We start from the raw sequence: 229,452 nt of genomic DNA, 5'->3' as shown, positions 1-229,452 counted from the left end.
GTCCGGCCTGGGCCGCGAAGGCGGCGACGAAGGCATCGAGGAGTACCTCTACACGCAGTACATCGGCATCGCCGACCCGTACGCGTCCTAGCCGTCTCAGGACCGGAAGGAGCGGGAGCCGCGGTGCGGCCCCGCTCCTTCCGTCGTTGGGAGCTCGGTCCCGGCCCTACGGGCGGGTCCGGCCCAGGGACGCGGGGAGCACCCGTGCCTTGATCCGGGCCACCGGACCGGACGCGGCATCGAGGGCGGCCTGGAGCCGGCGGACGTCGCTCCAGTCCGCTTCCGGCGGCCTGCCGGCCCGGAGACCGCTCCGGGCATAGCTCTCCTGCTCGAACGCTGCCCGCAGCCGGTCCACCGCCTCCGCGCCTTCCGGGTTCAGGCCGGCCGCCAGCCGCGCCGCATAGCCGGCTGCCGTATCGGCAGTGTGCATGCCGGTCCCGTAGTCGTGGCCCAGGTCGACCGCCTCCTGCCATGCGGCTGCCGCGGGCGGGTCCCCGCGGCCGGGGTGCTCCGCCGCAGCCCGCCGCCTGGACCTGCGATGACGCCGCAGCTGCCAGGGGGCCAGCAGGGCGCCCACAGCGGCGAGCAGGCCGACCAGGACGCCCGCCCAGGGTGCCATTCCGGTCTCCGCCGGTGCCTCCGAAGCAGCCTCCGGGCTGTCGGCGGGCGCCGGAGTCCTCGGCGGAGCAGCAGGCGGGGGAACCTGCCCGCCGCGCGGATCGATGTCATCCTCCCGTACCGCGTCGGGCCCGGCCTGCGGTTCCCGCGCATACGCGGGAACCGAACCGCGCGAGGGCGTCGGTTCAAAACGCACCCAGCCCGCCCCCTCGAAGTACAGCTCCGGCCAGGCGTGGGCGTCGCGGGCATCGACGGCGTACTCGCGCAGCTGGATTCCGCCGCTGCCCTCCGTCACCTCGCCGGTGGAGCGCCCGGGGGCGTAGCCCAGTGCCATCCGGCTGGGAATGCCCAGCTCCCGGGCCATGACCGCCATCGCGGCCGCGAAGTGGATGCAGTAGCCGGAACGCTCCCGCATGAAGCCCTCCAGCACGCTCATCCCGTTGCCGTCGTAGCCGCCGTCGACCGGCGCCTCCAGGGAATAGCTGAACTCCGGCCCGCGCAGGTAGGCCTGCAGGGCCATGGCCTGCTCATACGGCCTCCCGGCATCGGCCGCCGCCTCCCGGGCAGCGTCGGCCAGCGATTGCGGAACGTCGTCCGGCAGGTCCGTGAAGACGGGGTCGAGGCCATCGCCCGGGGCGGCCGGCAACGCGGCAAGCTGCTCCCGGGTGATCCTGAGGTCCAGGCTTTGGACCTCATAGTCGGCTCCGGAGGAGGAGCCGCCGTCGACGGTGCGGATGCTCATGGTCCGCGGATCCCACGTCCAGGCGCCCTCCACCCCGTTGACCGATGTTGCGGCGTAGGGGGCCAGCAGCCACGGACTTGAGTAGGTGCGGGAGCTGACGCGCGTGGTCGTCCGGGCCGCCGGAACCGCCAGGGCGGCCTCCGCCGGCACCATCGTGGAGACGCCGCGGCGTCGGCTTTCATCACGGGCGGTGGGCCCCCACCTGGCGCCGGAGAAGTCCTCCACCGTAGTGGAGCGCAGATAGACGGGGTCGGCGGCGTCGGTGGCGTAGGTGATGCGCCCGGTGGCGGTCGGCCGGCGCAGGTCGCTGCCCAGGGTGACCACCGGGTTCAGTCCGCTGCCGCCGGAGCCGAGCTGGAACCTGGCGCCCTGGGGAAAGGAACCGGAGGTGAACCCGGGAACCGCCAGCGGTACCACCAGAGCCAGGACGAGCGCGGCGCCGCCGACGCCGACGGCGGCCAGGGGGGACCGACGGCTGTCCTCGGCACCGCCGTCCTCCCGGCGCGCGCAGATGACCAGCACCGCCACGTATCCGCCGGCGGCAAGGATGAACGGCAGGGCACCGACGCTGTTCGGTTTGATGACAGCGGGAACGACCAGGATGGCGAGCAGCCCGGCTCCGGCGCTCCCCGGCATGCGCAGCGTGACGGCGAGCGTGTCGGTGAGCACGGCCATCAGGCCGACGCCCAGGCAGGCCAGGAACACCACCCCGGGTTCGGCGAGGACCGGAATGACCTGCGTGGACACCGCTGCCTGGGCCTGGTCCAGGAGCACGCCGAGATGCCGCACCGACTCTGCGGTGGGCACCACCCCGAGCAGGTTGTGCTCCGCCGTGAAGGCCACGCAGAGGGCCAACCCGAGGGCGGCCAGCTCCGCGGCGGGCACCAGCGGCAGCGGGGCGCGGAGCCTCCGGGCCGCCGCTCCCGCACCCAGGGCGGCCAGGATGCAGAAAGCCAGCGGCAGCAGCCAGGATGCACCGTCCAGGACACCGCTGAGACTCAGCGAAGCGGCGAGCACGGCCGCCGTCACTGACGCCGTGGCGCGGAGTCCGGCGTCGGGCGGGGTCGGGCGCGCGGGGGAAGAAACGGACCGTGGCGGGGCGGTGAGGGTCATCGCCTGCCCCCGACTCCGGCGCCTGCCCGGCCGCCCGCCGGAGCCGGGCGTCCCGGTACCTGCGCGGCGGGCGCTCCGCGGGCGGGCAGTGCGTCCAGCATGCTCCACGCCACGGGAACGGGCGTGTCCGGGGTGACCGCTGCCACCTGCCACCCTGCGCTTCGAAGCACGCGGATTCCCTCCCGGGCGGTGCCGGGCGAGTCGAGGGCCAGCACAGCGAATGCCTGCCCGCCGGGACCGGACAGGGCGGCCAGGGCACGGGCCTCTGCGGCGGTCAGGGCGCCGAGAACGGCGATCAGCGGCCCCCGGTAGCGGGCCTCAGCCAGCTTCCCGGCCAGCGGCTGCCCAAACGCGGTCCCCTGGCCGGCGTCGCTGCCGTTCGGCTGCAGGCCAAGGGCCGCCAGGCCTTCAGCGAAATCCTGCAGTCCGGCCCCGCCCACGAACTCGTCCCTGTCCGGATCAGCGCAGGATGACGAGCCGGCGAGCATGGGCCGGCCCGCCTGATCCACGGCGCTGAGGGCCCACCCGGCGCCGGCCAGGTGCGCCGCCGCGGACACGGTCATCGTCACGCACCACTCGAAGGAGTCGCTGGTGTGCAGATCAGGGGCCTCCTCCCACAGCGACGCGGCGGCGCTCCGACCGTGCACAGCCTCGCGCCGGTCCAGCAGCAGCGTCGCCCACGGAGTCGAAATGGGTTGTTCCTGCCGCACCATCAGCTGCGCATGCCGCGCCGTGGCGGCCCAGTGGACCCGGCGCATCGGATCCCCTGGCCGGTAACCGCGCGTGGTCGCCTCATCGTCGCTGGGACCGCCCGGCCGGGGATGGAGCACGGTACCGTCCGGACCGCCGGCCGCGTCGGGGAACGGGGCCGGAAGCGGCAGCGGTGCGGGCGCGACGACCAGCCGGTCGCTGCCGCCCAGCTCCTGGTCCGAACGGGCCAGTCCGAGCGGGTCGATGAACACGGCGCCCGCCGGGCCGATCCGGAAGACCCCGCGCCGGCCCGAACGAAGCCGGTACTCATAGTCCGCCCTCAGCGCACCCCGCGCGGACAGGGGAGGGAAATGGAAGGCGGGGCTTTGTCCGAACCGGGCCGGCAGGCCCTCATGCATGGTCACCGACGACACCGGAAGACGCGGCGCGGACACCGCCAGCCGGACCGTAGCCGGGGTGCCTGCCTCCACCACCGGAGGCGTGAAGGAGCGCCGGATGTCCAGCCGCGGCCGGGCCAGCCGGAGCAGGACGGCGGAGGCGGCCGGCAGGGCGGCCAGGAAGACCGCCAGCGTGAGCAGGTCCCGCCGCCCCAGGACCCACGCGGCCAGGAGGGCAGCAGCGGCGGAGACCAGGAAACCGGCTCCGCGGCGGGTCAGCGAGGTGGACGGCAGCAGGCGGGCGAGCATCGCGGCGGCCCGGGTCAGTGCCGGGAGCGCTCGGACGGGGCCGGGCGGGGAACCGCGACCCGGGAGCGGACCTCCGCCAGGATCCCGGCCGCCGTGTCGCCGGCCGCTGCGGAACGGCGGTCCAGGATCAGCCGGTGGGCCAGCACCGGCTCCATGAGGCCGGCCAGGTCATCGGGGAGGACGAAGTCCCGTCCGGCCAGCGCGGCACGCGCCTTGGCCGCGCGCACCAGCTGCAGCAGCGCCCGCGGGCTGGCGCCCAGGCGCACGGCGGGATGCTCACGGGTGGCCCGGCCCAGTGCCACGGCGTATTCCTTGACCGGGTCGGAGACGTAGACCTCGCGAACGCGTGCGGCCATGGCCGCAACCTGTGCGAGGCCGACGACGGGAACCACGTCGTCGAGCGGGTCCGCCGCCTGGTGGTGCTCCAGCATGTCCACCTCGGCGCGGGCGTCCGGATAGCCGAGCGAAAGCCGCACCATGAAGCGGTCCCGCTGCGCCTCGGGCAGGGCGTAGGTGCCTTCCATCTCCACCGGGTTCTGGGTGGCGACCACCATGAACGGATCGGCCAGCGGCCACGTGGCACCGTCCACGCTCACCTGGCGCTCCTCCATGCATTCGAGCAGCGCGGACTGGGTCTTGGCCGATGCACGGTTGATTTCGTCGCCGATCACGATGTTCGCGAAGACGGGGCCGCGGCGGAACTCGAAGCGGTGCGTGTCCTGGTTGTAGATGGACACTCCGGTGACATCGGACGGCAGCAGGTCGGGGGTGAACTGCAGCCGGGTGACCGAGCAGTCGACCGTACGGGCCAGCGACTTGGCCAGCATCGTCTTGCCCACTCCGGGCACGTCTTCCAGCAGCACATGCCCCTGGGCGAGCAGCGCAGTAAGCATCAGGGCCGCGGCTTCCGCCTTCCCGTCGATGACGGTGCCCATGGAGGCCAGGATCCGGCCTGCGGCATCGGCGAACTCCTGCGCGTCCATGGGCGCCGGCCCTCGGCGGACCGGCGCGGCGGACGGGCCGGCGTCGGGATGGAGAATGGGCGGGGCGGTGGCCGTTGAGGTTTCTCGGGCGTCCATGGATACCTTCCGGACAACGGCGCTCAGGCGCCGGCGGCAGCGGTGTGGAGCACGTGCGGGCAACCGGCTGCCGGCCCTGAGGGGACGGCCCGGCCACGGTGTCTGTTCAGGGTACTAGCTCCCTTAGGGTTAAGAACATGTGCAATTCCAGCGGTGGCCCTTCCGGTTCCGTCCCCGGCGCGTACGCCGCGCTCGACCGCCCCGACGCCGGGGGCCGCAGCTGGCCTCCCGCCCCGGAACCGCTGCCGGTGCCGGTGATGGACAACCACACCCACCTCGACTTTCCCGCCGACGCGGGTGTCGTTCCCGCCGCCCGGGCCCTCGATGCAGCAGCCGCGGTGGGGGTGCGCGGAGCCGTCCAGGTCGGCACCGACCTCGAGTCGAGCCGGCGCACGGTGGAGCTGGTGGAGCAGGAGCCCCGGCTGCTGGGCGCCGTGGCCATCCATCCCAACGACGCCCCCGACCTGGCGGCGGCCGGCACCCTGGAGGCGGCCCTCACCGAGATCGAGCAGCTGGCCCGCCATCCGAGGGTACGCGCCGTGGGGGAGACCGGACTGGACTACTTCCGCACCGGCCCGGAAGGCCTGGAACGCCAGCAGTATTCGTTCCGGCGGCACATCGACATCGCCAAGCGGACCGGTACCGCCCTGCAGATCCACGACCGGGAGGCGCACGCGGACGTGGTCCGCATCCTGAGGGAAGAGGGCGCACCGGAGAAGGTGGTCTTCCACTGCTTCTCCGGCGATGCGGAGCTGGCCCGCACCTGCAACGAGTTCGGCTGGTACATGTCGTTTGCCGGCACGGTCACCTTCCGCAACGCCGCCTATCTGCGTGAAGCGCTCGCAGTCGCCGATCCTTCGCTGATGCTCGTCGAAACCGACGCCCCGTTCCTCACCCCGCATCCCTGGCGCGGCCGGCCCAACGCCAGCTACCTCGTACCGGCCACCGTCCGTGCCATGGCAGCCGAACTGGACCGCGACCTGGCCGCCCTGTGCACGGATCTGGCCGCCAACACCGAGCGGGTCTACGGCAGCTGGTGAGCCGCGGGACCGGTGTGACCGGCGGGGAGCGCGGGGCCACCGTGAAATCTGTGGTTGCCGAGCAGATCACGTTTCGGTTACGGTAGGGACCAGTTAGCCGGGGTCGGGGAAGGCTGCCGGAAAACGAAGCTGATGCACGCATCGGCCCGGACCGCTGTGCCCTGCCCTGCGCAAACGCGCCTCACGGGGTGCCGCCAGGCCGGACCGGGCGCGCCCATACGCCTGTGCAGGGCTGTTCCGCCGTGGGATTCGGCGGAAGCCGCCCCTGCACTTCATCCCCGTGCCCGGACACCGCAAGCGTTTGGAATTAAGTGGCACAGGCAGTCGTAAGGCGTGGAACCAGGCTCATCGGACAGGGCACCGTGATGGCGGCCCTCGTGCTGGGGCTCGTGGCCTTCGTGGGCAACAACAAGACCGTTGAAATCAGTGTGGACGGGCAGGCCAGCGACGTCCAGACGTTCGGCGGAACCGTGGAGGACGTGCTGGAGCGCGCCGGGGTGAGCGTCGACGCCGCAGACCAGGTCACGCCGGCCCTCGGGTCCCGGGTCGGGGACGGGGCCCGCATCGAGGTGCTGACCGCGAAGACCGTGGATATCACCCTCGACGGCGCCGGGCACACCGTCCAGACCACCGGCAGCACGGTCGAGGATCTTGTCTCGGAACTGCGGGTCTCCGCCGCGTCAGCCGTCTCGGCCTCGTTCGACACCTCGCTCGCCGGACTCGACCGCGACCTGTCCATCACCACGCCCAAGACCGTCACCCTCCTGGTTGACGGCGGTTCCCGGGAACACAGCACCACAGCCGGCAACGTGGGCGAGCTGCTGGATGAGGCAGGCGTCCGCCTGGGTGCGAGGGACCGGGTCTCCGCCCCGGCACAGGCCGCAGTGGTGGACGGCATGATCCTGAAGGTCACCAGGCTCAGCGCCGACGGGGAGGAGACCGTCACCGAGACGGTTCCGTTCGACACCGTCGAGACTCCCAACGCCGAGCTGCCCGAAGGGGAGCGGAAGGTCACCCGCGAAGGCGTGGCCGGAGAGAAGGTCAGCGTCTTCCGCGTCGTCACCGTGGACGGCCGTGAGGCCAGCCGCACCCTGGTCACTTCGTCGGTCACCCGCGAACCGGTGGCCGAGGAAGTAGCGGTCGGCACCAAGAAGCGCCCGGCCGCAGCGTCGGGCACCGCGCCCGCGGGCGGCGCCTGGGCAGCTCTGGCCCAGTGCGAATCAGGCGGCAACTGGCACATCAACACGGGCAACGGGTACTACGGCGGGCTGCAGTTCAGCGCCTCCAGCTGGCTTGGAGCCGGGGGCGGGAAGTATGCACCCGTGGCCAGCGACGCCACCCCCGCCCAGCAGATCGAGATCGCCGAGAACCTGCGCGCCAGCGGCGGCTGGGGCCACTGGCCGTCCTGCGCCGCCAAGCTGGGTCTGCTCTAGCCTCCGGCGGGGCTTCACCCGTCCAGCCCGCTCACCAGCCGTGCCGCATGGGCGGAGCGGTCATCGGCACCGGCACGGCGAAACCAGCGGCTGCTCTCCGTCAGGCGGTCCCGTGCGGCCCGCGTCCGTCCCAGATCCGCCAGGCTCAGCCCCAGCTGCAGGGCCAGCTCCGCCGCCGCCTGGGGGGAAAGCGCGCCGCGGTCCTCATAGGCTCGGGAGAGCAGTTCCGCTCCCGCCTGGGGATTCCCGGCCAGATGCAGGTACCGGCCGCGGCAGCGCAGCAGGTCCAGCCGTTCCGCCGCCGGTGCGTCCAGGACCGCCATCGCCGTTTCAGCGCGGTCGATGCACTGCAGGGTCGCGGCGTCATGCAGCCCTGCGGCGACGCGCTTGGAGGCGGAACCGCGGTTGAAGGCCGCCCACAGCTGCAGGTCGTCGTCGGGCGAGAGCAGCCGCGCGGCCCGCTCGTGGAAGTGCGCACCGGCGCCGGGGTCTCCGCACAGGAACGCGGCGTTGCCGGTCGCCCACCAGCCCCGGCCGGCGTCGGCCGGATCCTGAAGCGTCTGCAGCAGCGGCATCAGCAGGGCGGTGCAGTGGGTCCAGGCCTGCTGGGGCCGGCCGCTTTCACCGAGGGCCGCGACCAGGGCAAGGAGGACCTCGAGGAGCACCGCTGCCCCGACGGTGCCCGAAAGTGCGGTCCGCAGCGCTCGGGCGGCGTCGTGCACCGCAGCATCCAGCTGTCCCGCTCCCTGCCGGGCGGTGGCCAGCAGGGCCAGGCCCTGGGCCCGGCGTGCGGGGTCGGTCCGCGCCAGCGGATCGTCCGCGAGGTCGGCGGAGAACCGCACGGCCTCGTCGAAGTGGTGCAGGTTCCCAAACGCCCGCACGGCCAGCACCGTGTCCTCCCAGGCCGTCGTCGGCTCGTCCCTGTCCCGCCGCAGCTGCGCGGACTGCAGGGCCAGGGACACGGCTGCGGGGTAACGTCGCTCGTCCCACGCCTGACGGGCGGCCAAACCCGTCATCACCGCCGGACCGGCGCTCCGTTCCGGGCCGCCCTCCCGCCCGGCCAGCCTGGCCGCCAGGGCCTGCAGCTCCGCACCGGACGGTTCGACTGCTCCGGCCTCAAGGGAACCGACCCGGCCGGCTGTGAGGCCCTCGCCGAGGGCCGCCCTGCTGAGTCCGCGCATCTTCCGCTCTGCCTGGAGCCTGTACCCAAACGTTCTGCCCATGGATGTTCCCGCCTGTCACCGCGTGCTGAACACTGGAAAGGTGCCGCGTTCGGAAGGAATGCTAGCCACCGGTACCCGGGCGCGGCAGAGCAGGCGGCAGGACCGGGAGGATAAGACATGAAACCGCTGGCATCCGTTTCCCGCCGGGACGAATCCGCACGCCGGAGGTTCGTGGGGATTGGCCGGACCGACCGGCCGCGCGTCCGTCCGGCCGCCGGGGGTTGGCTAGAATTGGCCGGTGACTGATTCCGCTCCCGATGCCCGCCCGCCCGCACCGCTGCTTGGCGCGGCCGACATCCGCGCCCTGGCCGCCGAGCTGGACGTCCGCCCCACCAAGACCCTCGGCCAGAACTTTGTGATCGACGGCAACACGATCCGCCGGATCGTCGACGCCGCCAAGGTGGACCCGGCGGAGACGGTGCTGGAGGTCGGCCCCGGCCTCGGCTCGCTGACCCTCGGCCTGCTCGACGCCGCCGCCCGGGTGGTCGCGGTGGAGATCGACCCGGTGCTGGCCGGCCGGCTTCCGGAAACGGTGCGCACCTGGCGCCCGGACCGGGCCGCGGACCTGCACGTGGTGCAGGCCGACGCGATGCGCGTCACCGACCTGCCGGCGGAACCGACCGCGCTGGTGGCGAACCTGCCCTACAACGTTGCCGTGCCCGTGGTGCTGCATCTGCTCGCGCACTTCCCGTCCCTGCGGCACGGCCTGGTGATGGTGCAGGACGAGGTGGCGGACCGGATGGCCGCCCGCCCTGGGTCGCGCACCTACGGTGTGCCCTCGGTGAAGGCAGCCTGGTACGGCACCATGCGCAAGGCCGGAGTCATCGGCATGAACGTGTTCTGGCCCGCCCCGCGCATCTCTTCCGGCCTGGTGGCCTTTGAACGCACCGCGCCGCCGCAGACCGGCGCCACCCGTGAAGAGGTCTTCGCGGTCATCGATGCCGCCTTCGCCCAGCGGAGGAAGACCCTGCGGGCCGCCCTCGCCGGGTGGGCGGGCAGCCCCGCCGCGGCAGAGGCCGCGCTGCGCGCCGCCGGCGTCGATCCCTCCGCCCGGGGCGAGGTGCTCGACATCCACGCCTTCGCCCGGATCGCCGAGGCCGGGACCCCGTCCTGAGTACCGGCGTGCAGGGAGCGGCGGCTGATTTCGGCGGCCCCGGACCGGTCGCCTAAGTTGGATGACATGACCGCTGTTTCTCCGTCCTGGACCGTCCGCGTCCTGGCACCGGGCAAGATCAACGCCTCGCTGCTGGTCGGCCCGCCCCGGACGGACGGCTACCACACCGTCGCCAGCGTGTATCTGGCCGTGTCCCTCTATGAGGAGGTTCTCGCCGGGCCGTCCGAGGCACCGGGGATCACGCTGACCATGTCCTCCGGCGGCGACGGCCTGGGGGTCTCCGTGGACGGGCTTCCGCTGGGCCCTGACAACCTGGCGGTCCGTGCCGCCAAGCTGGTCGCCGCGCAGCTGGACCGCCCGGTGCCCGGCGTCCGCCTGCACATCGTGAAGCGCGTACCCGTCGCCGGCGGGATGGGCGGCGGCTCGGCCGACGCCGCCGCCGCGCTGCTGGCCTGCAACCTGTTCTGGAACGCCGGCCTCGACGACGCGGACCTCGCCGCCCTCGCCGCCCGGCTGGGTGCCGACGTGCCGTTCGCCCTGGCCGGCGCGGCCGCCGTCGGCCTCGGCGTGGGGGACCGGCTCACCGAGGTGCCGGTGGCAGGCACCTTCCACTGGGTCCTCGCCGCGGCTGACGACGGCCTGTCCACTCCGGAGGTGTACCGGACCCTGGACCGCCTGCGGGAAGCGGACGCCGCGTCCGTCCCCGAGCCGACGGCGGCGGATCCGGCCGTCCTCGCAGCGCTGGCAGGCGGGGATGCCCGCGCGCTGGCCGCGGCACTGCGCAACGACATGCAGCCCGCCGCGCTCGCCCTGGCCCCCGGGCTGGCCGCCACGCTCGACGCCGGGGTCCAGGCCGGCGCCCTGGCCGCCATGGTCTCCGGCTCCGGGCCCACCGTGGCCTTCCTTGCGGCCGACGCCGCGGCCGCGTCCGCACTGGAACGCGGCCTGCGGGACCAGGGGCACCAGGCGCTCGCGGTGACCGGCCCAGCCCGGGGCGCACACGCCGTCGGGCACCAGGGCGTCCCGGCCGGGACCATCCCGCAACAGACCGTTCCGCACCAGGGCGCTGATGCGCCCGCCGACCCCTCTTCCGGAAAGTAGCGTCCATTGGCACACCTGCTTGGAGCCGAAAACCTCAGCATCTCCTTCGGCACCCGCACCATCCTCGACGAGGTTTCCCTCGGCATCGACGAGGGCGACCGGATCGGCATGGTCGGCCGCAACGGCGACGGCAAGTCCACGCTCATGCGGCTGCTCGCCGAACGGCAGAGCCCCGACGCCGGCCGGGTCACCCGACGCCGTGACGTCACCGTCGGCTACCTGGACCAGTCCGACGTCCTGGACGGCTCGCTCACCGTGGGCGAGGCCGTCGTCGGCGACCGCCCCGAACACGAGTGGGCCTCCGACCCGCGGATCCGCGACGTCATGGGCGGACTGATCAGTGAGGTGGACTGGCACGCCACCGTTTCCTCGCTCTCCGGCGGCCAGAAGCGCCGGGTGGCGCTGGCGAAGCTGCTGGTCCGCGAGGACGACGTGGTGATGCTCGACGAGCCGACCAACCACCTCGACGTGGAAGGGGTGGCCTGGCTGGCCGGGCACCTGAAGCAGCGCTGGCGCGCCACCGAAGGCGGGCTGCTGGTGGTCACCCACGACCGCTGGTTCCTCGACGAGGTCTGCACCCGGACCTGGGAAGTGCACGACGCCGTCGTCGACGGGTTCGACGGCGGCTACGCGGCCTACGTCCTGGCCCGCGCCGAACGGGACCGGATGGCCGCCGTGGTCGAGAACAAGCGCCAGCAGCTGGTGAAGAAGGAGCTGGCCTGGCTGCGCCGCGGCGCCCCGGCGCGCACCTCCAAGCCCAAGTTCCGCATCGAGGCCGCCAACGCCCTGATCGCCGACGTGCCGGATCCCCGCGACACGCTGTCCCTGAACAAGATGGCCACCGCCCGGCTGGGCAAGGACGTGCTGGACCTGGAGGACGTGTCGCTGGAACTTGGCGGCAACGTGCTGTTCAAGGACATCACCCTGCGCCTGGCGCCGGGGGAGCGGCTGGGCCTGGTGGGCGTCAACGGCGCCGGCAAGACCACGCTGCTGCGGCTGCTGAACGGCGACATCGCCCCCACCTCCGGCAGGTTCAAACGCGGCAAGACGGTGCAGACCGCCGTCCTCACCCAGGACGTCCGCGAGCTCGCGGACGTGGAGGACCTGCGGGTCATCGAGGTCATTGAGAAGGAGAAGCGGGTCTTCAGCGTCGGCGGCCGGGAGCTGTCGGCGGGGCAGCTGGTCGAGCAGCTGGGCTTCAGCAACCAGCGCCAGTGGACGCCCGTGAAGGAACTCTCCGGCGGAGAGCGGCGGCGCCTGCAGCTGCTGCGGCTGCTGGTCGGGGAGCCGAACGTGCTGATGCTCGATGAGCCCACCAACGACCTGGACACCGACACCCTGGCCGCCGTCGAGGACGTCCTGGACGGCTGGCCGGGCACCCTGGTGGTCGTCTCGCACGACCGCTACCTGCTTGAACGGGTGACCGACCACCAGATGGCGCTGCTCGGCGACGGGCACCTGCGCGGGCTGCCCGGCGGCGTGGACCAATACCTGCAGCTGCGGAAGGCGGCGGAAGGAAGCGGGCAGGCGGCCGCCTCGGTGCTGGGAGCGGCCGGCCCGGCGTCGGGCACTTCCGCAGCCGACGACGGCGGCTCAGGCGCAAGCGAGGCGGAGAAGCGTGCCGCCCGCAAGGAGCTCACCCGGATCGAGCGCCAGCTGACCCGGCTGGCGCAGCAGTCCGACAAGCTGAAGGCGCAGATGGCCGAGGTCACCGAGGCCTCCGGCGGTGCGGACTTTGAGAAGCTCGGTGAGCTGAACACCAAGCTGCAGGCCGTCGCAGCCGAGCAGGAGGAGCTGGAAATGCAGTGGCTTGAGGCGTCCGAGGTGCTGGAGTAACGGGGGGTCAGAATCTCCGGGAACCGGCCAGCCAGGAGTTCCGCAGGTCCGTGGCGTAGGTGATGATCCCGGAGAACCCCTTGTCGCCGGCACTGATGTACTGGAGGTTCCCGTTTCGTTTGACGGAAAGCAGGCCCCGGCGGTCCCTGTAATGCCCTGACACCGAGGCCAACGCAGTCGTGTCACTCCAACCCCCGGCGGCGACCAGCTCAAGTAGCCCTTGGAAAGCGCCTTTGCCGTTGGAAGACTGAAAATAGAGCTTGGCTCCTGAGCGGACGACCAGTCCCTGCCTGCCGGTGCCCCTCATGTCGAGCATGGCGATCTCCCGGCCTTTCCACCCGCTGGCCAGGACATGCCCCGCTCCGATGGTTCCGTTGGCGCCCACCGGATGACGCCGCACCTGTCCCTCGGCGTTGATCCCGATGACCGTCGGGTAGATGCCCTCGGTCCACTTCCCGACTGCAATCTTCCTGCCCGCCCACCCCGAAGCCACCTTGACCGGCGCATCGAATCCACCGTTGGCCCTGCCCCGGCTGAGCTCGAGGGTTCCGTTGCTCCGCTGGATGAGGATGTCGGTCAGGCCGTCGCCGTTCCAATCGGTCAGGTGGAAACTCTGGATGGTCTTCGGATTCCACCCGGCTCCGCGCGGGACGGCGTTCCCGTATCCGCCCGCTCCGTTGGACGGCGCCACCATCAGTTCCCCGGCGGCGTTTATGGTGACGAGGTCGGACATCGAGGTTATGGTCTGGTTTGCCCCGGCATGCAGTTCCGCAATGTGGTTGCCCTCGTAGGAAGCAAAGATCCTGCCGTCAGGCATGACGGCGATCTGCGTGCCGAACCCGGCGCTCCCAAGGACGGAGTGCGTGCGTTGCCTGACGTCGATGAGCGTGACAATGCTCCCGGAACTATGGACGATTTTGGAGCTTCCCGGCAGCGGAAGGGCGCGGGCGCTCTGATAGGCAGGCCTGGCGGTCCGGCTCCGCATGAACAGCGTCCGGCGGAGCCGGCCATTGCCGGGGTCCAGGGCCAGCAGCCCGTTGATCGTGGCGACATACAGGACTCCGTCCATCAGGATCGGCGAGTACAGATCCCGGTGTCCGGACTGATAGGAGACCCAGAGCACCTTGTCCGTCCGGGCGTTGTAGGCGAAAACGCAGGCATCGCCCGGATGGTCTTCCGCACCGTAGCCGGCTCGGCAGGATGTGGTGCCATAGGCGATGTCGCCGTAACCGGCCAGCCCTACGATTGACTGTTGGGGAATGAAACCGTTCATCACTTTCCCCAGCTGGTTCGTGACCGGGTCGATGAGGGCCAGCGCACCGCCCCGCAAACCGTATTCGGGGACGGTGCCGGTCAGGACCTTTCCGCCGGCGGCTGCCCAAGCGAAGGGCCTGGACTGCATGTGCTGCCTGCGCAGAGTGGCGATAAGGGTGAAGGCGGCGTTTCCCGCGCCGGTTCTGCTCCGGTCGAATGAAAACAGCTTTGCCGACCCGTATGAGCCGATGTAGAGGCGGTTCCTGTCGTACTGCATCAGGTGTTCGATCTGGGAAACACCGGCGGTCGGCGAGGATTGCCAGCGGGCATCCGTCCCGGGATCGAGGGATGCCAGTCCGTCACCCTGATAGCCGCCGAAGTAGAGCAGCCCGTGATCCGAGCCGATCAGGGACTGGACCGCCAGCGAACCCTTGAGCACGTCGGGCCGGACCCGGCGGGTTTCCTTGCGGGCCTTGACCGAGTATTCGGCGGCTACAGGCTCTCCCGCCTGGGTTCCGGCGAGGAAAATGCTGTCGCCGGCTACCAGGAGAGTCCGGACGTCGGCCAGGTTCGTCGGGCACAGGACGGTTTCGGCCATTGTGGCAGTGTCGGTCCTGATCAGCTGGGAGCGTGCCACGTTCCAGACGGAGGTGCCCCCGGCCGACGCAAACGCCCGCGCTGCAGACTTCAGCTCACCCGCCCACTTCGAGCTGACCGGGTTGTAGATGTAGCAGCGCACCACATTCGTGCTGTCCTCGGCGAAGACGAAAAGCTTGTCCCCGCCCACAATGATGCGGTGGACAAAGCCGGTCGGTACCGGATCCGGGAGTTTGATGACGGTTCGCTGTTCAGGTCTCCCGACGGGAAACGAGACCATGTCGGGATCCTGTGAACCGGTTCCCGCGAAAACCCTGTCCTTCCAGACTGCAAGTGCCCTCACGTAGTCGCTTCGGGAATTCAGGGCCGAATAGGAAGTGAACTTCCCGGTCCGGGGATCGTAGTTCCACGTGATTCCGTCAGGATAGGAGCCTCCCCATACCCGTCCCGCAGAGTCGAGGTGAAGCCCGTAGAGCGCTGTGGCCGATGGAGCGGCCTGCCCCAGGGATGCCAGCCTTCGGGCGGCGAATGACCAGGCCAGAAGCTTTCCGCCGCTCCCGGCATAAACGGTCCGGGTCGAGGGATCCCAGGCCAGCGTGGGCCCCAGCTTCTCCCCGGTGGGGGTCGTCGATCCAAACTCCCGCTTGCCGGTCCTGGCGTCCAGGACTTGGAACTGGTTGGTGCTTCCGGTGGTGGCGGTCACGAGTTTCGGCCCGTTGTCCGGTCCGGGTACAAGCAGCATGTCCAGGAATGACGAGGACCTGAAGACATCTCGGTAGATGCGCTTGATGCCGGCCCCGGGCGCCACTTTCCGAAGCCCGTCGGTGCCTGCCTGGGCCTCGACTGCTGTCGGCGGCGAGGCCGCCGCCGATGCCGAAAGCGGCGGCGCCCCGGCGGCGAGGACACCGCCGGTGGCTCCGATTGAAAGCGCTGTACGTCGGGAGAGGCTGTTTGGGTGATCCATGTTTCCCCCTGCATGCGGAGTGCCCGGGACGCGCGAAGATCTAGCACGGGGGGTTCCGGGGAAGAACAGGAAAGTGGAGCCGCATGCTCTCTGGAGAATTCCCGATCCCGGTGGATGCCGGTGGGTACCTGCGCCGTCAGGCTCAGCGGGAGGGCGGCTGCCGGGGTGCAGGGGACGCCGGCACAGGTGTACTACCAAACAGCCAGGTGTACGGTGCGGGTTGCCCGCCCGTAGTGAAGCAGTGGCCTGGCAGGGTCGACGCAGCCGGCCTGCGGCGACGATGCCTGCCCGCCGCCGGATCAGGGCAGGCGGACCTTGGCAACGGGGCGGGTTGCCCGGTCAGGAAGCGAGCAGCTGCGGCAGGATGTGGTCACGCAGCAGGGGAGACAGGTCCCCGCGCTTCGCCGCGGCTGCAGGCTGTACCCAGAGCAGCTCCTCGATCTCCGCGGCGGGCTCCGGCAGCGGTGACCCCGCCGGCAGCTCCATGGAGAACAGGCCTGCGTCAATGAAGGTGTCGGCCTCGTTGGCCGCCGGGCCGTACCACCGGCCCAGGTTCCCAAGGTCCGAAGGTGTGACCTCAAGTCCCAGTTCCTCGCCGACCTCGCGGGCGGCGGCCTCGGCAAACGACTCTCCCGGTTCCAGCTTGCCGCCGGGCTGCATGAAGCGGGAGGTGCCGCGCTTGCGGACCAGCAGGATCCGCCCGTCCTCGTCGCGGAGCAGGACAGCGGACAGGGTGAGGACAGCGGGCGACGACGCCGCGCCGGCCTGCCCGCCCGCATCGGCGGAGTCGGGGACTGAGGCGGAAACATCGGCGGCGGACTCTCCGGCGGCGGGCACGGACAGGGCCAGGCCCGGCTCCTTCTGCAGCCCGGTCATCCCGTACCACGCCAGGTTCACCACATGCGCCGCCACCGTCGCCTTGTCGGGCGATTTGGCGTCGAGCCACCACTGGCCGGTCATGGCGACCATGCCCACCAGCATCTGCGCGTACATGCCGCCCATGGACGGGCTGTAGCCGCGCCGGTCAAACTCATGGGCAAGAATGTGCTCCACCTGCACGGCAATCCGGGAGAGAAGACTGGAAAAGATGCCTTCCGGCTGCGACGGCGGGGCGTCCCGCATCAGAATCCGGAAACCGTCCGAATCCGTGTCGATGTAGTCCAGCAGCGCATAGGCCGCCCGTTCGAGCAGGATCCGCGGTCCTGCGGAGGCCGAAAGCGCCTCGGTGATGAGCTCCAGCACGCGCTGGAACTCGGTCTCCACCACCTCCGTGTACAGGCCTTCCTTGGAGCCGAAGTGTTCGTAGACCACCGGCTTCGAGACCCCTGCGGCGGCGGCGATTTCCTCGATCGTCGCGCCGTCCGGTCCGCGCAGGGCGAACTGGGCGCGAGCCACCCGCATCAGCTGCACGCGACGCTGCGCTCCGGTCATGCGCAGGCGGGCGCTGCCTGCGGAAGTTCTTGCCACCCCCACAGTCTAAGGGCACCTGCCGGGCAGGGCCCCAAGTCGCGGGCGGTCGCGCGGACGTGGCAGACTTAGGAGCGGTGCGGGCCGCGCGCGGGCCGCATGATCCGCCCTGGTGTAACGGCAGCACCCCGGCCTTTGGAGCCGTGGAGTATAGGTTCGAATCCTATGGGCGGAACGGCAGGTTCTGTCCCCGAACGACATAACAGCGCGGGGCATAGGCGGCAGAAAACCCCGGCAGCAGCAGACAAAGGAGCGACCCCTTCGTGACGAGCCCGGAAGTGCATACCCCCGGAGTCCACCCCGCACCACCATCCGCAGCCCCCGCAGCTGTCATCGTGCTGGCCGCGGGCGCCGGGACGCGGATGAAGTCCCGCACCCCCAAGATCCTGCACCCGGTCGGCGGTACGCCCATGATCGGGCACGCCGTCGCGGCCGCCGAGGCGCTTTCACCCCGGGAACTCGCCGTGGTCGTCCGCCACGAGCGGGACCTCGTCGCCCCCGCGGTCAGCGCCCTGTCGCCCGCCGTGCGGATCGTCGACCAGGACGAGGTGCCCGGCACCGGGCGGGCCGTCCAGGTGGCCCTGGAGGCGCTCGACGCCGCGGCTCCGCTGGAAGGCACCGTGGTCGTCACCTACGGCGACGTGCCGCTGCTCGAGGCCGGAACCCTGCGCCGCCTCGTCGAGGAGCACCAGGCCGGCGGCAACGCCGTTACCGTCCTGACAGCCGTCGTTCCTGACCCGGCCGGATACGGCCGCATCATCCGCGGTGCCGACGGATCCGTGGAGCGCATTGTCGAGCACAAGGACGCCGACGACGCCCAGCGCGCCGTCACCGAGGTCAACTCCGGCATCTACGCCTTCGACGCGGACGTGCTGCGCCGTGCGCTGGCCCGCGTCACCACCGACAACGCCCAGGGCGAGATGTACCTGACCGACGTCCTGGGCCTGGCCCGGGCCGACGGCGGCCGCGTCGCCGCCTGCACCGTGACCGACTACTGGCAGGTCGAGGGCGCCAACGACCGCGCCCAGCTCGCGGCCCTCGGCGCCGAGCACAACCGCCGCAACCTGCGCCGCTGGATGCTGGCCGGCGTCACGATCGTTGACCCGGCCACCACCTGGATCGACGCCGCCGTCGAGCTGGCGGAGGATGTCACCGTCCTGCCGGGCACCCAGCTGCATGGACGCACCGTCATTGCCCGCGACGCCGTCATCGGCCCGGATACCACGCTCACCGACGTGGTCGTCGGCGAAGGCGCCAAAGTGGTGCGCACCCACGGCTCCTCGGCGCACATCGGCGCACGGGCCGACGTCGGCCCCTTCGCCTTCCTCCGCCCCGGCACCGTACTGGGGGAGAAGGGCAAAATCGGTACGTTCGTCGAAACCAAGAACGCCAACATCGGGGCCGGCTCGAAGGTCCCGCATCTGTCCTACGTCGGCGACGCCACCATCGGTGAGCGCTCCAACATCGGTGCCGCGTCTGTTTTCGTCAACTACGACGGTGTGAACAAGCACCACACGGTGATCGGCTCCGATGTCCGGATGGGCTCCGACAATATGTACGTGGCCCCGGTGACCGTGGGCGACGGCGCCTACTCCGGAGCGGGCACCGTGATCCGCAAGGATGTCCCCGCCGGCGCACTGGCCATCAACGTGGCCCCGCAGCGCAACCTGGACGGCTGGGTTGGGGCCAACCGTCCCGGAACCGCCGCCGCCGAGGCCGCGGCCCGGGCGCAAGCTTCCTCTCCCGCAACCGAACCCTCCACGCAAGAAAGCGAATCCAAATGAGCAGCGAAATCACCTCCCAGGGTGAAAAGAAGCTTGTCCTGGCCACCGGCCGGGCCCACCCGGAGCTGGCGGAGGAAATCGCCCGCTGCCTGGATACGGACCTGCTGCCGCTCGCGGCCTACGACTTCGCCAACGGTGAGATCTACGTCCGCCCGGGAGAGAGCGTCCGCGGGACCGACGCGTTCGTGATCCAGTCCCACCCGGCGCCGCTGAACAACTGGCTGATGGAGCAGCTCATCACCATTGATGCGCTGAAGCGGGCCTCCGCCCAGCGCATCACGGTGGTCTCCCCGTTCTACCCGTATGCCCGGCAGGACAAGAAGGGCCGCGGCCGTGAGCCCATCAGCGCCCGCCTGGTCGCCGACCTGTACAAGACCGCCGGCGCCGACCGGCTGATGAGCGTGGACCTGCACACCGCGCAGATCCAGGGCTTCTTCGACGGCCCCGTCGACCATCTGATGGCCATCCCGCTGCTGGCCGACTACATCCGCACCCGGGTGGATGTCGCCAACGTCACCGTGGTTTCCCCGGATACCGGACGCGTCCGGGTCGCCGAGCAGTGGGCCGAGCGCCTGGGCGGAGCACCCCTGGCGTTCGTGCACAAGAGCCGGGACCTCACCGTGCCGAACCAGGCTGTCTCCAAGCAGGTCGTGGGCCAGGTCGAGGGCCGGACCTGTGTGCTGATCGACGACATGATCGACACCGGCGGCACCATCGCGGGTGCCGTGCGGGTGCTGAAGGAAGCCGGCGCGAAGGACGTCATCATCGCGGCCACGCACGCCGTGTTCTCCGACCCCGCCGCCCGCACGCTGGCCGAGTCCGGCGCCCGGGAAGTGGTGGTCACCAACACGCTGCCCATCCCGGCGGCCAAGCGCTTCGATCAGCTCACCGTGCTGTCCATCGCGCCGCTGATCGCCCGGGCCATCCGCGAGGTCTTTGAAGACGGGTCCGTGACCAGCCTCTTCGACGGCAAGGCGTAGCCCGTCCGCTCCGGAGGGCGCCGTGAGGTCCTCCGGAGCCGGCGGCGAAGGGCGGTGTCCTGATGATCATCGGGACACCGCCCTCTGCTGTAGTATGGATGGCGATGCCTAGGCGAGGGAGCCGTCCGCACTGCGGACGGACTCCGTTATCGACGGTGGCCGGATCTCCACAGCTGTACCTGCGCTGCAGGTCGTGGCGCTCCGCGGTCCCCGCCCGGGCGACCCGGAACACCCACCATCAGGAGAACCCCATGTCCGAGCAGAAGCTCGCCGCCACCGCCCGCACCGAATTCGGCAAGGGCGCAGCCCGCAAGGCCCGCGTCGCCGGCAAGATCCCCGCCGTCATCTACGGTCACGGCGCCGACGTCATGCACATCCTGCTGCCGGCCCGCGAGACCACCCTCGCCGTCCGCACCCCCAACGCCCTGCTGTCCATCGACGTCGACGGCGAGGCCCACCTGGCCCTGGCCAAGGACATCCAGCGCGACCCGATCAAGCAGATCATCGAGCACATCGACCTGCTGACCGTCCGCAAGGGCGAAAAGGTCGAGGTCGAGGTCGCCGTGCACCTCGACGGTGAGCCCGCCCCCGGCGTGGTCGTGACCCAGGAGGCCGTCACCATGCTGCTCTCCGCCGACGCCACCAACCTCCCCGAGGTCGTCACCGTATCCATCGAAGGCCGCGGCGCGGGCGAGCACGTCTACGCCTCCGACGTCCAGCTGCCGGCCGGCGTCGAGCTGATCCTCGACCCCGAGACCATGGTCGCCAACCTCTCCCTCCCGGCCGCAGCCGCCGCCAACGAGACCCCCGAGGGTGACGTTGTCGCCGAGAACGCCGAGTAACCTCACCGCGTGAACAGCAATACCTGGCTCGTAGCCGGGCTCGGAAACCCCGGGCCCGGCTACGCGCGCAACCGCCACAATGTCGGCCAGATGGTCCTGGACGAGCTGGCCGGGCGAATGGGCGGCAGCTTCAAGACCCACAAGGCCCGCGCCTCGGTGCTCGAAGGACGGCTCTTCCCGGGCGGGCCCAGGCTGGTCCTGGCCAAACCGTCCACCTACATGAACCTCTCCGGCGGCCCGGTCTCGGCACTCGCCCGGTTCTACGACATTCCGGTGGAACAGGTCATCGCCGTCCACGACGAAATCGACATCCCGTTTGCCGCCCTGCGGCTCAAGCGCGGCGGCGGCGAAGGCGGTCACAACGGCCTGCGCGACATCAGCAAGGCCCTGGGCACCAAGGACTATCTGCGCGTCCGCGTGGGCGTGGGACGCCCGCCGGGGCGAATGGACACCGCGGACTACGTGCTCAAGGATTTCGGCACCGTCGAGTCCCGCGAACTGCCCTTCCTGATCTCGGATGCGGCCGACGCCGTTGACCTGCTGATCCGCGAAGGCCTCACCGCCGCCCAGCAGAAGGTCCACGCCCAGTCGCCCGGAGGCTGATCCCCGGGGCCGGTCCCGTCCCGTCCCTTCCCGGCGGCCGGCGGACCTCGCACCGCGCGCCGGGCGGCTGCCGACAGGGACCCGCGTGAACGGGTATGCCGCCAACAATTTCGGGTAGTTCTCCCGTGCACCTGTTCCCCCCGGGACCCGTTGTTGTGCCCCGGGCACCGTCCTACCATTTAAGAAGCCCCACAAGGTTCAGCACCACGGGCTCCGAAGACGGGGCCGGCGCCGGGAGGCCTCCGAGACTGGGCCACCCCCATCCCGGCGTCGGTCCCTTTTCGTTGCCCTGGCCCGGTCCGGTTTTTCCGGCACCGGCGCGGAGCAGCCGCGGTGCCCTGCAGGGCCCGAACGGCGGATTCCGGCTCGTCCCCCCGGCCACATTTTTTGGTGGACGGCTTGCGGGCCAGCGCGTACTCTCAACCCAGCGGCGCTTCCGCAGCCAGCTGGAAGCCCCGCTGCGGCGAGCCGCACAGGGGGATAGATATGGAAATCGGATCCGAGCCGGGCGCTGCCCAGCTCATCGGGCGGGCTGAGGAGTATCGGGAGCTCATTGACGCCGTGGCCGGCGGCAGGCTGGGCGCCGTCGTGGTCGGTGCTTCCGGGGTGGGCAAGACAGTCCTGGTCCGGGCGGCGTGCAATGAGCTGGCCGACCGCTACTGCTATTTCCACCTCCGTGGCAGCATCGTTTCGGCCAAGACACCCTTCGGCGCCCTGGGCTGGCTGCTCAGCGAGCTGCCCGAAGGGCAGGGCCTGAGTCCCGTGCTCCTGTTGCCGCGGCTGCATGCCCATCTGACGCGCCGTGCCGGAGGACGGACTCCGCTGCTCGTGGTCGACAATGCCGATCTGCTTGACCGATCCTCGGTGTCGGTCATCAGCCAGCTGGTGCGTGCCTTCGGCATTCCGATGCTGGCCACCGCGGAGGGCATGACGGGGCAACTGGCCGAGTTCACTTCCTTATGGTCTGACGGGCTGCTGGCCCGGATCGACCTGGAACCGCTGACCCGGGGGCAGACCGCGCAGCTGATGGAGCAGCTGCTGGAGGGGCGGGTATCGGCCCGGGCATCGGCCAGCATGTGGAGCGAGTCAGGCGGGAACCCGCACTACGTCACCCTGCTGACCCGTGAGCAGCGGGACGCCGGCACTTTGGTGCGCCGTGACGGAACATGGGTGCTCGCCGCCCCGTACGTACACACAGGCGAGATCGCGGAGCTTATGGCCGCACGCCTGCGCCGCATGACCCCGGGGGAACGCAAGCTGGTGGAAGTCCTCGCGCTTATGGTCGTCCTGCCCCTGGACACCGTGCTGCGGTTGGTGCCGGGCGAGGCCGTTGAGGCAATGGAGGAACGGCGGACCATAGAGATCACCGCGACCCAGGCACCTGTGGTGCGCATCAGCATTGCCGCCTCCGGCGCCCTGGTGGCTGCCGCGGTTCCCGCAGGGCGCAGCCGCGAACTATGGGAGGAAGTGTCCGCACTTGTCAGCCCGGAAGAGCTTGAACCCGCTGCCGTAGCCGCCTACGCCGCCTGGACCCTGCGCTGCGGCAGCCCCCTGGAGCCGGCCCTGGCCCTGGCGGCGGCGCGGCTGGAGAACGCTTCGGGCAATCCCGCGGCCGCGCTGCGGTATGTCCGCTGCGTCCAGCCTGCCGCGCGGACCAGGGACACGGTGGTGGAGGAGGTCGAGGCGCTCACCCAGATGGGCAGGATCGTCGAAGCCTCCAACGCCCTGGCCGGGTATCTTTCCCGTCCCGAACCACAGGACCCGGCGGACCGGGACTGCCCCAGCAGCCGGCTTGACCTGGTGCTTCTGCAGGTCCGCCTGGAGCTGGCCACCGGCGACCCCGCACGTGCAGCCGCCATCCTGGAATCAGCTGCCACGGATCTGGACAGCGATGACGCCGTCAGGCCCGCCGGAGACCCTTCCTGGCACTCTGCCGCGGCGGACCGGACCCGGATCGAACTGGCCCGTGCGTCCCTTGCGTTGGATACCGGGGCCGGCCGCGACGCCGACCCGGCGCAGCTGGAGGTCCTCGCGAAGGACAACAGCAACGCCCTGCCGGCCCGTGCAACGGCATTCGCCCTCCGCGGAGCAATCCTCGCCTCCCAGGGTGACGCCACCGGGGCCATGGCGGCCGTGGCCGCCGGCCAGGCGCTGCTGAGCGACCGGATGCCGGCCGCCGGTCAGGACGAGGTTTACCGGCGTCTGTTCGAGGCGTGCGTGCTCAGCGGAGATCTCCGTGCCGCCGCCGAGCTGTCGTGGGACCGGCTCGCGCTGCCCCCGCAACCGGCCACGTTCCGCGGCAGTGCCGGGGAGATGGCCCGCGGCCTGGCGGCGGTGCTCGGCGGGCGGGCCGACGACGCCGTGGATCTGCTGGCCGCCGCCGTCAGCCAGCTGCGCCACCGGGATCCGGACAACCAGCTGCCGCTGGCACAGGCGGGCCTGGCCTGTGCCCACGCCCAACAGGGCAACGTTCCGCGTGCCCGGGCCCTCGCCGGCGAGGTCGCGGCCTCCAAATACCACCGGGGCTGGCTGATGGAGCAGCTGCATCTTCTGCTTCTGCTGCAGGTGGAGCTCGCCGGCACGGAAGAACCGGTAACCGACCAGCTGCTGGCTGCTGCCCGTCACGCCCGTGAGCGCGGGCAGCCCGCCATGGCCCTCCTGCAGCTGGCCGCGGCCGCCGGGTCCGGGCGCGGCGACGTGCTGCAGGAAATCGTCGTCGTCGCCGCGGAGGCGACCGGCCCGTGGGCAGCGGCGCTGGCGGGCTACGCCTCAGGCCGGCTCAGCGGCAACGCGGCGGACCTCATGGCCTCCGCCCGGTCCGCGCTGGAGCTGCATCAGTACCTGCTGGCCCTTCACGCCGCCCGGGCGGCCGGGCACGCGGCGGCCGGCCCCCGCAGCCTCACCGCGCAGGAGGCGCGGAGCCTCGAAAGCGCGGCTCACCGGGCCCTGCGGCACAGCAACCGGATGGAGCACCGTCTGGCCCGTCTTACCGACTTTGAACGGAACCTGGCCCGCCGGGCGGCAGGCGCCCTGAGCCGGCAGGAGATCAGCGCTGACCTGAACCTGTCACCCCGCACCGTGGACTGGCACCTCGGCAAGCTCTTCGCGAAGCTGGGTGTTTCAGGCCGGGCTGAGCTGCGCGAACAAATGGATCCGGGGGCTGGAGGACAGGATGGTTGAGGGTGCGGCCGCGGGACGGCTGGTTGGGCGGGAGCGGGAACTCGCCGCGTTGGCCGGGGAACTGACGCGGCCGGGCAGCAGGGGAGCCCTCATCGTGGGTGAAGGGGGCGTGGGCAAGACTGCGCTCTCCAATGCCCTGCTGGCACAGCTGGAGGGCAGACTCTCGATCTTCCGTGTCCACGCCTCATCGGCGCTGACCAACATCCCCTACGGGGCCCTGGCACCGCTGCTCCCGACGCTGGCGGATTCCGATGCGGACTCGCCGCTTGGCGTGATGCGCGCCCTGCTGGAGCAGCTGGACCTCGACCGCGAGGCACTGGACGCCCTGCCCCGCACCCTGGTGGTGGTGGACGACGCCCACCTCCTTGACGAGCCCGGCGCAGACCTCCTGTCCCAGCTCGCCTCCTCCGGACGGATCCGCCTGCTCCTGCTGGCACGGTCCATCCAGCAGCTGCCGGCCGGACTGCCTGCCCAGGTCTGGGACGGACTGCTGGCGCGTTTCAGGCTGCAGCCGCTGACACCACACCAGGTCCACGAGGTCTGCGAACGCGTTCTGGGCGGCCCCCTCCTGTACACGAGCGGGATCGAGCTCGCCGCCCTCAGCGGCGGCAACCCGATGTTTGTACTGGCCCTGGTCGAGGAAGGGCAACGGGCAGGGGGACTGCGGAACCACAACGGGGTGTGGCTGATGGAGCAGCGGACGCTGCCGTCCGAGGGGCGGCTCGGAGACCTGCTGCGGGCCCAGCTGGCAGGATTGACGCCGCTGGAACGGGAAGCCTTCGAGCTGGTCGTCCTGGCGGAGCCGCTTCCGCTGACCGCAGCGTTCCGGATGGGCCTGCACCGGGCGGTCGACGTGCTGGTGGAAGCCGAGCTGGTCACCTTGACGGAGGACAATCCCCGGCTCCTGTGCCCGCGCTATCCGCTGCACGCCGAGGTGGTCAGGCGAATGGTGCCGGCGGCACGCAGCACGCGGCTGCGCAGGGGGCTGCTGGCGGCGGCTCCTGAAACGGCCACAGGGAGGCAGCAGACACTGCGGCAGGTCTCGTGGGCTCTTGACTGCGGCGAAGAGGTCGCGCCGGCCCAGCTGCTGCGGGCTGCGCGTCTCGCCAACAACGGATTCCAACCCGATCTGGCTGCGCGGGCGGCTGCCGGGATCGACGACCCGGCCCTGCTGATTCCGGCGCGCGTTGAGAAGGCTCGGGCGAGCCTGCAGGAGGGAGAGACAACCCGGGCGTTGGAGCTGCTCCGGGACGCCGTCGAACAGGCGCCTGACCACCTGACCCTGCGCAACGCGGTCATCGCCGAGGGGACCATACGGCTGCCCGGACAGGAATCCTCCAGCCAACTGGCGGAGCTGTCCGGCCGCTGGGCGGCGGCGATCGACCGGCTGGAACCGGACAGCAGGCGGTCCGATACAGCCTCCGCCCGGCGCGGCGCCAAGCTGCTCGACTGCCTGGCCCGGCTGGACGCCCCCGCTGCGTCGGCCCTCGAGCCCGAGCTCGAGGTGCTGCTGGCAGAGGCGCGGACAGCCGGCGATTCCGAATCGGTGCTGGTCGCCCAGGCCATCCTGGCCGACCTGCATGTCCTGTCCGGGCGGTCGGAAACGGCGCTGCAGCCCGCCCGGGAGGCATTTCTCGCAGTGCAGGGAAACGACGGGCGCTTCCAGAGCTATTACCTGTTCATCCTTCACCGGTACCTTGCCGTACTGCTGTGGCTGGATCGATGGGAGGAACTGGAGGAGGTGCTGGAGCAGGACGGGACTCTCGCCCTGCGGGGCCAGCTGCAGCTTGGTGGGACCGCGGACTTTTGCCTGGCGGTGAGGTGCGCCCGGCAGGGAGACTCCGCCGGTGCCCTGAAACGGCTGCGCGTCGCTTTAGCCGGACTTCGGCGACGTGATCCGGAAGGGCTGCTGACGCTGGCGCTGGGATTCACGGCCATCCAGGCTGCCCAGCAGGAGGAGGCGGAGTGCGCGGCGGAGGTCGCCGCGCTGCTGGCTGCGGGGCCGCCGCGGGGGCCGCTGCAGTACAGGCTGATCTGCCGGGGGTATGTTGCGGCCGCACGGGCCTTATCAGCCGGCGACAGGGATCTTGCGGGCCTCCATGCCGCGGCGGATGAGGCCTCCGCGGCCGAACAGACCGCGGCCGAATTCGATTTGCGCAGCATGGCCGTCCGGTTGGGGGACCTGTCGAACATCGGGACCCTGCTGAAACTCGCGGAGGAATGCGAGGGCCCCCAGTCGGTGCAGATGCGCCGCTTCGCGCGTGCCGTGGTGGACCAGGACATCGACGAACTCCTCCGAATGGTCCCCGAGGATCACCCTCCGAGGCCGTTCACGGGAGTGGAACGGCAGTGTCTTGAGGAGGCGCTGCGGCTGGCCAGGCGCAGTGGAGACCGGACGCTCAGCCATCGGATCCAGCGAAGGATCGCCCGCGGAACACCGTCCCCACGGACAGGTGTTTCCTCCACCCTGACCCGGCGGGAACGTGACGTCGCTTCCCTGGCGGCCCAGGGATTCCGGAATGCGGAGATCGCAGCCCGCCTTCTCCTGTCCGTTCGGACGGTGGAGGGGCATATCTACCGCACCTTCGAGAAGCTGGGGATCAGCCGGCGGGAGGACCTGCGGGAGGCCCTCGACCGGCTGGAGAGCGGAACCGGGGCGCGGCGGAGCTGACCGCAGGTCGGCACGCCATACATCCATTCATTGGCCGGGCCGTTTGCGGTGGAGGCAGGCGGGTATTCGCTCCTATCGATCACAGTAATTCCGGCACCTGACTAGGGGTGCTACTTGCCGCGCCCCCGCCCAAGAGCAGTAGGGCTACTGGAGCCGCCGCACCGGTCGCCGCTGTACATTTCCATCGGTGCCTGGGGGCGCCTGAGCGGTGATGGTCTCTTGAATCAAGGAACGCAATGTCCTATACGCGCCGGGTCACCGGGCAGCCCGCCAAGACCAGCTGATGAATACGCAATCCCTCCTGTCGCGCGCGCCGGGCCCGGCAGGCGGCTGGCAGCAGCGCCCCGGGGCGACGGGGCTGATCGACCGTGTGGAAGCCACCGCGCACACTGCACGTGCCCTCGACGTCGGTGGAGCGGTCCTGCTGGGACCGCCCGGCATCGGAAAGACCGCCGTGATGCGTGCGGTGGCGGAACAGGCGGCCGGCTCCTGCTTCGTCTGGGTGCGGGGCAGCGAAACCTCGGCCCGCACTCCATACGGCGCCCTGGCCTGGCTGCTGTCGGATCTGCCACGCGATACCGTCGACAGCCCCGTCCTCGTACTGCGTGGTCTGAAAGAGCTCCTGACGGCACGGGCGGCCGGCCGCCGGCCGGTCCTCGTGCTTGATAACGCCGACCGGCTTGACGACCTGGCGGTCATGGTTGCCACCCAGCTGTGCCGGCAGGGAGTGGTCGCACTCCTGGTGGCCGCGCCGGATCTTTCCGCCTGCGCACCCGAACTCGCCCGGCTTTGGTCCGACGGGCTGCTGCAGCGCATTGACCTCGGCCCGCTGAGCCGCACCGCGCTGGGAACCCTCATGCACCGGGTTGCCGGTGCGCCGCCCACCGCCGAGGCGCTGGAGAACGTCTGGCGGCACACGGGCGGGAATCCGCTGGCCGCGGAACTCACCACGCGCGACCAGCTGGAGGCCGGCAGGTTCCGGCTCCGGGCCGGCTACTGCGCCGTGGCCGGTCGGCTCTCCCTCGCCGGCGAGCTGGCTGAACGCGTGGAAGTCGGGCTGCGTCGGCTCACTGCCGCCCAGCGCGATGCACTGGATCTGCTGGCATTGTGCTCAGAGCTTCCGGTCCCGCTGTTTGCGGCACTCGCCGGGCCTGACACCGTCGACGGCTTGGAGGAGCTTGGACTGCTGGCCGTCAGGACCGGCGGAACGGTGACCGCCAGGCTGCGGTCGGCGACGGCCGCAAAGGTCCTGCCGGCCGTGGTACCGCTGGGCCGCCGGCTGGACCTGCTTCAGACCTACGGGCGCCGCCTCAATCTGTCCCAGGCATCTGACGCTGCTTGTTTGGCGGCGGGCCAGTGGCTGGCCTCCTGCGGGCAGACCCTGACGGGAAAGGAGCTCGTGCGTGCCCTGCGCGGCGGCCGCCGTCAAGGCGATTACGCGGCGGTGGAACTGATGGCCGACGCGGCCGGCACAATGCTCCATCCGCGGGCCGCGATCGAGCTGGCTGCGGCGCGGCTGCAGTACCGCCCGGAGCGCGCGCTGGAAGTGCTCGTCCCCGACAACAGCTCACCTGAGCGGACCTGCCTCGAGCTCATCCATGTCCTGGCGGCCGCGGTGCAGGCGAACTCGGATACCGGTCCCCTTTCAGCCCGGGAGACTGAGGACGCCCGCGACTGCTCTGAGCAAGCCAGGAGGCAGGTGGAGACGGAGCTCGTTGCACGCCTTGAGGCCCTGGACAGCCGTGACGGCTCAGCGCGCCGTTCAGCCCTGGACGGCGTCCTGCAGCCGGCCAGGCTTGAGGTACTGCACCGCCTGGGACGCTGGGAACCCGCCCCCTCCGGGCTGGCGGGATCGACCGCGGACACCGCCGCGTTCCGGGACCGGCTTGCCGCGGGTGCAGCGGCGGCCCGCAGCCTGGCGGTTCAGGGCGCGGCCGACGAGGCGGCAGCCCTGGCCGAGCATCTTCTGGGTGAAATCGGCAGCGCGGTGGCGGAGGATGCAGACCTGATGGACTTGGAAGCGGCCTTCCTTGAGCTTCAGCTCGTCCTGCTGCTGGCAGGCCGGCCCGCCGTCGTCCTGCGGATCTGCCGGCAGGCAGCCTGCCGCGGCCCGGGCGAGCCCTTTCACCCCGGCAGCGCCCTCTGGGAGGTCCCGGCCGGGCTGGCGCATCTGCTCGCCGGCCGGGCGGACGCCGCGGGAAGGGTGCTGGAGCCCGCGCTTGCCCAGCTCGCGACCATGGACCGTCATGGACTGTACCCATTGGCCGCGGCGGGTGCAGGAGCGGCGCGCGTCGAAGACGCGTCCGGCAACGGACTGCCGGCATGGCCCCGTCCGGGGGCTGAACGCCGCCGTGCCCGCTCACCCGTCCTGGCCGCAGTCCTGACCGAGCACTTCGGTACGGCGGCCGGTCGGGGGCCGGCCGCCGCGCCCCGCCTGCACCGGCTGGGGCTGCGCAACCTTGCGGCCGGCAACGTAGGAGCGGCCCTGTTGAACCTCTCCGCCGCCGTCGTTGATGGCCGAACAGCAGCCGTGGATGACCTGGCGAGGGCTGCGCGATCGGCAAAGGGCCAGGCCGGGAACCTCTACGATGCACTCAGCGACGGGCTCTCGCGCAACGACGCGCAGGCCCTGGCCCAGGTCGCCCGCACGGCGCTGGCCGCCGGGCAGGCACGACTGGCCTACTTTGCCGCCTCCGCAGCGCAGCAGGCGGCGTCGGCCAGCGGCGAGAAGCGGCTCTCCCGGACCCTCCGGCAGCTGGAGAACCAGGCTTACCGCCTGCTCGCGGACGCCAACCGGGTTGAAGAGGGAATTAAACGGCTGCCCGACTTTGACCGGACGCTGTTGCTCCGGGCGGCGGAAGGCGAATCAAGTTCGGTTCTGGGCCGCGATTTGCACCTGTCGCCCCGGACCGTGGACTGGCATCTGGGCCGGATGTTCCGGACCCTTCGCGTCTCGGGCCGGGGGGAGCTGCGGGAGATTCTCTCGCAGGCGGGTTCCAGCGAGTGGGTGGTGCCTTCCACCGTCCCCTGACCCAGGTAGCCAACCACGCGTTCGTACCGGCGGAACCGGGGCTGCGAGTAGCGATCCGAGTAGCACATTGCGTCCTTCGGAGGACGGGGCTAAGTAATCGAAGGCCCAGGGCTGGTGTCTCCTACTCACGACGACACTTCTTGTTCTTTTTTACTCTCCAGTCACTTGCTGCTCCGGCTCAGTGGGGACGGCAGGCAGCTCAGCCGACATCGAAGAGAATAGACGGGTCTCGACGTGCAGCTTTCCCACCACAACTCTCCGTATCCTCCGGGACCGGCGGCAGGAGCAGCCGGCTCCTCCCGCGGCACCGGCTACCTCCCTTCGGGCGGCACCTCGGCTGCCGCCCCGCCGCCCCGGAGAGACGAACCTCCGGCGGAGGCCCTCGTCCTCGACGGTCGTTCCTGGATTCTTGACCGCATCGATCTCGCACTGCAGTCAGGGCCGGGCCGCGGCTGCCTGTTGGTGGGGGGCCCCGGCATCGGGAAAACCTCGCTGATGCAGCAGGTGCTCCGACGCCGCGAAGACCACTATGTCGTCCAGGTGCGGGGTTCGGAGTTCGCCGGCCGCTCGGCGTTCGGCGCCCTGACCTTCCTGCTCTCGGACCTTGACCCCCAGGCCTCCGCGCACCCCGTGCTGATCCTGCGGGGACTGAGCAACCTTATCCGTGAGCGGGCCGACGGCCGCCCAGTCCTGCTGGCAGTGGACAACGCCGAAGACCTGGACGAATTCTCCGCCATGGTCCTTAACCAGCTGGTGCTGGGCAAAGCGGCAGCCATGGTGGCGGCCTTCCGCGACCTGAACCGCGCCCCTGGGGAATTCATGGGGCTGTGGCGCGAAGGACTGATGGACCGGATCGACGTGCCGGCCCTCGACGCAGCTGACGCCGCTGCCCTGGTCCGGGCGCACCTGGGCGGGCCGGTCACGCAGACCGCCGTGCAGCGCCTGCGCACCGTCAGCGGAAGCAACCCGCTGCTGCTTGGTCTTGCCTGCGCCGATTACCGCGAAGGCGGTTGGCTCCGCCGGGATCAGGGCACCTGGGTCTTCCATCCCACCGGGCCGGAACCGCTGTCCCGTATGGCGGAAGCGGTCTTTGACACCGTCGGAGAGATGGCGGACGACGAGCGCGACCTGCTGCACGCCGTCGCGCTCGCCGGGCTCCTGCGGCTTGGCGACGCTGAACGTTTCACCCGATCCGAGGCAGTCGACCGGCTGCAGGAACGCGGCCTGCTTGTCCTGGACCCGGCACCCGTCGCGGGGCTGCGGATCGCTGCCCCGGTACTCGCCGGCGCAGCGCTGGCCACCGTCAACAAGACGGAGCGACGCCGCCTGCGCCGCGAGCTGGGAGACGCCCGGGGAGAGCCGCTCTCCGAGGCGCGCTGGCGCCTGAGCATCGACGAGCCGCTGGATGCCGCAGACGCGGCACCTGCGGCGGCCGCTGCCCTGGAGTCCGGCGACCCCGCCGCGGCGGCGGCCCTGATTCCTGTTGCGGTTGAGTGGAAAGACCATCCTGAATCGCTGCTCATGGTTGCCGGCGCGAGGATCGACCTCGGCGACTTTGCGGGCGCGGCACAGGTCCTGCAGCTTGCCGACGGCGTCAACGCCTCGGACGGCACGGCCGTCAGGCTGATCCTGGCGCGCTGTCGGCTGCTGTGCATGGCCTCCACCGGCGCGGCCGACAGCGGACGCCTGGCCGGATGGGGTGAGGACCATGTCCGGGGGCACAAGCTTCTCCTGGACCAGGCGGCAGGCATGGCCGGAGCAGCAGGCGTATCGGAAACGGCTCCGGGCCTGGCCCGGGAGGTGCTGCTGGCCCGTGCAACCTGCAACTCGGCCCACGGGCGCTTCGCTGAGAACATCAACCTGCTGTCGGACCTCACTGAAGCCTACGACCCGGGGTTCCGCCTTGCCTCGGGATCACTGCTGGTGGAGGCGCTGGGGCTGACCGACCGCCAGGCCGATGCGTTTGAGCGTGCCCGCGAGGTGGAACAGATGCTTCCGCACCGCAGCTGCGCAGTCGGTGCCCGCATCGCCGCTGCGGAGCGGCTGCTCACCACCTATGTGGCCGCCGGTGCCCTGGACGCGGCACAGCGGCTGTTGGAGCTGGCAGCAGCTCACGGATTGTCCTCGCCGCTGCTCACCGACCTGGGGGAGGGCCTGCGGCTGGCGTGCGCCGGCTCGCCGGAAGATGCCCTGGCCGCGCTGGAACCGGGGCTGGCCCAGGTCCTGTCCACCGGCCCGGTCTGGCTGATACCGCCGGCGGCGGCTGCAGCGGCTTACAGCTTCGCTCTCCTCGGCGACGCCGACCAGGCCAGGCGGTGCCTGCAGCTTCGGGACCGCGGGCGCGACGGCGGGCCCTGGGTGATCCGCCGGACGGCCCGGCACTTCGCTGCTCTTGCCGATGCGGCACTGGGAGCTGAACGGGCGGTGGACCGGCTGCGGAACCTCGCCGATCAGGACGGGCGGCGCGGGGCAGCGGCGTTCGAGATGCTCTCGCGTTTCACCGGGCTGCGGCTGGGGGACCACGAAGCTGTGGAGCAGGTCCTGGGAACCTCCGCCCGGCTGCAGGGAGACTTCGCCCGGTCCTGTGAAACCTATGCCAAGGCGCTGGCGGCGTTCGATGTGCAGCTGCTGCTGGAAGCGGGCCAGATGGGAGCAGCCTGCGGCCACGCCCTGTTGGCCCGCGAAGCCTCCGAACGTGCCCTGGCCATGGCGACGGGGTCCGGAGACCGGGCCACCGTGAGGCTGATCCATCAGGCCAGGCGCACCGGGAACGGCCAGGCGGATCCCGCGGAATTCGCGAGCGAGCTGCTGGACGCGCTGACCCAGCGGGAACGGACGATTGCCGTGCGGGCCGCGGGCGGTGCAAGCAACAAGGCAATCGCTGAGGAACTGGGCATTTCGGTACGGACCGTGGAGGGGCACCTTTACCAGGTGTACTCGAAACTGCACGTCGCCAGCAGGCGGGAACTCGCCCGGCTGCTCTCGGAACGCAGCGGAGCGGTGAAGTGACTGCGGCGGTGCAGGGCTCGTCCCGGGCGGCGGAAGCACGGTCACGCGAGGTCGAGGAAGCCTGTTCCGGCATCCTGAATCCCTCCCAGCGTGGTGCGGTCGTGCTGGGAAAGGAGGGGATGGGCAAATCCTGCCTGGCCGAACTGACCGTGGTACGGCTGGGCGGGGTTGTGGACCCCGTTTGGGTGTACGGCAGCCCGCTGCTCGCCAAGGTTCCCTACGGCGTCCTTGCCCCTTTCCTTGAAGCAGCAGACGCCGGGGACATGGATTCGCCGCTCGCGGTGCTGCGGGCGGTGCGGCGCTGGTTCAGCCGCCGGACGGAAACGGGAAAGCCGCCGGCACTGCTGATCGTCGACGACGCGCACCACCTCGACGAAGGCAGCACCCACGTGCTGAGCCAGCTGGCGCTCTCCGGGGAAATCCGCCTGCTGGTGCTCGCCAGGACAGCGGCCCCGGAGGTGCAGGAGCTCATCGCCCTTTCCCGCGACGGAATCCTGGCACGGGTGGACCTGACACCGCTGGACGGGGCCGCCGTACACGCGCTCTGCGAGGAGCTGCTGGGGGGCCCGGTGCTGCGGGCATCCGGCACGGTGATCGCAACACTGACGGCCGGAAATCCGCTCTACGCAAAGGTGCTGGTGGAGCACCTGCGCACCTCCGGCCACCTGGCCGAGGGCAATGGGGCCTGGTTTTTGCAGGGGCTGCCGGACACCTACGGGAGCCCCCTTGAAGACCTGGTCAAGGGGATGCTGGCCGACCGCCCGCAGGCGCAGCGCGCCGTCCTCGAAGCTGCAGCGCTGGCCGGGCCGCTTCCCAGGACGCTGTTGGCTTCGGCAACGGACGCGGCGGCTCTGCAGTCGCTGCTTCAGGAGGGGCTTCTCGTCTGCGCCCAGGACGGGTCCGAAACCACTGCGCTGGGCGTTCCCCTGCAGGGCGAAGTGCTCCGGCAGCTGGTGCCTCCGGCGAGGAGCGCCCGGACCCATGCGCTGTTCGCCGGGCGACCGGGATATCCCCGTGGCGCCGAGCAGCAGGTCAGGTCCGCGCTTTGGTCGCTGGAGTGCGGCAGCTGTCCCGACGACGCGACCCTGCTGGCGGCCGCAGCGACCGCGAACCGCCTGGGCCGGCCGCAGGCAGCGATCCGCCTCGCGGCGTCCGTGTCGGCGTCCGAACACCAGCCGGCGGCCCGGGTGGAGATCGCGGCCGCTTATGTGGAGACCGGGGTCTTCGCCCAGGCGCGGGTCCTCCTTGACGGAGTGCTCGAATCAGGGCCCGCCGCGGTACGGCCGGCCTCCGGACCCGGGCATCTTGAACGCGCCGTCGTGGTGATGGCCCGCCTGCTGCACCGTACCGGAGCATCGGGTGAGGACGTCCGTCGCCTGGCGGGCATCCTGCGGCGGGAAGAAAACCGCATCGGACACCGGTCGGCGGTCGAGGACACGGGGGAGGGGCATGAGGCAGCGCCGCCGGGCCGCGTCCCGGCGGCCGGGGCTGCCCTGATCGAGGCCAGGGCGCTGCTGGCTGAGGGCCGGTACGACGAAGCAGCGGCACGGCTGCGCGAACAGGTGAATGGCCCCGGGCAGCGTCCTGTCGACGTCCTGATCGGGAATGGCCTGCTGGGGGAAGCACTGACAGCCCTCGGCCGGCCCGAGGAAGCCGTCCGCCATTCGTCCGCCGCGCTGCGGGCGCTGGAAGGCGCGTCGTCGGAGCTGGGTGAGTTCTGTACGTTCGCAGTGGTCCGGCATGCCTTCGCCCTGCTCCACCTGGGACGCTATGAGGACCTCGACGAGCTGCTGGCCGAGTGCCGCCTCAGGGGAGGAGCGCACCTGCTGGGCTCGGGAGGCACGCTCGGCGTATTCCAAGGCCTGGCCGAGCTGCACCAGGGACGGCTGCGGGAGGGGCTCGCGCGGCTCCACCCGGCCGTTGAGGCCCTCCGCCGCAACGACCCTGAGCTGCTTCTGCCCTTTGCGCTGGGCGCAGCCGGATACGCCTCCGCCGTCGTCGGAGAATCGATGGCGACCGCCCGGTACGCCAAGGAGGTGGCCGGAACGCTCAAGACGGCGCCGATTCACCTGCAGCTCGTCGCCCGGGCCTACGCCGCCGCCGCCGTCGCAGCCAGCGAGGGAGCCGACGCCGAGATTCCCAGTGACCTTCGCGAGGCGGCGGAGCAGGCGAGGACGGCGGGGCTCCGCACAGCCGAAAAGGACATCCTGGAACTCTGCCTGGCCGTGGGAGATCTCAGCCAGGCGCGGCGGCTGGCTGATCTCACCTCCGACTACCCGGGGGGAGAGGCACGCGCCCTGCTCGCCTACGCGGAGGCGGTGGCGTCCGGAAACCCGGAACGCATGGTGGCCGCCGCAGATGAAGCTGTCCGGCACCGCAAGTACCTGGTGGCCGTGGAGAGCATCGGCCATGCCATCCGGTTCTACGGCAACCATGGCAACCTCAGGCGACAGCGGGCCCTGATCCAGCAGCTCCGACGCCGCCGTGAGGAGCTGGCGGGAGTGACCGTCTCATACCTCAGCCCTTCACTGCATCTGGTCCGGCTCACCCGCAGGGAACACGAGATCGTGCACCTGCTGCTCGAGGGCGCGGGATCACGGGACATCGCCGGCCATTTCACTCTCTCGCAGCGCACCGTGGAGGGCCATATCTACCGGATCTACGTGAAGCTCGGAATCAGCCGCAGGGCGGACCTCGAGTCTGCGTACCGCGCGTTGGAGCCCGGTCCCCGTGCTCCGGCCACCCCCGGCGGAACGCCACCCTCGGGTAGCTGAGCGCCCGGCACAGAGTGGGAGCCCCCGGCCTGGGCAGGTAAGGCGGCTACGGGCCGCGAAGCCGAAGCCGGAACATGCGTATCGGTTACTGGTGCTGTATCTGTCCGGCCCCGCCTAGCCTTCTGATCGTTGATTGGAAGCTAGCCAAAGGTCTCAAGATGCGTGCTGATCATTCTGCGGAAACGCTGTTGGGCACCACCCGATCAATACCACCAGCGCTCGCGCTGGTCCCCCGAGCGGGGTCGACGGCGTCGAAGCCTCCTGAGACCAAGGCTTCCCCCCAGCCGCCGTCGACCCCTTCGGTGACTTCCCGGCCTGCAGCCGGAGTGCTTGTTCCTTCGGCCGGGTCCGGCCCGGACAGCCGAACCCGGTCCCCCCTGCTGCAGGAGACGGCCTCGGATCTCAGGTTTCCCGGCCTGCACCGCAGCGGCGAGCCCGTCGGGCTCCACTGGGGCCGGCGGTACCGCAGGATCCTGCTCGCCTTTGACGCGCTGGTGATCCTTGCCGTGGTCGCTGCCGCGCACCTGGCCCGCTTCGGGACGGAAGCAGCCAGCGTCACGGCCGCCAGCATCGAGCTGCCCTACGTGCTGGTGGCCGCGTGCATAGCAGCAGGCTGGCTTGCGGCCCTCACGATCTACCGCACCCGCAACGACCGAGTGGTGGGCATCGGTGCCGACGAATACAAGCAGGTCATCTCGGCAACGGTCACGCTGCTGGGCGTGGTTGCCCTGGCCTGCGTAGTACTGGGCGTGGACATCGCCCGCGGGTTCTTCGCCATCGCCCTCGCCGGCGGTATCACGGGACTGACTGCCACGCGGTGGCTGCTCCGACGCTGGCTGACACACCAGCGCAGCCAAGGGCGCTACCAGTCCCGCGTCCTGGTGCTCGGCCGTTCCCGGGACGCCCGCTATGTCGTCAAGCAGATCGAAAACAAGGCCGGCGGTGCCTACCAGGTCCTCGGCGTCGCACTGGTCTCATCCACACCGCGCACGGCCCTCCGGGTCGACGGCCGGGACTACCCTGTCCTCGCCGACGGTGAGAGCGTCGTGGCCGCCGCCCGGCTGCTCCGCGCGGACGCCGTCGTGGTTGCCGGTCCGGTGCGGGGCGGGAGCGCGTACGTGCAGGAACTCGGATGGCGGCTGGAGGAGACCTCCACCGAACTGATCCTCACCACCGGCCTGACAAACGTAGCGGGGCCGCGGATCCAGGCCCGCCCGGTGGAGGGCCTGCCGCTGATGCACGTCGAGCTGCCCCAGTACACCGGGGCGCGCCACGTGCTCAAGCGGGGCCTGGACATCGTGGGCTCCGCCCTGGCGCTGATCCTGCTGCTGCCCGTCTTCGCCGTGCTTGCCATCCTGATCAAGCGGGACAGCCCGGGGCCCGTGTTCTTCCGGCAGGAACGCGTGGGCCGTGCCGGGCGCACCTTCCGGATGGTCAAGTTCCGCTCCATGGCGGCGAGCGCCGAAGACGACCTGGAGGGGCTGCTGGACCGCAACGAGGCCTCCGGGCTCCTGTTCAAGATGCAGCACGATCCGCGGGTCACGCGCGTGGGCCGCTGGATGCGCCGCTACTCGCTGGATGAACTGCCCCAGTTCTGGAACGTCCTTGTCGGCCAGATGTCCCTGGTGGGTCCGCGGCCTCCGCTACAGCGTGAGGTCGACCGGTATGAGGATCGGGTGTACCGGCGGCTGTACATCAAACCTGGCATCACCGGGATGTGGCAGACCAACGGGCGCAGCGAACTGAACTGGAAGGACGGGGTGCGGCTGGACCTGTATTACGTGGAGAACTGGTCCCTGGCCGGCGACCTGCAGATCCTGTGGCGCACGGTCAGGGTCATGTTCCGCCCCGTGGGGGCGTGGTGATGCGAGTCGGATATGCCGCAGGCGCATTCGACCTGTTCCATATCGGCCACCTGAACCTGCTGCGCCGGGCACGCGCCGGATGTGACTTTCTGGTCGCCGGCGTGGTCACCGACGAGCTCCTGGTCGAACGCAAGGGCCGGGAACCGTTCATTCCCCTGGCCGAGCGGCTGGAAATCGTCGGAGCGCTCGACTGCGTGGACAAGGCCGTTGCGGAAACCACCGACAAGGTCACGATGTGCCGGGAGCTGGGGGTCTCCGTGCTGTTCAAGGGCGACGACTGGCGCGGCACCCTCCGGGGCCGTCAGCTCGAGCAGGACCTGTACCCCCTGGGCGTGGAGGTGGAGTACTTCCCCTATACCGCCCATACCTCAAGCTCCCGCCTGCGCCGCACTCTCGAACTCTTCAACTTGGGTCCGGCAGCTGCGCGACGCACGGCGGAAGGATAGGAGAACGACGTATGGCCGCGACGCCGCGCCCCCTGCACATTGCCCTGATGGGAACCCGAGGCGTGCCCGCACGCTACGGGGGGTTCGAAACCTGCGTCGAAGAAGTAGGCCGCCGGCTCGCGGCCCGGGGACACCGGGTGACGGTGTACTGTCGCTCCGCTGCCGGCACGCCTGTCCTGTCCACCCACCTCGGCATGCAGCTCGTGCACCTGCCGGCGGCCCGGCGACGCTCCCTGGAGACGTTGACCCACACCGGGCTCTCCGTCGGCCACCTGCTGAGCAGGGCGCTGCGGGAGCGCTCCCGGCCCGACGCTGCCATCGTTTTCAACTCCGCCAACGCCCCCTGGCTTCCGGTCCTCCGCGCCGCAAAGGTTCCTGTGGCCACGCACGTAGACGGCCTGGAGTGGAAACGCGCCAAGTGGGGACCCAACGGCCGGCGCTACTACCGGATGGCGGAGGCCCTGGCGGTGCGGTGGTCCGACGCCCTCATCGCCGACGCCCGTGGCATCCAGGACTACTACCGGCGCGAGTTTGACGCCGACACCACCTATCTCGCGTACGGCGCCCCGGTGCAGCGCGCTCCGGGGCACGACCGGCTGGCCGGATTGAACCTGCAGCCCGGCCGCTTCCATCTGGCGGTGGCGCGGTTCGAACCGGAGAACCACCTGCACCTGATCATCGAGGGGTACGCCCACAGCAGGGCATGCCTGCCGTTGGTGGTGGTGGGCAGCGCTCCCTATTCGCGCGAGTACACGCGCCGTCTCCACGACCTGGCGGATTCCCGTGTGCGGTTTACCGGCGGACTCTGGGACCAGGACCTGCTCGACCAGCTCTACGCCAACGCCCTGGTCTACTGGCACGGACATTCCGTGGGCGGCACCAACCCCTCCCTGCTGCGCGCCATGGGGGCCGGCGCCCCCACGAACGCGTTCGACGTCGATTTCAACCGCGAGGTGCTGGGTGGTGAGGGCCGGTATTTCCGGAACCCGGACGACGTCGGGCGGCTGGCGGAGGACGCCGAAGCGGCGCCCTCCGAGACCGCCCTGCGGGGCAAGCTCGCCCAGCGGAATGCCGAAGCCTACGACTGGGACGAGGTGTCCCTCGGCTACGAGGATCTCTGCCTGCGCCTGGCCGGGCGCAGCACGCCGGCCCGGCGGCCGCGCGGACGCCGCCGATCAACGAATGAGGAAGCACGATGAGCAGGCTATGGCGATCAGCAAGGGCACGATGGCTTGCGGCCGCCGCTTTGGCGGCTGTCCTGGCCGCCGTTGCCGCCGTGCTGGTGCTGGACCGCGGCGACGGCAAACAGGAAGCGACGGCCGTGCAGCAGGACGAAGGGACAGCGAGCGCCGCCCCTCGGCAGACAGCGACGACGGCCCCACCCTCCGTGCCCCCTGCCGAGGCGGAACCCCAACCGGCACCGGAGGAGGAGACAAGCCAGGCGCCGGAGGAGGATACAGGCCCGGTGACCGAGCCGGCACCCCAGCCCCCGCCCCCCGCCCCTCCGATGGACCCCAACGCGCCCGTGCCGGCGCCGGATGCGGACCTGGCCGCGATAGCGCAGCCCGTTGCCCCGCCCGCACCGATCGACCAGCCGAGCCGGCACGGCGGCGTCGAAGCAGCGGTCACCGGGCTCGAAGCGGTGGTGGGGGAGGCCGAGGGCATCGGACAGATCGGCGGCCCCGCCCTCCGCTTCCGCCTCAGCGTCGTAAACAACACCACCTCGCCGCTCGATCTGTCCGACGCCCTTTTGACCGTTGAAGCGGGTCCGGATCGGGAGCCCTGCATGGAGCTCATGGGGCCCGGGGTCACCGTCCTGCCGTCCAGCGTGCAGCCGGGACAACGGGTCGAAGCGACCTATGTGTTCCTGGTACCACCGGAGCAACGGTCAAAGGTGCTGATCCGGTTCAACTATTCCGCAGCGGCTCCGATCCTCGCCTTCGAGGGGCCGACGCCCGGGTAGGGGGGTGGCGGGAGCGGCCACACACAGCGTAGGGGGACCAGGACGGGGGACAGGGAAAGGAGCAGCCGTTTGTCACCGGAATGTCCCGCGGACACTGACCGCGGGACGGCAAACACCCACAGTTAGGCAGACGTATGAAGAAGTACGAGCCCGGTTCCTCCGGGCACATCGTTGGCCGCGCCGCCCGGCGCATCGCGGTACTGGCCATGACACTCGCACTGACCGCAGGCGGACTTGGAGCGATGGCGGGCGCCGCGTCGGCCGACACCGCACCCGCCAATCCGAACGATCCGCGGACGCCCGTCACGGTGTCCGCGGACGCGTTGCCCACCGCGCAGCACAACGGGGTCGCCTGGCAGAGCACCATCATCGGCAACACCGTGTATGTGGTCGGGAAGTTCAGCCAGGCCCGCCCGGCAGGAGCGGCTCCCGGCACACAGAACGTACCGCGCAGCAACATCCTCGCCTTCAACCTGACCACCGGCGCACTGGTTTCATCCTTTGCGCCAAAGCTGAACGGGCAGGCGCTGGCCGTGACGGCGTCCCCTGACGGGCGGCGGCTCTATATCGGCGGCGACTTCACAACGGTCAACGGGCAGCCCCGCTCCCGGCTCGCGGCCCTGGATCCCGCAACCGGCGCGCTCATTGATTCGTTCGCGCCCAAGGTCGGCGGGTCCGTGCGCAGCATCGTCGCCACCGGCAGCTTCGTCTACCTGGGCGGGAACTTCACCACCGTCGGATCGACGGCACGGTCCAGGCTGGCTGCGGTCGCGGCCAACGGCGGCGCCCTGCTCTCCTGGGCACCGAGGGCAAATGGGGTTGTCAACGCGATGGCCCTGTCCCCTGATGGAAAGCAGATGGTCATCGGCGGCGCGTTCACCACAATGAACGGCTCCGGCAACCCGGGGTTTGGGCTTGCCCGCGTCAACGCGCTCTCGGGCATCAACATGTCACTGGGTGTAAACAGCGTCATCCGCAACGGCGGAAACACGGCGGCCATCCTGTCGCTGCATTCCGACGGGACGAATTTTTACGGCACCGGCTACCACTACAAGGGAGGCGGAAACCTCGAGGGCGCCTTTGCCGGCAACTGGTCAGACGGGAACCTGAAATGGGTCCAGGATTGTCGGGGTGACAGCTACGGAGTGTGGGCTTCGGCCAGTGCGGTCTACGTTGCCAGTCACTCCCACGGATGCGGCAACCTGCCCGGCGGCGGGTTCACAGCCGCTGATCCCACCGAGCCGACTGCGTGGTACCGGGCCACGGCCTTTACTAAAGCGACCACCGGCGTGCTCGGCAACGGTGCCTTCACTTCTCTGCGGGGCAAGCCGGCTCCAAGCCTGCTTGCCTGGTATCCGGCATTGAACACGGGCACCGCGACCGGCCAGTACCAGGGGCCGTGGGCCGTCACCGGCAACAGCAACTACGTGGTCATGGTGGGCGAGTTCACCACGGCAAACGGCACCCCGCAGCAGGGGATGGTCCGCTACGCCGGAAAGGGACTGGCGCCCAACAAGCAGGGACCCCAGGTCAGCGGTGCCGCCGCGAACCCGACGGCGAAGTATGTTTCGGCCGGAAAGGTCACCGTCGGTTGGCAGGCCAACCACGACCGGGACAACGAGGTGCTGACCTATCAGGTCATCAGGGACGGCAGAGTCGTTCACACCGTCCAGGCGGTTTCGCGGTTCTATTCACGGCCCGCATTGAGCTTCACTGACAGCGGGCTCACCAAAGGGCAGCACACATATCAGATCGTCGCCAAGGATCCCTTCGGTAACACGGTCAGGAGTGGAACGGTGGCGGTCAATGTGACAGCCGGCGGCTGATTGACAGTTAGGGCATGGCCGGGTCTTGCATGCTTGGTCTTCCCCCAACGGCCACGGTGGGGCCCTTGCCGGCGCTGCCGTGGCCGTTGGCCGCGGACGGGTGCCGCACGCCCGGGTAGGTATCGACGTAGGTACGCGGCAGGTAGCCGCCTGATGCGGGCATCGCGGAACGAGTACCTGCTACCCGTGCCCCGGGTACGGGTAGGTTCCTAGTCTGGGCGCGAAAGCCGGCCTGGCGGCACTTGAGGGACTGCACGCATGGCTGGGGATACCTGCACGGAAATCGGTCTCAGAATGGTACTCACGCAGCATGGCGCTGGAGCAGCAAAATGACCCCGGCGATGGGGGGCGGCCAGCGAAGGATCCGTGCGGGGCATGGCAGGAGGGCCGCCCGCACCCGGGGTGGCCGCGCGCCCGCCGTCTGGGCCGTGGCTGCCCAGGCCAGCCAGGGCCTTACGGCCTTCCTGATCCTGGCTGTCGCAGCACGCACCCTGTCGCTGCCGGAGCTCGGCAGCCTGAGTATCCTGTACGGGCTGCTGGTGGTGTGCGGCGCGTTAACCACCGGGTTTGTTGGGGATTCGCTGACTGTCCTGGACCGGTTCGACCCCGGCACCCGCGGCGGCCTGCTGGGCTGGCTCGTCGTTCTTGGGGTGGGCTGCTCCTTGATCGTGCCGCCGGCGGCCTGGGCCGCGGGCCTGATCGGCCCGCCGGAGCTTGGGGCGCTGGCGGCCGCGGTGGCCACCTACCTGGTCAAGGATGTGCTGCGCCGGACGCTGATGGCGCGCCTGCGCTTCACCGGGATCGTGTTCGCTGACCTCATGGTGCTGCCTGTGGCCGGGGGTGTGCTGGCGGGCGGCCACGCGGTGGACGGCGACGGCGGCCTCGGCCTGTTCCTCGCGGCGCTCGCCGTTGGCCAGCTGGCAGGGATTGTTGTCGCCTGGCTGATGCTGCCGGTCCAGGAACGCTCCCGGGTCACTCTGCGCGGGGCCCGGTGGCGCCGGATTGCCGGTTTCGGTGCTTGGCGGGCGGCGCAGCAGGCACTGCGACCGATGCTCCTGACCGGACTTCGCACGGCGGTGGTGCTCGTGCTGTCACTGGAAGCGGCCGGACTGCTGGAGGTAGCCCGGGTTTACGCGGCTCCGGCAATGCAGATCGTTGCGGGCATTTCGTCCTATCTGTTCGCCTCCTTCGCGGGGAACCGCGACGCACCCATGGCAACCCTGCTCCGGCAGGCAGACCGAGGGGTAGCCGCGCTGACGCTGATAACCCTCACGGGCAGCGTGGCTGCACTGCTCCTGCTTCCCGTGGCCGGACCGATCGTCACCGGCCGAAGTCCGGATGCGTGGGCCGTCGCCGCCTGGCTGGCCTACGCTGGAGCAACCGCCGCGGCCACCCCTTACGGCACCCTGGCTGCCGTCCGTGCCGGATCGCTGCGGGTCTTCCTCATCCGCCTGGCCGACACCGTGGCTGCTTTGCTTGCCGGTGCCGCCGTTCTCGCCGTCGCTGGTTCCGCTTCCCCGCTACCGTTCGCCGCCGCCGCCGCAGCGCTGGCCGGCGGGCTGGCACTGCGGCGCTTCCTGCTCGTTCCGCTGCTGGCAACCGATGGTGAAGCCGACAGGGCCGGGGCGGCGGCTGCCGCGAAGTGGGTGCATCAATGACGGGGCAGGAATCGCTGCGAACCCAGCGGACGGCCGATCGGCTCTCCACTCGTCAGGCGCTGGCCGCCCTGGCCAACGCCCAGAAGACCAGCAAGGGCGCCCCCGCCTACTCGCGTTTCATCAACCGGCGCTTGGGACGCCTCCTTGCAGCATGGGCGTACACCGCCGGGTTCAGTCCAAACCATGTCACGGCTGCCAGCGCCGCCTGCACCTTTGCAGGAATCGGGCTGCTCGCCGCTGGACCGTTGGCCACCCTGACTGCCATCCTCGTTGCCTCGCTCCTGGTCGTGGGATACGCACTGGACTCAGCGGACGGACAGCTTGCCCGGCTCCAAGGGACCGGCAGCGCCGCCGGTGAGTGGTTGGACCACACGGTCGATGCCTTCAAAGTCGGGACCATCCATCTGGCGGTGCTTGTTTGCTGGTGGCGCTCCTATGACCTCGAACCGCTCTGGTACCTGGTGCCGCTGGCATTCCAGGCCGGCGCGACCGTGCACTTCTTCGCGACCCTGCTGATGGACCAGCTGCGGCGTGCACGCAGGGGCGACGGCGGGACCCGCCTGGCCGGTGACGGCCGCTCCTCAGTGGTGTACTCGCTGGCGGTGCTGCCCACGGACTTCGGGCTTCTGTGTGTCCTGTTCCTGCTGCTGGCTGCTCCGCCGGCCTTCACCGCCGCGTACACCCTCCTTGCGGTGCTGACGTGGGCGTTCCTCATTCTGGCGCTGGGGAAGTGGTACCGGGAGGTCAAATCGTGGAACTGAGCCAGTACATGGAGGTTTTCCGCCGCCGCGCAGCGCTGATCCTGCTGGTGACCTTCCTGGCCGTCGACGCGGCGGCCCTCGCCACTTGGTTCGGCCCCCGCACCTATGAGGCGTACGCGCTCCTTCAGGTGCGCGCCTCTTCCATCGACGGAACCTCTTATCAGGATGCCGAGTACGCGGAGGACCGGATGCCCAACTACCCTCCGCTGGTCGGCTCGCCTGCCGTCGTGGAATCCGCCGCGCAGGCGTCAGGTGTCCTGCCGGAGGAGGTGACCGGCGCGGTGAGCGCCGCCAACCTGCCCGGAACCACGCAACTGCAGATCACAGGCCGGTCCGCCGATGCCGATGCAGCTGCCAGGCTCGCAGATGCAACAGCTGAGGCGGTAGCGGATGCCATAGCTGACCAGGAGCCGGGCCCGGTAAGGGTACGGGCCGAGCTGCTTGTTCCGGCTGCGGTTCCGGTGCGCCCCGCTTCGCCCAACCTGACGCTGAACCTGGCCGGAGGAGCGCTGGCCGGGGTGGCGCTGGGCATGCTTGCCGCCCTGGCCGGCGGCGGCGGCCCGCGTGTCCTGCGTGGAGCCCGTGACGTTGAGCGGGTGGCGGGACTGGAGCTGCTCGCTCAGGTTCCTCCGGCCGGTGGCCGTCATCGGGGCGGCACGGCGGCGGAGGACTGCTTCCGCGAGCTGACGGCGTCAGTGCTGCAGGCCGCCGGTGGGGGGCTGCCCGGGATTCTGCTGCTGTCCTCGTGCTGCCCGGGGTCCTCGAATGCCCAGCGCGATCTGGTGGAGGGGTGGGCCGGGCATCTGGCCGCCGGCGGCCGGAGGGTGGGTGTCCTCGAGACCGCCCCCGGGCCGGTCGCCGGAGGTGCGAAGGGGGGCCTTGGCTGGACTGACCTGCTGGCAGCAGGAACGTCCCCGGAGCGGATCATGGTACCGGTGCACGGGGGGCAGTTCATCCTCGTGCCGGTCGGCGGATCAGCGGACCTGCTGCCTGCCGCGGACCTCGCCGCCCGCTCCGGTCCGATGCTGAACGATCTCGCGGCGCGCTTCGACCTGTTGCTGGTCCCGACCCGGCCGGGAACGGGCCCGCTGAACAACACCCTGCTCGCTCCCGCAGTCTCCGCCGCCGTCGTGCTGGCCTGCTATTGCGAGACCACCGACGAGCAGCTGGATCTCGGAGTCCTGGAGCTGCAGACCCTCCGGGTCCGGGTGCTGGGTGCAGTGTTGCAGGAGGTCCCTCCGCGGCGGCGCAGCCGCGTGCTGCACCTGTCCCGCGGCCGGACCGGAAGCCATGGCCCGCGGACGGTAGACGGCCGGTCCCGCGGACCCGCCGCAGCTGCGCGTCCTGCAGGGCAGACCGGACCTTCGAATACCGGGCAGGCGGGCAGCCGTCACGTCACAGACACGGGGCCGGTGCCCGCCCGGGCACCGGCCCGTCCGCCGGTAAGCGGTGCCGCGGCGAGTGTTGTTCCCACCGCCCCCACCGTGACGGAGGGCTGATGGTGACGGCGTGGATCCACCGCGGGGCAGGCTTTGCTGTCTGGTGCCTGCTGCTGGTGAGCGTGGTGCCCTGGCGGCAGGGCGTGTACTACGACGGGGGGCTGGACACCGTGGTACTGGCCAAGGCCGCTTTGCAGGGCATCGCCCTGTCCGCCGCGGCAGCCTGGAATCTCGCCGGGGAGCGACGGCCCGTGGCGGCGGGGCCCGTGCTTCTCCTGCTGTTATTCGCAGCGGTGTCGCTGCTCGGCGCCGCCCAGGGCGGAGAACTGCTTCCCTCCGCGGTGCTGGCCGTCCGCCTGATCCTGGCGGGTCTGACTGCCGTCCTGGTGCTGCGGGTGCTCCCGGGTTCCGACGCCCTTGGGCTGCTGCTGGCCGCGATGGGCGCGGTCGGGGCCGTCGCGGCCGCCGGCGGAGTGGGTGAACTGCTGGACGGCGGGCGGCTGGAGGGCGGCATCCTGCCCCTGAGCCCAAACCTCATTGCTCTGCTGGCAGCGGCGCCGGGACTGGGCTGCGTGCACCTGGTGCTGCGGGGACGCCGGCTTGCCTGGGCGGTGCCGGGTGCGGTCGTCCTGGGGGCGGCGGTCCTGGCCACCGGCTCCCGGACCGGCATCGCGGTGATGGCAGCCGCCGTTCTGGTCAACGTGCTCTACCTCGGCCGGATCCGCCGGGTCCTGGTGGTGCTGTTCCTTGCCGCGGTGCCGCTCGCCGTCGGCGTCGCCTTCTTCACGCCGCTGGTGTCTTCACTGCTGATGCGCCCCGACAGCGCCTCCCTGCTGACCCTGAATTCCCGCACCATCGCCTGGGAAGCGGTGCTCTCGACTCCGCCCGGCACCTGGACCTGGTGGGTGGGGGAGGGGCTTTCCATCAAGACCGTCCCGGTACAGGGGCAGTACTGGGACGAACAGGTGCTGGACTCCAGCTGGGTATCCGCGCTCGCCCAGGCCGGCGTGGTGGGGGTGTTGGTGCTGGCCGTCTGGGTCCTGACGGCCGTGTTCCAAGCGTTTGCCAACAGGGGCATCCCGGGTGGCCTGCCGCCCACCCTGTTGACCTTCGTTGTCGGCCGAAGCACGTTGGAGAACGGGCTGACGGAGGCCAGCGCCGCCTTTGTCCTGTTCTTCGTCATCGCGCTGATCGTCGCCGGCAGGACTCGGGACGCCCGCGTCGAAAGCGCCGTCTATCCGCCCGAGCCCGCGTCCGCACCGGCTTCCGCCCAGCCCGCGTCGGAGACGCTGACGAAGGCGCCCAAATGACGGGTGTCCGGGGGACGGCCGGCCAGCGCCGCAAGATCGGCCGGCAGCGGCAAAGCGGTGGCAGCGGCCTTCCCGGCAACGTGGGGCAGCGCAGTCAAGGAACCTTCCTCGACGGGCGGACCGTGCAGCTCGACGAGTGCCTGCTCCTGGCCGGTGCCTGCGGCGAATTCCACTGCGGTGGCGAAGGCCCGGTTGCTTCCTCCCGGGCCTGCCCACAGGACCACCGGAGCCACCCCACCCGCCTCCGGCCGCTGATAGGCATTGCCGTCCGCCATGATGCCGAGGTCCTCGGCGGAGGACTGGCGCGAGTAGTCCTCCACGCACAGCAGGCAGTCGTTGCCCGCCCCGTAGAAGATATTGTTGTGAACTGCCGTCGGGCCGCTGGTCCAGGGCACCTGCGGGTCGAACCCGTACCGTGGATCCCGCCCGGGGGTGCCCGGCTGGTCTGCCCTTCGGGGGTCCTGGACGATGTTCAGCTCCCGTCCGTTGCCCACGAACGTGTTGTTCCAGATCCGCACCCGGGTGCAGTTGTTGACCTTGGCGCCGGCCCCGCTGTTGCCGCTGATCACATTGTCGACCACATCTACGTCGGCGGAGATTTCGGCGGAAAAGCCATGCGCCGCGTTCCCGCTGAGGACGTTCCCGCTAACCGCGGCACCGCGTACCGATTCGTCCAGCCACAGTCCGGTGCCCTGGTTGTTCTCCAGCAGACTTTCACGGATCTCCACCCCGCGGCTGCGGGCGATCTTGATGCCTCCCGCCACGGGGGAGTGGCGGAAATGCTCCCGGTTGTTGCCGATGACCGCTGCGTTCTGCAGCTTCAGCCCATCCGCATGGGTTGCGGTCACGCCCAGCATGCCGTTGCCCGCCACGGTCAGGTGGGAGACGCGGATGTCCGGCGCGCCCAGGAACAAGCCCGTGGTGGCGTTGTCACTGATGGTCAGCGCCTCGAGAACCGTGTCCGGGCGTTCAACGGTCACTGCTCCCATGTGCGGGACGGACGGGGCGTACCGGCGGATGCCCAGACCCCTGACCACAGTGCCTTCGGACCGTATGCTCAGGGCTTTGGCCAGTGCGCTGGCGCGGACACTTCGCCCGGCAGGGTCAGCGCCGAGGGTGAGGCGACCGGCTGCATAGTCGACGTGGAAGCTCTCGACGTCGAGCTCCCCTACGCTCCCGACCTGCCGCAGCGGCTGCCCGTCGAGCCAGACCTGGTCCGGGTGCGCTGCCAGCGGATACTGCGCATCCAGGAAATGCCAGCCGTGCTCGTGTCCGTCCCGCGCGCCCCAGGTGTAGGTCGGGCTGTGGTCGAAGCGCACGTCCCAATCAGCGGAGAAAGCGGCGCCGACCGGGACGAACCCGGCCACCGGCCGGCTGCCGTCCAACCAGACAGCTTCATCGGGGTAGGGCTGGAGGGTGATTCGGGTGCCCTCGGGAATGGTGATGCTCTCGTGGTAGCTGCCCGCCCGCAGTACCACCGTCTGCCCGTCGCGGGCGGCTTTCACCGCTGCGGTGACCGTCCGGAGCGGCCGCCGTTGAGTGCCGGGGCCTCGGTCGGAGCCGTCCGGGGCTACGAACAGCGCGTTCACAGGCACGGCATAGGCGCTGCCGCCGGGGACCGGGGCCCCCATGGCAGCCTGCGGCGCCGCGGGGCTGCCGGCCTGGTCGCCGTCGGGATCGGGACTGACGCCCTCCGCCGCCTTCGGGGACTCGAAGGCCGACGGCGCGGGCGCCGGTGCGGACGATCCGGAGGTCTCCGGACTGGGGCCCGCGCTGCAGCCGCTGCCCAGCACCGCGAGCAGCAGCAGGATCATCGGGTGCAGCCCGCGGCGCTGAGAGGGACGGGAGCGGCACCGTGAAACAGACATCGATTCTCCTGACCGCGGCCCGTGCAGGTTCCGGTCGAAGCCAATCACACCGGCCGGCGCCGTGCCACGGTGGCGCCGAATCCATTCCAGCGACCTCAGCCGTCCCGTTATCAAGGAGCCTGCCATGAGCGCCATGCACGCACGCGTCCACCCGCCGGGGCTGCCGTCGCTCCACGCTGTCGGCCCGGGCTTCCCGGGTCCGTCCGCCTGCCGGCAGGCCCTGCCCCTGGTGCTGGTGGCCCATCCGGTGGCGGATCTTTACGGGTCGGACCGGATGCTGCTGGAGAGCATCCGGGGCCTGTCCGAGGCCGGCGCCCGGGTGGTGCTGACCGTGCCGGCACCCGGGCCGCTGGTGACCGAGGCCCGGAGGTACGGTGCACAGGTGCGGTATTGCCCGACGCCGGTGCTGCGCAAAGCGCTGCTGTCTCCCCGCGCCGCCATGTCTGCCGCCCTGCGGCTGCCCGGCGAGGCAGCGGCCATGCTGCGCCTGCTGCGGGAGCTGCGCCCGCAGACGGTCTATGTCAGCACCCTCACAGTGCCGCTGTGGACGGTGCTGGCCCGGCTCGCCGGGTGCCGGGTGGTGGCCCATGTGCATGAAGCCGAGGAATCGGCACCCCTGCCGCTGCGTGTGGCTTTGGCCGTGCCGCTGACTGCCGCCCACGAAGTGCTGGTGAACAGCCGGTACAGCCGTGATGTGCTGCGCCGTTCGCTTCCGCTGAGCCCGGGCGGAACAACCCGGGCACAGGTGCTGCCGAATGCCGTGTCCGGCCCGCCGGATCTGCCGGCCCCGCGTGCGGTGCTCGACGGCGTCCTGCGGCTCGTGTACGTGGGCCGGCTGTCGCACCGCAAGGGCGTGGACGTGGCCGTCTGTGCGCTGGCCCTGCTGCAGGAACGGGGAGTGCCGGCGGAACTGGACATTGTCGGAGCGGTCTTCAGCGGCAACGAGGCCTTTGAGCGGGGGCTGCGCGGGCTGATCACGGAACTCGGTGTGAGCGGCTCGGTCCGCCTGCACGGCTTTCAGCCCGAGCCCTGGCCCTACCTCGCCGGTGCCGATGTCTGCCTGGTCCCGTCCAGGCAGGACGAGCCGTTCGGCAACACGGCCGTGGAGAGCGTGCTCGCCGCCCGCCCGGCGGTGGTCAGTGACACCTCCGGGTTGCGGGAAGCCGGCGGGGTCTACAACAGCGTTCACTTGGTGCCACCCGCTGATGCTGCCGCGCTCGCGGACGCCCTGGCATGCATCGCCGGTGACTGGGCACGGTGGCGGGAGAGGGCGGTGGCCAATGCGGCAGACGCCGCCCGCCGACACTCGCCCGTCCGCTATCGCAGACGTATCGCGTCGACGGTGCTGGGGGTGCAGCCCGGCGCACCGGCGCCCGCTTCCCCGCCCTCCATGGCCCTTGCATCTGCTCCGTTTGCTGCGGCACCACCGCCGGCCGACACCGGGTCGGCCGTCCCCGGTCCGGCGGCTTCCGACGCCATCCTGTCCAAGTTCTCCATGTCTGACCCGAGGAGCCGCCATGATGTCCAGGCCTGAAACCACGCCCCGGGCCTCGCCGCGACCTGCCGGCCGAACCCTGCGCCGGGACATCCAGGGCCTGCGCGCGCTGGCCGTGACGGTGGTGGTGCTCAACCACCTGGTCCAGACCCCCTCCGGAGGGTTCTTCGGGGTGGACGTGTTCCTGGTGATCTCAGGGTTCCTGATCACCGGGCTCCTGATCCGTGAACTCGGCACCACCGGGCGGATCAGCATCGCGGAGTTCTACCGCCGCCGGGCCCGACGGATTCTGCCCGCAGCGCTGCTGGTGGTCCTGGTCACCGTGGCGGCCACCTACCTGCTGGTGAATGCTTCCCGGGGTGATGCGGTCCGCACGGACGGAATCTGGGCGCTGCTGTTCACGGCGAACTGGCACTTCGCCGCCGTGGGCACCGACTACTGGCAGATGGACGGCACTGTCTCGCCGCTGCAGCATTACTGGTCGCTGGCGGTGGAGGAACAGTTCTACCTGCTGTGGCCCTGGCTGGTGGTCCTCGCAGGCGCCCTGGCGCTCGGCGGCTCCGGAGGGCGGGCCAGGAAGCCGGCGCCCCTCCTGGCTCTGTTTGCCGGCGCGGTAGCCGCAGGCTCCCTCGCTTTTGCGTTGTGGCAGTCCGCGGCCCAACCGACCTGGGCCTACTTCTCGTCCCTGACCCGCGGATGGGAGCTTGCCGCCGGCGCCCTGCTCGCCGTCGCCGCGCCCGCCCTTGCCCGTCTGAATCGGCGGGCCAGGGGCGTCCTTGGCCTGGCCGGGCTGATCCTCCTCGGCTTTGCGGTGCTGGCCCTGGACAAGACCAGCGGCGTCCCCGCGCCTGCGGCGCTGCTGCCGGTGACCGGCACGGTCCTGCTCATCGCCGCCGGCACAGGCGGGGATGCTCCGGGGACCGGGTGGCTGACCAACCGTGTCAGTCAGTATCTGGGGCGGATCTCCTATTCGGTCTACCTCTGGCACTTCCCGGTGATCATCCTGCTGCCGGCCCTGCTGCCTGCCGACGGGCTGCTCTTCACCCCGGCCGCACTGTTGCTGATCCTGGCGCTCTCCGCGGCATCCTTCCACCTGGTGGAGTATCCGCTGCAGCACAGCTCGCTGTTCGGCCGCCGGCCCGGGGCTCCGCCCGTTCCGCGTCGGATCCGCCGGGCCCGGGCGCTGACCGCGATGGCCACGCTCACCGCCGTCGTGGTTGGCGCGGCGGTGCTGAGCCTGCGGCTGCCGGGCCCCGCAGACTCCGGCGGGGCTGTTGCCGCCGAAGAGCCTGCCCCGGCTGCAGCGGGGGAGACGTTTCGGAAGGAACTTGAACAGCGCATTGACGACGCCGTGCAGGCAGAGCAGTTCCCCGAGTTCAGCCCGGACCTGGCTTCCCTGGGCACCACAACGTGGGTGAAGTCGGTGAACCAGGACGGATGCGCGGAAATCAGCGCCGGAAACACCGAGCGGTGCCGCGGAGGGGCCGAAACCGGCAGCAGGACCGTGGCCGTGCTCGGCGACTCCTACGCCATCGCATGGATGCCGGGCGTCGACGCCGCGGCTGCGGAACTGGGGTGGGAAACCGTGCCGCTGACCCGCGGCCAGTGCCCCGCCGCCGGGGTCCAGGTGACCCGTAACGGCGGCGAGCCCTATCCGGAGTGCGCGGCGCACCGGGATTGGGCGATGGCGCAGATCCTGCGGCTCCGCCCCGATGTTCTGATCATCGCCGATTCGGACGACACCCTGTCCAGGCTGGACTCGGGCAGCACCGGCGCCGAGGCGGTGCAGGAAGCCTCCACCGGACTGGCGGCCACCCTTGCCCGCCTCGCCCCGGCCGTGGAGGAAGAGATCCTGGTCCTTTCGCCCCCGCCCGGCGGGCGCAGCCTCCAGGACTGCGTCACCGCGCTTGGCTCCCCGGGGGACTGCCTGACACGGGTCAACTCCACCTGGGAGGGGATGCAGCGGGCTCAGCTGAACGCCGTGGCCGAGGCCTCGGGGGAGGACGCCGGCGGCGCCGTGCACGCCTCCATCCGCTACGTGGACACCCAGCGGTGGTTCTGTGACCGCGAAGGACGCTGCCCCGGTTTTGTGGGTACCACTCCGGTGCGGGTGGACAACAGCCACCTCACCCCGGAGTACTCCCGTTCCCTGGCGCCGCTGCTGGCCGACGTCCTCGGCGGGGCCGGAACTTAGGCAGCACTTAAGTGCGCGCCGGGGCGGTGCGTGGCATGATCATCCGTGGGATCATTTAGGGCAGACTTGTGTTGCGTAATAGGTCCGCCAGCGTATCCCGGCCGATCGTCCAGCGGAGGAGTTCCCTTGCCCGTTGTTTCCACGCCCTCCAGCCTCCGCCCCGCGGACGGCGCCCTCGACAATGAGGAGGCGCTGCGGATCCGCAACGACTTCCCGATCCTGCAGCAGGAGGTGAACGGCCGCCCTCTGGTCTATCTGGACTCCGGGGCGACGTCGCAGAACCCCACCTGCGTCATGGAAGCGGAGCAGGAGTTCTACGAACAGCGCAACTCCGCGGTGCACCGCGGAGCGCACTCCCTGGCGGTCGCGGCGACCGATGTCTTCGAGGATGCACGGGAGACGGTCGCCGGGTTCATCAATGCCGGCACCGACGAACTGGTCTGGACCTCCAACGCGACGGAGGGCATCAACCTTGTCGCGTACGCCTTCTCCAACGCCAGCCTCGGCCGCGGCGGTGAGGCGGCTGAGCGGTTCCGGCTCGGCACTGCCGACGAAATCGTGGTCACCGAGATGGAGCACCACGCCAATCTGATTCCCTGGCAGGAGCTGGCCTTCCGCACCGGTGCGACGCTGCGGTTCATTCCGGTGGACGACGACGGCGGCCTGCGGCTGGAGGAGGCCGAGCGGATCATCGGCCCGCACACCAGGATTCTTGCTTTTACCCACGCCTCGAACGTCCTCGGCACCATCAACCCGGTGGACCAGCTGACCGCCCTGGCACACCGCCACGGTGCTTTCGTGCTGCTGGACGCCTGCCAGTCGGTGCCGCACATGCCGGTGGACGTCAAGGCGCTGGACGTGGACTTCGCTGTCTTCTCCGGACACAAGATGCTGGGTCCCACCGGCATCGGCGCCCTCTACGGCCGGCGGGAGCTGCTCAATGCCCTGCCCCCGTTCCTCACCGGCGGGTCCATGATCACCACGGTGACGATGGAGAAGGCCGAGTACCTGCCGGCGCCGCAGCGCTTCGAGGCCGGCACCCAGCGGATTTCCCAGGCGATGGCGCTGGCCACGGCCGCGAACTACCTGCGCGAGACCGGAATGGAACGCATCCACGCCTGGGAAGCGCAGCTGGGGGAGCGGCTGGTCGCCGGCCTGGAACGGATCCCGGGCGTGCGGGTGCTCGGCCCCAAGGCGGGCGTGGAGCGCATCGGCCTGGCCGCGTTCGACGTCGAGGGCGTGCACTCGCACGACGTCGGCCAGTTCCTGGACGATCAGGGCATCGCCGTGCGGGTGGGCCACCACTGTGCGCAGCCGCTGCACCGGCGGCTGGGGCTGGTCTCCACGACCCGTGCCAGCACCTATCTGTACAACACCACCGACGACGTCGATGCCTTCCTCGAAGCGGTAGCCGGCGTCCGCCCCTTCTTTGGAGTCTCCTCATGAGTTCGGACCTGCAGCAGCTGTACCAGCAGATCATCCTCGACCACGCGCGGCAGCGCCACGGCGCCGGCCTGCAGGAGACCGCCGACGGCCTGCACACGGGCGAATCCCACCAGCTCAACCCCACGTGCGGAGACGAGATTACCCTCCGTGCCGCGGTCGACGGCGGCGCGGGCCGGGTGGCCGGGATCAGCTGGGAAGGGCAGGGCTGCTCCATCTCCATGGCGTCTGCGTCGGTGCTGACCGACCTGATGCAGGGCGTCGACCGGGATGAGGCCGGACGCCTGGTGGAGAGCTTCCGCGAGGTGATGCGGTCCCGCGGATCCGTGGCGGCCGATGAGGAGGTGCTCGGTGATGCCGCGGCCTTCTCCGGCGTGGCCCGCTACCCGGCCCGGGTCAAGTGCGCGATGCTGGCGTGGGTTGCCCTGGAGGAAGCGCTGGCCGCCGCCGGATCTTCGACATCCTGACGCATGGCCCCGGGCTCAGGCCCGGGCCGTGCCGCCTGGCTCAGGCGGGCAGCGGCTGCCGGTCGCCGGTCTCGAGCAGTCCGAGCAGGTAGGCGCCGTAGCCGCTCTTGCGCAGCGGCTCAGCCAGCGCGCGCAGCTCCTCGTCGGAGATGAAGCCCTGGCGCCAGGCGACTTCCTCGGGGGCGCCGATTTTCAGGCCCTGCCGGTTCTCGATGGTGCGGATGAAATTGGAGGCGTCGTTGAGGGAGGAAAACGTGCCGGTGTCCAGCCAGGCGCTGCCCCGCGGCAGGATTTCGACCTGCAGCCGTCCCTGCTCCAGGTACATCCGGTTCAGGTCGGTGATTTCCAGCTCGCCGCGGGCCGACGGGTGCAGCCCCGCCGCCAGCTCCACGACGTCGTTGTCGTAGAAGTACAGCCCAGGCACCGCGTAGGAGCTGCGGGGTGCCGCCGGCTTTTCCTCCAGGGACAGGACACGATGGGCGGCATCGAACTCCACGACGCCGTAAGCACTCGGGTCTGAGACCTGGTAGCCGAAGATCACGGCGCCCTCCGGCGCCGTATGCCGGCGCAGCCGGCCGCCCATGCCGTGCCCGTAGAAGATGTTGTCGCCGAGCACCAGGGCTACGGGGTCGGCGCCGACGTGGTCGGCTCCCAGCACGAAGGCCTGCGCCAGACCCTCCGGCGCGGGCTGCACCCGGTAGGAGAGCGAGACCCCGAAGCGGGAGCCGTCTCCGAGCAGCCGCCGGAACTGTTCCTCGTCCTGTGGGGTGGTGATCACGAGGATGTCCCGGATCCCTGCCAGGATCAGGGTGGACAGCGGGTAATAGATCATGGGCTTGTCGTAGACAGGCATCAGCTGCTTGCTGATGCCCAAAGTGATCGGATGAAGCCTGGAGCCGGTGCCGCCGGCAAGGATGATCCCCCGCATGCCGCACATGATTACGGTTAAGTACCGCACCGGCAATGCGTAATGTGCCTGCATGCAGAACTACTTGGTCACCGGGGGCGCCGGGTTCATCGGATCCAACTTCGTCCGGCACGTACTCGCGCGCAGGGATTACGCGGTCACCGTCCTGGACAAACTGACCTACGCGGGCAACCGGGACTCGCTGGCGGGGCTGCCGCAGGACCGGCTGACCTTCGTTCAGGGGGACATCTGCGACGCCGGGGTGGTGGAACCGCTGGTGGCCGCAGCCGACGTCGTGGTGCACTTCGCCGCGGAGTCCCACAACGACAATTCGCTGCACGATCCCCGGCCGTTCCTGGACACGAACATCATCGGCACCTACACGCTGATCGAGGCCGCCCGGCGGCATGAGGTCCGGTTCCACCACATCTCCACCGACGAGGTGTACGGGGACCTGGAACTGGACGACCCGGAACGGTTCACCGAGTCCACCCCGTACAACCCGTCCAGCCCGTATTCCTCGACCAAGGCCGGCTCGGACCTTTTGGTGCGGGCGTGGGTGCGCTCCTTCGGGCTGCGGGCCACGAGCAGCAACTGCTCCAACAACTACGGGCCCTACCAGCACGTGGAGAAGTTCATCCCGCGCCAGATCACCAATGTGCTCGACGGCGTCCGGCCCAAGCTCTACGGCGCCGGAGCGAACGTGCGCGACTGGATCCATGCCGATGACCATTCCTCCGCGGTGCTGCGGATCATCGAGGCCGGGCGGATCGGGCAGACGTACCTCATCGGCGCCGATGGGGAGCGGAACAACAAGGACGTCGTCGAACTCATCCTGAAGCTGACGGGCCAGCCCGCCGACGCCTACGACCAGGTCATCGACCGGCCCGGCCACGACCTGCGCTACGCCATCGACTCCACCCGGCTGCGCACCGAACTGGGTTGGGGGCCGCGCTTTTCGGATTTCGAGCAGGGCCTGGAGGCGACCATCGCCTGGTACCGGGAGAACGAATCCTGGTGGCGGCCGCGCAAGGCCGCCACCGAAGCCAAGTACCGCGAGCAGGGGCAGTAACCATGGAGTTCGCCAAGCCGCTGTCCGTGCGTACAACCCCGATCCCCGGCCTGCTGCTGTTCGACCTTCCCGTGCATGGCGACAACCGGGGCTGGTTCAAGGAGAACTGGCAGCGCGAAAAGATGACCGCCGCAGGGCTGCCGGATTTCGGGCCGGTGCAGAACAACATCTCCTTCAACGAGACCGCCGGCACCACCCGCGGCATCCACGCCGAGCCGTGGGACAAGTACGTGTCGGTGGCCGCCGGCCGGATCTTCGGCGCCTGGGTGGACCTGCGCGACGGCCCGTCCTTCGGAACCGTCTTCACTGCGGAACTGGATCCGGCCACCGCGGTGTTCGTGCCGCGCGGAGTGGGCAACGCCTTCCAGACCCTCGAGGACGGCACCGCTTACGTCTACCTGGTCAATGACCACTGGTCAGCGGCAGCGCAGGAGCAGTACACGTTCCTCAACCTCGCCGATCCCCGGGCCGGCATCGAGTGGCCCATTCCGCTCGAGCAGGCCGAACTCTCGGCCAAGGACCGCGCGCATCCGATGCTCGCCGACGTCGCACCGATGCCGCCGCGGCGGATCCTGGTCACCGGCGCCGACGGGCAGCTCGGCCGCGCCCTGCGGGCGGAGTACGCCGACGCCGGGCACGTGGACTACGTGACCCGCGCCGATCTGAACCTCACCGACCCGGCGGCGCTGGAGCGCTTCCACTGGCAGGACTACTCGACGATCATCAACGCCGCCGCTTACACCAATGTGGACGGCGCCGAAACCGTGGAGGGCCGCCGCAGCGCCTGGGCAGTCAACGCCATGGCCGTGGCCCGGCTCGCCGAGGCTGCAGCCCGACACAGGCTCACCCTGGTCCAGATCTCTAGCGACTACGTCTTCGACGGCACAGTGCCCGACGGCGGCACTGATCCCTTCGCCGGCCACCGCGAGGACCAGCCGTTCTCCCCGCTGGGCGTCTACGGCCAGACGAAGGCCGCCGGCGACCTGGCCGCCGCAGCCGCCCCGCGGCATTTCATTGTGCGCACCAGCTGGGTCGTCGGCGACGGTCCGAACTTCGTCCGCACCATGCTGTCCCTGGCACGGCGCGGTGCCCGGCCCGCCGTCGTCGCCGACCAGACCGGCAGGCTGACGTTTGCCGAGGACCTTGCCGCCGGCATCCGTCACCTGCTGGACTCCGGCGCTCCGTACGGCACGTACAACCTGACCAACACCGGCGGCCCCGGTTCCTGGGCCGACGTCGCGGCGGAGGTGTACCGGCTGGCGGGCGCCGACCCGGCCGCCGTTACCCCGGTAAGCACCGCGGACTACTACGCGGGAAAGACCGGCATCGCGCCGCGCCCGGGGCTCAGCACCCTGAACCTGGACAAAATCCAGGCTTCCGGGTTCGCGCCGCCTGACGCCGGGTCCCGCCTGCAGGGTTACGTTTCCGCCGCCCTCGCCATGGTTTAGGAAGCCGGGGTGTCGGCACCGGCAGGCATCTCAGCGGGCGCCTCCTCCGGGACGGCGGGCAGCCAGACCCGGAAGGTCGTGCCCACGTCAGCCTCGGAGCTGAAGGAGATCCGCCCGCCGTGGGCTTCCACAATCGACTTGGAGATCACCAGGCCCAGCCCGACACCGGGGATGGCCTTCCGGCGCACTCCGGCGGTGCGGAAAAACCGGGTGAACACCTCCGATTGTTCCGTGGCGCTCATGCCCATGCCGGTGTCCTCGACTTCCACCAGAACGCCGTCACGGCTGCTCCGGGCCCGCACCCACACGGTGCCGCCCCGCGGCGTGTACTTGATGGCGTTGGACAGCAGGTTGTCCAGCACCTGCCCCAAGCGGCCGGGATCGGCGCGCAGGGGAAGGTGATCGGCGGATTCATCGACGAGCCGGACCTGCGCTGCCTCCGCCCGGGGACGGGCCGCCTCCAGACTGTCGGAGACCACCTGCGCCAGGTCCATCGGGGCAGGGTCGATCGCCACCGCCCCGGAGGCGGTGGACAGCAGGTCCGAAACCAGTGCCAGCAGCCGCTCTGCATTGCGCAGCGACACCTGCAGCGCTGCGGGGATCGGCCCCTGCAGGCTCATGTCTTCAGCTTCCTCCAGTGCAAGGTCCATGTACCCGATGATCGAGGTCAGCGGAGTCCGCAGCTCGTGCGAGACACTGGCCACGAACTCGTCCTTCACCCGCAGCGCGGACACCAGTTCAGTCACGTCTGAGAAGGCCAGCACCGAGCCGGTCAACACGCCGTCGTCATCGCGCATCGGACGGGCGGAGACGGACAGGGTGCGCTGTCGTTCGCCGACGCCGGCCCAGATCAGGCAGCCGGAGAAGGCCTCACCCCGCAGGGCGCGGAGGCCGGGGCGTTCCTCCGCAATCAGCGGGGTCCTTCCGTCCGGCGCGAACAGCAGATAATCGCCTTCGCCGCGGCACGGATCTCCGGCCGGAGGCAGGACCAGCTGACGGTAGCCCTCCTGCCGGGCGTTGCGGACCAGCTCCCGGCCGTCCGCTCCCAAGGCCAGGACGCCGACGTCGACCGCGTCCAGCACGGCGTCCAGCAGGACGGTTCGGAGCCGGGACTCCGCCAGGGAAGCTGAGACCCGTGACTCCGCGCTGCGCAGCTGCTGCTGCTGCCGGCTGGAGCCCAGGCTGACCACGGAGGTGGTGGCGGAAACGGCCACCATGATGAAGGGAATGAGCATTGTCGCGGCGAGCGAGGCCGCCGTGAGGTTGGGGGAGCCAAGGATCGGAGCCCACAGAATCAGCGCGGTTCCGACAAAACTCAGCAGCGCGGCGGTTTTCGGGGCAATTTCCGACCAGGCGAGCCAAAAGACGGGAAAAACGGCGAGGAGGCTCAGCCCGAGGACCGCGGAGCGGCCGCTGTCGTAGAGATAGCCGATGGCCACAAAATCCAACAGCGGAATGGTCCAATAAAGCAGAGGCGGCAGGCGGTGCCACGGAACGGCGGCGGCAGCGGCGGTCAGGGCCGCGAGCAGTATCAGGCCGGTGCGGAAATGCGGATCGGCAAGGAGCCACGGGCTGACGAACCAGACCATGGGCAGGGCCAGCAGGACGGTAAGGGCCAGCGGGAGCTGACTGACAAAAACGCGCCAGCGCAGGTTCATTTCATGGAACTGCCGACGTATGCCCAGGAAATTCCGGGTGCCGTGTGGAGAACTGGACATACGGGTGAAAACCCCTCCGAACTACGTGCTGATCCGCCCACATTACCCGGATTACCTGTAGAATGACGCGCAGCGGGGGCGGGGAACCCCGCAGGGCCACGCAGGACAGGAAAAACCTACATTCATGGAATCACAGCGCGTCGCGGTCATCATTGAGGACGACACCGACATTCGCGACCTGCTGCATGCCGTCCTGCAGCAGTCCGGATTCGAAGTCCACGCCAGCCCCAACGGCAGCGAGGGAGTGGAGGCGGTACGCCGCCACAACCCCGCCGTCGTGACCCTGGACCTGGGCCTGCCGGACATCGACGGGTTTGAGGTGATCCGGCAGCTGCGGCAGTTCAGCGACGCCTACATCGTCATGCTCACCGCCCGGGCGGAGGAGCTGGACACCCTGATGGGCCTCGAAGCCGGCGCCGACGACTACGTGACCAAGCCCTTCCGGCCGCGCGAGCTGCGGGCCAGGATCTCCGCCATGCTCCGCCGTCCCCGCACCGCAGCCGAGCCGGGGGGCGGGCAGGGGATTCCCGGCGCCGCTGCTCCCGCGCAGGTCCCGGTCATGGTTCCTGCCGCCAACGAGGGCGTGTACCGCCACAACGGCCTGGTGCTCGACTCGGGTACGCGCAGCACCGAGATCGGCGGGCGGCAGATCTCCCTGACCCGCACCGAATTCGACCTGCTGGAAGCGCTGCTCTCCGGCGGCCGGCGTGTCCGTACGAAGCCGGACCTCGTGCGCCGGCTCCGGGGCGAGGAATACGACACCGGCTCCTACATCAGCGACGCAGATGAACGCACCATCGAGGTCCACGTGGGCAACCTGCGGCGCAAACTCGGTGATGATTCCCGGGCGCCCCGCTGGCTGGAGACTGTCCGGGGCGTGGGATACCGCCTGGCTCCGGAACAGGGCTGACCCCTCCGCAGCGGCGCCGGTGCGGTGGAAAGCCCCGCTGCGCACCGCCGGGTCAGGCGCAGCCGGTGCGTGCAGCCAGCGAGAGCATCGTTTCGGCACCGCAGGAGCGGAAGCAGCCCAGCATCGCGGCCACAGCAGCCACGTCGTAGCTTCCCAGATGGTATTGGGCCGTGGAAGCCAATGCGGAGAGGCGTGCCGCTCCGGCCATATGGCTGGCGGTCTTGATGGACAGCACCACATCCATGGCGGCCGCGGTGTCACCTTCACGGCAGGCGGTTTCCAGCCGTGCGTAGCGGCTGTCCCACATGCTGATGTAGTTCCGTACGAAAGCAGCCGTGGCCTCGGTGCCCATCTGCTCGTGCAGTTCCTGCAGCAGAGCCCGGGCAAGCAGGGGAGGCTGCTCCTCGCGGGTCATCACAGCCGGCCCTGGGGCGGGTCGGCCGGCCCGGAACAGCAGCAGGCGGAGCTGGATGGGTGGTGGATGGTGGGGGCCCCTTCACCTTGGTCGATGGGAATTGCCCTGTCAGCCTGCCATTGCACCCTCAACGCTGATCCACGTAACGCTCAAGATCGCTGCAACTTTGGCTCTCCCGCGCAGCGCCCCTTGGCGGGCGACGGCGGCGCCGGCTCCCGCAGGGGGAGCGACGGCGCCGCCGTCGGTGCGTGCCTTAGTCGGCGACGTAGAGCAGCCGCTTGTTGACGAACTCGTCCATGCCGAGCGGGCCCAGTTCCCGGCCGTAGCCGGAGCGCTTGACGCCGCCGAACGGCATGTCGGCGCCTTCGCCCTCGGCCGCGTTGACGGCTGCCATGCCGGACTGGAGGCGGTTGGCTACGGCCCGGGCCCGGTCCTCGTCGGAGCTGAACACGGCGGCGCCGAGCCCGTAGTCGCTGTCGTTGGCCAGCTGCACGGCTTCGTCGTCGTCGGCCACCTGGTAGACCACGACGGCCGGCCCGAACAGCTCTTCGCGGTAGGCGCGCATTTCGGGGGTGATGCCCGTCAGCACGGCCGGTTCGACGTAGGCCCCGGGCCCGTCGATCCGGCGGCCGCCCGCGTGCAGGACGGCGCCCTTCTCGACGGCGTCGTTGATCTGGGCGACCAGGGCGTCCGCAGCGGCGGCGGAGGACAGCGGGGCGAAGGTGCCGGGTTCCTCGGCCATGGGATCGCCCGGGACCAGGCCCTTGGCGAGGGAAGCCAGCTCAGCGACAAACCCCTCGAAGAGGTCCTCGGTCACGATGATGCGCTTGTTCGAGTTGCACGCCTGGCCGGTGTTGCCCATACGGGTGGCGAAGGCGGCCTCAGCGGCGGCCTTGACGTCCGGCGTGTCCAGGATGATGTAGGGGTCCGAGCCGCCAAGCTCCAGCACCACCTTTTTCAGGTTGCGGCCGGCGATCTCCGCCACTGCCGCACCCGCCCGCTCCGAACCGGTCAGCGACACGCCCTGGACGCGGGGATCGGCGATGATGTCGGCGATCTGTCCGTGAGTGGCAAAGACGTTCGTGTAGCCGCCGCTCGGGACGCCGGCGTCGTCCATCAGCTGCTGCAGCGCCAGCGCGGAGCGCGGGCAGTTCTCGGCGTGCTTGAGGATGATCGTGTTGCCCAGCATGAGGTTGGGAGCCGCGAAGCGGGCCACCTGGTAGTACGGGTAGTTCCACGGCATGATGCCCAGCAGCACCCCCACGGGCAGCTTCTGGATCACCGCGCGGCCGCCGTTGATCGGCTTGATCGGCTGGTCGGCGGCCAGCTCGGGGCCGTTCTCGGCGAAGTAGGTGAAGATATCCGCGCAGAACTCGACTTCGCCCTTGGACTCGGACAACGGCTTGCCCATTTCCTCGGTGATGATGGCGGCCAGCTCGTCGGCGCGTTCGGTGAAGAGCTCGGCGATGCGCGTGACGACCTTGGCACGCTCCTCGATCGGCACGTCTTTCCAGGTCTCGAACGCGGCCTGCGCGCCGGTGAGGGCCTGCGACACCTGCTCATCGGTGGCTGTGGGGAATTCCTCCAGCACCTCACCGGTGGCGGGGTTGACCACCCGGTAGGCGGTGCTGCGGTTGGAGGGGGTGGTGGAAGTGGCGGTCACGTCCTGCTCCTATCGTTCCTGTGAGTTCCCTCATCTTCGCGTGTTTCGCCTCCGTTGGGAAACACGCGTACACCAACGGAGCGAATACGTCGCCCGCAGCCGGTTCGGCGTCGAAAACACCGGCAGGGCGAAGGAACCGTATCTGGTGTTGAGGCGTCCTTGCGGGGCGCTTGAGCGTTGCCGGAATGTTTCATGAACCCTGCGGACAGCAGCGCCCGATTCTTGAGCCGGTTGCCGGAATCTGGTTTCAGCAGCGGGGAGGGACCCCGCCGCCTGACAGGGAACGGGGAACGACATGAACAAGATGACCAAGGGTGCACTGGCCACCGGCCTCGGCGTGGCGCTGCTGATCGGCGGCGGCGGAACCCTCGCCGTCTGGAACGACACCGCCCAGGCGAACGCCGGCACCATCGCCGCCGGTAACCTCAACCTGACGGCCAATGACGGCGTGTGGTCGGTCAAGGGCCAGCCGGGCACCATCGACATCAGCACCTACCGGATCGTTCCCGGCCAGACCCTGATCTTCACCCAGGACGTCACCGTCGACCTCGTGGGTGACGCCATGGAGGCCAAGTTCGAGTACACCGGCATCCCCTCCAGCGCCGGCGGCTTCGGCAGCACGCTCAAGCCCGGCGCCGTCACCGTCACGCAGAACGGGAAGGCCCTCCCGGAGAAGCTGACCGCGGCCAACAACGGCACGGTCACCGTGACCGGCTCGGTCACCTTCGACGCCAACGAGCAGGATGCCACCAACGCGTCGCTGAACCTCGCCAGCCTCGGCTACAAGCTGACCCAGCTGCCCGTCACCAAGTAGTTCCTTCCCACCAGGCGTTCCCCGGCTGCGCGCGGCACAGGACCCGCCGCGCGCAGCCCGCTTCCAGGAGAGATCAGATGCGCATCATCAGGACGTTGAAGGCCGCGGCACTTGTCGCCGCCGCCGTCGTGCTGGGGCTCCTGACCGCTTCGGGAAGCTACGCCATGTGGAACGTCTTCGAGCCGGCAGGCCACGGCACGGTCCAGGCCGCCGACTTCAAGGTGACCGTCAACGGACAGCCGGCGAATACCGCCGCCGTGCCGCTGGCCCTGGACCTGGGACAGCTGACCCCGGGCACCGCCTCGTACCTGGAGGTGCCGCTGGGCAACTACAACAATGCGGGGTCGCCGATGGCCGTGACCGCGACGCTCTCCTCCGGAGCCGGCCCGCGCCTCGCAGCGGCCACTCCCGGCTACCAGCAGTGGGTCGAGGTACGCGCCGCGTCCGTCCTGCGGCCCGGTGCCTGCGCCGCACAGGCCTACGGCGCCGTCGGCGCGGTACCGCCTCCCCTCCGGATCGAGCAGGGAACCACGGGCCGCGTCTGCGTCCAGGTGCTCCTGAAGAAGGATGCTCCGGCCAGCCTGCTGGCCTCCGCTCCCCGGCTCTCGATTCCGGTCATCGTCACTTTCGACCAGGTCCCCGCGGCCTAGAACACCCTTGGAAGAGGATCCCATGTCGAACGGTAAAGCAGCCAAGCGCTCGGCCCTGGCACTGGTCGGCTCACTGCTGAGCTACGTCGCCCTCTGCATCACCGTCCTCGCGGCGCTGGTGCTGATCGTGGTGCCGCTCCTCACCGGATCCCAGACCTACAGCGTGCTGACCAGCTCGATGGCGCCGCACTACGCGCCCGGCACCTTCCTGGTCGTCAAGCCCACCCCGTACAACGAGCTGCAGGTCGGGGACGTGGTCACCTACCAGATGGAGTCCGGCAAGCCGGCCGTCATCACCCACCGCATCATCTCCTTCGGCACCGACCAGGCCGGCAACCGTACCCTGATCACCAAGGGTGACAACAACGACATCGAAGACGAGCAGCCGGTGACCGAACTCCAGGTCCGCGGCAAGCTCTTCTACGCCGTCCCGTTCGTCGGTTTCGCCGCGAACGCCCTGGGCAATACGGACCGCGGGGCGGCCGTGCAGTGGGCCGCCGTCGGCCTGCTGGGCTACGGGGTCGTAACCCTGGTCCGCGGAGCGCTCAGCCGCAGGCGGAAGGGCAGCAGCCCGGAGGCGGAAGGCGAAGCGGCCGAGGAGACCCGCACCTCGGAGATCCATCACCTGCACGCCGGCCGGCAGCACGGTGCCCACGTGGACACGGAGCACGCGGACCCGGTCCTGGGCGACTGCGACTGCGGTGCTGACCACCACGACGACTCACGTTCCCTGCACCGGCGGAGGGTAGCCGTCTGATGCAGCCGAGCACACCCCGCCGCCGCGGTACCAGGAGGCTGCTCGCCGCCGGGGCGGCGGCGGCACTCGCCGGAACGTTGTCCCTGGTCTCCGGAGCAGCTGCGCAGGCCGAAGGGCAGTACCTTGAAGTCAGCGGGAACGGGACCGACTATCGTTCGGTCCTGACCGATCCCGTCTTTGCCGCCGAGTTGAGGCTCGTGCCGGGCGCAGCCGCCGGCTCCGCCCTTTGGTTGCGCAGCAGCGCCGATGAACCGGCTGTGCTCTCGATGGCCGCAGTGACCACCCGCTCCGACGGCGGGCTGGCGGGGATCCTGGAGATCGGCGCCCGCGCCTCCGGTGAGGACTACGATCGGGTGCCCATGGGTGAGGCGGGACAATGCGCAGAGCTGGCCCGGAACTGGGAGCTCGCGCCCGGAGAAGTCCTCCGACTCGACGTGGAAGCGCTGCTGCCGCTGTCGGCCCCCAACTCGACGAAGAGTTCGACCGCCGACTTCGACCTGCTGTTCCTCCTTGAACCCTCCGCGGCCGCCGGCGAAGGCGGTGCGTGCAGGAGCTACACCGCACCGGAGCCCGAGCCCGAGCCCGGGGGCGGGGGCGGCGGTGACCGGGATACGGGGGGCACAGGGACCGGGGACGCCACCGTCACCGGCACCGGTGCGGACGGCGGCGCAGGCCCGGACGGGGTGAATCCAGCCGGGGGACCGGGCCAGGCAGCTCCGGGCGAAGCCGTGGCGGCCGTCGCCGCCGGAACCGCACCCCTGCAGCCGGGCGGTGCCGTGTTGGATAAGTACGGCCGTTCGCTGCCGTCCCTGGCGCCGGCGTCGTTCGAAAGCACCGTGGAGCCGATTGCCCGCACCCTGCAGGGTGCGCTCATGCTGGTCCTGGGCGCCGCGTTCTGCGCGGCCGCGGTGCTGCGGATCAGGAATAATGCGGGATGATGGCATGCACAACCGGAAGGGGGCCGGGCAGATGAAGGCGCAGTGGCTGACACGGCTTCGCGCACAGCCGGGTTTCAAGGCGGCAGCCGTCGCGTTCTGCCTGACCCTGGTGCTGGGACTGGGCGGCGGTGCGGCCTACGCCTACTGGCAGGCCTCGGCGCGGGCAGACATCACAGCATCGACCCAGCCGGTGCTGGTCCCGGTGCAGCAGCCGCTGCAGTGCAGTTCTCCCTGGCACAAGCGGACGGAGCTGTCCTGGCCGGCTGCGGCGGGGAATCCGCAGGGGACCAACTACCTGCTGACGTTCTCCGCAGGAAACCGTTCCGTGAGCTATATCCTGCCGCAGGAAACGCTGCGCATCGAGCTGTCCGACTATCGGCACGGCCTTCGGGACGTCTTCGGTGAAGGTTGGTGGCGCCAGCTGAACGTCACCGTATCGACGGCGGTCTTCCCCACCTACGTCGCCGCGCCTGAGCGGGCGGGCAGGCAGTCGGCACTGCTGACCTCGCAGACCAACGCGTCCAGGGCATTCTGGTACATGCAGGGCGCGGCCCTGGCCGACTTCAGCTGCGACAAGCCCTGGAACGCCTAGCTCAGCCCTGCCCCTCGTCGTCGTCGTCGAAGGCGTCCGGTATTCCGTCCCGGTCGGTGTCACGGCGTTCGCGCTCCTCAAGCACCCGGTAATGGCGGTTCCTGGCGAGCAGGATGGCCGACGCGGCCGCAGCCGCCAGCAGCGATGCCGTGAGGATGCCCAGCTTCGCGTCGGTATTGGCGTCCGTGCCGGAGGCGAAGCTGAGGTCGTTGACCAGCAGCGAGACGGTAAACCCGATGCCGGACAGCACGCCCAGGCCGGCGAGGTCCACCCAGCGCAGATCCGTGTCCAGGCGGGCCCGGGTGACAGTGGTGAGCAGCCAGGTGGTCAGCAGGATCCCCAGCGGCTTGCCCAGCACCAGCCCGAGCACGACCCCCAGGGCCACGGGATCGCTGATGGCCCGGACCACGCCTCCGCTGAGCACGACGCCGGCGGAGAACAACGCGAACACCGGCACCGCGAAACCGCTGGAGAAGGGCCGGATGCGGTGCTCGAAAATCTCCGCGAGCCCGGGTCGGCCGGCAGCGGGCGGCTCCGGCCCGTCGCGCCCCCGGCGCAGCACCGGCACCGTGAAGCCGAGCAGCACGCCCGCGACCGTCGCATGCACTCCCGAAGCATGCACCAGCGCCCAGGTGGCCAGGGCCAGCGGCAGCAGCACGATCAGCGCGACCCACGGATGCCGCGCCAGGAACGGGCGGACGGTCTGCACGAGTACCGCGAAGGCAGCGAGCGGCAGCAGCGCCCAGCCCAGCAGCCCCAGGGACACGTCGGCGGAGTAGAAGAACGCGATGATGACGATCGCGATCAGGTCATCCACGACGGCCAGGGTGAGCAGGAAGATCCGCAGCGCGCCGGGCAGGTGGGAGCCGATCACCGCCAGCACCGCCAGTGCGAAGGCGATGTCGGTGGCGGTGGGAATCGCCCAGCCGCGCAGCCCGTCCGAACCGGCCGCAAGGTTCACCCCGACGTAGATCAGCGCCGGCACCGCCACGCCCCCCGCCGCCGCGGCGATCGGCACCACCGCCTTGGCCGGCTGCCGCAGGTCCCCGGCCACGAACTCCCGTTTGAGCTCCAGCCCGACCATGAAGAAAAACACCGCCAGCAGTCCGTCGGCCGCCCACTCGCCCACAGTGAGGCGCAGGTGCCACGGCGCGTAGCCCAGCTCGGTGTCCCGCAGCCCGAAGTACCAGCCGGCGGCGCCGGTGTTGGCCAGCACCAGGGCCACGACGGTGGCCGCCAGCAGCAGGAACCCGCCCACGGTCTCCTGGCGCAGGATCTCCCCGATGCGCAGATGCTCACGGTAGCTGCCCGGCCCCAGCACCACCCGGTGCGCTCCGCGGGCAGGCTCCGGTGGGCCCATGAGGGCTCCTCTCGGTGGGATGCGGCCAACCCCCAACACGTGCGGACAGTCTAGGCTCGGGGCGGCGGGGCAGGCACCCCGGGCTGTCGAAAACGACGACGGCGGGGAGCGCGGAAAGCAAACCGCGGTCCCCGCCGTCGTACTCCGGCCGGAGGGAGAAGCTAGCCCATCAGGGCCCGGACGCCGATGATCACCGTCGCCAGGCCGAAGACCATCGAGGTGCTGATCAGCATCAGGGTCACCATCAGGGACCGGGTCATGGCGCCGTTTTCCTCACGGGAGGCCGGGTCCGTGATCGCCTTGCGCAGGAACGGAGGCCAGACAACGATGTTCCAGAGGCCGGCGACCACCAGCACGCCGGCCAGTACGGGGGGCAGTTCCACCTAGTTGGCCCCGATCCACTTGCCGGCCTGCGTGGCCTGGATGGTCAGCGCCTTGCCGATCATCGGCTCCGCCGCCTTGGCGATCTTGTCGCCCAGGAAGGGAATGGAGGAGCTGACGGTGCCCTCCACCTCAACCGTGGTGCCGGCGTCGCCGGCCACCAGCCGCTGCTCGGCGTTGACCTTCAGGGGCACGCCGGCCACGGACAGCTCGATGACCGCGGCCCGGGAACCGTCGGCCGCCGGCGCCGACCACTGCTCGCGCTGGGTCACCTTGAGCGTGTCGCCGACGAATTTGCGGGCGATGTCCGGCATCCGGGTGGTGGGCAGGGTGCGCACGGCCGTCAGGACAAACGCGCCGGCCACCGCGCCGTCGATCTCCAGGGACTGCAGGGCGCCGCCCACATGTTCGCTGACGCTGCGCAGGAAACCTTCATCGGTGAAGGTTGCGGTGACGGTTTCGACGTCGTGGGGCAGGCTGGTCGATGCGCTCAGGGCCATGGGTCCTCCATAGGTTGTCTCGGGTGCGGCGGGCAGAGCCCGTCGGGCCAGAGACCATCCTATGGGGCCGCGGCCCCATAGCCGATCCGGCTACTCCTCCAGGGTGATGCAGCCGACGACGGTGCCGGCCGCAGCCGTGGGCGTCCCGCCCTGCTCCGAGGACTGGTAGCTGACGAGCAGCGACTTGCCCTCTCCGTCGTCGGGGACCAACCAGGGGACGGTGGTGCCCGCATCGGCGTTGCCCGAAGTGTCGGTGGTGAAGTCCACGGACAACCGGCCCTGCTGCCCCGAGGTATTGCGGTCCTGATACACCTCTCCCGCATCCGAGGGGTCGTCACCGCAGCCATCGGCATGCATCAGCGCCGTGTACGTCGTATTGGGTACGAAACCCTGCGGCACCAGCTCGACGGTGGTGTCCGCCTCGGTCTCCCGCACCGTCACACTGACCGACGCGCCGTCGGGAATCAGCGCCGTGTCGTAACTGGTGGCGACGGCGTTCTCGCACCAGGGCCCGAAGGTTCCCTGCACCAGGCCGGACGCGATCGCGCTGGGCTCAGTCGTGCTGCAGCGGCCCGGGTCCACGGTCTCCCCGTCGCCGGGGGCGGCCTGGCAGTCGTCGTCATCGCCTGAACACGATGCGGAACCGGAGGGCTGTGACGTGCCGGCCGCCGGGGAGGAAGCCGGGGTGTTGTCCGTAGCCCCGCCGTCGCCGTCGTCCGCGCAGCCTGCGAGCAGAAGGGCTGCTGCTGCCGCGAGGGTGGCCAGGGACTGAGCTGCGCGTGCCATGGAACCGTCCTTGGGTCGCTGCGGTGGGGACTGTCGTGCTGCGTCCTTGGTTTTCCAGCGTGGCAGCCTGTCCGGCCGATGCCAAGGTCTGCCGTGCGGCAGGGGTGGGTCAACAGCGACGGCGTTGGGGCCCGCCGGCGAGCACGAACCCTAGGGGCAGAAGACGGGGGTGGGAAGGCACCGTCCCGGGATTCGCACGTGTCGGGCCGAAACTGCCTCCACGATCGGAAAAACGCTTCCATGCAGGACGGCGGCACTTTAGTCTCAGGCCCACGGCCCGGCCTGGGGGGGAGCGGGGCTGTCCGCCACCCGCAGTTCATCACTCGCACTCTGAGGGGAACCATGAAGAGCAGATCAACCCTGCGCGGCGCCGCCCTGGCCGCCGCGCTCATCCTGACCGCGGCCTCCGCCGCTCCCGCTGTTGCCGCCGATGTCAACGGGCAGGGAGGCGGACAGCACGGCCCCGGCAAGCCGGGCCCCGGGCACGGGGACCACAAGCCGGGGAAACCGGGGAAACCGGGAAAGCCGGAGGACCCGGGAAAGCCCGGCAAGCCGGGCAAGCCGGACAAGCCGGGACGGGACCAGAGCGCACAGCTGCGCAAGGCGGTGACGGAGCAGAACGTCTTCGGGCACCTGGCAGCCCTGCAGCGCACGGCTGAAGCCAACGGCGGCAACCGCGCCGCCGGGACGCCCGGCTATGAGGCCGGCGCCGCCTACATCGAGGGCCAGCTGCGCCGGGCCGGCTACAACCCCGTTCGCCAGTACTTCTCCTACGACCAGTACGTACTCGCCGGCCAGGAGCTGGCACAGGTCGAGCCGAACCAGGAAACCTACACCGCAGGCACCGACTACACCGCCATGTCCTACTCGGCCGCAGGGGAGGTGACCGCCGCCGTCGTTCCGGTGGATCTCAACCTGGCCGGGAACCGCGCCAGCACCAGCGGCTGTGAGGCGACAGACTTCGCCGGCTTCGAGGCCGGCAGCATCGCCCTGCTGCAACGCGGCACCTGCGACTTCACCACCAAGGTGGCCAACGCCGCAGCTGCCGGAGCCGCAGCCGCGGTGGTCTTCAACCAGGGCAACGACGCGCCCGGCGATGACCGGTCCGGCCTGGTCAACGGCACCCTGGGCAGCGAACTGTCCGCGATTCCCGCCGTCGGCGCCACCTTCGCCCTGGGCGAGGAACTGGCCGGCACCCCGGGAGCCGTCCTGCGCCTGAGCGTTGACGCCTCGATCCGCACCGTGGACACCTTCAACATCCTGTCCGACACCCGGCAGGGAGACCCCGGGCGGCAGGTCGTCGTCGGCGCCCACCTCGACTCGGTGCTCGAGGGGCCCGGCATCAACGACAACGGCAGCGGCAGCGCGGCGATCCTGGAGACCGCCATCCAGCTGCAGCGCTCCGGCAACAAGTTCAAACTGGAGAACCAGGTCCGCTTCGCGTTCTGGGGCGGTGAGGAAGACGGGCTGGTCGGCTCCGACTACTACGTCTCCCAGCTGGACCAGGCCGGGCTGGACAACACGCTCCTGAACCTGAACTTCGATATGGTCGGTTCCCCGAACTTCGTCCGGTTTGTGTACGACGGCGACGGCGACGCCTTCGGGACCGCCGGGCCCACCGGCTCGGACGTGATCGAGGGCGTGTTCACCGAGTACTTCGCCGAACAGGGGCTGGCCACGGCCCCCACGGAGTTCGACGGCCGGTCCGATTACTTCGGGTTCATCAGCAACGGCATTCCGGCCGGCGGGCTGTTCACCGGTGCGGAGGGCGTGAAGACGGCGGAGGAAGCCGCGCTGTTCGGGGGCACAGCAGGGGAGTCCTATGACCCCTGCTACCACTCGGCCTGTGATGACCTGAGCAACATCAACCGGCAGGTGCTCGACGAAATGTCCGACGCCGTTGCCCACGCCACGCTGACTTTCGCCCAGACTGACGCAGATCTGCGCGCCGGGGAGCCGGCGGGGCCCTCGGCCCGGTCGCTCACGGCCGAGCAGCCGGCCCGCCAGGGTCACCTGTGGCGGCGCTGAGTCAGGCGGACGGCGGCCCGGAGCGGCCGGGCCGCTGCTGAAGACCGTTCGTTGCGCCGGGCTCGGCCGGAGGCAATGAACCGGGGCGGGGAGGCTGCTGATGCGGCCTCCCCGCTGTTTTGTCCGTGCGGCGGGGCTGTGGGGCGCGCTCGTACCGAGCGCTGAGGCGCCTTGTGCGGGCGTGGGTCCACTCTCGACGGGTTGAGGCTGGTTGGGGGCGCTGCGAAGGGCACCAACCCGCCGGTAGATGAGCGGGGCGGGGAATCCGGGCGGGCCACGGCGGTCCGGCCCGCAGTGCGACGGCGAAAAATCAGCTCTCAGCGGTACCGCCCGCACCCGCTCCGGACGCGGGGGTAGGGTGGAAAACAAAAAGCCCCGGGGCCCGCCTGTGCGGACTTCGGGTATTTGCCGTGCAGCTGAAGGAGACCCCTGCCCCATGAGCCTGAACGGACTTCGCGCCGCGCTCGCCGAGGACCCCTCGTACGCCCGCGTCCGCGCCGGCGCGGCCCGTGCGCCGGAACAGCGCAGTGAGGACCTGCAGATCAGCGCGCCGCAGGGGATGCGGGCGGCCCTGGTCGCGGAAATGGTCGACGGGCTGGCCGACGCCGAGACCCCCGATGCTGCCCGCCCCCCGGTCGTGCTCGCGGTCACCGCCACCGGCCGCGAAGCTGAGGACCTGGCCGCTGCGCTGCGCAGCTACCTGCCGCTCGAGTCCATCGAGGAGTTCCCCAGCTGGGAAACCCTGCCGCACGAGCGGCTCTCCCCGCGCTCGGACACCGTCGGCCGGCGGCTGTCGGTGCTGCGGCGTCTCGCCCATCCCGGCCCGACGCCGGTGAAGGTCGTGGTCGCGCCGGTGCGCGCCGTCGTCCAGCCGCTCGTCGCCGGCCTGGGCGACCTGGAGCCGGTGTCCCTCAAGACACGGGAGGAGCGGAGCTTCGACGACGTGGTCAAGGCCCTCTCCGCCGCTGCCTACGCCCGGGTGGACATGGTCACGCACCGCGGGGAGTTCGCCGTGCGCGGCGGCATCCTGGATGTCTTCCCGCCGATCGACGACCATCCCATCCGCATCGATTTCTTCGGTGACGAGGTGGAGTCCATGCGCTGGTTCGCCGTCGCCGACCAGCGCACCCTGACCGGCGAGAACGTCACCCACCCCACCGAGCTGTACGCCCCGCCCTGCCGTGAACTGCTGATCACGCCCGCGGTGATGAGCCGCGCCGCCAGGCTCAAGCCGCAGATGCCGGCCGCAGCCGACATGCTGGAAAAGATCGCCGGCGGCATCGCCGTCGAGGGCATGGAATCCCTGGCTCCGGTGCTGGTGGACGGCATGGTCCCGCTGATGGGCGAGCTGCCCCCGGGATCGATTGCCGTCGTCGTCGAGCCGGAGAAGGTGCGCTCACGCGCCCACGACCTCGAGGAGACCAACGCCGAATTCCTCGCGGCCGCGTGGGCCACCGCGTCCGACGGCGGGGCGGCGCCGGTGGATCTCTCCGGCGAGGTGAGCGCGGAGCTGGAATCGGCCGGCTTCCGGTCCCTGACCGACACCCGCTCCGCGGCGCTGGCGAACGACGTCGCGTGGTGGTCGGTCACCTCGCTGAACCAGGACGAGGAGACCGTCCTGGACATCGACACCCTGACCATCAACGCCCGGGAGCCGCGCGGCTACCAGGGCGACGTGCAGGAAATGATGGACTTCATCGGCACCCGGGTCCGGGACGGCTGGAAGGTCGTGGTGGTGACCGAGGGCCCCGGCCCGGCCGCCCGACTGGCCGAACTGTTCCACGAGCACGAGCTGCCCGCCGCCCGGGTGGACTCCCTGGAGACCGCCCCGCAGGCAGGGATCATTGAGATCACCACGGCCAGCGCCGGCCGGGGGTTCGTCTTCGACTCGCTGAAGACAGGGCTGCTCACCGAGGCGGACCTGCTCGGCCGGGCCACCGCCTACTCCACCCGGGACATGCGCAAGATGCCCTCCCGGCGGCGCAACGCCGTCGACCCGCTGCAGCTGCGCGAAGGTGACTTCGTGGTGCACGAGCAGCACGGCATCGGCAGGTTCAAGGAGCTGATCCAGCGGGCCACCGGCGCCGGCGCGAACAAGACGGTGCGCGAATACCTGGTGCTGGAGTACGCCCCGGCCAAGCGCGGCGCGCCGGGGGACCGGCTGTTCGTGCCCACGGACCAGCTGGACCAGATCACCCGCTACGTGGGCGGGGATGTGCCGGTGCTGTCCAAGATGGGCGGCTCGGACTGGGCCAAGACCAAGTCCCGGGCGCGCAAGGCGGTCAAGGAGATCGCGGGGGAGCTGATCCGGCTGTACTCGGCCCGGATGGCCTCGCGCGGGCACGCCTTCGGTCCGGACACCCCCTGGCAGCGGGAACTGGAGGAGGCCTTCCCCTATGTGGAGACCCCGGACCAGCTGACCACGATCAACGAGGTCAAGGCCGACATGGAGCGCGAGGTGCCGATGGACCGGCTGGTCTCCGGCGACGTCGGTTACGGCAAGACGGAGATCGCCGTGCGCGCCGCGTTCAAGGCGGTGCAGGACGGCAAGCAGGTGGCGGTGCTGGTGCCGACCACGCTGCTCGCCCAGCAGCACATGGAGACCTTCACCGAGCGCTTCTCCGGCTTCCCGGTACGGGTGCAGTCCCTCTCCCGGTTCCAGACCGCCAAGGAGGCCAAGGAAGTCACCGAGGGGATCCGCAACGGTTCCGTGGACGTGGTGATCGGCACCCACCGGCTCCTCAGCCAGGAGATCCAGTTCAAGGACCTCGGCCTGGTGATCGTGGACGAGGAGCAGCGCTTCGGCGTCGAACACAAGGAGGCGCTGAAGAAGATGCGCACCAACGTGGACGTGCTGGCCATGAGCGCCACCCCGATTCCGCGGACCCTGGAGATGTCGCTGACCGGCATCCGGGAGACCTCCACGCTCGCCACTCCGCCGGAGGAGCGGCACCCGGTGCTCACCTATGTGGGCCCGTACACGGACAAGCAGGCTTCGGCGGCCATCCGCCGTGAACTGATGCGTGAAGGCCAGGTGTTCTTCGTTCACAACCGGGTGTCGTCGATCGAACGGATCGCCTCCCACCTGCAGCAGCTGGTGCCGGAGGCACGGGTCGCCGTCGCGCACGGCCAGATGAGCGAGGCGCGCCTGGAGCAGATCATCGTGGACTTCTGGGAGAAGAAGTTTGACGTCCTGGTCTGCACCACGATCATTGAGACCGGTTTGGATATCTCCAACGCCAACACCCTGATCGTGGACCGGGCGGACAACTTCGGCCTCTCCCAGCTGCACCAGCTGCGCGGGCGGGTGGGCCGCGGCCGGGAGCGGGCGTACGCGTACTTCCTGTACCCGGCGGAGAAACCGCTGGGCGAGGTGGCGCTGGAGCGGCTGAAGGCCGTGGCCGCGCACAACGAGCTCGGCGCGGGCATGCAGCTGGCGATGAAGGACCTGGAGATCCGCGGCGCCGGCAACCTGCTCGGCGGGGAACAGTCCGGCCACATTGCCGGCGTGGGCTTCGACCTGTACATCCGGCTGGTCGGGGAGGCCGTGGCGGACTTCCGCGGCGAGGCCGAGCAGAAGGCGGCGGAGATGAAGATCGAGCTGCCGGTCAACGCGCACCTGCCCCATGAGTATGTTCCCGGGGAACGGCTGCGGCTGGAGGCCTACCGCAAGCTGGCCGCCGCGCTGACCAACGAGGCCATCGACGAGGTGCTCGCGGAGCTCACCGACCGCTACGGCACCCCGCCGCAGGCCGTGCTGAACCTGATCGAGGTCGCCCGGTTCCGCGTTCTGGCCCGCAGCGCCGGGCTGACCGATGTGGCCACCCAGGGCAACTTCATCAAGTTCGCCCCGGCCTCCAGCCTGCCCGAGTCGCGGGTGATGCGCCTGCAGCGCATGTACCCGGGCGCACAGGTGAAGCCCGCGCTCGACGCCGTGCTGGTGCCCAAGCCAAAGACCGCCCGGATCGGCGGACGGGACCTGGTGGACGCAGAAATCCTGGCGTGGGCGCGCCAGGTGGTGGAGGCAATCTTCCAGGAACAGCCGGTCAAGGCCGGCGCATAGGCGTCAGCCCGCGGCCAGGGTGACGGCGAAGGCCACCGCGACGGCGGCGAGGACGGCCACCACCACGCCGTACCCGATCTGGTTCACACGGCGGCGGCGGCGGCGCTCGAGGCGCAGGTCCCTGCGGGTCATGGTTGTGCTCATGTGCGTGACTGTAGGAACCGGTCCACGGGAGGTTTAAGAGTAGTTGTCACCTGCCCGCTGCGGGACCACTACTCGTTTGACTTGCCTCGGGGCTACCTGCCCGCGCCGACGTCGCCCTGAAGACACACAGGAGGGGCACCCGATGCGGGTGCCCCTCCTGGTTTGAAGCTGCGTAAGGGTATTACCGGCCTTCGTCGCCCGGACGTCCCTCGGCCAGTTCACGGGCGCTGTCGGAGCGGCCCATGAGCATCGGCACGAAGTAGGCCAGGGTGAAGGCGGCCAGGCAGGTGCCCAGAGGCCAGATGTTGTCAAAGTCCAGCCAGGTCAGGGTGTAGATGCCGACCAGGAAGAGGGCGAACATCAGGATGAAGGTGATCAGGTTGCTGGCCAGGTGGCCTTCGCCCGAGTGGGTGGGTTCCTTGGCGCGGGTGCCTGCCATGGTGTTCTCCGTTTCGAAAGTTCTTCAGCAGCCGTATGGCTCAGTAGCCAGAGGCGGCATTACCACCGTTAACAATAGCGATTCCCGAGCTGGCGCCAATTCGGGTGGCGCCCGCGTCGATCATCGCACGGGCATCTTCGGCGTTGCGGACGCCGCCGGAGGCCTTCACGCCCATAGCCGGACCGACGGCGGCGCGCATCAGGGCCACGTCCTCCGCGGTGGCTCCGCCGCCGTTGAAGCCGGTGGAGGTCTTGACGAAGTCGGCCCCGGCTTCCACCGCGGCCTCGCAGGCCAGCACCTTCTGCTCGTCGCTGAGCAGGGAGGTTTCGATGATCACCTTGAGGATCGCTCCGCCGTCGTGCACGACGGCGGCTACGCCGGCGATGTCGCGGACCAGCGCCTCACGGTCACCGCGGCGGGCGGCGGCGATGTCGATGACCATGTCGATTTCGTCCGCGCCGTCGGCCACTGCGCCCTGGGCTTCGAAGGCCTTGACCTCGGTGGTGGTGGCGCCGAGCGGAAAGCCGATGACCGAGCAGGTGAGCACGCTGCTGCCCTTGAGCTCGTTGTGGACCGTGCTGACCCAGATCGGGTTCACGCAGACGGACTTGAAGTTGTACTCCATGGCTTCGGAGCAGACCTTGAGGATGTCTTCCCGGCTGGCCTCGGGCTTGAGGAGGGTGTGGTCAATGTAGGAGGCGAGCTCAGTCATGGCTCCCATTTTGCCACAGGGGCGTTGGAGGAACGCGGTGGGGCGGCAGGCCATGGTGTGCCGCCGGACACCTGGCGGACACCAAAAAACCGGCTACACAGCAAACGGCCGCAGCCAGAGGTCTGCGGCCGTTTGCTGTGTAATAACTAGCTGGGCCAGTTGCCAATGAGCGGCTTGACGATGCTGACGCCGGAAATGTCGTTCGCTGCTGCGCTGGCGGGAGCCGCGCCGAACGTGGCGATTGCGGCAGCCAGCAGGAGGGATGCGCCCAGTTTTTTCTTCATGTGTCTCCCCATTTGCCTAAGGTCAGGCGATCTCCTGACCGCATGAACTATACGGCAAGATCGCACGGGAATGATGGGGAAGAGTGTGCGTGGGAACCGTCGTCCCTCCGTAATGTCGACCTGCTGCTGTCTGCGAGTGGCAGAATGACAGGAAAGTACGACCGATCACGAAAGCGCCGGTGGCCAATGGGGGACGAGGATGAGTTTATTGGCTATGAATTCGAGGCCACGGAAGCTTGGAAGCGCAGGGATTACGACCTAACCGTCGCTGTCGCTGCGAAGGGCGCAGAGGCGGCCCGGAACGCCGGATTCATCGAGGGCGCTGGGCGTCTGCTCCTCCTGCAGGTGAGAGGTCTTTTCGATGCTGGTCGTTACGGCGAGATCCTCGGGATAGTCGAGACACTGCTGGGCATGCCCCTGGCGGGCACGGCTACGGCCTTCCAGGCCAAGAAATTCAAGGCTCTCGTACTGCAGACCTCCGGGCGAATGGAGGAAGCTGTGGCGGTGGCGAGACAAACGATCGCGGAGATTCCGAACAGACCCGAAAACGGGCAGCAGTCGATGGATCTGCACTGGGTTCTGATTGCTGTTCTGGCGGAAAGCGGCCGACTGGCCGAAGCATGGGACGCATCCTTGGACCTTGCCGGAATTGCGTCAGGATCCGGAGACAGCGAAGCCGCTGGGAAGTCATTCTGGACAATCGGCAATGTGGCCTTCATGACCGGCCGATTGCAGGAGGCCGAACGTTTTCACGGGCTCGCCGCCGAAAAGCTCTCAAGGCACCGTGACGTCAACGGGTGGGCGCTGTTTAATAAGGCCAGCGCCAACATGCGCCTCCATGCCGGTCTGGTGAATGACGAGACCCTGGACTGTATCGAACGGGCCGAGCTGGCGATTTCCGTGACCGGTGGCAGCCCTCGAGACGCTTTGGAAGTTTCGCTCCTGCGGGCGCACTGGGAGCTGCTGACCGGTGAAGTCGAGGTGGGGTTGGAGCGGCTCGGCACGCTGCCCCTTGACGGGAACAGCAGCAGGTTGATCCTGGCCGAGGTTAACTATCTGCGGGCCTTAGGTTTCGGAAAGCTTGGAGACGGGACCAAGATGGCCGAACTGGCCGCTTTGGCAGCGGATCTGTTTCGTCAGGCCGGTGCGGAAACGCAGCTTGCCAAGGCGCAGGAATTGCTTGACAGGGCTACGGAAGTAAATTCATAATCATCTTTCTGAAGCAGCGGCAGTGCCCCAGCTCGGGGCCTGCGCTCCATCCCGGAACCGCCGTCGAGCCCGGCGGGGCTCTCACCGGAGCTGCTGAAGAACACGTTGCTGGGGGGTCAGCGGAAATGAAAGTGACGCATTACCCGGACGGTGGGGCCCATCGACAGTGCGTTTGGGTGGCGCTGGGATGAGCGCCCCGCAAGACAGCGGAGCAGGAGCAGTCCCACAGAGCCTGCACAGGGCAAGGGCGGACGTCCATGTCTCCTTGCAGGAAAACGGCTTGATTCGCCTCGAGCTTCCTCCAGGGCGGCCGATCACAGGCGGGTTGGCGACCATGGCTGCTGCAGAAGTTCTCCGGCTCGCCGACGGTCGGAGAGTGCGAGTGTTGTTGGGGCTGGCCGGTGTCGATTCCATCACCCGCGAGGCACGCAATGTCTTCGGTTCTGTGCCAAATCTTGCAGCCGTGGCCGTTCTGGGTGCCGGCCCGGTCGATAAGGTCATTGCGACTTTCCTGCTGGGTGGCAGCGCGCGCCCCCAGTTTCCCACCAGGTATTTTTCGTCAGAAGACAAGGCCCGTAACTGGCTGGAGGAACATTCGGCGTGATAGATGGCCAGCCCACAGCCGACCCAGGCTTCTCCGGCGACGGTCCTGGCTGCCGGAAGCAGGAGGAGGACGCACGCTTGACCCAAGTGGTCGAGGGAATTGTCCGCATCGCTTCCGGCGACCTTGCCAACCCTATCCCGCGCTCTTATGCCCGTGACCAGGTAGACGCGGTGATCACAGGCATAAACCTCCTCGCAGAGGAGCTGCATTCTGTCTACAGGGATTTTGAGGAGAGGGTCGAATCCCGGACAGCTGAGTTGCGGAATGCGCACCTGGAAATGGAGCGTATGGCGCTCACCGATGCCTTGACCGGCGCAGCGAATCGGACAGCGCTGACCAGGCTGCTGTCCAGGGAGTTGGAGCATGCCCACGCCCGCCCCGGGATCCTCATGCTCGACATGGATGCGTTCAAGGACATCAACGACAGTTTTGGGCACCTGATGGGAGACAAGGTCCTCATCCAGGTCGCCGCAAGAATCCAGTCGGCTGTGCCTCCCAGTGCCGTCGTTGCCCGACTCGGCGGAGATGAGTTCGCCGTCTTGCTGCCTGGGACGGACGCCCGCTCAGCTCTGTCCGTGGCTGAGGGCATTCAGCGCTCGTTCGATTCGGTCATTCGCCTCGACGAGCTGGACGTCTGGCCCCGGGCCAGCATCGGCGTCCATGTGGCGCGGGAAGGCCAGCAGGCCGAGGACATCATGCTCCGCGCCGACGTGGCCATGTACTCCGCCAAGGAACAGGGCAGGGGCCGAATCGCCGTGTTCGAACCCGTGATGCTCTACGCGCGGCAGCTGCGCCGCCAGACCTCCGCCGAACTGCGCCACGCCGTGACGCGCGGCGAGCTTTTCCTTGAGTATCAGCCGGTGGTGTCCCTGACCTCCGGGCAGGTGCAGGGCGTCGAGGCGCTGGTGCGCTGGAACCATCCGACCCGCGGGCTGCTTCCGCCGGGGGAGTTCATTCCGGTGGCCGAGGAGAGCGGCGTGATCGCCGACGTCGGTGCCTGGGTGCTCCAAGCGGCGCTGGAGCAGCTGGGCCATTGGCTGGCGGACGGTGCGGTGGGCTCCGAGTTCAGCCTGCGGGTAAACCTGTCGGCCATGGAACTGCAGCGCATCGACCTGGTGGACACGGTCCGCCTGGCGCTGCGCCGCTGCGGGGCAACGCCGGAAAACCTGATCCTGGAAATCACCGAGAGTGCATTCGTGTCCGGCGGCGACGTCGAGACCTACAGCCTGAAGGCCCTGAACGCCCTGGGCGTACGGATCGAAATCGACGACTTCGGCACCGGCTACTCCTCGATCAGTTACCTGCGCCGGCTCCCGGCCTCGACCGTCAAGGTGGACCGTGCACTGATCAAGGACATCGCGGAGGATGAGCAGCAGCTGGAGTTCGTATCCGCCGTGCACGGGCTCATCCGGGCCGCCGGCATGGATGCGGTATTCGAAGGCGTGGAGACCACGGAACAGGCCCGGCAGCTTCAGCGCATGGAGTGCTGCAGCGGGCAGGGGTATTACTTCAGCCGGCCCCTCAGCGCCGAAGCGGCCACAGAGCTGCTGCGCAGCGGCGCCCGGCTGCCCATGGAGCCGGCAGTCCGCCCCTGAACGTTTGCCGCAACAGGCCGGCCCCGCGGGCCAGGGAGCTCAGCCCCTCAACCGCCGGTCCGACGGCGGTGCCTCCAAGCGGGACTGCCACGCCCAGACAAGCACGGCACCCAGGCAGGCGCCCAGCGAGTTGGCCAACACATCCTGGACGGTGCCGTGCCGGGCGGGGAGCAGCATTTCCTGCGCCAGCTCGATGCCGGCTGAGCCGCAGGCGCCCCAGAGCGCAGCGCTCCACGCCCATCGCCTGCCGAGCCAAACGGCGCCCAGCAGGCCCAGGGGGACGAACAGGGCGATGTTCGCCGCCGCCTCCACCAAGCCGTAGTCAATCCACGCCGGCGCTCCGCGCTCCTGCAGGGCGGCCAGGAGCCGGGCCAGCGGGCCGGCAAACGCGCCGTCCACGGGACCCGGCCACAGGGCGACCACGGTGAGGGCCAGGATGTACGGAACCAACAGCACTGAAGCCCAGCCGCGGCCGCGGCGGGCGGCGCCGCGCAGCTGCGTTTCGCCGTCGCCTGTCATATCCACCGGGTCCTGTTCCTTGGGCCTGCCGGCACGTCCTTGGATCTGCTGCGGACGTGCCGGCAGCTGCAGGTGGCAGAGCCCGGCCGTGCGCCGTCATTATGCTGAGCGGAGCGTACCCTGCGGAGGGGCCGGGGGAGGAGCGTGGACGGTCAGAGGCCGAGTGCCGCCCGCACATCGGCCAGCACGGCGTCCAGCTGCTCGCGGGCGGCGGCGCGGGCAGCCGGCAGCGCCTCGGGGCCGTTGACCGGCCTGATGACCTCGAGATAGCACTTGAGCTTCGGCTCGGTGCCGCTGGGCCGGATGATCACCCGCGTGTCGTCGTCGGTCAGGTACAGCAGACCGTCCGTCGGCGGCAGCGCGGCGCTGCCCTCGGCCAGGTCGACGGCGGAGCGCACCGGGGAGCCGGCGAACGCCGCCGGCGGTTCCTGCCGCAGCGTGGCCATCATCTCGCCCAGCAGCGCGAGGTTGTCCACCCGCACCGACAGCTGGTCGCTGGCATGCAAGCCGTGGGCCAGGGCCAGCGCGTCCAGTTCGTCAAACAGCGTGCGGCCCTCCGCCTTCAGCGTGGCGGCGAGCTCGGCGATCAGCAGCCCGGCGGAGATGCCGTCCTTGTCGCGGACCAGCTGCGGGGCGACGCAGTAGCCCAGCGCCTCCTCGTAGCCGAAGGTCAGCCCGGGTACCCGGGAGATCCACTTGAAGCCGGTGAGGGTCTCTTCATGGCGGAATCCGGCGTCGTCGGCGATCCGGGCGAGCAGCCGGGAGGAGACGATGGAGTTGGCGAACACCACCGGCTCGCCGGCCTGCCTGCCCCGGAACTTCGCGTGCCCGGCCTTGATGCGCCGGGCGAGGTGGGCTCCCAGCAGGGCACCGACCTCGTCGCCGCGGAGCATCCGCCATTCCCCGGTGGCCGGGTCCTTGGCGGCGACGGCGGCCCGGTCGGCGTCGGGATCGTTGGCGAGCACGATGTCCGCGCCGCGTTCCCGCGCCAGGGCGAGGGCGAGGTCCAGCGCGCCGGCCTCCTCCGGATTGGGGAAGGCGACGGTGGGGAAGTCCGGATCCGGGCGGGCCTGCTCGGCCACCGGGACCACCGGGCCGAACCCGGCGTCGCGCAGCACCGAGACCATGGTCTCGCCGCCGACGCCGTGCATTGCCGTGTGCACGATCGCCAGCTCCCGGCTCGGGTGGCCCTTGAGGCTGGCAAGGCGGGTGACGGCGTTGATGTAGTCGGCCACCAGGGACTCCGAGACCTCCGCCCACCCCTCGGGGGCGACGTCGATGCTGGACAGGGGCTTCCCGTAGTCAATCCGTGCGGCGATCTCCGCGTCGTAGGGAGCTACGATCTGCGCGCCCTGGCCGGGGCCCTTGACGGTGTGTCCGCCCAGATACACCTTGTAGCCGTTGTCCGCGGCCGGGTTGTGGCTGGCGGTGACCATGACGCCGGCGTCGGCGCCGAGGGCGCGGACCGCGTAGGCGAGCACGGGGGTGGGCAGCATGCACGGCAGCACCAGGGTCTCGACCCCGGCGGCCGTGAACACCGCAGCGGTCTCCTCGGCGAAGTCGAGGGACTTGCGGCGCCCGTCGTAGCCGATCACCGCGCTGGGCTGCCAGCGGCCTGCGGAGGCATCGAGCAGGAAGCGGGCGAGCCCGTCCGCGGTGCGGCGGACGACGGCGCGGTTCATCCGCATCGGTCCTGCGCCCAGGGCGGCCCGCAGCCCGGCGGTGCCGAACTCCAGGGTGCCGGAGAAGCGGTCAGCCAGCTCACGGGCCGCGTCGGCGGCTTCCGCCTCACCGCCGTCGAGCCCGGCGAGGAGGTCGCGCAGCTCGCGGGCCGTCTCCGGGTCCGGGTCCTCCCGGGCCCAGGTCCGGGCGGCGGAGGCCAGGTCGTGCAGTGCGGTGGGGGTGAGGCTCATGTTCCTTGGCTTCTGGGTGGGTTGCGGCGGCAAAAGGGAAGGCGCGGAGCCGAAGCTCCGCGCCGACGCAGTCTAGATGCGTCCGATGATCTCGGCCAGCAGCTTGGAGATCCGGGGGCCGGCGGCCTGGCCGGCCTCGATGACCTCCTGGTGGCTCAGCGGCACCGGACTGATGCCGGCCGCCAGGTTGGTCACCAGGGAGATGCCGAACACTTCCATTCCGGCGTGCCGGGCAGCGATGGCCTCCAGCGCGGTGGACATGCCCACCAGGTCGGCGCCGATGGTCTTGGCGTAGCGGACCTCCGCGGGAGTCTCATAGTGGGGGCCGGTGAACTGGGCGTAGACGCCCTCGTCCAGGCTCGGATCCACCTCGCGGGCGATGCCGCGCAGCCGGGAGGAGTACAGATCGGTGAGGTCCACGAACGTGGCGCCCTCGAGCGGGGAGGCTGCGGTCAGGTTGATGTGGTCGCTGATCAGCACCGGAGTGCCCGGCGCCCAGGCCGGGTTCAGCCCGCCGCAGCCGTTGGTCAGGACCATGGTCCTGGCGCCCGCGGCCGCCGCGGTGCGGACACCGTGCACGACCGCGCGCACACCGCGGCCCTCGTAGTAGTGGGTGCGTGCACCCAGCACCAGGGCGTTCTTGCCGTCCGGGGTGCGGATGGAGCGGATGGTGCCCACATGGCCGACCACCGCGGGGGCGGTAAAGCCGGGAATGGTGTCGGCCGGGAGGGTGGCGGTCGTCTCGCCGATCAGCTCCGCCGCCTCACCCCATCCGCTGCCGAGCACCAGGGCAAGATCATGCTGTTCCACGCCGGTCTCTGCCGCAATGTGTGCTGCGGCCTGCCGGGCCAGTTCAAAGGGATCGTTGGTCACGGCACCAACTTACCGCCACCCGGCGCTGCTGGCTAAAGCCGGGCGCGGGGCCGGCGGGCAAGGTTCCATCGGGCACTGTTTGAGCGCTGTCGACGGATGGGACAGAATGGGATGCTGTGACCAGCCATCTTGACTTTACTGCCCGCAAACTCGCGATCCTCGGCGGAGGGCCCGGCGGCTACGAAGCCGCCATGGTCGCCGCCTCACTCGGTGCCGAGGTGACGGTCGTCGAGCGCAACGGGCTCGGTGGCTCCGCGGTGCTGACCGACGTCGTGCCTTCGAAGACCCTCATCGCCAGCGCCGACATCATGACCCGCCTGGTCGCCGCCCACAACCTCGGCGTGGAGCTGGCCGACGGTTCGCCCGTCGTCGCCGACCTGAAGGTGGTCAACGCCCGCCTGCTGGCCCTGGCCAAGGAGCAGTCCAACGACATCCGCCGCACCCTGGAGCGGATGGGCGTGAAGGTGATCATCGGTGAGGGCCGGCTGCTGGACCACCGCACCATCGAGGCGGTCACCGAAAACGGCACCGAAACCGTCGAAGCCGATGCGCTGCTGATCTCCACCGGCGCCAACCCGCGCGAGCTGGACAGCTCCAAGCCGGACGGTGAACGCATTTTCAACTGGAAGCAGATCTACAACCTCACCGAGGTGCCCGAGCACCTGATCGTCATCGGCTCCGGCGTGACCGGCGCCGAGTTCGCCTCCGCCTACAACGGCCTCGGCACCAAGGTCACCCTGATCTCCAGCCGCGACCGCGTGCTGCCCGGCGAGGACGCCGACGCCGCCGTCGTGCTGGAGGACGTCTTCCAGGCCCGCGGCATGACCGTCCTGAACCGTTCCCGCGCCGACTCCGTGGTGAACACCGGCGACGGCGTGCTGGTCACCCTCTCCGACGGGCGCACCGTGGAGGGCAGCCACTGCCTCGTCGCCGTCGGCGCCATCCCGAACACGGCCGGCATCGGCCTCGAGGAGGCCGGCGTTCAGCTGGACGAGCGCGGACAGATCAAGGTCGACGGCGTCTCGCGCACCACCGCGCCGAACGTCTACGCCGCCGGCGACTGCACCGGCGTGTTCAACCTGGCCTCGGTGGCCGCCATGCAGGGAAGGATCGCCGTCGCGCACCTGATGGGCGACGGCGTGAAGCCGCTGCGCCTGAAGCAGGTGGCCTCCAACATCTTCACCTCTCCGGAAATCGCCTCCGTGGGCGTCTCCGAGCAGGACATCGCCGCCGGCCGCTACCAGGGCGACGTCATCAAGCTCTCCCTGCACACCAACCCGCGCGCCAAGATGATGGACGTGACCGAGGGCTTCGTGAAGATCATCTCCCGCAAGGGCTCCGGCACCGTGATCGGCGGCGTCGTTGTCGGCCCGCGCGCGTCCGAACTGATCTTCCCGATCGCCATGGCCGTCACGCACAAGCTGCACGTGGACGACGTAGCGAACACGTTCACCGTCTACCCGTCCCTCACCGGATCGATTTCCGAGGCGGCACGGCGACTTCACGTGCACATGTAGCCCTTTTCTCTTGTGATGCCCGACGGCGTCCGTTTCCCTGTGAGGGGGAGCGGGCGCCGTCGGCGGTTAAGGGCTTGGCGGGCCGCACGTTTTCCCGGCGCGGGCCCACGAGCGGGTGGCCGGGCCGTCCCCGTTGGGGCGGGAAAACTCAAATGTTTCAGCGTCTTATCTCATTATTTGGACACATGTCCGTATGTTGGACTGCCGGTTTTACGATGATGTCCTGTTCGAACCCGCACTCTCACTGGGAAGACCGCCATGACAACAACATCGTCCGGCTCCACAGCCGCACCAGCACCAGCCAACCCGCGCGGCAGGGTCCTCATCGCCAGCCTCGTCGGCACCTCGATTGAGTTCTACGACTTCTACATCTACGCCACCGCGGCCGTGCTCGTCTTCCCCGCGCTGTTCTTCCCGAGCCAGGAGGGCATCGTCGCCCAGCTGGCCTCGTTCGCCGTCTTCGGCGTCGCGTTCATCGCCCGTCCGCTCGGCTCGATCGTCTTCGGCCACTTCGGCGACAAGAACGGCCGCAAGGGCACCCTGGTTGCCTCGCTGCTGACCATGGGCATCGCCACCTTCCTCATCGGTTGCCTGCCCACCGCCCTGGTGCCGGGCTGGGCCATCTGGGCGCCCGCGCTGCTGGTGGTCATGCGCTTCGCCCAGGGTCTGGCCCTCGGCGGCGAATGGTCCGGCGCGGCCCTGCTGGCCACCGAGAACGCCCCGGCCAACAAGCGCGCCATCTACGGCACCTTCCCGCAGCTGGGCGCTCCGATCGGCTTCATCCTGGCCAACGGCCTGTTCCTGATCCTCAGCTTCAACCTGACCAATGAGCAGTTCATGTCCTGGGGCTGGCGCATTCCGTTCCTGGCAAGCGCCGTGATGGTCATCATCGGCCTGTACGTGCGCATGAAGCTGGTGGAGACCCCCGCCTTCCAGAAGGCCGTGGACACCGGCAAGGTCGCCAAGCTGCCGCTGGGCACCGTGTTCCGCACCAGCTGGCGCGCCATGATCGCCGGCACGTTCATCATGCTGGCCACCTATGTGCTGTTCTACCTGATGACCACCTTCTCCCTGACCTACGGCACGGCCGCGAAGTCCGAGGCGGACGCCCGGGCCGCAGCCGAAGCCGCCGGGAAGACCTTCGATCCGTCCACCTTCGCTGAAGGGCTCGGCTACACGCGGAACGACTTCCTGATCATGCTGATCGTCGGCGTCGTGTTCTTCGGTATCTTCACCATGGTCGCCGGCCCGCTGGCGGAGAAGTTCGGCCGCCGCAAGACCCTGCTGGTGGTCACCGCGGGCATCTTCGTGTTCGGCTTCCTGATGGATCCGCTGTTCGGCGGCGGCTTCGTGGGCACCATGGCCGTACTGATCCTCGGCTTCACCCTGATGGGCCTGACCTTCGGCCCCATGGGCGCCATCCTCCCTGAGCTGTTCCCGACCAACGTGCGTTACACCGGCTCGGCCATCGCCTACAACGTCTCCTCGATCCTCGGTGCCGCCGTGGCGCCGTTCATCGCGGTCGCGCTGTGGCAGGCCGCCAACGGCAGCACCTGGCTGGTCGGCGTGTACCTGAGCTCGATGGCGGTGCTCACCCTGATCGCCCTGTTCCTCACCAAGGAAACCAAGGACGTCGACTACGAAAACCACTCAGGCTAAAGCTCAGCCTCCAGCCGCCTGACAAAGCAGAAGGACCAGGATCCCGCACGGGGCCTGGTCCTTCTGCTTTGTCAGGTGAGGGCCCGACGCCGGCTCGCACCGCCGTCGGGCCCTCACCGGCCGGGCTACGGCTGGTCGAGGATGCTCGCGATGACTGCGCCCGCCGGGACGGTGGCGCCGGCAACGGCGGAGAGGCCGGTGATGGTGCCGGCCTTGTGGGCGGTGAGCGGCTGCTCCATCTTCATGGCCTCCAGCACGACCACCAGGTCACCCTCGGCCACCACGGCGCCCTCCTGGACGGCGACCTTCACAATGGTGCCCTGCATCGGGGAGGTGAGCTCATCACCCGAGGCGGCAGCCGCAGCCGTGCGGGACCGTCCGGCCTTCCGGGACCGGCCGTTGCCGTTCCCGTTGGCCGGCCTGACGCCGCCCAGCGCCTCGGGCAGCACGACTTCAAGGCGCTTGCCGCCCACCTCCACCGTGACGCGTCGGCGGGCCTCGTCGTCGGCGTCGGCCGCCGCGCGGTCCCCGATCCAGGCCGGCAGGTCGTTGCGGAACTCGGTCTCGATCCAGCGGGTGTGCACCCGGAAGGGGCCCTCGGCCGGCACAAAATCCGGTTCCTGCAGTACCGCGGCGTGGAAGGGCAGCACGGTGGGCATGCCGCTGATTTCCATCTCCGCCACGGCCCGGCGGGCCCGCTCGATGGCCTGGGTGCGGGTGGCGCCGGTGACGATCAGCTTGGCGAGCATCGAGTCGAACGCGCCGCTGACCGTTTCGCCGGCCTCGATGCCGGTGTCCACGCGCACACCGGGGCCGGCGGGCAGGCGCAGGGTGCGCACGGTGCCGGGAGCGGGCAGGAAGTTCCGGCCCGGATCCTCGCCGTTGATCCGGAACTCGATGCTGTGCCCGCGGATCTCCGGGTCCCCGTAGCCGAGCTTCTCGCCTCGGGCCAGCCGGAACTGCTCGCGGACCAGGTCCAGTCCGGTGACCTCCTCGGAGACCGGGTGCTCGACCTGCAGGCGGGTGTTCACCTCCAGGAACGAGATGGTGCCGTCGCGGCCGACCAGGAACTCGCAGGTGCCCGCGCCCTGGTAGCCGGCCTCGCGCAGGATGGCCTTGGATGCTTCGTAGAGCCGGGCGTTCTGCTCGTCGGTGAGGAACGGGGCCGGGGCCTCCTCCACGAGCTTCTGGTTGCGCCGCTGCAGGGAGCAGTCGCGGGTGGAGACCACGACGACGCTGCCGTGCGCGTCGGCCAGGCACTGGGTCTCCACGTGCCGCGGGGCGTCGAGGAAACGTTCGATGAAGCACTCGCCGCGGCCGAACGCGGCGGTGGCCTCGCGGACCGCGGAGTCATAGAGGTCCGGGATCTCCTCGAGCGTGCGGGCGACCTTGATGCCGCGGCCGCCGCCGCCGAACGCGGCCTTGATGGCCACCGGCAGGCCATGCTCGGAGGCGAAGTCGATGACCTCCTGGGCGGAGGAGACCGGATCGGCGGTGCCGGGCACCAGAGGGGCACCCACCTTGGCTGCGATGTGCCGGGCCTGCACCTTGTCGCCCAGGGCCGCGATGGCCTCGGGGGAGGGGCCGATCCAGGTCAGGCCGGCGTCGAGCACCCGGCGGGCGAAGTCCGCGTTTTCGGACAGGAAGCCGTAGCCGGGATGGATCGCGTCCGCGCCGGAGCGGGCTGCGGCGTCCAGCAGCTTGTCCATGTCCAGGTATGAGTCCGCGGCGGTCTCCCCGCCCAGAGCATACGCCTCGTCGGCGAGGCGGACGTGCAGGGCGTCGCGGTCCGGTTCGGCGTAGACGGCGACCGCGGCAATGCCTTCGTCACGGGCGGCCCGGATGACCCGGACGGCGATCTCGCCGCGGTTGGCGACCAGGACCTTCGTCAGCGGCTTGAGGCTGTCCGGGGTTTCGACGCCGTCGGCGGCGGCATGGGGATTGTTCATTGATGCACTGGCTCCTTCGAATCTGTTCGGAGCCTAACGCGGTTTTGTGGCAACCGGCCATAATGCGTCACATCCCGGCGTAGTGCGCCCGGATTGTTTGTGGGGACCCTACAAGGCGGGGCTCCGGCGGAGGGGCGAGGTGGCCGGCGGCGCCAGGGCGGCGGCAGGTGATGCCCTGCCGGTTGTGGCTGTGGACAACGGCCCTTCGGCCCTGGCGGCCCGATAGAAAGAGGCATGCGCGTGCCCGAGCCGCTTCCGCCCCCGCTGTCGGAGCCTTTCACCGTCGACGAGGCTCGACAGCTGGGAGTGACTCCTGGACGGCTTCGGGCCGGTGACCTTCGCCTTCCGAGTCGGGGCATTCGGGTGCCGGTTCAGCGTGGCGGCAGCGCTGGCTCAGCGGGGTCGGCGGCAGCCCGTGCGGAACGGCGGGCCCTGGCCGCCAGTTGTAGGCCCTATCTGCAGCTGCTGCCCGACGCGGTGCTTAGCCACACCACAGCCGCGCGTCTGCACGGGATGCCGCTGCCGACGTCGTACCGCCACGAGCCCGTGCTGCACCTGACGCGGCAGCCGGGCCGCGGCGCGCCGCGACGTCGGCATGTTCAGGGCCACCGGCAGGCCCTGAATGACGATGAAGTCGTGGTCCTGGGGGATGGGCTACGTGTCACCAGTCCGGCGCGGACCTGGGTGGACCTGGCGACACTGCTGTGCGCCGATGACCTGGTTGCCGCGGGCGACTATCTGGTCTCCGAACATCGGCGCAGCTTCGGCGCGGCCCGGCGCCCCGTCGTCCCGCTGGCAGAGCTGCGCGCCTACGTCATCGGACTCGCACCTGTGCCGGGCATCCGGGCTGCGCGGCGGGCTGCGGAGCTGCTGCGGGTTGGCGTGGACTCCGCACCGGAGAGCCGTCTCCGGCTGATGCTGCACCGTGCCGGACTGCCTGAATTCACCCCCAATGAACCGCTGCTGGATGAGACGGGCCACCCGGCTGTGTGGGCGGATCTGGGCTGCCGCGAGTTCCGGACCTGTGTGGAGTACGACGGCGCACATCACCTGACGCGCGACCAGCAGGCACGCGACAACCACCGTGACCTTCTGGTCGCCGAACTCGGATGGCATCAGGTGAAGATCAGCGCTGCCGATATGCGCCTGGGTGACGCGTGGGTTGCGGCCAAGGTCGTCCGTGGGCTGGTCATGGGCGGATGGACCCGGCCAGAGCAATAAGGGGCCCGAGACGGCTGGAACGGCCCGCCCCGGCCCGGGCGAGGACTATCCGTTGTACAGCTGATGTCGCTTTAGGGTGTGCGTGGGGCGCCGCCGGCAATCTGTTGTACAGCTGATGTCGCTAAGACAGCGCCTGAGCAGCGTTATCTGTACAAACGATGCGCATGCAGGTGGCGGGACCAGCCTTATCCAGCGTTATCTGTACAAAGGATGGCCGGGAGCCGTCGCGGAGACCCACACCCGGCCTTCGACCGGGCCGACCCGGCCTTCGCCCGGGCCGGACAGGCGCTACCGGTGAACCGGCCCTACCGGTCCCACAGATCGGTGATGGAGACGCCGGCGCCGGACAGCAGCTTCCGCAGCGTCACCACGGAGAGGCCGACGACGGCGTGCGGGTCGCCGACGACCTTCTCAATGAACGCCCCGCCGAGCGAGTCGATGGTGAACGAGCCGGCCACCTGCAGCGGCTCGCCGGTGGCCACATAGGCCTCAATTTCGGCGTCGGCCAGCTCGGCGAAGTGCACCTCTGCGGAACTGAGCAGGCCCGCGGAAGTGCCGGAGCCGCCGTCGGACTCCGCCCGGCGGTCCACCAGCCAGTGCCCGGTGTGCAGCACCCCGTAGGTGCCGCTCATCCGCCGGATCCGGGCACGGGCGACGTCGGGCTCCCACGGTTTGCCGTGCGCCTCGCCCTGGAACTCGAACACCGAGTCGCAGCCGACCACCAGCGATCCCTCGGCAGCAGGCAGGGCGGCCACGGACTCGGCCTTCGCCCGGGCCAGGAGCAGCGCCGTCTCCGCAGGCGAAGGGGTGCCGGCTGCAGCCGTGACCGCGTCCTCGTCCACATCCGAGACCAGGACGCGGTGGGCGATGCCCGCGTCGGTCAGCAGCTTGGTGCGGGCGGGGGAGGCGGAGGCGAGGATCAGGCTCAGGTCAGTCACGCCCTCCAGCCTATCCAACCTCGGTCCCGGGCGGTGCGGGTCGTCGTGGTGGCCGGGCCCCAGGACCGGGAGGGTCCGGGAGGAGGCACGACGACGGCGGGTCCGGTGCGGGGCGGGCAGCCGGCTTGGGAAGCGCACTAGCAGCCCGGGGGACAGGCCCGCGCGCCGAGCACCCGCGCGGGGCGGGCCGCCCGCCGCAGTGCGGCCGCACCGAAAAGCCGCCGGGATACAGCGAAGGCCGCCCCGACAGCGGGACGGCCTTCGCCAAAAGGAAGTGCGAGATGAGGAAATCCTAGCGTGTCCTGTCAACGGTGCCGAATTCGGCAGCACCGCTGCGGGTCACATATCTGCGCCTTCCCGGCCCTGCAACGGCTCAGCCGCGGCGGACGCCGGCACCGGCGTCGGGCCCGGAACCGGTCCCGGGCGCTCCGGCGGGTACGGACACGCCGCGCCCGTCGTTCTCCTCCACCGGCACCGGAGCGGTGCGCTCGGCGTCGGTCGCCGCCTCGCCGCGGGCCTGCTCGGCCAGCAGCTCATCGGAGTCGTCGGCGAAGGGCTCGCCGCGCCTGCGGGTGTTGTACAGGTCCATGTCGATGATGCCCTGGCGCTTGGCCACGATGGCCGGCACCAGCGTCTGCCCGGCGACGTTGACCGCCGTGCGGCCCATGTCCAGGATCGGATCGATGGCCAGCAGCAGGCCGACACCGGCCAGCGGAAGCCCCAGCGTGGACAGGGTCAGGGTGAGCATCACGACGGCGCCGGTGGTTCCCGCGGTGGCCGCGGAGCCGAGCACGGAGACCAGCACGATCAGCAGGTACTGGCCCAGGTCCAGATTGATGCCGAAGAACTGGGCCACGAAGATCGCGGCGACGGCGGGGTAGATGGCGGCGCAGCCGTCCATCTTGGTGGTCGCACCCAGCGGCACGGCGAAGGAGGCGTAGCCGCGGGGCACCCCGAGGTTCCGCTCGGTGACCCGCTGGGTCAGCGGCAGGGTGCCCACGGAGGAGCGCGAGACGAAGGCCAGCTGGATGGCCGGCCACGCGCCGGAGAACCACTGCCGCACGGACAGGCCGTTGGCCTTGATCAGCACCGGGTAGACCACGAACAGCACCAGGGCCAGGCCCACGTAGACGGCGATGGCGAACATGCCGAGCGAGCCGATGGTGGTCCAGCCGTAGGTGGCCACGGCGCGCCCGATCAGGCCGATGGTGCCCAGCGGGGCGAGGCGGATGATCCACCACAGCACCTTCTGGATCACGGCCAGGGCGGAGGCGTTGAATGCCAGGAACGGTTCGGCCGCCTTGCCGACCTTCAGCGCGGCGATGCCGACGGCGATGGCGATGACCAGCACCTGCAGGACGTTGAAGTTCAGGGCGGTGGTGACGGTCTCCGGGTCGACGGCGGTCGAGGAGGCGGTCAGGCCCATGAAGTTCGAGGGGATCAGGCCGGTGAGGAAGCCCAGCCAGCTGCCGGTGCCGCCCTCGTAGCCGGCCTCGGGCAGGCCGGACGTGTTGGCGCCGGGCTGCAGGATCACGCCGAGGGCAATGCCGATCAGCACGGCAATCAGTGCGGTGATGGCGAACCACAGCAGGGTCTGCCAGGCCAGCCGGGCGGCGTTGGACACGGCGCGCAGATTCGCGATCGAGCTGACGACGGCGGTGAAGATCAGCGGCACGACGGCGGCCTTCAGCAGCGAGACGTAGCTGGTGCCGATGGTGTTCAGCGTGGTGGTGAGCCAGTTCGGCTCGCCTTCCGCGCTCTCGCCCATCTCGCGGGCCAGCAGGCCCAGGGCCAGGCCGATGATCAGGGCGGCGATGATCTGGGGCCCGAACGCGGTTACCCAGGCGGGCAGCCGCCGTCGGGCGCTGACGGGGGAGGAGGTTTCTGAGGTCACCAGAAGATGCTAGGGAAGTTTCAATAGCAGAGCATCCTCAAAGTTGCGAAATGTTACGCGCACCTTCCGCTGCCCTGCGGCCGCCGGTGAGGGCGGATCCGCTCCGGGCAAGGGATCCGACGCCGACGGGCGGCGCATTCCCGCGCCGCCCGTGACAAATATCGCATTTCCAGGGGATCAATATGACGCCCCGGGGGAGCCGTGCTAGCCGTCCAGCAGTGCCCGGCGCAGCGTGTCCAGGCCCACCGAACCCAGCCGAAGCGCCCGGGTGTGGAAGGCCTTGGCGTCGAATGCGTCGCCTTCACGGGCACGGACCTCGTCGCGGATCTGCTCCCAGAGCCGCTGGCCCAGCTTGTAGGACGGGGCCTGGCCCGGCCAGCCCAGGTAGCGGGTGAACTCAAAGTTCAGCTGCCCCTCGGAGATGGCGATGTTCTGCTTGAGGAACTCATACCCCTTCTCGGCGGTCCAGGTGCCGGAGCCCCACCGCTCGGGGATCTCCAGCTCCAGGTGCACGCCGATGTCGAAGACCACGCGGGCGGCGCGCATCCGCTGGGCGTCGAGCATGCCCATCCGGTCGCCCGGGTCGCTGAGGTAGCCCAGCTCGTCCATCAGCCGCTCCGCGTAGAGCGCCCAGCCTTCGCCGTGCCCGGAGACCCAGCAGACGTTGCGGCGCCAGGAGTTCAGCAGCCCCCGTGCGGCGGTCGCGGTGCCGATCTGCAGGTGATGTCCCGGCACCCCCTCGTGGTAGACGGTGGTGGTTTCGTTCCAGGTGCTGAAGGTGTCCTCGCCGGCGGGCACGGACCACCACATGCGGCCCGGGCGGGAGAAGTCCTCGCTGGGCCCGGTGTAATAGATGCCGCCCTCATCGGTCGGCGCGATCATGCACTCGATCGTGCGCATCTGCTCGGGAATCTCGAAGTGGGTGTCGGCGAGGTCCGCCACGGCGCGGTCGGAGAGGTCCTGCATCCACGCGCGCAGCGCGTCGGTGCCGTGCAGCTGGCGCGCGGGATCCTCGTTGAGGATCCGCATGGCCTCTTCCACCGAGGCACCCTCGCGGATCTGGTTGGCCACCTGCTCCTGCTCGGCGATGATCCGGTCCAGCTCCTCGACGCCCCACCGGTAGGTCTCTTCGAGATCGATCTCCGCGCCCAGGAAGCGGCGGGACATCAGCGCGTAGCGTTCCCGGCCGACAGCGTCCTTCTCGGGCGCCAGCGGCAGCAGCTCATCTGCCAGGAAGGTCACGAAGCCGCGGTAGCCGGCGCGGGCTTCGTCGGCGTGCACGCGCAGCTCGGCGGCGAGGTCCTGCGGCAGTTCGGTGCCGTCCCCGGCCGCCGCCTCGCTGACGAAACGGTCGAAGAATCCGCCGTCTTCGGCGTAGCGGGTGCACTGCTCGATGACGGTCCGGACCTGGCGGGCTGCGGGCAGCAGGCCCTGCTCGGCACCGCTGCGCAGCGACGTCACGTAGGAGGAAAGGGCATCGGTGACGTTGCCGAGCCGGCCGCAGATGTTGCGCCAGTCCTCGACCGTGGCGGTGGGCATCAGGTCGAAGACGGACCGGATGCCCTGGGCGGGGCTGGCGATGTTGTTCAGGTCTGCAAGATCCCAGCCGGTGGCGTGGATTTCCAGCTCCAGTTCAAGCCGCTCGTGCAGGGCGTCGAGGGTTACGCGGTCGACGTCGTCGGCCGGCTCCAGGCCCTCGAGCCGCGCCAGCGTCTCCCGGGCGGCTTCGGCGAAGTTCTCCAGCCCGGCGGGGGAGCAGTCGGGATACTCCGTCTCGTGTCCCGGGACGCCGAGGGACGTGGCGAAAGTCGGATCCAGCTCCAGCAGGCGCTCGGTCAGCGCATCGGCAACGGCGTCGATGGCGGTCGGACGGCGCGCGGCGTCGTCGGCGGGCAGGGCGGAAGGCGTTGTCTGTTCGGTCACAAGGGGAAGCCTAACCGCAAGGTAAGCGGAATCAGCAACACGGCCGAAATCAGCCGGCAGCGGCCTTGACACCCGGCTGTAACGGCGCTAGTCAGAAGCTTCCGCAGCGGGTTGAGGCGCCGGGCTGCCCGGTGAAATGTCCGGGCAGGATGAAGTCAGCGGTAGCTGCGCCGCCAGGCACCGGGTCCGGGAGCCGGCAGCAGCCGCAGCTGGCGACGGCGGGTCCAGGCCCGGGCAGCGCCCCGGCGGTCCGGTGCGGGCTCGGGTGCCGGGCCGGTGAGGCCGACGACGACGGCGGTCAGGGCCGCGAGCTCCTCAGCGGTGGGGTTTCCGCCCACCACGCGGAACAGGGGTTCGGGGGTCTGTTCGGGCTCGGGCAGCCCGATCGGCTGGGCGCTCACAGCGGAATGTTCCCGTGCTTCTTGTGCGGAAGGGCGGCGCGCTTGTCGCGCAGCGCCCGCAGCCCGCGGATGATCTGCAGCCGGGTCTCGGACGGGGCGATGACCGCGTCCACGTAGCCCAGCTCGGCGGCCTGGTAGGGATTCAGCAGTTCCTCCTCGTAGGCGTTGATGTAGCCCTCGCGGGCGGCATCGACGTCCTCCCCGGCGGCCGCGGCGGCCTTCAGCTGCGCGCGGTACAGGATGTTCACCGCGCCCTGGGCGCCCATCACGCCGATCTGCGCGGTGGGCCAGGCCAGGTTCAGGTCCGCGCCGAGCTTCTTGGAGCCCATCACGATGTACGCCCCGCCGTAGGCCTTGCGGGTGATCACTGTCAGCTTCGGCACCGTGGCTTCGGCGTACGCGTAGAGCAGCTTGGCGCCGCGGCGGATGATGCCGTTGAACTCCTGGTCGGTGCCCGGCAGGAAACCGGGCACGTCCACGAAAGTCAGGATGGGAATGTTGAACGCGTCGCAGTGGCGCACGAAGCGTGCCGCCTTCTCCGACGCCGCAATGTCCAGGGTGCCGGCGAACTGCATCGGCTGGTTCGCGACGACGCCCACGGTGTGCCCTTCCACCCGGCCGTAGCCGATGATCACGTTGGGGGCGTACAGCGCGGAGACTTCAAGGAAGTGGCCGTCGTCGATCACCTGCTCGATGACGGTGCGCATGTCGTAGGGCTGGTTGGCCGAGTCTGGAATGAGCGTATCCAGGGCGAGGTCGCCGTCGTTGGCTTCCTCGTCCTGGGCGAAAGCGGCCACCGGCGCCTCGGCGAGGTTGTTGGAGGGCAGAAAGTCGAGGAGCTCTCGCACGAACTCGACGGCGTCCTCCTCGTCCGCGGCGAGATAGGCGGACGTGCCGGTGGTGGTGTTGTGCTGGCGGGCGCCGCCGAGGGTCTCCATGTCCACGTCTTCGCCGGTGACGGTCTTGATGACGTCGGGCCCGGTGATGAACATGTGGCTGGTCTTGTCCACCATGACCACGTAATCGGTGAGGGCGGGGGAGTAGGCCGCGCCGCCGGCGGAGGGGCCCATGATCAGCGAGATCTGCGGGATGACGCCGGAGGCGTGCACGTTGTTGCGGAAGATGTCCGCGAACATGGCCAGCGAGGCGACGCCTTCCTGGATGCGGGCGCCGCCGCCGTCGAGGACGCCGATCACCGGGCAGCCCGTGCGGAGGGCAAATTCCTGGACCTTGGCGATCTTGCCGCCGTTGACCTGGCTGAGCGAGCCGCCGTAGACGGAGAAGTCCTGGCTGTACAGGGCCACCTGGCGGCCGTCAACGGTGGCGTAGCCGGAGACCAGGCCGTCGCCGAGGGGCTTCTTCTTTTCCATTCCGAAGGCAGTGGAGCGGTGCACGGCCAGGGCGTCGAACTCCACAAAGGAGCCGGCATCGACCAGCATCTCGATGCGCTCACGGGCGGTGTGCTTGCCGCGCGCGTGCTGCTTCTCGACTGCCTCGGGGCCGGCGGGAGCCAGCGCTTCGGCCTGCCGCCGCCGCAGTTCGGCGAGTTTGCCGGCGGTCGTGTGCAGGTCGGTTTGCTGGTCCAGGCTCATGGGCGTCCTTGGGTAAGTCGGGCTGCAGCCATCCGCTGCCTTAGTAGGGTCCGCATAAGCGAATCCGCGATTCCACCAGTCTAGTGAGCGTCACCACGCGCATTGGGTGTAGGAACCCTACAATTTCGCCGAACGCCCCTTGGGGCGCCGGCGCGCTGTTCTCCCGGCCGCACGAAGCGTACGTGCAGGTTACTCACAGAATTCTGGGCCGCTACGCGGTTTATTTGAGGCTCCACCCTGCTTTTGCTGTTCGGAGCACAAGTACTCTCGGCTGGTCAGGTTCTCCGCTCCTGGAATTTCAGGGCCGTCAACAGCGAGGAGCGCCACGTCATGAGCCAGCCTCAGCGTCTCAGAATCCGGGCCCTCGGCCTGGGCGTGGTCCTCATCCTGTTCTTTCTGACTATGGCGGGCCAAGCCCGGGCGGCTGCTCCGTCCGCACAGGTGAGGGCCCCGCTGGACGTGACCATCGCGCCCTGCGACGCGTCGTCGTCGGCCGGCAGTTCCTATGTGTCTGTCACTCCGACCCCGGCGCCGACCCCCACTCCGTCCCCGTCTCCGACCGAGTCCACCACCACCCCGACCCCGGGTCCGACGACGGAGACCCCGACGCCGGGTCCGACGACGGAAACCCCGACGCCGGGCAGCACGGCGACGCCCGCGTACTGCATCTGCCCGCCGTCGGCCGTAACGCCCGGGGCAGCGGCCGTGACGCCCGGGGTGGCGTCGGCTGCCCCGGGGCAGGCCGAAGCCAGCCCCGCCCCTCTGAGCTGCGTGCCCCAGACAGCCCTGGCGGACACCGGCATTGACGCCGGATCCGGCTCCCTGAACCTGGGCGTGCTGGGCCTGGGCCTGCTGGTCGCGGCGGCGGGAACGCTGCTGCTGGGCCGGTCCCGCGGGCAGCACAGCTAGGGCCCCCGGCGGACTGCCGCACGGCTCGGGCGGCGGGGAAGGTGGTGCACCCGCGGATGTTACTGACCAGTAACATAATGGCCGCGGGTGCATTACCCTGTCCGTATGACCGAGAACACAGACTCTCCCCGTTCACTGGCCGGCCGCACCATCCTGATGTCCGGCGGCAGCCGCGGCATCGGCCTCGCCATTGCCCTCCGCGCCGCAGCTGACGGCGCGAACATCGTCATGCTGGCCAAGACGGCCGAGCCGCATCCGAAGCTGCCGGGCACTGTGTATACCGCCGCGGAGGACATCGAAGCGGCCGGCGGCAAGGCCCTGCCGATCATCGGGGACGTGCGGCGCGACGAAGACGTCGCCGGCGCCGTCGAGCAGGCCGTCGAGCGCTTCGGCGGCATCGACGTCGTGCTGAACAACGCGTCGGCGATCGACCTGCGTGGAACCGACGACGTCACCATGAAGAGCTATGACCTGATGCAGGACATCAACGCCCGCGGCGCCTTCATGCTCTCCAAGTTCTCCCTGCCGGCCCTCCGCAAGTCCTCCAACGGACACATCCTGACCCTCTCCCCGCCGCTGAACCTGGATCCGAAGTGGGCCGGCGGGCAGCTGGCCTACACCATGGCCAAGTACGGCATGAGCCTGACGACCCTGGGGCTCGCGGAGGAGCTGAAGGAGGACGGCGTGGCCGTCAACTCGCTCTGGCCGTGCACCGCGATCGACACGGCCGCCATCCGCAACCTTCCGGTGCTGGGCGAGCAGGTGGCCAAGGCCTCCCGCAGCCCGCAGATCATGGCCGACGCCGCCCACGCCATCCTCACCCGCCCGTCCCGGCAGTCCACCGGACAGTTCTTCACCGACGAGCAGGTACTGCGCGAGGAAGGCATCACCGACTTCACCAAATACAGCATGGGAGCCCCCGAGGACCGGCTGGCACCGGACTTCTTCCTCTAGGGAGTCGCCGACGGCCGGTCCCGGCCCGGGCGTTGTCGGCCCGGTTGCGTAAGATCGGACCCATGCAACAGCACTACTCGGCCATGGAACGCCCGGGCCTGGACGAAGCCGGCCTGAGGACACAGCTGGTGGCTCCGGCCGGTCCGGTCTCCCGCCTCGATGTGGTGCAGCGGACCGGCTCCACCAACGCGGATCTGGCCGACGCCGCCCGCCTTGACGTTTCCGGACCGGGGCAGGCCTGGCCGGACTTCAGCGTGCTCACGGCCGAGCTGCAGACCGAAGGCCGGGGTCGGATGGGCCGCAGCTGGGAGGCTCCGGAACGCAGTTCGCTGTTCGTCAGCGTGCTGCTGCGTCCCCACGGCCCCCAGCGCCGCCCGCTGCCGACCCAGTCCTACGGCTGGCTTTCCCTGCTTGCAGCGCTTTCGCTGGCCGAAGCGGTGTCCCGGTGCACCGGCGTCGCGGCCCGGCTGAAGTGGCCCAACGATGTCATGGTGGACGGCCGCAAGCTGGCCGGGGTGCTGGCCCAGCTGGTGCCCGGCACCGGAGGCAATCCTCCGGCCGTGGTGGTTGGTGCCGGGATGAACGTTTCCCTCACCGACGAGGACCTGCCGGTGCCCACCGCCACCAGCCTGTTGATGGAGTACGCCTCCACCACCGACCGGAACGTGCTGCTGGCCGCCTACCTAAACGACTTTGCCGCCGCCTACGCCGGGTTCTGCGCCGTCGACGGCGACCCGCAGGCGCCCTGGGCCGACGGGCCGGGCCTGCTGGAGCGCCTGCGTGCGCGGATGGATACCCTGGGCAGGCAGGTGCGTGCCGAGCTGCCCGACGGCGGTTTCCTCACCGGCCGGGCGGTCGGGCTGGACGTGCACGGCGCGCTGCTGGTGGTGGACGGCCAGGGGGAGCGGCACACGGTCAACGCCGCCGACGTCGTGCATCTGCGCCCGGTGGAGCCGTGACGGAGGCGCCCGTGACGGATACGGCCCCGCTCGCGGTCCCATGCGCCTGAACCTGGCGCCGGGGGAGCGCGTCATCGTCTCCAGCCGGCCGTCGGCCCGCCGGCTGTGGCGGCCGGTTGCGGTCACTGTGCTCGCCGGCGCAGCCGCGGGATTCCTGGTGGGCTTCCTCAACCGCGATTCGGTTGCCCCGGCCCTGTCCGGGTGGGGCCCGTATCTGCAGCTCGCCGTGGTGGCCGCCGCCCTGCTGGTGGTGCTGCGCTGGTGCCTGCCCGTGGCGCTGCAGTGGTCCGCGGCCCGGTTCATCCTCACCAGCCGGAGACTGCTCCACCGCAGCGGCGTGCTGCGCCGCAGCGAGCACGAAATCTCGCTCGCGTCGGTGTACCAGCTGGAGATCCGGCAGGGAGTCAGCGACCGCATGCAGCGCTCCGGAACTCTGGTGGTGGATCTGGGGCACGGCCGGGTGGTGCCCTACCGCGGCGTGCCGGAGGTGCACCGCTTCCGGTCCCTTGTGGTCGCCGCCATAGGCCAGCTGCCAATGACCGCCATGTTCGATGGTGTAGATATGGAAGGGCATGGGGACTACGAGGACGGAGGCGGATTCGATGAGTGAGGACGGCCGGGTGCCGGGCCCGGACAGGGCCGACGAGGCCGTCCCCGCCGAAGCTGCGGAGCCCGTTCCCGAGGACGCGCGGCGGGATGCGGATGCCGTTGCCGGGGCCGAAGCGGACCCCGATGAGCGGGGCGCCGGCCCCGATGCCTCCGGAGACTTTTACACCTACGCGGAGCGGTCGCAGGGAGGCGAAGGCCCCGGCTCCGCCGAGCGGACGAACCCCGGCTCCGACCCGGAGCCGCTGACCCTGTCCATGCCGGCGTTGTCCGCGCGGCCGCGGCCCGAGCAGGCGCGGCGGAGTACCGAAATCGACCGTGAGGATGTCCGCCGGCTCGAGGCACGGCTCATCGGCGGGCCACGCACGCTCAAGCGCCGTGAGGCGGCGGCCGAGGCCGGCGTGTCCCTGCTCTCCGCCCGCAAGCTCTGGCGGGCCATGGGCTTCCCCAACCTTGACGACGATGACGTCTTCTTCACGCAGCAGGACCGCGAGGCGCTGTCCACGGTGATTGACCTGGTCCGCCAGGAACAGCTCACCGAGGAGGCCGCCATCTCGATCATGCGCTCGATCGGGCAGATGACGGACCGCATGGTCGTGTGGCAGATCGAGGCGCTGGTCGAGGAAATGGTTGTCCAGCGCGGCATCAGCGACGCCGAGGCCCGCAAGGCCCTGGTCGCCGAGATTCCGGACCTTATCGAGCCGCTGGAAAAGACCCTGGTCTACGCCTGGCGGCGGCAGCTCAACGCCGCGGTGCAGCGCCTGGCCCTGCGGGCGGAGGCCGGCCTGGCGAGCCACGGCGGCGGATCGGACGACGCGCCGCTGCCGCTGGCCCGCGCCGTCGGCTTCGCCGACCTCGTCTCCTACACCAGCCTCTCCCGCCAGATGAACGAAAAGACCCTGGCCCAGATGGTCCAGCGGTTCGAGCACAAGTGCGCCGAGATCATCTCGGTCGGCGGCGGCCGGCTGGTGAAGACCATCGGTGACGAAGTCCTGTTCAACGCCGAGACCCCCGAGGCCGGGGCCGAAATCTCGCTTGCCCTGGCGAAGGCCTTCACCGAGGACGAGCTGCTGCCCTCCGCCCGGGTCTCGCTGGTCTGGGGCAGGGTGCTCTCCCGGCTCGGCGACATTTACGGGCCCACCGTGAACCTGGCCTCCCGGCTCACATCCCTCGCGGAGCCGGGCACCGTCCTGACCGACGCGTCCACCGCAGCGGCGCTGCGCAGCAACGATCGGTTCGTGCTCATCCCGCACCCGCCGCGGACGGTGCGCGGCTTCGGCGAGATCCACCCGGTGACCCTGGCCCGCGGCACCGGGCAGGGCCTGGTCCTGGACTGAAACCGGCGGACCGTCCCGCCGCTTCAAGCGGTCGCGGGGGTGACCCGGCCTGAGCCAAAGCTGACCCGCCGCCGGATTCACGGTCCTCGCGGGGCCGGGTCGGTTAGGGTATGGAAGAGGTCTCGTAACGTGGGTCTCAATGGACTGCTGCCGGATAGGGCGTGAATGAACTCGGACGAAACGACATCCCCGGACACGGATCTGCATGCCGTTTACGGTTACGCCTCCGACCGGGGGCTGCGCCGCGAACTCAACGAGGACTCGTTGATCGCCGCTGATCCGATCTTCGCGGTCGCAGACGGCATGGGCGGCCATGAGGCGGGGGAGGTTGCCAGCAGCCTCTGCGTGCAGACCCTTGCCGAATCCGCCATCGTGGGAGAGCACCTGCCCGAACTCTCGGCAGCTGAGCTCGAAGCGCTGCTGGCGGAGGCGGACCGGCGTATCCGCGCCGCTTCCGGAGGACGTGCCGGCACCACCCTGACCGGCGCCGTCATGGTGCGGGAGGCCGGGGTGCCGCACTGGCTGGTCTTCAATGTGGGGGACTCGCGCACCTACCGGCTCAGCCGCGGCGTCTTCGAACAGATCACCGTTGACCACAGCGAGGTGCAGGAACTGGTCGCCATGGGCCAGATCACGCCGGAGGAGGCGCTCGTGCATCCCCGTCGGCACGTCGTGACGCGTGCCCTGGGCACCGGCAGCGACACCGAGGCGGATTTCTGGCTGATTCCGCTTGAACCCGGTGACCGGCTCATGGTCTGCTCCGACGGACTGACCGGTGAGGTCTCCGACTCGCAGATCGCCCAGATCCTCACCTCCGTCGCGGAGCCCCAGGAGGCCTGCGCCGACCTGGTCCAGGCGGCGCTGCGGTCCGGGGGGCGTGACAACGTGACCGTGCTGGTCATCGACGTCGAAGGCGGGCCGGCGGCCCTCAATGACGAGGCCGACGGTTCCCCGGGCACCGCCCATCGGGAGCAGTTCGACGGGGCAGGGCGCCCCGCCGCGGAATAACGGCACCCGCCGGCGGTCGTTGTTCCGCTGCCGCCGGGAGTGCTAAAGCTAGCAACCAGCAGGACCGTCACCGCACCGCAAAGGAGCCACTATGAGCACGGAACCGGATATGGAAGACATCAACCTGTCGGACTGGAGCCGCCGGCTGACACAGGCGCTGCAGATCCTGGACCTGGAAGTGGATCTCCAACTGCTGCGGACGTTGAATGAGAAGGCCGGGGACTCGGTGGGCCCCGACGCCGGACTCGTCAGCAGCTTCCTGGTCGGCTATGCCGCCGCTCTGACGGTCAGCAGCGGACACAAGGCGCCGGGCGAGGCCGTGGACAAGGCCGCGGACACTGTGCTGCAGCTGTCCGAGACCGGTCTGGACGGCCCTGACGTTCCCGGCTGGAAGGGCTCTGCCCAGTAGGAACGCACCAGCCTTAACGCCTGCAGGCCGGGACCCGTACGTACGGGTCCCGGCCTGCAGGCCTTTACGCCGGTGCCGGCCTCGTCCGGTCAGACCGGTGCAGGTGCGCGGCGCATCTTGTCCTCGGGTGCCGGGCTCTCACCGGCAGCGGCCGGAACCACCCGGACGATCACCGTCTTGGACACCGGGGTGTTGCTGCCTTCGGCCACGTGCTCCAGGGGCACCAGCACGTTCGCCTCGGGGTAGTACGCGGCCACGCAGCCCCGGGAGGTGGGGTAGGAGACCAGTCGGAAGCTGTGCAGGACACGGTCCACGCCGTCCTTGTAGACGCCGTGGATGTCCACGAACTGGCCGTCGTGCAGGCCCAGTTCCTGGAGGTCCTCGGGGTTGATGAACAGCACGTGCCGGCCGCCCTTGATACCGCGGTAGCGGTCATTGTGGCCGTAAATGGTGGTGTTCCACTGATCGTGCGAGCGCATGCTTTGCAGGATCAGCGTGCCTTCGGGCCGCTCCACCGGCTCCAGGTCATTGACCGTGATGATGGCCTTGCCGGTGGGCGTGTTGAAGGTGCGGGAATCCCGGGGACCGTTGGGCAGCACGAACCCGCCTTCGCGGCGGATCCGCTCGTTGTAGTTCTCGCAGCCCTGCACCACCCGGGAGATGTGGTCCCGGATGAGGTCATAGTCCCGCTCGTAGCCGGCCCAGTCCGCCTTGATCCGGTCCCCGATCACCAGGGCTCCCAGCCGGGCGATCAGCGCCGGCTCCGAAAGCAGATTGGCGGACACCGGCTCGACGCCGCCGTGCGAGGCATGCACGGCACAGACCGTGTCCTCCACGGAGACGAACTGGCGGCCGCTTTCCTGGATATCGATCTCGGTGCGGCCCAGCACCGGCAGGATCAGCGCCTCCTTGCCGGTGATGAGGTGGGACCGGTTGAGCTTGATCGAAATCTGCACCGACATTTCCGCCTTCTGCATGGCGGGCTCAACGAACTGGGTATCGGAGATCGCCGAGATCAGGTTGCCGCCCAGCGCCATGAAGAACTTGATCCGCCCGTCCTGCAGCCGCCGGAAGGTTTCCACGGCGTCGGCGCCGTGCTCGCGGGGCGGCTCGAAGCCGAACTCCTTGCCCAGCGCGTCCATGAAGTGCCGCGGCATCTGCTCCCAGATGCCCATGGTCCGGTCGCCCTGGACGTTGCTGTGCCCGCGGATGGGGGCGGCGCCGGCTCCGGGCTTGCCGATGTTGCCGCGCAGCAGCAGCAGGTTGATCATTTCCTTGATCGTGGCGACACCCTTTTTCTGCTGGGTGATGCCCATGGCCCAGGTGATGATGACCCGTTCGGCCTTGAGGTAGCGCTCGGCCAGTTCGTCGATTTCCTCGATGCGCAGGCCGGTGGCCTCCAGCACGGTCTCGTCATCGAGCGTGGCCAGATGCTCGCGCAGGTCCGCCAGGCCCTCGGTGTGCTGTTCCAGGAACTCGTGGTCCAGGACGGTGCCGGGGTTGCGGTCCTCGGCCTCGAGGACCCGCTTGGAGATGGCCTGCAGCAGCGCCATGTCGCCTCCGAGACGGATCTGCAGGAACTGGTCCGCCAGTTCGGTGCCCTTGCCGGCGACGCCGCGCGGCTTCTGCGGATTCTTGTAGCGGCGCAGGCCCGCCTCCGGCAGCGGATTCACGGCGACGAGGTTTCCGCCGTTGCGCTTGCACTCCTCGAGGGCGGTGAGCATGCGGGGATGGTTTGTGCCCGGGTTCTGGCCCATCAGGATGATCAGGTCGGCCTTGCCGAAGTCGTCGTACGTGACGGTGGCCTTGCCGATGCCGATGGTCTGGCCCATGGCCCACCCGGAGGACTCATGGCACATGTTGGAGCAGTCGGGCAGGTTGTTGGTGCCGTAGGCGCGCACAAAGAGCTGGTAGAGGAAAGCCGCCTCATTGGAGGTGCGGCCGCTGGTGTAGAAGGCCGCTTCTTCGGGGGAGTCCAGCGACTTCAGCTTGTCGGCCACGATGCCGAGCGCGCGGTCCCAGCTCACCGGCCGGTAGTGGTCCTCGTCGGCCGCCTTGTACAGCGGCTCGGTGAGTCGGCCCTGCATGCCCAGCCAGTATTCGGTGCGCTCGCGCAGATCGGTGAGGCTGTGCTCCGCCCAGAACTCCGAGGGAATGATCACGGGCGCGGCCTCCCAGGTGACCGCCTTGACTCCGTTTTCACAGTATTCAAACGGGCTGCGGTGCTTCGGATCCGGCCATGCGCAGCTGGGGCAGTCGAAGCCCTTCTTCTGGTTCATGCGGAAGGTTGTGCCAAGAGCCCGGGAGAGCCCCATCTTCTCAATGGCGGGCTTCATGGAGTGGTACACGGCAGGAACCCCTGCAGCCCATTCCTTGGGTTTGCCCGTGACCTTTATGTCCTTCTCGTCAACGTCCTCCACCTTGGGTTTCTGCTTCGCCACTGCGATCTTCCCTTCATCGGTCAACTGGTCGGCCCCGCCGCAGCAGGTCCTGTCGGCCGTCGTATATGTACCCATAGGCCTAGCAGGGACCACGCCGTACTGCAAGCATCGCCCCCGTCGGACCGGGGGTTCGGTAGTTCTACATGCCCTGCCGGCGACTGCCTCCACGGGCGCGGATACGGCAAGATGGTTTAGGTGAGCACAGCCAAGACCTCCGCGGAGCAGGCGGGCACCCAGGCCGCCGTCGAATCCGTCAGCACCGACGCCCCGCCCGCCGCCGATCTGCGCCGGGAATACGAGGAACTGGCGGACCTGGTCCGCAAGTACCGGTTCGCCTACTACAACGAAGACGCACCGCTGGTGTCGGATGCCGAATTTGATTCGCTCTACCGCAGGCTCGAGGAGATCGAGGCCCTGCACCCCGAGCTGGTCACCAACGATTCGCCCACCCAGGAAGTCGGCGGCGAAGTCTCCGCCGCGTTCTCACCGGTGCAGCACCTGCAGCGCATGTACAGCCTCGAGGATGTCTTCTCCCTCGAGGAGCTCGACGCCTGGGTGCACCGGGCCGAGGCGAACGTCGAGCAGATCTCTCCCGGATCCCGCATTCAATGGCTCACCGAGCTGAAGATCGACGGGCTGGCCATCAACCTGCTCTACCGCAACGGTGAACTGGTCCGCGCCGCCACCCGCGGCGACGGCACCACCGGCGAGGACATCACCCACAACGCCCTGACCATCGCGGCCATCCCGCGCCGCCTCCAGGGGGACAACATTCCGGCCGAGGTGGAAATCCGCGGCGAGGTCTTCATCCCCTCCAAGGACTTCGCCGCCCTCAACGAGGCCATGGTCGAGGCCGGCAAGGCGCCGTTCGCCAATCCGCGCAACGCGGCTGCCGGCTCGCTGCGGCAAAAGGACCCGCATGTCACCGCGCAGCGGCCGCTGACCATGTACGTGCACGGCATCGGCGCCCGCGAGGGCCTGACCGCCGGCAGCCAGTCCGAAACCTATGACCTGCTCAAGGCCTGGGGCCTGCCCACCTCGCCCTATTACAAGGTGTTCGACAGCTACCAGGACGTGCTGGCCTTCATTGCCCACCACGGCGAGCACCGGCACGACCTCAGCCACGAGATCGACGGCATCGTTATCAAGGTGGACGACTTCGGCCTGCAGCGGGCCCTGGGCCACACCTCCCGTGTCCCGCGCTGGTCCGTGGCCTACAAGTACCCGCCGGAGGAAGTGAACACCAAGCTCCTCGACATCCGGGTCAACGTCGGGCGCACCGGCCGGGTCACCCCTTACGGCGTCATGGAGCCGGTCAAGGTGGCCGGCTCCACCGTGGAGATGGCCACCCTGCACAACCAGGACGTCGTCAAGGCCAAGGGCGTGCTGATCGGCGACACCGTGGTGCTGCGCAAGGCCGGAGACGTCATTCCGGAAATCGTGGGCCCCGTCGTCGCGCTCCGCGATGGCACCGAACGCGAGTTCGTGATGCCTACCCGCTGCCCCTCCTGCGGCACCGAGCTCGCCCCCGCCAAGGAGGGCGACGTCGACATCCGCTGCCCCAACGCGCGCTCCTGCCCGGCGCAGCTGCGCGAGCGGGTCTTCCACCTGGCCGGCCGCGGCGCGTTCGATATCGAAGCCCTCGGCTGGGAGGCCGCCATTGCGTTGACCTCCCCGGCCGAGCCGGAGCAGCCGCCGCTGACCAGTGAGGCGTATCTGTTCGACCTGAGCATCGACGACCTGGCGGACGTGCGAATCGAGCGGCCGAAGCGGGTCAAGGGCGTGGTGCAGGGCACCGAGCTGGTGCCGTATTTCTACACCAAGGGCACCGCCAAGAAGCCCTCCGAGCCCAGCGCCAACACCCGCAAGCTGTTCGACGAACTGGAAAAAGCCAAGAGCCAGCCGCTGTGGCGGGTGCTCGTCGCGCTGTCCATCCGGCACGTCGGCCCCACCGCCGCCCGCGCCCTGGCCACCGGCTTCGGCTCCATGGACGCCATCCGCGCCGCCACGGAGGAGCAGCTCGCCCACGTCGACGGCGTCGGCCCCACCATCGCGGCGGCGCTGAAGGAATGGTTCGCCGAGGACTGGCACGTGGAGATCGTGGACCGCTGGGCCGCCGCCGGCGTCCGGATGGCGGATGAGCGCGACGAATCGATGCCCCGCACGCTCGAAGGCAAGACCATCGTCGTCACCGGGACCCTGCCGAACTTCAGCCGCGACGAGGCCAAGGAAGCCATCATCAGCCGCGGCGGCAAGGCCTCCGGCTCAGTGTCGAAGAAGACCGACTACCTGGTCGCCGGGGAGAACGCCGGCAGCAAGCTGGACAAGGCCGAGCAGCTGGGAGTCCCCGTGCTGGACGAGGACGGGTTCCGGGTCCTGCTCGAGACCGGTTCCGCTGCACCGGCCGACGCCGATGCGGTCGAGGACAAGGCCGCGGACACGGATCGTGCGGAGGGCGCCGAAGCGGGGGAGGCATGAACACCGGCTCGGACCGCGATCCGCTGGTGCTGCTCGCGGTGGCCCGCGAGGCGGCCGCAGCCGGCGCCGCAGTGCTGGCCGGTCGCGACGCCGGGCAGCTGAACGCCGTCAACAAGAGCGCGGCGGGGGACTGGGTGACCGACTTCGACACCGCGGCCGAGACGGCGGTCCGCGAGGTGCTGCTGCGCCTGCGTCCCCGCGATGTCATCGGGGGAGAGGAACTGTCCGTCCACATCCCGGAGGAGCCCTCGGGCATCCGCTGGTCCATCGACCCGCTGGACGGCACCACCAACTTCATCCGCAACATTCCCTTCTATGCCACCTCGGTGGCGGCGGTGGACGACGACGGCGTCTGGCTCGCCGGCGTCGTGCACGCCCCGGCGCTGGGTCGGATCTACTACGCCGCCGCCGGACAGGGAGCCTGGGTTGAGTCCGGGGGAGCCCGGACCCGGCTCAGCGGCCCGGATCCGGAGCGGAAAGGCCGGCTGCTGGGCACCGGATTCTCGTACGACGCCACACGACGCCGGGAACAGTACGCCGCCCTCCCTGCCCTGGCCGAAGGATTCGCCGACATCCGCCGGCTGGGCTCCGCCGCCCTGGACCTGTGCCTGGTCGCAGACGGAACGCTGGACGCCTACCTCGAGCAGGGCCTGAACGAATACGACTACGCAGCCGGGGCATTGATCGCGGAGGAGGCCGGCGTCGCGGTTGAACGTCCGCCCGCGCCCGGCGGCGTCATGAGCGCCGGCTAGTCCTCCTCCTTCAAGCCCTACTACGGCTGCGGCGGCGGCTCCCTCCGGAGTGCGGCGGATCCCTCCGGTCCGCGATGGTTCCCTCCGGTTCGCGCGCGTCCTCCGGTTCCAGGCGGAGGAAATGCGCAAAGTGGAGGGCCTGGACTCAAAGTGGAGGGCACCTCTTGGAAAACGGGGACGGGGTGCCGTAACAATCGTCGGCCGTCCGGCAATCCGCAGTTGTAACAAACCGCCGTCGCCGGTCATTGTGCACCCGATATCTCCCGCCGCCGATACGTTTTGACATCCGCCCGGCCGATATGTCTCCGACACGTATTATTGCCGGTCACATGCAGGTGCATTTACCTTCTTCGGGTGTACAACTTAGGTACCTGCAGCTGACGAATCGTCTGCCGAAAGGGACCTGGAAGGGCCCCGATCGGCGATGGATCTGGCCGTCCGTTCAAAAATGGGCGATCCGTCTCTGTTTGTACCAGCGCCTGCCCCGTTGATCCGATACCCGTGGTATCGGGAACTTCGACGGCAGGAAACACAATTACCGCCGGCTCACCGCCGCGGACTATCGAAATGGGGGTAGGAGATGGGGGATCTCCGATTGGTGCCGGGAATGGTCGTCCAGCAGGAGGGCGTCGGCGGCACGGTAAAGCTGAAGGTCCTCGGGGCGAGCAACTGCGACGGCTGCGGCAAGCTGGGCGTCATTGCCCAGGTGCTGGACAACGCCGTGGTGGACAGCTTCCACTACTGGAAGGGGCACGTCATTGTGGTGGACCGGACCAAGCTCACCCGCGACCCTGCGGCGCCCATGTGGTCTGCGGTTGCCGGGCACTGATCCCGCAGCCGGAAGCCGGACCCGCCTGAGAGCGGGTCCGGCTTTTTCGTAGGCCCGGCAGCCCGCTTAGCTACTGGCGCGGATCAGGGTTGCGGGGCTCCGTGGTGCCCATATCGGCAGCTCCCAGGAGCTTGTCCGCCGGGCCGGACGCCGCGCCCTGCGGCCGTGGGCGCAGCTCGGGATGGTGCAGGTCCAGCGCCGGGCGCTCCGACCGGATCTGCGGTATGGAGACGAAGTTGTGCCGCGGCGGAGGGCACGACGTCGCCCACTCAAGCGAGCAGCCGAACCCCCAGGGATCGTCCACCTCCACCTTCCGGCCATGGCGCCACGTGACGTAGACGTTCCAGAAGAAGGGGATCAGGGAGATTCCCAGCAGGTAGGAGCCCACCGTGGAGACCTGGTTCATGGCGGTGAAGTTGTCCTCCACCAGGTAGTCGGCATACCGGCGGGGCATGCCCATGACGCCCAGCCAGTGCTGGACCAGGAAGGTGAGGTGGAAGCCGATGAGCAGCAGCCAGAAGTGGATTTTCCCGAGCCGCTCGTTCAGCATCTTGCCCGTCCACTTCGGCCACCAGAAGTAGAAGCCGGCGAACATGGCGAACACCACGGTGCCGAACACCACGTAGTGGAAGTGGCCCACCACGAAGTAGGTGTCAGACACGTGGAAGTCCATGGGCGGAGAGGCCAGGATGACACCGGTCAGGCCGCCGAACAGGAAGGTGATCAGGAACCCGATCGCCCACAGCATGGGGGTGTCAAAGGTGATCGAGCCCCGCCACATGGTGCCGATCCAGTTGAAGAACTTCACGCCGGTGGGCACTGCGATCAGCATGGTCATGAACGCGAAGAAGGACAGCATCACCGAACCGGTCACGTACATGTGGTGCGCCCACACCGTCATGGACAGCGCCGCGATCGCGATGGTGGCGAAGACCAGCCCCTTGTAGCCGAAGATCGGCTTGCGGCTGAACACCGGAATCACCTCGGAGATGATGCCGAAGAACGGCAGCGCGATGATGTACACCTCGGGATGGCCGAAGAACCAGAACAGGTGCTGCCAGAGAATCGCTCCGCCCTGTTCCGGATCGAAGATGTGCGAGCCGAAACGGCGGTCCATGCCGAGGGCAAACAGCGCCGCAGCGAGCGGCGGGAACGCCATCAGCACCAGCATGGAGGTCACCAGGGTGTTCCAGGTGAAGATCGGCATCCGCCACATGGTCATCCCCGGAGCGCGCATGCACACGATCGTGGTCACGAAGTTCACCGCGCCGAGGATCGTGCCGAAGCCGGACAGGGCCAGGCCGAAGACCCACAGATCACCGCCCAGCCCGGGGGAGAACGTCGTATTGGACAACGGGGTGTAGGCCGTCCAGCCGAAGGACGCGGCGCCCTGGGGCGTGATGAATCCGGACAGGGCAATCAGGCTGCCGAACAGGAAGAACCAGAAGGCCAGGGCGTTCAGGCGCGGGAACGCGACGTCGGGGGCGCCGATCTGCAGCGGCATCATCACGTTCGCAAATCCCGCGAACAGGGGAGTGGCGAACATCAGCAGCATCATGGTGCCGTGCATGGTGAACAGCTGGTTGTACTGCTCCTTGGACTGCAGGATCTGCATGCCCGGTTCGAACAGCTCGGCCCGGATGATCAGCGCCATCACTCCGCCGATGCAGAAGAAAACGAAGGAGGCGATCAGATACATGTTGCCGATGATCTTGTGGTCGGTGGACGTCAGCCAGCCGACGACGATGCGTCCCCGGGAGACGGGAACCACCCGCGGCGGGACGGTGGTGCCGGACTCACCGGTGTACTCGACAGTTGACACGGCAGCCATCCTTAGCAGCAGGAAGGGCACGGCCGCACCGGAACCATAAGCTGCCGGAGGCTCCGGGCCGGGCCCGTTTGGCAAGCAGTCTAGGAGTCGGGCCCTGCCGGGTCCAGAGCGGGCGGCAACCGGGGTCCGGAGCGGGGCAAAGGCACATTAAGCCCTGAGGGAAGACCCTGCCGGCAGACCGGTTTTTTGCGGGTCGGAAGCGGATAATGGATCGAACGCCCGCTTCGGCTTAGGGAGGTTGCACCATGCCCAGGAAGACAGCCACCACCACCCGGCGGACCGCGCGCGGCACCGCCCGCCCGGCCGCCCGTCCGGTTCCCACCCCGGAGGGCCTCGACACCGCACGGTTCGCGGCCCTGATCGATGAACGGACAGCGCACGCCCGGGAGCAGATCGACGCCGCGCTGGCCGAGATCCGCGAGGTCACCATCGCCGCCCAGGACACCCCGGCCGACGACGAACATGACCCCGAAGGCTCCACGGTCACCATTGAGCGGGCCAACGAGATGTCGATGCTGGCGGCGGCGGAAGCCTCGCTCACGGAGCTGACGGAGGCACGGCGTCGGCTGGACCACGGTTCCTACGGAATCTGTGAACGCTGCGGCTCCGAGATACCGACGGCGCGGCTCGAAATCCGGCCCGAGGCGCGGACCTGCGTGGCCTGCGCAGGCGCCCGCAGGCGCTGATTCCGCCGGCGGCAGGCCCCTGAGACGGGGCCCACGTCCGGTCAGGGGCGGACCCCGGTCAGGCGTAGGATTGCAGGGCCGACTTTTACCTGCGTGTTAGGACACCGCACCCGCCATGAGCATTACCGTCCGCCAAGCCGTGCCCGCCGACTTCGACGAAATCCGCCGCATCACCCGTGACGCCTACATCAAAGACGGCCACATCGACGCCGACCACGGCTACCTGCCCAAGCTCGAGGACGTAGAGGACCGGGCGGCCAACGCCGCCGGCCTCTGGGTGGCCGAGCTCGACGGGCGGGTGGTGGGCTCCACCGCCCTGACCTTCACCGGCCAGCCGTACACGGACATCGCCGTCGAAGGCGAACTGGAGTTCCGGATGCTTGCCGTGGATCCGGCGGTCCGGCGTCGGGGCGTGGGCCGCGCCATCGTGGAGGCGGTCATCGCCTATGCCCGCACCCTGGACGGGATCGAAGCGGTGAGCCTGACCAGCATGCCCTCGATGACCGGCGCCCACGCCCTTTACCTGGCCATGGGCTTCGAACGCCAACCCGAGCGGGACTGGACCGTGCCGGGCATGGACCTGCCGCTGATGGTCTTCCGCTTCAGGCTCTGAGGCTGCCGCTCCGACCCCTTGCCGCCGGCCGGTTCCGACGGCGTCGGAAGGCGCAGGCCGGCGGGGGACCGCCCGGCCCGTTGCGCCGCCGTCGGGCGCGTCCGACGCCGTAGACTGGAACGGAACCGGCGCGAGCCGAAGACCAAACTGCAATTGACGCATGGGAGACGCATGTCTGAGATCAATCGTGAGGCCGTGGCGCATCTTGCGCGGCTGGCCCACATTGAGATGACCGACGACGAGCTGGACAAAATGGCCGGCGAACTCGACGTCATCGTGGATTCGATCAAATCCGTAAGCGAAGTGGCCGGCGCGGACATCCCCGCCACCTCGCACCCCATCCCGCTGGCCAATGTGTTCCGCGAGGACGTCGTCGGGCAGACCCTGAGCAACGAGGAGGCGCTCTCCGGCGCCCCCGACGCCGCCGACGGCCGCTTCAAGGTCCCGGCCATCCTGGACGAGGAGTAGGACGGAACCATGAGTGAACTGATCACCGCCAGCGCCGCGCAGCTGGCCGACAAGCTTGCCGCCCGTGAGGTCTCCGCCGTCGAGGTCGTCCAGGCGCACCTGGACCGCATCGCCGAGGTGGACCGCGACGTCAACGCGTTCCTGCACGTCAACACCGACGAGGCGCTCGCCGTGGCCGCTGAGGTCGACGCCGCCCGCGCCGCCGGCGAGCAGCTGCACGAGCTGGCCGGCGTGCCGATTGCCATCAAGGACCTGATCGTCACCAAGGGCCAGCCCACCACGGCCGGCTCGAAGATGCTCGAGGGCTGGATGAGCCCCTACGACGCCACGGTCATCTCCCGCATCCGCGCCGCCCGCCTGCCGATGCTCGGCAAGACCAACCTGGACGAGTTCGCCATGGGCTCCTCCACCGAGCACTCCGCGTTCGGCCCCACACGCAACCCGTGGGACCTGGACCGGATTCCCGGCGGATCCGGCGGCGGTTCCGCCGCAGCCGTGGCCGCGTTCGAGGCCCCGCTGGCGCTGGGCACCGACACCGGCGGCTCCATCCGCCAGCCGGCCGCCGTCACCGGTTCGGTGGGTGTGAAGCCCACCTACGGCGGCGTCTCCCGCTACGGCGCCATCGCCATGGCCTCCTCGCTGGACCAGATCGGCCCGGTCTCCCGCACCGTGCTCGACGCCGCGCTGCTGCAGGAGCTGATCGGCGGCCATGATCCGCGCGACTCCACCTCGCTGACCGACCCGGTCGGCAACCTGGCCGAGGCGGCCCGCAACGGCAACGTTGCCGGGATGCGCATCGGAGTCGTCCGCGAACTGCAGGGCGAAGGCTACGAAGCCGGCGTGCAGGCCCGCTTCGACGAGTCGCTGGAGCTGCTGAAGGACGCCGGCGCCGAGATCGTCGAGGTCTCCTGCCCCAACTTCAAGTACGCCCTGGGCGCCTACTACCTGATCATGCCGTCGGAGGCCTCCTCCAACCTGGCCAAGTACGACGGCGTCCGGTACGGCCTGCGCCGCCTGCCCGCCGACCCGCCGCTGACCATTGAGCGGGTCATGGGCGCCACCCGCGCCGCCGGCTTCGGCGACGAGGTCAAGCGCCGCATCATCCTGGGCACCTACGCCCTCTCCGCCGGCTACTACGACGCCTACTACGGCTCGGCCCAGAAGGTGCGCACCCTGATCCAGCGCGACTTCGACGCCGCGTTCGCGCAGGCCGACGTGCTGATCTCCCCGACCTCCCCGAACACCGCGTTCAAGCTGGGGGAGAAGCTGGACGATCCACTGGCCATGTACCTGAACGACATCGCCACCATTCCGGCGAACATGGCCGGCGTGCCCGGCATCTCGGTGCCCGGCGGCCTGGCCGACGGGCTGCCGGTGGGCATCCAGTTCCTGGCCCCCGCCCGCGAGGACGCCCGCCTGTACCGGGCCGGCGCCGCGCTCGAAGGGCTGCTTGAGCAGAAGTGGGGCGGCCCGCTGCTGGCCAAGGCCCCGGTACTCGGAGGAGTGAAGTAATGTCCGTGCACACCCAGGACGAGGTCCTGTCCTTCGAAGCGGCCATGGAGAAGTACGACCCGGTGCTCGGGTTCGAGGTCCACGTGGAGCTGAACACGAAGACCAAGATGTTCTCCGACGCCCCGAACGTGTTCGGCGACGAGCCCAACACCAATGTCACCCCGGTGGACCTGGGCATGCCCGGCGTGCTGCCGGTGGTGAACAAGACCGCGGTGGAGTACTCGATCCTCATCGGGCTGGCGCTGAACTGCAAGATCGCCGAATCCTGCACCTTCGCCCGGAAGCAGTACTTCTACCCGGACACCCCGAAGAACTTCCAGACCTCGCAGTACGAGGACCCGATCGCCTATGACGGGTACCTGGACATCGAGCTGGAGGACGGCGAGGTCTTCCGCGTGGAGATCGAGCGCGCGCACATGGAGGAGGACGCCGGCAAGCTGACCCACATGGGCGGCGCCGCCGGACGCATCCAGGGCGCCGACTTCTCCCTGGTGGACTACAACCGCGCCGGCGTGCCGCTGGTGGAGATCGTCACCAAGCCGATCGAGGGCGCCGGTTCCCGGGCGCCCGAACTGGCGAAGGCGTACGTCGCCGCGATCCGGGAAATCGTGAAGAACCTGGGGGTCTCAGATGCCCGCATGGAGCGCGGCAACGTGCGCTGCGACGCCAACGTCTCCCTGCGCCCGCACGGCCAGGAGAAGTTCGGCACCCGCTCCGAGACGAAGAACGTGAACTCGCTGCGCGCCGTCGAACGCGCCGTGCGCTACGAGATCCAGCGGCACGCCGCGGTGCTCGAATCCGGCAACGCGATCGTCCAGGAGACCAGGCATTGGCACGAGGACACCCGTTCCACCACCTCGGGCCGGCCGAAGTCCGACGCCGACGACTACCGGTACTTCCCGGAGCCGGACCTGCTGCCGGTGGTGACCACCCCGGAGTGGATCGAGGAGCTGCGCTCCCGCCTGCCCGAGCCGCCGGCCGAGCGCCGCAAGCGGCTGAAGGCGGACTGGGGCTACTCCGACGCTGAGTTCCGTGACGTCGTCAACGCCGGCGTGATGGATGCGATCGAGGAGACCGTCGCCGCCGGCGCCTCCGCCGCCGTCGCCCGCAAGTGGTGGATGGGCGAAGTGGCCCGGCGCGCCAAGGAAGCCGAAGTCGATCCGGTGGACGTGGGCGTCACGCCCGAGCTCATCGTGGAACTGGACCGCCTGGTCCGGGCCGGGAAGATCAACGACAAGCTGGCCCGCCAGGTGCTCGACGGCGTGCTCGCCGGCGAGGGCACCCCGGAGGAAGTCATCGAGAAGCGCGGCCTGGCCGTGGTCTCCGACGACGGCGCGCTGCTCGAGGCGATCGACGCCGCCCTCGCGGCCCAGCCCGACGTCGCGGACAAGATCCGCGGCGGCAAGGTCCAGGCCGTCGGCGCCATCGTGGGCGGGGTCATGAAGGCCACCCGCGGGCAGGCCGACGCCGGCCGCGTGCGCGAGCTGATCCTCGAACGCCTCGGCGTGCAGGGCTGATCCAGGCGCTGCCGCCATAGGTGCATGCGGGAGCAGGCTCCGGGAAATCCCGGGGCCCGCTCCTGTCTGTGTGCGAGAACTACGGGTTCTCGAAATACATGACGACTCCGGCGCATATTATGAACAACATGCCCATGGCAGCAATGCCAAGTTCCTTGATCCTTGGGGTGGGCTTGTTTTCTGCGGGCTTTACAGCCCTGATGAAGGCCAGGAGGCCGAAGGACAAGCCTGCCAGGCTCAGAATGATCGCGCCGATAGGCATGGTTACTCGCTACCGGCCGCCGGTGGGGAACAATGAGAAGAACGTGATCCCCAGGCTCAAAGCCATTCCTCCCAGGAGCGGGATCACCATGGCAGTCTTCTGAAACTCATCCCCTCCGGGGAGCCTGTCCATGGTTTTCTTCCCGACCACCATCTCGGTGGCCCGCCCGGCGAACTTCCCGACGGAACCGATCTTTCGAAATCCGATCAGGCACGCGATAAACAGGATGGGTCCAATTACCAGGCCGGGCCACGATAACTCCATTGTTCCTCCTCCGGTTTGGCGTCCGTTTGGTAAGGATGTGTGGCAGGGTACCTTCGGCAACACCCAGGGAACCACCTGGTCTCTACGCATGTTGGGAAGCACGCAGTTAACCCGGCCGAGCAGACCCATTGCCCGTTTCCAACCTCGAAGGCGCCCACAGGTCCTCCGCCCCGGGGCCGGGCCGCGTAGCCTGTCGCCATGGCACACTCCCCGCCCGAACACGCGGTGGACGCAGGGCTGGTCCGGCGTCTGGTCGACGAGCAGCATCCGCCGCTGTCCGGGCAGCCGGTGGTGTACGCCGCCGTCGGCTCCGACAACCATGTCTTCCGGCTGGGGGACCGCCACGCGGTCCGGCTGCCCCGCCATGCAGGGTCCGCGGCGCGGATGCGTCATGAGCAGCGGTGGCTCGCGGCCCTGGCCCCGGATCTTCCCGTGGCGGTGCCGGTCCCGGTGCACAGCGGCGCCCCCACCCCGGACTTCCCCTGGCCGTGGTGCATCACCGCCTGGTTCGCAGGAACGCAGGCGGCCGGCCGGGCCCGCGGGCACAACGCCGTCGTCGCCGCTCCGCTGGCCGGTTTCCTCAATGCCCTGCACCGGCCGGCGCCGGACGGTCACCCGCCGAACGCGGTACGTGGGCGGACCCTGGCCGCGGGCGACGCGGTGGTGCAGGCCCGGCTGCACAGCGGCATGGTGCCGCATGCCGTCCGGGTGGAGGAACTCTGGGCCGCGGCACTGGACGCGTCCGCCTGGCCCGGGCCGGCCTTGTGGCTGCACGGGGACCTGCATCCGGGGAACCTGCTGGTGCGCGGCGCGGCGCTGGAGGCCGTGGTGGACTTCGGCGAACTGACCGCCGGGGACCCGGCCACCGATCTGGCCGCGGCATGGCTGGTGTTCGACGCCGCCGGGCGCCGCGCCTTCCATGCCGGTCTGGGCGGCCAGTACGACGCCGATCCCGATGTCTGGCTCCGCGCCCGCGGCTGGGCGCTGCTGCTGGCCACCGACCTGCTGGCCGGCGGGGCTGAGCTTCCGGGGCTGCACCTGATCGGCTCCGAGGCGCTGATGGAGCTGCTTACCGAAGACGTGTGGGCGGAATGAGGGGTTCCGGCTGTTCCGGCGGGCTCACTCCGCGAGGCGGTCGGCGGCTGCCGCGAGCCGGCGCAGCTCGGCTACGTGGGCTTTGAAGGCGGATTGTCCCGCCTTGCTCATGGTCGCCCAAGTGCGCGTCCTGCCGGCCACTGCACCCTTGCGAAGCGTGACGAATCCTGCCTGCTCAAGGACCTTGAGGTGCTTGCTGAGCACCGAGTCGCTGAGCGAGAGGGCCTCGCGAAGCACGGAGAACTCCGCCTCGCCGACTTCCGCCAAAATGGAGCAGATCCGCAGGCGGGTCGGCACATGGATGACCTCGCTGAAGCCCTCATCCATGGCGGAGGGCGTTCTCCAGACGCGAATCCATCAGCGGACCCATGACCAGGGTCAGGAGCAGCGCCAGCATTCCGCCCGTGACGGGCAGCCACAGCGAGGGGTGGAGGGCATACGCGATCAGACAGGCGGCGGTCAGGAGCCCGAACAGCGACGCATATCCCCAGGCGAGTCCTCGACTGCCCGGATGCGTGTAAACGTCCAGCACCACCCGTCCGCGGGACTGGAGCAGCGGCAGGGCGCAGAAGATGACCGCTGAAACGGCCAGCAGCGCCGTCGCCCAGCTGTGGTGCTTGGAAAGCGTCAGGCCAATGATGAAAAGGGCCATGCCCACGCCCTGGGCGGGGTACAGCCAGGCAGGGGAGCGCACATGGGAAGCCAGGGCCCGGCGTGACTGCGCGACGGAGTCCAGGGCCAGCCTGGCATCTTCGGGAGAAGGGCGGGAGGCCCGGTTGTCATCCATCGCCCGAGCGTAGGCTTTCCATTACGGAAAGTGAAGACTTTCTATTGAGGAAAAACAGCGGTTTCCGCGCCCGCAGGGGCCGGCCCGTGGCCACCGCATGCCAGAATGAGCGATCAGGGCGCACCCGCAGCCGCACCGCCGTCGCTGAAGGGAAGCACATCGGATGGACACCAGCTGCGACATCCTGGTCATCGGCGGCGGCATCGCGGGTCTGTCCCTGGCGTCCGAACTGGCCGAGCGGGCCGACGTCGTGGTCATTGAAGCGGAACCGAGCCTGGCCTACCACACCTCCTCCCGGTCCGCCCGGCAGCTGATCCCCAGCTACGGGCCCGCCATCGTGCAGGCGCTGACCATCCGTACGCTTGCCCTGATCCGCGCCCTCGAGGCGGACCTGCCGCAGCCCCTGCTGACGCCGCGCAGCTTCATGCTCATCGGCGACGAGGAAGACGTCCGGGACCGGGCCAGCGGGCACATGCACCCCATCACTGCCGCCGAGGCCTACGCCCTGGCACCGGAGCTGCGTGAGGGGGCGGTCAGCGCGGCCGGCCTGGACACCACCTCGGTGGCCTGCGATACCCGGGGCCTGCTGGATATGCATATCGCCAGGATCCGGGACCACGGCGGACGCATCCGCACCGGAGCCAGGGCGGGCTTTGCCTCCCGGAACGCTGCGGCGGGCCCGGGATCGGGAGCCAGCGTCGACGGCACGAGGTGGGTGGTGCAGACGCCCTCGGGCACCGTCACCGCGGGGAAAGTGGTCAACGCGGCGGGTGCCTGGGCGGACGACGTCGGCCGGCTCTTCGGTGCCCGACGGCTGGGACTCCAGGCGTACCGCCGCACCGCCGCGCTTGTCGACGTCCGTAATCCGCCGGCACCGGACGGGCCCATGGTGGCCGACGCCGGCGACAAGTTCTACTACCGGCCCCTCGACGGGCGGGTCCTGATCTCACCGGCCGAGAGTGTACCGAGCATCCCGATGGATGCCCTGCCGAGGGCCGGGGACGTGGACGCCCTGGTCACGCTGATCGACTCGGTGACCACTTTGGACATTGCGGGGGTGGAGCACGCCTGGACGGGGCTGCGGACCGAAGCGCCCGACGGCGTGCCGGTGGCGGGCTACGACGCCGACGTGCCGGGCTTCTTCTGGCTGGCCGGGCAGGGCGGCTACGGATTCCAGACCTCGTCCGCGCTGGCGGAATTCTCCGCCCACCTGCTGATGGGCGATGAGATTGACCCCGTGACCGCCGCGGCCCTCACACCCACCCGGGCCGGCCTGGGCGGCTGAACCCAGCCGTCTGCACCTTGGCCGCCGGTCAGGTGTGGAGCGCGGACAGCCGCGAGCGGAAGCCCTCCAGCATGGCCGAGAGCGCCAGATCGAAGGCCCGGACGGCGGCCTCGCCCGGATCCCGGGGCCGGTCGCGGGCAGCGGCGGTGAACCTGGGCGCAAGGTCGGCGAGCTCGCCCGGATCGAAGATGTCGGCCGGAGCCGTGGCATCGTATGCCGCGCCGAAGACCAGCGACTCCACCGCCACGATGACATCGACGGCCTCTGCCCCCGGCCACCCGGCATCCATCAGCCCGCGGGCCACAGCCTCATACATCTCAAGGGTGTGCGGGGAATCGCCCACCGGCAGCACGGCCATCACCGGAATCATCGCGGTGTGCTGCGCATAGCAGTCCCGGTAGGACCGGGCCCACCGCTCCAGGGCGGCATCCCAGGCCAGCACGCCGAAGCCGGAGCGGTCGATGCCCCGGTTGATCCTGTCCTGGACCCGGACCAGCACATCCCTTTTGGAGGGGGTGTGGTTGTACAGCGCCGACGTGGAGACCTTCAGTTCCCGGGCGAGCTCCGTCATGGTCAGGTTCCGGTAGCCCCGGTCGCTCACGATTCGGATCGCCGCGTCGGTGATCCCTTCGGTGGAGAGCAGGGGCTCGGTGGGACGGCCGCGTCGTCGGGCGGTGCGGGCGATGGCCATGGAGCTCCTCGGAACGGACGGGCGGCGCAGGACGGCAGGGAGGCTGGAACCAGTGTAGGCCGGTGCGTTACGGAGCCGATGTTAATTCCATGTTTCGGCCCTTGACGCGGGTCCTTCCCAACCCACTTAATGAATCTAATTCATTTCTTGTCGTGAGGGAGAACACACCGTGTCGGATCAGAGGACACTGGGCAGCATCAAGGCCATTGAGCGGGACGTCGTCGTCGTCGGGGCGGGCCCGGCGGGCCTGATGGCCGCGCGCACGCTCGCCGCGGCCGGCAAATCCGTGGCGGTGCTGGAGGCCCGCGACCGGGTCGGCGGGCGCACCTGGTCCCGCACCATTGACGGCGCGTTCCTGGAGATCGGCGGGCAGTGGGTTTCCCCGGACCAGACCGAGCTGCTGGGCCTGCTGGAGGAACTCGGCAAGCAGACCTTCCCGCGTTACCGCGACGGCGCCGCCGTCTACCTGGGCGTGGACGGCACCCGCCACACCTACACCGGCACCACCTTCCCCGCCGGCGAGCAGACCATCGCCGAAATGGACCGGCTCACCGCCGAGCTGGACGCCCTGGCCGCCGAGATCGGGCCGCACGAGCCCTGGGCCCATCCGCGGGCCCGGGAACTGGACACCATCTCCTTCCACCACTGGCTGCGCACGCAGTCCTCGGACGAAGCGGCGTGCAACAACATCGGCCTGTTCGTGGCCGGCGGCATGCTGACCAAGCCCGCGCACTCCTTCTCCGCGCTGCAGGCCGTGCTCATGGCTGCCTCCGCCGGATCCTTCTCCAACCTGGTGGACGACGGGTTCATCCTGGACCGCCGCGTCGTGGGCGGCATGCAGTCCGTGTCCGAGGCCATGGCCGCCGAACTGGGCGAGGACGTGGTGTTCCTTCAGACTCCGGTGCGCGCCATCCGGTGGGGCGGCCCGGAGGACACCTACGCCGAGCATGTGCCCGGCACGCCGGTCACCGTGTGGAGCGACCGGCTCACCGTCACGGCGCGCGACGTCGTCGTCGCCGTCCCGCCGAACCTGTACTCCCGGATCTCCTTTGAGCCGCCGCTGCCGCGCCTGCAGCACCAGATGCACCAGCACCTGTCGCTGGGCCTCGTGATCAAGGTCCACGCGGTCTACGAGACCCCGTTCTGGCGGGACGCCGGCCTCTCCGGCACCGGCTTCGGAGCGGGCGAACTGGTCCAGGAGGTCTACGACAACACCAACCACGGGGATCCCCGCGGCACCCTGGTCGGATTCGTCTCCGATGAAAAGGCCGACGCCGTGTTCGCCCTCCCGGCGCAGGAGCGCCGCCGGGCGATCCTTGAGTCCCTGGCCCGGTACCTCGGTGACGAGGCGCTGGAACCGGTGGTCTACTTCGAATCCGACTTCGGCTCCGAGGAATGGACCCGCGGCGCCTACGCCGCCAGCTACGACCTGGGCGCACTGCACCGGTACGGCGCCCACCAGCGCACCCCCGTCGGACCGATCCGCTGGGCCTGCTCCGATCTGGCCGCCGAAGGCTACCAGCACGTCGACGGCGCGCTGCGCCAGGGCCGGCTGGCCGCCCTGGAAATCCTCGGCACCGACGCCCCGGAAGCCGTTCCCGTCACGAGCAAGGAGACCGTCGCATGAAAACCCGCCTTCCCGCCGCCCGCAACGGCGACCCTGCCCTGGGCGGACATGCCAAGGGCCTCAGCGCCGGTTCGGTGGGCCTGCTCGGCTCCCTGGTCATCGGCGTCTCCACCATCGCCCCCGCCTACACGCTCTCCGGGGCGCTGGGCCCGACGGCGGCGGAAGTCGGTGTGTACCTGCCGGCCATCCTGCTGGTCGGCTTCGTTCCCATGCTGCTGGTCGCCATCGGCTACCGGCAGCTGAACCGGGCCATGCCCGACTCCGGCACCACGTTCACCTGGGTGTCCAAGGCCTTCGGCCCCTGGCTGGGCTGGATGGGCAGCTGGGGCCTGCTGGCCGCGACCATCCTGGTGCTCTCCAACCTGGCCGGCATCGCCGTGGACTTCTTCTACCTGGCCCTGGCCCAGATCACCGGCAATGACGGCATCGCCGAACTGACCCGCAACGTACCGATCAACATCGCCACCTGCCTGGCCTTCGTGGCCGCCGCCACCTGGGTTTCCTACCGGGGCATGGAAGCGACCAAGGCAGTGCAGTACGTGCTGGTGGCGTTCCAGCTGATCGTGCTGATCTGGTTCTCCGTTGCCGCCTTCGGACACGTCGCCGGAGGCACCGCGTTCGACGGGCTGAGCATCCGGCCCGAGTGGTTCAACCCGTTCGGCGTCGAATCCTTCTCCGCCTTCGCCGCGGGAATCTCGCTGTCCGTCTTCATCTACTGGGGCTGGGACGTCGTGCTGACCATGAACGAGGAAAGCCGCGGCGCGGCGACCACTCCCGGCAAGTCGGCGATTGTCACCATCCTGGTGATCGTCGCCCTCTACATGACCGTGTCCCTGGGCGTCCTGTCCTTCTCCGGCGTCTCCGACGAAGGACTCGGCATGGGCAACCCGGACATCCAAGAGAACATCTTCGCCGCACTGGCCGGCCCCATCATGGGCCCGTTCGCCATCCTGATGTCCCTGGCCGTGCTCTCATCCTCCGCCGCCTCGCTGCAGTCCACGATGATCTCGCCGGCCCGCACCATGCTGGCCATGGGGCACTACGGCGCACTGCCGGGCAAGTACGCCAAGGTCACCGAGCGCTTCCGCTCGCCGGGCTACGCCACCGTGGCCTCCGCCGTCATCGCCTCGGTCTTCTACGCCGTGATGCGCGTGGTCTCGGAGAACGTCCTCTGGGACACGATCACCACGCTGGGCATGATGGTCTGCTTCTACTACGGAGTCACCGCCCTGGCCTGCGTCTGGTACTTCCGCGCCGATGCCTTCCGCAGCGTGAAGGGCTTCCTGGCCAAGATCCTCGCCCCGCTGATCGGCGGAATCCTGCTGCTGGTGTTCTTCGTGCAGACCTCCTACGACTCGATGGATCCCGAGTACGGGTCCGGGTCCGAGATCGGCGGCGTCGGGCTGGTCTTTATCCTTGGCATCGGGATCCTGGTGCTGGGCGTCGCGGCGATGCTGATCCAGTACCGGCGCAGCCCCGGCTTCTTCCGGAACCGCTTCGAGACCACCGAACTGCCGGTCGACTAAGCCTGCAGGCCGTGTCACTGCGCTCCACCACGCGTCAACACCACACTGAAGGAACCACTCCCGATGCACTCCACTGGTCCCCGCACTCCCGGCCTGCCGGCAGCTCCGGAAGCCGCCAACACGGCCGGAACCGCCGCTGATCCGGGCCTTACGACGCTGCGCATGCCGGGGGAGTGGCACCGCCACGAACGCACCTGGATGGCTTTCCCGCCGCCGAACGACACCTTCGGGCCAAACGGCTCGGACACGCTGGCCCGGGCCCGGCGGGCCTGGTCGGCCGTGGCCCGGACCATCGCCCGGTACGAGCCCGTGACCGTCGTCGCCGCTCCCGACGACGCCGCGGCCGCCCGTGCCGCGCTTGGCGTCGGAGGCGACGGCGGGAGCGGAGACAAGGGCGGGAGCGGCGGCCCCAAGGGCGCGGACCGTGGCCGTGACGTCCATGACGCGGGGCAGCCCGACATCACCGTGGTCACCGCACCGCTCGACGACGCCTGGCTGCGCGACTCCGGGCCCAGCTTCGTGCATGCCGCGGACGGATCCCTGGCGGCCGTGGACTGGGTGTTCAACGGGTGGGGCGCCCAGGCGTGGGCGGCGTGGGACAACGACCGGCACCTGGGGCGCATTGTCGCCGGACAGGCGGGTGCGCCGGTACACGCCAGCGGCCTGGTCAATGAGGGCGGCGGCTTCCACGTGGACGGGGCAGGCACCGTGCTGCTCACCGAAACCGTCCAGCTGGATCCCGGCCGGAACCCCGGCGCCACGCGGGAGCAGGTGGAAGCGGAGATCCATGCCCGGCTGGGTACCGACACGGCGATCTGGCTGCCCCGCGGCCTGACCCGGGACTACGACGAGTTCGGCACCCGGGGGCACGTGGACATCGTGGCCGCGTTCGCCGGGCCGGGCACGGTGCTGGTGCACCGCCAGGACAATCCGGCCCACCCGGACTTCGAGGTGACCCGGCAGATCCGCGCCGCCCTGGCCGAGGCCGTCGACGCCCGCGGCCGGAAGCTGGACATCATCGACGTTCCGGCGCCCACCGTGCTCGAGGCCGGCGACGGGTTCGTCGACTACTCATACATCAACCACTACGTCGCCAACGGGGCGGTGATCCTGTGCGCCTTCGACGACCCGAACGACGCCGTCGCCGCCGACATCCTGGCCCGTGCCTACCCGGGCCGCACCGTCGAGCTGGTCGACGCCAGGGACATCTTCGCCTTCGGCGGCGGGATCCACTGCATCACCCAGCAGCAGCCGGCGGCGCAGCCTTTCCCCGGCCCCGCGGCAGGCGCGACGGGAACCGCGTCTGCGTCCACCGGGCGGACCACCGGGGTGGCTCCGTGAACGGCACGGGATTCGACGTCGTCGAGGCGTCCATTGCCGAGCTGCGTGCCGCGATGGAACAGGGGAGGACCACCAGCGAGGAACTGACGGCCGCCTACCTGGCCCGCATCGCGGCATATGACACCGCGGGTCCGGTGCTGAACGCGATGGTGGTGATGAACCCCCACGCGCTCGCCGAGGCCCGCGCCGCCGACGAGCGGCGGCGGCAGGGCACCGTGTTGGGCCCCCTGGACGGCATCCCCTACACCGCGAAGGACAGCTTCCGGGTACGCGGACTCACCGTGGCGGCGGGCTCGCCCGCCTTCGAGCACCTGGTTGCGCAGGATGACGCGTTCACCATCGAGCGGCTGCGGGCCGCCGGCGCGGTGCTGATCGGGCTGACCAACATGCCGCCGATGGCCAACGGCGGCATGCAGCGCGGGCTGTACGGCCGCGCCGAGAGTCCCTACAACCCCGCGTACCTCACCTCGGCGTTTGCGTCCGGGTCCTCCAACGGCTCCGGCACCGCGACCGCCGCGAGCTTCGCGGCATTCGGCCTGGGCGAGGAGACCTGGTCCTCCGGGCGGGCACCGGCGTCGAACAATGCCCTCTGCGCCTACACGCCCTCCCGCGGGGTGATCTCGGTGCGCGGCAACTGGCCCCTGGTCCCCACCATGGATGTGGTGGTTCCGCACGCCCGCACCATGGCGGACCTGCTGGAGGTGCTGGAGGTGGTGGTCGCCGACGACCACGAGTCCCGCGGAGACTTCTGGCGCGTCCAGCCGTGGATTCCCATCCCCGCTGCCTCGGCCGTCCGTCCCGCCTCCTACCGCGCACTGGCGCCGGCCTCACCCGCGGACACCCGGCAGGTCCTCGCCGGTGTCCGCCTCGGCGTGCCGCGCATGTACATCAACGCCGACCCCGACGCCGGCACCGCCGCCCACCCCGGGATCGGCGGGCCGACCGGGCAGCGCATTCACACCCGGGACAGCGTCATGGATCTCTGGCACGCGGCCCGGGCGGACCTGGAAGCGGCCGGCGCCCAGGTCATCGAGGTCGACTTCCCGGCGGTCAGCAACTATGAGGGCGACCGCCCCGGAGCCCCCACCATCGCCACCCGGGGCCTGGTCAGCCCCGAGTACCTGCACCGCGAGCTGCTGGACCTGGCGGCCTGGTCCTGGGACGACTTCCTCCAGGCCAACGGGGACCCGGCCCTGAACCGGCTGGCCGACGTCGACGGCGGAAGGATCTTTCCGCATCCGGAGGGAGCGCTGCCGGACCGCTATGACGGATTCGAGGACGACATCGCCGCCTATCCGCAGCACGTGCGGAAGCACGGCGTCGACTCGGTGGAGCAGATCCCGCACCTGGCCGAGGGCCTGCGCGGGCTGGAGGAAACGCGGCGGCTGGACCTGGAGCAGTGGATGCACGGGCTGGGGCTGGACGCCGTCATCTTCCCCGCAGCGGCCGACGTCGGGCCGGCCGATGCTGACGTCGACCCCGCCGCCGCGGAGCTGGCCTGGCGCAACGGCGTGTGGGTGGCCAACGGCAACCTGGTTCCCCGCCACCTGGGCATCCCCACGGTGACCGTGCCGATGGGAACCATGGCGGACACCGGCATGCCGGTGGGCCTCACCTTCGCAGGCAAAGCCTGGGATGACACAGCCCTGCTGCGGCTGGCGGCGGCTTTCGAGGCGACCGGACGACGCCGAACGGCGCCGCCGCGAACGCCCCCGCTGGAGGGGTGAACGGCCGCGGAAGAGGTGGGGCGAGGCCCCGGAAGAGCGGCGTCGCGAAAGTGTGAGCAAAGTCTCATCTGTTGGGCGTAACGAATCGGGCAACACCTGCGGGTTTGGTCAACTCGCGGGGCGGCTGTGCATAGAGTTGTCGTGTCAGGCCGGTTCCGGCAAACCCCTCGATTCCTCTCTTCCGCCTTTGCGTTTCCGAAAGGTCCCCGCAGTGCCAGATCTTTTGCCGCCACAGTTCGTAGGCGTGCAGCAGCGTCCGTTCTACCACCGGGCGCGCACCGTCCTGACATGGATTTCCGTGATCTGGCTGGCCGCGGCCGTGCTGGGCATCGGGTTCTTCTCCGGCGGCACCACCAACCTGGCTCTCTCCCTGGCCCTGCTCTACGGCACCGGCATGGCGCTGGTGGTGGTTCTCTTCGCGCTGTACCGCTGGCTGAGCGGCTCCGCCCGCCGCCGCAACGCAGCGGCTCCCGACGACGCCGCTGCCGCGGTCTTCGTCGATGCAACCCGTTCGGCGCAGGAGGAACTGTGGGCGGCCCTGCTGCCGCCCAGGCCCGTCGGACTGCCCGGCGTCCGCACGGCGGTCACCACCGAGGAGGCCCGCCGTGCCCTGGCCACGGCACGGAAGTCGGCAGCGGCAGCACCGCGCAGCACGGTGGAGCCCGAGGCCCCCGTCGCTCCGGCTGCCGAGTCCGCCGCCGTCCCGGCCCAGGCCGCCCCGGCGGGCCGGCCTGCCGCGGCGACCTCGAATGGCGAGGTCGAGGGGACGCGTCCGATGAAATCGGCCGTCAGCAAGAAGGCCGTCAAGAAGTCGGGAAAGAAAACAGCCCGCAAGCGCCCGGCGCCGGCCACTGGAGCCGGGGATGGCAGGCGCCCGGCGTCGGCCGCCGGAAGCGGTGCCAAGCGCCCCGCAGCAGCCAAGCAGGCGTCGGGGAAGGCGTCCGACCGACCCGTGCAGGCGAAGCCCGGGTCCGGGAACAGGGCCGGTGCGAAGCCCGGTTCCGCCGCGTCAGGCCCGGGCAAGGCCTCCGCCTCCAGGGACGCCGGCCACGGACGTCCGGATGCCACCCTTCGGACCCGCGAACTGCTCACCGGCAACGGCCGTGGACACCTGTCGTTGACTCCGCCGGTGGGCGGCGGACCGACGTCACCGAGCCCGCGCGCACCCCGTCGGGACGACACTGCCCGGCGTGACTCGGAGCGCAAGGCCTCCTAGCGTCCACGGCAGGACGGGGCAGGTCACCGCCTTGCTCCTGCCGCTGCTCCGGGATGGAGGAAAAGCTCTCAGGAAATCTCCAGCCTGCTGACAGTACCCCTTCAGCAACGGCCATTAACGTAGTTAGTACCTCATAAGGGTGCGAGTGATGAATGGATGGAGTAGTGACCCATCCAGGCGCCGGCAGATTAGGGTTGATCCCCCCAACCAACCCCGAATCTGCCGGCGCTTTCTCTTTTAACCCGCAGCTTTGGCGCCTGAGCGGGGGAGGGCTCGGCCGAACCGGGCATGCCGGCGACACATAATCGCCTGCCTCGCGGGGAGTCCCTAGCCTGCCCGGAATTCCCGGAAGGTGCCGTCCGCCGGCCCGAACTCGTACGCCACGTCCCGGACCAGGCCGGGGGTGCCCGGGGCCTGCAGCAGCTCCAGCAGTCCGTCGAGGGCCGGCCGGGGGCCCTCCGCCACCACCGTCACCGAACCGTCCGGCTGGTTGCGGACTTCCCCCACCAGCCCCAGCGTCTGTGCCCTGCGCAGCGTCCAGTAACGGAAGCCCACCCCCTGGACCTCGCCGCGCACGCGGGCGGAGAGTCGGGCGAAGGACGAAGGCTCGGTTTCCATGCCGGACACCCTAGCCCCGGCCCAGGCGCTGGGCCAGCCCCGGCTCACGCGCTGCGGCCTGTCCCGGCCCGGGCGCCGCGGCGGTTGCCGGCACTCGGCCGCAGCCCCGGCCGCTGTGTGAGCCGGCTCCGCTCCTCCGGCAGAATGGGGGCATGTCTTCCACGCCCTCCCCGCCGGTCAGCGGGCTTCCCCCGTCCATGGCCGTCCGGCGTCGGCTGCGGATCGAAGTGCTGATCGTCCTCGGCCTCTCGCTGGGCCAGTCCGGGGTTTACGCTCTCGTGAACCTGCTGGAGAAGCTGTCCCGGGGGCCGCTGGACGGGCAGGTGACCACTCTCAACCCGCCGCTGGACGAGAGCCCCTACTTCGACCTGACCTATCAGCTGCTGAACATCTTCTTCGCGCTGATGCCGGTTGCTTTGGTGCTCTACCTTCTCGCCGAACCCGGCCGCAGCCCCTTCCGCCGGATCGGATTCACGTTCGCCCGCCCGGGACGTGACCTGCTGCTCGGGCTCGGCCTTGCCGCGGTCATCGGCGTCGGCACCCTAGGCGTGTACGCCGCCGGCCGTGCCCTGGGGGTGACCACCGCCGTCGTTCCCGCCGCCCTGTCCAGCTACTGGTGGACGATTCCGGTGCTCATCCTTTCGGCCATCCGCCACGGCGTCGTGGAGGAAGTGATCATCGTGGGTTACCTCTTCACCCGGCTGCGGCAGCTGGGCTGGGGCGCCCCGGCGATCATCGTCACCAGTGCGCTCATCCGGGGCAGCTACCACCTGTACCAAGGCATCGGCCCGGGGATCGGCAACTTCCTGATGGGTCTGCTCTTCGGTGCGGTGTACTGGAAAACCCGGCGGGTCATGCCGCTGGTTGCCGCCCACGCCATCCTGGACACGGCCGGCTTTGTCGGCTTCGCCCTGTTCGGCCCCGCAATCGGAATCGGAGACTGATGGACCACGCACAGCCGAAACCGGCCCACCCGCAGCTGTCCACGCCGTGGGGTGAAGCCCTGGACCCGGATGCGGTGCTGCCGGAACATCCCCGCCCGCAGCTGGTGCGGGAGGGCTGGCTGAACCTCAACGGGCCGTGGCAGTACGCGGTGACCGCGGCCGACGACGAACAGCCGCACGGCTGGGACGGACAGATCCTGGTGCCCTTTTCGCCGGAGGCTCCGCTGTCCGGCGTCGGCCGCCAGCTGCAGCCGGACGAGGCTCTCTGGTACCGGCGGTTTGTGTCCCTGCCGGAGGGTTTCCGGCGGGAGAGGGTCCTGCTGCACTTCGGCGCCGTGGACCAAAGCTGCACGGTCTGGGTGAACGGGGTGGTGGTCGGCGGGCACGACGGCGGCTACCTGCCGTTCACGCTGGACATCACCGCTGCGCTGGACGCCGGGGTGGACGCCGTGCCGGGCGGCGGCGCCGACGGGGAGCCGGCGGGCGGACCCGGTCATGAGCTGGTGGTCCGGGTCCGCGACATCAGCGATACGGGCAGCGCCTCCCGGGGCAAGCAGAAGCTGGAGCGCGGCGGAATCTGGTACACCGCCCAGTCCGGCATCTGGCAGACCGTATGGCTGGAGACGGTTCCGGAGACATGGATCCATGAACTGGTGCTCACTCCCGAGCAGTCCCTGGACGCGGTCACCGTGACGGTGCACGCGGACGGCGGCACGGCACCGGGAGAGGAGGCCGCCGTCGTCGTACGCGCTGACGGCGCCGAGGTGGCGTGCGGCACCGTCCGGCCGGAGGAACCGCTGCGGCTTCAGCTGCCCGATGCCCGGCTCTGGAGCCCGGAGGACCCGTTCCTTTACGACGTCGAGGTCAGCCTGGGCGGGGACACGGTGCACAGCTACTTCGGTCTGCGCACGTTCGGCACGGGCAAGGACGGCGCGGGGCGGCGGCGGCTGCTGCTGAACGGGCAGCCCTACCTGCACATCGGACTGCTGGACCAGGGCTACTGGCCGGACGGGCTGTACACGGCGCCGTCGGACGAGGCACTGGCGTCCGATATCCGCACCGCCCGGGAACTGGGCTTCACCATGCTGCGCAAGCACATCAAGATCGAGCCGCTGCGCTGGTACCACCATTGCGACCGGCTGGGCATGCTGGTCTGGCAGGACATGGTCAACGGCGGCGTCGGGGACGGCCGTGCACCGGAACGGCTTCCCCTGCCGGGCAGGGGAAGCCGCTCCGACCGCCGCTACCGGAAGTTCGGGCGCGAGGATGCCGCCGGGCGTGAGGCGTACTGCGCGGAGCTGCAGGCCGCGGTCCGGCTGCTGCGAAGCGTGCCGAGCGTGGCGGTATGGGTCCCGTTCAATGAGGGATGGGGGCAGTTCGACGCCGCCGACGCGGCCGCACAGCTGCGACGCCTGGACCCCACCCGCAGCGTCGACCATGCCAGCGGCTGGCACGACCAGGGCGCCGGGGACATGAAGAGCCTGCACGTCTACGACCGCCCGTTCCGGGTGCGGCGGCGCTGGCGGTGGGGCCGGCGCGCCGTCGTGCTCAGCGAGTACGGCGGCATCAGCCTCCCGCTGCCCGGACATGTCTTCAACGCTGAAACCTTCGGCTACGGCAGGATCCTGCGCACGCCCGATGAGCTCAAGGAGGCCTTCGTCCGGCTGCATGAGGAGCAGATCGTGCCCGCGGTGCGGCAGGGGCTGGCGGCCACGGTGTACACCCAGCTGACCGACGTCGAGGACGAGGTGAACGGCCTGCTCACCTACGACCGGAAGGTGCTGAAGATCGACGCGGAGGCGGTTCGGGGCGTCACGGCGGCGCTTCGCCGGGCTGCGGAGGAGCCCTGAACCCGGACGGCCCGGCGGCCCTGCTGTTGCTGCCGGTTCGGGAACCCGCTGCCGTTGCGTAGCGGAGGGATTTCCCGCAGTGGCAGCATCAGCGCGGGCGGATGGGCCTGCCCGTCCGAGGCAGCCCGGCTCGGATGAGTCGCTGGACCAGGCTGCGGGGATCGGTGGGGGAACGGTCGACGTCGCTCCAGGACCAGCGCACGAACCGCACCCCCGAGGCGCGGATTGCCTCTTCCCGACGCTTCTCCTCAAGCACGACGCGCCAGGCATCATCAGCCGACTCCGGACCGGAGCCGGCCCGGTTTGCCGCTGATACCCCCGAAGGGGTCGCCGAACCGGCCGCACGGCCGGAGTACTTCAGCGCGCCGTCGAACTCGCCCACCACGTTTTCCTCATCCCAGAAGAAGTCGGTGCGGAACTGCCCCTCAGATGTGTTGAAGACCCGCTGCAGTTCGGGCGGAGGAAACCCCATTCGGTGCATGACCGCGCGGGAGAGGGATTCGCCCGGGGACTCGGCACGGGGATCGGCAAAGTCGAGCACCGCCAGCGCCCGGGTCCGACGCACGCGCGCCGGCAGGCCCTGTGCGAGGCGTTCCAGATCAGCTTTGTGCAGCGCCGGAAGCCGGCGGTCGTGGTCCGGGCGAAGGACATGGTCCATCGCGGGAACCGCACTCTCGAAGGGGAGATAGGCGGCCATATCCAGGACTGTTTGGGCACGGCTGGTCACACGAAGGGCATCGAGCATGGCAGGCGGTTCGAGCAGGGCCCGCTGGACCCAGTGCAGATCACCGCGCCGTCGACCGTGGGACGGCGGGGCCACCAGCAGCATCACCTCCGGCGGGCAGCGGAGGACGGGGATGCCCCAGAGCACGGCGGCTGATTGCTGAACCACGACCCGGTCGGTGGACAACTGCGACGCAGCGGCGCGGACCCGGGCAGCCTGCCTTTCCCACGGCGGAAGTCCCTGCCATGCGCGTGAATCCATATAAACGCCGGGCCGCAGGCGCACCAGTTCGCCGGCCCGGCACCGAAGGGCGAGCGAACGGCGGTTGGAGCCCAGCAGCTCCGCCTCCGCCGAGTAGATGAATCCGTAGTCCATCGGCCAAGGCTGCCGGACGGGAACCGATCCGTCAGGCGGGCCAAGGGGCAGTGTGGACAACTGATGCCCTGCCAGGCAGCTCCGAGCCGCTGCCGGTTTGGGTGCCGGCTGCCGCAGCGCAGTGGCAGCGGAAACCCAAACCGGCAGCGATCCGGCACCGGGCAGTGCGGAGCGGAGGCGCTAGATGGTGACGGAACCGTTGGCGGTTTCGAAGGTCACGGACATGATGCCCGGGGTGCCGGCAGGCGCGATCCAGGTGACATCGACGTTCTCCAGTGGTTCGCCCACCGGGCTGCCCAGCCACTCGGTGACCCGGGCAGCGGAACCGGCGATGGTCAGGGAGCTCAGCTGCACCTTGCCCGGCATGCCTGGAATGGCGTTGGAGGGGTGCAGCTCCTCGGTGCCGTCATCCCAGCGCAGCATGTACGGAACCTGCGGATCCGCGATCAGGCCGTTGATGCCGATCTGCCGCCAGGTCAGCTCCCGCCCGTCGGGGAACTTGCGGTTGCCGGGAACGGACGCCCGGCCCAGCCGCTCCTCGAAGGGGGCGAGATCTTCGACCGCCACGCACCAGCCCATCCACCCGCCGCCGTTCTCGGAGCGGGCCCGCACGGCCTGGCCGAAGGGCGCCTTGTCCGAAGCGGGGTGGTTGAGGACCTCAACAACCTCCACGTACTGGTGGTTGGCGAGGGGGAGGATCATGTTCCGGGTGCCGAAGCGGGGATGGATTCCGCCCTTCACAAAGTCGGCGCCCAGCGCCTGGGCGATCCTCTCCGTGGTGGCCAGCAGGCCGTCGGATTCACAGGCATAAGAGACATGATCCAAACGCATGGCGTCATTGTGGCACGTTGTGTTCCATACCACGAATAAGGCTCGCCTTACCCAAATTCTGGGCCAGGATGACGCGAAAATAGTACGCAGGCTTCCTAATTTCGACCGGCTGTGCAAGCGGCGTCCGCCGTGGGCGGGAGCGGCCGGATGACGACGGCGGAGCCTGCTTCCGGAGCCGGGGGCCGGCGTGCCCTGCCGGTCACTGAAGGACACATGGTTGCACCGGCCCGGCAGCCCTGTTTTCATAGTGGGCAGGTCATGAGTGCCAGCACGAAGCCCCGGCTTGCTGGCCGGCAACCCTCCAACCGCGGTGGGGTGCCCCGGGTGAAGACCAGGCCCGGCGCCACAAGGCGTCCGGCAAGCGCGGGTTCCGTTCCCGTCGCCTCCTTCGGCGTACGCCGGCACGGGGCGTCAGCGGGCGGGCCCCTGGAACCTAGGGAGCGACAGTGTCCAGCGACTGGTCCTTCGAAACACGTCAGATCCATGCCGGGCAGACGGCCGACGCCGTCACGGGGGCGCGTGCCCTGCCCATCTACCAGACCACCTCCTTCGTCTTCCCCAGTGCGGAGTCGGCGGCGAACCGCTTCGCGCTCGCGGAACTGGAACCGATCTACACGCGGATCGGCAATCCCACCCAGGAAGCGGTGGAGAACCGGATCGCGTCGCTGGAGGGCGGCGTCGGCGCGCTGCTGCTGGCCTCCGGCCAGGCGGCCGAAACCTTCGCGATCCTCAACCTGGCGCAGGCCGGCGACCACATCGTGGCCAGCCCCAGCCTGTACGGGGGCACCTACAACCTCTTCAAGCACACGCTGAAGAAGTTCGGCATCGACACCACGTTCGTCGCCGACCCCGACGACCTCGAGCAGTGGCGGGCGGCCGTCCGCCCGAACACCAAGGCGTTCTTCGGCGAGGTGGTCTCCAACCCGCGCCAGGACGTGCTGGACCTGGAGGGCATCAGCGCCGTGGCGCACGAGGCCGGGGTCCCCCTGATCGTGGACAACACGCTCTCCACCCCGTACCTGATCCGCCCGATCGAGTGGGGCGCCGACATCGTGGTGCACTCGGCCACCAAGTACCTCGGCGGCCACGGCACCGCGATCGCCGGCGCCATCGTGGACTCGGGCAACTTCGACTTCGCCGCCGATCCGGAGAAGTTCCCCGGCTTCAACACCCCGGACGAGAGCTACAACGGGCTGGTCTACGCCCGCGACCTGGGCGTGGGCAGCCCGCTCGGGGCGAACCTCGCCTTCATCCTCAAGGCCCGCGTCCAGCTGCTGCGCGACCTCGGCTCCGCCGTCTCGCCGTTCAACGCCTTCCTCATCTCCCAGGGCCTGGAGACCCTCAGCCTGCGGATGGAGCGGCACGTGCAGAACGCCGTCGCCGTCTCCCGCTGGCTGGAAGGGCACGACGACGTCGAGTCGGTGGCCTATGCGGGACTGGAATCGAGCCCCTGGTATGAGCGCGGACTGAAGTACGGCCCCCGGGGCACCGGCGCCATCGTCTCCTTCGAGATCGCCGGGGGAGTGGAGGCCGGAAAGCGGTTCGTTGACGCCCTGGAGCTGCACTCGCATGTGGCCAACGTCGGGGACGTGCGCTCGCTGGTGATCCATCCCGCGTCGACCACGCACAGCCAGCTCGGTGCGGAGGCACAGATCGCAGCCGGAGTGAGCCCCGGACTGGTGCGGCTCGCCGTCGGGCTGGAACACATCGATGACATCCTCGCCGACCTCGACGCCGGCTTCCGCGCCGCGAAGGCGGCCCGGTGACCGCCACGACCTCCTGGCCGCAGGCACCGTCGCGGGACCTGCCCCCGGGCGACGGCGTGCTGCGGCAGGTTTCGATCGGCTCCCTGGAACTGGAAACCGGCGGATACCTGCCCGACGTCGTGCTCGGCTACGAAACCTGGGGCACCCTCAACGCGGACGCCTCCAACGCCGTCCTGGTGCCGCACGCGCTCACCGGCAGCACGCACGTCGCCCAGGGCGACAGCGACGAACCGGGCTGGTGGGACCCGCTGGTGGGTCCCGGCCGCACCGTGGACACCGACCGGTTCTTCGTGGTCTCGGTGAACATGGTGGGCGGCTGCTACGGCTCCACCGGCCCGGCCAGCCCGGCGCCGGACGGCCGTCCCTGGGGCTCACGGTTCCCGTTCGTCACGATCCGCGACGCCGTCCGGGCCGAGGCGCGGCTGGCGGACCTGCTCGGCATCGGACGCTGGCACGCGGTGCTCGGCGGGTCCCTGGGCGGTGCCCGCGCCCTGGAGTGGGCGGTGACCGAACCTGAGCGGGTGGCCCGCTGCGCCGTCATCGCCGCCACCGCCGCCAGCACCGCGGAGCAGATCGCCTTCGCGCAGGCGCAGGTGCAGGCCATCCGCCTGGACCCGCTGTTCAACGACGGCGACTATTACGACGGCGCGCCGCCGACGGCGGGCCTGGGCCTGGCCCGGCGGATCGCGCACATCACCTACCGGTCCGAGGCCGAGCTGGAGTACCGGTTCGGGAGGACACCGCAGCCGGGGGAGGAGCCGCTGGGCGGGCCCCGGCCCGCCGACCGCGGGCGCTACCAGGTCGAGAGCTACCTCGACCACCAGGCCCGCAAGCTGGTGGACCGCTTCGACGCCAACAGCTACCTGGTGCTGACCGAGGCGCTGATGAGCCACGACGTCACCCGCGGGCGGGGCAGCCTGGCCGAGGCGGTAGCCGGCTGCACAGCGGAGTTCTTCATTGCCGCCGTCGACTCGGACCGGCTGTACTTCCCCGAGCAGTCGCAGCGGCTGGCCGGGGCCCTGCCGGGATCGCCTCCGGTGCACCTGATCAGCGCGCCGATCGGCCACGACGGGTTCCTCACCGATGTGCACCAGGTCGCCGGGACCCTCGGCGGGACCTTCTTCGCCTGAGCGATCCGCGCCCGGATGCTGACGGAACGGCGGCCCCGGCGCTAGCCTGCCCTCATGGGCAGGCCCGGAGCGGCGCAGCCCGGCCGTGTCTTCCTGTGGGCCGCGACCGGGCTGGGCCTGGTGCACGCTGCGTTCAGCCTCTACTGGGCGCTGGGCGGAACCTGGCTGCTGGACACGGTGGGGCAGTGGGCCGTGCAGCAGATGGACCAATCGCCGGCGACCGCTCGTCCGGCGCTCGCCGGCATCGCGGCGGCCAAGGGTGCGGCCGCAGTCATTCCCACGCTCGCCGCCTACCGACGGTTTCCGTACCCCCGGATCGTTCGGGCGGTCAGCTGGGCCGGCGCCGTCGGCCTGGTCCTGTACGGCGGGGCGAACACCTTGGCCGCCAACGCCGTCCTGGCCGGGGTGATCCCAGCTGGCGCGGGAGCCGACCTGCCCGCCCTGAAGGGCCACGCCTGGCTTTGGGATCCGCTGTTCCTGCTCTGGGGCGCCGCGCTGCTGGCATACCTGGTCCGCTCCGCCCGCACCGGGCCGTCGGGAGCCCGCCGCCCCTGGCGCCGCCGCAGCCGTTGAAACGCCGCGTGAGGTGCACCGGCCGGTGGGCGCGCCCGCTAGGTTTGGGGGCATGAATGAGCACAACGACGACGGCCCGCCCGGCGCCGACGGCCCCGTGCCAAACCGGGGCAGGGGCAAAGCGGTCAGGCTGTTCGCCGCGGCCGCAATGCCGGTGGCGGCCGCAGCCCTGATGATCGGAGGGCTCCTGCTGGCGTACCGGGTGGGAGAGCCGGAGCAGACGTTCGGGTTCGTGACCTACGCTCCGCTGGCCGCCGGCGACTCGTTGCTGATCCTCACTGCCGGAATGCAGCTGGGCTGGCTGTTGACGGCCCTGGGCCTCGTCCTGGGTGCGGCGTGGGGTGGATACCGCTTCGGGCTGCGCCGTCGGGCGATGCGGGGCCGCTGACAGACTCGCCCGCCGACAGACCCGCCGTGCCCGGGCCGCGCCCCGACAGAGGCCGGACGGCCGGCTCAGCCGCCCAGGGGCCCCGCCGCCTCGCCGGATCCGGGCGGCGTTCCTCCGCCGAAGATAGGTCCGGCGTCGGGTCGTTTCGCGGCAATGCCGTCGCCGGAGGAGCGTCCCCGAACCCTCCGGACCACCCACGGCATCAGATGCTCGCGCGCCCAGACCAGGTCTTCGGTGCGCGCCGTGCGCCAGTTCTTCGGCGGCAGCGGCTTGGTCTCCAGAGGCTCCAGATGGTGCGGAACGCCCAGGGACTCCAGTGCCATGGCGGCAATGGTGTGGTGGCCCAGCGGTGAGAAGTGCAGCCGGTCCGGGGCCCACATGCGAGGATCGGCGAGGGCCTGCAGCGCCCACATGTCAGCGATCACCGCGTCGTGGCGGGCTGCGACCGTGCGCAGGTTCTCGTTGTAGATGGCCACCCGGCCGCGAACGCTGCCCAGTACCGGAGTGTTGCCGATGTCCGGCCCGGTGAAGAGCAGCACCGTCGCGCCGGTTCCGCGCAGCGTGGCCACGGTCTCGTCCATGCGCTCGGCGAGCCGATCAGGATCGCCGCCGGGGCGGATGACGTCGTTGCCTCCGGCGCAGATGCTCACCAGGTCCGGTTTCAGGTCGAGCGCAGGCTGCAGCTGCTCGGCGACGATCTGGGCCAGCAGCCGGCCGCGGATGGCCAGGTTGGCATAGGCGAAGTCCGGATGGTCAGCCGCCAGTTCCTCCGCGACGCGGTCCGCCCAGCCCCGGTGGCCGCCGGGGCTCTCCGGACTGGGGTCGCCGATGCCTTCGGTGAAGGAGTCACCCAGGGCGACATACCGGTGCCACGGATGGGCGACGGCGCCGCCGGCGGACGGCTCGGAGGCGGCGGGGGTCTCTTCTGCGGGCAGATCGGGATGTTCACTCACGGGGCCCATCCTGCCAAGCCGGCACCGGTTCCGCTAATGCCGGTTTATTCTCCGCGCCCGTCTCCTGCCAGAATGCGATCATGACTGAACGTGCTCCCTGGAATCCCGTCGTGCTCTGGTCGAAGCTTGAAAGCGAGCGTCCCGGCACCCCGCTGCTGGTGCTGTTCCACGGCTACCTCGCCAACGAGGAGGACCTGATGGGCCTGGCGGACTACCTGCCCGGCGACTTCACGATCGCCTCCGTCCGCGCTCCGCAGGCACTGGGACCGGGCTACACCTGGTTCCCGCTGATGCATGAGCCGGACTTTTCCCTGCAGCGGGTGGTCGACGCCGTGGCCGACGTTGACGGCTGGCTCCAGCAGGTGCGCGGACAGCACTCGAGCGTGAGCCTGCTCGGCTTTTCCATGGGCATGGCGGTGGCCAGCACGCTGCTGCGCCAGCGGCCCGCGGACTACGCCGCCGTCGTCGGGCTCTCCGGCTTCGTGCTGCCGGCCGGGGAAGATCCGTTCTTCCGCGACGCCGAGCTCGCCTCCCGCCGGGTGCCGTTCTTCTGGGGGCGGGACCAGGCGGACCCGGTGATCGACCAGCCGCGCATCGAATTCACGAACGAGTGGCTGAACGGCCACACCGCGCTGACCAAGGTCCTCTACGCGAACATGGGCCACTCGATCAACATGCAGGAACTCGGGCACGTTCGGGAGTTCCTCACCCACACGGTGCTGCGCGGCGCCGGTACCCGGGAAGGGGCGGACTCCTAGGACACGCCGTCGGCGACGATCCGCACCGACTCGCCGTTGGCGCTGACGACGTCGCCCGGGTGCAGCTGCCGCCCGCGGCGCTCCTCGATGACGCCGTTGACCTGAACCAGCCCGTTGTCGATGAACTCCTTCGCCTGGGTGCCGTCCTCGGCGAGGTTGGCGAGCTTGAGCAGCTGGCCCAGGCGGATCATGTCATCACGGATGGGCAGGTCGATCGGTTCAGGGGTAGGCATGGAACCATTCTGCCGCACCTGCCCGCCTGCCGGCGCGGACCGACGCCGCCCTGCCTGCACGGACCGGTGCCGGTCACCTAGGCTGGGGCGGTGAAGACGAGGGTACCCACGGGAATCTGGCTGGCGCTGGCGGTGCTCGCCGGCATGGCCATGCCGGCCCAGGCGCGCGCCAACGGAGCGCTCGCCGGCCGGATGGGGGACAGCGTGGGTGCGGCCCTGGCCAGCATCCTGGTGGGCCTGGCCTGCATTGTGTTGGTGTGCCTGGTGCTGCCGGCGGGCCGGGCCGGCGCGGCACGGATCCTGCCCGCCCTGCGCGAGGGCCGGTTTCCGCGCTGGTACGTGCTCGCCGGCGCCGTCGGCGGCCTGTTCGTGCTCTCCCAGTCCCTGACCGTCGCCACCCTCGGCGTGGCGGTGTTCACCGTCGCCGCCGTGGCCGGGCAGACCCTCACCGGCCTGCTGGTGGACCGGCTCGGCATGGGGCCGGGCGGGCGGCGCCGGATCACCGTCCTGCGCACCGCCGCTGCGCTGCTCACCCTCGCCGCCGTCGCCTGGGCGGTCAGCCCCGGTTTCGACGCCGACGCCGGCTGGTCCCTGCTGCTTCCGGTGCTGCTGCCGCTCACTGCGGGGATGCTCATCAGCTTCCAGCAGGCCATGAACGGCACCTCCACCCTGCACTACGGCACCCCGCTCGCGGCCACCCTGGTCAACCTGGTGGCCGGCACCACCGTCCTGCTGCTGGCCTGGCTGGTCAAGGCGGCTGTGGTCGGCACGGGCGGGCCGCTGCCGGGGGAGTGGTACCTGTACATCGGCGGCCCGCTGGGCGTCATCTACGTGGGCATGGCCGCCGTGCTGGTGCGCCCGCTCGGTGTCCTGCTGACCGGCCTGGCGATGATCGCCGGGCAGCTGATCGGCTCCCTGCTGCTGGACCTCCTCCTGCCCGCACCCGGGTCCACCGTCGTTGCGGCGACCGTGCTCGGGACCGCTTTGACCCTCGTGGCGATCGTCGTGGCCACGCTGCCCTGGAACACGCCCGGCCTGAAGCGGGCGGGCGCCGGCGCCGACACCGGCACCGGACAGCGCCGGTAACCGGCTTTCGCGGCGCGGACCGTAAGCTGGTACCAATAGAGCTTTGCCCGCTGAACGCCAAGCGCTGCACCCGATCCGGTGCGGGGCGACGGCACGGCGGGCCCACGCGCGGACCGCACCCAGCGGCCTGCACAGACACGAAAGAACGGGTACCACTTCATGGCTTCGACCAAGTCCAAACTCGATTCCATCATTTCCCTGGCCAAGCGCCGCGGGTTTGTTTTCCAGTCGGGTGAGATTTACGGCGGGTCGCGGTCCGCGTGGGACTACGGGCCCCTCGGCGTGGAGCTGAAGGAAAACATCAAGAAGCAGTGGTGGCAGCACATGGTCCGCGGCCGTGAGGACGTCGTCGGCCTGGACTCCTCGGTGATCCTGCCCCGCCAGGTCTGGGAAGCCTCCGGGCACGTCGAGGTCTTCTCCGACCCGCTGGTGGAGTGCCTGAGCTGCCACAAGCGCTACCGCGCCGACCACCTCGAAGAGGCCTACGAGGAAAAGAAGGGCCACGCGCCCGAGAACGGCCTGGCCGACATCGCCTGCGCCAACTGCGGCACCAAGGGCCAGTGGACCGAGCCGCAGGAGTTCTCCGGCCTGCTCAAGACCTTCCTCGGCCCGGTGGCCAACGAGGAGGGCCTGCACTACCTGCGCCCGGAAACCGCGCAGGGCATCTTCGTGAACTTCAACAACGTGCTCACCACGTCGCGCAAGAAGCCGCCGTTCGGCATCGGCCAGATCGGCAAGAGCTTCCGCAACGAGATCACGCCGGGCAATTTCATCTTCCGCACCCGCGAGTTCGAGCAGATGGAAATGGAGTTCTTCGTCGAGCCGGGCACCGACGAGGAATGGCACAAGTACTGGATCGAAAACCGCTTCAACTGGTACGTGGACCTGGGCATCAACCCGGATAACCTGCGCCTGTTCGAGCACCCGCTGGAAAAGCTGAGCCACTACTCCAAGGGCACCACCGACGTCGAGTACCGCTTCGGCTTCCAGGGCTCCGAGTGGGGCGAGCTGGAAGGCATCGCCAACCGCACCGACTTCGACCTGGGCACGCACTCCAAGCACTCCGGCACCGACCTGAGCTACTTCAACCAGGCCACCAACGAGCGGTTCACCCCGTACGTCATCGAGCCCGCCGCCGGCCTGACCCGCTCCTTCATGGCGTTCCTGGTGGACGCGTACACCGAGGACGAGGCCCCCAACGCCAAGGGCGGCGTCGACAAGCGCACCGTGCTGCGCCTGGACCCCCGCCTGGCGCCGGTGAAGGCCGCCGTGCTGCCGCTGTCCCGCAACGAGGACCTCTCGCCCAAGGCCAAGGAGCTGGCCGCCCGCCTGCGCCGCACCTGGAACATCGACTTCGACGACGCCGGGGCCATCGGCCGCCGCTACCGCCGCCAGGACGAGATCGGCACCCCGTTCTGCATCACCGTGGACTTCGACACGCTCGAGGACCAGGCCGTCACCGTCCGCGAACGCGACACCATGTCGCAGGAGCGGGTCAGCCTGGACAAGGTCGAGGGCTACCTGGCCGCACGGCTGATCGGCGCCTGATGTCCCTGCAGTACCGCGAATGGCGCGAAGACGACGACCTGGCGCTGCTGCAGCTCTGGGGCGACCCGGAGACACCGCAGGCCGCCCAGTTCCGGGCCATGCTGCGGCCGTCCTCGAACGAGCCCTGGAGCCGCTGCATCGTGGCGGAGGACGACGGCGTGCCGGTGGCCGCCGGCGTCGTCTACGAAACCAGCCTGCATCCGGACCGGCTCTGGGCCTATGTCGAGGTCGCCCGCGACAACCGGCGCGCCGGCCTCGGCTCCACCCTGCTGGCGATGCTGCGCCGTGAAGCCGAGGGCGCGCCGTCCGGCGCCCGGAAGCTGCGGGCCAAGGTGGAGCCCGGTTCCGCCGCCGAAGCCTTCGCCCGCACCGCCGGCCTGGCCGAGATCCAGCGTTCCCGCGTGGTGGTGCTGGACGCGGGGCGGATCAAGCTCCCGGTGTTCCAGGACGACGCCGGCCCGCAGCTGGAGGAGGCTGCCACCGGATCGGTGGAGCTGACCCGCGCCGTGGCCGACTTCTACAACGCCGTCCACGGCTGGGACCGGGCGGAGATGAGCGTGGGCCGGGCGCAGCAGATGCTGCTCGGCGACGCCGCGGGCGCCTCCGGCGCGGTGGTCCTGCGGGATCGGCCGGGCCGGGAGGGCGGGAAGATCGCCGCGTTCGCCATCAGCTACACGCACGAGCGCACCGACGATCCGGCGGACGTGCTGGTCGGCTACGACACCACGCTGCCGCCGTCCGAGGCCGAGGCCGCACTGGAATCGCTGCTGGCCATGCTGGCGCACCAGTATCCGGTGCAGCTCGAGGTCGACGGGTCGATGACCGCCCTGGCCGGGCTGGTGGAGCGCCTTGAACAGTTCGGGGCCGCCCGCCAGGCCGGAGAAGCGACGCTGATTCTCAGCGATTAGGCAGTGACCCGGCCGACCGGCCGGCAGCAACGGAAACGGGTCCGTGCGCAGACATGCGCACGGACCCCCTCCCTGAAGGGACCTGATGGGACACTCGCACGGCAACCACGCCCCGCCCACCGCCCAGGCCGCCGCGGCCCGACGCCGCGCCAACCTGCTGCTGGCCTGGATCCTGGTGCCGCTGGGCGTGCTGGCCGCCGTCGGGATGCTGCTGCTCTGGCCCTCCGGGGACCGCAGCAACGTGAACATCAGCGATCCCTACGCCACCGCGGCCGGAGTCACGTTCGACACCGGCACCGTCCAGCGGGCCGTGCGAGAAGCCTGCCCGTCCTCCCAGGCGCTGGTCGACGCCGGCGGCACGGCGCAGGAGTGCCAGGTCGCCTACGTGCAGCCGGACCTGGGCGGGGAGCAGGTGGCCGTGGAGATGCCGCCGGAGGTCGCCAAGACCGGCGCCCTGGATGCGGGCGACAAGATCCGCTACCTGAACCTCGCCGGCCTGACCGAAACCGGCGGCGCGCCGCCCTACATCTTCGTGGACTTCGTCCGCACCATGCCGATCGCCCTGCTGGCCGCCGTCTACGCGCTGGTGGTGATCGCCGTCGCACGCTGGCGCGGGTTCCGCGCCCTGCTGGGCCTGGGCGGCGCCTACGCGGTCATGGCCTGGTTCATCCTGCCCGGGCTGGTGGAGGGCAAGCCGCCGCTGCTGCTGGGCCTGGTGGGCTCCTCGGTGATCATGATCGGCGTGCTGTACTTCGCCCACGGGTTCTCCGCGCGGACCTCCACGGCCCTGCTCGGCACGCTGTTCGGGCTGGGCACCACCGCGCTGCTCGCCGCCTGGGCCACCGACGCGTCCAACCTCGTGGGCGTGGACAACGAGAACGCGTACACGCTGATCAACGCCTCGGAGAGCCTGTCCATCTCCGGCATCATCCTCTGCGGGCTGATCATCTCCGGCTTGGGCGTGCTCAACGACGTCACCATCACCCAATCCTCCGCCGTGTGGGAGATGTACGAACTGGCGCCGCGGGCCAGCGCGCGCCGGCTCTTCAGCGGCGCCATGCGGCTGGGCCGGGACCACATCGCCTCCACCGTCTACACCATCGCCTTTGCCTACGCCGGAGCCGCGCTGCCGGTGCTGATCCTCGTCTCGCTGTACGACCGGCCGTTCCTGCAGACCCTCACCGGCGGAGAGCTGGCCGAAGAGGTCATCCGTACCCTGGTCGGCTCCATCGGGCTGGTCCTGGCCATACCCGTCACCACGGCCATTGCCGTCCTGGTGGTCAAGGCCGTCGGCCTGCGCGGCGGCCCCGTGGTCGCCACGTCCGCGGGCGAGCCGGGGGAGCATGGGCCGCAGCCGGGCCACGACGGCGACGACGGCGGCGCTGGCGTTGACGCCGCTCAGGCCGATGCCGCGCACGCCGATAGAGACCGGAGCGGCACTCCCGCTGTCTCCGGCACCGCCGAGGTACCCGTGCCGGAGACGTCGCGGGTGCAAACTTCCGACGCCGCGCCGGCCCCTGACACAGCCCCGGGCCGCGGGCGCCGCGCATTCGGCCGCCGGGCCGCGGGACGACCGCCCGTCCCGCCCGAATAGCCCTCCTTTGCGGGTGCCGTCATGCCGGAGGGACGGGCCGGCGTCGTGTCCCCGCCCTCCGAGGTCGCTGCCACCCTGCGCGCCGGCTGCCATTTTGTGCACCGGCTGCCACTGCGTTCCGGCAGCACGCGCCCAAACCGGCAGCGGGATCCGGGGCCCGACCGCATCGGCCGACCAAGCCGCCGCGTCCACAGGCGTGGCGCGGATTTGCACCGGCTTGCGAGAATGGACTGGTGAGCGTTTCAACCCCTGATCTCAAGCTTGAGCTGCCCCCGCTGACGCTGGGCCCGCTCATCGTGGACACGCCGGTGATCCTGGCGCCCATGGCCGGCATCACCAACAAGGCCTTCCGGCGGCTGTGCCGCGAATACGGCGGCGGGCTGTACGTCACCGAGATGGTGACCTCCCGCGCCCTGGTGGAACGTTCCCCGGAATCGATGCGGATCATCGAGCACGACGACGACGAGTCCATCCGCTCGGTGCAGCTCTACGGCGTGGACCCCGTGACCGTGGGCGCCGCCGTGCGGCTGCTGGTCGAAGAGGATCGGGCCGACCACATCGACCTGAACTTCGGCTGCCCGGTGCCCAAGGTCACCCGCAAGGGCGGCGGCTCGGCGCTGCCGTGGAAGCTGGACCTGTTCACCGCCATCGTGCAGACCGCGGTCCGCGAGGCGTCCAAGGGCAACGTGCCGCTGACCATCAAGATGCGCAAGGGCATCGACGACGAGCACCTGACCTTCCGCGAGGCCGGAAAGATCGCCCGAGACGCCGGCGTGGCCGCCGTCGCCCTCCACGGCCGCACCGCCTCGCAGTTCTACTCCGGCAAGGCCGACTGGAACGCCATCGCCGAGCTGCGTGAGGCCCTGCCCGACATCCCCGTGCTGGGCAACGGCGACATCTGGTCCGCCGAGGACGCCGTACGCATGGTGGAGCAGACCGGCGTCGACGGCGTCGTCATCGGCCGCGGCTGCCAGGGCCGGCCGTGGCTGTTCGGGGACCTGCAGGCCGCCTTCGAGGGCCGCTCCGACCGGCACCGGCCCGGACTGGGCGAGGTCGCCGAAAGCGTCTACCGGCACGCCGAGCTGCTGGTGGAGACCTTCGGGGACGAGGTCGTGGCCCTGCGCGACATCCGCAAGCACATGGCCTGGTACTTCAAGGGCTACGTGGTGGGCGGGGACCTGCGGGCTAAGCTGGCAACCGTGCCCACCCTGGCGGTCCTGCGCGAGCTGCTCGACCAGCTCGACGCGCAGGCGCCCTACCCCGGGGCGGACGCCGAAGGCCCCCGCGGCCGGGCCGGAACCCCCAAGAAGACAGCGCTGCCCGAGGGCTGGCTGGACGGACGCGAGCTGAACGGCGCCCAGAAGGCCATGATCTCGGCGGCCGAACTCGACGTATCAGGCGGCTAAAGACCAGATGACACTTCCGCAGGCTGTGCAGACCGACGGCTACCAGGACGTGGACCTCGAACGCTGGGTCCAGGAACCGGCCAAGAACACCAACCGGACGCAGTTCGGGCGCGACCGCGCCCGGGTGCTGCATTCCTCCGCCCTGCGCCGGCTCGGAGCCAAGACGCAGGTCGTCGCCCCGGACACGGACGACTTCGTCCGCACCCGGCTCACGCACAGCCTGGAGGTGGCGCAGGTGGGCCGCGAGCTGGGCAACGCGCTCGGCTGCGACCCCGACGTCGTCGACGCCGCCTGCCTCTCGCACGACCTCGGGCACCCGCCCTTCGGGCACAACGGCGAGACGGCGCTGAACGACATTGCCCACGCCATCGGCGGGTTCGAGGGCAACGCCCAGACGCTGCGCCTGCTCACCCGGCTCGAGCCGAAGATCGTGGCCCCGGACGGCACCCCCGCCGGGCTGAACCTCACCCGCGCCAGCCTCGACGCAGCGTGCAAGTACCCGTGGTCGATGGCCGACGCGCCCCTGGTCAACGGCCGCCGGACCACCAAGTTCGGTGCCTACGAGGACGACCTGCCGGTCTTCCGCTGGCTGCGTGACGGCGCCCCCGACGGCCGCTCATGCATCGAGGCCCAGGTGATGGACCTCTCGGACGACATTTCCTATTCGGTGCACGACGTCGAAGACGCGATCGTCGCCGGACATGTGCAGCTGAAGTGGCTGGACAATCCCGACCAGCGCGCCCGCGTCGTCGGCTACACCCAGCAGTGGTACCTGCCCGGCACCGACGCCGCGGCCATCGACGCCGCCTTGGCCCGGCTGGAGGCAACGCCCGTCTGGGTGCGGGAATCCGACGGCAGCCGCCGGGCAATGGCCGCGCTGAAGGACATGACCAGCCAGCTGATCGGCCGGTTCTGCAACAGTGCGCTCACCGCCACCCGCGCCGTGTACGGCCCGCAGCGGCTCACCCGCTACGCCGCCGAAATCGTGGTTCCGGAGGAGACGGCGCTGGAGATCGCCGTCATGAAGGGCCTGGCCACGACCTTCGTGATCACCACCGGCCAGCGCCAGCCGCTGTACGAGCGCCAGCGGGAGGTCCTCGCGGCCCTGGTGGCGCAGCTGGCAGCGACCGGCGACCGGCACCTGGACCCGATGTTCGCCGCGGACTGGCGGGCGGCGGGCGACGACGACGAGCGGCTGCGCGTGGTCATCGACCAGGTGGCTTCGCTGACCGACGCCTCGGCGCTGGCCCTGCACGAGCGTCTTGTGGGCCCGGTGCCCTCGCTGTGGTGACCGGCGTCGCGTCGGCCGCGGGACTGCGCGCCGCGGACATAAGGTAGTAGGCATGGCCGGACTGATCAAACGCGAAGACATCGACGAGGTCCGGGCCCGCACCGACATCAAGGCCGTGGTGGACGGCTACGTGACCCTGAAGTCGGCCGGCATCGGTTCCTTCAAGGGGCTCTGCCCCTTCCACGACGAACGCTCACCCTCGTTCCACGTGCGCCCCCAGGTGGGGACCTACCACTGCTTCGGCTGCGGGGAGAGCGGCGACGTCATCTCCTTTGTCCAGAAGATGGACCACACCACCTTCGCCGAGACCGTGGAGAAACTGGCCTCCCGGATCGGCTTCGAGCTGCATTACGAGGACGGCGGCACCGGCCCGCGCCGCGAGGAGACCGGCCGCCGGCAGCGGCTGCTGGACGCGCACAAGGTGGCGGCCGAGTTCTTCGCCGCGCAGCTGCGCACCCCGGCCGCCGCCACGGCCCAGAACTTCCTCCAGGAACGCGGCTTCAGCCCCGCCGCCGCAGCGCACTTCGGGGTCGGTTACGCCCCGCAGGGCTGGGACTCGCTGCTCAAGCACCTCTCCGGCAAGGGCTTCACCCGGGATGAGCTGAAGCTCACCGGCATGTTCTCCACCGGCTCCGACGAATCGCGGTTCTATGACCGGTTCCGCGGCCGGCTGATCTGGCCCATCAGGGACATCACCGGCTCGGTGATCGGCTTCGGCGCCCGCAAGCTGTTCGAGGACGACCAGGGCCCGAAGTACCTGAACACCCCGGAGACCCCCCTCTACAAGAAATCCCAGGTGCTCTACGGCATCGACCTCGCCAAGCGGGAGATCGCCCGCGGACGGCAGGTGGTGGTCGTCGAGGGCTACACCGACGTGATGGCCTGCCACCTGGCCGGGATCAAGACGGCGGTGGCCACCTGCGGCACCGCGTTCGGCGGGGACCACATCAAGATCGTGCGCCGGCTGCTCTCCGACGACGGCACCGGGGGAGAGGTGGTCTTCACCTTCGACGGCGACGCCGCGGGCCAGAAGGCCGCGCTCAAGGCCTTTGACGAGGACCAGAAGTTCGTGGCGCAGACCTACGTGGCGGTCGACCCCGAGGGCATGGACCCGTGCGACATCCGGATCAAGCGCGGCGACGCGGCCGTCGCTGAACTGATCTCCTCCCGCCGCCCGCTGTTCGAGTTCGCCATCCGCTCCACCCTCAAGCGCTTCGACCTGAACACCGTGGAGGGCCGGGTGCAGGCCCTGCGCGCCTCCGCACCGCTGGTGGCCGACATCCGCGACCCCGCCATGCGTCCGGCCTACGCGCGGGAGCTGGCCGGCTGGCTGGGCAGCGACGTCGACGACGTGATGCGGGCCGTCAACGCCGCCGTCCGCCGCGCCCGCGAAGGCGGCCAGGGAGCGGAGGCCGGCGGGCCGGCGTCGGGCCGCGGCCGGCACCGCCAGCCCGAGCCGGCGCCTGAGCCGATGCCGGAGCCGGCGTTCTCCCGCCCTGACCCGAGGGACCCGGTGGCGCGGATGGAGCGGCAGGCGCTGGAAGTGGTGCTGCAGCACCCGGGTCTGCTCGACGCCGGGCAGTGGGAGCGGTTCAAGGCCGCCAAGTTCACGGTGCCGGCCTACCTGGCCGTGCACAACGCCGTGCGCGCGGCCGGGGACACCGGGGTGCCGCCGGCGCAGTGGGTGGAGCAGGTGCGCCAGGAACTGCCCGACGCCCTGCGCGCGCTGGTCAGCGAGCTGGCGGTGACGCCCATTCCCGCCCGCGACGATGAGGCGCTGTGGCAGTACTGCCGGGACATCCTCAACCGGCTCTTCGAACTGCAGGTGACGCACCTGAAGGCCGAGAAACTGGGCCAGCTGCAGCGGCTGGATCCGGCCGCTGACCCGGCCCTGTTCCAACAGCTGAACCGCGAACTGATGGAACTGGAGATGCAGCGGCGCGCCCTGCGCGGAGACATGTGACCGACGCGACACCGCGGGAGCCCCTGCGCGGCGGGTTCCGATTTCGTTCCGGCCCGAAACCTGCTGTAGAGTAGAGCCCGTTGCTTTCCCCCGTAGCTCAATTGGCAGAGCATTCGACTGTTAATCGAAGGGTTACTGGTTCGAGTCCAGTCGGGGGAGCGGACGGAGGCCCTGATCAGGCGTTATGCCTGGTCTGGGCCTCTTTTTATCCGTCCGCGGCGCTCTCGTGGCGCTCCCTCCGGCGCTCCACGGGAGGACCGCACGGGCACCGCGGAGGCTGCCCTGGAACGGGAGCGCTGCCGATTCGCGGACGTGCCCGATCTAGGGTAGAGTAGAGCGCGCTGCTTTCCCCCGTAGCTCAATTGGCAGAGCATTCGACTGTTAATCGAAGGGTTACTGGTTCGAGTCCAGTCGGGGGAGCGAACAGGACCTCCGTGGGTACGCCCACGGAGGTCTTTTGTTGTGCCCCGGCGGCACGCTGTCCGTGACGGTGTCCGATCCGGGCGGTTGTCCGCGGGCCCCGGATTCCCTAGACTGGCGGCGGCGGAACTCCGGTGCCGGCCGCGACCAAACCCCGCGGCCCGACCGGCACCTCCGCCGGGCACACCTATCCTGTTGCCTTCCCGGTCCGGTTCTTTCCCGGACGTCCGCTGCTGCGCCCCGCGAATCCCGCGGCCCGCCTGCGGTTCCCTGGACCATCCAGCAGGAGCATTCAATGACCTCCATTTCCTCTGCCTCCATCTCCGCCGCTGCCATCAGCGAGCAGGAAATCTTCGCCGCGCACGAGGGCGGCAAGCTGAGCGTCGAGCCGAAGATGCCGCTCGACTCGGCCCGCGCCCTGTCCATCGCCTACACCCCGGGCGTCGCCCAGGTCTCCCGCGCCATTGCCGCTGAGCCGGAAAAGGCTGCCACCCACACCTGGGCCTCCCGGCTGGTCGTGGTGGTCTCCGACGGCACCGCCGTCCTGGGCCTGGGGGACACCGGCCCCGCCGCGTCCCTACCGGTCATGGAGGGCAAGGCCGCCCTGTTCAAGACCTTCGGCGGCCTGGATTCGATTCCCCTGGTGCTCGACACCACCGACGTGGACGAGATCATCGAAACACTCGTCCGGCTGCGCCCCAGCTACGGCGCCGTCAACCTCGAGGACATCTCCGCCCCGCGCTGCTTCGAGCTCGAAACGCGGCTGATCGAGGCCCTCGACTGCCCGGTGATGCACGATGACCAGCACGGCACCGCAATCGTGGTGCTGGCGGCGCTGCAGAACGCCTTCCGGCTGACCGGGCGCGACGCCGGCACGCAGCGCGTGGTCATCTCCGGGGCAGGAGCCGCCGGGGTCGCGTGCGCCAACATCCTGCTCGATGCGGGCATTACCGATGTCACCGTCCTGGATTCGAAGGGGATTGTCTCCGCCGGCCGCGACGGCGTCACCGGAGTCAAGGCGGACCTGGCTGCCCGCACCAATCCCCGCGGGCTCAACGGCGGCCCGGCGGAGGCCCTCGCCGGAGCGGATGTCTTCATCGGCGTCTCCTCCGGCGCCGTCCCCGAGGAGCTGCTGGCCACGATGGCCGACGACGCCGTCATCTTTGCCCTCTCCAACCCCGATCCCGAGGTCCACCCCGATGTTGCCGCGCGGCATGCCGCCGTCGTCGCCACCGGGCGCAGCGATTTTCCCAACCAGATCAACAATGTCCTGGCCTTTCCCGGGGTCTTCCGGGGCGCCCTGGACAGCGGTGCCCGCCGGATCACCGCCGCCATGAAGGTCGCGGCGGCCGGAGCGATCGCCGAGCTGGTGGGGGAGGAGCTGCGGGCCGATTACATTGTGCCCAGCCCCCTGGATCCGCGCGTCGCTCCCGCGGTCGCCGCTGCGGTGGCGGCAGCCGCGGACGGCTGACGGACGGACGGATGCGCGCCGACGGGCGGCGTGCAGAGCAGCGGGGCAGGGCGGCGGCGTCCTGCCCCGCTGCCGTTCAGGCCTGATCGCCCCGAAGGCGGCGGAGCCATCGCGAAGGGCGGAACCCGGTGCCGCCGGCTGCCGGCCGGGCACCGCCGACGGGCGAATCCGGGCAGCGTTCTTCCGCCCGCTGCTAAGGCTGCTTAGGGTAACCCGTAGGCTTAAGGGTCACTATCAGCACAAACTGAAAACGAGGAACCGCCGATGGGCGCTCACACTCCAGAGCCGGCACGCGGGGAACCCCAAAAGGTCGCCCACCCCGCCAAGGTCATTGCGGTCACTGTCGCAGCAGCCGTAGGCGGCCTGCTGTTCGGCTTCGACACCGCCGTCATCAACGGCGCCGTGGACGCCATCGGGGAGGAATTCAGCCTCAGCCCCGGCGTCCTCGGCTTTACCGTCGCCATCACCCTCCTCGGATGCGCCGTGGGTGCCTGGTTCGCCGGTCAGCTCGCGGATCGGATCGGCCGCAAAAAGGTCATGGTCGGCGCGGCCGTCCTCTTCGCGGTCAACTCGATCGGCTCCGCCTACGCCTTCTCCGAGTGGGATTTGATGCTGTGGCGCCTGGTCGGCGGCCTGGCCATCGGCACCGCCTCCGTCATCGCGCCCGGGTACATCGCCGAAATCGCGCCGTCCAAGTGGCGCGGAGCGCTGGGATCGGTGCAGCAGCTGGCCATCACGCTCGGCATCTTCGCCGCCCTGCTCTCGGATGCCTGGCTGGCGAATGCGGCCGGCGGAGCCCTCGGGGATCTGTGGTGGGGGCTGCCGGCCTGGCGCTGGATGCTGCTGGTCGGCATCGTCCCCGCCGTGATCTACGGCGTCCTGGGGCTGACCATTCCCGAATCTCCCCAGTACCTGGTCCGGCGGGATGAAGACACGGCGGCGGCCAAGGTGCTCCGCGACGTCTCCGGCGTGCAGGACACCGACCGCAAAATCGCCGACATCAAGAAGTCCTTCACTACCAAGAAGGCCACGTTCGCGGACCTGCGCGGTCCAAGCCTGGGCCTGCAGCCCATCCTCTGGGTGGGCATGGCCATCGCCGCCTTCCAGCAGCTGGTCGGCATCAACGCGATCTTCTACTACTCCACCACGCTGTGGCAGTCGGTGGGCTTCAGCGAGGAGGATTCCTTCACGACGTCGGTGATCACCTCCGTCGTCAACGTCCTGATGACCCTGGTCGCCATCGCCTTCGTGGACAGGGTCGGGCGGCGGCTGCTGCTGATGATCGGTTCGGCCGGCATGTTCGCAGGCCTGCTGGCCGCCACCGTCTCGTTTGCGCAGGCGGAGACCTTCAACAGCGAGATCACCCTTCCGGGCATCTGGGGCCCCGTCGCCCTGATCGGCGCCAACCTGTTCGTGGTGTTCTTCGCCGCCACCTGGGGACCGATCATGTGGGTCACCCTCGGCGAGGTGTTCCCGAACAACATTCGATCCCTGGCCCTCGGCCTCGGCGCGATGGTCAACTGGATCTTCAACTTCATCGTCACCCTGTCCTTCCCCTGGGTGTCCGAGAACTTCGGGGTGTGGATCATGTACGCGCTCTTCAGCCTGTTCGCCCTGCTGTCCTTCTGGTTCGTCAAGACCAGGCTCCCGGAGCTGTCGGGCCGCGAGCTGGAGGACCGGCGCGGTCTTGAAACCGCCTAGGAGCCCCGGAGGCCGCCGGGAAGGCTGCGGCCGGGTGGTAATGGTGAGGACAATGGTAATTTTGGGTAATGGCTACGGTGAACACTAATCAGGGGACGGAGGCAGGGCGCATGGATCGCTCCGCTAGCACTCGGGCCAACAGGGCCACCGGCAAGTCGTCGATCGTCGGGCTGGCCAAGGTCATGGCGCGCTTGACGCCGAGGCAGCTGAACGACGAAATCGGCCTTGCCACCGCCGAAATGAAGCAGAAGGGCAAGGCCGCCGGCATCGCCGCCGCGTTCCTGGTCATCGCCCTGCTGTTCCTGGCCGCACTGGCGGTCGCCCTGATCGCCGCGGCCATCCTCGGCCTCGGCACGGTCATGCCTCCGTGGCTGGCGGCGCTGCTGGTGGCTGCGCTGTTCCTGGTGATCGCGGCCATCGGCGGGCTCGTCGGCGTGTCACGGTTCAAGAAGACCCTGCCGCTGATGCCGGAGGAGGCCATCCGCGGCCTGCGGTACGACCTCGGGGTGCTCAAGGAGGGCCGCCGCTTCGATCCGGCCACCCTGGACAAGCCCAAGGAACCGAAGCAGGAGAAGCCGAAGAAGGACAAGTCCGCAAAGCCCGACGACGCTCCCACGCCGAGCGAGGAGGAGCTGCGGACACGGACCCGCCAGCGCCGGGAACACCTGGCCGACGTCCGCGACACCCTCGGCGAGAAGGCCGACGTCCGGCGCCAGGTGCGGGAGTTCGAAGCCCGCAGGGCCGCGGCCCAGGAGCGGCGAGCCGGGCAGGGACAGGGCACGAAGTCGCCGACGGACGACATCACGCTCATGATCCGCGAGCACTGGCAGCCGCTGACCGTCCTGGCCGCCTCGCTGCTGGCGATGGCCATCATGATCAGCCGGCTGGCCCGGCGCTAGGAGCACCAGCCACAAAGCACCAACGGAAAGCGGACAGTGATCAGGATTATCGGGGCGGGAGCCCGGCCGGGGCAGACCCTGACAGAGGTCAACACGTTCTGGACCGTTCCGAACCTGATCACTGTCCTGCGCTTTCTGGGGATCCCGCTGTTTGTCTGGTTCGTGGCAACGGACAGTTACGGTTCGGCGTTCCTCACCCTCGTCCTCGTCGGCGGCACCGACTGGGTGGACGGGTACCTGGCCCGCCGCCTGAACCAGGTCTCGACGGTCGGCAAGTGGCTTGATCCCGCCGCCGACCGCCTGGCCATGATCATCGTGGCCGTTACCTTCGTGGCGGACGGCCTGGCGCCCGTCTGGCTCGTGTACGCGATCGTCATCCCCGACCTGATCCTGCTGGTGAACTCGCTGATCCTGTTCCACGGCAGCCCCAATCTCCAGGTCAGCAACCTCGGCAAGATCCGGACCGCGCTGCTGCTGGTCGGCGCTCCGCTGCTGCTCCTCACCAGGGTGCAGGGCTTTGACCAGCAATGGCTGATTATCGTTGCGGACGTGATCCTGGTGCTGGGCTGCATCGGTCACGTCGCGGCCTTCGCCGCCTACATGGCCGCTTCCTGGCGGAAGTACCGCACGGAGCGGGCCCGTGGCACCGGCTGAGCCCACGGTGTCCGCAGCGGCAGGAGACTCCGGGGGGCGCCGGTGACCGGAATCGCCATTCTCTGCGCCCTGGCGAGTGCCGTGTTCCTTGCCTTCGGTGCGCAGCGGCAGGGCAGCGCCGTCAGCGCCGACACCGGCGGACTGGCCCTGAACGGCAGCCAGCTGACCCGGCTGCTGCGCAACCCCCGCTGGCTTTTCGGGCTGCTGCTGCTGGGCGTCGGCATGGGGCTGAACGTCACCGCGCTCGGGCTGGCGCCGCTGACCGTGGTGCAGCCCATCGGCTCCCTCGCCCTGGTCATCACCACCGTCGTCAACGCCCGCGACCAGGGGCTGCGCCTCAACCGCATCACGGTGGCGGCAATCGTCTCCTGCGTCCTTGGCAGCGCCCTGTTCGTTTCCCTGGCCGTTTTCGTCACCCGCACCCAGCACGTCGTGGAGCAGCGCCAGGAGGTGGTGATCGTCCTGATCCTGGCGGTCGTCGTGGCCTTCTTCGGAACCCTGAACCTGCTGTTCGGCAAGCGGCTCAACGCCATCGTCCACATCTTCGGCGCGGGTGTCCTTTTCGGCTTCGTGGCCGTGCTGACCAAGATCATCATCGGCGACCTCTTCAACCCCAACGGCCGCTTCCTCCTCAACGTCCCCTGGTACACGGTCGTCGGCATAGCCGTGGCCGGCGCCCTCGGGGCCTGGTTCGTGCAGAGCGCCTATTCCTCCGGCCCGCCCGACCTGGTCATCGCCGGCCTGACGGTCATCGACCCCATGGTCGGCATCGCCATCGGCATCGGAGTCCTCGGTGAACTGCGGCCCGACGTGCCTCCGGTGGCCGCCGTGGCCATGGGCCTGGCAGCTTTCGTTGCTATTGTTGGGGTCGTTGCCCTCTCCCGGTACCACCCGGACGTCATCCAGCGGAGGGCTGAAGAACGGCACCGACGGGCAGCCGACGCGGCCCGTCCGCAGACAGACCACTAGAGGAGACCGTGAGCGACGCACCGGTGGAACAACCACTGACAATCCTGATTGCCTGTGACACCTACCCGCCGCACCTGAACGGAGCCGCGCAGTTTGGCTACCGTCTCGCCAAGGGCCTGCACGCACGCGGACACGATGTGCACGTCCTGGCCCCGGCCGCGGGACCCGGGCCCTCCCACAGCGACCTGGACGGTCCCTGGCCCGTGCACCGCCTCCGCTCCCACGGCGTGCCCACCCATGAGTACTGGCGGATCTGCCTGCCGTGGGAAATCAAGCGGGAGATCAGCCTGCTCATGGACCGGGTGCAGCCCGACGTCGTGCATATCCAGTGCCACTACATGGTGGGTGAGCACACGCTGTACGAGGCGGTCCGGCGCGGCGTCCGCACCGTGGCCACCAACCACTTCATGCCCGAAAACCTGGACCCCTTCCTGCCGTTCCCCCGGTGGTTCAAGCGGATTGTTGCCCGCAACTCCTGGCGGGACATGGGCAAGGTGATGGGCCGGGCCGCCGTGGTCACCACCCCGACGCCGCTGGCGGCCAAGGCCATGAAGGACTACGCCAAGCTGGACGATGTCCTGCCGCTGTCCAACGGGATCGACGCCGCCGCGTACGAGCCGCGGCCGGGTGAGGTGATCGAACCGCATGAGCAGCCCACCGTGCTCTTCGTCGGCCGGCTGGCGGAGGAAAAGCACGTGGACGTGCTGATCGATGCCATCGCCAAGCTGCCGCCGGATGTGCCGGCCCGGGCGGAAATCGTGGGCGGCGGCGAGGTGCGCCCGGCCCTGGAGGAGCAGGTCCGCCGGCTCGGCCTGCAGGACAGGGTGGTGTTCCGGGGCCTGGTGTCCGACGAGGAGCTGCGGCTCGCCTACCTGCGCGCGGACCTGTTCTGCCAGCCGGGCACCGCCGAGCTGCAGTCGCTGGTGACCCTGGAGGCCATGTCCGCCTCCACGCCGGTGCTGCTCGCCAATGCCATGGCCCTGCCCCACCTGGTCGACAGCGGCCGCAACGGTTACCTCTTCGAGCCCGGGGACTCCGACGAGCTGGCCCGCCGGATCACCGACATTCTCCGCCTGCCCGCCGAGCAGCGCCTGGCCATGGGGCGCCGGAGCCGCGAGCTGGTCGACCGCCACGGGATCGAGCAGACACTGGCGACCTTCGAAGCGCTCTATGCGGGACGTGAGGTGCCCCAGCCGGCTTTCTAGCCCCTCGCCCGGCAGCCGGACAATTGGCTGGCGCCGGCTGCGGGCCGCTAGGATGTGGAGTTGTTCCGCCTGCAGCTGCAGGGGAGCGGGGGGCTGTAGCTCAGCCGGTTAGAGCAGCGGACTCATAATCCGTCGGTCGTGGGTTCAAGCCCCACCAGCCCTACCCCCGACACCGTTGCTTCGGCGGCGGCGGACGTTGTCCTGTGAAACCCCGGTCCCCGGACCGGGGTTTCGTCGTCTTCGGAGTTCGGCTGGGGCCGCGTCGGCCGTTGCCCTCGATGTTACTCACGGGTAACATAATCCGTGCGGGCCCACCACGCCCGCCCGATCACCGGCGATCCCGCAGCGAAGGGCACATTCCATGGCAACTCCCGACGTCGACAACCTCCCATACGCGGACGGCGACTTCTACGCATTCGAGGACCTGCTTACCGACAAGGAGCGGGACCGGCTGCACGAAATCCGCGCCTGGCTGGGGACCCACGTCAAGCCGCACGCAGCCCAGTGGTGGAACGACGCGGAGTTCCCCGCCCATATGGTCCCCGAGCTGGCCGAACTGGACGTGGTCAGCCCCGTGTACCGGCAGGGCTACTCGAACCTTTTCGCGGGCCTGTGCCATGCGGAGTTCACCCGCGCAGACACTTCCTTCGCCACCTTCATGGGTGTCCATGACGGGCTGTTCACCGGTTCCATCGAGGCCCTGGCCTCCGAGGAGCAGAAGGCTGCCTGGCTGCCGGACATCTACGCCATGAAGAAGATCGGCGCCTTCGGCCTGACCGAACCGCTCGGCGGCTCCGACGTCGCCGGCGGCCTGCGCACCACCGCCCGCCGGGACGGGGACTCGTGGATCCTCAACGGCGAGAAGCGCTGGATCGGCAACGCGACCTGGTCCGACTGGGTGGTCATTTACGCCCGCGACGTGGACACCAACCAGGTCAAGGGCTTCCTTGTGGACACCGGCACCGAGGGCTACACCGCGACCAAGATCGAAAACAAGATCGCGCTGCGGACCGTCCAGAACGCCGACATCAAGCTGGAGAACGTCCGGATCAGCGACGACTTCCACCTCAAGGGGGCCAACACCTTCAAGGACGTCAACAAGGTCCTGAAGGTGACCCGGCTTGCGGTGGCCTGGCAGGCGGTGGGCCAGCAGATGGCGGCCTTCGACATCGCCCGCCGCTACGCAGTGGAGCGGACCCAGTTCGGCAAGCCGCTGGCCTCGTTCCAGCTCATCCAGGAACAGCTGGTCAAGATTCTCGGCAACACCGTCAGCTCGATGGGCATGATGGTCCGCCTGGCCCAGCTGGAGGACCTCGGCCGGGCGAAGGACGAACAGTCCGCCCTGGCGAAGGCGTTCACCACCGCCCGCATGCGCGAATCCGTGGCTTTGGGCCGCAGCATCCTCGGCGGCAACGGCATCGTCACCGACTACGGGATGGCCAAGGTATTCGCCGACGCGGAGGCGATCTACTCCTACGAAGGAACCTACGAAGTGAACACCCTGGTCACCGGCCGGGCAATCACCGGGGTGGCAGCCTTCGTCTAGGCAGGCGCCTCCGGCAGTGACGGTCGGTCGGATCAGTTACCGATCCGGCCGGCCGTGGCCGTCCCGGGCCGCCCCCGGTCTCCGTTTCTCCTGGGCCGCCGCCGCCGCCGCAGCCGCCCTGCCCGCGGCGGCTGCCCGGCCGGCGGGCAGGGGGAGCAGCACGGAAGGCCGGCGATCGGTGACGAACGCCAGCGGGTCCACATAGTCGCCGTTCTCCCGCACGCCCCAGTGCAGGCACGGCTGCGGGCAATGCTGGGCGGCCGTGGCAGCCACCGTGCCCACCTGTTCGCCGGCTGCCACCGCCGAGCCGGCCGCCAGCTCGGTCTCCACGGGCTCGAAGCTGCTCAGCAGCACCGTCCCGGCCTCCTCGATCCGGATTGTCAGCACCGGCCGATCCACCACCCACCCGGCAAAGTGCACCGTCCCGGCGGCGGGACTCACCACGGCGGTGCCGGCTCCGGCCGACAGGTCCACGCCCCTATGGCCTGCCAGCCAGCGCTGCGCCGGCCGGTCGAAGCCCCTGAGGACCGGGGGCGGCGGCTGCAGCGGCCACTGCCAGCGGGGCTGCCACAACGACGCCGGGGCGGCCTGTCCAGCTGTCGGAACGAGCCAAAGGCGGTCGCCGGGCGGAACGGACGCTCCCGGCATGAAGATCAGCAGCAGGGCGGCGAGCAGCGCCGGGGCATGCCGGCTGAAGGGCCTCCGTAGGTCGGGCGGAGGGCCGGAACCCGTGGGCAGTAAAGGGATCACCGGACCAGCCTGCACCGGAGGGCACCCCGGGGCTGCCGTCCGGGCCGGGCGGGGGACAGGTGCGGGCGGACAGGGCGCTGTGGAGGACCGCGTTCCCGGTGCCGTCCGCGCGCTCGAAGGGACGGCGGGCACGTGCGCTGCGGCTCCGGTGCTGTAGTACACTTATCCAAGCAGTCTGCCGTGCGCTGTCCCGTGCCCCCTCGGGGTGTGGCGGCGAGCAGGGCGGATTGACTACGCGCATCCCAATTATCCGGAACCGTCCTTTGGGGCGATCACCGGGTGTGCCTCCAGCGGTCCGGCTTGCCGGCAGGGGGCCCACGCTGGACTCCAGCTGATGGATGCCAGGAGCTCCGCCCGCCGGGCGTGCAGCTGTATAACCGTCAATTGGCAGCGGATTCGCGCGTGCGCGCCGAACGCTGCCGGAAGGAGTGACGACATGCCCGTCGTTACCATGCGCCAGCTGCTCGACAGCGGCGTCCACTTTGGACACCAGACCCGTCGCTGGAACCCGAAGATGAAGCGCTTCATCTTCACCGAGCGCAACGGCATCTACATCATTGACCTGCAGCAGTCGCTGTCCTACATCGACCGCGCCTACGACTTCGTCAAGGCCACCGTCGCCCACGGCGGCACCGTGCTGTTCGTCGGCACCAAGAAGCAGGCACAGGAAGCCATCGCCGAGCAGGCCACCCGCGTCGGCCAGCCCTACGTCAACCAGCGCTGGCTGGGCGGCATGCTGACCAACTTCTCCACCGTTGCCAAGCGCATCCAGCGCATGAAGGAACTCGAGGAGATCAACTTCGAGGACGTCGCCGCTTCGGGCCACACCAAGAAGGAGCTGCTGCTCCTCAAGCGTGAGCTCACCAAGCTCCAGGGCAACCTGGGCGGCATCCGCAACCTGTCCAAGACCCCGTCGGTCCTCTGGGTTGTCGATACCCAGAAGGAGCACCTGGCGGTTGACGAGGCCAAGAAGCTGGGCATCCCGGTCGTCGCGATCCTCGACAGCAACTGCGATCCGGACGACGTCAACTACCCGATCCCGGGCAACGACGACGCCATCCGCTCCGTCAACCTGCTGACCCGCGTCATCGCCGACGCCGTTGCCGAAGGCCTCATCGCCCGCAACAACAAGGCAGCCGGCAACACCGAGGCCGCCGCAGAGCCGATGGCCGAGTGGGAGCGCGAGCTGCTCGAGGGCCAGGCCGCTGAAGCACCGGCCGCCGAGGCGCCCGCCGCTGAAGCTCCGGCCGCCGAAGCCCCCGCCGCTGAAGGCGCCGAGGCAGCGGACAAGTAAAACCTCATCCCGAAAGCGGTGGATTACCGCGGACGGGGGATCTGCAGAGTGCGGCTGGCCGGCTACCGGCCAGCCGCACTCGCGGAAACGCACCACAACTTATAACGGGAGGACTGGAGTCCAAATGGCGAACTACACCGCTGCTGATATCAAGGCCCTGCGTGAGCGCACCGGCGCCGGCATGATGGACGTGAAGAAGGCTCTGGACGAGGCCAACGGCGATGCCGACAAGGCCATGGAGCTCATCCGCATCAAGGGCCTGAAGGGCGCCACTAAGCGCGAAGGCCGGTCCACCGCGGAGGGCCTCGTGGCCGCCAAGGTCCTGGACGGCACCGTCGGCGTCATGATCGAGCTGAACTGCGAGACCGACTTCGTGGCCAAGTCCGCCAAGTTCATCGAACTGGCTGACCGCGTGCTCGCCGCCGCCATCGAGTCCGGCGCAGCCGACGCCGAGGCGCTGCTCGCCTACGAGGTCGACGGCAAGCCGCTGTCCGAGATCGTCGTCGAAGAGGGCGCCGTGCTGGGCGAGAAGGTCGTCGTCCGCCGCGTTGCACGCGTCGAGGGCAAGACCGTTGACGCCTACCTGCACAAGACCTCCAAGGACCTTCCGGCCCAGGTCGGCGTGCTGTTCGCCGTCGACGGCGAAGGCGACGCCGCCTTCGAGGCCGCCCACGACGTCGCGGTCCACACCGCGGCGTACGCACCCACCTACCTCACCCGGGACGAGGTGCCGGCCGACACCGTCGAGAACGAGCGCCGCATCGCCGACGAGACCGCCCGCGCCGAAGGCAAGCCCGAAGCTGCCCTGCCGAAGATCGTTGAAGGCCGCCTGACCGGCTTCTTCAAGGAGATCGTGCTGCTGGACCAGCCGTTCGCCAAGGATGCGAAGAAGACCGTCGGGAAGGTCTTCGAAGAGGCCGGGGTCAGCCCCGTCGCCTTCGCCCGCTTCCGCGTCGGCGCCTAAGGCACCACGCACGCGCGCAGATGAATGAAAGGGGGTGGCCACCACACGGTGGCCACCCCCTTTGTCTGCCCGCACCTTGCCTGGCACTGCCGGCAAATTAGTCTTAACAGCAGATCCCCAACCTTCCGGGAGGCATCAATGGCCCATCTCCAGAACGATTCCGCAGCGCCGCGACGCCGTGTCCTGCTCAAGCTCTCCGGCGAGGTGTTCGGCGGCGGCAAGCTGGGCGTGGACCCCGAAACCGTCCGCGCCGTCGCCAAGCAGATCGCCTCGACGGTCGGCGAGGTGGAAGTGGCCATCGTCGTCGGCGGCGGCAACTTCTTCCGCGGCGCGGAACTGTCCACCAGCGGCATGGACCGCTCCCGCGCGGACTACATGGGGATGCTCGGCACGGTCATGAACTGCCTGGCGCTGCAGGACTTCCTGGAGCAGGCCGGCGTGGAGACCCGCGTCCAGAGCGCCATCACCATGGGACAGGTCGCCGAGGCCTACATTCCGCGGCGGGCCATCCGGCACCTCGAGAAGGGGCGCGTGGTCATCTTCGGCGCCGGGGCAGGCCTGCCCTACTTCTCCACGGACACGGTCGCTGCGCAGCGGGCCCTGGAGGTCCACGCGGACGAAGTCCTCATGGCCAAGAGCGGCGTCGACGGTGTGTACACCGCCGACCCCAACAAGGATCCGAACGCGCGCAAGCTCGAGAACCTGACCTACGACGACGCCCTCCGCCAGGACATCCGGGTCATGGACCAGACCGCCATGACCATGTGCAAGGACAACAACCTGCAGATGGTGGTCTTCGGGATGGAAGGCGAAGGCAACGTCGCCCGCGCCATCCGCGGCGAGAAGATCGGCACCCTGGTCACCAACTGACCACACGGCGGGAGCCCCCGGGAGATCCCGGGGGCTCCCGCCGTTAACCCTGCCCCCGCACCTCGCTGCGCTCCGTGCAGGGAACCTAAGGGCAGTGCGCCACCTTCCTCCCCTCGCACCTCGCTGCGCTCCGTGCAGGGAACCCGGGGCGGTGCGCCCCTGCCCTGCCCTCGCACCTCGCTGCGCTCCGTGCAGGGAACCCGGAGCAGTGGCTTAGGATTAGTAGCAGAGCCAGCCACGGGTGCGTGGTCGAATTTCCCTGAAGGAGAAACCGTGATCGAAGAGACGCTGCAAGAGGCCACCGAGAAGATGGACAAGGCGGTGGAGGTCGCCAAGGAGGATTTCTCCGCGATCCGCACCGGCCGGGCGACTCCCGCTCTCTTCGCCAAGGTCCTCGTCGACTACTACGGTTCCCCGACCCAGCTCCAGCAGCTGGCCTCGTTCGCCACCCCCGACGCACGCACCCTGCTGATCACTCCCTACGACGTGTCCGCCCTGCGCGCCATTGAGCGGGCCCTCAGCGACTCCGAGGTCGGAGCCAACCCCTCCAACGACGGCAAGGTCATCCGCGTGGTCATGCCCGAGCTGACCGAGGAGCGCCGCCGCGAGTACGTCAAGATCGTCCGGGGCAAGGGCGAAGACGCCAAGGTGTCCGTCCGCAACATCCGCCGCAAGGCCAAGGACGCCCTGGACCGGCTGGTCAAGGACGGCGAAATCGGCGAGGACGACGGCGCCCGTGCGGAAAAGGAACTGGACGCGCTGACGAAGGCCCACACCGAGAACATCGACGAGCTGCTCAAGCGCAAGGAAGCGGAGCTGCTCGAAGTCTGATGAGTTCCCACCAGCCTCCCACACAGGCTGGCGCCTCCTCCGCTCCGCAGGAAGCCCCGGCAGCAAAGGCCACCACCATGAGCGCAGCCGGTTCCCGGCGCGGTTCCGCCCGTACCCCGGATCGACCATCACGCGCCGGGCGCAACCTGCCGGCCGCGATCGGCGTCGGCGTCGTCCTGCTCGGATCGCTGCTGGTCGGGCTGCTGTACTACCCGGTCGCCATCGTCATCATCGCCGCCGGATTCGCCGTCGTCGGCGTCTGGGAAGTCAGCCGGGCCCTGGAGGTGCGCGGCATCAAGGTACCCATGGTGCCGGTCCTGGTCGGAACCCTGGCCCTGCCGCTGGCCGCCTACTTCGGCGGCACCGAGGCCCTCGCGTTCGCCCTGACGGCCACCTCGGTGGCGATTCTGCTCTGGCGCACCCTGGACACGGCCGAAGGGGCGCTGACCAGCATCCTGGCGGGCATCTTCGTGCTGCTCTGGGTTCCGTTCCTGCTCAGCTTCGCGATGGTCCTGCTCGCCGAGCCCGACGGACGCATACGGGTGGCGGTGCTGCTGCTGCTGGTGGTCGCCAACGACACCTTCGGCTACCTGGTCGGCGCCCTGTTCGGCAAGCACCCGATGGCCCCGAAGATCAGCCCGAAAAAGTCGTGGGAAGGCTTTGCCGGATCAGCGGCCGGCGCAGCACTGATCGGCGTGCTGGCTGCAGTGTTCGCCCTGGACGCTCCTTGGTGGTTCGGCATCGTTCTCGCGGTGGCCACGGTCGCTGCGGCAACGGCCGGTGACTTCTCCGAGTCGATGATCAAGCGGGAACTGGGCGTGAAGGACATGTCCAACCTGCTTCCGGGCCACGGCGGTGTCATGGACCGGCTCGATTCGATCGTCTTCGCCGCACCGGTGGTCTTCCTGGTCTCCCTGCTGCTCACCCTATGAGCAGGCACACACCGGGCCGCCTGGCAGCCACGTGCGGAAGGGCCAAGTAAGATGCAAGGTGGATCAGCTGCCCCGGTCCGGCCCAGCGCCGGAGCGGGCACCAAGACACGGAGGACTACCCCAAGCATGGACGATGTGCGCCAGGCCAGTGCCCCCTTCCAGCGGGTGGGCCGCCGGGAGTACGGCTACAACATCCGACAGGTGGACGAGTTCCTCACCAAGGCCCGGGACTTCTACAACTCGCAGGGCAAAGGCACCAAGCCGATCACCAGCCGGCAGGTCCGCGCCATGGCCTTCGACCCCGCCAAGGGCGGCTACGAGGCACAGGCCGTCGACGCGGCGCTGGACCGGCTCGAGGATGTCTTCGCCCAGCGTGAGCGGGACGAACTGATCCGCGAGAAGGGCGAAGACGCCTGGCTGATGCTGATCGGCCGCACGTCCGCCGTGCTGCGCGGACGCCTCCACCGGGAACCGGGGGAGCGGTTCCGCCGTCCCAGCAAGCGCCGGGCACCCAGCTACAACGTCGAGGACGTCGACGCGCTGTGCAACGAACTGCTCGGCTACTTCGAGCATGACAAGCCGCTGAGCGTGGACGTGGTGCGCCGAGCCGTGTTCCGCGAGGCCCGCGGCGACGAAGGCTACGAGGAAACGCAGGTCGACGCGTTCCTGGACCGCGTCGTCGAGCTGATGGCCGCCATCGACTAACCCTGCCGGTCCGGGCGCCCGCTGCGCACAGGGCCGCCCCGGCCCCCGCCGCCGGTGCCTTCCGGGGCATGCAGCCGGGCCATGAAGCGCCCGACGCCGGCCGGCACCAGTCCGGGCCGGGCCCGCGAGACCAGGATGGTCACCAGGAACGACGCCGGCACGGTCCACGCCGCCGGCTGCGCCACCCAGCCCGGGATGCCTGCTCCGGCGGCGCCGGCCACTCCGCCCGCGGCCATGGCGCCTCCGCACAGCGCGGCACCGGTCAGCATGCCGGCCACGGCGCCGGGGGCCGTCAGCCCGCGCCACCAGATCCCCAGCACCAGCAGGGGACACAGGGTCGACGCGGTGAACGCGAAGACCATGCCGATGCTTCCGGCCAGCGCCTGGGAACTGGTCAGCAGAGCAATCACCAGCGGGACGACGGCGGCCGCCACCGCCGAGATCCGGAAGCCGCGCACGCTGCCCCCGAAGAACTCCTGGCTCATCACTCCGGAGAGGGACACCACGAGGCCGCTGCTGGTGGACAGGAACGCAGCGAAGGCGCCGGCCGTCACCATGGCCGCCAGCAGGTCACCGAGGCCGCCGTCGAACACCGTGCCCGGCAGCAGGAGCACCGCGGCGTCAGCGCTGCCCTGGTCTGCGAGGTCGGGCAGGTAGATCCGGGCCAGGACCCCGTAGGCAATGGGAAAAACGTAGAAGAGGGACAGCAGCCCCAGCACGATCAAGGTGGTCCGCCGCGCCGAGGGCCCGTCGGGGTTGGTGTAGAAGCGCACCAGCACATGCGGCAGGCCGAGCGTGCCGCAGAGCAGCGCGAGGCTGAGCGAGATGTTGCGGTACAGCGAGGCGTGCGCTTCCGGATCCAGGGCCTCGGCCAGGGCCGCGCCGCCGCCCTGCCATCCGGCCCCGCCGCTGTGGAAGAGGATGAACAGCACCGGCACGGCCAGCGCCGTCAGCTTCAGCCAGTACTGGAAGGCCTGCACGAAGGTGATGGAGCGCATGCCGCCGGTCGCGACGCTGGCACAGACCACCGCAGCAACCGCCACCGATCCCGTCCACCCGGGCAGCCCGGTGGTGATGGCTATGGCCAGCGCCGCCCCGTGCAGCTGCGGCACGATGTACAGCCAGCCCACCGCGACCACGAGCAGGCTCGTGACCCGCCGCGCCGTCCGGGACTCCAGCCGGGCCTCGGCGAAGTCGGAGATGGTGTACGCGCCGGAGCGCCGCAGCGGGGCGGCGACGAAGAGCAGCAGCATCAGGTAACCGGCGGTGTAGCCGATGGGAAACCACAGCGCGTCCACACCGGAGACCAGGATCAGTCCGGCGACGCCCAGGAAGCTGGCGGCGGACAGGTACTCGCCGCCGATCGCCGAGGCGTTCCACCAGGGCCGGACCGTCCGGGAGGCGACGTAGAAGTCCCCGGTGGTGCGGGAGATCCGCAGCCCGAACGCTCCGATCAGCAGGGTCGCGGCCACGACGGCGGCCACGGCCGCGTAGCCCACGGCGGGATCCATGCCGGGCAGGGCGGTCACCGCCTGGGCTCCTGCGGGCCGTGGACCAGGTCAAGGAACCGCCGTTCATTGCGGGCCGCGCTGCGCACGTACAGCGCCCCGCAGATGATCACCAGCGGATAGACGCTGACGCCGAGCAGGATCCACGGCGCGGGGATCCCGAACACCGCGGTGGAGGCGATGACCGGCACGAAGGCAAGCAGCACGGGCACGCCCAGCAGGATCAGCAGGAATCCGCCGCCCACCACCAGGGCAAGGCGCAGCTGGGACCGGATCAGGGCGCGGAGGAAGACATCGCCCACTTCGGACTGCTCGTCCAGTTCGCGGGAGACCGTGAACGGCGCGCCGGCCGCGGGGGACTGCCGCGGTGCGGTGACCCGAACCCGCGGCGGGGTCTCCGGGGAGCCGCTCATGGCACCTGGCGGGACCGGCCGGTGCCGAGCGCGGCGCGTACCCCGGGCAGGTGCCGCCGGCTGACCGGAAGTTCGACGCCGTCCAGCTGCACGGAGGCCCGGCCGGCGGTGATCCGGATCTGGCGGATCCGGGGACGGGCCACCAGATAGGAGCGGTGGATCCGCACGAACCCGGCGTCGGACCACTGGGTTTCCAGGTCCGCGAGGGGAACCCGCACCAGGTACGAGCCCTCGGAGGTGTGCAGCCGGGCGTAGTCGCCCTGGGCCTGCACGTAGGAGATGGTGTCGCGGCGGATCAGCTTGGTGGTGGCCCCCTGGACCACGGTGACGGTTTCGGCGTCGACCTCGGGGGCCGCGGCGTCGCAGATCCGCCGTACCGATTCGGCCAGCCGTTCCGGGCGGACCGGTTTGAGCAGGTAATCCAGCGCAGCCAGCTCGAAGGCGGCCAGCGCGTGTTCCTCGTCGGCGGTGACGAAGACGACCGCCGGCGGCTGCCGGTGCCGGGACAAGGCCCGGGCGATGTCCAGCCCGGAGAGGGCGGGCATGTGAATGTCGAGGAACACGGCGTCGACCTGCTTTTCCTCGAGCAGCCGGACCGCCGCACCGCCGCTGCCGGCCCGGTGGATCTCGCCCACCCGGGCGTCGCGGCCCAGCAGGAACGCCAGTTCCTCGACGGCCGGCTGCTCGTCGTCCGCGACGAGCACGCTGATCGGCTTCGATGGTCCAGGCATGTGATCCACACTACAACGCTCAGCCGCGCCGGCCCGGCTGCGACTTGGGGATCCGCATGGTGATCAGGGTGCCCGCCCCGGGCGCGGTGTCGATGACAAGCCCGTGCCCCGGGCCGTAGACCTGCCGCAGGCGCAGGTCCACGTTGCGCAGCCCCACGTGCTCACCGTCGTCCGTGTGCCCGGCGAGCAGGGCCGCCAGACGGTCCGGGTCCATGCCGACGCCGTTGTCCTCCACCGTGATCTCCGCCAGCGTCCCGGCATCGGTGGCGGAGATGGTGATGTGCCCGGGCCCCTCCATGGCCTCCAGGCCGTGCCGCACCGAGTTCTCCACCAGCGGTTGCAGGGACAGGAACGGAATCACCGTTCCCAGCACCTCGGGCGCCACCTGCAGGCTCACCTTGAGCCGGTCCCCGAACCGGGCCCGCTCCAGCAGCAGGTAGCGGTCGATCGAGCGCAGCTCTTCGGCCAGGGTGGTGAAATCACCGTGCCGGCGGAACGAGTAACGGGTGAAATCGGCAAACTCCACCACCAGCTCCCGGGCCCGCTGCGGGTCGGTGTTGATGTAGGAGGCGATGGCGTTCAGCGAGTTGTAGATGAAGTGCGGGCTGATCTGGGCGCGCAGGGCCCGCATCTGCGCCTCCACAAGCTGTGTCCTCGAGGAGTCGAGCTCAGCCAGTTCGAGCTGCACCGCGATCCAGCCGGCCACCTCGTCGGCGGCCCGGATCAGGCCGGCGCTGATCGCCGGGGCAAACACTCCGACGGTGCCCACCGTCCGGTCGTTCGCGGTCACCGGGCAGACCAGCAGCTCCCCGCCGTCGCCGGCCAGCCCCAGGGCGCGCAGCTCCGGTGCGCGCAGTACCCGGGCCCGCCCGCCCGCGAGGACTCCCGCCGAGACGGCGGCGAAGCCGGCCCGCTGCCGATCCGTGCCGGCCGGGGTGCCGCCCTCCCAGGCCAGGACGCCGGTGGCATCCGCCAGGACCAGGACCGGTGAGCCCAACAGCCCGCGCAGGTGGCGCGCGGCGCGCGCGGCGCCGTGTTCCGTCAGCCCTGAGCGGAGGTGCCGGGCGGCCAGCGCGGCGGTGTGCAGCGTGGCGTAGGTTGCCCGCTCGGCGTCGGAGCCGAGCTCGCGCTGCGCCCTCGTCAGCCGGTAGCCCAGGGCCGCCACCAGGGCGACCGTCAGCACGGCCAGCGAGCAGATGACGGCGATGTCGACGGCGGGGCTGAGCATGCCCACCACCATAACCGCAGGCGGGGCCGGTGGGCGGCGGCCGCTGCCGTTCACCGCAGCACAGCCGCCGTTTGCCGACGCAGCCGCGGCTCGGCTGGATGGACGGGCGCCTGCCCTGTGACAGTGAGGTTGATCACATTCGTGCGCGGGTGGCATCGCAGGCATCCGACGCGCAACGTGCCCAACAGAGGAGGAAGCAATGGCTGAAGAACAGCCGCCAACCCGGCAGGGCCCCACCGGCCATGTCGACTTCCAGGAGGTCCAGGGCTCGCCGCAGCTGCAGGAGCTGCGCAAGCGCCAGCGCAGCTTCATCTTTCCGATGGCTGCCGCGTTCCTCATCTGGTACTTCGCCTACGTGCTGCTGGCCGACTACGCACACGGCTTCATGTCCACGCCGGTCTTCGGCAACATCAACGTCGGCCTGATCCTGGGGCTGCTGCAGTTCGTCAGCACCTTCGGCATCACCATGTGGTACGTCAGCTACGCCAACCGCCGCCTGGACCCCATCGCCAGTGAAATCCGCACTGAGCTTGAGGCCCAGGGCGTCAGCCGCCCGGAGGAGACCCGATGAACACCGCATCCATCCGCGCCGCCGAAGCGGTGTCGGCCGAGGCCATCCAGGACACCGCCTGGCTCAACATTGCGATCTTCGGGCTGTTCGTCGGTGTCACCCTGGTGGTGGTCCTGCGCGCCAGCCGGAACAACAAGACCGCGGCGGACTACTACGCCGCCGGGCGGTCCTTCACCGGCCCGCAGAACGGCACCGCCATCGCCGGCGACTACCTGTCCGCGGCGTCGTTCCTCGGCATCGTGGGCGCCATCGCCATCAACGGCTATGACGGCTTCCTCTACTCCATCGGCTTCCTGGTCGCCTGGCTGGTGGCTCTGCTGCTGGTGGCGGAAATGCTGCGCAACACGGGCAAGTTCACCATGGCGGACGTGCTCTCCTTCCGGCTGAAGCAGCGCCCGGTGCGGATCGCCGCGGCCATCACCACGCTGGCCGTCTGCTTCTTCTACCTGCTGGCCCAGATGGCCGGCGCCGGCGGGCTGGTCTCGCTGCTGCTGGGCATCGATTCCCGGATCGGCCAGTCGCTGGTGATCACCGTCGTCGGCGGCCTGATGATCCTCTACGTACTGGTCGGCGGCATGAAGGGCACCACCTGGGTGCAGATCATCAAGGCCGTCCTGCTGATCGCCGGAGCCTTCGTCATGACGATCTGGGTCCTGGCGCTGCACGGATTCAACCTTTCCTCGCTGCTCGGTGCGGCCGTGGAGACCAGCGGCACCGCCGCGGTCCTCGATCCGGGGCTGCAGTACGGCAAGACCGACGCGAGCAAGCTCGACTTCGTCTCCCTCGGCATGGCCCTGGTCCTCGGCACCGCGGCCCTGCCGCACGTGCTGATGCGCTTCTACACGGTGCCCACGGCCAAGGAGGCCCGCCGTTCCGTGGTCTGGGCGATCTGGCTCATCGGCTTCTTCTACCTGTTCACCCTGGTCCTCGGCTACGGCGCCGGCGCCCTGATCGAACGCGAAGCCATCATCTCCGCCCCGGGCGGCGTCAACTCCGCGGCCCCGCTGCTGGCCTTCGCGCTGGGCGGCCCGATCCTGCTGGGCGTCATCGCGGCGGTGGCCTTCGCCACCATCCTTGCGGTGGTCGCCGGCCTCACCATCACCGCCGCCGCGTCGTTCGCCCACGACATCTACGCCAACGTGGTCCGCAAGGGCGAACTGGACTCGGCCGGCGAAGTGAAGGTGGCCCGCCGCACCGTGGTCGTCATCGGCATCATCTCCATCCTGGGCGGCATCGGCGCCCAGGGGCAGAACGTGGCGTTCCTGGTGGCGCTGGCCTTCGCGGTCGCCGCCAGCGCCAACCTGCCGACCATCCTCTACTCGCTGTACTGGAAGCGGTTCACCACCAGGGGCGCCGTGTGGAGCATGTACGGCGGCCTGGGCTCCGCGATCCTGCTGATCATCCTCTCCCCGGTGGTCTCCGGGGCGGAGACGTCCATGATCTCCGGCGCGGACTTCGCGGTCTTCCCGCTCTCCAACCCCGGCATCGTGTCCATTCCGCTGGCGTTCATCCTCGGCTGGCTGGGCACCGTCACCGACAAGGGAGTGGAGTCGCCGGAAAAGCAGGCGGAAATGGAGGTCCGGTCACTGACCGGCGTCGGTGCCGAGAAGGCGGTGGACCACTGATGACGGAGGCGCCGCGGGGGCGCAGCGGCCGGATTCCCGCCGAAAGGTGCAGGGAATAACCGGTTCCGGCTGACCCCGGAGCTGCAGCTGCCGATAGATCAGGGCAGAGGCGCCCGCGGCGCCGCAGACGTCCCGGCCGAGGGGGGATACCGGCCGGGACCCCAAGGAGGCAGGGTCCGCACCTGGTGCGGACCCTGCCTCCGCTTTCATTCCTGCGCCGGCACCTGTTCGCCGGCAAGCCCGCGTTCGATGAGCGGCTGCACCCGGAAGGGAATCAGCTCGCCCATGGCCAGGTTCGTGTCGCACCGCTCCACCCCGGGGATGGCCAGCAGCCTCCGGTTGACGGCAAAGAGCTCCTCGGCGTCGGCAGCCACCACCCGCAGCAGGAGGTCGGCGTCGCCCGTCAGCCCATGGGCCTCCACCACCTCCGGAAGATCCTCGATCGCGGTGACGATCTCCTCGAGCTGCTGCTGCCGCACATGCACCTGCACGAAGGCCAGCAGCGCGTAACCCAATGCGCCGGTATCGATCCGGCGCTCGAATGGCAGGAACACCCGCCGGCGCTCCAGCTGGCTCATGCGGGCCTGCACGGTGTTGCGCGAAATGCCCAGGTGGGCGGCGAGGGCGACGACGGTGCGTCCGGGCTCCCGCGCGAGTGCCAGGAGCAGGCGGAGGTCGGTTCGATCCAGGAGAGGCATAGTGCGCAACGCTAACAGGTGATCCGGACCACGGGCAGGGCAGGATGCGCAGTCTGGCGCCCGATGGTTGTGCCCCGTGGTCAGTGTGAGTATGGTCACACGTAACCGGGCAACGGAGCCCGGAGTCCGGTATGGCCCCGCCACCCCAGGGGCCCGACCCTGGAAGGATACGCATCAAAGTGTCCCTGCATACCCCGGTACGGCACCCCGAGAACTCCGGAACTGCCCCCGACGAACCGCTGCTCCAACTCATCAGGCCCGACGGCGAGCGGGTGGCCGACGCGCTTTACGACCCCCTGGTCCAGGACATCGACCACGCCGCCCTGCAGGACCTCTACGAGGACATGGCCGTGATCCGGCGCATCGACGCCGAGGCCACCGCCCTCCAGCGCCAGGGCCAGCTGGGCCTGTGGCCGCCGCTGCTCGGCCAGGAAGCGTCGCAGATCGGCTCGGTCCGCGCCCTGCGCCCCTCGGACTTCGTCTTCCCCAGCTACCGCGAGAACGGCGTCGCCTACTGCCGCGGCGTCGCCCCTGAAGACCTGCTGAAGGTCTGGCGCGGCAACGCCGGCTGCGCATGGGATCCGTTCGAGGTGAACCTGGCCCCCACCCAGATCATCATCGGCGCGCAGTCGCTGCACGCCGCCGGCTACGGCATGGGCATCGCGGCCGAGGGCAGCGACGACGCCGTCATCACCTACTTCGGTGACGGCGCGACCAGCCAGGGCGACGTCAACGAGGCCATGGTCTTCGCCGCCAGCTTCCAGGCCCCGGTGATCTTCTTCTGCCAGAACAACCACTGGGCCATCTCCGAACCCGTCGGCGTGCAGGCCCGCGTCCCCATCGCCCACCGGGCGCCCGGATTCGGGATTCCCTCCATCCGGGTGGACGGCAACGATGTCCTGGCGGTGCTCGCCGCCACCCGGGCGGCCCTGGAACGGGCCCGCACCGGGGGAGGGCCCACCTTCATCGAGGCCGTCACCTACCGCATGGGCCCGCACACCACGGCCGACGACCCCACCCGCTACCGCGACGCCAACGAGCTGGAGGACTGGCGCGCGCGGGATCCGCTGTCGCGGATCGAGGCCCACCTGACGGCCGCCGGAGCGTTCTCCGAGGACTTCCGGGCGCGCGTGGGGGAGGCCGCCGACGACGTCGCGGCCCGCCTGCGCGCCGGATGCATCGGCATGCCGGATCCGCAGCCGCTGGAGGTCTTCGCCCACGTCTACGCCGAACCGCACAGCTGGCTGGAAGGCCAGCAGGGCGACTACGAACGGTACCTGGCCATGTTCGCCGAACCGCAGGCAGGAACCCCGGCCGGAGGTGGGGCATGAGCGCCATGACCCTCGGCAAGGCGATCAATGCCGGCCTGCGCCGGGCCATGGAGGAGGACCCCAAGGTGGTGCTGATCGGTGAGGATATCGGCACCCTCGGCGGGGTCTTCCGGATTACCGACGGGCTGCAGAAGGACTTCGGCGCGCACCGGGTGATCGACTCTCCGCTGGCCGAGTCCGGCATCGTCGGAACCGCGGTCGGGCTTGCGTTCCGCGGCTACCGCCCGGTGGTGGAGATCCAGTTCGACGGGTTCATTTATCCGGCGTTCGACCAGATCGTCTCCCAGGTGGCGAAGATGCACTACCGTACCCGCGGCGCCGTCCGGCTGCCCCTGACCATCAGGGTGCCGTTCGGCGGGGGCATCGGGTCCCCGGAGCACCACTCGGAGTCTCCGGAGGCGTACTTCATGCACACCTCCGGGCTGCGGGTGGTCTCCGCCTCGAACCCCCAGGACGCCTACACCCTGATCCGCCAGGCGATTGCCTCGGATGACCCGGTGCTCTACTTCGAGCCCAAACGGCGCTACCACGCCAAGGGCGAGGTGGACGAGCACGCTGCGGCGGATCTGCCGATGGGAGCGGCCCGGGTGGTGCGGCCGGGAACCGATGCCACCCTGGTGAGCTACGGGCCGCTGGTGCCGGCCGCCCTCGAAGCCGCATCGGCGGCTGAAGCCGAGGGCATCTCGGTGGAGGTGATTGATCTGCGCTCGCTGGCGCCGCTGGACCTGCCGACCGTCGAGGCCTCCGTCCGCCGCACCGGACGGCTGGTGATCGCCCACGAGGCGGCCCAGGTCGCCGGGCCCGGAGCTGAAATCGCGGCGGTCATCACCGAACGCTGTTTCGACTGGCTGGAACACGCCCCCGTCCGGGTGACGGGCTTTGATGTGCCGTACCCTCCGGCCCGGCTGGAACAGCACCACCTGCCGGACCTGGACCGCATCCTCGACGGCATTGACCGGGTGATGCGCCGTCCGAACTCGCTGAATCCGCTCGGCGGGCATGCCCCGGTCCCTCCGCTTGAGGTGCCGGCCGTGCAGGGGGTGGGCGCATGATCCGCGAGTTCTGCCTGCCCGACCTCGGGGAGGGGCTCACCGAGTCCGAGATCCTCAGCTGGCGGGTCAGCGAGGGAGACACCGTGACGCTGAACCAGGTGATCGCCGAGGTGGAGACCGCCAAGGCGATCGTGGAACTGCCCTCGCCCTACGCCGGCGTCGTCGCACGCCTGCACGAGCAGCCCGGCACCGTGGTCGAGGTGGGCGCACCGATCGTTTCCTTCGACATTCCGGCCGCCGACGGCGCCGATGCCGGTCCCGGGACTCCGGCGGAGCCTCCGGCCAGCCGGCCGGACGCCGGCGGAGAGGCGGAGCCGGCCCCGACGCGGGAGCCCACCCTCGTCGGCTACGGCGCGCCGCCGGACTCCACCGGCAGGCCGGCCCGCCGCGCGCGGACGGGACTGCAGGTCCAGGCCTTCAGCGGCGGGCATGCGCCCGCCGCGGGTGCCCTTGCTGCACCCCCGGCGACCGCCCCGGCGGAGCCCGCTGCCGCCGTGCCTGATGTTGCCGCGGCGCGCACTGTTCCCGCAGTGCCGGCCGGCGGTACCAGGCGCCGCTCGACGCCGCCGGTCCGGAAGCTGGCCCGGGACCTGGGGGTGGACCTCGAACAGGTGACCGGCAGCGGCCCGGACGGCCTGGTGCAGCGCCCCGACGTGCTGGCCGCCGCCGGAAACGGTGCCGCGGCGGACGCCCCTGCCGCAGCGCCCGCCGCCCCTGTGGCCGTATCCGGCGGGGCGGCTCCGGCCGTCCTGCCGGTTTCCGGAATGGACGCCGATCCGAGGCAGGAGCGCATTCCCATTGCGGGCGTGCGGCGGATGACCGCCGCCGCCATGGTGGCCAGCGCCTTCACGGCGCCGCACGCCACCGTGTTCCTGACCGTCGACGTGACCGCGACCATGGACCTGCTCCGGCGCCTGCGGACCCGGCCCGCCTACGAGGGAATCCGCCTGTCCCCGCTGACAATGGCGGCCAAGGCCGCCTGCGTGCTGCTGGGCCGTCATCCGGACCTGAACTCCCGGTGGGACGAGCAGGGCCGGGAGATCATCCGCTACCGCTACGTCAACCTGGGGATTGCGGCGGCGACGGAGCGCGGGCTGCTGGTGCCGAACATCAAGGATGCGCAGGCGCTGGACCTGCACGGCCTGGCGGCGGCGATCAATGAGCTCACCGCCACCGCACGCGCCGGCCGCAGCCAGCCCTCGGCGCTGACCGGAGGCACGTTTTCGATCTCCAACGTCGGCAGCTTCGGCGTCGACGCCGGAACGCCGATCCTGAACCCGGGGGAGGCCGCCATCCTGGCGCTCGGCGCCGTCCGGCGGATCCCGTGGGAGCACGAGGGAGCGATCGCGCTGCGTGAGGTGATGACGCTCAGCCTGTCCTTCGACCATCGGCTGGTGGACGGAGAACAGGGCTCCCGATTCCTCGCCGACCTGGGCGACGTGCTGCGGGAGCCGGCCCTCGCCCTGGCCTTCTAAGCGGCGGAGCGGGGAGCCTTAAGGACTGAAGCCCGGGACGCCTGCAGTGCAGGCGTCCCGGGCTTGACCCGCCGTGCCGGCCGTCCGCTTCGCTGCGGACGGCCGGCGGACGGACTAGGACAGTTCGAGTTCGAGCTCCCGGACGACGGCGCCGCGGGCGTTGGCGAAGCCCTGGGCCTCGCCGATGACCTTGAAGCCGTACTTCTCGAGGATGCGGATCGAGCTGACGTTGTCGGCCACCGCCCGGGCGCGCAGGGGGCGTGCGGTGTACTCCTGGAGGAACAGGCCGACGGCTGCGGTCGTAATGCCCTGGCCCCAGCGTGCCCGGTCAATCCAGTAGCTGATCTCCGGGGCGGCGTCGGGGCTGCTGTAGGCCAGGATGCTGCCCACCACCTCGCCGTCGGCCTCAATGGTGCGCACGGTGACGCCGCCGTCGTTGAGGATGGAGTGCCAGTGGTGGTCGAAGACGCCTCGGTCGGCGGGATTCTTGGCGGCGAAGGCGGCCATGTGGTTGGCGCTCGGGTCCAGCTGATGCGTGAAGAACTTCTCCAGGTCGGAGGGCTCCACGGCGCGGAGCCGGATGTCAGCGGGTGTGCTCACGGCAGGTCTTTCTGCTCAGGGGTATCGGTCTCCAGCGTACTAGGCATTCAGCGCGGCCCAGGCCATGCGTTCGAGCAGCGAGCGCAGCCGCGCGGTCTCACGGGCGGACATCCGCCGTCCCACGGTGTGCGAGGTGGAGTTGATCAGGCCGAAGACGGCCTGGATCCGGCGGCGCAGCAGCGGCAGGTCGGAATCGGGGTGCAGTGCCGCCGCGGCGTCCACCCAGACCTCCACGTACTGGCGCTGCAGCGAGCGCACCCTGCGCTCATCCTCCTCCGCCAGGCTGGCCAGGTCCCTGTCCTGGACGCGGATGACGTCCGCCTGGCCCAGGGCGAAGTCCACATGGAACTCGATCAGCCCGCTTGCCGCCTCCTCGGCGGTGGAGGATTCGCCGACGACGGCACGCCCGCCCTCCAGCAGGTCCTCGCTGACGCCGATGAGCAGGGCGGAGAGCACCGCCGACTTGCTGGGGAAGTGGCGGTAAACGGCCGGACCGCTGACGCCGGCCGCCGCACCGAGCTCCTCGATGGACACCCCGTTGTAGCCGCGCTCGGCAAACAGCGCGGCCGCGGCGGCGAGCACGGCGGTGCGCCGGGAGGCTTTCGCCTGGCTGCGTCCGGTGGAACGGACGGGGATGTCGTTGGCGGTGCCCATGCATGCCTTTCGCTAGCGGCCGGGCACGAAACCCGGGGGAGCAGGAACGGTTCCATTGTGGTGGACAGTTCGGTTAATAGCCACTAACGTGTGGCCCAGTTAATGACCGCTAACCGGGCTGTCCGGGAGGCAGCCGCACCGAAGCTAGGACGAGGACGTCGATGAAGACCCTGGATTCCCCGCACGGCCCCGGAACGGATGCCGCCGCGCCCGGCGTTGGACAGCGCAGGCTCGCCGCGGAGCTGCACGAACGGCTGCGGCGCGCTGCGCTGGGCGGCCCGGACCGGGCCCGGCAGCGGCACCTCGGGCGGGGCAAGCTGCTGCCCCGCGACCGGGTCGGGCAGCTGCTGGACGCAGGCAGCCCCTTCCTGGAGGTCGCACCGCTGGCGGCCGAGGACATGTACGAGGGCGAGTGCCCCGGCGCGGGGCTGATCACCGGCATCGGACTCGTCCACGGGCGGCAGGTGATGGTTGTCTGCAACGACGCGACCGTCAAGGGCGGCACCTACTATCCGATGACCGTGAAGAAGCACCTGCGCGCGCAGGAGATTGCGCTGGAGAACCGGCTGCCCTGCATCTACCTGGTCGACTCCGGCGGCGCCTTCCTGCCGCGTCAGGACGAGGTGTTTCCGGACCGTGAGCACTTCGGCCGCATCTTCTACAACCAGGCGCGGATGTCCGCTGCCGGCATCCCGCAGATCGCCGCTGTGCTCGGATCCTGCACCGCCGGTGGAGCCTACGTCCCGGCGATGAGCGATGAGACGGTGATCGTCCGGAACCAGGGCACCATCTTTTTGGGCGGCCCGCCGCTGGTCAAGGCGGCCACCGGCGAGGTGGTGACCGCGGAGGAACTCGGGGGCGGCGAACTGCACGCCCGGACCAGCGGGGTGGCGGACCACCTCGCCGAAGACGACGGGCACGCGCTGGAGATCGTGCGCGACATCGTCGCGACCCTGGCCCCGCCCGAGCGCAGCTGGACCGCGGTCCGGCCGGTGGAACCGGAGCGGGACCCGGCGGAGCTCTACGACGTGGTGCCCACCGATCCGCAGACCCCCTACGACGTGCATGAGGTCATCCGCCGGCTCGTGGACGCCGGAACGTTCCACGAGTTCAAGAAGGAGTACGGGCCCACCCTGGTCACCGGCTTCGCCCGCCTGGACGGGCACCGGGTGGGCATCATCGCCAACAACGGCGTCCTCTTCGGCGAATCGGCGCTCAAGGGTGCCCACTTCATTGAACTGGCCGACCAGCGCGGCATTCCGCTGATCTTCCTGCAGAACATCTCCGGCTTCATGGTCGGCCGGGACTACGAGGCCGCCGGCATCGCCAGGCACGGCGCGAAGATGGTCACCGCCGTCGCCACGGCCCGCGTACCCAAGCTCACCGTCGTCATCGGCGGCTCCTTCGGCGCCGGCAACTACTCCATGTGCGGGCGCGCCTACTCGCCGCGCTTCCTGTGGATGTGGCCGGCCGCGCGGATCAGCGTGATGGGCGGCAGCCAGGCGGCCGCCGTGCTCGCAACGGTCAAGCGCGACGGGCTGGAGGCAGCCGGCGGCAGCTGGTCCGCGGAGGACGAGGAGGCGTTCAAGGCCCCCATCCGTGAGGCCTACGAGGAGCAGGGCAACCCCTGGTACTCCACCGCCCGGCTCTGGGACGACGGCGTGATCGATCCGCCGGACACCCGCCGGGTGCTGGCGCTGGCGCTCGCCGCCTGTGCCCAGGCGCCCCTGCCCGACAGCAACTTCGGCCTGTTCCGGATGTGAGGCACTGATGACCAGCACCCCCGACCCGCGCCTGCGCACCGTCCTGGTCGCCAACCGCGGCGAAATCGCCGTCCGCATCATCCGGACGCTGCGCCGGATGGGCCTGCGCTCCGCCGCGGTCTACAGCGACGCCGACGCCGGTGCCCGCCACGTCCGCGAGGCCGACGTCGCCGTCCGGCTGGGACCGGCCGCGCCGGCCGAAAGCTACCTCAACGTTCCCGCACTGGTCCGCGCCGCCCACCGCGCAGGCGCGGACGCCGTGCACCCCGGCTACGGTTTCCTCAGCGAAAGCCCGGCCCTGGCCGAGGCGCTTGCCGACGCCGGAATCGTGTTCATCGGACCCGGCACGCACGCGCTGCGGCTGATGGGGGACAAGATCAACGCCCGCAACCACGTGCACGGCCACGGGGTGCCGGTGGTTCCCGGCGTCTCCGAACCCGGCCTGGACGACGCGGCGCTGACCGCGGCCGCGGCCGACGTCGGCTTTCCGCTGCTGATCAAGCCGTCGGCCGGCGGCGGCGGCAAGGGCATGCAGGCGGTCCACACCGCAGCCGAGCTGCCGGCGGCGCTGGCTGCAGCACGCCGGGTGGCCGCAGCCGCCTTCGGCGATGACACGCTCCTGCTCGAGCGGCTGGTGCCCACGGCCCGGCACATCGAGGTTCAGGTGCTGGCTGACCGGCACGGGCACACCATCCACCTGGGTGAACGCGAATGCTCCCTGCAGCGCCGGCACCAGAAGGTGATCGAGGAGGCGCCCTCCCCGCTGCTGGATGATTCCGCCCGGGCCCGGATGGGGGAGGCGGCCTGCGCCGCCGCCCGCTCCGTGGGTTACGTGGGCGCCGGCACGGTCGAGTTCCTGGTGCCCGCCGACGCCCCCGGGGAGTTCTTCTTCATGGAGATGAACACCCGGCTGCAGGTCGAGCACCCCGTGACGGAGCTGGTCACCGGCGTCGACCTGGTCGAATGGCAGGTCCGCATCGCCGCGGGCGAAGCCCTGGCGCTGCGGCAGGAGGACATCCGGCTGGACGGGCACGCGGTCGAGGCGCGCGTCTACGCGGAAAACCCCGCCGACGGTTTCCTGCCCGCCGGAGGCACCGTGCTGCACCTGCGTGAACCCGCCGGGCCGGGCCTGAGGGTCGACTCCGCGCTGGTGCCGGGCCTGCGGATCGGCACCGACTACGACCCGCTGCTAGCCAAGGTCATCGCCTGGGCGCCGGACCGGGGCACCGCGCTGGACCGGCTGGACGACGCCCTGGCCCGCACCGAGGTGCTCGGCGTGGGCACCAACATCGAGTACCTCCGCCTGCTCGCCGCGGACGACGACGTGCGCGCCGGCGTCCTGGACACGGGCCTGATCGAGCGGCGGCTCCCGGACCTCGAGTTCCGCGCGGCGCAGGAACCCGAAATCGCCGCAGCCGCACTGCTGCATGCATCCGGGGCCGCGGCACCGCCTGGGGAGGCGCCGGGGCAGGGGACGGGCAGCGCCTGGGCACGGGCCGACGGGTTTCGGCTGGGCGCCCCGGCCCCGCAGCGGATCACCGTGCTGCCGGCCGGCGGCGGCGCGGGAACCGACGTCGAGCTGCGCGGCGGGCCCGACGGCTGGGTGATCAGCATCGGCGGCGGCCCGTCCGTCCCCGCGGCGCTCACCCTGGCACCGGGCGAGGCCGGCCTGGAACTGGACGGGGTCCGGCACCGCTGGGCCGCCGCCGTCGAACCGGCCGCGGACCCGGACACCGGTCCCACCTGGTGGCTTGGGGCCGGAGGCTGGAGCACCGCCCTGCAGGTGCCGTCCCGCCGGGAGCTGCTGGCCGCCCGGCTGGCCGCGGCCGGCCGTCCCGCCGGCGCCGCCGACCCCGCCGTCCGTTCCCCGATGCCCGGCACCGTCACCGCGGTGGCCGTGCCCGACGGCGCCCGGGTGCAGGCCGGGGACCTGCTGCTCAGCGTGGAGGCCATGAAGATGGAGCACCGCCTCACCGCACCCGTGGCCGGGGTCGTCGACCTCACCCTGCGCCCCGGAGACCTCGTCAAGGCGGGGCAGCAGCTGGCCCTCATCCATCCGGACCCGGACCCCGCGCCGGAGCCGGCGGCAGCCGCCGCCGAAACCGCCGCCGAAACCGCAGCCATCAACGAAGGAGCAGCCCATGCCGGACTTTGAGCTCAGCGACGAACACCGCGACCTGGTCGCCGCGGTCCGGGAGTTCGCCGACGAGGTGATCGCCCCCGTCTCCGCCCGCCACGACGAGGAGCACAGTTTCCCGTACAAGGTCGTCGCGCAGATGGGAGAAATGGGCCTGTTCGGGCTGCCGTTCCCCGAGGAATACGGCGGCATGGGCGGCGACGCGTTAGCCCTCGGGCTGGCGCTGGAGGAAATCGGGCGGGTGGACCAGTCGGTGGCGATCACCCTGGAAGCCGCCGTCTCCCTCGGCGCGATGCCCATCTACCGTTTCGGCACGGAGGAACAGAAGCAGCAGTGGCTGCCGATGCTCGCTTCCGGCGAAGCGCTCGCCGGCTTCGGCCTGACCGAATCCGAGGCAGGTTCCGACGCCGGCGGCACCCGCACCACGGCCCGCCGCGAGGACGGGCAGTGGGTAATCAACGGCTCCAAGGAGTTCATCACCAACTCCGGCACCGACATCACCCGGCTGGTCACGGTCACCGCCGTCACCGGCACGCGGGAAACCGCGGACGGCAGCGTGCGCAAGGAGATCTCCACCATCCTGGTGCCCACCGATACCCCGGGCTTCCGGGCGGAACCGGCGTACAACAAGGTCGGCTGGAACGCCTCCGACACCCACCCGCTCAGCCTGGCCGATGTCCGCGTTCCGGAGGAGAACCTGCTCGGCACCGAGGGCCGCGGATACGCGAACTTCCTGAACATCCTCGATGAGGGGCGGATCGCCATCGCCGCCCTTGCCACCGGAGCCGCGCAGGGCTGCGTGGACGAGGCCGTCCGCTATGCGAAGGAACGGCAGGCGTTCGGCGCCTCCATCGGCACCTACCAGGGCATCCAGTTCAAGATTGCCCGGATGGCCGCCCGCGCACACACCGCCCGCCTGGCCTGGTACGACGCCGCCGCGCGGCTGCTGGCGGGTCGTCCCTTCAAAGCCCAGGCGGCCATGGCTAAGCTGATCGCGGGCGAGGCGGCCATGGACAATGCGCGCGACGCGACGCAGGTCTTCGGCGGCTACGGGTTCATCAACGAATTCCGGGTGGCCCGGCACTACCGCGACTCGAAGATCCTGGAGGTCGGCGAAGGCACCACGGAGGTGCAGCTGATGCTGATCGCCCGGGACCTCGGACTCTGATCAACGGCGATTCAGGAGGACCGGCAGATGATGGACAAGGTTGTGGCCAGCGCGGAGGCGGCCGTCGTGGACATTCCCGACGGCGCGTCCCTGGCCGTGGGCGGTTTCGGGCTGTGCGGAGTTCCGGCGGCACTCATTGAAGCGCTGCACGCGCGCGGCACCACCGGCCTGGAAACCGTAAGCAACAACTGCGGGGTCGACGACTGGGGGCTCGGGCGGCTCCTGGCCGACGGGAGGATCCGCCGCACCGTCAGCTCCTACGTGGGGGAGAACAAGGAGTTTGCCCGCCAGTACCTGGCCGGCGAACTGGAGGTCGAACTCACCCCGCAGGGCACCCTGGCCGAGAAGCTGCGCGCCGGCGGGGCCGGCATTCCTGCCTTCTACACGCCCGCCGGCGTCGGCACGCAGGTCAGCGAGGGCGGCCTGCCCCGCCGCTACGACGCCGAGGGCAACGTGGCCGTCGCCTCGCCCGCCAAGGAGGTGCGCAGCTTCGGCGGCCGGTCCTACGTCCTGGAGGAGTCCCTCACCCCCGATTTCGGGCTTGTGCACGCCTGGAAGGGGGACCGGCACGGCAATCTCGTGTTCCGGGCCACCGCCATGAACTTCAATCCGCTCTGCGCCATGGCCGGAAGGATCACCATCGCCGAAGTGGAGGAACTCGTGGAGCCCGGCGAGCTCGATCCGGCGCAGGTGCACGTCCCGGGCATCTTCGTCCAGCGCGTGGTGCACACCGGGCCGGGGGAGAAACGGATTGAAAAACGCACCGTCGCCCAGTCGAAGGAGTCCTGAGATGGCGCTGACCCGCAACGAGCTCGCCGCCCGGGTGGCCCGCGAGCTGCGCAACGGACAGTACGTGAACCTGGGCATCGGCATGCCCACCCTCATCCCCAACTTCATTCCCGACGGGGTGGAAGTGGTCCTGCACTCGGAGAACGGCGTGCTCGGCGTCGGGCCCTACCCCTCGGAGGCCGACGTCGACGCTGACCTGATCAACGCCGGAAAGGAGACGGTCACCGTCAACGCGGGCGCCGCGTTCTTCGACTCGGCAGCGTCCTTCGGCATGATCCGCGGCGGGCACGTCGACGTCGCCGTGCTGGGCGCGATGGAGGTTGCCGCCAACGGCGACCTGGCCAATTGGATGATCCCCGGCAAGATGGTCAAGGGCATGGGCGGGGCCATGGACCTGGTCTTCGGGGCCAAGCGGGTGATCGTCATGATGGAACACGTGGACCGGTCCGGGCGCCCGAAGATCGTGTCCGAGTGCTCGCTGCCGCTGACCGGGCGGGGGTGCGTGGATCTGATCGTCACCGACCTCGCCGTCATCGAGGTGACGCCGGCCGGGCTGGTGCTGCGGGAGACCGCTCCCGGCGTCAGCGTCGAGGACGTCACCGCCGCCACCGGCGCCCCGCTGGAGGTGGCTCTTGACCGGGCAGCCTGACACCGGCCCGGCCGCCGGAGCAGCCGCCGGCCGGGTCGTGCTCCAGCGGGGACTGTACTTCGACGAGCTGGACACCGGCACGGTCTACGCCCACCGCCCGGGGCGCACGCTGACCGAAGCGGACAACGTCCTGTTCAGCACGCTGACCATGAATTCACAGCCGCTGCACCTGGATGCCGCCTACAGCGCCGGGCAGCCCTTCGGGCAGCGGCTGGTCAACTCCATGCTCACGCTGGCCGTCATGGTCGGCCAGTCCGTGGCGCAGCTGACCCAGGGCACCCTGGTGGCGCAGCTGGGCCTGACGGATGTGTCGTTTCCGCATCCGCTCTTCCACGGCGACACCCTCTACTCCGAGACCCTCGTGACCGACAAGCGGCTCTCCGGATCCCGGCCGGGGCAGGGCATCGTCACCCTGTCCCACACCGGCCGCAACCAGGACGGCACCGTGGTGGCCACCTTTACCCGTACCGCGCTGATGTGGACCGAGGCCGGGCACGCAGCGGAGCAGGGCACCGCTGCCCCGACTCCTGACGCCGTCCCGGCACGCCCCGCTCAGCCGGGTCCGGCCGGTCCCGGGTAAGTTGGGTTGCCTGGGATGACGATAGGAGCACGCCAAAGATGACCACCTTCCCCATGGGCCCCGCCCTGCTGTTCTGCCCGGGTGACCGCGCCGACCGGTTCGCCAAGGCCGCCGACCGCGCCGATGCGGTCATCCTGGACCTGGAGGACGCCGTCGCGCCCGCGGACAAGGACGCCGCGCGGGCCAACCTGCGCACGGCGGCCCTGGATCCCGGCCGCACGATTGTGCGGGTGAATCCGGTGGGCAGCCCGGACTTCCAGGCGGACCTCCAGGCGCTCGCCGCCACCCCGTTCCGCACGGTCATGGCGGCCAAGGCCGAGGACCCGGACGCGCTCGCCGATGCGCTGGCCGGGTACGACGTCGTCGCCCTGCTGGAGACCGCGGCGGGCGTGGTGCGGGCCGCGGAGATCGCGCGGCTGGAGAACGTCACCGCGTTGATGTGGGGCGCGGAGGACCTGATCGCCAGCCTGGGCGGCGAATCGAGCCGCGACGCCTCGGGGCGCTACCGGCACGTTGCCGCCACCGCCCGCTCCACCGTCCTGCTCGCCGCCGGGGCCGCGGGCAAGGGAGCGATCGATGCGATCTACGGCAACATTCCGGACCTGGCCGGCCTGGAGGCCGAGGCAGCCGACGCCGCCGCCTCCGGTTTCGCCGCGAAGGCCTGCATCCACCCCTCCCAGGCAGCAGCCGTCCGCGCCGCCTACGCCCCATCGGAGGAGGCCGTCGCCTATGCCCGCGAGCTCGCGGAGGCATCCGGACAGGGCGGGGTGTTCCGCTTCCGCGGGGAGATGATCGACGGCCCCCTGCTCCGCCAGGCCGAGCAGACCCTGCGCCGCGCCGGTGTCAGCGCGTAGTACAAAGGCGGAAACAATAAGCAGGGGAATGATTTTCCGGTGACGTCCGTTACCCCGGGTATGCGAATCGTGATTGCTGGAGCCCATGGACAGATTGCCCGCATCGCCGCCCGCCTGCTGGTGGCCGACGGAAACGACGTGGCCGGACTGATCCGCAACCCCGACCACATTCCGGACCTGGAGCACGACGGTGTGGCACCGGTCGTCATCGATCTGGAAAACAGCACGACCGAGGACGTCGTGCAGGTGTTGACCGGGGCCGACGTCGCGGTGTTCGCCGCCGGCGCCGGGCCGGGCAGCGGCATTGACCGCAAGGACTCGGTGGACCGCGGCGCGGCTGTGCTGCTCGCCGCCGCCGCAGAGGAGGCAGGCGTGCCCCGGCTGGTGCAGATCTCCTCCAGCGGCGTGGAATCCGTGCGCGACGGAGCCCGGCCCGAGGGCCTCGACGAAGTGATGCACGCCTACCTGGCGGCCAAGCTCGCCGCCGAGGAGGACCTGCGGTCGAGGGCCGCCCTGGACTGGACCATCCTGCGCCCGGGTCGGCTCACCGACGACCCGGCCGGCGGGCTGGTGGAACTGGCCCCGGGTGCGGAGAACGGCGAGATCCCGCGCGCCGACGTCGCCGCGGTGCTGGCCGAACTGGTCCGCACCGGCAACGGCGCCGGCCAGGTGCTGGGCCTGATCAGCGGAAGCACTCCGATCACGGAGGCCGTGGCCGGACTCGGCTAGCCCGGCGGAGGCCCGCCGCACTGCACCCGGGAGGCCGCCGCGGGCCCGTGTGCGGGATACTGGGACCATGCAGCTTCCCGACCCGTCCGCCGCCGTGTTTTCCGCCTCCTATCCGTCCGAAGACATCCCGCGCCGCGTGGTCCTGCTCGGCTCGACCGGCTCGATCGGCACCCAGGCCATCGACGTCGCCGACGGAGCGCCGGAGCGCTTCCGGATCGTCGCCCTGGCCGCCGGCGGCGGAAACCTCGCGCAGCTGGCCCGGCAGGCCGTCCATACCCGTGCGGAGGCGGTCGGGTGCGCGGCCGCGGACCTGCCGACCCTTCGGGAAGCGATCCGGGCAGCCGCCGCGGACGCCGGCGTCTCCGGCTATGAGCCCGAGCTGTTCACCGGCCCGCAGGCCGCTTCGGCCGTCGCGGCCTGGCCCGCCGCCGACGTCGTGCTGAACGGGATCACCGGCTCCATCGGCCTTGAACCCACCCTTGCCGCCCTGTCCGCCGGCCACCTGCTCGCCCTCGCGAACAAGGAGTCGCTCATCGTCGGCGGGGAACTGGTCCGCCGCGCCGCGGGCCCCGGGCAGATCGTGCCGGTCGATTCGGAGCACTCGGCCCTGGCCCAGGCGCTGCGCGCGGGAACGTTCACCGAGGTGGACCGGCTCATCGTCACCGCATCCGGAGGCCCCTTCCGCGGCCGGAAACGGGCGGAGCTCGACGACGTCACCCCCGAGCAGGCGCTGGCGCACCCCACCTGGAACATGGGCCGGATGGTGACCACCAACTCCGCCACCATGGTCAACAAGGCCCTCGAGGTGATCGAGGCGCACCTGCTGTTCGACATTCCGCTCGAGCGGATCGACGTGGTGGTCCACCCGCAGTCGATTGTGCACTCCATGGTGCAGTTCGTGGACGGCTCCACCATCGCCCAGGCCTCCCCGCCGGACATGCGCCTGCCGATCGCCCTGGGCATGGGCTGGCCGCTGCGCGTGCCGGGCGCCGCAAAGCCCTGCGACTGGACCAGGGCAGCCCAGTGGACCTTCGAGCCGCTCGATGAGGAGGCCTTCCCCGCCGTCGCGCTGGCGAAGTCCGCCGCGGCCCGCGGCGGCACGTTCATGGCCGCCTACAACGCCGCCAACGAGGAGGCCGTGGACGCCTTCCACGACGGTCTCATCCGGTTCACAGACATCGTTGATACGATCACCGCCGTACTCGACGCGCATGTGGAGGACGGGCCCCTCAGCCTGCAGTCGGTGCTGGCCGCGGAGCAGCGGGCACGCCGGCTGGCCCGCGAACGTTGTGGACGCTGAAGGGGCACCTGCCCTGACTGATCCGAAGGACCTCCGTTGACCGTTCTGCTCTTTATCCTTGGCGTGCTCTTCGTGGCGGCCGGCATCGCCGTCTCCATCGCCCTGCACGAGGTGGGGCACCTGGTGCCCGCCAAACTGTTCAAGGTCCGGGTCACCCAGTACATGATCGGATTCGGGCCCACCGTCTTCTCGCGGCGCCGCGGCGAAACCGAATACGGGGTCAAGGCCCTCCCGCTCGGCGGCTACGTGTCCATGATCGGCATGTTCCCGCCGAACCGGGAGGACCACGGCGCGGTCCGCGCCTCCAGCACCGGCATGTTCCAGCAGCTGGCGGCGGACGCCCGGCAGGCCTCAGCCGAGCAGCTGCAGCCCGGCGACGAAAACCGGGTCTTCTACCGGCTGCCCGTCATCAAGCGCATCATCATCATGCTCGGCGGACCGTTCATGAACCTGGTGATCGGCACGGTGCTTTTCGGCGTGCTGCTCAGCGGTTTCGGCACCGCGCAGGCCACCACCACCCTCGCCTCGGTCAACGAGTGCGTGGTCACCACCCAGCGCCAGGCCGAGACCGGCCAGACCGCCTGCACGGCCGAGGACCCTGCGGCGCCGGCCCACGAGGCCGGGCTGCTGCCGGGGGACACCATCACGGCCTTCGACGGCCGGGAGGTCACCAGCTGGGCGGAGCTTTCCGGCTGGATCCGCGAGGCCGCCGGGCGGGAGGTCCCGCTGACCTACGAGCGCGACGGCGTCCGGCATGACACGGTGATCACTCCGCTGCTGACCGAGCGCCCGGTGGCGGCGGAGGACGGCACCGCCGCCACGGACGACGCCGGCAACGCCCTGACCGAGGAGGTCGGCTTCATCGGTGTTGGCGCCTCGCAGGAGCTGGTCCGCCAGCCGGTCTCCACAGTCCTGCCCACGGTGGGGGAGAACCTCCAGGGCATCGCGGGGGTGGTGATCAACCTGCCCCAGCGGCTGGTGGATGTGGCGCAGGCCGCGTTCTCGAGCGAGGAACGGGATCCCAACGGGCCGATGAGCGTGGTGGGAGTCGGGCGGATCGCCGGGGAGATCTCCGCCATGGAAAGCATCGACGTCGAGTCCCGCGTCGCTACGCTGATCGGGCTGGTAGCCAGCGTGAACCTGGCGCTGTTCGTGTTCAACCTGATTCCGCTGCTGCCGCTGGACGGCGGCCACGTGGCGGGGGCCTTGTGGGAGTCGCTGCGGCGCGGCGTGGCGAAGCTGTTCCGCCGCCCGGATCCCGGGCCCTTCGACATGGCCAAGCTGCTCCCGCTCACCTATGCGATGGCCGTGCTCCTGATGGTCATGGGAGCCCTGCTGATCTATGCGGACATCGTGAAGCCGGTCAGCCTGTTCTAGAAGCTCAAATCGATTTGAGCCCCCAAACGGTTGTAAATCGGTTTGAGCACGTATACGGTCTCAAATATGTTCGTCATGACTCTGGACCAGAAGAACAGCCGCAGCAGCCCGGACGCAGTCCCCGCACTGCTCGGCCTGCTGGCCGACCTTCCTGCCGTCCTGCCCTTTGAACGCACGGTGGGGGACGAGGTCCAGGGCGTGCTGGAGGACCCCGCCGCCGTGATCGACGTCGCGCTGCGCGCCGTCCGTGACGGGCGCTGGCATATCGGCATCGGGGTGGGGCCGGTGCGCCTGCCCCTGCCGGCTGCCTCCCGCGAAGGTGCCGGGGAGGCCTTCGTGGCGGCCCGCCGTGCCGTGGACCGGTCGAAGAAGTCCGGGGCCCGGCCCGGCGTCGCCGTAGAGGGCAGCCCCGCAGCCGCCGCAGCCGAAGCGGTGCTCGTCCTGCTGGCACGCCTCGTACAGGAACGCTCCGAGGCCGAGTGGCGGATCCTTGACGAGCTGGAGCCGGGTCGCTGGGGGGCACAGTCGGAGGCGGCACGTAGGCTCGGCATCACCTCGCAGTCCGTCAGCAAGGCGTCACTGCGGGCGGGATGGGAAGAGGAATGGGCCGCCCGCCCCGTCGCTGCGGACCTGCTGGCCGAAGCTGACCGGCAGGCCGCGGAGCCCCAGGGGTCGGCGGCCGGCCGCACGACGCGGAGCAGGCAGCCAGCAGAGGATGGACGGGACGGATGATGGTCGAGACGCTCTGGGTGGTCCTGGCACTGACTGCCGCAGCGGTGCTCGGGTGGCCGCTGACCCTGCTGGTGCTGCGCCTGGCCCGGGTGGTGGACCCGCCCCGTGCCGCGCCCCCGCCTGCCGATCCTGCCGCGGACCAGGTGCTGGATCTGCGGATTTCCGCACCGGGCGGCCCCGGGCTCCAGGTGCACGCCGAGGCTCCGCCGGGCGGGCCCGAACCGCAGGCGACGGCGCCCGCCGCCGGCCCGGCGGCGTCCGTCCCGCCCGCGGAGGCGGTGCTCCGCGGCGGTCTGCTCATCGGTTTCCTGGAGCGCCTCGCGGTCGCCACCGCCATCCTGGCCTCCGAGCCCGTGGCCATCGCCTACGTGGTCGCGATCAAGGGCCTGGGCCGATACGCGGAGCTGAAGGAGACCCCTGCCGCAGCCGAGCGGTTCATCATCGGCACGCTCACCTCCATGCTGTGGGCCGTGGGCGTGGCAGTAGCCGTACGCATCTTTGTCCTGGACCCCATCACTTAGGCTGGTGAGTATGTTGATCTTCGCTGTTGAATACGTATACGACGCAGAATCCGCCCACGTCAGGGACGAGTACCGGCCCGCCCACCGGCAGTGGCTCGCGGAGCTCGTCGAGGCGGGGACGGTGCTGGCCACCGGTCCGTTCGCCGACGGCGCCGGTGCCCTGCTGATCTTCCGGGCCGACAGCGAGGCGGAGCTCAACGAGCTGCTCCGCCAGGACCCGTTCGCGGTCCACGGCCTGGTGTCCGGCCTGAAGACCACCGAATGGCAGCCTGTGCTGGGCGCCTTCGCCCACCTGCTCTAAGCCCGCAGTGAAGTCGGGCGGGCTCCGCCGCGGCAGGGCCCGCCCGGGTGGATAATGGTTAGGCGCCCACAGGCGCACACCGACACGGATAACTTGCCCCCCGGGGCACTTGGAGGACGTTTTGACCTCGGTCAACCTTGGAATGCCAGCCGCCCCGCCGCCCGTTCTGGCGCCGCGCCGCAAGACCCGCCAGATCAAAGTGGGCTCCGTGGGTGTGGGCTCCGATTTCCCGGTCAGCGTCCAGTCCATGACAACGACGCCGACCACCGACATCAACGCCACCCTGCAGCAGATCGCCGAACTGACGGCCTCCGGGTGTGACATTGTCCGGGTGGCCTGCCCCAGCGCCGACGACGCCGCGGCCCTGCCGATCATCGCGAAGAAGTCGCAGATCCCGGTCATCGCCGACATCCACTTCCAGCCGAAGTACGTGTACGCCGCGATTGACGCCGGCTGCGCCGCGGTCCGCGTGAACCCGGGCAACATCCGCAAGTTCGACGACCAGGTCAAGCAGATCTCGCAGGCGGCGAAGGACGCCGGAGTGTCGATCCGCATCGGCGTCAACGCCGGTTCGCTGGACCCGCGCCTGCTCGCCAAGTACGGCAAGGCCACGCCGGAGGCGCTCGTCGAGTCAGCGGTGTGGGAGGCCTCGCTGTTCGAGGAGCACGACTTCCACGACTTCAAGATCTCCGTCAAGCACAACGACCCGGTGGTCATGGTCCGCGCCTACGAGCTGCTCGCCGAGCGCGGCGACTGGCCCCTCCACCTTGGGGTGACCGAGGCGGGCCCGGCCTTCCAGGGCACCATCAAGTCCGCCACCGCCTTCGGGGCGCTGCTGTCCAAGGGCATCGGCGACACCATCCGCGTCTCCCTCTCCGCCCCGCCGGTGGAGGAGGTCAAGGTGGGCAACCAGATCCTGCAGTCGCTGAACCTGCGCCCCCGCAAGCTCGAGATCGTCTCCTGCCCCTCCTGCGGCCGCGCCCAGGTGGACGTCTACACGCTGGCCGACGAGGTCACCGCAGGGCTCGAAGGCCTCACCGTCCCGCTCCGCGTGGCCGTCATGGGCTGCGTGGTGAACGGTCCGGGGGAGGCGCGCGAGGCCGATCTTGGCGTAGCATCGGGCAACGGCAAGGGACAGATCTTCGTCAAGGGCGAGGTCATCAAGACCGTCCCCGAAGACCAGATCGTGGAAACGCTGATCGAGGAAGCGATGAGGATCGCCGAGGATATGGGGGAGGCCGATGGCGAAGGTGCTGGCACGGGTGGCCCCATGGTTACCGTCGGCTAGGAACGGCAGCAGGATCCGCAGCGGACAGCACACCGGCTCGCTGCGCATCCTTGCGCGCGACGACACGGCCGCGCTGCGTGCGCTGGCCGCTGAGGATCCGGTAGCGAACATCTTCATTGCATCGCACCTGGAGGCTGCCGGATCCGCCGCGCCCACGGCCGCAGGCGGACAGGTGGTGGGGGCATTCGACGGCGGGCAGCTGCTCAGCGCCTGCTGGGCCGGAGTGAACCTCGTCCCCGTCGGCGTCACCGCAGACACCGGACCGGAGCTGGGAGCGTGGCTGGCGCGCAGCGGACGCCGCTTCTCCTCCGTTTTCGGCCCGGCCGAAGGTGTCCTGAGTATCTGGACGGAGCTGCAGCATGCCTCGCCCCGGCCCTTCGCGATCCGCGAAAGCCAGCCGCTGCTTCAGATCGACGCGCCTTCCCCGGTGCCGCCCGCCGCCGGCCTGCGCCACACCAGGCCGGCCGAGCTGGACGTGCTGCTGCCGGCCTGCACGGCGATGTTCGAAGAGGAGGTCGGCTACTCTCCCGTCGCGGGCGGGGACCGGCATTACCGCAACCGGGTCCGCGGGCTCATCCAGCGCGGGCATTCGCTTGCCCACATCACCGATGACGGGGAAGTGGTGTTCAAGGCCGAGCTGGGAACCGTGTCCCGCGACGCCGTGCAGATCCAGGGCGTGTGGATGAACCCCCGCTACCGCGGGCAGGGGCGCAGTGCTGGGTATATGTCCGCCGTCGTCGCCGCCGCCCTGGAGGTCGCTCCGCAGGTCAGCCTCTACGTCAACCACTACAACGAGCGCGCCCGCAGCGTCTATGCAGCCGTCGGCTTCCGGCAGGTCGGGACGTTCGCCACGGTCCTCTTCTAGCCGACGGGGCCCCGGTCCGCCGCGCCCCGGCCTTCGGCGGCCGCTGCCCCGTGCGGATTTCACGTGGGGTCAGTCACAACGCTAGGATCACAAGCACGCTTTCTATTTGAAGGTCTCGGCGCCTGCGCCGGCGGCTCCGGCCGTCGTCGGACAGGCCAACGGACAATGAATCTGGGGGGACAAAGTGAACAAAACGATGAAGGCCGGAGCGCTGCTCGTTGCCGGTGTCTTTGCGCTGACCGGCTGCGCCGGCGGCTCCGGGGGCGGCGCGGAGGCCGCGTCCGAGGAGTCGTCGACCCCTACGCCCACGCTGGCCGTAGGGGCTGAGCAGTACACCCCCGACGAGCTCGAGGCGGCGCTGGAGGCGGTCAAGGCGGACAAGGGGCTTTCAGGGGACGTCGAGAACGACGCCATGTTGCGTCCGCAGCTCTCCGGGGCGCTGCCCGACGTGACGACGACGCCGGACCAGTGCCAGACGCTCATTGCCTCCGCCCTCGACGAGGGCATCGGCGACGGAAACCTGGCGGCCATGACTGTCGGGGACGGTCTGCTGACCGTGGTCAGCTACGAGGATTCGTCGAAGACCGAGGAACAGGCCGATACCACCAAGCAGATGCTGACCGACTGCGCCGAATTCACCATGGAGACCGCAGGCATGGTCGTCACCGGTGAGGCGGAGAGCCTGGAGGCGTCGACGGACGCGCCGACGACCCAGGGCGTCCGGACAGTCATCACCCGGGACGGCGGAACAGCCGAAGCGGTCCAGATCAGCGCCCTGTCCGGAACGCTGCATGTGAGCGTCGCCCAGTTCGATCCCGCTGATCCCGAAGCCGTGGTGGCGGACGCCGAGGAGCTCATCAACGCCATCCTCGCCGAGCTCGAGGAGTAGCGCAGGCCCGGCCGGGAAGTCCCGGCGGGCGGTTCACCGGCAGGGGCCGGGCCTTAGGGGCCCGGCCCCTGCGCCGTCGGGGCCCGCCTACCCCCGTCGTGGCCGCATGCCTGGCCGTCCCCGGCCCGGAGAACCTGACCCCTCGCCGGCGGGGTGGGGTTTAATGGCGGCAGGCACCGGGGCGGCTCCCGGGCCGCACCGGAGGGGGAGCAGTGAGAACGATCAGGACGCTCGGCGCAGCCGCGGTGGTGATGGTGGCGGCGGCCTGCAGCAGCCCGGCGTCGCCGCCCGTCGGGCCGACCGCCTCTGTCCCTGCGGCGTCACCGGCCGCCGGACCGACACCGGCCCCGACGCGGGGCGCGACGTCGGGCGCGGCCGGAACGTCATCCGCACCGCCTGCCGACACCCGCTGGCTCAGCTCAGCCGAACTCGAACAGGTGCTGCTGGCGGTCCGCGGCAGCCGGGGATTGGATGCCCGGCTCGTCGGCGCCGCCGAGCTGGAGGCGCAGGCCGAGGCCGCCCGCACGGCCCTCGGGGCGGCCGGAATCCAGCCGGAGGCGTGCGCTGCCCTGGCTGCCGATGAAGTCTCGGCCATGACCGCCGGCGACAGCGTCGCCCTGCTGGTCACGGGAGGGACGGGATCCGCAGCCGGCGAAACGGTCGCGGTGGTCTCTTCCCCCGACCCCCTGGCCCTGGCCGGCCGGGAGGAGGCCGCGCGGCGGCTGCTTGCCGGGTGCTCCGAATTCACCATGACCGTCGCAGGCCGCACCGTGACCACCAGGGCCGAGGCCGTCGAGGTGCCGGGCTCCCTGCCCGGCGTCACCGCGGTGCGCACCGTCGCCGAGGGCGCCGGGCAGCAGCTCCAGACCCTGAGCGTCAGCAGCGTTCAGGGCCACCACCGGGTGCAGGTGTCCGTGACGTCCCCCGCAGACCCGGGCGCCGCCGTCGGGCAGGCGGCGGAGCTGATCAAGGCCGTGCACGCCGAACTGGCGCGCCTTCCCTGACGCGCCTCACGGCCGGGGCGGGTGCGGCGCTGGACGGCGGCACGCCGCCGAGGCGCTAGATTAGATTCAGTTCCAACTCTCGGATGCAGCCTGTGCGCTGCAGAAATGGATTTCCCAGCGTGGTCCTTCGACTTTCCACCCTTTTCCTCCGCACGCTCCGCGAGGATCCCGCCGACGCCGACGTCGCCAGCCACCGCCTGCTGGTCCGCGCCGGATACATCCGCCGGGCTGCCCCGGGCATCTACTCGTGGCTGCCGCTGGGCCTGCGCGTGCTCGGCAAGGTGGAAGGCATCATCCGTGAAGAGATGGCCGCCATCGGTGCCCAGGAGGTGCATTTCCCGGCCCTGCTGCCGCGCGAACCCTACGAGGCAAGCAACCGGTGGACCGAGTACGGCGAGAACCTGTTCCGGCTGCAGGACCGCAAGGGCGCCGACTACCTGCTGGCCCCCACCCACGAGGAAATGTTCACCTTGCTGGTGAAGGACCTCTACAGCTCCTACAAGGACCTGCCGGTGTCCCTGTTCCAGATCCAGAACAAGTACCGGGACGAAGCACGCCCCCGCGCCGGCCTGCTGCGCGGCCGCGAGTTCATCATGAAGGACTCCTACTCCTTCGACATCGACGACGAGGGCCTGGAGGCCAGCTACCAGGCGCACCGCGGCGCGTATCTGCGCATCTTTGAGCGCCTGGGCCTGGACATCGTGGTCGTTTCCGCGGTGTCCGGCGCCATGGGCGGCTCGAAGAGCGAGGAGTTCCTGCACCCGACGCCGGTCGGCGAGGACACCTACGTCCGTTCCGCCGGCGGCTACGCGGCCAACGTCGAGGCGGTCACCACGGTGGCCCCCGAGCCGGTCGACTACGCCGACGCCCCGGCAGCCGAGGTCGTCGACACCCCGGACACCCCGACGATCGAGACCCTGGTCGCCGACGTCAACGCCCGTTTCCCCCGTGCGGAAGGGGAGTGGACGGCCGCCGATACGCTGAAGAACGTGGTCCTGGCCGTGACCCTGCCGACCGGAGAGCGGCAGGTTGTCGTCGTCGGCGTTCCCGGAGACCGCACGGTGGACCTCAAGCGCATCGAAGCGAACATCGGCGCGCACCTTGAGATGGGCGGCGAGGTGGAGGTCGACGCCGCCGGCGACGAGGACCTGGCCAAGCACCCCGGCCTGGTCAAGGGCTACATCGGCCCGGGCCTGTCACTTTCCGAGGCCGTGCTCGGCTCTGAATCCGCCACCGGCCTGCTCTACCTGGTGGACCCCCGGGTGGTGGAAGGCACCCGGTGGATCACCGGCGCCAACGTCAACGGCAAGCACGTCATCGGGCTGGTCGCCGGCCGCGACTTCACCTGGGACGGCGTCATCGAGTCCGTCGAGGTCCGCGAAGGGGACCCGGCTCCGGACGGCTCCGGACCGCTCGAGGCGGCCCGCGGCATCGAGATGGGCCACATCTTCCAGCTCGGCCGCAAGTACGCCGAAGCGCTGGGCCTGAAGGTCCTGGACCGCAACGGCAAGCTGGCCACCGTCACCATGGGCTCCTACGGCGTCGGCGTCACCCGCGCCGTGGCGGCCCTGGCCGAGTCCAACCACGACGACAAGGGCATCATCTGGCCCCGCTCCGTCGCGCCGGCCGACGTGCACGTGGTCGCCACCGGCAAGGGCGCCGAGGTCTTCGAAGCCGCGGAAAAGCTCAGCGCCGATCTGGAGGCCGCCGGCCTCGAAGTCATCTACGACGACCGGCCCAAGGTCTCTCCCGGCGTGAAGTTCGGCGACGCCGAACTGATCGGCGTGCCGACGATCCTGGTGGTCGGCCGCGGCCTGGCCGACGGCGTCGTGGAGGTCAAGGACCGCGCCACCGGCGCCGCCGAGAACGTGCCGGTGGACGAAGCCGTCGACTACGTGCTCCGCGCCGCCCGGCAGTAGCCGGCGGTGGTCTCGGGTCTCGAGGACGTCCAGGCCGCCACCCTCCTGCTGGTGGTGGTGGCCGGCCTGGCCGCCGGCTGGGTCGACGCCGTGGTCGGCGGGGGCGGGCTGATCCAGCTCCCCGCGCTGCTGCTGGTGCCCGGCATCACCCCGGTGCAGGCCCTCGCGACCAACAAGATGGGCTCGGTGTTCGGGACCACCACCAGTGCGGTGACCTATTACCGCCGGGCCCATCCGGACCTCCGCACCGCCCTGCCGATGGCCGGGGTGGCACTGGCCGGCAGCTTCGGCGGGGCCGTGCTGGCGGCGTCCCTGCCGTCCTCGGTGTTCAAGCCCATCATCGTCGTCGCACTGATTGTCGTTGCCGTCTTCACGGCCGCGCGGCCCACGGTGGGGGAGCTCACCCAGCTGCGCCACACCGGCCGCCGGCACTACGGCACAGCAGCAGCCATCGGCGCGGTGATCGGTTTCTACGACGGGCTGATCGGCCCCGGTACCGGGTCCTTCCTGGTGATCGCGATGGTGGTGCTGCTCGGCTACAACTTCCTGGCGGCCAGCGCAAAGGCCAAGATCGTGAACATGGCCACGAACCTCGGTGCCCTGGCCTTCTTCCTTCCGCACGGCTCCGTGCTCTGGGGGCTCGGCCTCGTCCTGGGCCTGTCCAACATGGTCGGCGGGTATCTCGGCGCCCGGATGGCCGTGAAGCAGGGCAGCCGGTTCGTGCGGATCGTGTTCCTGGTGGTGGTCGGCGCCCTCATCGTGAAGCTGGGCTGGGACGTCTACGCGGAAAACATCCGCGGCGCCTGAGCCTCAGGGCGCCGGAAGCAGCCGGACCGGCGGCAGCCCCGGGTGGAGCCGGCCCGTCAGCGCCGAGGCCACCCAGATGGAGCGCTGCGCCTCGGCCGGGACGCCGTCGAGGAAATAGTCCAGCGCGTTGCGGACTTCCCGCAGGATGGCCCACTCCACGGCCGCCCGCTCATCCAGCCCGCCGGCCCGGCACAGCGCGGCAAGGCGGCGCCGCAGGTCCGCGGCCGGACGCACCCCGTCCAGCTCATCCAGGCGGTTCCACAGCATCGGGGCGACGGCGAACTCCGCCTCTCCGACCATGGCCTGCGGATCGATCGCCACGAAACCGCCCGGATCCGGGCGGCCCTCGGGACGGAGAAGGATGTTGCCGTAGTGCAGGTCCGCGTGCAGCAGGACATCGTTGCTGCTGCGCCGGCCGACGGCGCCCCGCGTCTGGGCGGTTTCAAGCGCGGCTTCCATGAGCCAGCGCTCGAACGGGCGGCCGAGCGCCTCCCAGTCGGCCGGGATCTCGTCGCTGAGCTGCTCGGCCCGGGCTGCCGCCGACGGCAGTTCGGCCCAGGCGGCGCCGTCGCCGGCGGGCAGCGAGAGCACCCGGATCAGCCGCCCCCACTCGGCGATGGCCGTGTCCATGTCCTCGGTGAGCAGGCTTCTTCCCTCCGCCAGGCGTTCCAGGACCAGGCAGCCGCCGGGGGCGTCACGGCTGAGCAGCCGGACGGCACCCGCGCCGTCCCACAGCTGGAGGGCGGTTGCCTCGGCCGCCGCTTCGGGATGCGGATAGGCGAACTTCAGCACGGCCCGGCCGGCGGCGCCGCGGACCGGAACGACCAGGGCGCCCCGGCCGTGCCAGGCCCGGCCCGCATCCGCCGGGTCCGGTTCGAGTCCCAGCCCGTCGAGGGCGGACGCCAGGCGGCCGGGCAGGGACTCCAGCCAGTCACGGCCCTGCCGGCTGCCGCGGTAACGACGGATCAGTTCCTCGGGAACGGCCGGAGTCACGGCACTGCCCGGGCAGGCGCCGCCGCGATCTCCGCCGCCGTCGGGGACGTCCGAGGTCAGGTCCACGGCAGGTCCCCGGCTCCGGACGGCAGCCCGGGCAGGGGCTCCGTCCCGTGATCAGCTGCAGCGCGCTCCGCAGTCTGGACCAGACGGTCGATCGCCCAGGAGCGCACCTGGCCTTCACTGAGGCTGATCAGCTCCGCGTAGACCTCGGGCAGAGACTGCTCCAGCTCCTCCAGCGCCGCCTCCGGGTCGGAGGCGAAGCTCCCGTCGAGGGCATAGGCCGGCGCCGGGGCGAGCGCGGGGCGGCACACCAGCGGCAGCAGGTCCACCCCGGCGGCGCCGTGGCCGGCATGGGCACGGGACGCTGCGGCCAGCACCGCGTCGGGCCGCCACGGACCCAGGCGCGCCTGGACCACCTCATAGGCGTAGGCGGCGCCGAATTCCGCATCCACTGCGGCCTGCAGGGCGTCGGCGGCATCTTCTCCGCCGAAACCGTTTCCCTGCGCCGGGTCGGTGCAGGCCGGCGTGTCCGCGGCGACGGGCGCCCAGGAGTCCGGTGCGGCGGGGCGCGTCAGGCCGGCGTCGTCGGCGGCCTCCGCGGCGAGCAGCCACTGTCCGGTTCCCACCGAGGCCAGCAGCCGCGCCGTGCCGCCGTCGGCCCGCACGGCGTTGCCGAGGTTGGTCCGGGCGGCGTCGGCAAGGGCCAGGACGTAGTCCCCCGGGGCGGCGGCCGCGTTGGCTGCGGGATCGGCGGCGGCCCCGTCGACAGGCCCTGAGGGCAGGGGGAGGGGGCGGAGCTCGGGATCAGCCAGTGCGGCGGCCTGGGCGTTCAGCGCCTCCGCCTGGTCCCCGTGGCCCAGTGCGGCGGCCTGGCCGGCCAGCCTGCGGGCTTCCTCGCGGGCGAAGTGCCGGGCGTCCTCGGAGAACGAGCGGGACATGGCACCGCCGCCTGCCGGCGTCTGGAGCCCCAGGCCCAGCACGGCAACGCCCAGCAGCACCAGCAGCAGGCCGCGGCGCAGGGCGCGGGCAGCACGGCGCCCGGCGGCCGGGGCCGGAGCGGGAGCGGGCACAGGGGAGTTCACAACAGTCGATCGTCTCACGTCAGGGGGGTACGGACGCAGGCGGCGTGCGCGGAGCGCCCGGGAAAGTCGGTAGGCTAGGAGGTACAACATCATCAAGTGGGAGGCAGCTATGGCGGTTCGGCCCGGCCACGGGAAAGACACGACGTCGAACTACCGCAGGAACGCAGTGAATGCGGAGGTAAGCGCCGAACGGCAGCGGCTCAGGGACTACCTGGCGCCGGTTGCACAGGAACAGGGACTGTTCCTGGAGGATGTTGAGATCCGCATCGCCGGCGCCCACCGCACCGTGCACGTGATCATCGACCTGCCCGAAGACGTACCGGGCAACATCAGCCTTGACCGCGTTTCCGAGGCGGCGAAGGTGCTCTCGGACGCGATGGACAACGACCCCGCCGACGACGGGCGGCCCTACAACCTGGAGGTTTCCTCCCCGGGCCTTTCCCGTCCCCTCACGGAGCGGCGGCACTGGAAGCGGAACCTGGGCCGGAAGGTCCGCGTCGACCTGCTGAAGGGCGAGGACCTCACGGGCCGGCTCACCGAGGTAGGGGAGGACGGGATCACCCTGGTCCCGGAACTGCCCGCGAAGAAGGGCATGGTTCCGAAGCAGGGTGAGCCGACCCGGCTGCCCTTCGGGGACATCCGCCGGGGCAAGGTGGAGGTTGAATTCACCCACCTGGACGACGAGCCGCTGGACGAAGACGCCGGCGATGACAAAGACACCACAGCTGAGGAGGCCTAGATGGATATTGATATGAGCGCGCTGAGGCTGCTGGAACGCGAGCGGGAAATCCCGCTGGACCTGCTGATCCCCACGATTGAGCAGGCGCTGCTGGTCGCCTACCACAAGACCGCCGGCGCGCAGGAACGGGCGCGCGCCGAACTGGACCGCAAGAGCGGCCACGTCACCATCTGGGCCACCGAGCTCGACGACGACGGTGAGCCGGTCGGCGAATTCGACGACACCCCCGCCGGGTTCGGCAGGATCGCCGCCAGCACCGCCCGGCAGATCATCCTGCAGCGGCTGCGCGACGTCGAGGACGACCATATCCTCGGCGAATTCCGCGGCAAGGAAGGCGAGCTGGTCTCCGGGCAGATCCAGCAGGGCAACAATCCGCACATGATCCAGGTGAACCTGGGCACCATCGAAGCGCTGCTGCCGCCGCCCGAGCAGGTCCCCGGAGAGAAGTACACGCACGGGACCCGGCTCCGCGCGTTCGTCGTCGACGTCCGCCGCGGTTTCAAGGGCCCGTCGATCACCCTGTCCCGGTCCCACCCCGGCCTGGTCCGCAAGCTCTTTGAGCTGGAGGTTCCCGAGATCGCCGACGGCAGCGTCGAGATCGTGGCCCTGGCCCGGGAGGCGGGGCACCGCACCAAGATCGCCGTGCAGGCGAACGTCCCAGGCATCAACGCCAAGGGTGCCTGCATCGGCGAAATGGGTGCCCGCGTCCGCGCGGTCATGAACGAGCTGCACGACGAGAAGATCGACATCGTCGACTACAGCTCCGATCCGGCCACCTTCATCGCGAACTCCCTCTCGCCCTCCAAGGTCGTGTCGGTCCAGATCACCGACCCCGACGCCCGGTCCGCCCGCGTGGTGGTCCCCGACTACCAGCTCTCGCTGGCGATCGGCAAGGAAGGGCAGAACGCCCGGCTCGCAGCCAAGCTCACCGGCTGGCGGATCGACATCGTTTCCGACGCGAAGCAGGGCTAGGCGGGCCGGTCCCATGGCAGGGAATGCAGTTCACCGGAAAAGGGTTAGACTGTATGAGGCCGGGTCGCCGCTTCGCTTCAGCACCTCCCGCGCCGCCGGACATGTTCCGCGGCGCACCTGTGTGGGGTGCCGGAGCGTCGATGACCAGGCCGCACTGCTGCGGCTGGTGGGCATTTCCGCCGCGGACGGCGTCGTCGTCCGCGTTGATGAACACCGCCGCATGTCCGGGCGGGGAGCATGGCTGCATCCCGACCCGGCCTGCCTGGCCTCGGCTGCCAAGCGACGTGCGTTCAACCGGGCCTTCCGGGGCCCGGCGGACACGCACGAAGTAGCCGAATGGTTCCAGGCCCAAGGAAACGCTCCGACCGGGAGCGGTTCCGAAACCGTCCAACCTGAAAGCGGGTCAGCAATCTGATGGAAACCCGATGAGTACCCAGCGATGAGTACTTTCATGTGCTCTGTGAAGGGTCGTGCTGCATACGCAGCCGCGGCTCCCGCAAAATAGACGGTTCGTACCTGCCTCGGTGCGGACCGAGACAGGAGAAATGTGGCCAAGGTCCGCGTACACGAGCTCGCCAAAGAGCTCGGCATTACCTCTAAGGATGCAGTAGCCAAACTGCAGGAACTGGGCGAATTCGTCCGTTCCGCCTCTTCAACGATTGAGGCACCCGTAGTCAAGAAGCTTCGCGGGGCCTTCCCCGACGCAGCGTCGAAGGCGTCGTCCAAGCCGGCCGCCGCCCCGCGCCCGGCAGGCAACGGCTCCGCTCCCAAGCCCGGTGCCGCCAAGCCCGGTCCCGCGGCTCCCGCCGCGGAGGCCAAGCCCGCGCCGAAGGCACCGGAAGCTCCGGCTCCGGCGGCCCCGGCAGCGCCGGCCCCGGCGGCTCCCGTCTTTGAAGCCCCTGCTGCTCCGGCTCCGGCTCCGGCCGCTCCCGCAGCCGAAACCCCCGCCCCGTCCGCTCCGGCGGCGCCCAAGCCTGAGTCCGGCTCCGGCGAGGCCGGGCCCCGTCCGGGTGCCCCGCGCCCCGGCGCTCCCCGTCCCGGCCAGGGCGCCCCGCGCCCCGGCAACAACCCGTTCGCCACGTCGCAGGGCATGCCCCGGCCCCGTGGCCGCGGTGAAGGTGCACCGCGCCCGGGCAACAACCCGTTTGCCCCGTCACAGGGCATGCCCCGACCGGGCGGACGCCGTGAAGACGGCGGCGCTGCGGCTCCGCGTCCCGGTACCCCCGGCGCCGCAGGTCCCCGTCCGGGCGCGCCCCGTCCGGGTGCCCCGCGTCCCGGCGGCGCTCCGCGTCCGGGCGGCGCACCCCGTCCCGGCGGCGCCGCACGTCCGAACCCGGGCATGATGCCCAACCGCACTGAGCGTCCGGCCCCGGCCGCACGTCCCGGCGGCGGACCCGGCGGTGCACGCCGTGGTCCCGGCGGCGGTCCCGGCGGAGGCGGCGGCGGTCCGGTCGGCGGCGGCTTCGGCAAGGGCGGCCGCGGACGCGGCGGCACCGCCGGCGCGTTCGGCAAGGGCGGCGCAGGCCGCGGCAAGCAGCGCAAGTCGAAGCGGGCGAAGCGGCAGGAACTGGAGCAGATGTCGGCTCCGTCGCTGGGCGGCGTCAGCGTCCCCCGCGGCAACGGCAACACCGTGGTGCGCCTGCGCCGCGGCTCCTCCATCACCGACTTCGCCGACAAGATCGAGGCGAACCCGGCAGCACTGGTGACCGTGCTGTTCCACCTCGGTGAAATGGCGACCGCCACCCAGTCCCTGGACGAAGAGACCTTCTCGGTCCTCGGCGAGGAACTGGGCTACAAGATCCAGGTCGTCTCCCCGGAGGACGAGGAGCGCGAGCTGCTGAGCAGCTTCGACATCGACTTCGAGGCCGAGCTGGAAGCCGAGTCCGACGACCAGCTGGAGGCACGTCCTCCGGTAGTGACCGTCATGGGCCACGTCGACCACGGCAAGACCCGCCTGCTGGACGCCATCCGCAACACCAAGGTGGTCGAAGGCGAGCACGGCGGCATCACCCAGCACATCGGTGCCTACCAGATCCACGTGGAGCACGAGGATCAGGACCGCGCGATCACCTTCATCGATACCCCGGGCCACGAGGCGTTTACCGCCATGCGTGCCCGTGGTGCGAAGGTGACCGACATCGCCGTCCTGGTGGTGGCTGCCGACGACGGCGTCATGCCGCAGACCGTTGAGGCGCTGAACCACGCCCAGGCGGCAAACGTGCCGATCGTCGTCGCGGTGAACAAGATCGACAAGGAGGGCGCCAACCCGGAGAAGGTCCGCGGCCAGCTCACCGAGTACGGCCTGGTTCCCGAGGAATACGGCGGCGACACGATGTTCGTCGAGGTCTCGGCCCGCCAGGGCATCAACATCGACGGCCTGCTCGAAGCTGTCCTGCTGACGGCCGACGCCGCCCTGGACATGCGTGCCAACCCGGACAAGGACGCACGCGGCATCGCCATCGAAGCGAACCTTGACAAGGGCCGCGGCGCCGTCGCGACCGTCCTGGTCCAGTCCGGCACCCTGCAGGTCGGCGACACCATCGTGGCGGGCACCGCCCACGGCCGTGTCCGTGCCATGTTCGACGAAAACGGCGACAACGTGACCGAAGCCGGGCCGTCCCGCCCGGTCCAGGTCCTCGGCCTGTCCACCGTTCCGCGGGCCGGCGACACGTTCTTCGTCACCGACGACGAGCGCACCGCCCGGCAGATCGCCGAGAAGCGTGAAGCCGCCGACCGCAACGCCGCACTGGCCAAGCGCCGCAAGCGCATCAGCCTGGAAGACTTCGACCAGGCCGTGGCCGAGGGCAAGGTTGACACCCTCAACCTCATCCTCAAGGGCGACGTGTCCGGTGCCGTCGAAGCGCTGGAGGACTCGCTGCTCAAGATCGACGTGGGCGAAGGCGTGCAGCTGCGCGTCATCCACCGCGGCGTGGGTGCGATCACCCAGAACGACGTCAACCTGGCAACGGTCGACAACGCCATCATCATCGGCTTCAACGTCCGTCCCGCCGAGCGTGTGGCGGACCTGGCCGACCGCGAAGGCGTCGACATGCGCTTCTACTCGGTCATCTACGCGGCGATCGAGGACATCGAACTGGCGCTCAAGGGCATGCTCAAGCCCGAGTACGAAGAGGTCCAGCTGGGCACCGCGGAAATCCGCGAGGTCTTCCGGTCCTCCAAGTTCGGCAACATCGCCGGCTCGATCGTGCGCAGCGGCGTCATCCGCCGCAACGCCAAGGCCCGCGTGGTCCGCGACGGGAAGGTCCTCGCCGAGAACCTCCAGGTCGAGTCCCTGCGCCGCTTCAAGGACGACGCCACCGAGGTCCGTACCGACTTCGAATGTGGCATCGGCCTGGGCTCGTTCAACGACCTCCGCGAGGGCGACATGATCGAGACCTTCGAAATGCGCGAGAAGCCCCGGGTCTAGCAGAACCCCAGGGGCCGCCCCCAAGGCGGCCCCGCCGGTATCGGGCCGGGAACCGCACGCCGCGGTTCCCGGCCCGATGCCTGCAGGCGCCGATTCAGGGCCAGGCCCGCCGGCGTCGTACGATTTCTTCAGGACACACATAAGGAGGGGCTATGGCAGATCCGGCACGCGCCGCCAAACTGGCCGACCGCATCAAGGTCGTCGTCGCGCAGGCACTGGAACGGCGGATCAAGGACCCCCGCCTCGGGTTCGTGACCATCACCGACGCCCGCGTCACCAACGACCTGCAGCACGCAACCATCTACTACACCGTCTTCGGCGACGAAGAGGAGGCCGCGGGCACCCGCGCCGCCCTCGAGTCAGCCAAGGGCATCCTGCGCGCGGAAGTGGGCCGGAACATCACGGTCCGCCTCACTCCCACGCTCGAGTTCGTTCCGGACGAGATCCCGGTCAACGCCAGCCACCTGGAGGAGCTGCTGCGCACCGCGCGGCAGCGTGACGAGGAGCTGGCCGCCCTCAAGCAGGGCGCCCGCTACGCCGGCGATCCCGATCCGTACCGGCGTGACGACGAAGGCGACGCCGGGGACGACGACGCCGAGGCGCCGGAGCGCTGACCGGCGCAGGCTGCAGGCCGGCTCGGTCGACGATGCCGGCCTGAACGGGAAAGGGAGCGGATCCGCCGGGTCCGCTCCCTTTCCCGTCATAGCCCGGGGTCAGTCCGGCATGCCGCCGAGGTCAGCTCCCGGAGCCATCGGCCCGGTCAAGCACCTCCACCTGGATGACGCGCCCGGTGGGAGGTTCAGGGGCCGGAGGGGCCGGAGGTTCCTCCGTGCCCGGTTCCTGCACGCCGCCCGGCGGCAGCGCGTCCGTGGAGGCGTACAGGAAGCCCCGACGCAGCTCGACGGCCGCAGGCTGATTCACTTCGAGGAACGTCTCCGGCGTCTCAGCTCCGGCCGCCAGCACCGAAATCCGGTTGCCGAACAGCTCCGCCACAAAGATGTCCCCGTCCGCGCTGACCGCGACTCCCGTGGCGCCCGCAAAGCCGCTGGCCACCAGTTCGGCTGTGCCGCTGCGCTCATCGATGCGGTAGACGGAACCGGGCACGGCACCGCCCGGACCACCCGGCAGGGTGGTCACGTACAGCGCGCCGTCCGGTCCCCGCTCCACGTCCGTGGGGACGGGCTCGACGGCGTAGCTGAGCCCCACCGTGCACTCCGGCAGCCCGGCCGCCGAGGCGAGCTCCGTGGTCACGGTGAAGGGCAGCGGCGGCAGGACGGCGACAGTACTCACCGTGCCGTCCAGCCGTGCATAGACCAGGGCGTTCATTCCTGCGTCCGCGACAATCAGGCCGTCATAGGTCGGCAGGCTTGCGTACGGATTCGAGTCGGTCTGGCCGCTGTAGGCGACCGGTACGTCGGCCGGCACCTGCGCGGCGCACGCGGGATCGATGGCCTCGAAGCCGTACCGGTTGACCTGGTCGGGGTTGGCGCTGAACTCGTACGCGGCAATATCGGCAAGGACCCGCACGTTGCCGTTGGAGTCGATGGACTGCAGCAGCGACCGGTTGAGGGCCGGATCGAAGGTGGCTGCTCCGGTGGCGACGGTGAAGTAGGTGTTCCCGCCGTACCGGGAGACGGCAGCCGTCTGGTAGCCCCCGGGCGCCGTGTAGAGAAGCTCGGCCTCGCCGTCGTCCCCGACCCTGGTCAGCTGCCCGGCAAAGGTCTGGGCCACGTCCACGGTTGGCCCCCGTCCGGCGGCGAGGCTGAGGGGACCGTTGAGGCCCTCAGCCAGGGTACGGACCGCACCGGCCGTTGGTGGAGTGCCGTCCGGGCCTGGGTCGTGGCCGCCGCCGTGACCGCCGCCGTAAGCTGTGGCCGCCGACGTTGTTCCGGCGAGGGCCAGCGCGGTTGCTGCCGCTGCCAGCGGCAGCCTAGTGGAAAGTCGTTGTTTCACTGCATGCTCCTTGCACTGTGGATGGGGGTGGCCGCGGCCGGGTACGGCCAGGCGTGCCTTGGACGGGTGGGCTTCCGGGCCGGACCACGGCGAATCTCGGGGATGCCGGGGCAATGCCGGACGCCGGGAGCGTGAGGGGCGGTCCCGGGCGGCGACCGGCCTGAGGCCTCGCCGGGGCAGGCGCGGCGGGGAGGAAGCGCCGGGAGCGGCGCCGCGGCGCTCCGGACCGGCAGGGGGTGCGGGGGCGGAACGGAAGGCATGGCCACGGGCGTCTCCTTGGCGAAGGATCGTGCTCAAGGTGAGACTGATGGCCCGGACCCCTGCCCGTTCCCCCGTGCCGATGCAGGGGTGAGACTAGGAGCCGGGCGGTGGGCTGTAAACGCGAAAGAGCACTCCGGGCATGCTGCAGCGGTGAAATGCCGGGACAGCCCGGGGGCTGCCTCGGGGGCGCCGATCCCGCAGCTGCAGGCGGAGTGCCTGCGGGGTCGGGCGGACGGGTCAGCGTCGGGGGAGCCGGGCGAGTCCCTCCACGAGCTGGTCCCGGTCCCCGCAGAGCGCGATCCGGATCCATCCCTCGCCGATGGAACCGAAGGCGGTGCCCGGGGCGACGGCGACGTTGTGCTCGGCCAGGAAACCCCGGGCCCAGGAACGCACGTCGCCGCCGGCGGCGTGCGAGAGGTCCGCCCACAGGTAGAACGCCCCCTCCGCCGGCAGATAGGGGATCCCGAGGTCCTCCAGCACGTGCACGGCCGCGTCCCGGTTCTGCCGATAGTGCTCGGCCGCGCGGTGGACGTAATCCTGCGGCCCGGTCAGCGCGGCCAGCGCCGCATACTGCGACGGCGAGGCGACGCAGGAGACGATTGCCTCGTTGATGATGCTCATCCGCTCCTGCAGCCCGGCGGGGACGATCAGCGCGCCCACCCTCAACCCGGTCAGCCCGTAGGTCTTGGACAGGGTCTGGGAGACGATTACCCGCCCCCGGCCCGGCCCGGCGTCGTCGAACGCCAGGGGGCTGACGTGCGGGACATCGTAGGTGAACGCCTCGTAGCACTCATCGGAGATGATCCAGAGGTCATGGCGGGCCGCCAGCTCCACCAGGGCCCGGGTCAGGTCGGCGTGGAACACGGCGCCCAGCGGATTGGACGGCGAGTTCAGCAGCAGCACCCGGGTGCGCGGGGTGATCAGCGCCTCCAGGTCCTCGATCCGCGGCTGGAATCCGTGGGCCGGCCACAGGGGATAGGGGACCGGCTCGGCGTGCAGCAGACGCGCGGTCATTTCGAAGGTGGGATACCCGGGATTCGGCACCAGAATCTCATCACCCGCGTCAAGCAGCATGCTCATTGCCAGGTGCAGGCCCTGCTGCGCGCCGGCGGTGACGAAGACCCGGCCGGCGTCGACGGGCACCCCGGTACGGGCCGATGCGTAGTCCGCGAAGGCGCTGCGCAGGGCCGGGATGCCGGCGTTGGGCGTGTAGCCGGTCTCATCGCGTGCGAGCACCGACTGTCCGGCCTCCAGCACATGGGCGGGCGTGGGGAACCCCGGCTCACCGATGCTGAGCACGATGGCTCCGGGGCTCGCCCAGGCGGCCTGGGTGATCTCCCGGATCTGGTTGGGCTCGACGGCGCGGACGTGGGGTGAGAGCTGCGGCATGGTCCGAATGCTACCGCCGCCGGGGCCCGTGCCCGCAGCCCGGCCCGTTCCGGCCGCACCGCCGATGCGCCATATACTGAAAGGCGTGAATTCCGGGCAGGTCCGATCAGGACTGATTATTGTGGACAAACCGCAGGGATGGACCAGCCACGATGTGGTGGCCCGCCTGCGCAGGCTCGCCGGCACCCGGAAGGTCGGCCACGCGGGCACGCTGGACCCGATGGCCACCGGCGTGCTGGTGGTGGGCATCAACCGTGCCACCCGGCTGCTGACCTACATCGTGGGCACCGGCAAGACCTACACCGCGACCATCCGGCTGGGCCAGTCCACCCTCACCGACGACGCCGAAGGCGAGGTCACGGGCGAGCACATCGCCGCAGCCGTCACCGACGAGCAGATCCATGACGCCGTTGCCGCGCTCACCGGCGACATCCTGCAGGTGCCCAGCAGCGTCAGCGCGATCAAGGTGAACGGCGAGCGTTCCTACGCCCGGGTCCGCGCCGGTGCCGAGGTGGCTCTCGAAGCGCGCCCGGTGACCGTTTCCCGCTTCGAGGTGCACGCGATCCGCCGCGAGCAGGGCGGCCGCCTGCGCGACGTCGACGTCACCGTCGAATGCTCCTCCGGAACCTATATCCGCGCCCTGGCCCGTGACCTCGGCGAAGCCCTGGGCGTGGGCGGACACCTGACCGCGCTGCGCCGCACCCGGGTGGGCCCGTATGACATCGGCCAGGCCGCCACCCTGGAGCAGCTGGCCGAAGAGCTGCGCCTGCTGGACCTGGACGAGGCCGCACGGGCCCTGTTCCCCAATCGGGAACTGGACGCGGAAGAGGCCGACGCCGTCTCCCACGGCAGGCGCGTGCCCGCCGGCGGCACCGCCGGTCCCGTCGCGGCCTTCGCCCCCGACGGCAGCCTTACCGCCCTGCTGGAGGACCGCGGGGAGCAGGCCAAACCCATCCTCGTCTTCGCACCCGGAGGACAGTCCTGAGATGGTCGTCGACCCCATGTTCGTCATCGGTGCCCTGGTCTGCCTTGTCTCGTCCATCCTGTGCATCGGCGCGGCCGTACTGCGGCAGGGCCCCAACGACATCACGATCCTGGCGGACGCCGCCGTCCTGCTCTACCTGATCGTCTACGGCATCGGTGCCGGCATCCGGATAGCGGGCGGAGAAGCCCTCGCCGGGCCGGCCTGGGAGTTCTGGGGCTACTACGCCACCGCCATGCTGATTCCGGTGGGTGCCTTCTGGTGGGCCATCATGGACCGCAGCCGGTGGAGCAACCTCGTCCTCGGCGCCGTCGGCGTCACCGTTTTCGTCATGATCTTCCGCATGGAGCAGATCTGGGATGGAGTCCAAGCAGCATGAACCGCCTCCTGCCTGAGCGGCACCAGCGTCCCACCCCCGCCCGCCTGACCGGTCCCGGCAGGCTGCTGGTTGCGGTCTACGGGATCTTTGCCCTGGCCGCCTCCGCCCGCGCCGCGTTCCAGATCGCCACCAAGTTCGACCACGCGCCGGTCGCCTACCTGCTTTCCGCCTTCGCCGCCGTCGTCTACATCATTGCCACCGTTGCGCTGGCCCGGCCGGGCCGCAACGCCTACGCGACCGGCCTGGCCGCAGTCAGCATCGAGCTGGCCGGCGTGCTCGGCGTGGGCCTGTTCGGCCTGCTGGACCCGGCCGCCCTGCCGGACGACACGGTGTGGTCCGGCTTCGGCAGCGGCTACGGCTTCGTGCCCCTGGTTCTGCCGATTGTGGGCCTGTGGTGGCTGCTGACCCACCGCGATACGACTGCTCCCGGCGGCCGGAAGGCCCGGGCCTAGCAGGACCGGTTCCCGGCCGCCTCCCGCTGGCCGGCGCCCATCAGACGTATGCTGAAACCAACAGCATGCTGATTGGTGTCGGCATGGGAGCCGCGGAGTCCGCTCCGCCCACCAGAGGGGGACAGGCAGATGAGCACCTCACCCGGAACCGGAGACCTGCCCGGCCGCAGCCGCCGGCCCGCCGTGCCGCGGACCGGCACCGAAGACCCCGCCGCGCCGGCCGGAGCGGGGAACCCGTCCCGTACCGGCGCACCCGACGCCGGACAGCCGGCACGCACTGACGGCGGCTCCGCCCCGGACGGCCGCGGCGGCGCCGGACGTGTTGCCGCGCAGCGGGGAACCGCACGGGGCGGATCCGAAAAGAACCGGACCAAAACCCCGCAGCACGACAATTCCGCCTGGGGCGTGTTCCGCGCCGTGGTGGTGGCCGTGGGACTGCTCATCGCGGCCATGGGCATTTACTACCTCATCGCCGGCACCGGCGGCGTCGCCGGAGCTGACGGCGGAGAGGTCAATCCGTCCCTGGAGAGCCAGTTCCGGTTCTTCTCCATGATGATGGTCGGCGTCGGCGCCGCCTTCGTGGCGATCGCCGTGAAGTTCCAGTGGGCCAACATGCTGTGGCTTGTCTGCCTTATGGTCTTCCTCGGCGGACTGGGACGGGTGATCTCCTGGGCCTTCTCCGGCACACCGCACTTCACCATGATCGTGCTCATGATCCTGGAGCTGGCGTTTCCGCCGGCGCTGCTGGTCTGGCACCGCTTCATCGCCAAGACCGTGGCGCTGCGGGCCGAGTACGCCCAGGGCCGCCTTGACGGCGGATCCGGCGGCGGTGCGCGGAGCTGACCGGTTTTCCGCCATAATGGATAGGTCCCTCAGCGGCCGGCCGTGGCTGCCGGGACTACCGCGATGAGACGACAGCCGGCTAAGGAGCCTGAGTGGACTGCTGGAACGACCTGGACCAGGTGCCCCCGGACTTTGGCCCCACAGCAGTAACCATCGGCAATTTCGACGGCGTCCACCTGGGCCACCAGCACGTGCTCGCGCGGCTGGTGAAGGTGGCCCGCGATGAAGGAGTGCGCGCCGTCGCGGTGTCCTTCGACCCGCACCCGGCGCAGGTGCACCGCCCCGAGAGCGCCCCGGACCTGATCATGGGAACCCGGGACCGCATTGAAGCCCTTGCGGCCACCGGCCTCGACGGCCTGCTGATGATGCCCTACACCCTGGACCTGGCGGCTATGAGCCCGCGCGAATTCGTCGAATCGGTGTTTGTCCGGGGGCTGCGTGCCAAGGCGGTGGTGATCGGCCACGACGTCCGGTTCGGGCGCGGCAACAGCGGGGACCTGGAGACCATGCGCGCCCTGGGCTGTGAGCTCGGCTTCAGCGTGGTGGCCGTGGATGACTACGGCGTGCTGGGGGAGACCGCCGACGGCCGGCGCTGTTCCTCCACCTGGATCCGGGAGGCGCTGGGCCGCGGCGACGTACGCACGGCCGCCCGCCTGCTTGGACGCAGCCACCGGATGCGCGGCGAGGTGGTGCACGGCGCCGCCCGCGGCCGCGAACTGGGCTTTCCCACCGCCAACCTCGCCACTGAATCCGCGGGCCTGGTGCCCGCCGACGGCATCTATGCCGGCTGGCTGCTGGACGAGTCCGGCGCCCGCTGGCCCGCCGCGGTCTCCGTCGGATCCAACCCCACCTTCGAAGGCGTCTCCCGCCAGGTCGAGGCACACGTGATCGACCGGCCGCGGGAGCATGTGGAGGATTTCGACCTCTACGGCCAGCACGTCGTGGTCGAGTTCGTGGACCGGCTGCGGGGGATGGTCGCCTACACCGGGCCCGAGGCGCTGGTGGAGCAGATGGGGCTGGACGTGCGGCGCACCCGGGAGGTGCTTTCGACAGAACGTGCGGCGGACGGGTAAACTGGGGAAAAATTCGGCTGCGGTCCGTGGCGGCTGAATTTTCCTGCCCGTGCCGGGACACCGGAGCGGCCGCAGGACACCCGGCAGCGACGGGCTGACCGGGCCTCACGGCACAAGCAACAGGAGTAGTTTTTTGGCACTCGATCCCGCTGTCAAGCAGGCCATCATTCAGGAATACGCGCTGAAGGAAGGCGACACCGGTTCGCCCGAGGTTCAGATCGCCGTTCTTTCGCGCCGCATCTCGGACCTCACCGAGCACCTGAAGATGCATAAGCACGACCACCACACCCGCCGCGGCCTGATGGCCCTGGTCGGTCGCCGTCGTCGCATGCTGACCTACCTGCGCGAGACCGACATCGCACGTTACCGCGCGCTCATCGAGCGTCTCGGCCTGCGTCGATAGTCTTCGTGGAAGGCGGCCCCCGCGCCACGCGGGGAGCCGCCTTTTGCGCAGGCAGACATGGACACCGGCACACCGGAAGCGCACCTGCCTGAGCGGCACGGCCGTCAGACCGACGGCACGGCCGCAGGACACCGTGCCGCCTGGCGGCGGCACGCACAACTGAATAATCCATGAACATGGAGACAACCGGCATCGCAGGCATTCGCGGTCCTCGGTAGTGGTCTCCGGGACGTGCGGGACTTCCCGCCCGGCCCGTGGGCCTCGATCGAAGACCGGGTGCGGAAGTACGTGCCACAGGCACGCACTTCACGGACGATGCCAGTTGCCTCCGCGAAACAGAAACGGAGGTGACTCTTTTGGAGGGTCCCGAAATCCAGTTCTCCGAAGCCGTCATTGACAACGGCAAGTTCGGAAAGCGCGTCGTCCGGTTTGAAACCGGCCGCATCGCCAAGCAGGCCGCAGGTTCCGCGATGGTCTACATCGACGAGGACACCACCCTGCTCTCCGCCACCACCGCGGGCAAGTCCCCGCGTGAAGGCTTTGACTTCTTCCCGCTGACCGTCGATGTGGAAGAGCGCATGTACGCCGCCGGCCGCATCCCCGGCTCCTTCTTCCGCCGTGAAGGCCGTCCCTCCACCGAGGCGATCCTGGCCTGCCGCCTGATGGACCGCCCGCTGCGCCCGGCCTTCGTCAAGGGGCTGCGCAACGAGGTCCAGGTCGTCGTGACCGTGCTGTCGATCAACCCCGACGTGCTCTACGACGTCGTCGCGATCAACGCGTCCTCCATGTCCACCCAGCTGAGCGGCCTGCCGTTCTCCGGCCCGATCGGCGGCGTCCGCGTCGCCCTGGTCGACGGCCAGTGGGTTGCCTTCCCCAAGCACTCCGAGCTGGAGCGCGCCGTGTTCTCGATGGTGGTTGCCGGCCGCATCGCCGGTGACGACGTCGCCATCATGATGGTCGAGGCCGAAGCCACCGACAACGCCTGGAACCTGATCAACGAAGAGGGCGCCACCGCCCCGACCGAAGAGGTCGTCGCCGAGGGCCTCGAGGCCGCGAAGCCGTTCATCAAGGTCCTGTGCGAGGCCCAGGCCGACCTGGCCGCCCGTGCCGCGAAGCCGACCGTCGAGTTCCCGATCTTCCTGGACTTCCAGGACGACGTGTACGACGCCGTGAACGCCGCTGCCGCCGAGAAGCTGGCCTCCGTGTTCTCCATCGCCGACAAGCAGGAGCGCGACGCCGCTGCCGACGCCCTGAAGGACGAGGTCAAGGCCTCCCTGGCCGAGCAGTTCGAAGGCCGCGAGGGCGAAATCTCCGCAGCCTTCCGCGCGGTCACCAAGCAGGTCGTGCGCCAGCGCATCCTCAAGGAGCAGGTCCGCATCGACGGCCGCGGCCTGACGGATATCCGCCAGCTCACCGCCGAGGTCGAGGTCCTGCCCCGCGTGCACGGCTCCGCGATCTTCGAGCGCGGTGAAACCCAGATCATGGGCGTCACCACGCTGAACATGCTGAAGATGGAACAGCAGATCGACTCGCTGTCCCCGGTGACGCGCAAGCGCTACATGCACAACTACAACTTCCCGCCGTACTCCACCGGTGAGACCGGCCGCGTGGGCTCGCCCAAGCGCCGCGAAATCGGCCACGGCGCCCTGGCCGAGCGGGCCCTGGTGCCGGTGCTGCCCTCGCGTGAGGAGTTCCCGTACGCCATCCGCCAGGTCTCCGAGGCCCTCGGCTCCAACGGCTCCACCTCGATGGGTTCGGTCTGCGCCTCGACGCTGTCCATGCTCAACGCCGGTGTGCCGCTGAAGGCACCGGTTGCCGGCATCGCCATGGGCCTGGTTTCCGACCAGGTCGACGGTGAGACCCGCTACGCCGCCCTGACCGATATCCTCGGCGCCGAAGATGCCTTCGGCGACATGGACTTCAAGGTTGCCGGTACCCGCGAGTTCGTCACCGCGATCCAGCTCGACACCAAGCTCGACGGCATCCCCGCCTCGGTCCTGGCTGCCGCGCTGAAGCAGGCCCGCGAAGCCCGCCTGCACATCCTCGACGTGATGGAAGCCGCCATCGATGCTCCGGACGAGCTCTCCGAGTTCGCTCCGCGGATCATCTCGGTGAAGATCCCCGTGGACAAGATCGGCGAGGTCATCGGCCCGAAGGGCAAGATGATCAACCAGATCCAGGAGGACACCGGCGCGGACATCTCCATCGAAGATGACGGAACGGTCCTCATCGGCGCAACCGACGGCGGCTCCGCCGAGGCTGCCCGCTCGGCGATCAACGCGATCGCCAACCCGCAGGTCCCCGAAATCGGCGAGCGGTACCTCGGTACCGTGGTCAAGACGACCACCTTCGGTGCGTTCGTCTCCCTGACCCCGGGCAAGGACGGCCTGCTGCACATCTCCGAGCTGCGCAAGCTCGCCGGCGGCAAGCGCGTTGACGACGTCGAGGACGTCGTCGGCGTCGGCCAGAAGATCCAGGTGGAGATCACCAAGATCGATGACCGCGGCAAGCTGTCCCTGGCGCCGGTCGTGGCTGAAGAGGCCGCGGCGGAAGCCGAGCCGGCGGAGTAAATGCCTGCTGCAGCTGCATCGAACAACCGTCCCGGGCACCAGCCCGGGACGGTTGTCCGTCTTCCACTGACTAATTCCACCGAGCCGGACATCACCGTCGGCAATGCCGGGGGAGCGCTTGTCCGCCGCACCGTGCTGCCTGGAGGCGTCCGGGTGCTCACCGAGGCCATGCCCGGCCAGCGCAGCGCCAGCATCGGCTTCTGGGTGGGCGTCGGCTCCCGGGACGAGGCGGAGGGCCGGCACGGCTCCACGCACTTCCTGGAGCACCTGCTGTTCAAGGGCACGGCACGCCGGGACGCCATGGACATCGCCTCCGCGTTCGACGAGGTCGGCGGGGAATCCAACGCCGCCACCGCCAAGGAAAGCACCTGCTACTACGCCCGGGTGCTGGACTCCGACCTGCCGATGGCGATCGACGTCATCGCGGACATGGTCACCTCCGCGCTGATCGACCCGGAGGAACTGGAGCAGGAGCGCGGCGTCATCCTTGAAGAGATCGCCATGGACATGGACGATCCCGCGGACCTGTGCCACGAGAAGTTCACTGAAGCGGTGCTTGCCGGGCATCCGCTGGGCCGGCCCATCGGCGGCACCCCGGAGGCCATCCGCGAGGTGTCCCGTGAGGCCGTGCTGGACCACTACCGGCGGTACTACCGGCCCGGGGAGCTGGTGGTGACGGCCGCCGGCGGCCTGGACCACGACCACGTCTGCGCGTTGGTCCGGGACGCCCTGTCCAAGGCCGGCTGGGAGCTGGGGGAGACGGCCCTGCCTGCCCCGCGGCGCAGCGCCGAGCCCGCGCGCATCGTTTCCACGGGCGGGGTGGAGGTCATCAACCGCCCGGTGGAGCAGGCGAACGTCGTCATCGGCTGCCCCGCGCTGACCGCCACGGACGACCGGCGGTTCGCGATGAGCGTCCTCAACACCATCCTGGGCGGGGGAATGTCCTCCCGCCTGTTCCAGGAGATCCGCGAAAAGCGCGGCCTGGCCTACTCCACGTACTCCTTCTCCGCCGCCTACTCGGATGCCGGATACTTCGGGATGTACGCCGGCTGCTCGCCGTCGCGCACCCGCGAGGTCCTGGACCTGCTGACCGCGGAACTCGAGCGGCTGGCCGCCGACGGGGTGGACGAGGGCGAGCTGGCCAAGGCGCTGGGACAGATCTCCGGCGGCATGGTCCTGGGCCTGGAGGATTCCGGGTCGCGGATGTCGCGCCTGGGACGGGCCGAACTGGTCACCGGCGAGTTCATCGACATCGAGGAATCGCTGGCCCGCATCCGTTCCGTCACCGCGGAGCAGGTGCAGGAACTGGCCGCCGAGCTGGCCGCGGCCCCGCGCACCATCACGGTGGTGGGCCCGTTCGAGTCGCCGGCGGAACTCGGCTTCTAGGCCTCAGCCGCCGGCAAACGGGGGCAGGATGTCGACGACGTCGTCCGCGGCCAGGACACGTGTCCGGTCGCGGACGGCGGTTTCGTTGACGAGGAAGGTGCTGCGCCCGATCACGGTCTTCAGGGACGGACCCCCCTCCGGAGAATCGGGATGCCGGGCGGCGAGCTTGTCGAGCAGTTCATCCAGGGCCAGGGACCCGTGGTCCAGGGTTTCCTCATTGAGGCCGACGGCCGCCTTCGCGGCGCCGAAATAACGAATCAGCACTTAGCCACCTATCGCGCTCATGGTTCGGTCCGGCTGCACATAGTCTTCCGCATCGAGCCCGACGTGGTCCATTCCGTGGGCCTTCGGCTTGCCCCACATGGCCTCCTGCCAGCGCAGGGCCACCTGCTCGTCCGTCGCCTCGGAACGCAGCAGCGCCCGCAGATCCGTCTCCTCATGGGAGAACAGGCAGCTGCGCACCTGACCTTCTGCCGTGATCCGGGTCCGCCGGCAGTCCGCGCAGAACGGCTCGGTGACCGACGCGATGATGCCCACCGTGCCGGCCGGTTCCGCGGAGCCCGGCCGGAAGACCTGCCAGCGCTCCGCCGGAGCACCGTCGCGGCTGCGCGGATCGGGGGTCAATACGAACCGCTCCTGGAGCCGGGCCCGCACGTCTCCGGCGGTCACCATCCCCTCGCGGGTCCAGCCGTGGTCGGCGTCCAGCGGCATCTGTTCAATGAACCGCAGCTCGAAGCCGCGCTGCAGGGCCCAGTCCAGCAGGTCCGGCGCCTCGGCGTCGTTGATCCCGCGCATGAGCACGGCGTTGATCTTCACCAGGCCCAGCCCCACCCGGGCCGCCTCCTCGATGCCGGCCAGGACCCGCTCCAGGAACGGCCGGCGGGTCAGCTGCGCGAACGTGCCAGGGTGCAGGGAGTCCAGGGAGACGTTGATGCGGGTCAGGCCCGCCTCCTTGAGGGCCGCGGCCTTGCGGTCCAGGCCGAGGGCGTTGGTGGTCAGCGAGATCGGCAGGTCGGGGTGGGCGGCACGCAGATCCGCAATGATGTCTACGAGGTCGGCGCGCACCAGCGGCTCGCCGCCGGTCAGCCGCAGTTCCCGGATCCCCAGCTGCTCCACGCCCACGCGGACCAGCCGCACGATTTCCCCGCGGGAGAGCAGGTTGTCCTTGGCCAGCCACTGCAGGCCCTCGGCGGGCATGCAGTAGGTGCAGCGGAGGTTGCACTTGTCCGTCAGGGACAGGCGCATGTCCGTCGCGCGCCGGCCGAACCGGTCCACGAGCCCGTCCGTGACGGCCAGCCCCGGAACGCCGGCGGGGGCGGGAACGGAGGCGTCCGCGGCTCCGGTGCGGGACCGGACGGCAGGCATTCCCAGCGAGATTCCCATTCCACGAGGTTACGCTCTTTCACCGATAGGCTCTAGGAATGCGCATCCATCACCCTGCCGCCGCGGCCCTGGCCGCCGGCCTGGTGCTCGCAGCGGCGGCCTGCGCACCGGCGCCCGACGGCGGGTCCGCCGCCTCCGGCGACGGGGTCACCGTCTTCGCCGCGGCCTCGCTCAGCGAGGCCTCAGAGGAGATGCGGCAGGCCTGGACGGAGGCTCCGCTGCGCCTGAACATCGGTTCCAGCAGCCAGCTCGCCGCACAGATCCTTGCGGGCGCCCGGGCCGACGTCGTCGTCGCCGCCGATCAGCAGTCGCTTCAGCCGCTGCGCGACGCGGGCCTGCTGGCCGAGGAAACGGTCATCGCCGAGAACCGCATGGTGCTGGCCCTGGCCCCGGGCAATCCCGGCGCCGTGGGCCGACTGGCGGACCTCGCCGGATCCGGCGTGCAGGCCGCCGCCTGCGCCGAGTCGGTGCCCTGCGGCCGGGCCGCCGAGCGGGTCCTGGCCGCGGCCGGGGTGCGGCTGGCCGGCGAGACCCGCGAGGACGACGTGCGTTCGGTCCTGACCAAGGTCGCCACCGGGCAGGCGGACGCCGGGCTGGTCTACCTGACGGACGCCCTCGCCGCCGCGGGCCAGGGCGTCACCTACCTCGACCTGGACGATCCCGAGCCGAACCGCTATCCGGCCGCGCTGACCGTGGACGGAGCGGACAACCCTGCGGCCGTGACGTTTTATGACTGGCTGGCCGCCGGCGGAGCGGAACCGATCCTCCTCGACGCCGGCTTCGCGCCGGCGGGGGAGGGCCCGTGAGCGTGCGCACCCACTCCACCGTCCCGGGGTGGCTGTGGGTGCCTGCGGCGGCCGGGCTGCTCCTTAGCGCCGGTCCGCTGGCCGCCCTGCTGGCGAACGTGCCCTGGACCGACATGGGATCCGTCCTGGCGTCCGGGCAGGCCCGCACGGCCCTGGGCCTCTCGCTCGGAACGTCCCTGGCCTCCACGGTGCTCTGCGTACTCCTGGGCCTGCCGCTGGCCGTGCTCTTCAGCCGGCTGAGCGGGCCCTGGATGCAGCTGCTGCGCGGGATCCTGCTGGTGCCGCTGGTCCTCTCACCCGTGGTCTCCGGCATCGCGCTGCTGTACTTCTGGGGACGGCAGGGGCTCGTTGGACGCTTCCTGGACGCCGCCGGGCTGGGCATCGGCTACACGCCGGCCGCCGTCGTCATTGTCCAGGTGTTCGTGTCGCTGCCCTTTTTCGTGGTCGCGGCCCACGGCAGCCTGCGTGAGGTGGACCCGGAGCTGGAACTGGCCGCAGCGACGTCGGGCGCCGGTCCCACCGCGATCCTGCGGCACATCACCCTGCCGCTGGCCCTGCCCGGCATAGTCTCCGGTGCACTGCTGGCCTTTGCACGCTCCCTGGGCGAGTACGGAGCCACCATCACCTTCGCCGGCAGCATCGAGGGCCGCACCCGCACCCTGCCGCTGCAGATCGAACTGAGCCTGAACTCCAGCCAGCCGCAGCTGGCGCTGGGCATCTGCCTGCTGCTGATCAGCCTGTATCTGGCGCTGCTGGTGCTGGCACGGATCGGCGCGGGGAGGCTGCTGCCGCGATGAGGGCCTACAATTCCCGTTCCATGGAGCACGGCACAGCAGACGGCACTGACGCACGGATCCCGACACCGTCCGACGGGCCCGGGAAAGCGGCGCGGAATGCGGCGAACGGCCGGGCGCAGGCGCATGGATCAGGGCACGGCGCCGGCGGCGGGCCGCTCAGCGTCGCCGAACACCGCGATGCCGTCCGGCGCCTGCTCACGGACCGCTTCGCCGCCCGGCCGCCCGCCGTCCGCACGCTGCCCCTGCTCCAGGCCCGCGGGCTGGTGACCGCCGCCGACATCCACGCCCCCGGCAGCCTGCCGCCCTTCGACAACTCGCAGATGGACGGATACGCCGTCCGCTCCGCCGACCTGGCCGCCCTCCGCACCCACGAAGCCGACGGCCGTCCCGCCGCGACGGTCCGGCTGCCGGTCGGCGCCCCCGTGCCGGCCGGAGCTCCGGCTCCGCCGCTGGCTCCGGGCACGGCGGTGCCGATCATGACCGGAGCCATGCTGCCCGCCGGGGCGGATGCCGTGGTGCCGGTCGAGGAGGCGCTGCCGTCCCGCTTCGTCGACGCCGGGGGAGAGGTGCGGCTGCCGGCGCCCGTTGAGGCCGGCCGCTTCGTGCGGACAGCGGGCAGCGACATCGCCGCCGGAACCCTGGCCCTGCCTGCCGGTACCCGGCTAGGAGCGGCCCAGCTGGGCCTGCTGGCCGCACTTGGCTTGGCGGAGGTGCCGGTCCGGGCCCGCCCCCGCGTGCTGCTGCTGACCACCGGCGACGAGGTCCGCCCGCCCGGCGCCCGCCTTGAGCCGGGGCAGATCCACGACGCCAACACCACCCTGCTGGCCGCCGCGCTGGCCGAAGCCGGCGCCGACGTCGCCGCCTCCCGGATCCTGGCCGACGCACCGGCCCTGTTCCTGCAGCGGCTGCGCGCCGACCTGGCCCGCGTAGACCCGGACCTGGTGGTCAGCTCCGGGGGCATCAGCAAAGGCGCGTACGAAGTGGTGCGCCTGGCCCTGGCTTCCGAGGGCCTGCGGTTCCTGTCGGTGGCCATGCAGCCCGGCGGGCCGCAGGGGATCGGCAGCATCGACGGGGTGCCGTTCCTCGCGTTCCCGGGCAATCCGGTCAGTTCGCTGGTGTCCTTTGAGATGTTCCTGCGCCCGGCCCTGTCCGCCCTGCCCGGCGGCCCGCCGCCCAGGCGGGAGGTCCGGGCCCGGCTGGCGGCGGCGGCCGCCGGCCCGATCGGCCGGCACCAGGTGCGCCGCGGACGGTACGCCGACGGCGTCGTAGAACTCATCGGCGGCCCGGGCTCGCACCTGGTGCACGCACTGGCCGGGTCCAATGCGCTCGTGCACTTTCCGGCCGACGCCGGGCAGGTCCCCGCGGGGGCGGAGGTGGCAGTATGGCTGTTGGAGTAAGGCACCGCGAGAGGACCACCAGTGGCTGACCACATGGCCGGCAGGACAGCCGGCGAGAATTCCCCGTCCCTGACCCACGTGCGCGAGGACGGTTCCGCGCACATGGTCGACGTATCCGCCAAGGCGGAGACCAGCAGGGCCGCCACTGCGCGGGCGGTGCTGCGCACGACTCCGGAGGTGCTGCGGCTGCTCCTCGACGGCGGGCTGCCCAAGGGCGATGCCCTGGCGGTTGCGCGGATCGCCGGAATCATGGCGGCCAAGCAGACCTCCACCCTGATTCCGCTGTGCCATCCGCTGCCGCTGACCAAGGTGACCGTGGACTTCGAGCCCGGCGAGGACAGCGTCGCCATCGACGCAACGGTCAAGACCCGGGCCGTCACCGGCGTCGAAATGGAGGCGCTGACCGCCGCGTCGGTCGCCGCGCTGGCGCTCTACGACATGATCAAGGCCGTGGACAAGCATGCGGTGATCGCCGAGACCCGGGTCCTCGCCAAGTCCGGCGGCAAGAGCGGAGACTGGTCACTGTGAGCACCGACTCCGCCGCCGGAACCGGCCCCCGGCGCACCGCCTGCGTGCTGATCGCCTCCACCCGCGCCGCCGCCGGCACCTACGAGGACGAATGCGCCCCGCTGCTCGCCGACTGGCTCTACGCCGTCGGGTTCGACGTCGCCCTGGCCGAGGTGGTGCCCGACGGGCCGGCGGTGGGGGAGTCGCTGCGCCGCATGCTGGCGATGGCGCCGGCCGTGCTGATCACCAGCGGCGGCACCGGCATCAGCCCCAGCGACGTCACCCCGGAACAGACCCGGCCGCTGCTGGACCGTGAGCTGCCGGGTGTCATGGAGGCCCTGCGCGCCGACGGACGCACCAAGACGCCCATGGCCGCGCTGACCCGCGGCTGCGCGGGCACCTCGGGCCGCACGTTCGTGGTCAACCTGCCCGGGTCCCCGGGGGCCGTTGCGGACGGGCTGGCGGTGCTGGAACCGATCATCGGGCACATCTGCGGGCAGCTGGAGGGAGAACACGGACATGGCTGAGAACAACGACGCCGGCAGGAACGCCGCTGATATGAACGCCGCCGAACCAAACGCCGCCGACACGAACGACGGGGCACCCGGGCAGGCCGCTTCCCTGCCGGAGCCTGCGGGACGGGGGGCCCACGATCCGGGCACGGGGCTGACCAGCGGCGTGCTGCACGCGTCGGTCTCCGCCGAACCGATCAGCGCCGCCGTTGCCGAACAGGCCGTCCGCTCGGACGAATGCGGCGCCGTCGTCACCTTCGGCGGGGTGGTCCGGAACCACGACGGCGGGCGCAGCGGCGTGCAGATGCTCGGCTACACCGCCCACCCCACGGCGCAGCGGGTGATCGCGGAGGTCGCCGCCGACGTCGCCTCCCGGCATCCCGGCGTCCGGCTCTGGGTGGCCCACCGGATCGGCGAGCTTGCCGTCGGGGACGCCGCATTGATCGGCGCCGCCGCCGCCGCGCACCGGGGCCAGGCCTTCGCCGCCTGCAGCGAACTGGTGGACACCGTCAAGGAACGGGTGCCGGTCTGGAAGGAACAGCGCTTTGAGGACGGCGGAACCGAATGGGTGGGCGTGGGAGAAGACAGCGCCTGAGCCTGTGCCCGCGGCCGGCGTCGGAGGAGCCGGTGCCCGGACGGTAATGTTGAAGCCATGACTGAGCAGTTGGCCGTGGCGGTGCTGGGCGCATCGGGCCGAATGGGATCCGAAGCAGTGCGCGCCGTGGAGGCCGCACCCGACCTGCGGCTCGTGGCCGCCCTCGGCCGCGGCGACAGCCTCGAGACCGTGGTCTCCGCCGGCGCCGAGGTGGTCGTCGACCTCACCGTCCCGGACAGCACCGAGGCCAACGTCCGCTTCGCCGTCGACCACGGCATGCACGCCGTCGTCGGCACCACCGGCTGGGATGCCGCCCGCCTGGACCGGCTGCGGGACCTGCTGGCCGGACATCCGCGCACCGGTGTGCTGATCGCTCCGAACTTCGCCCTCGGCTCCGTCCTGGCCACCGCCTTCGCCGAGAAGGCAGCGCGGTACTTCGAGTCCGTCGAGGTTGTCGAGCTGCACCACCCTGACAAGGTGGACGCCCCCTCCGGGACGGCCGTGCGCACCGCGTCGCTGATCGCCGCCGCCCGGGCGGAGGCCGGCGTCGGGCCCTCGCCGGACGCCACCGAGAAGGAACTGCCCGGCGCGCGCGGGGCCGACGTCGACGGCGTGCGCGTGCACGCCGTGCGGCTGCGCGGCCTGGTGGCGCACCAGGAAGTGCTGTTCGGCGGCCCGGGCGAGCAGCTGAGCATCCGGCACGACTCCTTCGACCGGGCCTCCTTCATGCCCGGCGTGCTGCTGGGCGTGCGGCAGGTCGCCGCGCACCCCGGACTGACCGTCGGGCTCGACGGCTACCTCAACCTGAACGACTAAGGAACCGCGTTGTCATTCCTCAAGGGCCTGTGGACCAACAAGGCCAAGCTCGGCGTCCTGCTGGTCACCATCCTGCTGGTCTTCTACATGATCGTGGCGGGGCAGCGGGGCATCGTGCTGCTGGGTGCCCCGCAGCTGACCGCCAAGGCCATGGGACTGGCCTACCTGGTGCTGCCCGTCGTCGGCGCCTGGGCGCTGATCCGCGAGCTGATGTTCGGCATGAACACCGAAAAAATGGCGCACCGGCTGGCGGAGGAGGGCGGGCTGCCCGTCGACGACCTGCCGCGCACTCCCGCCGGACGCATCATCCGCGAGGCCGCCGACGAGCAGTTCCCGCGCTGGCAGGCCGAAGCCGAGGCGGCTCCGGAGGACTGGCGCTCCTGGTTCCGGCTGTCCCAGGCCTACGACGCGTCCGGGGACCGCACGCGCGCCCGGCGCAGCATGCGGCAGGCCGTCAAGCTGTACCAGGCCGAACAGTCCGCCGGCCGCTCCTAGCGGCGCACGGGCACCGACTCGCTCGCTGCCCGTGAGGCGCCGGAGGTCACCATCTCCAGCGGACCTCGGGAGCCGAGCCGTACAAAGAGCAGGCCGATCAGCACCGCCGTGGCCGCCTGCGCCCAGAACACCAGGTACGGGTCCGGCAGCGGATCCTGCGCATCCAGCACCGACATCGCCCACACATGCAGGCTGTAGAGGGTCAGCGTCATCGCGCCCGCCGCGGAGAGCGGCAGCAGCACGTTGGCCCGGCGGGTCAGCAGCAGGCAGGCGCCCAGCACGGCGGCCGCGCATCCGGCCGTGTGCACCAGGTCCAGGGTGGTTCCGGAGTGGGGAGCGCTGGTGGCCAGCCACCACCAGGATCCGCTTTGGTCCACCGCACTGAAATTGACCTCGAGCATCCGGGCCAGCGGCCAGCGGCGGCCGCTGTCGGTTGCCTCCAGCGCCGCGAACCCGCCCAGCGGCCCGAGCAGCCACCACGAGGCCAGCTTGGCGCCCGCCGCGGCGCCGACGCCGGCAACCACCAGTCCCAGCTGCGTGTTCAGCCGCCGCAGGTCCAGCCGTCCGATGGCCAGGCCGATCAACAGGTAGCTCAGCCACTGCACGGCCGGATAGAACCCGGTGAACAGCACATCCGCCGCCAGCGTGGCCGGATGCGCGAAGGCGTCCCAGGTGATGTTGCCGGGCACTTCTGCCGGCGACACCACGTCGCCCACCCAGGGCCGGACCAGATAGGCGGCCACCGGTGAGAGCAGGACCCAGGCGGCGGCCCAGGCGGCCACCCGCCGCAGCGGCATCAGCACGAACGGCAGGGCCAGCAGGAACAGGACGGCGTAATGGAACAGGATGACGGCGATGCTGACGTCCAGCCCGCCCAGCGTCAGCCCCACCAGGGCAATGACGACGGCCCGGACGGCGATTCCGGTCCGCGGCCGCGGGCTGCTCCCGCCGGGGTTTCGCCCCCCGGTCAGCAGCGCCAGGCCGACGCCGGCCAGCAGCGCGAAAAGCGCGGAGGACCGGCCGGAGAAGATCAGGGCAGCGGCCGTCGGGTCACCGGTGGCGGGGTCCCAGAGCGGCAGCGCGTGCGTGGCCATCATGCCCAGCAGGGCGATTCCGCGTGCGGCATCGATTCCGCTCAGCCGTGCGCTCATTCCGTCATCGTCTCACAGGCGGGGATGACGGCGGCTGCCGCCGCCGTTGTCCCAATCCACCGGGCAACGGGTAACGTTTTACCTATGGCTGACTCTGACATTCGCGACCGCCCCTTCGGGACCCTGGTGACCGCCATGGTCACCCCCTTCACCGCCGACGGCGAGGTGGACTTCGAGACCACCGCGGCCCTTGCCGACAAGCTGGTCCGGGACGGCTGCGACGGCCTGGTGGTTTCGGGTACCACGGGCGAGACCTCCACCCTGGAGGACAGCGAGAAAGAGGACCTGTTCCGCGTCGTCGCCGAGACCGTCGGCGGCCGCGCGAAGGTCATTGCCGGCACCGGCACCAACCACACCTCCCATTCCGTGGAGATGGCCCGGCGCGCCGCGAAGGCCGGCGCCGACGCGCAGCTGGTGGTGACGCCCTACTACAACAAGCCGACTCAGGGCGGCGTCGTCGGCCACTTCGAGGCGGTGGCCGCGGCCACCGACCTTCCGATCATGATCTACGACATTCCGGGCCGCGCGGGCATTCCGATCGCCACCGAAACGATGTTCCGGCTCGCAGAGATTCCCCAGGTCCGCGCCCTCAAGGACGCCAAGGCGGATTTCGCCGCGGTGACCCGGGTGCTGGCCAACACCACCCTTGACGTGTATGCAGGAGACGACGGCCTGACCCTGCCGTGGATGGCCGCCGGCGCAGTCGGCCTGGTCAGCGTCTCCGCCCACGTCGCCACCGCGCGGTTCCGCGCACTGATCGACGCGGCCGCCGCCGGCGACTTCGCGGAGGCCCGCCGCCTCCACTTCGAGCTCGACCCGATCGTGCGCGCCGTGATGACCCACATTCCAGGTGCCGTGTCCGCCAAGCAGATCCTCAAGATGCAGGGAGTCCTCCCCAGCGCCGCCGTCCGGCTGCCGCTGGTGGAGCCCGACGCCGTCGAGATGGAGTCTGTCCTGGCGGACCTGGCCGAAGCAGGATGGGATTCTTCCCAGAACGAGGCATAAACAACATGACAGAACGCGCAGTATCCACGCTGCAGGCTCCTCCCGGACTGGCTGAGGACACCCTGCGGATCGTCGCCCTGGGCGGCCTTGGCGAGATCGGCCGCAACATGGCGGTCTTCGAAATCAACGGCAAGCTCCTGATCGTCGACTGCGGGGTGCTCTTCCCCGAGGAGTCCCAGCCCGGGGTGGACCTGATCCTTCCCGACTTCTCCTACATCGAGGACCGGCTCGACGACGTGGTGGGCGTGGTGCTGACCCACGGCCACGAGGACCACATCGGCGCGGTGCCGTACCTGCTGCGCCTGAAGCAGGACATCCCGCTCATCGGCTCCCAGCTGACGCTGGCCCTGATCGAGGCGAAGCTGCAGGAACACCGCATCAAGCCCTTCACGCTCACCGTGCAGGAGGGGCAGATCGAGCAGTTCGGTCCGTTCGAGTGCGAATTCGTGGCCGTGAACCACTCCATCCCGGACGCGCTGGCCGTGTTCATCCGCACCGAGGCCGGCACCGTCCTGCACACGGGCGACTTCAAGATGGACCAGCTGCCGCTGGACGGCCGCATCACCGACCTGCGGGCCTTCTCGCGGCTGGGGGAGGAGGGCGTGGACCTGTTCATGCCCGACTCCACCAACGCCGACGTGCCCGGCTTCACCACGGCGGAGCGCGAAATCGGCCCGGTGCTGGAGAACCTGTTCGGCAAGGTGCGCAAGCGCATCATCGTCGCGTCCTTCTCCTCGCACGTCCACCGTGTGCAGCAGGTGCTCGACGCCGCCTCGGCGCACAACCGGAAGGTCTGCTTCGTGGGCCGCTCGATGGTCCGCAACATGGCCATCGCCGAGAAGCTCGGCTACCTGAACGTGCCCAAGAACATCCTGGTGGACCTGAAGGAGGTCGACCGGCTTCCCGACGACCGCCTGGTGCTGATGTCCACCGGTTCCCAGGGCGAGCCGATGGCGGCCCTGTCCCGCATGGCCAACGGCGACCACCGGATCCAGGTGGGCGAGGGCGACACCGTCATCCTGGCCTCCTCGCTGATCCCCGGAAACGAGAACGCCGTCTTCCGGGTGATCAACGGGCTGATGAAGCTCGGCGCCGACGTGGTGCACAAGGGCAACGCGAAGATCCACGTCTCCGGCCACGCCTCCGCCGGTGAACTGCTCTACTGCTACAACATCCTCAAGCCGGCCAACGTCATGCCCGTGCACGGCGAGACCCGGCACCTGATCGCCAACGGCCGGCTGGCCGAATCCACCGGCGTTCCGGCGCAGAACGTGATCCTCGCCGAAGACGGCACCGTCGTCGACCTCAAGGACGGCAAGGCGCGCATCGTCGGTTCGGTGGAGTGCGGCTTCGTGTACGTCGACGGCTCCAGCGTGGGCGAGATCACCGACGCGGACCTCAAGGACCGCCGCATCCTCGGTGAGGAGGGCTTCATCTCGGTCATCACCGTCGTCAACCGGACCGACGGGACGATCGTCTCCGGCCCGGAGATCCACGCCCGCGGCTTCGCGGAGGACGACGCCGTCTTCAACGAGATCAAGCCGAAGATCAACGCCGCCCTGCAGGAGGCCGTGACCTCCAACAAGGAGCACACCACCTATCAGCTGCAGCAGGTCGTCCGCCGCGTGGTGGGCACCTGGGTCAGCCGCCGGCTGCGCCGCCGGCCGATGATCGTACCGGTGGTCCTGGAGGCCTGACCGCCCGGCGCACGCACCGGCGCCACCACCTGCACCAGCGCAACGGGCGCCGGGACCGGCTGAAATCCGCCGGTCCCGGCGCCCGTTGCGGTACCGTGGCAGGTATGGCCACACGCACCTCCAGCACCTCCAGGACCACCGGCCGAGGCTCGGGCACCGGCTCGGGACGGTCCTCGGGCGGCAAGGGAAGTGCCTCCAAGGCCCGTTCCACGGCGAAGACCCGCGCCTCTGATCCCGGCTACGGCGATGAGCTGCCGCTGCCGCTGCGCGCGGTCCAGGGCGCCTGGATGGGCCTGGCCCGCATTGTCGGCGCCGGCATCCGCAAGCTGGGCACCGACGTGCATCCGGAGCGTGAGATCCGCCGTGACGGCACCGGCTTCTTCCTGCTGCTGCTCGCCCTGGCCGTCGCGGCGGTCGAGTGGTGGGCGCTGCGCGGCCCGGTCGCCGACGTCGTGCACGCCGGCGCCGCCGGCACCTTCGGCTGGATGGCCGTCGTGCTGCCCTTCATGCTGCTCACCGCTGCGGTGCGCCTGATCCGGTATCCCGAGCGCCAGCGCGCCAACAGCCGGATCAGCATCGGCCTGACCATCATGCTGTTCGCCGGCTCCGGCATCACGCACATCATCGGCGGCCTGCCCTCCCTCGCCGACGGGGCCGAGAAGCTGTGGGCCTCCGGCGGCGTCGTCGGCTTCCTCGTGGCCGGCCCGCTCTCAGCCGCCCTGACCCGCTGGCCGGTGCTGCTGCTGCTCTCGCTGCTGGTCTTCGTGAGCGTGCTGATCGTCACCGCCACTCCGTTCCGGCACATCCCGATGCGCCTGCGCGCGCTCTACGAGCACCTGATGGGCCAGGACCTGGCCGAGGACGATCCGGAACGCCACGACCAGAGCTACCTCTACGAAACGCATCAGCAGAAGGTCAAGGACCGCAGGCAGCGCCGCAGGGACCGGAAGGAGGCCCGCGCCGCCGCCCGCCACGAGGAGGGCTTCGCCGGCGACGAGGCCTTCGAACGCGCGGTGCTCGACGGCGACGACGATGCGCCGGCCCCCGCCGGCCAGGACCGCGACGGCGGTTCCGACAGCGCCTCGGCCGGGCCCGCGGTGCCCCCGGGGGTCCGCCGGCCCACCCAGGCCGAGCTGGCCACGCAGAAGATCCGCCGCCAGCAGGGCCTGCCGGTGGACGGCGCCGAGCCGCCCACCGAGGCGCTGGCCGTGCTGCCGGAGCTGCCCTCCGACGCTCCCGGCGCCGCGGCCGCCGCACCCGCGGTGCCGTCGAAGCCGGTCCAGCCGGTGCCGCCGGCCACCCCGATTCCGCAGCGCACCGAGCAGCTGCAGCTCTCCGGGGATGTCACCTACACGCTTCCGCCGTCGGAGTTCCTGCCGGCCGGCCCGCCGGCCAAGGAGCGCTCCGAGGCCAACGACGCGGTGGTCGCGGCCCTGACCTCCACGCTGGACCAGTTCAACGTCGACGCGAAGGTCACCGGCTTCTCCCGCGGACCGACCGTCACCCGGTACGAGATCGAACTGGCCCCGGGCACCAAGGTCGAGCGCGTCACCGCCCTGTCGAAGAACATCGCCTACGCGGTGGCCAGCTCCGACGTGCGCATCCTGTCGCCCATTCCGGGCAAGTCCGCGATCGGCATCGAAATCCCGAACACCGACCGCGAGACGGTGTCGCTGGGCGACGTGCTGCGCTCGGGCAACGCCCGCCGCACCGAGCACCCGATGGTCATGGGCGTCGGCAAGGACGTCGAGGGCGGGTTCGTCGTCGCGAACCTGGCCAAGATGCCCCACCTCTTGGTGGCAGGCGCCACCGGCGCGGGCAAGTCCTCGTTCGTGAACTCGATGATCACCTCCATCCTCATGCGTGCCACCCCCGACGAGGTGCGGATGATCATGGTGGATCCCAAGCGCGTGGAGCTCACCGCCTACGAGGGCGTGCCGCACCTGATCACCCCGATCATCACCAACCCGAAGAAGGCCGCCGAGGCCCTGCAGTGGGTGGTCCGGGAAATGGACACCCGCTACGACGACCTGGCCAACTTCGGGTTCAAGCACATCGACGACTTCAACAAGGCCGTGCGCAACGGCAAGGTGGTGCCGCCGGCCGGCTCCAAGCGCGTCGTGAAGCCCTACCCGTACCTGCTGGTGATCGTTGACGAGCTCGCCGACCTGATGATGGTCGCCCCGCGCGACGTCGAAGACTCCATCGTGCGTATCACCCAGCTGGCCCGTGCCGCCGGCATCCACCTCGTCCTGGCCACGCAGCGGCCGTCCGTCGACGTCGTCACCGGCCTGATCAAGGCCAACGTGCCCTCCCGGATGGCGTTCGCGACGTCGTCCGTCACCGACTCCCGCGTGGTCCTGGACCAGCCCGGCGCCGAGAAGCTGATCGGCCAGGGCGACGCCCTGTTCCTGCCCATGGGCGCCAGCAAGCCGATGCGCGTGCAGGGGGCCTGGGTTACCGAATCCGAGATCCACCGCGTGGTGGACCACGTCAAGGGCCAGCTCGGGGCCGTGTACCGCGAGGACGTGACCGTCTCGGCGCCGAAGAAGCAGATCGACGACGACATCGGAGACGACCTGGACCTGCTGCTGCAGGCCACCGAACTGGTGGTCACCACGCAGTTCGGTTCCACCTCCATGCTGCAGCGCAAGCTGCGGGTGGGCTTTGCCAAGGCCGGACGGCTCATGGACCTGATGGAGTCCCGCGGCGTCGTCGGGCCCTCCGAGGGCTCCAAGGCACGCGACGTGCTGGTCAAACCCGACGACCTCGCCGCCACCCTGGCCGCCATCAGCGGCCAGGAGCCGGCCGGCGGAGGCGCCGAGGCCGCGGCGCTGGCCGACAACGCCAACGCCAACCATGGTTTCGGCGACGCGGGGGAGGGGCCGGTGGACCTGGTCCAGGCGGACCTGGACGCACGGCCGCAGGCCGTGGAGTATCACGACGGCGCCGATGACGACGGATCCGAAGATGCCTGGAGCCTGACCGGGCGCTGACCGGATGCAGCAGTTAGTCTAAGGACGTGAGCACTTCTTCCGCCGGCGGGGCCAAGACCCTGAACATCGCCAATGTCCTGACCATCGTGCGGATCCTCATGGTTCCGCTGTTCGTTGGATTCCTGGTGGCCGACGACGGCCGCGACGGCCTGTTCCGCTGGCTGGCGGTCGCCACCTTCGCGGTGGCGATCTACACCGACAAGCTCGACGGCGACCTGGCCCGCAGCCACAACCTCATCACCGACTTCGGCAAGATCGCCGATCCCATCGCGGACAAGCTGCTGATCGGCTCCGCACTGGTGATGCTCTCGATCCTGGGCGAGCTGTGGTGGTGGGTCACCATCGTCATCCTGGTCCGCGAACTGGGGATCACGGTGATGCGCTTCGTCGTCATCCGCTACGGCGTCATGGCCGCCTCGCGCGGCGGAAAGCTCAAGACAGTGGTCCAGACGCTGGCCATCTTCCTGCTGCTGCTGCCGCTGACCGCGTGGCTGGGCGCCTGGGCCTGGTGGATCGGCGCGACGGTGATGGCGGCCGCCGTCGTCATCACGGTGGTGACCGGCCTCGACTATGTG

General features: G+C 70.1%; 198 protein-coding genes, 4 tRNA genes and 1 riboswitch (2 of these 203 cut by a window edge). Of the genes, 146 read left to right on the top strand and 56 right to left on the bottom strand.

The genetic code is table 11. From position 1 onward, the window contains the following. Positions 1-91 carry the 3' portion of an NAD-dependent succinate-semialdehyde dehydrogenase gene (locus tag AC5RV6_RS12515; RefSeq protein ID WP_494007657.1) on the top strand. 1,391 nt of this gene lie to the left of the window's left edge, so only the last 91 of its 1,482 coding nucleotides appear in the window; its start codon lies beyond the left edge, outside the window; its stop codon occupies positions 89-91. Positions 92-166: 75 nt separating this feature from the next. On the opposite strand, the gene AC5RV6_RS12510 is transcribed toward AC5RV6_RS12515, so the two are convergent. Genes AC5RV6_RS12510 through AC5RV6_RS12500 form a run of 3 tightly spaced genes read right to left on the bottom strand, consistent with a single transcriptional unit; the run spans position 167 to position 4,949 of the window. Next, a complete protein-coding gene (locus AC5RV6_RS12510; protein ID WP_494007656.1) occupies positions 167-2,473 on the bottom strand; it encodes a transglutaminase TgpA family protein in 2,307 nt (768 codons plus the stop codon). Next, a complete protein-coding gene (locus AC5RV6_RS12505; RefSeq protein ID WP_494007655.1) occupies positions 2,470-3,870 on the bottom strand; it encodes a DUF58 domain-containing protein in 1,401 nt (466 codons plus the stop codon). Before AC5RV6_RS12505 ends, AC5RV6_RS12510 begins: the two co-directional genes overlap by 4 nt. 14 nt (positions 3,871-3,884) lie before the next feature. Beyond that, positions 3,885-4,949, bottom strand: coding sequence for an AAA family ATPase (locus AC5RV6_RS12500; RefSeq protein ID WP_494007654.1), 1,065 nt, complete (start codon positions 4,947-4,949; stop codon positions 3,885-3,887). 137 nt (positions 4,950-5,086) lie between these two features. On the opposite strand from AC5RV6_RS12500, the gene AC5RV6_RS12495 reads away from it, so the two are divergent. Both AC5RV6_RS12495 and AC5RV6_RS12490 read left to right on the top strand, forming a co-directional pair. Then, entirely contained in the window at positions 5,087-5,989 is a 903-nt protein-coding gene (locus AC5RV6_RS12495; RefSeq protein WP_494007653.1) for a TatD family hydrolase, read from the top strand. 311 nt (positions 5,990-6,300) lie between these two features. Then, a complete protein-coding gene (locus tag AC5RV6_RS12490) occupies positions 6,301-7,422 on the top strand; it encodes a resuscitation-promoting factor (protein WP_494007652.1) in 1,122 nt (373 codons plus the stop codon). A 14-nt stretch (positions 7,423-7,436) separates the two neighbouring features. Here the strand turns inward: AC5RV6_RS12490 and AC5RV6_RS12485 are convergent, their stop codons facing one another. Beyond that, positions 7,437-8,645: a hypothetical protein gene (locus AC5RV6_RS12485; protein ID WP_494007651.1), complete on the bottom strand. Its 1,209-nt coding sequence runs from the start codon at positions 8,643-8,645 to the stop codon at positions 7,437-7,439. A gap of 238 nt (positions 8,646-8,883) precedes the next feature. Here AC5RV6_RS12485 and rsmA point away from each other — a divergent pair, with 238 nt between their 5' ends. From rsmA to AC5RV6_RS12470, 3 genes are all read left to right on the top strand, one after another. After that, the gene (gene rsmA, locus AC5RV6_RS12480) at positions 8,884-9,759 is read left to right on the top strand and encodes a 16S rRNA (adenine(1518)-N(6)/adenine(1519)-N(6))-dimethyltransferase RsmA (RefSeq protein WP_494007650.1); all 876 of its coding nucleotides are present in this window, start codon (positions 8,884-8,886) and stop codon (positions 9,757-9,759) included. Between the two features lie 66 nt (positions 9,760-9,825). After that, positions 9,826-10,860, top strand: coding sequence for a 4-(cytidine 5'-diphospho)-2-C-methyl-D-erythritol kinase (locus AC5RV6_RS12475; RefSeq protein WP_494007649.1), 1,035 nt, complete (start codon positions 9,826-9,828; stop codon positions 10,858-10,860). A gap of 6 nt (positions 10,861-10,866) precedes the next feature. After that, positions 10,867-12,696, top strand: a complete 1,830-nt coding sequence (locus AC5RV6_RS12470; protein ID WP_494007648.1) for an ABC-F family ATP-binding cassette domain-containing protein — start codon at positions 10,867-10,869, stop codon at positions 12,694-12,696. 7 nt (positions 12,697-12,703) lie between these two features. Here AC5RV6_RS12470 and AC5RV6_RS12465 read toward each other — a convergent pair whose 3' ends face one another. Next, positions 12,704-14,827, bottom strand: coding sequence for an FG-GAP repeat domain-containing protein (locus tag AC5RV6_RS12465; protein WP_494007647.1), 2,124 nt, complete (start codon positions 14,825-14,827; stop codon positions 12,704-12,706). A 1,023-nt stretch (positions 14,828-15,850) separates the two neighbouring features. After that, a complete protein-coding gene (locus AC5RV6_RS12460; RefSeq protein ID WP_494007646.1) occupies positions 15,851-16,978 on the bottom strand; it encodes an NUDIX domain-containing protein in 1,128 nt (375 codons plus the stop codon). Positions 16,979-17,081: 103 nt separating this feature from the next. Between AC5RV6_RS12460 and AC5RV6_RS12455 the strand changes: the two genes are divergently transcribed. From AC5RV6_RS12455 to AC5RV6_RS12365, 19 genes are all read left to right on the top strand, one after another. Continuing rightward, positions 17,082-17,153, top strand: a tRNA-Gln gene (locus tag AC5RV6_RS12455). A gap of 88 nt (positions 17,154-17,241) precedes the next feature. Further along, positions 17,242-18,762: a bifunctional UDP-N-acetylglucosamine diphosphorylase/glucosamine-1-phosphate N-acetyltransferase GlmU gene (gene glmU, locus AC5RV6_RS12450; RefSeq protein ID WP_494007645.1), complete on the top strand. Its 1,521-nt coding sequence runs from the start codon at positions 17,242-17,244 to the stop codon at positions 18,760-18,762. Further along, complete coding sequence (locus AC5RV6_RS12445) at positions 18,759-19,742, top strand: ribose-phosphate diphosphokinase (protein ID WP_494007644.1); 984 nt, start codon at positions 18,759-18,761, stop codon at positions 19,740-19,742. The genes glmU and AC5RV6_RS12445 overlap by 4 nt, the downstream gene beginning before the upstream one ends. Positions 19,743-19,993: 251 nt before the next feature. Then, positions 19,994-20,584: a 50S ribosomal protein L25/general stress protein Ctc gene (locus AC5RV6_RS12440; RefSeq protein WP_494007643.1), complete on the top strand. Its 591-nt coding sequence runs from the start codon at positions 19,994-19,996 to the stop codon at positions 20,582-20,584. Between the two features lie 9 nt (positions 20,585-20,593). Then, positions 20,594-21,187, top strand: coding sequence for an aminoacyl-tRNA hydrolase (pth, locus tag AC5RV6_RS12435; protein WP_494007642.1), 594 nt, complete (start codon positions 20,594-20,596; stop codon positions 21,185-21,187). 486 nt (positions 21,188-21,673) lie between these two features. Beyond that, positions 21,674-24,367, top strand: a complete 2,694-nt coding sequence (locus AC5RV6_RS12430) for a helix-turn-helix transcriptional regulator (protein ID WP_494007641.1) — start codon at positions 21,674-21,676, stop codon at positions 24,365-24,367. Further along, positions 24,360-27,038, top strand: coding sequence for a helix-turn-helix transcriptional regulator (locus AC5RV6_RS12425; RefSeq protein ID WP_494007640.1), 2,679 nt, complete (start codon positions 24,360-24,362; stop codon positions 27,036-27,038). The genes AC5RV6_RS12430 and AC5RV6_RS12425 overlap by 8 nt, the downstream gene beginning before the upstream one ends. Before the next feature lie 283 nt (positions 27,039-27,321). Then, positions 27,322-30,069, top strand: a complete 2,748-nt coding sequence (locus tag AC5RV6_RS12420; protein ID WP_494007639.1) for an AAA family ATPase — start codon at positions 27,322-27,324, stop codon at positions 30,067-30,069. Between the two features lie 234 nt (positions 30,070-30,303). After that, positions 30,304-33,078: a helix-turn-helix transcriptional regulator gene (locus tag AC5RV6_RS12415; protein ID WP_494007638.1), complete on the top strand. Its 2,775-nt coding sequence runs from the start codon at positions 30,304-30,306 to the stop codon at positions 33,076-33,078. Between the two features lie 119 nt (positions 33,079-33,197). Next, positions 33,198-35,852 (top strand): LuxR C-terminal-related transcriptional regulator, encoded by a 2,655-nt coding sequence (locus AC5RV6_RS12410; protein ID WP_494007637.1) that lies wholly within the window; start codon positions 33,198-33,200, stop codon positions 35,850-35,852. A 302-nt stretch (positions 35,853-36,154) separates the two neighbouring features. Beyond that, positions 36,155-37,717 (top strand): sugar transferase, encoded by a 1,563-nt coding sequence (locus tag AC5RV6_RS12405; RefSeq protein ID WP_494007636.1) that lies wholly within the window; start codon positions 36,155-36,157, stop codon positions 37,715-37,717. After that, on the top strand, positions 37,717-38,163 hold the full coding sequence (locus AC5RV6_RS12400) for an FAD synthase family protein (RefSeq protein ID WP_494007635.1): 447 nt from the start codon (positions 37,717-37,719) through the stop codon (positions 38,161-38,163). The genes AC5RV6_RS12405 and AC5RV6_RS12400 overlap by 1 nt, the downstream gene beginning before the upstream one ends. A gap of 11 nt (positions 38,164-38,174) precedes the next feature. Continuing rightward, on the top strand, positions 38,175-39,362 hold the full coding sequence (locus AC5RV6_RS12395; RefSeq protein ID WP_494007634.1) for a DUF1972 domain-containing protein: 1,188 nt from the start codon (positions 38,175-38,177) through the stop codon (positions 39,360-39,362). Then, on the top strand, positions 39,359-40,126 hold the full coding sequence (locus AC5RV6_RS12390; RefSeq protein ID WP_494007633.1) for a hypothetical protein: 768 nt from the start codon (positions 39,359-39,361) through the stop codon (positions 40,124-40,126). The genes AC5RV6_RS12395 and AC5RV6_RS12390 overlap by 4 nt, the downstream gene beginning before the upstream one ends. Before the next feature lie 134 nt (positions 40,127-40,260). Continuing rightward, positions 40,261-41,952 carry a hypothetical protein gene (locus AC5RV6_RS12385; protein WP_494007632.1) on the top strand — a complete coding sequence of 564 codons (1,692 nt, stop codon included), beginning with the start codon at positions 40,261-40,263 and terminating at the stop codon, positions 41,950-41,952. Between the two features lie 428 nt (positions 41,953-42,380). After that, entirely contained in the window at positions 42,381-43,610 is a 1,230-nt protein-coding gene (locus AC5RV6_RS12380) for a hypothetical protein (protein ID WP_494007631.1), read from the top strand. Beyond that, on the top strand, positions 43,607-44,371 hold the full coding sequence (locus AC5RV6_RS12375) for a CDP-alcohol phosphatidyltransferase family protein (protein WP_494007630.1): 765 nt from the start codon (positions 43,607-43,609) through the stop codon (positions 44,369-44,371). Before AC5RV6_RS12380 ends, AC5RV6_RS12375 begins: the two co-directional genes overlap by 4 nt. After that, positions 44,362-45,870 carry a hypothetical protein gene (locus AC5RV6_RS12370; protein ID WP_494007629.1) on the top strand — a complete coding sequence of 503 codons (1,509 nt, stop codon included), beginning with the start codon at positions 44,362-44,364 and terminating at the stop codon, positions 45,868-45,870. Before AC5RV6_RS12375 ends, AC5RV6_RS12370 begins: the two co-directional genes overlap by 10 nt. Further along, the gene (locus AC5RV6_RS12365; protein ID WP_494007628.1) at positions 45,870-47,120 is read left to right on the top strand and encodes an O-antigen ligase family protein; all 1,251 of its coding nucleotides are present in this window, start codon (positions 45,870-45,872) and stop codon (positions 47,118-47,120) included. The genes AC5RV6_RS12370 and AC5RV6_RS12365 overlap by 1 nt, the downstream gene beginning before the upstream one ends. Here the strand turns inward: AC5RV6_RS12365 and AC5RV6_RS12360 are convergent. Beyond that, complete coding sequence (locus tag AC5RV6_RS12360) at positions 47,045-48,988, bottom strand: right-handed parallel beta-helix repeat-containing protein (protein WP_494007627.1); 1,944 nt, start codon at positions 48,986-48,988, stop codon at positions 47,045-47,047. The two genes, AC5RV6_RS12365 and AC5RV6_RS12360, sit on opposite strands and share 76 nt — an antisense overlap. 124 nt (positions 48,989-49,112) lie before the next feature. On the opposite strand from AC5RV6_RS12360, the gene AC5RV6_RS12355 reads away from it, so the two are divergent. The 4 genes from AC5RV6_RS12355 to sufU all read left to right on the top strand — a co-directional run bounded on the left by AC5RV6_RS12355 (position 49,113) and on the right by sufU (position 54,587). Next, the gene (locus AC5RV6_RS12355) at positions 49,113-50,522 is read left to right on the top strand and encodes a glycosyltransferase (protein ID WP_494007626.1); all 1,410 of its coding nucleotides are present in this window, start codon (positions 49,113-49,115) and stop codon (positions 50,520-50,522) included. Further along, on the top strand, positions 50,506-52,677 hold the full coding sequence (locus AC5RV6_RS12350) for an acyltransferase family protein (RefSeq protein WP_494007625.1): 2,172 nt from the start codon (positions 50,506-50,508) through the stop codon (positions 52,675-52,677). The genes AC5RV6_RS12355 and AC5RV6_RS12350 overlap by 17 nt, the downstream gene beginning before the upstream one ends. Before the next feature lie 126 nt (positions 52,678-52,803). Continuing rightward, positions 52,804-54,123 (top strand): cysteine desulfurase, encoded by a 1,320-nt coding sequence (locus AC5RV6_RS12345; RefSeq protein WP_494007624.1) that lies wholly within the window; start codon positions 52,804-52,806, stop codon positions 54,121-54,123. Continuing rightward, entirely contained in the window at positions 54,120-54,587 is a 468-nt protein-coding gene (gene sufU, locus AC5RV6_RS12340; RefSeq protein WP_494007623.1) for a Fe-S cluster assembly sulfur transfer protein SufU, read from the top strand. Before AC5RV6_RS12345 ends, sufU begins: the two co-directional genes overlap by 4 nt. Positions 54,588-54,627: 40 nt before the next feature. On the opposite strand, the gene rfbA is transcribed toward sufU, so the two are convergent. After that, positions 54,628-55,515, bottom strand: coding sequence for a glucose-1-phosphate thymidylyltransferase RfbA (gene rfbA / locus AC5RV6_RS12335; protein WP_494007622.1), 888 nt, complete (start codon positions 55,513-55,515; stop codon positions 54,628-54,630). A gap of 52 nt (positions 55,516-55,567) precedes the next feature. Here rfbA and rfbB point away from each other — a divergent pair, with 52 nt between their 5' ends. Beyond that, positions 55,568-56,566: a dTDP-glucose 4,6-dehydratase gene (gene rfbB / locus AC5RV6_RS12330; protein WP_494007621.1), complete on the top strand. Its 999-nt coding sequence runs from the start codon at positions 55,568-55,570 to the stop codon at positions 56,564-56,566. Between the two features lie 2 nt (positions 56,567-56,568). Then, positions 56,569-58,014, top strand: coding sequence for a sugar nucleotide-binding protein (locus AC5RV6_RS12325; protein ID WP_494007620.1), 1,446 nt, complete (start codon positions 56,569-56,571; stop codon positions 58,012-58,014). Here AC5RV6_RS12325 and AC5RV6_RS12320 read toward each other — a convergent pair. Beyond that, positions 58,011-59,732, bottom strand: coding sequence for a sensor histidine kinase (locus AC5RV6_RS12320; RefSeq protein WP_494007619.1), 1,722 nt, complete (start codon positions 59,730-59,732; stop codon positions 58,011-58,013). The two genes, AC5RV6_RS12325 and AC5RV6_RS12320, sit on opposite strands and share 4 nt — an antisense overlap. Positions 59,733-59,856: 124 nt before the next feature. Between AC5RV6_RS12320 and AC5RV6_RS12315 the strand changes: the two genes are divergently transcribed. After that, a complete protein-coding gene (locus tag AC5RV6_RS12315) occupies positions 59,857-60,642 on the top strand; it encodes a response regulator transcription factor (RefSeq protein ID WP_494007618.1) in 786 nt (261 codons plus the stop codon). A 52-nt stretch (positions 60,643-60,694) separates the two neighbouring features. Here AC5RV6_RS12315 and AC5RV6_RS12310 read toward each other — a convergent pair whose 3' ends face one another. Next, positions 60,695-61,057, bottom strand: a complete 363-nt coding sequence (locus AC5RV6_RS12310) for a hypothetical protein (RefSeq protein ID WP_494007617.1) — start codon at positions 61,055-61,057, stop codon at positions 60,695-60,697. 253 nt (positions 61,058-61,310) lie between these two features. Next, positions 61,311-62,720 (bottom strand): NAD-dependent succinate-semialdehyde dehydrogenase, encoded by a 1,410-nt coding sequence (locus AC5RV6_RS12305; RefSeq protein WP_494007616.1) that lies wholly within the window; start codon positions 62,718-62,720, stop codon positions 61,311-61,313. Between the two features lie 295 nt (positions 62,721-63,015). Here AC5RV6_RS12305 and AC5RV6_RS12300 point away from each other — a divergent pair, with 295 nt between their 5' ends. From AC5RV6_RS12300 to AC5RV6_RS12280, 5 genes are all read left to right on the top strand, one after another. Then, a complete protein-coding gene (locus AC5RV6_RS12300) occupies positions 63,016-63,534 on the top strand; it encodes an alternate-type signal peptide domain-containing protein (protein WP_494007615.1) in 519 nt (172 codons plus the stop codon). Between the two features lie 77 nt (positions 63,535-63,611). Further along, entirely contained in the window at positions 63,612-64,184 is a 573-nt protein-coding gene (locus AC5RV6_RS12295; RefSeq protein ID WP_494007614.1) for a hypothetical protein, read from the top strand. A gap of 22 nt (positions 64,185-64,206) precedes the next feature. Beyond that, on the top strand, positions 64,207-64,941 hold the full coding sequence (locus AC5RV6_RS12290; protein ID WP_494007613.1) for a signal peptidase I: 735 nt from the start codon (positions 64,207-64,209) through the stop codon (positions 64,939-64,941). Continuing rightward, entirely contained in the window at positions 64,941-65,879 is a 939-nt protein-coding gene (locus AC5RV6_RS12285; protein WP_494007612.1) for a hypothetical protein, read from the top strand. The genes AC5RV6_RS12290 and AC5RV6_RS12285 overlap by 1 nt, the downstream gene beginning before the upstream one ends. Before the next feature lie 4 nt (positions 65,880-65,883). Continuing rightward, positions 65,884-66,471 (top strand): hypothetical protein, encoded by a 588-nt coding sequence (locus tag AC5RV6_RS12280; protein ID WP_494007611.1) that lies wholly within the window; start codon positions 65,884-65,886, stop codon positions 66,469-66,471. 1 nt (position 66,472) lies between these two features. Here the strand turns inward: AC5RV6_RS12280 and nhaA are convergent, their stop codons facing one another. The 4 genes from nhaA to AC5RV6_RS12260 form a co-directional block, all read right to left on the bottom strand. Next, a complete protein-coding gene (nhaA, locus tag AC5RV6_RS12275; protein ID WP_494007610.1) occupies positions 66,473-67,831 on the bottom strand; it encodes a Na+/H+ antiporter NhaA in 1,359 nt (452 codons plus the stop codon). Between the two features lie 161 nt (positions 67,832-67,992). Then, complete coding sequence (locus AC5RV6_RS12270) at positions 67,993-68,214, bottom strand: SCO4848 family membrane protein (RefSeq protein ID WP_494007609.1); 222 nt, start codon at positions 68,212-68,214, stop codon at positions 67,993-67,995. After that, positions 68,215-68,712 (bottom strand): DUF2505 domain-containing protein, encoded by a 498-nt coding sequence (locus tag AC5RV6_RS12265; protein ID WP_494007608.1) that lies wholly within the window; start codon positions 68,710-68,712, stop codon positions 68,215-68,217. Between the two features lie 90 nt (positions 68,713-68,802). Next, positions 68,803-69,498, bottom strand: coding sequence for a hypothetical protein (locus AC5RV6_RS12260; RefSeq protein ID WP_494007607.1), 696 nt, complete (start codon positions 69,496-69,498; stop codon positions 68,803-68,805). 342 nt (positions 69,499-69,840) lie between these two features. On the opposite strand from AC5RV6_RS12260, the gene AC5RV6_RS12255 reads away from it, so the two are divergent. Together AC5RV6_RS12255 and mfd are read left to right on the top strand one after the other, a co-directional pair. Continuing rightward, positions 69,841-71,526, top strand: coding sequence for a M28 family peptidase (locus AC5RV6_RS12255; RefSeq protein ID WP_494007606.1), 1,686 nt, complete (start codon positions 69,841-69,843; stop codon positions 71,524-71,526). 436 nt (positions 71,527-71,962) lie between these two features. Then, complete coding sequence (gene mfd, locus AC5RV6_RS12250; protein ID WP_494007605.1) at positions 71,963-75,589, top strand: transcription-repair coupling factor; 3,627 nt, start codon at positions 71,963-71,965, stop codon at positions 75,587-75,589. A 3-nt stretch (positions 75,590-75,592) separates the two neighbouring features. On the opposite strand, the gene AC5RV6_RS12245 is transcribed toward mfd, so the two are convergent. The 4 genes from AC5RV6_RS12245 to AC5RV6_RS12230 all read right to left on the bottom strand — a co-directional run bounded on the left by AC5RV6_RS12245 (position 75,593) and on the right by AC5RV6_RS12230 (position 77,168). Beyond that, positions 75,593-75,733: a hypothetical protein gene (locus tag AC5RV6_RS12245; RefSeq protein ID WP_494007604.1), complete on the bottom strand. Its 141-nt coding sequence runs from the start codon at positions 75,731-75,733 to the stop codon at positions 75,593-75,595. Positions 75,734-75,914: 181 nt separating this feature from the next. Then, complete coding sequence (locus AC5RV6_RS12240) at positions 75,915-76,172, bottom strand: hypothetical protein (RefSeq protein ID WP_494007603.1); 258 nt, start codon at positions 76,170-76,172, stop codon at positions 75,915-75,917. A gap of 40 nt (positions 76,173-76,212) precedes the next feature. Further along, complete coding sequence (gene deoC / locus AC5RV6_RS12235; RefSeq protein ID WP_494007602.1) at positions 76,213-76,884, bottom strand: deoxyribose-phosphate aldolase; 672 nt, start codon at positions 76,882-76,884, stop codon at positions 76,213-76,215. A 146-nt stretch (positions 76,885-77,030) separates the two neighbouring features. Beyond that, the gene (locus AC5RV6_RS12230; RefSeq protein ID WP_494007601.1) at positions 77,031-77,168 is read right to left on the bottom strand and encodes a hypothetical protein; all 138 of its coding nucleotides are present in this window, start codon (positions 77,166-77,168) and stop codon (positions 77,031-77,033) included. 144 nt (positions 77,169-77,312) lie between these two features. On the opposite strand from AC5RV6_RS12230, the gene AC5RV6_RS12225 reads away from it, so the two are divergent. The 3 genes from AC5RV6_RS12225 to AC5RV6_RS12215 all read left to right on the top strand — a co-directional run bounded on the left by AC5RV6_RS12225 (position 77,313) and on the right by AC5RV6_RS12215 (position 80,576). Next, positions 77,313-78,377, top strand: a complete 1,065-nt coding sequence (locus AC5RV6_RS12225) for a hypothetical protein (protein WP_494007600.1) — start codon at positions 77,313-77,315, stop codon at positions 78,375-78,377. A 187-nt stretch (positions 78,378-78,564) separates the two neighbouring features. After that, on the top strand, positions 78,565-78,981 hold the full coding sequence (locus tag AC5RV6_RS12220) for a DUF7793 family protein (RefSeq protein WP_494007599.1): 417 nt from the start codon (positions 78,565-78,567) through the stop codon (positions 78,979-78,981). 287 nt (positions 78,982-79,268) lie between these two features. Next, positions 79,269-80,576: a putative bifunctional diguanylate cyclase/phosphodiesterase gene (locus AC5RV6_RS12215; protein ID WP_494007598.1), complete on the top strand. Its 1,308-nt coding sequence runs from the start codon at positions 79,269-79,271 to the stop codon at positions 80,574-80,576. A 39-nt stretch (positions 80,577-80,615) separates the two neighbouring features. Here the strand turns inward: AC5RV6_RS12215 and AC5RV6_RS12210 are convergent, their stop codons facing one another. The 3 genes from AC5RV6_RS12210 to AC5RV6_RS12200 all read right to left on the bottom strand — a co-directional run bounded on the left by AC5RV6_RS12210 (position 80,616) and on the right by AC5RV6_RS12200 (position 83,881). After that, on the bottom strand, positions 80,616-81,095 hold the full coding sequence (locus AC5RV6_RS12210) for a VanZ family protein (RefSeq protein WP_494008080.1): 480 nt from the start codon (positions 81,093-81,095) through the stop codon (positions 80,616-80,618). 152 nt (positions 81,096-81,247) lie between these two features. Then, entirely contained in the window at positions 81,248-83,008 is a 1,761-nt protein-coding gene (locus AC5RV6_RS12205) for a phospho-sugar mutase (RefSeq protein ID WP_494007597.1), read from the bottom strand. A 72-nt stretch (positions 83,009-83,080) separates the two neighbouring features. Next, positions 83,081-83,881, bottom strand: coding sequence for a purine-nucleoside phosphorylase (locus AC5RV6_RS12200; protein WP_494007596.1), 801 nt, complete (start codon positions 83,879-83,881; stop codon positions 83,081-83,083). Positions 83,882-83,997: 116 nt separating this feature from the next. Between AC5RV6_RS12200 and AC5RV6_RS12195 the strand changes: the two genes are divergently transcribed. Next, positions 83,998-85,398: an NAD(P)H-quinone dehydrogenase gene (locus AC5RV6_RS12195; protein ID WP_494007595.1), complete on the top strand. Its 1,401-nt coding sequence runs from the start codon at positions 83,998-84,000 to the stop codon at positions 85,396-85,398. Between the two features lie 258 nt (positions 85,399-85,656). Next, positions 85,657-87,057 carry an MFS transporter gene (locus AC5RV6_RS12190; protein WP_494007594.1) on the top strand — a complete coding sequence of 467 codons (1,401 nt, stop codon included), beginning with the start codon at positions 85,657-85,659 and terminating at the stop codon, positions 87,055-87,057. Positions 87,058-87,182: 125 nt separating this feature from the next. Here the strand turns inward: AC5RV6_RS12190 and AC5RV6_RS12185 are convergent, their stop codons facing one another. After that, positions 87,183-89,006, bottom strand: coding sequence for an acetyl/propionyl/methylcrotonyl-CoA carboxylase subunit alpha (locus AC5RV6_RS12185; RefSeq protein WP_494007593.1), 1,824 nt, complete (start codon positions 89,004-89,006; stop codon positions 87,183-87,185). Between the two features lie 234 nt (positions 89,007-89,240). Between AC5RV6_RS12185 and AC5RV6_RS12180 the strand changes: the two genes are divergently transcribed. Next, positions 89,241-90,227: a hypothetical protein gene (locus AC5RV6_RS12180; RefSeq protein ID WP_494007592.1), complete on the top strand. Its 987-nt coding sequence runs from the start codon at positions 89,241-89,243 to the stop codon at positions 90,225-90,227. Positions 90,228-90,532: 305 nt separating this feature from the next. On the opposite strand, the gene AC5RV6_RS12175 is transcribed toward AC5RV6_RS12180, so the two are convergent. The 6 genes from AC5RV6_RS12175 to AC5RV6_RS12150 form a co-directional block, all read right to left on the bottom strand. Beyond that, a complete protein-coding gene (locus tag AC5RV6_RS12175) occupies positions 90,533-91,165 on the bottom strand; it encodes a Maf family protein (RefSeq protein WP_494007591.1) in 633 nt (210 codons plus the stop codon). A 373-nt stretch (positions 91,166-91,538) separates the two neighbouring features. Continuing rightward, positions 91,539-93,062 carry a dicarboxylate/amino acid:cation symporter gene (locus AC5RV6_RS12170; RefSeq protein ID WP_494008079.1) on the bottom strand — a complete coding sequence of 508 codons (1,524 nt, stop codon included), beginning with the start codon at positions 93,060-93,062 and terminating at the stop codon, positions 91,539-91,541. A 201-nt stretch (positions 93,063-93,263) separates the two neighbouring features. Beyond that, complete coding sequence (locus AC5RV6_RS12165) at positions 93,264-94,982, bottom strand: DUF885 domain-containing protein (protein WP_494007590.1); 1,719 nt, start codon at positions 94,980-94,982, stop codon at positions 93,264-93,266. Positions 94,983-95,137: 155 nt separating this feature from the next. Beyond that, a complete protein-coding gene (locus AC5RV6_RS12160; RefSeq protein ID WP_494007589.1) occupies positions 95,138-95,383 on the bottom strand; it encodes an acyl-CoA carboxylase subunit epsilon in 246 nt (81 codons plus the stop codon). After that, positions 95,380-96,975, bottom strand: coding sequence for an acyl-CoA carboxylase subunit beta (locus AC5RV6_RS12155; RefSeq protein ID WP_494007588.1), 1,596 nt, complete (start codon positions 96,973-96,975; stop codon positions 95,380-95,382). Before AC5RV6_RS12155 ends, AC5RV6_RS12160 begins: the two co-directional genes overlap by 4 nt. A 503-nt stretch (positions 96,976-97,478) precedes the next feature. Beyond that, complete coding sequence (locus tag AC5RV6_RS12150; protein ID WP_494007587.1) at positions 97,479-97,643, bottom strand: hypothetical protein; 165 nt, start codon at positions 97,641-97,643, stop codon at positions 97,479-97,481. Between the two features lie 103 nt (positions 97,644-97,746). Here AC5RV6_RS12150 and AC5RV6_RS12145 point away from each other — a divergent pair, with 103 nt between their 5' ends. The 7 genes from AC5RV6_RS12145 (at position 97,747) to AC5RV6_RS12115 (ending at position 103,157) form a co-directional block, all read left to right on the top strand. Continuing rightward, on the top strand, positions 97,747-97,884 hold the full coding sequence (locus AC5RV6_RS12145) for a hypothetical protein (RefSeq protein WP_494007586.1): 138 nt from the start codon (positions 97,747-97,749) through the stop codon (positions 97,882-97,884). Positions 97,885-97,989: 105 nt separating this feature from the next. Continuing rightward, positions 97,990-98,838, top strand: coding sequence for an SDR family oxidoreductase (locus AC5RV6_RS12140; protein ID WP_494007585.1), 849 nt, complete (start codon positions 97,990-97,992; stop codon positions 98,836-98,838). A gap of 62 nt (positions 98,839-98,900) precedes the next feature. After that, a complete protein-coding gene (locus AC5RV6_RS12135) occupies positions 98,901-99,797 on the top strand; it encodes a biotin--[acetyl-CoA-carboxylase] ligase (RefSeq protein ID WP_494007584.1) in 897 nt (298 codons plus the stop codon). Between the two features lie 40 nt (positions 99,798-99,837). Continuing rightward, positions 99,838-100,407 carry a PH domain-containing protein gene (locus tag AC5RV6_RS12130; RefSeq protein WP_494007583.1) on the top strand — a complete coding sequence of 190 codons (570 nt, stop codon included), beginning with the start codon at positions 99,838-99,840 and terminating at the stop codon, positions 100,405-100,407. Next, on the top strand, positions 100,400-101,740 hold the full coding sequence (locus AC5RV6_RS12125; RefSeq protein ID WP_494007582.1) for an adenylate/guanylate cyclase domain-containing protein: 1,341 nt from the start codon (positions 100,400-100,402) through the stop codon (positions 101,738-101,740). The genes AC5RV6_RS12130 and AC5RV6_RS12125 overlap by 8 nt, the downstream gene beginning before the upstream one ends. A gap of 165 nt (positions 101,741-101,905) precedes the next feature. Continuing rightward, positions 101,906-102,748, top strand: a complete 843-nt coding sequence (locus AC5RV6_RS12120; protein ID WP_494007581.1) for a PP2C family protein-serine/threonine phosphatase — start codon at positions 101,906-101,908, stop codon at positions 102,746-102,748. A gap of 91 nt (positions 102,749-102,839) precedes the next feature. Next, positions 102,840-103,157, top strand: coding sequence for a DUF6457 domain-containing protein (locus tag AC5RV6_RS12115; protein ID WP_494007580.1), 318 nt, complete (start codon positions 102,840-102,842; stop codon positions 103,155-103,157). 89 nt (positions 103,158-103,246) lie between these two features. Here AC5RV6_RS12115 and AC5RV6_RS12110 read toward each other — a convergent pair whose 3' ends face one another. Then, complete coding sequence (locus AC5RV6_RS12110) at positions 103,247-105,598, bottom strand: FdhF/YdeP family oxidoreductase (RefSeq protein ID WP_494007579.1); 2,352 nt, start codon at positions 105,596-105,598, stop codon at positions 103,247-103,249. A 195-nt stretch (positions 105,599-105,793) separates the two neighbouring features. Between AC5RV6_RS12110 and ligA the strand changes: the two genes are divergently transcribed. From ligA to AC5RV6_RS12095, 3 genes are all read left to right on the top strand, one after another. Further along, on the top strand, positions 105,794-108,076 hold the full coding sequence (gene ligA / locus AC5RV6_RS12105; RefSeq protein WP_494007578.1) for an NAD-dependent DNA ligase LigA: 2,283 nt from the start codon (positions 105,794-105,796) through the stop codon (positions 108,074-108,076). Further along, entirely contained in the window at positions 108,073-108,828 is a 756-nt protein-coding gene (locus AC5RV6_RS12100) for an inositol monophosphatase family protein (protein ID WP_494007577.1), read from the top strand. The genes ligA and AC5RV6_RS12100 overlap by 4 nt, the downstream gene beginning before the upstream one ends. A 580-nt stretch (positions 108,829-109,408) precedes the next feature. Further along, positions 109,409-109,657, top strand: a complete 249-nt coding sequence (locus AC5RV6_RS12095; protein WP_494007576.1) for a hypothetical protein — start codon at positions 109,409-109,411, stop codon at positions 109,655-109,657. A gap of 70 nt (positions 109,658-109,727) precedes the next feature. On the opposite strand, the gene ctaD is transcribed toward AC5RV6_RS12095, so the two are convergent. Continuing rightward, complete coding sequence (gene ctaD / locus AC5RV6_RS12090) at positions 109,728-111,479, bottom strand: aa3-type cytochrome oxidase subunit I (protein ID WP_494007575.1); 1,752 nt, start codon at positions 111,477-111,479, stop codon at positions 109,728-109,730. A 254-nt stretch (positions 111,480-111,733) separates the two neighbouring features. Here ctaD and AC5RV6_RS12085 point away from each other — a divergent pair, with 254 nt between their 5' ends. The 5 genes from AC5RV6_RS12085 to gatB all read left to right on the top strand — a co-directional run bounded on the left by AC5RV6_RS12085 (position 111,734) and on the right by gatB (position 116,284). Next, positions 111,734-112,174, top strand: coding sequence for a TraR/DksA family transcriptional regulator (locus AC5RV6_RS12085; protein WP_494007574.1), 441 nt, complete (start codon positions 111,734-111,736; stop codon positions 112,172-112,174). Positions 112,175-112,289: 115 nt separating this feature from the next. Further along, positions 112,290-112,787 (top strand): GNAT family N-acetyltransferase, encoded by a 498-nt coding sequence (locus AC5RV6_RS12080; protein ID WP_494007573.1) that lies wholly within the window; start codon positions 112,290-112,292, stop codon positions 112,785-112,787. 171 nt (positions 112,788-112,958) lie between these two features. Next, entirely contained in the window at positions 112,959-113,255 is a 297-nt protein-coding gene (gene gatC / locus AC5RV6_RS12075; protein WP_494007572.1) for an Asp-tRNA(Asn)/Glu-tRNA(Gln) amidotransferase subunit GatC, read from the top strand. Positions 113,256-113,264: 9 nt separating this feature from the next. Next, positions 113,265-114,767, top strand: a complete 1,503-nt coding sequence (gene gatA, locus AC5RV6_RS12070) for an Asp-tRNA(Asn)/Glu-tRNA(Gln) amidotransferase subunit GatA (protein ID WP_494007571.1) — start codon at positions 113,265-113,267, stop codon at positions 114,765-114,767. Then, positions 114,767-116,284 (top strand): Asp-tRNA(Asn)/Glu-tRNA(Gln) amidotransferase subunit GatB, encoded by a 1,518-nt coding sequence (gene gatB / locus AC5RV6_RS12065; RefSeq protein ID WP_494007570.1) that lies wholly within the window; start codon positions 114,767-114,769, stop codon positions 116,282-116,284. The genes gatA and gatB overlap by 1 nt, the downstream gene beginning before the upstream one ends. A 79-nt stretch (positions 116,285-116,363) precedes the next feature. On the opposite strand, the gene AC5RV6_RS12060 is transcribed toward gatB, so the two are convergent. Both AC5RV6_RS12060 and AC5RV6_RS12055 read right to left on the bottom strand, forming a co-directional pair. Beyond that, positions 116,364-116,546 carry a hypothetical protein gene (locus AC5RV6_RS12060; RefSeq protein WP_494007569.1) on the bottom strand — a complete coding sequence of 61 codons (183 nt, stop codon included), beginning with the start codon at positions 116,544-116,546 and terminating at the stop codon, positions 116,364-116,366. 9 nt (positions 116,547-116,555) lie between these two features. Beyond that, positions 116,556-116,810 carry a hypothetical protein gene (locus AC5RV6_RS12055; protein WP_494007568.1) on the bottom strand — a complete coding sequence of 85 codons (255 nt, stop codon included), beginning with the start codon at positions 116,808-116,810 and terminating at the stop codon, positions 116,556-116,558. 198 nt (positions 116,811-117,008) lie between these two features. Here AC5RV6_RS12055 and AC5RV6_RS12050 point away from each other — a divergent pair, with 198 nt between their 5' ends. Continuing rightward, positions 117,009-117,905, top strand: a complete 897-nt coding sequence (locus tag AC5RV6_RS12050) for an aminoglycoside phosphotransferase family protein (protein WP_494007567.1) — start codon at positions 117,009-117,011, stop codon at positions 117,903-117,905. Between the two features lie 24 nt (positions 117,906-117,929). Here the strand turns inward: AC5RV6_RS12050 and AC5RV6_RS12045 are convergent, their stop codons facing one another. Further along, positions 117,930-118,232, bottom strand: coding sequence for a transcriptional regulator (locus tag AC5RV6_RS12045; protein ID WP_494007566.1), 303 nt, complete (start codon positions 118,230-118,232; stop codon positions 117,930-117,932). After that, positions 118,225-118,692, bottom strand: a complete 468-nt coding sequence (locus AC5RV6_RS12040) for a hypothetical protein (RefSeq protein WP_494007565.1) — start codon at positions 118,690-118,692, stop codon at positions 118,225-118,227. Before AC5RV6_RS12040 ends, AC5RV6_RS12045 begins: the two co-directional genes overlap by 8 nt. Positions 118,693-118,855: 163 nt before the next feature. Between AC5RV6_RS12040 and AC5RV6_RS12035 the strand changes: the two genes are divergently transcribed. Continuing rightward, complete coding sequence (locus AC5RV6_RS12035) at positions 118,856-119,977, top strand: NAD(P)/FAD-dependent oxidoreductase (RefSeq protein WP_494007564.1); 1,122 nt, start codon at positions 118,856-118,858, stop codon at positions 119,975-119,977. Positions 119,978-120,005: 28 nt separating this feature from the next. Here the strand turns inward: AC5RV6_RS12035 and AC5RV6_RS12030 are convergent, their stop codons facing one another. Further along, positions 120,006-120,668, bottom strand: a complete 663-nt coding sequence (locus AC5RV6_RS12030; protein ID WP_494007563.1) for a TetR/AcrR family transcriptional regulator — start codon at positions 120,666-120,668, stop codon at positions 120,006-120,008. Positions 120,669-120,837: 169 nt separating this feature from the next. Here AC5RV6_RS12030 and AC5RV6_RS12025 point away from each other — a divergent pair, with 169 nt between their 5' ends. The 5 genes from AC5RV6_RS12025 to AC5RV6_RS12005 all read left to right on the top strand — a co-directional run bounded on the left by AC5RV6_RS12025 (position 120,838) and on the right by AC5RV6_RS12005 (position 128,105). Next, positions 120,838-122,295 (top strand): flavin monoamine oxidase family protein, encoded by a 1,458-nt coding sequence (locus tag AC5RV6_RS12025; protein WP_494007562.1) that lies wholly within the window; start codon positions 120,838-120,840, stop codon positions 122,293-122,295. Further along, complete coding sequence (locus AC5RV6_RS12020) at positions 122,292-123,821, top strand: APC family permease (protein ID WP_494007561.1); 1,530 nt, start codon at positions 122,292-122,294, stop codon at positions 123,819-123,821. Before AC5RV6_RS12025 ends, AC5RV6_RS12020 begins: the two co-directional genes overlap by 4 nt. Before the next feature lie 63 nt (positions 123,822-123,884). Next, on the top strand, positions 123,885-125,162 hold the full coding sequence (locus AC5RV6_RS12015) for an agmatine deiminase family protein (RefSeq protein ID WP_494007560.1): 1,278 nt from the start codon (positions 123,885-123,887) through the stop codon (positions 125,160-125,162). Further along, a complete protein-coding gene (locus AC5RV6_RS12010; RefSeq protein WP_494007559.1) occupies positions 125,159-126,889 on the top strand; it encodes an amidase in 1,731 nt (576 codons plus the stop codon). The genes AC5RV6_RS12015 and AC5RV6_RS12010 overlap by 4 nt, the downstream gene beginning before the upstream one ends. 244 nt (positions 126,890-127,133) lie before the next feature. Next, the gene (locus AC5RV6_RS12005; protein WP_494007558.1) at positions 127,134-128,105 is read left to right on the top strand and encodes a hypothetical protein; all 972 of its coding nucleotides are present in this window, start codon (positions 127,134-127,136) and stop codon (positions 128,103-128,105) included. 327 nt (positions 128,106-128,432) lie between these two features. On the opposite strand, the gene AC5RV6_RS12000 is transcribed toward AC5RV6_RS12005, so the two are convergent. Beyond that, positions 128,433-128,723: an acylphosphatase gene (locus AC5RV6_RS12000; protein WP_494007557.1), complete on the bottom strand. Its 291-nt coding sequence runs from the start codon at positions 128,721-128,723 to the stop codon at positions 128,433-128,435. 152 nt (positions 128,724-128,875) lie between these two features. On the opposite strand from AC5RV6_RS12000, the gene AC5RV6_RS11995 reads away from it, so the two are divergent. Next, a complete protein-coding gene (locus AC5RV6_RS11995; RefSeq protein WP_494007556.1) occupies positions 128,876-129,667 on the top strand; it encodes a CPBP family intramembrane glutamic endopeptidase in 792 nt (263 codons plus the stop codon). Continuing rightward, positions 129,667-131,517, top strand: coding sequence for a glycoside hydrolase family 2 protein (locus AC5RV6_RS11990; protein ID WP_494007555.1), 1,851 nt, complete (start codon positions 129,667-129,669; stop codon positions 131,515-131,517). Before AC5RV6_RS11995 ends, AC5RV6_RS11990 begins: the two co-directional genes overlap by 1 nt. Before the next feature lie 88 nt (positions 131,518-131,605). Here AC5RV6_RS11990 and AC5RV6_RS11985 read toward each other — a convergent pair whose 3' ends face one another. Next, positions 131,606-132,616 (bottom strand): type IV toxin-antitoxin system AbiEi family antitoxin domain-containing protein, encoded by a 1,011-nt coding sequence (locus AC5RV6_RS11985; RefSeq protein ID WP_494007554.1) that lies wholly within the window; start codon positions 132,614-132,616, stop codon positions 131,606-131,608. 180 nt (positions 132,617-132,796) lie between these two features. Further along, entirely contained in the window at positions 132,797-133,447 is a 651-nt protein-coding gene (locus AC5RV6_RS11980) for a VOC family protein (protein ID WP_494007553.1), read from the bottom strand. 254 nt (positions 133,448-133,701) lie between these two features. Beyond that, a riboswitch (SAM riboswitch) is annotated at positions 133,702-133,817 on the top strand. Positions 133,818-133,893: 76 nt separating this feature from the next. Between AC5RV6_RS11980 and AC5RV6_RS11975 the strand changes: the two genes are divergently transcribed. From AC5RV6_RS11975 to AC5RV6_RS11960, 4 genes are read left to right on the top strand one after another with little or no spacing between them, the layout of a single operon-like run. Further along, complete coding sequence (locus tag AC5RV6_RS11975) at positions 133,894-135,213, top strand: bifunctional o-acetylhomoserine/o-acetylserine sulfhydrylase (protein WP_494007552.1); 1,320 nt, start codon at positions 133,894-133,896, stop codon at positions 135,211-135,213. Then, positions 135,210-136,343, top strand: a complete 1,134-nt coding sequence (gene metX, locus AC5RV6_RS11970; RefSeq protein WP_494007551.1) for a homoserine O-acetyltransferase MetX — start codon at positions 135,210-135,212, stop codon at positions 136,341-136,343. Before AC5RV6_RS11975 ends, metX begins: the two co-directional genes overlap by 4 nt. Positions 136,344-136,397: 54 nt before the next feature. Then, positions 136,398-136,916: a DUF3995 domain-containing protein gene (locus AC5RV6_RS11965; RefSeq protein WP_494007550.1), complete on the top strand. Its 519-nt coding sequence runs from the start codon at positions 136,398-136,400 to the stop codon at positions 136,914-136,916. Between the two features lie 52 nt (positions 136,917-136,968). After that, complete coding sequence (locus AC5RV6_RS11960; protein ID WP_494007549.1) at positions 136,969-137,304, top strand: hypothetical protein; 336 nt, start codon at positions 136,969-136,971, stop codon at positions 137,302-137,304. A 65-nt stretch (positions 137,305-137,369) separates the two neighbouring features. Here the strand turns inward: AC5RV6_RS11960 and AC5RV6_RS11955 are convergent, their stop codons facing one another. Then, positions 137,370-138,266, bottom strand: a complete 897-nt coding sequence (locus AC5RV6_RS11955; RefSeq protein ID WP_494007548.1) for an SGNH/GDSL hydrolase family protein — start codon at positions 138,264-138,266, stop codon at positions 137,370-137,372. A 71-nt stretch (positions 138,267-138,337) separates the two neighbouring features. Here AC5RV6_RS11955 and AC5RV6_RS11950 point away from each other — a divergent pair, with 71 nt between their 5' ends. Then, positions 138,338-139,015, top strand: a complete 678-nt coding sequence (locus AC5RV6_RS11950; RefSeq protein ID WP_494007547.1) for an alpha/beta hydrolase — start codon at positions 138,338-138,340, stop codon at positions 139,013-139,015. Here AC5RV6_RS11950 and AC5RV6_RS11945 read toward each other — a convergent pair. Beyond that, positions 139,012-139,248 (bottom strand): RNA-binding S4 domain-containing protein, encoded by a 237-nt coding sequence (locus tag AC5RV6_RS11945; RefSeq protein WP_494007546.1) that lies wholly within the window; start codon positions 139,246-139,248, stop codon positions 139,012-139,014. The two genes, AC5RV6_RS11950 and AC5RV6_RS11945, sit on opposite strands and share 4 nt — an antisense overlap. A 90-nt stretch (positions 139,249-139,338) precedes the next feature. Between AC5RV6_RS11945 and AC5RV6_RS11940 the strand changes: the two genes are divergently transcribed. From AC5RV6_RS11940 to AC5RV6_RS11860, 17 genes are all read left to right on the top strand, one after another. Next, positions 139,339-140,334: a DMT family transporter gene (locus AC5RV6_RS11940; protein ID WP_494007545.1), complete on the top strand. Its 996-nt coding sequence runs from the start codon at positions 139,339-139,341 to the stop codon at positions 140,332-140,334. Between the two features lie 159 nt (positions 140,335-140,493). Continuing rightward, a complete protein-coding gene (locus tag AC5RV6_RS11935; protein ID WP_494007544.1) occupies positions 140,494-141,882 on the top strand; it encodes a glycine--tRNA ligase in 1,389 nt (462 codons plus the stop codon). After that, on the top strand, positions 141,882-142,790 hold the full coding sequence (locus AC5RV6_RS11930) for a GNAT family N-acetyltransferase (RefSeq protein ID WP_494007543.1): 909 nt from the start codon (positions 141,882-141,884) through the stop codon (positions 142,788-142,790). The genes AC5RV6_RS11935 and AC5RV6_RS11930 overlap by 1 nt, the downstream gene beginning before the upstream one ends. An 85-nt stretch (positions 142,791-142,875) precedes the next feature. Further along, the gene (locus tag AC5RV6_RS11925; protein WP_494007542.1) at positions 142,876-144,384 is read left to right on the top strand and encodes a YibE/F family protein; all 1,509 of its coding nucleotides are present in this window, start codon (positions 142,876-142,878) and stop codon (positions 144,382-144,384) included. Positions 144,385-144,614: 230 nt separating this feature from the next. After that, complete coding sequence (dusB, locus tag AC5RV6_RS11920) at positions 144,615-145,790, top strand: tRNA dihydrouridine synthase DusB (protein ID WP_494008078.1); 1,176 nt, start codon at positions 144,615-144,617, stop codon at positions 145,788-145,790. Between the two features lie 7 nt (positions 145,791-145,797). Beyond that, on the top strand, positions 145,798-147,081 hold the full coding sequence (locus AC5RV6_RS11915) for a deoxyguanosinetriphosphate triphosphohydrolase (RefSeq protein WP_494007541.1): 1,284 nt from the start codon (positions 145,798-145,800) through the stop codon (positions 147,079-147,081). A 52-nt stretch (positions 147,082-147,133) separates the two neighbouring features. Then, positions 147,134-149,044, top strand: coding sequence for a DNA primase (gene dnaG / locus AC5RV6_RS11910; protein WP_494007540.1), 1,911 nt, complete (start codon positions 147,134-147,136; stop codon positions 149,042-149,044). Between the two features lie 86 nt (positions 149,045-149,130). After that, positions 149,131-149,203: transfer RNA gene (locus AC5RV6_RS11905), tRNA-Asn, on the top strand. Positions 149,204-149,391: 188 nt separating this feature from the next. Continuing rightward, positions 149,392-149,464: transfer RNA gene (locus AC5RV6_RS11900), tRNA-Asn, on the top strand. A gap of 295 nt (positions 149,465-149,759) precedes the next feature. Continuing rightward, positions 149,760-150,935, top strand: a complete 1,176-nt coding sequence (locus AC5RV6_RS11895) for an NAD(P)-dependent malic enzyme (RefSeq protein WP_494007539.1) — start codon at positions 149,760-149,762, stop codon at positions 150,933-150,935. A gap of 264 nt (positions 150,936-151,199) precedes the next feature. Beyond that, a complete protein-coding gene (locus tag AC5RV6_RS11890; protein ID WP_494007538.1) occupies positions 151,200-152,636 on the top strand; it encodes a sugar porter family MFS transporter in 1,437 nt (478 codons plus the stop codon). A gap of 110 nt (positions 152,637-152,746) precedes the next feature. Further along, complete coding sequence (locus AC5RV6_RS11885; RefSeq protein WP_494007537.1) at positions 152,747-153,535, top strand: phage holin family protein; 789 nt, start codon at positions 152,747-152,749, stop codon at positions 153,533-153,535. A gap of 36 nt (positions 153,536-153,571) precedes the next feature. Continuing rightward, positions 153,572-154,189: a CDP-alcohol phosphatidyltransferase family protein gene (locus AC5RV6_RS11880; protein ID WP_494007536.1), complete on the top strand. Its 618-nt coding sequence runs from the start codon at positions 153,572-153,574 to the stop codon at positions 154,187-154,189. A 42-nt stretch (positions 154,190-154,231) separates the two neighbouring features. After that, positions 154,232-155,158 (top strand): DMT family transporter, encoded by a 927-nt coding sequence (locus AC5RV6_RS11875; RefSeq protein ID WP_494007535.1) that lies wholly within the window; start codon positions 154,232-154,234, stop codon positions 155,156-155,158. Between the two features lie 8 nt (positions 155,159-155,166). Beyond that, positions 155,167-156,363: a glycosyltransferase gene (locus tag AC5RV6_RS11870; RefSeq protein WP_494007534.1), complete on the top strand. Its 1,197-nt coding sequence runs from the start codon at positions 155,167-155,169 to the stop codon at positions 156,361-156,363. An 89-nt stretch (positions 156,364-156,452) separates the two neighbouring features. After that, positions 156,453-156,526: transfer RNA gene (locus tag AC5RV6_RS11865), tRNA-Ile, on the top strand. 198 nt (positions 156,527-156,724) lie between these two features. Continuing rightward, on the top strand, positions 156,725-157,909 hold the full coding sequence (locus AC5RV6_RS11860; RefSeq protein ID WP_494007533.1) for an acyl-CoA dehydrogenase family protein: 1,185 nt from the start codon (positions 156,725-156,727) through the stop codon (positions 157,907-157,909). Between the two features lie 36 nt (positions 157,910-157,945). Here the strand turns inward: AC5RV6_RS11860 and AC5RV6_RS11855 are convergent, their stop codons facing one another. Continuing rightward, positions 157,946-158,659: a M23 family metallopeptidase gene (locus AC5RV6_RS11855; RefSeq protein ID WP_494007532.1), complete on the bottom strand. Its 714-nt coding sequence runs from the start codon at positions 158,657-158,659 to the stop codon at positions 157,946-157,948. Between the two features lie 436 nt (positions 158,660-159,095). On the opposite strand from AC5RV6_RS11855, the gene rpsB reads away from it, so the two are divergent. The 6 genes from rpsB (at position 159,096) to AC5RV6_RS11825 (ending at position 164,255) form a co-directional block, all read left to right on the top strand. Beyond that, positions 159,096-159,953 (top strand): 30S ribosomal protein S2, encoded by an 858-nt coding sequence (gene rpsB / locus AC5RV6_RS11850; protein ID WP_494007531.1) that lies wholly within the window; start codon positions 159,096-159,098, stop codon positions 159,951-159,953. Positions 159,954-160,077: 124 nt separating this feature from the next. Further along, the gene (gene tsf / locus AC5RV6_RS11845) at positions 160,078-160,917 is read left to right on the top strand and encodes a translation elongation factor Ts (protein ID WP_494007530.1); all 840 of its coding nucleotides are present in this window, start codon (positions 160,078-160,080) and stop codon (positions 160,915-160,917) included. 138 nt (positions 160,918-161,055) lie between these two features. Beyond that, positions 161,056-161,787, top strand: coding sequence for a UMP kinase (pyrH, locus tag AC5RV6_RS11840; protein ID WP_494007529.1), 732 nt, complete (start codon positions 161,056-161,058; stop codon positions 161,785-161,787). Between the two features lie 273 nt (positions 161,788-162,060). Next, positions 162,061-162,618, top strand: coding sequence for a ribosome recycling factor (gene frr, locus AC5RV6_RS11835; RefSeq protein WP_494007528.1), 558 nt, complete (start codon positions 162,061-162,063; stop codon positions 162,616-162,618). 77 nt (positions 162,619-162,695) lie between these two features. Next, complete coding sequence (locus AC5RV6_RS11830) at positions 162,696-163,550, top strand: phosphatidate cytidylyltransferase (RefSeq protein WP_494007527.1); 855 nt, start codon at positions 162,696-162,698, stop codon at positions 163,548-163,550. Positions 163,551-163,676: 126 nt separating this feature from the next. Further along, positions 163,677-164,255, top strand: coding sequence for a DivIVA domain-containing protein (locus AC5RV6_RS11825; RefSeq protein WP_494007526.1), 579 nt, complete (start codon positions 163,677-163,679; stop codon positions 164,253-164,255). On the opposite strand, the gene AC5RV6_RS11820 is transcribed toward AC5RV6_RS11825, so the two are convergent. The 4 genes from AC5RV6_RS11820 to AC5RV6_RS11805 are packed head-to-tail and all read right to left on the bottom strand — an operon-like array spanning position 164,252 to position 168,135. Further along, positions 164,252-165,766, bottom strand: a complete 1,515-nt coding sequence (locus AC5RV6_RS11820) for a sodium/solute symporter (protein WP_494008077.1) — start codon at positions 165,764-165,766, stop codon at positions 164,252-164,254. The genes AC5RV6_RS11825 and AC5RV6_RS11820 overlap by 4 nt on opposite strands. 14 nt (positions 165,767-165,780) lie before the next feature. Further along, positions 165,781-166,176 carry a hypothetical protein gene (locus AC5RV6_RS11815; RefSeq protein WP_494007525.1) on the bottom strand — a complete coding sequence of 132 codons (396 nt, stop codon included), beginning with the start codon at positions 166,174-166,176 and terminating at the stop codon, positions 165,781-165,783. Then, entirely contained in the window at positions 166,173-166,907 is a 735-nt protein-coding gene (locus AC5RV6_RS11810) for a LytR/AlgR family response regulator transcription factor (protein WP_494007524.1), read from the bottom strand. The genes AC5RV6_RS11815 and AC5RV6_RS11810 overlap by 4 nt, the downstream gene beginning before the upstream one ends. A gap of 19 nt (positions 166,908-166,926) precedes the next feature. After that, on the bottom strand, positions 166,927-168,135 hold the full coding sequence (locus AC5RV6_RS11805; protein WP_494007523.1) for a sensor histidine kinase: 1,209 nt from the start codon (positions 168,133-168,135) through the stop codon (positions 166,927-166,929). Positions 168,136-168,334: 199 nt separating this feature from the next. On the opposite strand from AC5RV6_RS11805, the gene AC5RV6_RS11800 reads away from it, so the two are divergent. Both AC5RV6_RS11800 and AC5RV6_RS11795 read left to right on the top strand, forming a co-directional pair. Continuing rightward, the gene (locus AC5RV6_RS11800; protein ID WP_494007522.1) at positions 168,335-168,706 is read left to right on the top strand and encodes a DUF485 domain-containing protein; all 372 of its coding nucleotides are present in this window, start codon (positions 168,335-168,337) and stop codon (positions 168,704-168,706) included. Further along, on the top strand, positions 168,703-170,331 hold the full coding sequence (locus AC5RV6_RS11795) for a monocarboxylic acid transporter (RefSeq protein WP_494007521.1): 1,629 nt from the start codon (positions 168,703-168,705) through the stop codon (positions 170,329-170,331). Before AC5RV6_RS11800 ends, AC5RV6_RS11795 begins: the two co-directional genes overlap by 4 nt. Positions 170,332-170,537: 206 nt before the next feature. Here the strand turns inward: AC5RV6_RS11795 and AC5RV6_RS11790 are convergent, their stop codons facing one another. Beyond that, positions 170,538-171,029: an Lrp/AsnC family transcriptional regulator gene (locus tag AC5RV6_RS11790; RefSeq protein WP_494007520.1), complete on the bottom strand. Its 492-nt coding sequence runs from the start codon at positions 171,027-171,029 to the stop codon at positions 170,538-170,540. Between the two features lie 179 nt (positions 171,030-171,208). Here AC5RV6_RS11790 and pdhA point away from each other — a divergent pair, with 179 nt between their 5' ends. From pdhA to AC5RV6_RS11775, 3 genes are read left to right on the top strand one after another with little or no spacing between them, the layout of a single operon-like run. Then, positions 171,209-172,360, top strand: a complete 1,152-nt coding sequence (pdhA, locus tag AC5RV6_RS11785) for a pyruvate dehydrogenase (acetyl-transferring) E1 component subunit alpha (protein ID WP_494007519.1) — start codon at positions 171,209-171,211, stop codon at positions 172,358-172,360. Then, positions 172,357-173,412, top strand: coding sequence for an alpha-ketoacid dehydrogenase subunit beta (locus tag AC5RV6_RS11780; RefSeq protein ID WP_494007518.1), 1,056 nt, complete (start codon positions 172,357-172,359; stop codon positions 173,410-173,412). The genes pdhA and AC5RV6_RS11780 overlap by 4 nt, the downstream gene beginning before the upstream one ends. Next, positions 173,409-174,887 carry a dihydrolipoamide acetyltransferase family protein gene (locus tag AC5RV6_RS11775; protein WP_494007517.1) on the top strand — a complete coding sequence of 493 codons (1,479 nt, stop codon included), beginning with the start codon at positions 173,409-173,411 and terminating at the stop codon, positions 174,885-174,887. The genes AC5RV6_RS11780 and AC5RV6_RS11775 overlap by 4 nt, the downstream gene beginning before the upstream one ends. A 114-nt stretch (positions 174,888-175,001) precedes the next feature. Here AC5RV6_RS11775 and AC5RV6_RS11770 read toward each other — a convergent pair whose 3' ends face one another. Together AC5RV6_RS11770 and AC5RV6_RS11765 are read right to left on the bottom strand one after the other, a co-directional pair. Continuing rightward, complete coding sequence (locus AC5RV6_RS11770) at positions 175,002-175,487, bottom strand: GNAT family N-acetyltransferase (RefSeq protein ID WP_494007516.1); 486 nt, start codon at positions 175,485-175,487, stop codon at positions 175,002-175,004. A gap of 39 nt (positions 175,488-175,526) precedes the next feature. After that, the gene (locus AC5RV6_RS11765; protein WP_494007515.1) at positions 175,527-176,141 is read right to left on the bottom strand and encodes a TetR/AcrR family transcriptional regulator; all 615 of its coding nucleotides are present in this window, start codon (positions 176,139-176,141) and stop codon (positions 175,527-175,529) included. 161 nt (positions 176,142-176,302) lie between these two features. On the opposite strand from AC5RV6_RS11765, the gene AC5RV6_RS11760 reads away from it, so the two are divergent. The 19 genes from AC5RV6_RS11760 (at position 176,303) to AC5RV6_RS11670 (ending at position 195,813) form a co-directional block, all read left to right on the top strand. Then, on the top strand, positions 176,303-177,904 hold the full coding sequence (locus tag AC5RV6_RS11760; RefSeq protein WP_494007514.1) for a carboxyl transferase domain-containing protein: 1,602 nt from the start codon (positions 176,303-176,305) through the stop codon (positions 177,902-177,904). A gap of 7 nt (positions 177,905-177,911) precedes the next feature. Then, the gene (locus tag AC5RV6_RS11755; RefSeq protein ID WP_494007513.1) at positions 177,912-180,059 is read left to right on the top strand and encodes an acetyl/propionyl/methylcrotonyl-CoA carboxylase subunit alpha; all 2,148 of its coding nucleotides are present in this window, start codon (positions 177,912-177,914) and stop codon (positions 180,057-180,059) included. Continuing rightward, the gene (locus AC5RV6_RS11750) at positions 180,046-181,209 is read left to right on the top strand and encodes an acyl-CoA dehydrogenase family protein (protein WP_494007512.1); all 1,164 of its coding nucleotides are present in this window, start codon (positions 180,046-180,048) and stop codon (positions 181,207-181,209) included. The genes AC5RV6_RS11755 and AC5RV6_RS11750 overlap by 14 nt, the downstream gene beginning before the upstream one ends. A 27-nt stretch (positions 181,210-181,236) precedes the next feature. Further along, on the top strand, positions 181,237-181,998 hold the full coding sequence (locus AC5RV6_RS11745; RefSeq protein ID WP_494007511.1) for a CoA transferase subunit A: 762 nt from the start codon (positions 181,237-181,239) through the stop codon (positions 181,996-181,998). A 1-nt stretch (position 181,999) separates the two neighbouring features. Further along, complete coding sequence (locus AC5RV6_RS11740; RefSeq protein ID WP_494007510.1) at positions 182,000-182,647, top strand: CoA transferase subunit B; 648 nt, start codon at positions 182,000-182,002, stop codon at positions 182,645-182,647. Then, positions 182,631-183,227 carry a MaoC family dehydratase gene (locus tag AC5RV6_RS11735; protein ID WP_494007509.1) on the top strand — a complete coding sequence of 199 codons (597 nt, stop codon included), beginning with the start codon at positions 182,631-182,633 and terminating at the stop codon, positions 183,225-183,227. The genes AC5RV6_RS11740 and AC5RV6_RS11735 overlap by 17 nt, the downstream gene beginning before the upstream one ends. A gap of 38 nt (positions 183,228-183,265) precedes the next feature. After that, on the top strand, positions 183,266-184,081 hold the full coding sequence (locus AC5RV6_RS11730) for an HpcH/HpaI aldolase/citrate lyase family protein (protein ID WP_494007508.1): 816 nt from the start codon (positions 183,266-183,268) through the stop codon (positions 184,079-184,081). 60 nt (positions 184,082-184,141) lie between these two features. Continuing rightward, the gene (locus AC5RV6_RS11725; protein ID WP_494007507.1) at positions 184,142-184,810 is read left to right on the top strand and encodes an SDR family oxidoreductase; all 669 of its coding nucleotides are present in this window, start codon (positions 184,142-184,144) and stop codon (positions 184,808-184,810) included. 67 nt (positions 184,811-184,877) lie between these two features. Continuing rightward, positions 184,878-186,110, top strand: a complete 1,233-nt coding sequence (gene dxr / locus AC5RV6_RS11720) for a 1-deoxy-D-xylulose-5-phosphate reductoisomerase (protein ID WP_494007506.1) — start codon at positions 184,878-184,880, stop codon at positions 186,108-186,110. A 36-nt stretch (positions 186,111-186,146) separates the two neighbouring features. Beyond that, entirely contained in the window at positions 186,147-187,487 is a 1,341-nt protein-coding gene (locus AC5RV6_RS11715; protein ID WP_494007505.1) for a M50 family metallopeptidase, read from the top strand. Positions 187,488-187,553: 66 nt separating this feature from the next. Beyond that, the gene (locus tag AC5RV6_RS11710; RefSeq protein ID WP_494007504.1) at positions 187,554-188,219 is read left to right on the top strand and encodes a MarR family transcriptional regulator; all 666 of its coding nucleotides are present in this window, start codon (positions 187,554-187,556) and stop codon (positions 188,217-188,219) included. Next, a complete protein-coding gene (locus tag AC5RV6_RS11705) occupies positions 188,216-188,740 on the top strand; it encodes a hypothetical protein (protein WP_494007503.1) in 525 nt (174 codons plus the stop codon). Before AC5RV6_RS11710 ends, AC5RV6_RS11705 begins: the two co-directional genes overlap by 4 nt. A gap of 10 nt (positions 188,741-188,750) precedes the next feature. Beyond that, positions 188,751-189,041 carry a YciI family protein gene (locus AC5RV6_RS11700; protein ID WP_494007502.1) on the top strand — a complete coding sequence of 97 codons (291 nt, stop codon included), beginning with the start codon at positions 188,751-188,753 and terminating at the stop codon, positions 189,039-189,041. Between the two features lie 121 nt (positions 189,042-189,162). Then, positions 189,163-190,329: a flavodoxin-dependent (E)-4-hydroxy-3-methylbut-2-enyl-diphosphate synthase gene (gene ispG, locus AC5RV6_RS11695; protein WP_494007501.1), complete on the top strand. Its 1,167-nt coding sequence runs from the start codon at positions 189,163-189,165 to the stop codon at positions 190,327-190,329. After that, complete coding sequence (locus AC5RV6_RS11690; RefSeq protein WP_494007500.1) at positions 190,304-191,194, top strand: GNAT family N-acetyltransferase; 891 nt, start codon at positions 190,304-190,306, stop codon at positions 191,192-191,194. Before ispG ends, AC5RV6_RS11690 begins: the two co-directional genes overlap by 26 nt. 184 nt (positions 191,195-191,378) lie before the next feature. Next, entirely contained in the window at positions 191,379-192,083 is a 705-nt protein-coding gene (locus tag AC5RV6_RS11685) for a hypothetical protein (RefSeq protein ID WP_494007499.1), read from the top strand. Positions 192,084-192,295: 212 nt separating this feature from the next. Further along, on the top strand, positions 192,296-193,087 hold the full coding sequence (locus AC5RV6_RS11680) for a hypothetical protein (RefSeq protein ID WP_494007498.1): 792 nt from the start codon (positions 192,296-192,298) through the stop codon (positions 193,085-193,087). A 119-nt stretch (positions 193,088-193,206) separates the two neighbouring features. After that, positions 193,207-195,006, top strand: a complete 1,800-nt coding sequence (locus tag AC5RV6_RS11675; RefSeq protein WP_494007497.1) for a proline--tRNA ligase — start codon at positions 193,207-193,209, stop codon at positions 195,004-195,006. 6 nt (positions 195,007-195,012) lie between these two features. Continuing rightward, the gene (locus AC5RV6_RS11670) at positions 195,013-195,813 is read left to right on the top strand and encodes a sulfite exporter TauE/SafE family protein (protein ID WP_494007496.1); all 801 of its coding nucleotides are present in this window, start codon (positions 195,013-195,015) and stop codon (positions 195,811-195,813) included. 3 nt (positions 195,814-195,816) lie between these two features. Here the strand turns inward: AC5RV6_RS11670 and AC5RV6_RS11665 are convergent, their stop codons facing one another. Continuing rightward, on the bottom strand, positions 195,817-196,872 hold the full coding sequence (locus tag AC5RV6_RS11665) for an aminoglycoside phosphotransferase family protein (RefSeq protein WP_494007495.1): 1,056 nt from the start codon (positions 196,870-196,872) through the stop codon (positions 195,817-195,819). Continuing rightward, the gene (locus tag AC5RV6_RS11660) at positions 196,863-197,891 is read right to left on the bottom strand and encodes a DUF4439 domain-containing protein (RefSeq protein ID WP_494007494.1); all 1,029 of its coding nucleotides are present in this window, start codon (positions 197,889-197,891) and stop codon (positions 196,863-196,865) included. Before AC5RV6_RS11660 ends, AC5RV6_RS11665 begins: the two co-directional genes overlap by 10 nt. A gap of 109 nt (positions 197,892-198,000) precedes the next feature. Here AC5RV6_RS11660 and rimP point away from each other — a divergent pair, with 109 nt between their 5' ends. From rimP to rbfA, 5 genes are all read left to right on the top strand, one after another. Further along, positions 198,001-198,630, top strand: a complete 630-nt coding sequence (gene rimP / locus AC5RV6_RS11655) for a ribosome maturation factor RimP (protein WP_494007493.1) — start codon at positions 198,001-198,003, stop codon at positions 198,628-198,630. Next, on the top strand, positions 198,631-199,602 hold the full coding sequence (gene nusA / locus AC5RV6_RS11650) for a transcription termination factor NusA (RefSeq protein ID WP_494007492.1): 972 nt from the start codon (positions 198,631-198,633) through the stop codon (positions 199,600-199,602). It begins immediately after the preceding gene. Positions 199,603-199,615: 13 nt separating this feature from the next. Beyond that, positions 199,616-200,017: a YlxR family protein gene (locus tag AC5RV6_RS11645; protein WP_494007491.1), complete on the top strand. Its 402-nt coding sequence runs from the start codon at positions 199,616-199,618 to the stop codon at positions 200,015-200,017. 132 nt (positions 200,018-200,149) lie between these two features. Continuing rightward, on the top strand, positions 200,150-203,029 hold the full coding sequence (infB, locus tag AC5RV6_RS11640; protein WP_494007490.1) for a translation initiation factor IF-2: 2,880 nt from the start codon (positions 200,150-200,152) through the stop codon (positions 203,027-203,029). Positions 203,030-203,181: 152 nt separating this feature from the next. Further along, positions 203,182-203,643 (top strand): 30S ribosome-binding factor RbfA, encoded by a 462-nt coding sequence (gene rbfA / locus AC5RV6_RS11635; RefSeq protein WP_494007489.1) that lies wholly within the window; start codon positions 203,182-203,184, stop codon positions 203,641-203,643. Between the two features lie 121 nt (positions 203,644-203,764). Here rbfA and AC5RV6_RS11630 read toward each other — a convergent pair whose 3' ends face one another. Beyond that, complete coding sequence (locus AC5RV6_RS11630; RefSeq protein ID WP_494007488.1) at positions 203,765-204,982, bottom strand: ScyD/ScyE family protein; 1,218 nt, start codon at positions 204,980-204,982, stop codon at positions 203,765-203,767. 498 nt (positions 204,983-205,480) lie between these two features. Further along, on the bottom strand, positions 205,481-206,632 hold the full coding sequence (locus tag AC5RV6_RS11625) for a pyridoxal phosphate-dependent aminotransferase (RefSeq protein WP_494007487.1): 1,152 nt from the start codon (positions 206,630-206,632) through the stop codon (positions 205,481-205,483). 64 nt (positions 206,633-206,696) lie between these two features. Between AC5RV6_RS11625 and truB the strand changes: the two genes are divergently transcribed. The 8 genes from truB (at position 206,697) to AC5RV6_RS11585 (ending at position 214,720) form a co-directional block, all read left to right on the top strand. Further along, positions 206,697-207,617, top strand: coding sequence for a tRNA pseudouridine(55) synthase TruB (gene truB, locus AC5RV6_RS11620; RefSeq protein ID WP_494007486.1), 921 nt, complete (start codon positions 206,697-206,699; stop codon positions 207,615-207,617). 1 nt (position 207,618) lies between these two features. Beyond that, positions 207,619-207,993 carry a hypothetical protein gene (locus AC5RV6_RS11615; protein WP_494007485.1) on the top strand — a complete coding sequence of 125 codons (375 nt, stop codon included), beginning with the start codon at positions 207,619-207,621 and terminating at the stop codon, positions 207,991-207,993. Further along, positions 207,990-208,445 (top strand): hypothetical protein, encoded by a 456-nt coding sequence (locus AC5RV6_RS11610; protein ID WP_494007484.1) that lies wholly within the window; start codon positions 207,990-207,992, stop codon positions 208,443-208,445. The genes AC5RV6_RS11615 and AC5RV6_RS11610 overlap by 4 nt, the downstream gene beginning before the upstream one ends. A 129-nt stretch (positions 208,446-208,574) precedes the next feature. Then, on the top strand, positions 208,575-209,288 hold the full coding sequence (locus AC5RV6_RS11605; protein ID WP_494007483.1) for a DUF4345 domain-containing protein: 714 nt from the start codon (positions 208,575-208,577) through the stop codon (positions 209,286-209,288). 92 nt (positions 209,289-209,380) lie between these two features. Beyond that, complete coding sequence (locus AC5RV6_RS11600) at positions 209,381-210,361, top strand: bifunctional riboflavin kinase/FAD synthetase (protein WP_494007482.1); 981 nt, start codon at positions 209,381-209,383, stop codon at positions 210,359-210,361. Between the two features lie 133 nt (positions 210,362-210,494). Beyond that, on the top strand, positions 210,495-210,764 hold the full coding sequence (gene rpsO, locus AC5RV6_RS11595) for a 30S ribosomal protein S15 (RefSeq protein ID WP_494007481.1): 270 nt from the start codon (positions 210,495-210,497) through the stop codon (positions 210,762-210,764). 356 nt (positions 210,765-211,120) lie between these two features. Continuing rightward, entirely contained in the window at positions 211,121-213,334 is a 2,214-nt protein-coding gene (locus AC5RV6_RS11590) for a polyribonucleotide nucleotidyltransferase (RefSeq protein WP_494008076.1), read from the top strand. Next, on the top strand, positions 213,335-214,720 hold the full coding sequence (locus AC5RV6_RS11585) for a M16 family metallopeptidase (RefSeq protein ID WP_494007480.1): 1,386 nt from the start codon (positions 213,335-213,337) through the stop codon (positions 214,718-214,720). 3 nt (positions 214,721-214,723) lie between these two features. On the opposite strand, the gene AC5RV6_RS11580 is transcribed toward AC5RV6_RS11585, so the two are convergent. Next, the gene (locus AC5RV6_RS11580; protein WP_494007479.1) at positions 214,724-214,984 is read right to left on the bottom strand and encodes a MoaD/ThiS family protein; all 261 of its coding nucleotides are present in this window, start codon (positions 214,982-214,984) and stop codon (positions 214,724-214,726) included. Beyond that, entirely contained in the window at positions 214,985-216,103 is a 1,119-nt protein-coding gene (moaA, locus tag AC5RV6_RS11575; protein ID WP_494007478.1) for a GTP 3',8-cyclase MoaA, read from the bottom strand. A 38-nt stretch (positions 216,104-216,141) separates the two neighbouring features. Between moaA and modA the strand changes: the two genes are divergently transcribed. From modA to AC5RV6_RS11535, 8 genes are read left to right on the top strand one after another with little or no spacing between them, the layout of a single operon-like run. Next, entirely contained in the window at positions 216,142-216,909 is a 768-nt protein-coding gene (gene modA / locus AC5RV6_RS11570; RefSeq protein ID WP_494007477.1) for a molybdate ABC transporter substrate-binding protein, read from the top strand. Continuing rightward, on the top strand, positions 216,906-217,706 hold the full coding sequence (locus AC5RV6_RS11565; protein WP_494007476.1) for an ABC transporter permease: 801 nt from the start codon (positions 216,906-216,908) through the stop codon (positions 217,704-217,706). The genes modA and AC5RV6_RS11565 overlap by 4 nt, the downstream gene beginning before the upstream one ends. Positions 217,707-217,726: 20 nt before the next feature. Then, positions 217,727-219,103 carry a molybdopterin molybdotransferase MoeA gene (locus AC5RV6_RS11560; RefSeq protein ID WP_494007475.1) on the top strand — a complete coding sequence of 459 codons (1,377 nt, stop codon included), beginning with the start codon at positions 217,727-217,729 and terminating at the stop codon, positions 219,101-219,103. A gap of 33 nt (positions 219,104-219,136) precedes the next feature. Then, entirely contained in the window at positions 219,137-219,631 is a 495-nt protein-coding gene (gene moaC / locus AC5RV6_RS11555; protein ID WP_494008075.1) for a cyclic pyranopterin monophosphate synthase MoaC, read from the top strand. Next, positions 219,628-220,137, top strand: a complete 510-nt coding sequence (locus tag AC5RV6_RS11550; RefSeq protein WP_494007474.1) for a MogA/MoaB family molybdenum cofactor biosynthesis protein — start codon at positions 219,628-219,630, stop codon at positions 220,135-220,137. The genes moaC and AC5RV6_RS11550 overlap by 4 nt, the downstream gene beginning before the upstream one ends. Next, positions 220,130-220,717, top strand: a complete 588-nt coding sequence (locus AC5RV6_RS11545) for a molybdenum cofactor biosynthesis protein MoaE (RefSeq protein WP_494007473.1) — start codon at positions 220,130-220,132, stop codon at positions 220,715-220,717. Before AC5RV6_RS11550 ends, AC5RV6_RS11545 begins: the two co-directional genes overlap by 8 nt. 57 nt (positions 220,718-220,774) lie before the next feature. Continuing rightward, positions 220,775-221,533 carry a 4-hydroxy-tetrahydrodipicolinate reductase gene (gene dapB / locus AC5RV6_RS11540; RefSeq protein WP_494007472.1) on the top strand — a complete coding sequence of 253 codons (759 nt, stop codon included), beginning with the start codon at positions 220,775-220,777 and terminating at the stop codon, positions 221,531-221,533. Positions 221,534-221,542: 9 nt separating this feature from the next. Beyond that, complete coding sequence (locus AC5RV6_RS11535) at positions 221,543-222,028, top strand: hypothetical protein (RefSeq protein ID WP_494007471.1); 486 nt, start codon at positions 221,543-221,545, stop codon at positions 222,026-222,028. Here AC5RV6_RS11535 and AC5RV6_RS11530 read toward each other — a convergent pair. Next, a complete protein-coding gene (locus AC5RV6_RS11530; protein WP_494007470.1) occupies positions 222,025-223,179 on the bottom strand; it encodes a heparan-alpha-glucosaminide N-acetyltransferase domain-containing protein in 1,155 nt (384 codons plus the stop codon). The two genes, AC5RV6_RS11535 and AC5RV6_RS11530, sit on opposite strands and share 4 nt — an antisense overlap. 84 nt (positions 223,180-223,263) lie before the next feature. Here AC5RV6_RS11530 and dapA point away from each other — a divergent pair, with 84 nt between their 5' ends. The 4 genes from dapA to pgsA form a co-directional block, all read left to right on the top strand. Continuing rightward, positions 223,264-224,184: a 4-hydroxy-tetrahydrodipicolinate synthase gene (gene dapA, locus AC5RV6_RS11525; RefSeq protein WP_494007469.1), complete on the top strand. Its 921-nt coding sequence runs from the start codon at positions 223,264-223,266 to the stop codon at positions 224,182-224,184. A gap of 5 nt (positions 224,185-224,189) precedes the next feature. After that, positions 224,190-225,881, top strand: coding sequence for a ribonuclease J (locus tag AC5RV6_RS11520; RefSeq protein WP_494007468.1), 1,692 nt, complete (start codon positions 224,190-224,192; stop codon positions 225,879-225,881). Between the two features lie 104 nt (positions 225,882-225,985). Next, positions 225,986-228,877 carry an FtsK/SpoIIIE family DNA translocase gene (locus AC5RV6_RS11515; protein ID WP_494007467.1) on the top strand — a complete coding sequence of 964 codons (2,892 nt, stop codon included), beginning with the start codon at positions 225,986-225,988 and terminating at the stop codon, positions 228,875-228,877. 26 nt (positions 228,878-228,903) lie between these two features. After that, positions 228,904-229,452 carry the 5' portion of a CDP-diacylglycerol--glycerol-3-phosphate 3-phosphatidyltransferase gene (gene pgsA, locus AC5RV6_RS11510; protein ID WP_494007466.1) on the top strand. Its footprint extends 42 nt past the window's final position, so only the first 549 of its 591 coding nucleotides appear in the window; it begins with the start codon at positions 228,904-228,906; the stop codon falls past the right edge of the window.

Source organism: Arthrobacter saudimassiliensis (assembly GCF_059090665.1).
The sequence above is the reverse complement of the archived record's forward strand: the minus strand, read 5'-3'. Positions and strand labels throughout refer to the sequence as shown.

What these genes read in the sequence shown, in the direction of transcription:
- AC5RV6_RS12510 (WP_494007656.1), bottom strand. Translation starts at nt 2,473, where the DNA reads ATGACCCTCACCGCCCCGCCACGGTCCGTTTCTTCCCCCGCGCGCCCG.
- AC5RV6_RS12505 (WP_494007655.1), bottom strand. Translation starts at nt 3,870, where the DNA reads ATGCTCGCCCGCCTGCTGCCGTCCACCTCGCTGACCCGCCGCGGAGCC.
- AC5RV6_RS12500 (WP_494007654.1), bottom strand. Translation starts at nt 4,949, where the DNA reads ATGGACGCCCGAGAAACCTCAACGGCCACCGCCCCGCCCATTCTCCAT.
- AC5RV6_RS12495 (WP_494007653.1), top strand. Translation starts at nt 5,087, where the DNA reads ATGTGCAATTCCAGCGGTGGCCCTTCCGGTTCCGTCCCCGGCGCGTAC.
- AC5RV6_RS12485 (WP_494007651.1), bottom strand. Translation starts at nt 8,645, where the DNA reads ATGGGCAGAACGTTTGGGTACAGGCTCCAGGCAGAGCGGAAGATGCGC.
- AC5RV6_RS12475 (WP_494007649.1), top strand. Translation starts at nt 9,826, where the DNA reads ATGACCGCTGTTTCTCCGTCCTGGACCGTCCGCGTCCTGGCACCGGGC.
- AC5RV6_RS12465 (WP_494007647.1), bottom strand. Translation starts at nt 14,827, where the DNA reads ATGGTCTCGTTTCCCGTCGGGAGACCTGAACAGCGAACCGTCATCAAA.
- AC5RV6_RS12445 (WP_494007644.1), top strand. Translation starts at nt 18,759, where the DNA reads ATGAGCAGCGAAATCACCTCCCAGGGTGAAAAGAAGCTTGTCCTGGCC.
- AC5RV6_RS12440 (WP_494007643.1), top strand. Translation starts at nt 19,994, where the DNA reads ATGTCCGAGCAGAAGCTCGCCGCCACCGCCCGCACCGAATTCGGCAAG.
- AC5RV6_RS12430 (WP_494007641.1), top strand. Translation starts at nt 21,674, where the DNA reads ATGGAAATCGGATCCGAGCCGGGCGCTGCCCAGCTCATCGGGCGGGCT.
- AC5RV6_RS12425 (WP_494007640.1), top strand. Translation starts at nt 24,360, where the DNA reads ATGGTTGAGGGTGCGGCCGCGGGACGGCTGGTTGGGCGGGAGCGGGAA.
- AC5RV6_RS12420 (WP_494007639.1), top strand. Translation starts at nt 27,322, where the DNA reads ATGAATACGCAATCCCTCCTGTCGCGCGCGCCGGGCCCGGCAGGCGGC.
- AC5RV6_RS12410 (WP_494007637.1), top strand. Translation starts at nt 33,198, where the DNA reads ATGGGCAAATCCTGCCTGGCCGAACTGACCGTGGTACGGCTGGGCGGG.
- AC5RV6_RS12400 (WP_494007635.1), top strand. Translation starts at nt 37,717, where the DNA reads ATGCGAGTCGGATATGCCGCAGGCGCATTCGACCTGTTCCATATCGGC.
- AC5RV6_RS12395 (WP_494007634.1), top strand. Translation starts at nt 38,175, where the DNA reads ATGGCCGCGACGCCGCGCCCCCTGCACATTGCCCTGATGGGAACCCGA.
- AC5RV6_RS12390 (WP_494007633.1), top strand. Translation starts at nt 39,359, where the DNA reads ATGAGCAGGCTATGGCGATCAGCAAGGGCACGATGGCTTGCGGCCGCC.
- AC5RV6_RS12385 (WP_494007632.1), top strand. Translation starts at nt 40,261, where the DNA reads ATGAAGAAGTACGAGCCCGGTTCCTCCGGGCACATCGTTGGCCGCGCC.
- AC5RV6_RS12375 (WP_494007630.1), top strand. Translation starts at nt 43,607, where the DNA reads ATGACGGGGCAGGAATCGCTGCGAACCCAGCGGACGGCCGATCGGCTC.
- AC5RV6_RS12365 (WP_494007628.1), top strand. Translation starts at nt 45,870, where the DNA reads ATGGTGACGGCGTGGATCCACCGCGGGGCAGGCTTTGCTGTCTGGTGC.
- AC5RV6_RS12360 (WP_494007627.1), bottom strand. Translation starts at nt 48,988, where the DNA reads ATGTCTGTTTCACGGTGCCGCTCCCGTCCCTCTCAGCGCCGCGGGCTG.
- AC5RV6_RS12355 (WP_494007626.1), top strand. Translation starts at nt 49,113, where the DNA reads ATGAGCGCCATGCACGCACGCGTCCACCCGCCGGGGCTGCCGTCGCTC.
- AC5RV6_RS12350 (WP_494007625.1), top strand. Translation starts at nt 50,506, where the DNA reads ATGATGTCCAGGCCTGAAACCACGCCCCGGGCCTCGCCGCGACCTGCC.
- sufU (WP_494007623.1), top strand. Translation starts at nt 54,120, where the DNA reads ATGAGTTCGGACCTGCAGCAGCTGTACCAGCAGATCATCCTCGACCAC.
- rfbA (WP_494007622.1), bottom strand. Translation starts at nt 55,515, where the DNA reads ATGCGGGGGATCATCCTTGCCGGCGGCACCGGCTCCAGGCTTCATCCG.
- rfbB (WP_494007621.1), top strand. Translation starts at nt 55,568, where the DNA reads ATGCAGAACTACTTGGTCACCGGGGGCGCCGGGTTCATCGGATCCAAC.
- AC5RV6_RS12325 (WP_494007620.1), top strand. Translation starts at nt 56,569, where the DNA reads ATGGAGTTCGCCAAGCCGCTGTCCGTGCGTACAACCCCGATCCCCGGC.
- AC5RV6_RS12320 (WP_494007619.1), bottom strand. Translation starts at nt 59,732, where the DNA reads ATGTCCAGTTCTCCACACGGCACCCGGAATTTCCTGGGCATACGTCGG.
- AC5RV6_RS12315 (WP_494007618.1), top strand. Translation starts at nt 59,857, where the DNA reads ATGGAATCACAGCGCGTCGCGGTCATCATTGAGGACGACACCGACATT.
- AC5RV6_RS12310 (WP_494007617.1), bottom strand. Translation starts at nt 61,057, where the DNA reads ATGACCCGCGAGGAGCAGCCTCCCCTGCTTGCCCGGGCTCTGCTGCAG.
- AC5RV6_RS12300 (WP_494007615.1), top strand. Translation starts at nt 63,016, where the DNA reads ATGAACAAGATGACCAAGGGTGCACTGGCCACCGGCCTCGGCGTGGCG.
- AC5RV6_RS12295 (WP_494007614.1), top strand. Translation starts at nt 63,612, where the DNA reads ATGCGCATCATCAGGACGTTGAAGGCCGCGGCACTTGTCGCCGCCGCC.
- AC5RV6_RS12290 (WP_494007613.1), top strand. Translation starts at nt 64,207, where the DNA reads ATGTCGAACGGTAAAGCAGCCAAGCGCTCGGCCCTGGCACTGGTCGGC.
- AC5RV6_RS12285 (WP_494007612.1), top strand. Translation starts at nt 64,941, where the DNA reads ATGCAGCCGAGCACACCCCGCCGCCGCGGTACCAGGAGGCTGCTCGCC.
- AC5RV6_RS12280 (WP_494007611.1), top strand. Translation starts at nt 65,884, where the DNA reads ATGCACAACCGGAAGGGGGCCGGGCAGATGAAGGCGCAGTGGCTGACA.
- nhaA (WP_494007610.1), bottom strand. Translation starts at nt 67,831, where the DNA reads ATGGGCCCACCGGAGCCTGCCCGCGGAGCGCACCGGGTGGTGCTGGGG.
- AC5RV6_RS12265 (WP_494007608.1), bottom strand. Translation starts at nt 68,712, where the DNA reads ATGGCCCTGAGCGCATCGACCAGCCTGCCCCACGACGTCGAAACCGTC.
- AC5RV6_RS12260 (WP_494007607.1), bottom strand. Translation starts at nt 69,498, where the DNA reads ATGGCACGCGCAGCTCAGTCCCTGGCCACCCTCGCGGCAGCAGCAGCC.
- AC5RV6_RS12255 (WP_494007606.1), top strand. Translation starts at nt 69,841, where the DNA reads ATGAAGAGCAGATCAACCCTGCGCGGCGCCGCCCTGGCCGCCGCGCTC.
- mfd (WP_494007605.1), top strand. Translation starts at nt 71,963, where the DNA reads ATGAGCCTGAACGGACTTCGCGCCGCGCTCGCCGAGGACCCCTCGTAC.
- AC5RV6_RS12245 (WP_494007604.1), bottom strand. Translation starts at nt 75,733, where the DNA reads ATGAGCACAACCATGACCCGCAGGGACCTGCGCCTCGAGCGCCGCCGC.
- AC5RV6_RS12240 (WP_494007603.1), bottom strand. Translation starts at nt 76,172, where the DNA reads ATGGCAGGCACCCGCGCCAAGGAACCCACCCACTCGGGCGAAGGCCAC.
- deoC (WP_494007602.1), bottom strand. Translation starts at nt 76,884, where the DNA reads ATGACTGAGCTCGCCTCCTACATTGACCACACCCTCCTCAAGCCCGAG.
- AC5RV6_RS12230 (WP_494007601.1), bottom strand. Translation starts at nt 77,168, where the DNA reads ATGAAGAAAAAACTGGGCGCATCCCTCCTGCTGGCTGCCGCAATCGCC.
- AC5RV6_RS12225 (WP_494007600.1), top strand. Translation starts at nt 77,313, where the DNA reads ATGACAGGAAAGTACGACCGATCACGAAAGCGCCGGTGGCCAATGGGG.
- AC5RV6_RS12220 (WP_494007599.1), top strand. Translation starts at nt 78,565, where the DNA reads ATGAGCGCCCCGCAAGACAGCGGAGCAGGAGCAGTCCCACAGAGCCTG.
- AC5RV6_RS12215 (WP_494007598.1), top strand. Translation starts at nt 79,269, where the DNA reads ATGGCGCTCACCGATGCCTTGACCGGCGCAGCGAATCGGACAGCGCTG.
- AC5RV6_RS12210 (WP_494008080.1), bottom strand. Translation starts at nt 81,095, where the DNA reads ATGACAGGCGACGGCGAAACGCAGCTGCGCGGCGCCGCCCGCCGCGGC.
- AC5RV6_RS12205 (WP_494007597.1), bottom strand. Translation starts at nt 83,008, where the DNA reads ATGAGCCTCACCCCCACCGCACTGCACGACCTGGCCTCCGCCGCCCGG.
- AC5RV6_RS12190 (WP_494007594.1), top strand. Translation starts at nt 85,657, where the DNA reads ATGACAACAACATCGTCCGGCTCCACAGCCGCACCAGCACCAGCCAAC.
- AC5RV6_RS12185 (WP_494007593.1), bottom strand. Translation starts at nt 89,006, where the DNA reads ATGAACAATCCCCATGCCGCCGCCGACGGCGTCGAAACCCCGGACAGC.
- AC5RV6_RS12180 (WP_494007592.1), top strand. Translation starts at nt 89,241, where the DNA reads ATGCGCGTGCCCGAGCCGCTTCCGCCCCCGCTGTCGGAGCCTTTCACC.
- AC5RV6_RS12155 (WP_494007588.1), bottom strand. Translation starts at nt 96,975, where the DNA reads ATGAGCCTGGACCAGCAAACCGACCTGCACACGACCGCCGGCAAACTC.
- AC5RV6_RS12150 (WP_494007587.1), bottom strand. Translation starts at nt 97,643, where the DNA reads ATGCAGTACGCGGGCGTCGCCGTGCTGCCCGGCGTCGGGGTTTCCGTC.
- AC5RV6_RS12140 (WP_494007585.1), top strand. Translation starts at nt 97,990, where the DNA reads ATGACCGAGAACACAGACTCTCCCCGTTCACTGGCCGGCCGCACCATC.
- AC5RV6_RS12135 (WP_494007584.1), top strand. Translation starts at nt 98,901, where the DNA reads ATGCAACAGCACTACTCGGCCATGGAACGCCCGGGCCTGGACGAAGCC.
- AC5RV6_RS12130 (WP_494007583.1), top strand. Translation starts at nt 99,838, where the DNA reads ATGCGCCTGAACCTGGCGCCGGGGGAGCGCGTCATCGTCTCCAGCCGG.
- AC5RV6_RS12125 (WP_494007582.1), top strand. Translation starts at nt 100,400, where the DNA reads ATGAGTGAGGACGGCCGGGTGCCGGGCCCGGACAGGGCCGACGAGGCC.
- AC5RV6_RS12120 (WP_494007581.1), top strand. Translation starts at nt 101,906, where the DNA reads ATGAACTCGGACGAAACGACATCCCCGGACACGGATCTGCATGCCGTT.
- AC5RV6_RS12115 (WP_494007580.1), top strand. Translation starts at nt 102,840, where the DNA reads ATGAGCACGGAACCGGATATGGAAGACATCAACCTGTCGGACTGGAGC.
- AC5RV6_RS12100 (WP_494007577.1), top strand. Translation starts at nt 108,073, where the DNA reads ATGAACACCGGCTCGGACCGCGATCCGCTGGTGCTGCTCGCGGTGGCC.
- AC5RV6_RS12095 (WP_494007576.1), top strand. Translation starts at nt 109,409, where the DNA reads ATGGGGGATCTCCGATTGGTGCCGGGAATGGTCGTCCAGCAGGAGGGC.
- AC5RV6_RS12085 (WP_494007574.1), top strand. Translation starts at nt 111,734, where the DNA reads ATGCCCAGGAAGACAGCCACCACCACCCGGCGGACCGCGCGCGGCACC.
- AC5RV6_RS12080 (WP_494007573.1), top strand. Translation starts at nt 112,290, where the DNA reads ATGAGCATTACCGTCCGCCAAGCCGTGCCCGCCGACTTCGACGAAATC.
- gatC (WP_494007572.1), top strand. Translation starts at nt 112,959, where the DNA reads ATGTCTGAGATCAATCGTGAGGCCGTGGCGCATCTTGCGCGGCTGGCC.
- gatA (WP_494007571.1), top strand. Translation starts at nt 113,265, where the DNA reads ATGAGTGAACTGATCACCGCCAGCGCCGCGCAGCTGGCCGACAAGCTT.
- gatB (WP_494007570.1), top strand. Translation starts at nt 114,767, where the DNA reads ATGTCCGTGCACACCCAGGACGAGGTCCTGTCCTTCGAAGCGGCCATG.
- AC5RV6_RS12060 (WP_494007569.1), bottom strand. Translation starts at nt 116,546, where the DNA reads ATGCCTATCGGCGCGATCATTCTGAGCCTGGCAGGCTTGTCCTTCGGC.
- AC5RV6_RS12055 (WP_494007568.1), bottom strand. Translation starts at nt 116,810, where the DNA reads ATGGAGTTATCGTGGCCCGGCCTGGTAATTGGACCCATCCTGTTTATC.
- AC5RV6_RS12050 (WP_494007567.1), top strand. Translation starts at nt 117,009, where the DNA reads ATGGCACACTCCCCGCCCGAACACGCGGTGGACGCAGGGCTGGTCCGG.
- AC5RV6_RS12045 (WP_494007566.1), bottom strand. Translation starts at nt 118,232, where the DNA reads ATGGATGAGGGCTTCAGCGAGGTCATCCATGTGCCGACCCGCCTGCGG.
- AC5RV6_RS12040 (WP_494007565.1), bottom strand. Translation starts at nt 118,692, where the DNA reads ATGGATGACAACCGGGCCTCCCGCCCTTCTCCCGAAGATGCCAGGCTG.
- AC5RV6_RS12035 (WP_494007564.1), top strand. Translation starts at nt 118,856, where the DNA reads ATGGACACCAGCTGCGACATCCTGGTCATCGGCGGCGGCATCGCGGGT.
- AC5RV6_RS12030 (WP_494007563.1), bottom strand. Translation starts at nt 120,668, where the DNA reads ATGGCCATCGCCCGCACCGCCCGACGACGCGGCCGTCCCACCGAGCCC.
- AC5RV6_RS12020 (WP_494007561.1), top strand. Translation starts at nt 122,292, where the DNA reads ATGAAAACCCGCCTTCCCGCCGCCCGCAACGGCGACCCTGCCCTGGGC.
- AC5RV6_RS12015 (WP_494007560.1), top strand. Translation starts at nt 123,885, where the DNA reads ATGCACTCCACTGGTCCCCGCACTCCCGGCCTGCCGGCAGCTCCGGAA.
- AC5RV6_RS12000 (WP_494007557.1), bottom strand. Translation starts at nt 128,723, where the DNA reads ATGGAAACCGAGCCTTCGTCCTTCGCCCGACTCTCCGCCCGCGTGCGC.
- AC5RV6_RS11995 (WP_494007556.1), top strand. Translation starts at nt 128,876, where the DNA reads ATGTCTTCCACGCCCTCCCCGCCGGTCAGCGGGCTTCCCCCGTCCATG.
- AC5RV6_RS11990 (WP_494007555.1), top strand. Translation starts at nt 129,667, where the DNA reads ATGGACCACGCACAGCCGAAACCGGCCCACCCGCAGCTGTCCACGCCG.
- AC5RV6_RS11985 (WP_494007554.1), bottom strand. Translation starts at nt 132,616, where the DNA reads ATGGACTACGGATTCATCTACTCGGCGGAGGCGGAGCTGCTGGGCTCC.
- AC5RV6_RS11980 (WP_494007553.1), bottom strand. Translation starts at nt 133,447, where the DNA reads ATGCGTTTGGATCATGTCTCTTATGCCTGTGAATCCGACGGCCTGCTG.
- AC5RV6_RS11965 (WP_494007550.1), top strand. Translation starts at nt 136,398, where the DNA reads ATGGGCAGGCCCGGAGCGGCGCAGCCCGGCCGTGTCTTCCTGTGGGCC.
- AC5RV6_RS11960 (WP_494007549.1), top strand. Translation starts at nt 136,969, where the DNA reads ATGAATGAGCACAACGACGACGGCCCGCCCGGCGCCGACGGCCCCGTG.
- AC5RV6_RS11955 (WP_494007548.1), bottom strand. Translation starts at nt 138,266, where the DNA reads ATGGGCCCCGTGAGTGAACATCCCGATCTGCCCGCAGAAGAGACCCCC.
- AC5RV6_RS11950 (WP_494007547.1), top strand. Translation starts at nt 138,338, where the DNA reads ATGACTGAACGTGCTCCCTGGAATCCCGTCGTGCTCTGGTCGAAGCTT.
- AC5RV6_RS11945 (WP_494007546.1), bottom strand. Translation starts at nt 139,248, where the DNA reads ATGCCTACCCCTGAACCGATCGACCTGCCCATCCGTGATGACATGATC.
- AC5RV6_RS11935 (WP_494007544.1), top strand. Translation starts at nt 140,494, where the DNA reads ATGGCTTCGACCAAGTCCAAACTCGATTCCATCATTTCCCTGGCCAAG.
- AC5RV6_RS11930 (WP_494007543.1), top strand. Translation starts at nt 141,882, where the DNA reads ATGTCCCTGCAGTACCGCGAATGGCGCGAAGACGACGACCTGGCGCTG.
- AC5RV6_RS11925 (WP_494007542.1), top strand. Translation starts at nt 142,876, where the DNA reads ATGGGACACTCGCACGGCAACCACGCCCCGCCCACCGCCCAGGCCGCC.
- AC5RV6_RS11915 (WP_494007541.1), top strand. Translation starts at nt 145,798, where the DNA reads ATGACACTTCCGCAGGCTGTGCAGACCGACGGCTACCAGGACGTGGAC.
- dnaG (WP_494007540.1), top strand. Translation starts at nt 147,134, where the DNA reads ATGGCCGGACTGATCAAACGCGAAGACATCGACGAGGTCCGGGCCCGC.
- AC5RV6_RS11895 (WP_494007539.1), top strand. Translation starts at nt 149,760, where the DNA reads ATGACCTCCATTTCCTCTGCCTCCATCTCCGCCGCTGCCATCAGCGAG.
- AC5RV6_RS11890 (WP_494007538.1), top strand. Translation starts at nt 151,200, where the DNA reads ATGGGCGCTCACACTCCAGAGCCGGCACGCGGGGAACCCCAAAAGGTC.
- AC5RV6_RS11885 (WP_494007537.1), top strand. Translation starts at nt 152,747, where the DNA reads ATGGATCGCTCCGCTAGCACTCGGGCCAACAGGGCCACCGGCAAGTCG.
- AC5RV6_RS11860 (WP_494007533.1), top strand. Translation starts at nt 156,725, where the DNA reads ATGGCAACTCCCGACGTCGACAACCTCCCATACGCGGACGGCGACTTC.
- rpsB (WP_494007531.1), top strand. Translation starts at nt 159,096, where the DNA reads ATGCCCGTCGTTACCATGCGCCAGCTGCTCGACAGCGGCGTCCACTTT.
- tsf (WP_494007530.1), top strand. Translation starts at nt 160,078, where the DNA reads ATGGCGAACTACACCGCTGCTGATATCAAGGCCCTGCGTGAGCGCACC.
- pyrH (WP_494007529.1), top strand. Translation starts at nt 161,056, where the DNA reads ATGGCCCATCTCCAGAACGATTCCGCAGCGCCGCGACGCCGTGTCCTG.
- AC5RV6_RS11830 (WP_494007527.1), top strand. Translation starts at nt 162,696, where the DNA reads ATGAGCGCAGCCGGTTCCCGGCGCGGTTCCGCCCGTACCCCGGATCGA.
- AC5RV6_RS11825 (WP_494007526.1), top strand. Translation starts at nt 163,677, where the DNA reads ATGGACGATGTGCGCCAGGCCAGTGCCCCCTTCCAGCGGGTGGGCCGC.
- AC5RV6_RS11820 (WP_494008077.1), bottom strand. Translation starts at nt 165,766, where the DNA reads ATGGATCCCGCCGTGGGCTACGCGGCCGTGGCCGCCGTCGTGGCCGCG.
- AC5RV6_RS11815 (WP_494007525.1), bottom strand. Translation starts at nt 166,176, where the DNA reads ATGAGCGGCTCCCCGGAGACCCCGCCGCGGGTTCGGGTCACCGCACCG.
- AC5RV6_RS11810 (WP_494007524.1), bottom strand. Translation starts at nt 166,907, where the DNA reads ATGCCTGGACCATCGAAGCCGATCAGCGTGCTCGTCGCGGACGACGAG.
- AC5RV6_RS11805 (WP_494007523.1), bottom strand. Translation starts at nt 168,135, where the DNA reads ATGCTCAGCCCCGCCGTCGACATCGCCGTCATCTGCTCGCTGGCCGTG.
- AC5RV6_RS11800 (WP_494007522.1), top strand. Translation starts at nt 168,335, where the DNA reads ATGGCTGAAGAACAGCCGCCAACCCGGCAGGGCCCCACCGGCCATGTC.
- AC5RV6_RS11795 (WP_494007521.1), top strand. Translation starts at nt 168,703, where the DNA reads ATGAACACCGCATCCATCCGCGCCGCCGAAGCGGTGTCGGCCGAGGCC.
- AC5RV6_RS11790 (WP_494007520.1), bottom strand. Translation starts at nt 171,029, where the DNA reads ATGCCTCTCCTGGATCGAACCGACCTCCGCCTGCTCCTGGCACTCGCG.
- AC5RV6_RS11780 (WP_494007518.1), top strand. Translation starts at nt 172,357, where the DNA reads ATGAGCGCCATGACCCTCGGCAAGGCGATCAATGCCGGCCTGCGCCGG.
- AC5RV6_RS11775 (WP_494007517.1), top strand. Translation starts at nt 173,409, where the DNA reads ATGATCCGCGAGTTCTGCCTGCCCGACCTCGGGGAGGGGCTCACCGAG.
- AC5RV6_RS11765 (WP_494007515.1), bottom strand. Translation starts at nt 176,141, where the DNA reads ATGGGCACCGCCAACGACATCCCCGTCCGTTCCACCGGACGCAGCCAG.
- AC5RV6_RS11760 (WP_494007514.1), top strand. Translation starts at nt 176,303, where the DNA reads ATGAAGACCCTGGATTCCCCGCACGGCCCCGGAACGGATGCCGCCGCG.
- AC5RV6_RS11755 (WP_494007513.1), top strand. Translation starts at nt 177,912, where the DNA reads ATGACCAGCACCCCCGACCCGCGCCTGCGCACCGTCCTGGTCGCCAAC.
- AC5RV6_RS11750 (WP_494007512.1), top strand. Translation starts at nt 180,046, where the DNA reads ATGCCGGACTTTGAGCTCAGCGACGAACACCGCGACCTGGTCGCCGCG.
- AC5RV6_RS11745 (WP_494007511.1), top strand. Translation starts at nt 181,237, where the DNA reads ATGATGGACAAGGTTGTGGCCAGCGCGGAGGCGGCCGTCGTGGACATT.
- AC5RV6_RS11740 (WP_494007510.1), top strand. Translation starts at nt 182,000, where the DNA reads ATGGCGCTGACCCGCAACGAGCTCGCCGCCCGGGTGGCCCGCGAGCTG.
- AC5RV6_RS11730 (WP_494007508.1), top strand. Translation starts at nt 183,266, where the DNA reads ATGACCACCTTCCCCATGGGCCCCGCCCTGCTGTTCTGCCCGGGTGAC.
- AC5RV6_RS11725 (WP_494007507.1), top strand. Translation starts at nt 184,142, where the DNA reads ATGCGAATCGTGATTGCTGGAGCCCATGGACAGATTGCCCGCATCGCC.
- dxr (WP_494007506.1), top strand. Translation starts at nt 184,878, where the DNA reads ATGCAGCTTCCCGACCCGTCCGCCGCCGTGTTTTCCGCCTCCTATCCG.
- AC5RV6_RS11710 (WP_494007504.1), top strand. Translation starts at nt 187,554, where the DNA reads ATGTTCGTCATGACTCTGGACCAGAAGAACAGCCGCAGCAGCCCGGAC.
- AC5RV6_RS11705 (WP_494007503.1), top strand. Translation starts at nt 188,216, where the DNA reads ATGATGGTCGAGACGCTCTGGGTGGTCCTGGCACTGACTGCCGCAGCG.
- AC5RV6_RS11700 (WP_494007502.1), top strand. Translation starts at nt 188,751, where the DNA reads ATGTTGATCTTCGCTGTTGAATACGTATACGACGCAGAATCCGCCCAC.
- rimP (WP_494007493.1), top strand. Translation starts at nt 198,001, where the DNA reads ATGGCGGTTCGGCCCGGCCACGGGAAAGACACGACGTCGAACTACCGC.
- nusA (WP_494007492.1), top strand. Translation starts at nt 198,631, where the DNA reads ATGGATATTGATATGAGCGCGCTGAGGCTGCTGGAACGCGAGCGGGAA.
- AC5RV6_RS11645 (WP_494007491.1), top strand. Translation starts at nt 199,616, where the DNA reads ATGGCAGGGAATGCAGTTCACCGGAAAAGGGTTAGACTGTATGAGGCC.
- rbfA (WP_494007489.1), top strand. Translation starts at nt 203,182, where the DNA reads ATGGCAGATCCGGCACGCGCCGCCAAACTGGCCGACCGCATCAAGGTC.
- AC5RV6_RS11625 (WP_494007487.1), bottom strand. Translation starts at nt 206,632, where the DNA reads ATGCCGCAGCTCTCACCCCACGTCCGCGCCGTCGAGCCCAACCAGATC.
- truB (WP_494007486.1), top strand. Translation starts at nt 206,697, where the DNA reads ATGCGCCATATACTGAAAGGCGTGAATTCCGGGCAGGTCCGATCAGGA.
- AC5RV6_RS11615 (WP_494007485.1), top strand. Translation starts at nt 207,619, where the DNA reads ATGGTCGTCGACCCCATGTTCGTCATCGGTGCCCTGGTCTGCCTTGTC.
- AC5RV6_RS11610 (WP_494007484.1), top strand. Translation starts at nt 207,990, where the DNA reads ATGAACCGCCTCCTGCCTGAGCGGCACCAGCGTCCCACCCCCGCCCGC.
- AC5RV6_RS11605 (WP_494007483.1), top strand. Translation starts at nt 208,575, where the DNA reads ATGAGCACCTCACCCGGAACCGGAGACCTGCCCGGCCGCAGCCGCCGG.
- AC5RV6_RS11585 (WP_494007480.1), top strand. Translation starts at nt 213,335, where the DNA reads ATGCCTGCTGCAGCTGCATCGAACAACCGTCCCGGGCACCAGCCCGGG.
- moaA (WP_494007478.1), bottom strand. Translation starts at nt 216,103, where the DNA reads ATGGGAATCTCGCTGGGAATGCCTGCCGTCCGGTCCCGCACCGGAGCC.
- modA (WP_494007477.1), top strand. Translation starts at nt 216,142, where the DNA reads ATGCGCATCCATCACCCTGCCGCCGCGGCCCTGGCCGCCGGCCTGGTG.
- AC5RV6_RS11560 (WP_494007475.1), top strand. Translation starts at nt 217,727, where the DNA reads ATGGAGCACGGCACAGCAGACGGCACTGACGCACGGATCCCGACACCG.
- moaC (WP_494008075.1), top strand. Translation starts at nt 219,137, where the DNA reads ATGGCCGGCAGGACAGCCGGCGAGAATTCCCCGTCCCTGACCCACGTG.
- AC5RV6_RS11545 (WP_494007473.1), top strand. Translation starts at nt 220,130, where the DNA reads ATGGCTGAGAACAACGACGCCGGCAGGAACGCCGCTGATATGAACGCC.
- dapB (WP_494007472.1), top strand. Translation starts at nt 220,775, where the DNA reads ATGACTGAGCAGTTGGCCGTGGCGGTGCTGGGCGCATCGGGCCGAATG.
- AC5RV6_RS11530 (WP_494007470.1), bottom strand. Translation starts at nt 223,179, where the DNA reads ATGAGCGCACGGCTGAGCGGAATCGATGCCGCACGCGGAATCGCCCTG.
- dapA (WP_494007469.1), top strand. Translation starts at nt 223,264, where the DNA reads ATGGCTGACTCTGACATTCGCGACCGCCCCTTCGGGACCCTGGTGACC.
- AC5RV6_RS11520 (WP_494007468.1), top strand. Translation starts at nt 224,190, where the DNA reads ATGACAGAACGCGCAGTATCCACGCTGCAGGCTCCTCCCGGACTGGCT.
- AC5RV6_RS11515 (WP_494007467.1), top strand. Translation starts at nt 225,986, where the DNA reads ATGGCCACACGCACCTCCAGCACCTCCAGGACCACCGGCCGAGGCTCG.